Source organism: Pedomonas sp. V897, from assembly GCF_051304405.1.
Taxonomy (GTDB): Bacteria; Pseudomonadota; Alphaproteobacteria; order Sphingomonadales; family Sphingomonadaceae; genus Pedomonas.
This window is the reverse complement of sequence record NZ_JBPPGG010000001.1, coordinates 630,986-858,767: the sequence shown is the minus strand read 5'-3', so window position 1 is coordinate 858,767 and position 227,782 is coordinate 630,986. Positions and strand designations below refer to the sequence as shown.

Annotated in this window: 205 protein-coding genes and 3 pseudogenes (1 of these 208 only partly in view); 131 read left to right on the top strand and 77 right to left on the bottom strand. The window is 67.6% G+C overall.

The genetic code is table 11. The features are described from left to right. The 6 genes from ACSJJU_RS04150 to ACSJJU_RS04125 all read right to left on the bottom strand — a co-directional run. Nucleotides 1-1,169: the 5' portion of an ATP-binding protein gene (locus tag ACSJJU_RS04150; protein ID WP_435913929.1), read on the bottom strand. 505 nt of this gene lie to the left of the window's left edge; 1,169 of the gene's 1,674 nt are visible here — the first part of the coding sequence; the start codon lies at nt 1,167-1,169; its stop codon lies off the left edge, out of view. A 115-nt stretch (nt 1,170-1,284) separates the two neighbouring features. Continuing rightward, entirely contained in the window at nt 1,285-2,076 is a 792-nt protein-coding gene (locus tag ACSJJU_RS04145; protein ID WP_435914378.1) for a TIGR02186 family protein, read from the bottom strand. Continuing rightward, nucleotides 2,076-2,996 (bottom strand): sulfite exporter TauE/SafE family protein, encoded by a 921-nt coding sequence (locus ACSJJU_RS04140; protein ID WP_435913928.1) that lies wholly within the window; start codon nt 2,994-2,996, stop codon nt 2,076-2,078. Before ACSJJU_RS04140 ends, ACSJJU_RS04145 begins: the two co-directional genes overlap by 1 nt. Before the next feature lie 86 nt (nt 2,997-3,082). Continuing rightward, the gene (locus tag ACSJJU_RS04135; RefSeq protein WP_435913927.1) at nt 3,083-4,384 is read right to left on the bottom strand and encodes a type II toxin-antitoxin system HipA family toxin; all 1,302 of its coding nucleotides are present in this window, start codon (nt 4,382-4,384) and stop codon (nt 3,083-3,085) included. Next, nucleotides 4,384-4,638: a helix-turn-helix domain-containing protein gene (locus ACSJJU_RS04130; RefSeq protein WP_435913926.1), complete on the bottom strand. Its 255-nt coding sequence runs from the start codon at nt 4,636-4,638 to the stop codon at nt 4,384-4,386. The genes ACSJJU_RS04135 and ACSJJU_RS04130 overlap by 1 nt, the downstream gene beginning before the upstream one ends. A 147-nt stretch (nt 4,639-4,785) precedes the next feature. Further along, nucleotides 4,786-5,649 (bottom strand): class I SAM-dependent methyltransferase, encoded by an 864-nt coding sequence (locus tag ACSJJU_RS04125; protein ID WP_435913925.1) that lies wholly within the window; start codon nt 5,647-5,649, stop codon nt 4,786-4,788. Between the two features lie 169 nt (nt 5,650-5,818). Between ACSJJU_RS04125 and ACSJJU_RS04120 the strand changes: the two genes are divergently transcribed. Beyond that, complete coding sequence (locus ACSJJU_RS04120; RefSeq protein WP_435913924.1) at nt 5,819-6,031, top strand: hypothetical protein; 213 nt, start codon at nt 5,819-5,821, stop codon at nt 6,029-6,031. Nucleotides 6,032-6,227: 196 nt separating this feature from the next. Here ACSJJU_RS04120 and ACSJJU_RS04115 read toward each other — a convergent pair whose 3' ends face one another. Together ACSJJU_RS04115 and ACSJJU_RS04110 are read right to left on the bottom strand one after the other, a co-directional pair. Continuing rightward, entirely contained in the window at nt 6,228-7,088 is an 861-nt protein-coding gene (locus ACSJJU_RS04115) for a precorrin-2 dehydrogenase/sirohydrochlorin ferrochelatase family protein (RefSeq protein ID WP_435913923.1), read from the bottom strand. 187 nt (nt 7,089-7,275) lie between these two features. Next, nucleotides 7,276-7,677, bottom strand: coding sequence for a type II toxin-antitoxin system PemK/MazF family toxin (locus tag ACSJJU_RS04110; protein WP_435913922.1), 402 nt, complete (start codon nt 7,675-7,677; stop codon nt 7,276-7,278). Nucleotides 7,678-7,898: 221 nt separating this feature from the next. Between ACSJJU_RS04110 and ACSJJU_RS04105 the strand changes: the two genes are divergently transcribed. Beyond that, on the top strand, nt 7,899-8,423 hold the full coding sequence (locus tag ACSJJU_RS04105; RefSeq protein WP_435913921.1) for a hypothetical protein: 525 nt from the start codon (nt 7,899-7,901) through the stop codon (nt 8,421-8,423). A gap of 284 nt (nt 8,424-8,707) precedes the next feature. Here the strand turns inward: ACSJJU_RS04105 and ACSJJU_RS04100 are convergent, their stop codons facing one another. After that, the gene (locus tag ACSJJU_RS04100; RefSeq protein WP_435913920.1) at nt 8,708-9,679 is read right to left on the bottom strand and encodes an alpha/beta fold hydrolase; all 972 of its coding nucleotides are present in this window, start codon (nt 9,677-9,679) and stop codon (nt 8,708-8,710) included. Between the two features lie 76 nt (nt 9,680-9,755). On the opposite strand from ACSJJU_RS04100, the gene ACSJJU_RS04095 reads away from it, so the two are divergent. Further along, nucleotides 9,756-10,382, top strand: coding sequence for a TetR/AcrR family transcriptional regulator (locus ACSJJU_RS04095; RefSeq protein WP_435914377.1), 627 nt, complete (start codon nt 9,756-9,758; stop codon nt 10,380-10,382). A 52-nt stretch (nt 10,383-10,434) separates the two neighbouring features. Here the strand turns inward: ACSJJU_RS04095 and ACSJJU_RS04090 are convergent, their stop codons facing one another. From ACSJJU_RS04090 to cobA, 5 genes are read right to left on the bottom strand one after another with little or no spacing between them, the layout of a single operon-like run. Beyond that, nucleotides 10,435-11,217 (bottom strand): phosphoadenylyl-sulfate reductase, encoded by a 783-nt coding sequence (locus ACSJJU_RS04090; RefSeq protein ID WP_435913919.1) that lies wholly within the window; start codon nt 11,215-11,217, stop codon nt 10,435-10,437. Nucleotides 11,218-11,224: 7 nt separating this feature from the next. After that, nucleotides 11,225-11,776 carry a DUF934 domain-containing protein gene (locus ACSJJU_RS04085; RefSeq protein ID WP_435913917.1) on the bottom strand — a complete coding sequence of 184 codons (552 nt, stop codon included), beginning with the start codon at nt 11,774-11,776 and terminating at the stop codon, nt 11,225-11,227. Then, on the bottom strand, nt 11,763-13,418 hold the full coding sequence (locus ACSJJU_RS04080; RefSeq protein ID WP_435913916.1) for a nitrite/sulfite reductase: 1,656 nt from the start codon (nt 13,416-13,418) through the stop codon (nt 11,763-11,765). The genes ACSJJU_RS04085 and ACSJJU_RS04080 overlap by 14 nt, the downstream gene beginning before the upstream one ends. Before the next feature lie 3 nt (nt 13,419-13,421). Continuing rightward, on the bottom strand, nt 13,422-13,718 hold the full coding sequence (locus ACSJJU_RS04075) for a DUF2849 domain-containing protein (RefSeq protein ID WP_435913915.1): 297 nt from the start codon (nt 13,716-13,718) through the stop codon (nt 13,422-13,424). 5 nt (nt 13,719-13,723) lie between these two features. Continuing rightward, a complete protein-coding gene (cobA, locus tag ACSJJU_RS04070; protein WP_435913914.1) occupies nt 13,724-14,578 on the bottom strand; it encodes a uroporphyrinogen-III C-methyltransferase in 855 nt (284 codons plus the stop codon). Between the two features lie 231 nt (nt 14,579-14,809). Here cobA and ACSJJU_RS04065 point away from each other — a divergent pair, with 231 nt between their 5' ends. Next, nucleotides 14,810-15,643, top strand: a complete 834-nt coding sequence (locus ACSJJU_RS04065; RefSeq protein WP_435913913.1) for a universal stress protein — start codon at nt 14,810-14,812, stop codon at nt 15,641-15,643. 161 nt (nt 15,644-15,804) lie between these two features. Here the strand turns inward: ACSJJU_RS04065 and ACSJJU_RS04060 are convergent, their stop codons facing one another. The 4 genes from ACSJJU_RS04060 to ACSJJU_RS04045 all read right to left on the bottom strand — a co-directional run bounded on the left by ACSJJU_RS04060 (nt 15,805) and on the right by ACSJJU_RS04045 (nt 21,233). Further along, complete coding sequence (locus ACSJJU_RS04060; protein WP_435913912.1) at nt 15,805-17,109, bottom strand: N-succinylarginine dihydrolase; 1,305 nt, start codon at nt 17,107-17,109, stop codon at nt 15,805-15,807. Between the two features lie 185 nt (nt 17,110-17,294). Beyond that, a complete protein-coding gene (gene astD / locus ACSJJU_RS04055) occupies nt 17,295-18,776 on the bottom strand; it encodes a succinylglutamate-semialdehyde dehydrogenase (protein WP_435913911.1) in 1,482 nt (493 codons plus the stop codon). Further along, on the bottom strand, nt 18,763-19,866 hold the full coding sequence (locus tag ACSJJU_RS04050; RefSeq protein ID WP_435913910.1) for an arginine N-succinyltransferase: 1,104 nt from the start codon (nt 19,864-19,866) through the stop codon (nt 18,763-18,765). Before ACSJJU_RS04050 ends, astD begins: the two co-directional genes overlap by 14 nt. Further along, nucleotides 19,863-21,233 carry a hydrolase gene (locus ACSJJU_RS04045; RefSeq protein ID WP_435913909.1) on the bottom strand — a complete coding sequence of 457 codons (1,371 nt, stop codon included), beginning with the start codon at nt 21,231-21,233 and terminating at the stop codon, nt 19,863-19,865. The genes ACSJJU_RS04050 and ACSJJU_RS04045 overlap by 4 nt, the downstream gene beginning before the upstream one ends. A gap of 101 nt (nt 21,234-21,334) precedes the next feature. On the opposite strand from ACSJJU_RS04045, the gene ACSJJU_RS04040 reads away from it, so the two are divergent. Continuing rightward, nucleotides 21,335-21,859 carry an Lrp/AsnC family transcriptional regulator gene (locus ACSJJU_RS04040; RefSeq protein ID WP_435913907.1) on the top strand — a complete coding sequence of 175 codons (525 nt, stop codon included), beginning with the start codon at nt 21,335-21,337 and terminating at the stop codon, nt 21,857-21,859. A gap of 92 nt (nt 21,860-21,951) precedes the next feature. Here the strand turns inward: ACSJJU_RS04040 and amaB are convergent, their stop codons facing one another. The 4 genes from amaB to ACSJJU_RS04020 form a co-directional block, all read right to left on the bottom strand. After that, nucleotides 21,952-23,454, bottom strand: coding sequence for an L-piperidine-6-carboxylate dehydrogenase (gene amaB, locus ACSJJU_RS04035; protein WP_435913906.1), 1,503 nt, complete (start codon nt 23,452-23,454; stop codon nt 21,952-21,954). 81 nt (nt 23,455-23,535) lie between these two features. Further along, a complete protein-coding gene (locus ACSJJU_RS04030) occupies nt 23,536-25,185 on the bottom strand; it encodes a thiamine pyrophosphate-binding protein (RefSeq protein ID WP_435913905.1) in 1,650 nt (549 codons plus the stop codon). Nucleotides 25,186-25,483: 298 nt separating this feature from the next. After that, nucleotides 25,484-26,026 (bottom strand): inorganic diphosphatase, encoded by a 543-nt coding sequence (ppa, locus tag ACSJJU_RS04025; protein WP_435913904.1) that lies wholly within the window; start codon nt 26,024-26,026, stop codon nt 25,484-25,486. A 78-nt stretch (nt 26,027-26,104) separates the two neighbouring features. Further along, entirely contained in the window at nt 26,105-27,544 is a 1,440-nt protein-coding gene (locus ACSJJU_RS04020; protein ID WP_435913903.1) for a protein adenylyltransferase SelO family protein, read from the bottom strand. A gap of 256 nt (nt 27,545-27,800) precedes the next feature. On the opposite strand from ACSJJU_RS04020, the gene ACSJJU_RS04015 reads away from it, so the two are divergent. From ACSJJU_RS04015 to ACSJJU_RS03975, 9 genes are all read left to right on the top strand, one after another. Beyond that, nucleotides 27,801-28,661, top strand: a complete 861-nt coding sequence (locus ACSJJU_RS04015; RefSeq protein WP_435913902.1) for an alpha/beta fold hydrolase — start codon at nt 27,801-27,803, stop codon at nt 28,659-28,661. Between the two features lie 140 nt (nt 28,662-28,801). After that, nucleotides 28,802-30,655, top strand: coding sequence for a hypothetical protein (locus ACSJJU_RS04010; protein ID WP_435913900.1), 1,854 nt, complete (start codon nt 28,802-28,804; stop codon nt 30,653-30,655). Between the two features lie 228 nt (nt 30,656-30,883). After that, on the top strand, nt 30,884-31,585 hold the full coding sequence (locus tag ACSJJU_RS04005) for a response regulator transcription factor (protein ID WP_435913899.1): 702 nt from the start codon (nt 30,884-30,886) through the stop codon (nt 31,583-31,585). Further along, nucleotides 31,582-33,198 carry a stimulus-sensing domain-containing protein gene (locus tag ACSJJU_RS04000; RefSeq protein WP_435913898.1) on the top strand — a complete coding sequence of 539 codons (1,617 nt, stop codon included), beginning with the start codon at nt 31,582-31,584 and terminating at the stop codon, nt 33,196-33,198. Before ACSJJU_RS04005 ends, ACSJJU_RS04000 begins: the two co-directional genes overlap by 4 nt. Then, the gene (locus tag ACSJJU_RS03995) at nt 33,195-33,683 is read left to right on the top strand and encodes an HPr kinase/phosphorylase (protein ID WP_435913897.1); all 489 of its coding nucleotides are present in this window, start codon (nt 33,195-33,197) and stop codon (nt 33,681-33,683) included. Before ACSJJU_RS04000 ends, ACSJJU_RS03995 begins: the two co-directional genes overlap by 4 nt. Before the next feature lie 9 nt (nt 33,684-33,692). Beyond that, nucleotides 33,693-34,676, top strand: a complete 984-nt coding sequence (gene rapZ, locus ACSJJU_RS03990) for an RNase adapter RapZ (RefSeq protein ID WP_435913896.1) — start codon at nt 33,693-33,695, stop codon at nt 34,674-34,676. Next, complete coding sequence (locus ACSJJU_RS03985; protein ID WP_435913895.1) at nt 34,673-35,077, top strand: PTS sugar transporter subunit IIA; 405 nt, start codon at nt 34,673-34,675, stop codon at nt 35,075-35,077. The genes rapZ and ACSJJU_RS03985 overlap by 4 nt, the downstream gene beginning before the upstream one ends. Continuing rightward, nucleotides 35,077-35,355, top strand: coding sequence for an HPr family phosphocarrier protein (locus ACSJJU_RS03980; protein ID WP_435913894.1), 279 nt, complete (start codon nt 35,077-35,079; stop codon nt 35,353-35,355). The genes ACSJJU_RS03985 and ACSJJU_RS03980 overlap by 1 nt, the downstream gene beginning before the upstream one ends. A gap of 420 nt (nt 35,356-35,775) precedes the next feature. After that, a complete protein-coding gene (locus ACSJJU_RS03975) occupies nt 35,776-36,510 on the top strand; it encodes a hypothetical protein (RefSeq protein ID WP_435913893.1) in 735 nt (244 codons plus the stop codon). Nucleotides 36,511-36,541: 31 nt separating this feature from the next. Here the strand turns inward: ACSJJU_RS03975 and ACSJJU_RS03970 are convergent, their stop codons facing one another. Both ACSJJU_RS03970 and ACSJJU_RS03965 read right to left on the bottom strand, forming a co-directional pair. After that, nucleotides 36,542-37,201 carry a TetR family transcriptional regulator gene (locus ACSJJU_RS03970; RefSeq protein WP_435913892.1) on the bottom strand — a complete coding sequence of 220 codons (660 nt, stop codon included), beginning with the start codon at nt 37,199-37,201 and terminating at the stop codon, nt 36,542-36,544. Nucleotides 37,202-37,382: 181 nt separating this feature from the next. After that, the gene (locus ACSJJU_RS03965; protein WP_435913891.1) at nt 37,383-38,666 is read right to left on the bottom strand and encodes a cystathionine gamma-synthase family protein; all 1,284 of its coding nucleotides are present in this window, start codon (nt 38,664-38,666) and stop codon (nt 37,383-37,385) included. Between the two features lie 371 nt (nt 38,667-39,037). On the opposite strand from ACSJJU_RS03965, the gene ahcY reads away from it, so the two are divergent. From ahcY to trxA, 8 genes are all read left to right on the top strand, one after another. Further along, nucleotides 39,038-40,435 (top strand): adenosylhomocysteinase, encoded by a 1,398-nt coding sequence (gene ahcY, locus ACSJJU_RS03960; RefSeq protein ID WP_435913890.1) that lies wholly within the window; start codon nt 39,038-39,040, stop codon nt 40,433-40,435. A gap of 311 nt (nt 40,436-40,746) precedes the next feature. Then, complete coding sequence (locus ACSJJU_RS03955; protein ID WP_435913889.1) at nt 40,747-43,131, top strand: PAS-domain containing protein; 2,385 nt, start codon at nt 40,747-40,749, stop codon at nt 43,129-43,131. 118 nt (nt 43,132-43,249) lie between these two features. Next, nucleotides 43,250-43,744 carry a tRNA (adenosine(37)-N6)-threonylcarbamoyltransferase complex ATPase subunit type 1 TsaE gene (tsaE, locus tag ACSJJU_RS03950; protein ID WP_435913888.1) on the top strand — a complete coding sequence of 165 codons (495 nt, stop codon included), beginning with the start codon at nt 43,250-43,252 and terminating at the stop codon, nt 43,742-43,744. Between the two features lie 6 nt (nt 43,745-43,750). Then, on the top strand, nt 43,751-44,773 hold the full coding sequence (locus ACSJJU_RS03945; RefSeq protein WP_435913887.1) for an aminoglycoside phosphotransferase family protein: 1,023 nt from the start codon (nt 43,751-43,753) through the stop codon (nt 44,771-44,773). Further along, nucleotides 44,773-45,504: a nucleotidyltransferase family protein gene (locus tag ACSJJU_RS03940; RefSeq protein WP_435913886.1), complete on the top strand. Its 732-nt coding sequence runs from the start codon at nt 44,773-44,775 to the stop codon at nt 45,502-45,504. The genes ACSJJU_RS03945 and ACSJJU_RS03940 overlap by 1 nt, the downstream gene beginning before the upstream one ends. Before the next feature lie 4 nt (nt 45,505-45,508). Continuing rightward, nucleotides 45,509-48,460, top strand: coding sequence for a double-strand break repair protein AddB (gene addB / locus ACSJJU_RS03935; protein ID WP_435913885.1), 2,952 nt, complete (start codon nt 45,509-45,511; stop codon nt 48,458-48,460). Nucleotides 48,461-48,709: 249 nt separating this feature from the next. Further along, nucleotides 48,710-52,153, top strand: a complete 3,444-nt coding sequence (gene addA / locus ACSJJU_RS03930) for a double-strand break repair helicase AddA (protein WP_435913884.1) — start codon at nt 48,710-48,712, stop codon at nt 52,151-52,153. A 118-nt stretch (nt 52,154-52,271) separates the two neighbouring features. Continuing rightward, nucleotides 52,272-52,595: a thioredoxin TrxA gene (trxA, locus tag ACSJJU_RS03925; protein ID WP_435913883.1), complete on the top strand. Its 324-nt coding sequence runs from the start codon at nt 52,272-52,274 to the stop codon at nt 52,593-52,595. Nucleotides 52,596-53,047: 452 nt separating this feature from the next. On the opposite strand, the gene ACSJJU_RS03920 is transcribed toward trxA, so the two are convergent. Beyond that, a complete protein-coding gene (locus ACSJJU_RS03920) occupies nt 53,048-53,680 on the bottom strand; it encodes a glutathione S-transferase family protein (protein WP_435913882.1) in 633 nt (210 codons plus the stop codon). A 323-nt stretch (nt 53,681-54,003) separates the two neighbouring features. Here ACSJJU_RS03920 and ACSJJU_RS03915 point away from each other — a divergent pair, with 323 nt between their 5' ends. After that, nucleotides 54,004-54,537 carry a GNAT family N-acetyltransferase gene (locus ACSJJU_RS03915; protein ID WP_435913881.1) on the top strand — a complete coding sequence of 178 codons (534 nt, stop codon included), beginning with the start codon at nt 54,004-54,006 and terminating at the stop codon, nt 54,535-54,537. Between the two features lie 13 nt (nt 54,538-54,550). On the opposite strand, the gene ACSJJU_RS03910 is transcribed toward ACSJJU_RS03915, so the two are convergent. Genes ACSJJU_RS03910 through ACSJJU_RS03895 form a run of 4 tightly spaced genes read right to left on the bottom strand, consistent with a single transcriptional unit; the run spans nt 54,551 to nt 61,304 of the window. Next, a complete protein-coding gene (locus ACSJJU_RS03910) occupies nt 54,551-56,596 on the bottom strand; it encodes a hypothetical protein (RefSeq protein WP_435913879.1) in 2,046 nt (681 codons plus the stop codon). After that, on the bottom strand, nt 56,593-59,340 hold the full coding sequence (locus ACSJJU_RS03905) for a DUF4159 domain-containing protein (protein WP_435913878.1): 2,748 nt from the start codon (nt 59,338-59,340) through the stop codon (nt 56,593-56,595). The genes ACSJJU_RS03910 and ACSJJU_RS03905 overlap by 4 nt, the downstream gene beginning before the upstream one ends. After that, nucleotides 59,337-60,293: a DUF58 domain-containing protein gene (locus ACSJJU_RS03900; RefSeq protein ID WP_435913877.1), complete on the bottom strand. Its 957-nt coding sequence runs from the start codon at nt 60,291-60,293 to the stop codon at nt 59,337-59,339. The genes ACSJJU_RS03905 and ACSJJU_RS03900 overlap by 4 nt, the downstream gene beginning before the upstream one ends. Before the next feature lie 9 nt (nt 60,294-60,302). Continuing rightward, entirely contained in the window at nt 60,303-61,304 is a 1,002-nt protein-coding gene (locus tag ACSJJU_RS03895) for an AAA family ATPase (protein WP_435913875.1), read from the bottom strand. An 83-nt stretch (nt 61,305-61,387) separates the two neighbouring features. Between ACSJJU_RS03895 and ACSJJU_RS03890 the strand changes: the two genes are divergently transcribed. The 4 genes from ACSJJU_RS03890 to ACSJJU_RS03875 are packed head-to-tail and all read left to right on the top strand — an operon-like array spanning nt 61,388 to nt 64,288. Continuing rightward, entirely contained in the window at nt 61,388-61,975 is a 588-nt protein-coding gene (locus tag ACSJJU_RS03890; RefSeq protein WP_435913874.1) for a DUF1285 domain-containing protein, read from the top strand. Continuing rightward, nucleotides 61,972-62,694 carry a CoA pyrophosphatase gene (locus ACSJJU_RS03885; protein ID WP_435913873.1) on the top strand — a complete coding sequence of 241 codons (723 nt, stop codon included), beginning with the start codon at nt 61,972-61,974 and terminating at the stop codon, nt 62,692-62,694. The genes ACSJJU_RS03890 and ACSJJU_RS03885 overlap by 4 nt, the downstream gene beginning before the upstream one ends. Continuing rightward, nucleotides 62,691-62,954 (top strand): hypothetical protein, encoded by a 264-nt coding sequence (locus tag ACSJJU_RS03880; protein WP_435913871.1) that lies wholly within the window; start codon nt 62,691-62,693, stop codon nt 62,952-62,954. The genes ACSJJU_RS03885 and ACSJJU_RS03880 overlap by 4 nt, the downstream gene beginning before the upstream one ends. A 5-nt stretch (nt 62,955-62,959) precedes the next feature. Beyond that, entirely contained in the window at nt 62,960-64,288 is a 1,329-nt protein-coding gene (locus tag ACSJJU_RS03875; RefSeq protein WP_435913870.1) for a CCA tRNA nucleotidyltransferase, read from the top strand. Here the strand turns inward: ACSJJU_RS03875 and ACSJJU_RS03870 are convergent. Both ACSJJU_RS03870 and ACSJJU_RS03865 read right to left on the bottom strand, forming a co-directional pair. Next, nucleotides 64,283-65,767: a hypothetical protein gene (locus ACSJJU_RS03870; protein ID WP_435913869.1), complete on the bottom strand. Its 1,485-nt coding sequence runs from the start codon at nt 65,765-65,767 to the stop codon at nt 64,283-64,285. The genes ACSJJU_RS03875 and ACSJJU_RS03870 overlap by 6 nt on opposite strands. Nucleotides 65,768-65,997: 230 nt before the next feature. Then, a complete protein-coding gene (locus tag ACSJJU_RS03865) occupies nt 65,998-67,221 on the bottom strand; it encodes a TIGR04063 family PEP-CTERM/XrtA system glycosyltransferase (protein WP_435913868.1) in 1,224 nt (407 codons plus the stop codon). Between the two features lie 195 nt (nt 67,222-67,416). Between ACSJJU_RS03865 and ACSJJU_RS03860 the strand changes: the two genes are divergently transcribed. Together ACSJJU_RS03860 and ACSJJU_RS03855 are read left to right on the top strand one after the other, a co-directional pair. Further along, nucleotides 67,417-68,841, top strand: a complete 1,425-nt coding sequence (locus ACSJJU_RS03860; protein WP_435913866.1) for a glycosyltransferase family 4 protein — start codon at nt 67,417-67,419, stop codon at nt 68,839-68,841. A 46-nt stretch (nt 68,842-68,887) separates the two neighbouring features. After that, nucleotides 68,888-70,615, top strand: a complete 1,728-nt coding sequence (locus ACSJJU_RS03855; RefSeq protein ID WP_435913865.1) for an asparagine synthase-related protein — start codon at nt 68,888-68,890, stop codon at nt 70,613-70,615. A gap of 569 nt (nt 70,616-71,184) precedes the next feature. Here ACSJJU_RS03855 and wecB read toward each other — a convergent pair. The 5 genes from wecB to ACSJJU_RS03830 form a co-directional block, all read right to left on the bottom strand. After that, entirely contained in the window at nt 71,185-72,294 is a 1,110-nt protein-coding gene (gene wecB, locus ACSJJU_RS03850; RefSeq protein WP_435913864.1) for a non-hydrolyzing UDP-N-acetylglucosamine 2-epimerase, read from the bottom strand. Nucleotides 72,295-72,367: 73 nt separating this feature from the next. Continuing rightward, nucleotides 72,368-73,705: a putative O-glycosylation ligase, exosortase A system-associated gene (locus tag ACSJJU_RS03845; RefSeq protein ID WP_435913863.1), complete on the bottom strand. Its 1,338-nt coding sequence runs from the start codon at nt 73,703-73,705 to the stop codon at nt 72,368-72,370. A gap of 450 nt (nt 73,706-74,155) precedes the next feature. Then, nucleotides 74,156-75,043 (bottom strand): hydrolase 1, exosortase A system-associated, encoded by an 888-nt coding sequence (locus tag ACSJJU_RS03840; protein ID WP_435913862.1) that lies wholly within the window; start codon nt 75,041-75,043, stop codon nt 74,156-74,158. A gap of 12 nt (nt 75,044-75,055) precedes the next feature. After that, a complete protein-coding gene (locus ACSJJU_RS03835; protein WP_435913861.1) occupies nt 75,056-75,844 on the bottom strand; it encodes a hypothetical protein in 789 nt (262 codons plus the stop codon). Beyond that, the gene (locus tag ACSJJU_RS03830) at nt 75,841-76,119 is read right to left on the bottom strand and encodes an acyl carrier protein (RefSeq protein WP_435913860.1); all 279 of its coding nucleotides are present in this window, start codon (nt 76,117-76,119) and stop codon (nt 75,841-75,843) included. The genes ACSJJU_RS03835 and ACSJJU_RS03830 overlap by 4 nt, the downstream gene beginning before the upstream one ends. A 132-nt stretch (nt 76,120-76,251) precedes the next feature. On the opposite strand from ACSJJU_RS03830, the gene ACSJJU_RS03825 reads away from it, so the two are divergent. The 14 genes from ACSJJU_RS03825 (at nt 76,252) to ACSJJU_RS03760 (ending at nt 94,327) form a co-directional block, all read left to right on the top strand. Then, on the top strand, nt 76,252-76,974 hold the full coding sequence (locus tag ACSJJU_RS03825) for a hypothetical protein (protein WP_435913859.1): 723 nt from the start codon (nt 76,252-76,254) through the stop codon (nt 76,972-76,974). Next, nucleotides 76,971-78,647, top strand: coding sequence for an acyl-CoA ligase (AMP-forming), exosortase A system-associated (locus tag ACSJJU_RS03820; protein WP_435913858.1), 1,677 nt, complete (start codon nt 76,971-76,973; stop codon nt 78,645-78,647). Before ACSJJU_RS03825 ends, ACSJJU_RS03820 begins: the two co-directional genes overlap by 4 nt. Continuing rightward, nucleotides 78,644-79,930, top strand: a complete 1,287-nt coding sequence (locus ACSJJU_RS03815) for a pyridoxal-dependent decarboxylase, exosortase A system-associated (protein WP_435913857.1) — start codon at nt 78,644-78,646, stop codon at nt 79,928-79,930. The genes ACSJJU_RS03820 and ACSJJU_RS03815 overlap by 4 nt, the downstream gene beginning before the upstream one ends. 226 nt (nt 79,931-80,156) lie before the next feature. Beyond that, nucleotides 80,157-80,792, top strand: coding sequence for an XrtA/PEP-CTERM system exopolysaccharide export protein (locus tag ACSJJU_RS03810; RefSeq protein ID WP_435914376.1), 636 nt, complete (start codon nt 80,157-80,159; stop codon nt 80,790-80,792). Between the two features lie 350 nt (nt 80,793-81,142). After that, a complete protein-coding gene (locus ACSJJU_RS03805; protein WP_435913856.1) occupies nt 81,143-82,726 on the top strand; it encodes an XrtA system polysaccharide chain length determinant in 1,584 nt (527 codons plus the stop codon). A 38-nt stretch (nt 82,727-82,764) separates the two neighbouring features. Further along, nucleotides 82,765-83,808 (top strand): XrtA-associated tyrosine autokinase, encoded by a 1,044-nt coding sequence (locus tag ACSJJU_RS03800; protein ID WP_435913855.1) that lies wholly within the window; start codon nt 82,765-82,767, stop codon nt 83,806-83,808. Between the two features lie 53 nt (nt 83,809-83,861). Continuing rightward, nucleotides 83,862-85,523, top strand: a complete 1,662-nt coding sequence (locus ACSJJU_RS03795) for a hypothetical protein (RefSeq protein ID WP_435913854.1) — start codon at nt 83,862-83,864, stop codon at nt 85,521-85,523. Nucleotides 85,524-85,669: 146 nt separating this feature from the next. Further along, nucleotides 85,670-86,764, top strand: coding sequence for an XrtA/PEP-CTERM system-associated ATPase (locus ACSJJU_RS03790; RefSeq protein ID WP_435913853.1), 1,095 nt, complete (start codon nt 85,670-85,672; stop codon nt 86,762-86,764). Nucleotides 86,765-86,837: 73 nt separating this feature from the next. Then, on the top strand, nt 86,838-87,677 hold the full coding sequence (locus ACSJJU_RS03785) for an XrtA system polysaccharide deacetylase (RefSeq protein WP_435914375.1): 840 nt from the start codon (nt 86,838-86,840) through the stop codon (nt 87,675-87,677). Between the two features lie 3 nt (nt 87,678-87,680). Continuing rightward, nucleotides 87,681-88,718, top strand: a complete 1,038-nt coding sequence (locus ACSJJU_RS03780; protein WP_435913852.1) for a FemAB family XrtA/PEP-CTERM system-associated protein — start codon at nt 87,681-87,683, stop codon at nt 88,716-88,718. 2 nt (nt 88,719-88,720) lie between these two features. Beyond that, nucleotides 88,721-89,989: a TIGR03087 family PEP-CTERM/XrtA system glycosyltransferase gene (locus ACSJJU_RS03775; RefSeq protein WP_435914374.1), complete on the top strand. Its 1,269-nt coding sequence runs from the start codon at nt 88,721-88,723 to the stop codon at nt 89,987-89,989. After that, on the top strand, nt 89,986-91,593 hold the full coding sequence (gene xrtA, locus ACSJJU_RS03770; protein WP_435913851.1) for an exosortase A: 1,608 nt from the start codon (nt 89,986-89,988) through the stop codon (nt 91,591-91,593). The genes ACSJJU_RS03775 and xrtA overlap by 4 nt, the downstream gene beginning before the upstream one ends. A gap of 5 nt (nt 91,594-91,598) precedes the next feature. Beyond that, nucleotides 91,599-93,512: an XrtA/PEP-CTERM system amidotransferase gene (locus ACSJJU_RS03765; RefSeq protein ID WP_435913850.1), complete on the top strand. Its 1,914-nt coding sequence runs from the start codon at nt 91,599-91,601 to the stop codon at nt 93,510-93,512. Between the two features lie 2 nt (nt 93,513-93,514). Continuing rightward, nucleotides 93,515-94,327 carry a S1 family peptidase gene (locus ACSJJU_RS03760; protein WP_435913849.1) on the top strand — a complete coding sequence of 271 codons (813 nt, stop codon included), beginning with the start codon at nt 93,515-93,517 and terminating at the stop codon, nt 94,325-94,327. Nucleotides 94,328-94,484: 157 nt separating this feature from the next. Here ACSJJU_RS03760 and ACSJJU_RS03755 read toward each other — a convergent pair whose 3' ends face one another. The 8 genes from ACSJJU_RS03755 to ACSJJU_RS03720 form a co-directional block, all read right to left on the bottom strand. After that, nucleotides 94,485-94,808: a hypothetical protein gene (locus ACSJJU_RS03755; protein ID WP_435913848.1), complete on the bottom strand. Its 324-nt coding sequence runs from the start codon at nt 94,806-94,808 to the stop codon at nt 94,485-94,487. Between the two features lie 290 nt (nt 94,809-95,098). Continuing rightward, a complete protein-coding gene (phoB, locus tag ACSJJU_RS03750) occupies nt 95,099-95,806 on the bottom strand; it encodes a phosphate regulon transcriptional regulator PhoB (protein WP_435913846.1) in 708 nt (235 codons plus the stop codon). 5 nt (nt 95,807-95,811) lie between these two features. Beyond that, a complete protein-coding gene (gene phoU, locus ACSJJU_RS03745; RefSeq protein ID WP_435913845.1) occupies nt 95,812-96,528 on the bottom strand; it encodes a phosphate signaling complex protein PhoU in 717 nt (238 codons plus the stop codon). 32 nt (nt 96,529-96,560) lie between these two features. Beyond that, a complete protein-coding gene (gene pstB / locus ACSJJU_RS03740) occupies nt 96,561-97,337 on the bottom strand; it encodes a phosphate ABC transporter ATP-binding protein PstB (protein ID WP_435913843.1) in 777 nt (258 codons plus the stop codon). A 51-nt stretch (nt 97,338-97,388) separates the two neighbouring features. After that, entirely contained in the window at nt 97,389-98,690 is a 1,302-nt protein-coding gene (gene pstA, locus ACSJJU_RS03735; RefSeq protein WP_435913842.1) for a phosphate ABC transporter permease PstA, read from the bottom strand. Nucleotides 98,691-98,727: 37 nt separating this feature from the next. Continuing rightward, the gene (gene pstC / locus ACSJJU_RS03730) at nt 98,728-100,107 is read right to left on the bottom strand and encodes a phosphate ABC transporter permease subunit PstC (RefSeq protein ID WP_435913841.1); all 1,380 of its coding nucleotides are present in this window, start codon (nt 100,105-100,107) and stop codon (nt 98,728-98,730) included. A gap of 70 nt (nt 100,108-100,177) precedes the next feature. After that, a complete protein-coding gene (locus ACSJJU_RS03725) occupies nt 100,178-101,200 on the bottom strand; it encodes a PstS family phosphate ABC transporter substrate-binding protein (protein WP_435914373.1) in 1,023 nt (340 codons plus the stop codon). A gap of 242 nt (nt 101,201-101,442) precedes the next feature. Continuing rightward, entirely contained in the window at nt 101,443-102,720 is a 1,278-nt protein-coding gene (locus tag ACSJJU_RS03720) for an ATP-binding protein (RefSeq protein ID WP_435913840.1), read from the bottom strand. Between the two features lie 745 nt (nt 102,721-103,465). Between ACSJJU_RS03720 and ACSJJU_RS03715 the strand changes: the two genes are divergently transcribed. The 4 genes from ACSJJU_RS03715 to ACSJJU_RS03700 all read left to right on the top strand — a co-directional run bounded on the left by ACSJJU_RS03715 (nt 103,466) and on the right by ACSJJU_RS03700 (nt 106,075). Next, the gene (locus ACSJJU_RS03715; RefSeq protein ID WP_435913839.1) at nt 103,466-103,636 is read left to right on the top strand and encodes a hypothetical protein; all 171 of its coding nucleotides are present in this window, start codon (nt 103,466-103,468) and stop codon (nt 103,634-103,636) included. 117 nt (nt 103,637-103,753) lie between these two features. Next, complete coding sequence (locus ACSJJU_RS03710; RefSeq protein ID WP_435913838.1) at nt 103,754-104,035, top strand: HPr-rel-A system PqqD family peptide chaperone; 282 nt, start codon at nt 103,754-103,756, stop codon at nt 104,033-104,035. Between the two features lie 41 nt (nt 104,036-104,076). Then, nucleotides 104,077-104,964, top strand: a complete 888-nt coding sequence (locus ACSJJU_RS03705) for an HprK-related kinase A (RefSeq protein ID WP_435913837.1) — start codon at nt 104,077-104,079, stop codon at nt 104,962-104,964. After that, nucleotides 104,957-106,075 carry a nucleotidyltransferase domain-containing protein gene (locus ACSJJU_RS03700; RefSeq protein ID WP_435913836.1) on the top strand — a complete coding sequence of 373 codons (1,119 nt, stop codon included), beginning with the start codon at nt 104,957-104,959 and terminating at the stop codon, nt 106,073-106,075. Before ACSJJU_RS03705 ends, ACSJJU_RS03700 begins: the two co-directional genes overlap by 8 nt. An 18-nt stretch (nt 106,076-106,093) precedes the next feature. On the opposite strand, the gene ACSJJU_RS03695 is transcribed toward ACSJJU_RS03700, so the two are convergent. The 3 genes from ACSJJU_RS03695 to gph all read right to left on the bottom strand — a co-directional run bounded on the left by ACSJJU_RS03695 (nt 106,094) and on the right by gph (nt 108,229). Then, nucleotides 106,094-107,023 carry a sigma-70 family RNA polymerase sigma factor gene (locus tag ACSJJU_RS03695; RefSeq protein ID WP_435913835.1) on the bottom strand — a complete coding sequence of 310 codons (930 nt, stop codon included), beginning with the start codon at nt 107,021-107,023 and terminating at the stop codon, nt 106,094-106,096. After that, the gene (locus tag ACSJJU_RS03690; RefSeq protein WP_435913834.1) at nt 107,004-107,465 is read right to left on the bottom strand and encodes a carboxymuconolactone decarboxylase family protein; all 462 of its coding nucleotides are present in this window, start codon (nt 107,463-107,465) and stop codon (nt 107,004-107,006) included. The genes ACSJJU_RS03695 and ACSJJU_RS03690 overlap by 20 nt, the downstream gene beginning before the upstream one ends. Nucleotides 107,466-107,554: 89 nt before the next feature. After that, complete coding sequence (gene gph / locus ACSJJU_RS03685; protein ID WP_435913833.1) at nt 107,555-108,229, bottom strand: phosphoglycolate phosphatase; 675 nt, start codon at nt 108,227-108,229, stop codon at nt 107,555-107,557. Between the two features lie 142 nt (nt 108,230-108,371). Here gph and glmU point away from each other — a divergent pair, with 142 nt between their 5' ends. Both glmU and glmS read left to right on the top strand, forming a co-directional pair. Beyond that, on the top strand, nt 108,372-109,733 hold the full coding sequence (gene glmU, locus ACSJJU_RS03680; RefSeq protein WP_435913832.1) for a bifunctional UDP-N-acetylglucosamine diphosphorylase/glucosamine-1-phosphate N-acetyltransferase GlmU: 1,362 nt from the start codon (nt 108,372-108,374) through the stop codon (nt 109,731-109,733). A gap of 9 nt (nt 109,734-109,742) precedes the next feature. After that, a complete protein-coding gene (gene glmS, locus ACSJJU_RS03675) occupies nt 109,743-111,566 on the top strand; it encodes a glutamine--fructose-6-phosphate transaminase (isomerizing) (protein ID WP_435913831.1) in 1,824 nt (607 codons plus the stop codon). Nucleotides 111,567-111,755: 189 nt separating this feature from the next. On the opposite strand, the gene ACSJJU_RS03670 is transcribed toward glmS, so the two are convergent. Beyond that, on the bottom strand, nt 111,756-111,965 hold the full coding sequence (locus tag ACSJJU_RS03670; protein WP_435913830.1) for a DUF2905 domain-containing protein: 210 nt from the start codon (nt 111,963-111,965) through the stop codon (nt 111,756-111,758). Nucleotides 111,966-112,195: 230 nt separating this feature from the next. On the opposite strand from ACSJJU_RS03670, the gene gor reads away from it, so the two are divergent. From gor to ACSJJU_RS03655, 3 genes are all read left to right on the top strand, one after another. Then, nucleotides 112,196-113,536, top strand: a complete 1,341-nt coding sequence (gene gor / locus ACSJJU_RS03665) for a glutathione-disulfide reductase (protein ID WP_435913828.1) — start codon at nt 112,196-112,198, stop codon at nt 113,534-113,536. A 104-nt stretch (nt 113,537-113,640) separates the two neighbouring features. Continuing rightward, entirely contained in the window at nt 113,641-115,023 is a 1,383-nt protein-coding gene (locus tag ACSJJU_RS03660; protein ID WP_435913827.1) for a class II 3-deoxy-7-phosphoheptulonate synthase, read from the top strand. A 288-nt stretch (nt 115,024-115,311) separates the two neighbouring features. Beyond that, complete coding sequence (locus ACSJJU_RS03655; protein WP_435913825.1) at nt 115,312-116,391, top strand: hypothetical protein; 1,080 nt, start codon at nt 115,312-115,314, stop codon at nt 116,389-116,391. Nucleotides 116,392-116,411: 20 nt separating this feature from the next. Here ACSJJU_RS03655 and bfr read toward each other — a convergent pair whose 3' ends face one another. Further along, complete coding sequence (gene bfr, locus ACSJJU_RS03650) at nt 116,412-116,894, bottom strand: bacterioferritin (protein ID WP_435913823.1); 483 nt, start codon at nt 116,892-116,894, stop codon at nt 116,412-116,414. Between the two features lie 644 nt (nt 116,895-117,538). On the opposite strand from bfr, the gene ACSJJU_RS03645 reads away from it, so the two are divergent. From ACSJJU_RS03645 to ACSJJU_RS03635, 3 genes are all read left to right on the top strand, one after another. Then, nucleotides 117,539-118,849 carry an amidohydrolase gene (locus ACSJJU_RS03645; protein ID WP_435913822.1) on the top strand — a complete coding sequence of 437 codons (1,311 nt, stop codon included), beginning with the start codon at nt 117,539-117,541 and terminating at the stop codon, nt 118,847-118,849. A 218-nt stretch (nt 118,850-119,067) separates the two neighbouring features. Beyond that, on the top strand, nt 119,068-119,697 hold the full coding sequence (locus ACSJJU_RS03640) for a PEP-CTERM sorting domain-containing protein (RefSeq protein WP_435913821.1): 630 nt from the start codon (nt 119,068-119,070) through the stop codon (nt 119,695-119,697). 307 nt (nt 119,698-120,004) lie between these two features. Next, nucleotides 120,005-120,247 carry a DUF2061 domain-containing protein gene (locus ACSJJU_RS03635; RefSeq protein WP_435913820.1) on the top strand — a complete coding sequence of 81 codons (243 nt, stop codon included), beginning with the start codon at nt 120,005-120,007 and terminating at the stop codon, nt 120,245-120,247. 21 nt (nt 120,248-120,268) lie between these two features. On the opposite strand, the gene ACSJJU_RS03630 is transcribed toward ACSJJU_RS03635, so the two are convergent. Then, the gene (locus tag ACSJJU_RS03630; protein WP_435913819.1) at nt 120,269-120,817 is read right to left on the bottom strand and encodes a (2Fe-2S)-binding protein; all 549 of its coding nucleotides are present in this window, start codon (nt 120,815-120,817) and stop codon (nt 120,269-120,271) included. A 381-nt stretch (nt 120,818-121,198) separates the two neighbouring features. Between ACSJJU_RS03630 and coxB the strand changes: the two genes are divergently transcribed. From coxB to ACSJJU_RS03580, 10 genes are all read left to right on the top strand, one after another. Then, nucleotides 121,199-122,059: a cytochrome c oxidase subunit II gene (coxB, locus tag ACSJJU_RS03625; RefSeq protein WP_435913818.1), complete on the top strand. Its 861-nt coding sequence runs from the start codon at nt 121,199-121,201 to the stop codon at nt 122,057-122,059. A gap of 21 nt (nt 122,060-122,080) precedes the next feature. Then, the gene (gene ctaD / locus ACSJJU_RS03620) at nt 122,081-123,715 is read left to right on the top strand and encodes a cytochrome c oxidase subunit I (protein WP_435913817.1); all 1,635 of its coding nucleotides are present in this window, start codon (nt 122,081-122,083) and stop codon (nt 123,713-123,715) included. Nucleotides 123,716-123,744: 29 nt separating this feature from the next. Further along, the gene (locus ACSJJU_RS03615) at nt 123,745-124,698 is read left to right on the top strand and encodes a heme o synthase (RefSeq protein ID WP_435913816.1); all 954 of its coding nucleotides are present in this window, start codon (nt 123,745-123,747) and stop codon (nt 124,696-124,698) included. After that, complete coding sequence (locus tag ACSJJU_RS03610; RefSeq protein WP_435913815.1) at nt 124,695-124,820, top strand: hypothetical protein; 126 nt, start codon at nt 124,695-124,697, stop codon at nt 124,818-124,820. The genes ACSJJU_RS03615 and ACSJJU_RS03610 overlap by 4 nt, the downstream gene beginning before the upstream one ends. After that, a complete protein-coding gene (locus ACSJJU_RS03605; RefSeq protein ID WP_435913814.1) occupies nt 124,817-125,425 on the top strand; it encodes a cytochrome c oxidase assembly protein in 609 nt (202 codons plus the stop codon). The genes ACSJJU_RS03610 and ACSJJU_RS03605 overlap by 4 nt, the downstream gene beginning before the upstream one ends. Before the next feature lie 17 nt (nt 125,426-125,442). Further along, nucleotides 125,443-126,282, top strand: coding sequence for a cytochrome c oxidase subunit 3 (locus ACSJJU_RS03600; RefSeq protein ID WP_435913813.1), 840 nt, complete (start codon nt 125,443-125,445; stop codon nt 126,280-126,282). Between the two features lie 75 nt (nt 126,283-126,357). Then, entirely contained in the window at nt 126,358-127,071 is a 714-nt protein-coding gene (locus tag ACSJJU_RS03595; RefSeq protein WP_435913812.1) for an SURF1 family protein, read from the top strand. A 24-nt stretch (nt 127,072-127,095) separates the two neighbouring features. After that, entirely contained in the window at nt 127,096-128,490 is a 1,395-nt protein-coding gene (gene thrC / locus ACSJJU_RS03590) for a threonine synthase (protein ID WP_435913811.1), read from the top strand. Continuing rightward, nucleotides 128,487-129,746, top strand: a complete 1,260-nt coding sequence (locus ACSJJU_RS03585; RefSeq protein ID WP_435913810.1) for a M16 family metallopeptidase — start codon at nt 128,487-128,489, stop codon at nt 129,744-129,746. The genes thrC and ACSJJU_RS03585 overlap by 4 nt, the downstream gene beginning before the upstream one ends. Then, nucleotides 129,743-130,651, top strand: a complete 909-nt coding sequence (locus ACSJJU_RS03580; RefSeq protein WP_435913809.1) for a class I SAM-dependent methyltransferase — start codon at nt 129,743-129,745, stop codon at nt 130,649-130,651. The genes ACSJJU_RS03585 and ACSJJU_RS03580 overlap by 4 nt, the downstream gene beginning before the upstream one ends. Nucleotides 130,652-130,933: 282 nt before the next feature. On the opposite strand, the gene ACSJJU_RS03575 is transcribed toward ACSJJU_RS03580, so the two are convergent. From ACSJJU_RS03575 to ACSJJU_RS03565, 3 genes are all read right to left on the bottom strand, one after another. Beyond that, nucleotides 130,934-131,737, bottom strand: coding sequence for a DUF3800 domain-containing protein (locus ACSJJU_RS03575; RefSeq protein ID WP_435913807.1), 804 nt, complete (start codon nt 131,735-131,737; stop codon nt 130,934-130,936). 199 nt (nt 131,738-131,936) lie between these two features. Next, nucleotides 131,937-132,740 carry a TrmH family RNA methyltransferase gene (locus ACSJJU_RS03570; RefSeq protein WP_435913805.1) on the bottom strand — a complete coding sequence of 268 codons (804 nt, stop codon included), beginning with the start codon at nt 132,738-132,740 and terminating at the stop codon, nt 131,937-131,939. A 258-nt stretch (nt 132,741-132,998) separates the two neighbouring features. Further along, entirely contained in the window at nt 132,999-133,568 is a 570-nt protein-coding gene (locus tag ACSJJU_RS03565) for a YqgE/AlgH family protein (RefSeq protein WP_435913803.1), read from the bottom strand. Between the two features lie 145 nt (nt 133,569-133,713). On the opposite strand from ACSJJU_RS03565, the gene ACSJJU_RS03560 reads away from it, so the two are divergent. Next, the gene (locus ACSJJU_RS03560; protein ID WP_435913801.1) at nt 133,714-134,196 is read left to right on the top strand and encodes a peroxiredoxin; all 483 of its coding nucleotides are present in this window, start codon (nt 133,714-133,716) and stop codon (nt 134,194-134,196) included. A gap of 121 nt (nt 134,197-134,317) precedes the next feature. Here ACSJJU_RS03560 and sppA read toward each other — a convergent pair whose 3' ends face one another. After that, entirely contained in the window at nt 134,318-136,255 is a 1,938-nt protein-coding gene (gene sppA / locus ACSJJU_RS03555) for a signal peptide peptidase SppA (protein ID WP_435913799.1), read from the bottom strand. A gap of 319 nt (nt 136,256-136,574) precedes the next feature. On the opposite strand from sppA, the pseudogene ACSJJU_RS03550 reads away from it, so the two are divergent. From ACSJJU_RS03550 to ACSJJU_RS03540, 3 genes and pseudogenes are all read left to right on the top strand, one after another. After that, nucleotides 136,575-136,856 (top strand): annotated as a pseudogene (locus tag ACSJJU_RS03550) (co-chaperone GroES); the annotation flags it as partial. Between the two features lie 227 nt (nt 136,857-137,083). After that, nucleotides 137,084-138,727: a chaperonin GroEL gene (gene groL / locus ACSJJU_RS03545; protein ID WP_435913798.1), complete on the top strand. Its 1,644-nt coding sequence runs from the start codon at nt 137,084-137,086 to the stop codon at nt 138,725-138,727. A 441-nt stretch (nt 138,728-139,168) separates the two neighbouring features. Then, nucleotides 139,169-141,253 carry a prolyl oligopeptidase family serine peptidase gene (locus ACSJJU_RS03540; protein ID WP_435913797.1) on the top strand — a complete coding sequence of 695 codons (2,085 nt, stop codon included), beginning with the start codon at nt 139,169-139,171 and terminating at the stop codon, nt 141,251-141,253. 814 nt (nt 141,254-142,067) lie between these two features. Here ACSJJU_RS03540 and argJ read toward each other — a convergent pair. Continuing rightward, entirely contained in the window at nt 142,068-143,327 is a 1,260-nt protein-coding gene (argJ, locus tag ACSJJU_RS03535; RefSeq protein ID WP_435913796.1) for a bifunctional glutamate N-acetyltransferase/amino-acid acetyltransferase ArgJ, read from the bottom strand. Nucleotides 143,328-143,824: 497 nt separating this feature from the next. Further along, nucleotides 143,825-144,334 carry a DUF2062 domain-containing protein gene (locus ACSJJU_RS03530; protein ID WP_435913795.1) on the bottom strand — a complete coding sequence of 170 codons (510 nt, stop codon included), beginning with the start codon at nt 144,332-144,334 and terminating at the stop codon, nt 143,825-143,827. A gap of 286 nt (nt 144,335-144,620) precedes the next feature. On the opposite strand from ACSJJU_RS03530, the gene secA reads away from it, so the two are divergent. The 39 genes and pseudogenes from secA (at nt 144,621) to repC (ending at nt 174,773) form a co-directional block, all read left to right on the top strand. Continuing rightward, nucleotides 144,621-147,398: a preprotein translocase subunit SecA gene (secA, locus tag ACSJJU_RS03525; protein WP_435913794.1), complete on the top strand. Its 2,778-nt coding sequence runs from the start codon at nt 144,621-144,623 to the stop codon at nt 147,396-147,398. A 700-nt stretch (nt 147,399-148,098) separates the two neighbouring features. Further along, nucleotides 148,099-148,470, top strand: coding sequence for a 30S ribosomal protein S12 (rpsL, locus tag ACSJJU_RS03520; protein ID WP_259277056.1), 372 nt, complete (start codon nt 148,099-148,101; stop codon nt 148,468-148,470). A 12-nt stretch (nt 148,471-148,482) separates the two neighbouring features. Further along, nucleotides 148,483-148,953 (top strand): 30S ribosomal protein S7, encoded by a 471-nt coding sequence (gene rpsG, locus ACSJJU_RS03515; RefSeq protein ID WP_435913793.1) that lies wholly within the window; start codon nt 148,483-148,485, stop codon nt 148,951-148,953. 24 nt (nt 148,954-148,977) lie between these two features. After that, nucleotides 148,978-151,050, top strand: a complete 2,073-nt coding sequence (gene fusA, locus ACSJJU_RS03510; RefSeq protein ID WP_435913792.1) for an elongation factor G — start codon at nt 148,978-148,980, stop codon at nt 151,048-151,050. A 53-nt stretch (nt 151,051-151,103) separates the two neighbouring features. After that, nucleotides 151,104-152,294 carry an elongation factor Tu gene (gene tuf, locus ACSJJU_RS03505; protein ID WP_435913791.1) on the top strand — a complete coding sequence of 397 codons (1,191 nt, stop codon included), beginning with the start codon at nt 151,104-151,106 and terminating at the stop codon, nt 152,292-152,294. A 148-nt stretch (nt 152,295-152,442) separates the two neighbouring features. After that, on the top strand, nt 152,443-152,757 hold the full coding sequence (gene rpsJ / locus ACSJJU_RS03500) for a 30S ribosomal protein S10 (protein WP_259277060.1): 315 nt from the start codon (nt 152,443-152,445) through the stop codon (nt 152,755-152,757). 64 nt (nt 152,758-152,821) lie between these two features. Beyond that, nucleotides 152,822-153,550, top strand: a complete 729-nt coding sequence (rplC, locus tag ACSJJU_RS03495; protein ID WP_435913790.1) for a 50S ribosomal protein L3 — start codon at nt 152,822-152,824, stop codon at nt 153,548-153,550. 3 nt (nt 153,551-153,553) lie between these two features. After that, nucleotides 153,554-154,177 (top strand): 50S ribosomal protein L4, encoded by a 624-nt coding sequence (gene rplD, locus ACSJJU_RS03490; RefSeq protein ID WP_435913788.1) that lies wholly within the window; start codon nt 153,554-153,556, stop codon nt 154,175-154,177. Then, a complete protein-coding gene (locus ACSJJU_RS03485; RefSeq protein ID WP_435913787.1) occupies nt 154,170-154,469 on the top strand; it encodes a 50S ribosomal protein L23 in 300 nt (99 codons plus the stop codon). Before rplD ends, ACSJJU_RS03485 begins: the two co-directional genes overlap by 8 nt. Before the next feature lies 1 nt (nt 154,470). After that, nucleotides 154,471-155,307: a 50S ribosomal protein L2 gene (gene rplB / locus ACSJJU_RS03480; protein WP_435913786.1), complete on the top strand. Its 837-nt coding sequence runs from the start codon at nt 154,471-154,473 to the stop codon at nt 155,305-155,307. A gap of 6 nt (nt 155,308-155,313) precedes the next feature. Next, nucleotides 155,314-155,592, top strand: a complete 279-nt coding sequence (gene rpsS / locus ACSJJU_RS03475) for a 30S ribosomal protein S19 (protein ID WP_435913785.1) — start codon at nt 155,314-155,316, stop codon at nt 155,590-155,592. 9 nt (nt 155,593-155,601) lie between these two features. Beyond that, complete coding sequence (gene rplV / locus ACSJJU_RS03470; RefSeq protein WP_435913784.1) at nt 155,602-155,982, top strand: 50S ribosomal protein L22; 381 nt, start codon at nt 155,602-155,604, stop codon at nt 155,980-155,982. Beyond that, nucleotides 155,982-156,677, top strand: coding sequence for a 30S ribosomal protein S3 (gene rpsC / locus ACSJJU_RS03465; protein WP_435913783.1), 696 nt, complete (start codon nt 155,982-155,984; stop codon nt 156,675-156,677). The genes rplV and rpsC overlap by 1 nt, the downstream gene beginning before the upstream one ends. A gap of 66 nt (nt 156,678-156,743) precedes the next feature. After that, a complete protein-coding gene (rplP, locus tag ACSJJU_RS03460) occupies nt 156,744-157,163 on the top strand; it encodes a 50S ribosomal protein L16 (protein WP_259277068.1) in 420 nt (139 codons plus the stop codon). Nucleotides 157,164-157,180: 17 nt separating this feature from the next. Continuing rightward, nucleotides 157,181-157,378 (top strand): 50S ribosomal protein L29, encoded by a 198-nt coding sequence (rpmC, locus tag ACSJJU_RS03455; RefSeq protein WP_435913782.1) that lies wholly within the window; start codon nt 157,181-157,183, stop codon nt 157,376-157,378. Nucleotides 157,379-157,389: 11 nt separating this feature from the next. Then, nucleotides 157,390-157,626, top strand: coding sequence for a 30S ribosomal protein S17 (rpsQ, locus tag ACSJJU_RS03450; RefSeq protein ID WP_435913781.1), 237 nt, complete (start codon nt 157,390-157,392; stop codon nt 157,624-157,626). A 27-nt stretch (nt 157,627-157,653) separates the two neighbouring features. Continuing rightward, complete coding sequence (gene rplN / locus ACSJJU_RS03445; protein ID WP_435913780.1) at nt 157,654-158,022, top strand: 50S ribosomal protein L14; 369 nt, start codon at nt 157,654-157,656, stop codon at nt 158,020-158,022. Then, entirely contained in the window at nt 158,022-158,342 is a 321-nt protein-coding gene (gene rplX, locus ACSJJU_RS03440; protein WP_435913778.1) for a 50S ribosomal protein L24, read from the top strand. The genes rplN and rplX overlap by 1 nt, the downstream gene beginning before the upstream one ends. Further along, nucleotides 158,335-158,916 (top strand): 50S ribosomal protein L5, encoded by a 582-nt coding sequence (gene rplE, locus ACSJJU_RS03435; RefSeq protein ID WP_435913776.1) that lies wholly within the window; start codon nt 158,335-158,337, stop codon nt 158,914-158,916. Before rplX ends, rplE begins: the two co-directional genes overlap by 8 nt. Nucleotides 158,917-158,935: 19 nt before the next feature. Next, a complete protein-coding gene (gene rpsN, locus ACSJJU_RS03430) occupies nt 158,936-159,241 on the top strand; it encodes a 30S ribosomal protein S14 (RefSeq protein WP_435913775.1) in 306 nt (101 codons plus the stop codon). A 16-nt stretch (nt 159,242-159,257) separates the two neighbouring features. Continuing rightward, entirely contained in the window at nt 159,258-159,656 is a 399-nt protein-coding gene (rpsH, locus tag ACSJJU_RS03425) for a 30S ribosomal protein S8 (protein ID WP_435913774.1), read from the top strand. Between the two features lie 12 nt (nt 159,657-159,668). Beyond that, nucleotides 159,669-160,202, top strand: coding sequence for a 50S ribosomal protein L6 (rplF, locus tag ACSJJU_RS03420; protein WP_435913773.1), 534 nt, complete (start codon nt 159,669-159,671; stop codon nt 160,200-160,202). A gap of 11 nt (nt 160,203-160,213) precedes the next feature. Further along, a complete protein-coding gene (rplR, locus tag ACSJJU_RS03415) occupies nt 160,214-160,570 on the top strand; it encodes a 50S ribosomal protein L18 (protein ID WP_435913771.1) in 357 nt (118 codons plus the stop codon). A gap of 44 nt (nt 160,571-160,614) precedes the next feature. Beyond that, nucleotides 160,615-161,154 (top strand): annotated as a pseudogene (rpsE, locus tag ACSJJU_RS03410) (30S ribosomal protein S5); the annotation flags it as partial. Nucleotides 161,155-161,175: 21 nt separating this feature from the next. Beyond that, a complete protein-coding gene (gene rpmD, locus ACSJJU_RS03405; protein ID WP_435913770.1) occupies nt 161,176-161,364 on the top strand; it encodes a 50S ribosomal protein L30 in 189 nt (62 codons plus the stop codon). Between the two features lie 110 nt (nt 161,365-161,474). Next, on the top strand, nt 161,475-161,933 hold the full coding sequence (rplO, locus tag ACSJJU_RS03400) for a 50S ribosomal protein L15 (RefSeq protein ID WP_435913768.1): 459 nt from the start codon (nt 161,475-161,477) through the stop codon (nt 161,931-161,933). Nucleotides 161,934-161,945: 12 nt separating this feature from the next. Then, nucleotides 161,946-163,292, top strand: a complete 1,347-nt coding sequence (gene secY, locus ACSJJU_RS03395; RefSeq protein WP_435913767.1) for a preprotein translocase subunit SecY — start codon at nt 161,946-161,948, stop codon at nt 163,290-163,292. Next, nucleotides 163,293-163,946, top strand: a complete 654-nt coding sequence (locus ACSJJU_RS03390) for an adenylate kinase (RefSeq protein WP_435913765.1) — start codon at nt 163,293-163,295, stop codon at nt 163,944-163,946. Nucleotides 163,947-164,078: 132 nt separating this feature from the next. After that, complete coding sequence (rpsM, locus tag ACSJJU_RS03385; RefSeq protein WP_435913764.1) at nt 164,079-164,447, top strand: 30S ribosomal protein S13; 369 nt, start codon at nt 164,079-164,081, stop codon at nt 164,445-164,447. Nucleotides 164,448-164,471: 24 nt separating this feature from the next. Continuing rightward, nucleotides 164,472-164,861, top strand: a complete 390-nt coding sequence (gene rpsK, locus ACSJJU_RS03380; RefSeq protein WP_331593873.1) for a 30S ribosomal protein S11 — start codon at nt 164,472-164,474, stop codon at nt 164,859-164,861. 84 nt (nt 164,862-164,945) lie between these two features. Further along, nucleotides 164,946-165,962, top strand: a complete 1,017-nt coding sequence (locus ACSJJU_RS03375; RefSeq protein ID WP_435913763.1) for a DNA-directed RNA polymerase subunit alpha — start codon at nt 164,946-164,948, stop codon at nt 165,960-165,962. 179 nt (nt 165,963-166,141) lie between these two features. Further along, nucleotides 166,142-166,567, top strand: a complete 426-nt coding sequence (rplQ, locus tag ACSJJU_RS03370) for a 50S ribosomal protein L17 (protein ID WP_435913761.1) — start codon at nt 166,142-166,144, stop codon at nt 166,565-166,567. Between the two features lie 972 nt (nt 166,568-167,539). Beyond that, nucleotides 167,540-168,670, top strand: a complete 1,131-nt coding sequence (locus tag ACSJJU_RS03365) for an iron-containing alcohol dehydrogenase (protein ID WP_435913760.1) — start codon at nt 167,540-167,542, stop codon at nt 168,668-168,670. Nucleotides 168,671-168,702: 32 nt separating this feature from the next. Then, nucleotides 168,703-169,161, top strand: coding sequence for an acyl-CoA thioesterase (locus ACSJJU_RS03360; protein WP_435913759.1), 459 nt, complete (start codon nt 168,703-168,705; stop codon nt 169,159-169,161). A 192-nt stretch (nt 169,162-169,353) separates the two neighbouring features. Beyond that, nucleotides 169,354-170,907 (top strand): glutamine-hydrolyzing GMP synthase, encoded by a 1,554-nt coding sequence (gene guaA, locus ACSJJU_RS03355; protein WP_435913758.1) that lies wholly within the window; start codon nt 169,354-169,356, stop codon nt 170,905-170,907. Between the two features lie 307 nt (nt 170,908-171,214). Further along, on the top strand, nt 171,215-172,423 hold the full coding sequence (locus ACSJJU_RS03350) for a tyrosine-type recombinase/integrase (RefSeq protein ID WP_435913757.1): 1,209 nt from the start codon (nt 171,215-171,217) through the stop codon (nt 172,421-172,423). Between the two features lie 267 nt (nt 172,424-172,690). Further along, complete coding sequence (locus ACSJJU_RS03345; RefSeq protein ID WP_435913756.1) at nt 172,691-172,948, top strand: helix-turn-helix transcriptional regulator; 258 nt, start codon at nt 172,691-172,693, stop codon at nt 172,946-172,948. 3 nt (nt 172,949-172,951) lie between these two features. Further along, nucleotides 172,952-173,818, top strand: coding sequence for a helicase RepA family protein (locus tag ACSJJU_RS03340; RefSeq protein ID WP_435913755.1), 867 nt, complete (start codon nt 172,952-172,954; stop codon nt 173,816-173,818). Beyond that, entirely contained in the window at nt 173,805-174,773 is a 969-nt protein-coding gene (gene repC / locus ACSJJU_RS03335; RefSeq protein ID WP_435913754.1) for a replication protein C, IncQ-type, read from the top strand. Before ACSJJU_RS03340 ends, repC begins: the two co-directional genes overlap by 14 nt. A gap of 368 nt (nt 174,774-175,141) precedes the next feature. Here the strand turns inward: repC and ACSJJU_RS03330 are convergent, their stop codons facing one another. The 5 genes from ACSJJU_RS03330 to ACSJJU_RS03310 form a co-directional block, all read right to left on the bottom strand. After that, on the bottom strand, nt 175,142-175,459 hold the full coding sequence (locus tag ACSJJU_RS03330) for a hypothetical protein (protein WP_435913753.1): 318 nt from the start codon (nt 175,457-175,459) through the stop codon (nt 175,142-175,144). Nucleotides 175,460-175,463: 4 nt separating this feature from the next. Then, a complete protein-coding gene (gene trbL, locus ACSJJU_RS03325) occupies nt 175,464-176,945 on the bottom strand; it encodes a P-type conjugative transfer protein TrbL (protein ID WP_435913752.1) in 1,482 nt (493 codons plus the stop codon). A gap of 210 nt (nt 176,946-177,155) precedes the next feature. Then, nucleotides 177,156-177,908 carry a P-type conjugative transfer protein TrbJ gene (gene trbJ / locus ACSJJU_RS03320; RefSeq protein WP_435913751.1) on the bottom strand — a complete coding sequence of 251 codons (753 nt, stop codon included), beginning with the start codon at nt 177,906-177,908 and terminating at the stop codon, nt 177,156-177,158. 185 nt (nt 177,909-178,093) lie between these two features. Beyond that, on the bottom strand, nt 178,094-178,312 hold the full coding sequence (locus tag ACSJJU_RS03315; RefSeq protein WP_435913750.1) for a hypothetical protein: 219 nt from the start codon (nt 178,310-178,312) through the stop codon (nt 178,094-178,096). Further along, nucleotides 178,309-178,524: a TraC family protein gene (locus ACSJJU_RS03310; RefSeq protein ID WP_435913748.1), complete on the bottom strand. Its 216-nt coding sequence runs from the start codon at nt 178,522-178,524 to the stop codon at nt 178,309-178,311. The genes ACSJJU_RS03315 and ACSJJU_RS03310 overlap by 4 nt, the downstream gene beginning before the upstream one ends. A gap of 265 nt (nt 178,525-178,789) precedes the next feature. Between ACSJJU_RS03310 and ACSJJU_RS03305 the strand changes: the two genes are divergently transcribed. Together ACSJJU_RS03305 and ACSJJU_RS03300 are read left to right on the top strand one after the other, a co-directional pair. Further along, the gene (locus ACSJJU_RS03305; RefSeq protein ID WP_435913747.1) at nt 178,790-179,305 is read left to right on the top strand and encodes a plasmid mobilization protein; all 516 of its coding nucleotides are present in this window, start codon (nt 178,790-178,792) and stop codon (nt 179,303-179,305) included. Between the two features lie 2 nt (nt 179,306-179,307). After that, a complete protein-coding gene (locus ACSJJU_RS03300; protein WP_435913746.1) occupies nt 179,308-179,679 on the top strand; it encodes a plasmid mobilization protein in 372 nt (123 codons plus the stop codon). On the opposite strand, the gene ACSJJU_RS03295 is transcribed toward ACSJJU_RS03300, so the two are convergent. The 7 genes from ACSJJU_RS03295 to ACSJJU_RS03265 all read right to left on the bottom strand — a co-directional run bounded on the left by ACSJJU_RS03295 (nt 179,657) and on the right by ACSJJU_RS03265 (nt 190,654). Beyond that, complete coding sequence (locus ACSJJU_RS03295) at nt 179,657-180,055, bottom strand: addiction module antidote protein (RefSeq protein ID WP_435913745.1); 399 nt, start codon at nt 180,053-180,055, stop codon at nt 179,657-179,659. The genes ACSJJU_RS03300 and ACSJJU_RS03295 overlap by 23 nt on opposite strands. 173 nt (nt 180,056-180,228) lie before the next feature. Further along, nucleotides 180,229-180,942: a M48 family metallopeptidase gene (locus tag ACSJJU_RS03290; RefSeq protein ID WP_435913744.1), complete on the bottom strand. Its 714-nt coding sequence runs from the start codon at nt 180,940-180,942 to the stop codon at nt 180,229-180,231. Between the two features lie 4 nt (nt 180,943-180,946). Continuing rightward, nucleotides 180,947-184,267, bottom strand: a complete 3,321-nt coding sequence (locus tag ACSJJU_RS03285) for a type I restriction endonuclease subunit R (RefSeq protein ID WP_435913743.1) — start codon at nt 184,265-184,267, stop codon at nt 180,947-180,949. A 69-nt stretch (nt 184,268-184,336) separates the two neighbouring features. Continuing rightward, a complete protein-coding gene (locus tag ACSJJU_RS03280) occupies nt 184,337-185,998 on the bottom strand; it encodes an ATP-binding protein (protein WP_435913742.1) in 1,662 nt (553 codons plus the stop codon). Beyond that, nucleotides 185,995-187,227 (bottom strand): restriction endonuclease subunit S, encoded by a 1,233-nt coding sequence (locus ACSJJU_RS03275; RefSeq protein WP_435913741.1) that lies wholly within the window; start codon nt 187,225-187,227, stop codon nt 185,995-185,997. The genes ACSJJU_RS03280 and ACSJJU_RS03275 overlap by 4 nt, the downstream gene beginning before the upstream one ends. Then, nucleotides 187,220-189,721, bottom strand: coding sequence for an N-6 DNA methylase (locus tag ACSJJU_RS03270; RefSeq protein ID WP_435913740.1), 2,502 nt, complete (start codon nt 189,719-189,721; stop codon nt 187,220-187,222). Before ACSJJU_RS03270 ends, ACSJJU_RS03275 begins: the two co-directional genes overlap by 8 nt. A 39-nt stretch (nt 189,722-189,760) precedes the next feature. After that, complete coding sequence (locus ACSJJU_RS03265) at nt 189,761-190,654, bottom strand: helix-turn-helix transcriptional regulator (RefSeq protein WP_435913738.1); 894 nt, start codon at nt 190,652-190,654, stop codon at nt 189,761-189,763. A 563-nt stretch (nt 190,655-191,217) separates the two neighbouring features. On the opposite strand from ACSJJU_RS03265, the gene ACSJJU_RS03260 reads away from it, so the two are divergent. From ACSJJU_RS03260 to ACSJJU_RS03245, 4 genes are all read left to right on the top strand, one after another. Next, on the top strand, nt 191,218-191,643 hold the full coding sequence (locus tag ACSJJU_RS03260) for a hypothetical protein (RefSeq protein WP_435913737.1): 426 nt from the start codon (nt 191,218-191,220) through the stop codon (nt 191,641-191,643). A gap of 88 nt (nt 191,644-191,731) precedes the next feature. Further along, nucleotides 191,732-192,037, top strand: a complete 306-nt coding sequence (locus ACSJJU_RS03255; RefSeq protein WP_435913735.1) for a hypothetical protein — start codon at nt 191,732-191,734, stop codon at nt 192,035-192,037. Nucleotides 192,038-192,100: 63 nt separating this feature from the next. Next, complete coding sequence (locus ACSJJU_RS03250; protein WP_435913734.1) at nt 192,101-192,373, top strand: hypothetical protein; 273 nt, start codon at nt 192,101-192,103, stop codon at nt 192,371-192,373. Further along, nucleotides 192,345-192,968: a hypothetical protein gene (locus ACSJJU_RS03245; RefSeq protein WP_435913733.1), complete on the top strand. Its 624-nt coding sequence runs from the start codon at nt 192,345-192,347 to the stop codon at nt 192,966-192,968. Before ACSJJU_RS03250 ends, ACSJJU_RS03245 begins: the two co-directional genes overlap by 29 nt. 7 nt (nt 192,969-192,975) lie before the next feature. Here the strand turns inward: ACSJJU_RS03245 and ACSJJU_RS03240 are convergent, their stop codons facing one another. Then, nucleotides 192,976-194,298: an ISL3 family transposase gene (locus ACSJJU_RS03240; RefSeq protein ID WP_435913732.1), complete on the bottom strand. Its 1,323-nt coding sequence runs from the start codon at nt 194,296-194,298 to the stop codon at nt 192,976-192,978. A gap of 273 nt (nt 194,299-194,571) precedes the next feature. Here ACSJJU_RS03240 and ACSJJU_RS03235 point away from each other — a divergent pair, with 273 nt between their 5' ends. From ACSJJU_RS03235 to ACSJJU_RS03225, 3 genes and pseudogenes are all read left to right on the top strand, one after another. Further along, nucleotides 194,572-194,853, top strand: coding sequence for a hypothetical protein (locus ACSJJU_RS03235; RefSeq protein WP_435913730.1), 282 nt, complete (start codon nt 194,572-194,574; stop codon nt 194,851-194,853). Between the two features lie 44 nt (nt 194,854-194,897). After that, nucleotides 194,898-195,722, top strand: a complete 825-nt coding sequence (locus ACSJJU_RS03230) for a phage antirepressor N-terminal domain-containing protein (protein ID WP_435913729.1) — start codon at nt 194,898-194,900, stop codon at nt 195,720-195,722. 112 nt (nt 195,723-195,834) lie between these two features. Further along, nucleotides 195,835-196,560 (top strand): annotated as a pseudogene (locus tag ACSJJU_RS03225) (TonB-dependent receptor domain-containing protein); the annotation flags it as partial. On the opposite strand, the gene ACSJJU_RS03220 reads toward ACSJJU_RS03225, so the two are convergent. Next, nucleotides 196,557-197,192: a TetR/AcrR family transcriptional regulator gene (locus tag ACSJJU_RS03220; protein WP_435913728.1), complete on the bottom strand. Its 636-nt coding sequence runs from the start codon at nt 197,190-197,192 to the stop codon at nt 196,557-196,559. The pseudogene ACSJJU_RS03225 and the gene ACSJJU_RS03220 sit on opposite strands and share 4 nt — an antisense overlap. A 113-nt stretch (nt 197,193-197,305) precedes the next feature. Between ACSJJU_RS03220 and ACSJJU_RS03215 the strand changes: the two genes are divergently transcribed. The 4 genes from ACSJJU_RS03215 to ACSJJU_RS03200 all read left to right on the top strand — a co-directional run bounded on the left by ACSJJU_RS03215 (nt 197,306) and on the right by ACSJJU_RS03200 (nt 205,375). Continuing rightward, entirely contained in the window at nt 197,306-198,529 is a 1,224-nt protein-coding gene (locus ACSJJU_RS03215; protein ID WP_435913727.1) for an FAD-dependent monooxygenase, read from the top strand. Nucleotides 198,530-199,012: 483 nt separating this feature from the next. Then, a complete protein-coding gene (locus tag ACSJJU_RS03210; RefSeq protein ID WP_435913726.1) occupies nt 199,013-203,479 on the top strand; it encodes an autotransporter outer membrane beta-barrel domain-containing protein in 4,467 nt (1,488 codons plus the stop codon). 470 nt (nt 203,480-203,949) lie between these two features. Then, nucleotides 203,950-204,798 carry an alpha/beta fold hydrolase gene (locus ACSJJU_RS03205; protein WP_435914372.1) on the top strand — a complete coding sequence of 283 codons (849 nt, stop codon included), beginning with the start codon at nt 203,950-203,952 and terminating at the stop codon, nt 204,796-204,798. Nucleotides 204,799-204,904: 106 nt separating this feature from the next. After that, on the top strand, nt 204,905-205,375 hold the full coding sequence (locus tag ACSJJU_RS03200; RefSeq protein WP_435913725.1) for a MarR family winged helix-turn-helix transcriptional regulator: 471 nt from the start codon (nt 204,905-204,907) through the stop codon (nt 205,373-205,375). 12 nt (nt 205,376-205,387) lie between these two features. On the opposite strand, the gene ACSJJU_RS03195 is transcribed toward ACSJJU_RS03200, so the two are convergent. Together ACSJJU_RS03195 and ACSJJU_RS03190 are read right to left on the bottom strand one after the other, a co-directional pair. Next, complete coding sequence (locus ACSJJU_RS03195) at nt 205,388-206,656, bottom strand: serine hydrolase domain-containing protein (RefSeq protein WP_435913724.1); 1,269 nt, start codon at nt 206,654-206,656, stop codon at nt 205,388-205,390. A gap of 140 nt (nt 206,657-206,796) precedes the next feature. Next, the gene (locus tag ACSJJU_RS03190) at nt 206,797-207,549 is read right to left on the bottom strand and encodes an SDR family oxidoreductase (RefSeq protein ID WP_435913723.1); all 753 of its coding nucleotides are present in this window, start codon (nt 207,547-207,549) and stop codon (nt 206,797-206,799) included. Between the two features lie 151 nt (nt 207,550-207,700). On the opposite strand from ACSJJU_RS03190, the gene panB reads away from it, so the two are divergent. The 8 genes from panB (at nt 207,701) to ACSJJU_RS03150 (ending at nt 217,198) form a co-directional block, all read left to right on the top strand. Continuing rightward, the gene (gene panB / locus ACSJJU_RS03185; protein ID WP_435913722.1) at nt 207,701-208,582 is read left to right on the top strand and encodes a 3-methyl-2-oxobutanoate hydroxymethyltransferase; all 882 of its coding nucleotides are present in this window, start codon (nt 207,701-207,703) and stop codon (nt 208,580-208,582) included. A 44-nt stretch (nt 208,583-208,626) separates the two neighbouring features. Next, the gene (locus ACSJJU_RS03180) at nt 208,627-209,466 is read left to right on the top strand and encodes a tetratricopeptide repeat protein (RefSeq protein WP_435913720.1); all 840 of its coding nucleotides are present in this window, start codon (nt 208,627-208,629) and stop codon (nt 209,464-209,466) included. After that, nucleotides 209,466-210,779: an outer membrane protein assembly factor BamB family protein gene (locus tag ACSJJU_RS03175; protein ID WP_435913719.1), complete on the top strand. Its 1,314-nt coding sequence runs from the start codon at nt 209,466-209,468 to the stop codon at nt 210,777-210,779. Before ACSJJU_RS03180 ends, ACSJJU_RS03175 begins: the two co-directional genes overlap by 1 nt. Nucleotides 210,780-210,824: 45 nt before the next feature. Beyond that, nucleotides 210,825-212,213 carry a ribosome biogenesis GTPase Der gene (gene der / locus ACSJJU_RS03170; RefSeq protein ID WP_435913717.1) on the top strand — a complete coding sequence of 463 codons (1,389 nt, stop codon included), beginning with the start codon at nt 210,825-210,827 and terminating at the stop codon, nt 212,211-212,213. Nucleotides 212,214-212,242: 29 nt separating this feature from the next. Then, on the top strand, nt 212,243-213,259 hold the full coding sequence (locus ACSJJU_RS03165) for a CorA family divalent cation transporter (RefSeq protein ID WP_435913716.1): 1,017 nt from the start codon (nt 212,243-212,245) through the stop codon (nt 213,257-213,259). 70 nt (nt 213,260-213,329) lie between these two features. Next, nucleotides 213,330-214,349 carry a threonine aldolase family protein gene (locus ACSJJU_RS03160; RefSeq protein ID WP_435913715.1) on the top strand — a complete coding sequence of 340 codons (1,020 nt, stop codon included), beginning with the start codon at nt 213,330-213,332 and terminating at the stop codon, nt 214,347-214,349. A gap of 96 nt (nt 214,350-214,445) precedes the next feature. Beyond that, entirely contained in the window at nt 214,446-215,324 is an 879-nt protein-coding gene (locus tag ACSJJU_RS03155; protein WP_435913714.1) for a DMT family transporter, read from the top strand. 119 nt (nt 215,325-215,443) lie between these two features. After that, nucleotides 215,444-217,198 (top strand): methyl-accepting chemotaxis protein, encoded by a 1,755-nt coding sequence (locus ACSJJU_RS03150; RefSeq protein WP_435913713.1) that lies wholly within the window; start codon nt 215,444-215,446, stop codon nt 217,196-217,198. 198 nt (nt 217,199-217,396) lie between these two features. Here the strand turns inward: ACSJJU_RS03150 and ACSJJU_RS03145 are convergent, their stop codons facing one another. Further along, entirely contained in the window at nt 217,397-218,323 is a 927-nt protein-coding gene (locus ACSJJU_RS03145; RefSeq protein WP_435913712.1) for an SDR family oxidoreductase, read from the bottom strand. A gap of 355 nt (nt 218,324-218,678) precedes the next feature. Between ACSJJU_RS03145 and pepN the strand changes: the two genes are divergently transcribed. Then, the gene (gene pepN / locus ACSJJU_RS03140; RefSeq protein WP_435913711.1) at nt 218,679-221,303 is read left to right on the top strand and encodes an aminopeptidase N; all 2,625 of its coding nucleotides are present in this window, start codon (nt 218,679-218,681) and stop codon (nt 221,301-221,303) included. Between the two features lie 663 nt (nt 221,304-221,966). On the opposite strand, the gene ACSJJU_RS03135 is transcribed toward pepN, so the two are convergent. Next, entirely contained in the window at nt 221,967-223,334 is a 1,368-nt protein-coding gene (locus ACSJJU_RS03135; protein ID WP_435913710.1) for a hypothetical protein, read from the bottom strand. Beyond that, nucleotides 223,331-224,752 carry a glycosyltransferase gene (locus ACSJJU_RS03130; protein ID WP_435913709.1) on the bottom strand — a complete coding sequence of 474 codons (1,422 nt, stop codon included), beginning with the start codon at nt 224,750-224,752 and terminating at the stop codon, nt 223,331-223,333. The genes ACSJJU_RS03135 and ACSJJU_RS03130 overlap by 4 nt, the downstream gene beginning before the upstream one ends. 209 nt (nt 224,753-224,961) lie before the next feature. On the opposite strand from ACSJJU_RS03130, the gene ACSJJU_RS03125 reads away from it, so the two are divergent. Further along, nucleotides 224,962-225,873, top strand: a complete 912-nt coding sequence (locus ACSJJU_RS03125) for a thymidylate synthase (protein WP_435913708.1) — start codon at nt 224,962-224,964, stop codon at nt 225,871-225,873. Between the two features lie 24 nt (nt 225,874-225,897). Here ACSJJU_RS03125 and ACSJJU_RS03120 read toward each other — a convergent pair whose 3' ends face one another. Continuing rightward, nucleotides 225,898-226,926: an alcohol dehydrogenase catalytic domain-containing protein gene (locus ACSJJU_RS03120; RefSeq protein ID WP_435913707.1), complete on the bottom strand. Its 1,029-nt coding sequence runs from the start codon at nt 226,924-226,926 to the stop codon at nt 225,898-225,900. Nucleotides 226,927-226,940: 14 nt separating this feature from the next. After that, the gene (locus tag ACSJJU_RS03115) at nt 226,941-227,762 is read right to left on the bottom strand and encodes an enoyl-CoA hydratase/isomerase family protein (protein ID WP_435913706.1); all 822 of its coding nucleotides are present in this window, start codon (nt 227,760-227,762) and stop codon (nt 226,941-226,943) included. Nucleotides 227,763-227,782 lie beyond the last annotated feature (20 nt).

The following is a 227,782-nucleotide window of genomic DNA, read 5'->3' as shown; positions in this document are numbered from 1 at the left end:
AAGTCGAAGACGAGGCGGGCGATGAGGGCGACCACCACGTTGGTGATGTCCGAGGGCACGCCGGAGAGGTCGAGGATGGAGACGGGCCGGCCGTGCGCGGGCATGCGCAGCATCTCGGAGAGCAGGGCCGCCAGCGTGTCGTTCACCTGGAGGCCGGAGAACATGAAGCTGTAGCGCGGGTCCGCCTTCAACTCCTCCAGCTTGGTCTTGAGGCGGAGGAAGGGGGTGATCTTCTCGGGCTTGTCCAGCTTGCCCATCTGCACCGTAAGCTGGTTGAGCAGCTCGGCGAGCGGATAGGGCACGGGCGTGTCCACGGTCACGCGCGCGCCGGTGGCGGCGAGGCGGGATTTCTGCCGCGCCGCCAGCAGGCAGCGGCCGAGCACGTCCACGTCCGCCTCGCGCTCGGGCGTGCGCGGGCCCACCAGCACTTCCACATGTTCCTCGAAGTTCATCAGCCAGTAGGGCAGGTGCAGGTTGGAGACGTCGTAGACCTGCCCCACGTCGGCGAAGGCGGCGGCGTATTCGCCGTGGGGGTCGAGCATCAGGATGTGGCCGTGGGGGGTCTGCTCGATGATGCGCCGCAGGAGCAGGGCGGCGGCGGTGGATTTGCCGGTGCCGGTGGAGCCAAGCAGCGCGAAGTGGCGGGAGAGCAGCGGATCGATGAACAGCGCCGCCCGCACGTGGTCGGTGGGGTAGACCGCGCCCAGCACCACATGGGCCCGGTCGTGGGCGGCGTAGATGGCCTCGAGGTCGGCGGCGCGGACCGGGTGGATCGCGCTCCCCGGCGCCGGATGGTGGCTGACGCCGCGCCGGAAATCGCGCATCCCGCCCTCCTCCGGGTCGGGGGAGTCGGCGACGGCCTCGCCGAGGAAGTCCAGTTCGGCGACGAAGGGGAGGTCGGCGTCGTCCTGGAGCCGCCGGTCGCTGAGGCGGATGGCGCGGATGTTGGCCACCACCCAGTGGCCGCGCACCGGCATCTTGACCGGGGCGCCCACCTGTCCGGCGGTTTGCAGGGTGATGTCGTCGCTGGCGGCGAGGCGGGCGAGGGCGCGGCGGTCCAGCGCGGCCGTCGCGGTGTCGCCGGAGACGCTGATGACCCGGCCGATCGCCGTGTGGCGCGCTCCTGCCGGGGGCTCCGCGGCGGGGAAATCGGAGGTGGCGTAGGTCATGGCGGCATCCTTCTCGCGGCGGAAGATCCGGGCCGTGAGCGTAGGCCGCCAGTTCCTTCCAGTCGGTTAAGCCCCTTCCGGCCGGTCAAGCCGCCGTGATTCCCCGCGACCGGCCTCAGCGCTTCATGATGGCGGCGACGCCCCAGCCGAAGGCGAGCGCGATGACCACCGCCAGCAGGCCGTAGGCGAGGCCGTGGTTGACGGCGAAGGTGTAGACCGCCTGCTCGAAGCCGGTCTTGCCGACCGTCAGCGGCACCGAGGTGGTGGCGAGCACCTTGCCTTCCGAGACCAGGAACACCGAGGCGATGTATTCGCCCACCGGCGCGTCGCCGGGCAGCTGGGCGCGGGCGCGGAACAGCACCCCTTCCACCACCTTGATGCTGCCGGGATCTTCCACGTAGAGGCCGCCGCGCTGGCGCAGATCCACCAGCCCCTGCTGGAATTCCTGGATCTCGCGGGCGCTGCGCTCGGTGGAGGCGGGCGAGAAGTGCAGGTTGGCGATGCCGAACTCGTAGATGGCCGCTGTTTTTTCGTCCACCAGCTCCTCCACCGGCCGGGTGCTGGCGAGGGCGTAGTAGCTGGGCGCGGTGAGGAACCGCACCGAGCGGGTGTTGAGCCACACGCCCGCCACCCGCTCCTTCTTGCGCACGGTGAGCGGGTAGGAGGGGCCGCGCACCACGACGATTAGGTCGAGCGGCCGGTCGCGCAGGGCGGAGGCGCGGTCGATGGCGCCGAACAGCAGGATGTCCGCCCCGGCGAAGGTGTACTCGATGTCCACCCGGCTCTGGGAGAGGTCGGTGATGAGGCGCGGCCCTGAGCGCTGCTGGGCCACCGCCGCGCCGGGAAGCGCGGCGAGCCCGGCCCCGAGCGCCGTGAGCAGCAGGAGAAGGGCCGCCAGCCGCCGCATCACGCCAGGCCCTCCACCACGGTGAACAGCTCGCTCGGGCGGATCATCAGCTCCACCGCCAGCCGCGCCGAGACGAGGAACACCAGCAGGCCGAGCGCCACGCGCAGCTTCTCGCCGCCGAGCCGCTGGGCGAACTGCGCGCCCAGCTGCGCGCCGACCGTGCCGCCCACCAGCAGCAGGATGGCGAGCAGGATGTCCACGCTCTGGGTGTTGATGGCGTGCAGCACGGTAACGGCCGCCGAGATGAAGATGATCTGGAACAGCGAGGTGCCCACCACCACGCTGGTGGAGACGCCCAGCAGGTAGATCATGGCGGGCACGAGGATGAAGCCGCCGCCCACGCCCATGATGGCGGTGAGCATGCCCACGCCCGCGCCCAGCGCCAGCGGCGCCAGCGGGCTGATGTAGAGGCCGGAGCGGGGGAAGCGCATGCGCCAGGGCAGGCGGTGGAGCAGGCCGTGGTGCCGCTTGCGCGCCGGGGGCGGCGCCTCGCCGCTGCGGGCGCGCACGAGGGCGCCCACGGATTCGATGAGCATGAGCCCGCCGATGACGCCGAGGATCAGCACGTAGAGCAGCTGGATGATGAAGTCGATCTGGCCGACCGCCTTCAGCGCCTTGAAGATGAAGGAGCCGAGCGTGGAGCCGACGAGGCCGCCGACGATGAGCACGCCGCCCATCTTGGGGTCGACGCCGCCGCGCCGCCAGTGGGAGCGCACGCCGGAGACGGAGGAGCCTGCGATCTGGGTGGCGGCGGAGGCCACCGCGACGGAGGGGGGGATGCCGTAGAAGATGAGCAGCGGTGTTGTGAGGAATCCGCCGCCCACGCCGAACATGCCCGAGAGGAAGCCCACCACCGCGCCGAAGCCGATAATGACGAAGGCATTCACCGACATTTCGGCAATGGGCAGATAAATATCCATCTCGGCTGTTCCAACCCCTACCCCGCTCTGCTGACTTAAACCGGAGAATTGCGGCCGTCGAGGGGCAAAGCGGCGGCCTCTCCGGCTCAGAGCCGGCCGAGGCGGGCGCGCAGGGCGCGGCTGATGGAATCGGGAATGCGCGCCGGGAATCCCGGCGGCAGTCGGGCGGCGGTCTCGTCGAGCGCCCGCTTCGCAGCGGCGATGACTTCGTCCATCGCCTCCTGCATCAGGTGCGCGGGCACCCGCGCCGCTGTTGCGGTTTGCAGGAAGTGCCGCCCGCAGATTTCGTCCAGCCGGTAATGGGTGTTGTTCCCGACCGAGAGCGCGAGCTGCATCTCGCGGCGTGAAAGCTGCCCTGCGTCATGCAGGGGCTGGGTCGAGAGAATGTCGTAGAGTGGGGTCAGGCGGAAGCGGCCGCGTCGGCCGAGGTGGAGGCTGAAGTTCTTGGCGTGGCCGTCCGTCGCGCCCATCAGCCAGAACAGAAACTGCGCCTTGAGCACGGTTTTCTGGTCCTCGGCGGGGGTTTCGCTGCCGCGCAGCAGGGTGAGGATGTCCACCAGCCCCGGCCCGCCCATATTCTGGTATTTGCGCCCGGGCGGCGTGCCGAGCGCCTGGCAGCAGTCCTCCTGCGGCAGGCGCAGCAGGCGGCGGCCGTCCGGGCTCCAGCGCCGGTCGAACCGCTCCACCACCAGCGCTTTGGTGTTGCCGAAGGCGTGTATTTCCGCCCGCGCCACCGGCAGGCCGAAGGCGGCGCAGAGCCTCAGGCAGTAGAACTCGTTCTCCACGCTGTCCGAAAGGTCGCGTCCGTCCGGCAGCAGGCCGATGGGCGGCTTGAGGATGTGGGTGGTGGGCGTGGCGCCGTGCGGCTTCCACCAGCGCCCCTCGTGCCATAGCAGCGCGGTCTTCTCCTGCGCGCCCGCGATGGAAATGCGGAAGGGGTCATCGGGCCCCAGCCCCAGCGGGGCGCGGGCAAGGCCGTTCAGCAGGCGCGCGATGGCGTCTTCCGTCAGCGGCTCGCCGGTGATGCCCGCCGGATCGGCCGGCGGCGTGTCCGCCGGGAGAAACCGCAGCGCGCCGACGCAGTCATGCCCGATGGCCGCCAGCAGGCTGACCGCATCCGTGCCCCTCGCCCCCACCCGCTCGGCGACCTGACGGCGCAGGTCGATGGAGTCCGGCAGCAGGTTCTCGAATACGGCGGTCACGGGCTCGCCGCGCCATGGCTCCTCGCGCAGGGGCAGGGAGAGGGAGACCGGCAGCGCATCCTCCGTTGCCAGCCATGCTCCGTCGTAGCGGAACGAGACCGCACCGCTGGCGGCCTTGTGCAGCGTGCCGACAAGCCGGTTGCCAAGGTAGACCCACAGGTCGATGCTCTGGCGGCGGCGGGCCATCAGCCGAGCAGATCCTCGATGTCGAAGCTGGAGGTCTCCGGGCGCCCGCCGACGAACAGGTCCAGCTCCAGCGCGGCCAGGATGGCGAGCAGGGTATCGAGTCGGGTGGCGGGGCTGCCGTTCTCGACGAGGGAAATGGTCTCCTGCCGGAAGCCGCAGCGCGCGCCCAGCTCCGCCTGGCTGAGCCCCTGTTTCTTGCGGGCGCGGCGGATCAGCGTGCCGAGGTGCTGCGGTGTGCGGGTTAGATCCATCATGGCCCGTCTTATGCGCTATTTCCGATAAATCGTCAATATCGGAATGAGCGCATAAATATGGTTTATGCGCCAAGTCCGATAAAATCGGGATATCGGATCTGGCGCATAAAGCGGCGGGGCGGCCTGGCCGGCAGCCCCGCGCGCGCCTTACGGCTTCACGAACTTGAGGGTCATGCGGTCGGATTCGCCGATGGCGGCGTAGCGGCCGCGGTTGACGTTGCCCTCGCGGAAGGTGGGCGGCAGGGTCCACACGCCCTGGGGATAGTCCCGGGTGTCCTTCGGGTTGGCGTTGATCTCCGACTTCGCCGCCAGCTTGAAGCCCGCGCTTTCGGCAAGGCGGATCACCTCGGATTCCTTCAGGTAGCCCGAGGCCGGGTTGGACTCCCGGTCCTCCGGCCAGCGGTGGTCCACCACGCCCAGCACGCCGCCCGGCTTCAGCGCCGCGAAGAACAGCTTGAAGGCGGTCTCGGCCGTGCCGGCGCCCACCCAGTTGTGGACATTGCGGAAGGTGAGCACCATGTCGGCGCTGCCCGGGGCAACGTCGAGAATGCCCTTGGCCGGGTTGAAGGTGGCCACCTCCACCTTCTCGTAGACCTCCGGGTTGGAGGCCAGCTTCAGCAGAAAGCCGCCGAGCGCGCGGCGGCTGTAGGTGCCGCCGTTGGGGTCGCCGTGGGCGGCGATGAGCCGGCCCTGGGCCTTCAGCACCGGCGCGAGGATCTCGGTGTACCAGCCCGAGCCGGGCGTGATCTCCACCACCGTCATGCCCGGTTGCAGGCCGAAGAAGGTGAGCGTCTCCTTCGGGTGGCGATGGGCGTCACGCCCCCGGTTCTCCGGGCTGCGGTGCGCCCCGGCGATGGCGGCATCGAGCGCCGCGCTCACGCTGGCGCTGGTCGCGGCGGTCTGGGCCGCTCCGTTCTGGGCCGCTCCGTTCTGGGCTGCTCCGGCCTGAACCGGCGCTGCGGCACCGAGGAACGCTGCTGCAAGCAGCACCGTGATGGCTGTCTGACGCATTGGCACAACTTCTCCCCTTGACGCCGGGCGCGCGCTCGCCCCCTCAATCGTGCAGCGGCGCGGCTGGCGTGTTTCCCCTCTGGTTTCCGCCGCGCGCCTGTTGCCAGGCGCCGCGGAACATGCTGTTGGCTTGGGGGTAAGGTAACGGATCGAGGCGAAGGCGCAAACCATGGATTGGCAGACCACCGTCGCGGGGCTGGTGATTGCGGCGGTCATCACGCTCTGGGCCAACATCGCCACGCGCCGCCCGCGCACGCTGGGGCGGGTGCCCCTCGTCTCGGCCGATGTCATCCAGCTGCTGGGCCTGATCGTGCTGTTCGTGCTGGGGGCCCACCTCGTCACGCTCATCCGGGGCGAGCCGCTGCCGCCCCGCCAGTTCTAGGGGATCCCGGTTCCAGGGGAGCGGGGCATTTCACGCATTTCAGAGGCTCAAGGGGGTCTCGGACCCCCTTGAATCCCCCGTTCGTTTTCGGGCCGCGTTTCCCGTGCGCTCCGGAACCACGGCCCTGTCAATCGAACGGGAGGTGCAGGAGGGACCAAGTCCCTCCTGCAAGAACATGTCGACATCAGAAGGACAGTCAGAAACCGGCGAGCCTGATCCGCAGCACCACGCCCGAAATGCCGGCGGGTGCGGGCGCGTCGCCGGGCAGCGGCAGGCGCACGGCGTCCCGCCGCGCCCGGTCGAGCAGGGCGGGCGGCAGGGCCGGGTCGTGCAGGATGTAATCCGCGCGCTGGAGAAGGCGGAGCTGGCGCAGGGTCAGGTCCTCCGGGTCGGGGCTGGCGAGCACCAGCTCGCGCTGCTCGGCGGCGGGGGCGGTGGTCTCCGCAAGGGCGGCGTCGATGGCCGAGTCCGGGTCCGGCGCGTCGCCGAAGGGGTCGAGCGCGCCGCCGGGGGCGAGCAGCCGGTCCCAGAAGGCGCGCCGGGCCTCCGTCGCCGGGAGGCAGCGGGCCACGTCGGCGCGCTTGCGGGCGATGGCGTCGGCGAGCGCGCCCAGCCGGGGCGGCAGCCACGCCTCCAGCCGCTCCCGCAGCGCCTTGGCGAGCGAGGCGGAGCGGCCGCCGGTGGCGATGGCGATGCTGACCGTCCCCCGGTCGATGAGGGCGGGCACCTGAAAGTCGCACAGCTCCGGCCGGTCCATCACGTTGACCGCGAACCCGCGTGCGCGCAGCCGCGCCGCCCACGCCCCGGCCTGATCGCGCTCCGCCACCGCCACGAAGGCGATGGGCGCATGGCCGGCGGCAGGGGTGCGGGACAGGGCGCCCTCCAGTGTATCGGGGGCATCGGGCGCATCGGGGGCATCGGGCGCATCGGGGTCGAGGCGCACCGGGCGGCCGCCCGCCGCCGCCACCAGCCGCGCCCGGGCCTCGGCCATGTCGCCCGCGCCCACCACGAGCACCGGCTTGTCTTGAATGTCGAAGCTGAGAGGCAGAACGCGCATGACCCGCACTCTAGCGAAGCCCGGCGCACGCTGCATCCAAAAGAAAAACCCCGCCGGAGCGGGGCTTCTCAGACACTACAACAGGTTTGTCATCACCTCGAAGTAGCGGCCAGCATTCGCTGGACTTAAATGCCGGACGAACCGGCGACAGGACATTGGTAGTGCTCTTTGCCTGTTGCGTCAAGTATTACAGGCCGAGGCCCGCCCTGACGCGCGCTTTAACGGATTGAAATACTTGAGGTTCTAATACGCGTATATCATAGACACGTCTGCCATCAACTTTGCGCGTAAAGAGCAGTCTTAGTCTGTGAAAGGCAACGGTGAGCACGATGTCGCCTTTCACCCACATTTCCGGGCTGTCGTAAGGCGGCGGCAGGCAAGGGGCGAACTGAATCTTCATGTGGTGGGCATGGACGCGCTTCGGTGCGGTCGTGCTCAGCGGCACCACGGTGCAGGGCTGCGGGCGGTCAGGCAGCGGCGGCGACAGGACGATGCACGGCCGCCGCTTGCACATTTCCGGCGGGCGAAAGCCCTCGTTCAGGTCCACGCGCACGATGGTCCCCGGCAGCGGATGGGTTTCGACGGTCAAGTTCAAGATCCTGATTTGAAATAGAAATTATAAGATGTTTTGATTAAATATAACGTCAGTGTAACAAAATCCCGGGTCGCGGAGCAAGCGCCCGGCCGGAGGCGGTTCGCACCAATTCGTTGACATTAGCGCGGGGCGGGCCCAGCCTTGCGGGCCAAGCCCCAGTCCAAACCCCCAGCCCTCCAACCCCCAGCCCTCCAACCCCCAGCCGGAGACATTCCATGATCGACGCCCGCACGGCCCTGCTCCGGCTTCCGCTTCTGCTGCTGTGCGGTCTGGCCGCGCCGCTTGGCACCCCTGCGGCGCTGGCGGCGGACGAGGCAGCGGCGGATGAGGCAACAGATGGCGGCACCGTCTACACCCTGACGCCGGAGGACAAGGCCGCGATCGAGGCGGAGGGCGACCGGCGCGCGTTTCTCGGCCTCAGCGGGCTGGCGCCCGGGGACGGGGAGCGGCGCATCCGGGGCGAGGCCTCGATGATGGTGGGAACGGGCGGCGCGCGGGGCGTGGCCACGTCCGTCATCGCGCCGGTGGGCAAGTCCGCCACGGTGGGCGCGTCGATCCTCTACGAGCGGAACATGAACCGCTACGATCCCTACTATGCCCCCTACGGCTATGCCCCTTACGGCTATGGCCCCTATGGCTATGGCTACGCCCCCTCCCGCTACAGCGACTGGCGCGGCAGCTTCGGCGGGTCGGATTACTTCGGCCACCTCGACCGGGTGGAGCGGATGGAGCGCTGGTAGGACCGGTAGCGCCGGGCCGCCCGGAAAGCCCTGACAAGAAGCAAGCCCTGACAAGAAATTGAACGTCCGGGCGCGATTTCCCGCAGAACGTGAAATCGACGCTACGGGGGTTTAAACGCCCAAAGAGAGGTTTTTGCCTATTTCGGCTAGTAGATACCGCCCAGGTCCGTTTCGGCGCTCCAGGGTGCCTCTACGGGCGATTGCGGGGCATGTGGCGGCCGGATCTCCCGCTGCATGCCCCGCCGGCTGATGTGCTCCCGTCCCGCACGCGGGTGCGGAGCGGCTCAGCCCCTGACAGCCGAGGCCGAGGCCGAGGCCGCGAACGCGGCGAGTTCCTGCCCGTAGCGCTCCGGCTCCTCGTAGAAGGGGCTGTGGCCGCTGCCGGAGAACAGCGAAAGCCGGCTGTTCGGGTGAATGGCCTTGATCCGCTCCGACATCGCCAGGCGGACCAGCCGGTCGTGCGCGCCGTGCGTCAGCAGGATCGGCCCCGCATAGGCCCGGAAGACCGGCTCGAGGTCCGTGGTCCGGGTCTGGTTGAGGCCCTCGTTCACGGCGCGGGCCGTCATGCCGTTGATGACCAGCATGCGCTGCATCTCCGCCTCGCCCGGCGGCCGGTGGAAGCAGGCGGCCAGGAACTCCGCCGTCGCCGTGGTGCGCTCGGCAAGGTCGTGCGAGGTGGTGGTGCGCGTGAACGCCGCCGATTCCTCGGTGAACAGATCCGGTGCCAGGCGCGTGACGGCGGCAACCAGATTGATGCCCGCAACCCGGTCGCCGCCGTACCTGCGGAGATAGGCCCCGGCCACATAACCGCCGAGCGACCAGCCCACGAGGACCGGCCGGCGCAGCGCCGCGGCGTCGAGCACGGCGGCGATGTCGTCCGCCCAGCGGTCCGGGTCCGCGTAGGCGTCGGGGCCGGAGGGCTTGTCGGAATCCCCGTGGCCGCGCAGGTCGAAGGCGACGAGGCGGAAGCCTGCCAGCGCCGGATCGGCGAACTGCTTCTCCCAGCTCATGCGGCTCTGCCGCAGGCCGTGAATGAAAAGGATCTCCGGCGCGCCGGCGGGGCCCTGAGCCTCGCCCGTCAGCAGGGTTCCGTCCGCCGAGCGGGCGCGGAACGGCTCGCGCGCGGGCCGGGGCGTGCCGTGGCCGGCCGGGGCGGGGGAGGCGGACGGCGCGCGAGCCATCGCGGGGGTGCCCGCTGCGGCAAGGGCGGCGCAGCCGGCAACACCGGTGAGGAAGGTGCGTCTCGTCTGGTCCATGGTTCGCATCCGGTTGTTTAGTGATCACTAATAATCCCGCCTTGACTTGGCCTGTCAAGGTTGTTTAGTGATCGGTATGGAACACGAGCGGAAATCCCGTGGCGGCCGGCCCTGGAGCTTCGACCGCCGGCAGGCGGTCGAGACGGCGATGCGGCTGTTCTGGCGGCATGGGTACGAGGGGGTGTCGATCGGCGACCTCACCAGGGCGATCGGCATCGCGCCGCCGAGCCTCTATGCGGCCTTTGGCAGCAAGGCCGGGCTCTATGCCGAGGTGCTCGACCACTACGAGAAGCACTTCGGCGCGATCGACGTGGCGGCCATCCAGTCGGCGGCATCGCTGGCCGAGGGAGTGCGGGTGCTGCTGGAGGGGGCGATGCGGGCCGTGACGCATCCCGGGCGGGAGCGCGGATGCATGATCTCCAGCGGCCTCGTGGCCTGCCATCCCGATCACACGGCGCTGGCCCGCGACGCGGCCTTGCGGCGCAATGCCATGCGCGAGCGGATTGCCGAGGCGCTGCGCCCCCATGCCGGGCCGCGCGTTCTCGACAGGCTTGCGCGGCATCTGGCGGCCGTCCTTCAGGGAATGTCCATTCAGGCGCGGGACGGGGCGACGCCGGCGGAGCTGCAGGAGATCATCGAGGATGTGGTCGCGGGCGTTGCCGCCCGCTTTCCGGCGGGGCGGGGAGGGTCCGGCGGCTCCTGACGGCTGGTGTCCGTCCGCCGCCTCCGCTGCGTCCCCGCCCGGCCAGCGTGTCTCAGAACACCGGTTCCGAGCCCGGCTTCAGCGGCAGGTGGATGCCGCATTCCGTCTTGTCCCAGCCGCGCCAGCGGCCCGCGCGCGGGTCCTCGCCGGGGCGCACCGGGGTGGTGCAGGGCATGCAGCCGATGGAGAGGTAGCCGTCCTTCTCCAGCGGATGGCGCGGCAGGTTGTACTGGTCCATGTAGGCCAGCAGATCCTCGCGGGTCCAGCGGGCGAGCGGGTTGATCTTGAGGCGGCCGTCGGCGATCTCGAACAGCGGGATGTTGGCGCGCGTGCTGGCCTGGAACGCCTTGCGGCCGGAAATCCATGCCTCCACGCCCACCAGCGCCCGCGCCAGCGGCTCCACCTTGCGCACGGCGCAGCAGGCGTCCGGGTCGTGCGACCACAGCAGGAACTTGGGGTCCGCCTCCTTCAGCTTCTCGGGCAGCGGCTCGTAGGTCCGCACGTCGGTCAGGCCCAGCAGCTGCACCAGCTGGTCGCGGTAGCGCAGGGTCTCGGGGAACAGGCGCAGCGTGTCGATGAAGATCACCGGCACGGTCGGGTCCGCCCCGGCCACCAGATGCAGCAGCACGGACGACTCCGTGCCGAAGGACGACACCATCGACACCTGACCCGGCAGCACCTCGGTCAGCACCTCGCGCAGCATCTGCGCGGCGGGCACCCGGTCGAAGCGCTGGTTCAGCGCGTCGGCGAAGGCTTGCGTGAAGCGCGGCGCGGCCACGCTGTCCAGGCTGTCGGTGCCGGTGTCGGCATCGTTCAGCGCGGTGAAGTCGGTCATTTCCACCTCATCCATTCCTGAGGGACCAGATCGGCCGGCGTCCGTCGCTGGCCTGCTGATAGACATAGGGGTACCGCTCCAGCGCCCGGCGCGCGGTCTCCTCCCGGACGCTCGGGTGCAGCACCAGACAGTCGATGCCGCAGCGGACCATGAAGAACAGCTGGTCGGCGAGCACGTCGCCCACCGCCTTGATCTCGCCCGTGTATTTCAACTGCTGGCGCAGGATGGACGCGGAGGAATAGTTGCGCCCGTCGCGGAACTTGGGGAACTCCAGCTCGACGAGGCGGATGCGGGAGAGGTAGGGCGCGAGTTTGCGCACGTCCTCGCCCGCCTGGATGCGCACGCCGAGGTGGGCGACGCGCGGGTCCGCCGCCGCCTCGGGCAGGCGGCTGAGGCTGACGACCACGTTGCCGCCCTCGGGCAGCGGGGCGTCGTCCGCCACCAGGGACCAGGTGAGCGCCTCGTCGTCCCGCAGGCGGATTTCCAGCTGGCCCTCGACCTCCAGAACGCCGGCGGTCGTCTCGTGCTGGACCTGCCGCTTGATCTCAATTCTGGCCATAGACCGCCTCCTTGAAGGGCTGGATGCCGACCCGGCGGCAGGTGTCGAGGAACCGCTCGCCCGGCGCGCGGATCGCCAGGTAGGTGTCGACGATGGTCTCGACGGCGTTGATGACGCCCTCGTAGTCGAAGCCCGGGCCGATGATCTTGCCGAGCGAGGCGTCTTGCGCGCCCGAGCCGCCCAGCGTGATCTGGAAATTCTCCTCGCCGCGCTTGTCGACGCCGAGAATGCCGATGTGCCCCGCATGGTGGTGGCCGCAGGCGTTGATGCAGCCGGAGATCTTGATCTTCAGCTCGCCGATGTCCCGCTGGCGCGCGATGTCGGCGAAGCGCCGTTGCAGGTCCATCGCCACCGGGATGGAGCGGGTGTTGGCCAGCGAGCAGTAGTCGAGGCCGGGGCAGGCGATGATGTCGGTGATGAGCCCGTGGTTGGGCGTCGCCAGACCCAGCGCCTTCAGCCGGGTGTAGACCGTGTGGAGATCGGCCTTCTTCACGTGCGGCAGCACCAGGTTCTGCTCATGGGTCACGCGCACGTCGCCGAAGGAGAAGTGCTCGGCGATGTCGGCGACCGCGTCCATCTGGTCGGCGGACATGTCGCCCGGCGTCTCGCCCGTCGCCTTCAGGCTGATGGTGGCGATGGCATAGCCCGGGGCCTTGTGCGGGTGCACGTTCGTCTCCACCCACGCGGCGAAGTCGGGGTCGGACGCGCGCGCCGCCTCGAAGCCCGCATCCTGCCAGGGAAGGGCCTCGAACGGCGGCGGCGCGAAGTGGCGGGCGATGCGCTCCACCTCGCGCAGGTCGAGCGGCTGCCAGACCTTGAGCACCTCCTGCCACTCGGCCTCCACTTCGGCGCGGAAGGTCTCGATGCCGATCTCGTGGACGAGGATCTTGATGCGGGCCTTGAAGGCGTTGTCGCGGCGGCCGTAGCGGTTGTAGACGCGCAGCAGCGCTTCCAGATAGGTCAGCAGGTGCTCCTGCGGCAGGAACTCGCGCACCGTCTTGCCCAGAATCGGCGTGCGGCCCATGCCGCCGCCCGCCAGCACGCGAAAGCCGGTCTCGCCCGCTTCGTTGCGGACGATGTAGAGCCCCACGTCGTGCCACTGCACGGCGGCGCGGTCCTGCGCCGAGGCGCTGATGGCGATCTTGAACTTGCGCGGCAGGAACGAATACTCGGGGTGGAAGGTGGACCACTGGCGCAGCACCTCGCCCCAGATGCGCGGGTCGCACACCTCGTCGGCGCTGGCGCCGGCGAACTGGTCCGTCGTGATGTTGCGGATGCAGTTGCCCGAGGTCTGGATGCTGTGCAGCCCCACCTGCGCCAGCGCGCGCAGGGCGTCCGGCGCCTGCTCCAGCTTCAGCCAGTGGAACTGGATGTTGGTGCGGGTGGTGAAGTGACCGTAGCCCTTGTCGTAGGCGCGGGCCACGTGGGCCAGGCCGCGCAGCTTCTGCGCATCCAGCGTGCCGTAGGGAATGGCCACGCGCAGCATGTAGGCGTGCATCTGGAGGTAGATGCCGTTCATCAGCCGGAGCGGCTTGAACTGCTCCTCCGTCAGCTCGCCGGAGAGGCGGCGGGCGACCTGATCGCTGAACTCCTCGATGCGGGCGTCCAGCATCGCCTGGTCGAAATTGTCATACTGGTACATGGCTCAGAACTCCGCCTGCTTGCCGAGGTCGGGGCGCACCGAAGGGCCGGTGGCGCGCACCACCTCGCGGTAGCGCACCGGCCAGGGCTTGCCGTCCCTCAGCTCCACATCGATGGGGTAGTGGTCCATCACGATCTGCGCGGCGGTGTCGCGCGCGCCCGCCGCCTCCGCTTCCGTCGCGTCCTCGAACACGAGGGCCTCGCGCACGTCGCGGGTCCAGCGCGGGCGGCCAGCCTCGTTGCCGGCCCAGTACACCACGTCGCCGGTGGAAACATGATAGGCGGTCAGCACTTGCGGCATACAACTCACTCCGCGGGAATCAGCAGGTCGAGATTTTCGGGAACAAAGGGGGCGAGGGCCTCGGGCCGCTCCACCGCCAGCGCCGCCACTTCCCCCACCACCAGCAGGGCAGGGCTGCGCACCCCGTGCCGGGCGAGGGTGCCGGGCAGGTCCGCAAGGGTGGTGCGGAAGGTGCGGGCGTCCAGCCGGGTGCCGCCTTCCAGCACGGCGGCGGGGGTGTCCGGCGCGAGGCCGTCCTCCATCAGCTTGGCGGCGATCGCGGGCGCGGCGGCCAGCCCCATGTAGATCACCAGCGTGCGCCCCGGGGCGGCAAGGCCCCGCCAGTCCTGGTCGGAGAGGCCCTTGCACTGGCCCGCCACGAAGGTGACGGCGCTGGCGTGGTTGCGATGGGTCAGCGGCAGCAGGCTCTCGGCCGCGCAGCCGAGCGCGGCGGTGATGCCGGGGATCACCTCCACGTCGATGCCGGCCTCGCGGCAGGCTTCCACCTCCTCGCCGCCCCGGCCGAACACGAACGGGTCGCCGCCCTTCAGCCGCGCCACCCGGTAGCCGGCGCGGGCCTTGGCGACGAGCAGCGCGTTGATGTCCTCCTGCCGCATGGTGTGGCGGGAGCGGGCCTTGGCGACGCAGATGCGCTCGGCCAGCGGATTGGCGAGTTCGAGAATGCGGGGGGCGATCAGGCCGTCGTAGACCACCACCTCGGCATCGCGCAGCGCCTTCACCGCCTTCACGGTCAGCAGGTCCGGGTCGCCCGGGCCGCCGCCCACAAGAACGACACGGCCCTGCGCCGGCGCCTCTCTGCGCGGCGGGGATTTCGATACGCCGAAGTGACGGTTAGCCGCAGGGCCCAGCCACCGCTCCATGGTTCTCTCCTGAATTCGTGGGGCGTAAACTGGCTTCAAGCGGGTCTGATCGCAAACGAGGTTTTCTTGGCCCTGCCGTAGTCCAACTTGGGATGCGAAAGGGCGAAAATCGTTGGCCTGCCACGGGGGCTGGTGCGTTACCTTGAGGAGCGCAGCGTGACCTGCCCCGGCCGCCGGACGGGCCGCGCCAACAGGCCAGACAGACAGGGCCAGACAGACAGGGAGTCAGCCGTGCCGAAGGATATTCTCATTCTGCTGGGCGAAAACGGAGCGGAGTCGCCTGCCCTCGAATTTGCCGTCGAACTGGCCCGGGCCAGCAGCGCCCACCTCACCGCCGTGGTGTGCGCGGGCGTGCCGCTGTATCAGGAATATCTGCTCGGCACGGTCATCTACGAGGCCTACCAGACCGAGGTGGGCCGCCAGACCGAGGCGGCGGAGGCGGTCTGCGCCCGGGTGCGCAGGCGGCTGGAGACGGCGGGCATCGCCTTCGAGGTACGCACCATCATCGTCGACATGGACATCCTGCCCATGGATGCGGTGGTGCACGCCCGCTACGCCGATCTGGTGCTGATCGGCCACCGCAGCGCCTTCGGCGACGGGCGCCTGTGGGACCGCATCGTGCAGAACGTGGTGTTCCAGTCGGGGCGGCCGATCCTCATCGTGCCGGAGCACGCGCACCTGCCGCTGGAGAAGGTGGCGGTCGGCTGGAACGCCAGCCGCGAGGCGGTGCGGGCGGTGCACGACGCCATGGACCTGATCACCGCCGCCGCCCAGGTGGACATCGTGACCGTGGACGCCGTGCCCAGCGACGACGGCCACGGCGAGGAGCCGGGCGCGGGGCTGGCGGCGCACCTCTCCCGCCATGTGCGCAACGTCAGCGTCCACCGGCTGGACAGCCAAGGCCGCTCCATCGGCGAGGTGCTGCAAGGCTTCGCGCGCGACCGGGGCGCGCACCTTCTGGTGATGGGCGCCTACGGCCACTCGCGCATGTGGGAAATGCTGCTGGGCGGCGCCACCCGCGACGTCCTCGCCAACGCCACCATCCCCATCCTCCTCTCCCACTGAGGGGGGAAGATTTTTTTCGCAGAGGGTCTCGGACCCTCTGCACTCCCGATTTTTTTAACAGGCTGTGCGCGCCTGTCGGCCTTTTCAGAATCAAGGCGAGGCATCGGGCCGTGTTTCCGTGCGTCACGGCCTGAGCCCTTCCGCCTGGAAAACGAGACCCCTCACGCCAGGCGCATTTCGGTGAGGAGGGCGCGGCGGGCGGCGCGGACCTCGTCCCACAGGGCGGGGTTGCCAATGTCGCTGGCGGTGATGCGCTCGGGCCAGTGCCGCTCCACCACGCGGCACAGCCGCTCCCACAGCGCCTCGTCCAGCAGGAAGCGGCGGTCGATGGCGGCGAAGGCCGCCGCGTCCGCCTGCACCCGCAGACGCAGGCAGGCGGGGCCGCCGCCATTGCGCATGCTCTCGCGCACGTCGATGACAATGGCCTCGCGGATCGGGTTGTCGGCGGCCAGCAGCTTCTCCACGTAGCTCCACACGCGCTGGTTCTCCCGGCACTCCTGCGGCATCACCAGCGCCATGCTGCCCGGCTCGCGGCCCTCGGGCGGCAGGCTGATCAGCTGGGAGTTGAACAGGTAGGTGCGGATGGCATCCTCCAGCCCCACCTCGTTCGCCGGCACCTCGATGATGACCACGCCCGGCAGCGCCTCCTCCAGCGCGGCGTAGAACGCGCCCTTGTCCTCGAAGGCGTGCTCGTGGGCGAACAGCACATGCTCGTTGGCCACGGCCACCACGTCGTTGTGGAAGGCCCCCGCCTGGATCGCCGCGTCGGACTGGGCGACGAACAGGGTGCGCTTCGGGTCCAGCCCGTGCAGCCGTGCCACCGCCTCGCTCGCCCGCCGGCGCTGGCGCGCGGGGAAGCGGCCGCCCCGGTCCTCGCCATAGACGAACACCTCGACGCCCGGCGCGCCGTGGGCGGGCGCCAGGCGCATGTGGTTGGCCGCGCCCTCGTCCCCGAAATGGACGCCGAAACGCAGCGGCGGGTGCACGCAGAAGTGGGCCTCGTCGGAAAAGGCCAGGCGCAGCCACTGCTCCGTCTCCGGCGCTTCCAGCGAGCGGTGGGCCATGGAGGCCAGGTTGGCGACGGTCAGATGGATGCGCCCGTCCGCCGTGTCCGGCTTGGGCGAGACGGTGGCGGCGTTGGCGGTCCACATGGCGGAGGCCGCGAAGGCGTTGCGGAACAGGGCCGGGTCCGCCGCCCAGGCGGCGGCGCACACGGCGGAGTCCGAACCGTCGAAGCCGAGCGCGCGCAGCACCGGCACGTGCGGGCGCTCCTGCGGCGGCAGAACCCCCTGGGGAATCCCCAGATCCATCAGCCGCTTCATCTTGGCCAGCCCCTGGAGCGCGGCCTGCCGGGGCGCGGAGACCTCGCCCGCATTGGCGGCGGAGGCCACGTTGCCGAGGCTGAGACCGGCGTAATTGTGGGTGGGGCCGATGAGGCCGTCGAAGTTGATCTCGACCGTGGTCATGGTGCGCTCGCGTGTTGGTGGTCAGTTTCCCGGGTTTCCAAGGCAGGAGGGTTGCAGACCCTCCTGGCAACTTCCCTTTCGATTCGAAGGGCCGCGTCCGTCCTCAAGGGCTCTCCGGAAACACGGCCGGAAAAACGAACGGGGTGCAGGGGGCCGCGCCCCCTGCAGGAAGAGAAAACCGCATCCTAGGTGGACCTCAGCCCGGTGCGGATGGGAGCGCCCGGCGTGTCCTGCTCCAGGCTGGCGACGGGGAAGGCGCAGTAGTCGGCCGCGTACCAGGCGCTCGGCCGGTGGTTGCCGGAGAGGCCCACCCCGCCGAAGGGCGAGGCGGAGGCGGCCCCGGTGGTCGGCCGGTTCCACGCCAGCACCCCGGCGCGGGTCTCGGCCCAGAAGCGGGTGTAGAGGGCCTCGTCGTCGCTGATCAGCCCGGCCGCCAGGCCGTAGCGGGTGGCGTTGGCCTCGTCGAGCGCGGCGCTGAAGTCGGTGACGCGGATCACCTGAAGCAGCGGGCCGAAGTGCTCCTCGTCCGCCCGGGTGGAGACGTGGGTGATGTCGATGATGCCGGGGGTGAGGAACGGCCGCGCCTCGACCGGGCGGGTCATCAGCTTCACCGGCTTGCCGCCGGCGGCCAGCAGGCCGTCCTGCGCCGCCAGCAGGCGGCGGGCGGCGTTGCGGTTGATGACCGGGCCCATGAACGGCTGGGGCTCGTCGAACGGCGCGCCGACGATCAGCCGCTCGGTGACCGCCACCAGCGCGTCCAGCACCCGGTTGCCCTCTTCGCCCGCGGGCAGGATCAGGCGGCGGGCGCAGGTGCAGCGCTGGCCCGCCGACAGGAAGGCGGACTGGGCGATGACATGGGCCGCCGCCTCCGCGTCGCCCGTTCCCCACACGACGAGCGGGTTGTTGCCGCCCATCTCCAGCGCCAGGATCTTGTGCGGCGTCTCGGCGAACTGGCGGTGCAGCGCCAGCCCCGTCGGCATGGAGCCGGTGAACAGCAGGCCGTCGATGTCCGGGTGCCCGGCGAGCGCCCGGCCGGTGGCCGCCGCGCCGACGACCACGTTCAGCACGTCCTCCGGCAGGCCGGCCTCCTGCCACACCTCGGCCATGGCGAGGCCGCAGGCGGGAGTCTCCTCGCTCGGCTTGAACACCACGGTGTTGCCCGCCAGCAGGGCGGGGACGATGTGCCCGTTGGCCAGATGCATGGGGAAGTTGTACGGCCCCAGCACCGCCAGCACGCCGTGGGGCTTGTGGGCGACGCGCTGGCGCATCCCGCCCGTCTCCTGCACCCGGGTGCCGGTGCGCTCGTGATAGGCGCGGATGGAGATGTCCACCTTGGCCGCCACGCTGTCGATCTCCGTCAGCGCCTCCCAGAACGGCTTGCCGGTTTCCTGCGCGATCAGGCGGGCCAGCTCCTCCTTCCGCTCGCGCATGCGCTCGGCGTAGGTGGTGGCGATGGCGGCCCGCTCCTCGAACGGGCGGCGGGCCCAGTCGGGAAAGGCGCTGCGGGCCGCCGCGATGGCGGCGGAGACCTGCGCGCCGGTCGCGGCCGTGCCGCGCCACACCGCCTCGCCGGTGGCGGGGTTGGTGGAGACGAGGATCTCGCCGGCGTCAAGGCCCGCCTGGTCGGCCCGGGGGGCGGGCGCGCCGGTCTTGTCAAAAGGTGACATGCAGGATCTCCATGCCTGGGGTGAGGTCGAGGGCGGCGGCAAGGGCGTTGTCCACCATCACGGCGTTGTGGGGCAGAAGTTCCAGCCGCCCGCGCGCGGCGCGGAAGTCCGGCCCCCGGCCGACGGCGACGAGGCAGTCGAGGCAGGTCTCCCCGTCCAGCGGCCGCACGTCCGCCACCTCCGAGCGGTGGTGGTCCTTCACCGCCTTGAGGTCATCGACGTAGGCGACGACGGTCGGCCCGCCGTCGAAGATGTCCACGTAGCCCTCGTAGCGGAAGCCTTCCTCCGCCAGCAGGGCGAAGGCCCGCTCCCCGTCCCGGTGCGGGCGGCCGATGGCGGCCTGCGCGGCGGGCGGCAGCAGGCGGGCGTAGATGGGATACTTGGGCATGAGGTCGGCGATGAACTGGTTGCCGTGCAGGCTGTTGAACCGGTCCGCGTCCTCGAACTCCATGTCGAAGAAGTGGCGGCCCAGCCCCTCCCAGAACGGCCAGCTGCCGTCCTCCGCCTGGTAGCCGCGCAGGTCGGCGATGATCCTGGCGGCGAAGCGGTCGCGGTGGGCGGCGATGAACAGGTAGCGGCTGCGGGCGATCAGCCGCCCGGCTCCGGCGGCGCGCCGCTCCGGCTCCAGGAACAGCCCGCCCACCTCCGAGCAGCCGTCGAAGTCGTTGACCAGATGCAGCACGTCGGAGGTGAGGGACTTGCCCAGCTCCTTGCAGGTCTGGGACAGGCGGTTGATGCGGTAGCTGTAGAACGGCCACTCCACCCCCAGCCGGGTGAACAGGCTGGCGGTGCCGAACACCGAGCCGCTGGCGGCGTCCTCCAGCACCAGCATGAACAGCTCGCCGGCCGGCGCCTCCCCGGCGTCCCGGCGCGACAGGCCCGAGACGCTGGCGTTGACCCGGCGGGCGAGGTCCTCCCGGTTGGGCGGCAGGTTGGTGAAGCCGCCGCCGGTCTTGAGCGAGAGCTGGTAGAGGGCGTCCACATCCTCCAGGCGGGCCATGCGCACGCGCAGGGCGGTGTCCCCGGCGTCCCCGTTATGCACCTGCCCGGTGCCGGGCGCGGTCCGTCTTTCGCGCGGCGTGACGGTCATGGGCGCCCTCCCGCCCGCTCGCCCCGGGGCGGCACCGGCAGCGCGCCGGAGGCCAGCCGCATCAGCAGCAGCGCGGACAGCCGGGCGCGCTCGACCAGGCTTTCGGTGACGAGATACTCGTCGGCCGAGTGGATCGCACCGCCGCGCACGCCGAGCGTGTCCACCACCGCCAGTCCCTCGGCAGCGAGGTTGTTGCCGTCGCAGCAGCCGCCGGTTGCCGCCCACTGGATCGGCAGGCCCAGATCCTCGCCGCACAGGCGCACGGCCGCGAACAGGGCGGCCTGCCGCTCGTCCATCGGCTTGGGCGGGCGGTTGAAGCGGCCGTGGAGCGTCAGCGTCACCTCCCGGGCGGCGGCGACGTCGGCCAGAATGCGCTCCGCCTCCGCTTGCGCCCAGTGCATGTCCGCGTGGGTGGCGACGCGGATCTCGAACCGGCCGACGGCTCCCGAGGGCACCACATTGGTGGGCGCGCCGCCCTCCATGCGGGCGACGTTCACGGTCAGCCCCTCGCGCGTGCCGGTGAGGCCGGCCAGCCGCACGAAGGCGTCCGCCACGGCGAGCACGGCGTTGCGCCCCTCCCCGGGGTTGCGCCCGGCGTGGGCGGAGCGTCCCTCCGCCACGATGCTGAAGGTGCCGATGCCCTTGCGCGCGCCCGCCAGCCGCCCGTCCTCCATGGCGGGCTCGTAGACAAGGCCGAGGTCCGCCGAGCGCGCCGCCTCCGCCAGCACGGGGGCGGAGCCGAGGGAGGAGATTTCCTCGTCCGCGTTGATGACGATCTCGTAGCCCAGCCGGTCGGCCCACGGGCTGCGCTCGAAGGCGAGGAGGGCATGGAGCATGACAAGGAGGCCGCCCTTCATGTCGGCGACCCCCGGCCCGTTGAGGATGCCGGGGCGCAGCGCGCGCGGCGTCTGGAACGGGTGGTCGGGCGCGAACACCGTGTCCATGTGCCCGGCGAGCAGAACCCGCACCGGCGCGTCCGGCCGTTTGGTGAGGCGCAGGATGCGGCCATGCTCCAGCGGCGCTAGCTGGCCGTCGGCGGTGACCGCGTGGGCCGGAGCGGGGTCCACCAGCCGCAGGTCGCCCCCCAGCGGCGCGAAGGCGCGCGTCAGCTCCTCCGCCATGCGGGCAAGGCCGGGCAGGTTGCGGCTGCCGGAGTTGAGGGCGCTCCACTGGCGCACGGTGTCGAGCATGGCGTCGCCCTGGCGGTCGATCCAGTCCAGCGCGGCCTGCTCCCGGGCGTCGAGGCGCGCGGTCGTGCCGGAGACCGGGGAGCCAGTGATCGTCGAGCCAGTGATCGTCGAGTCCGGGATCGTCGAGTCCGGGATCGTCGGTTCGGTGATCGTCGAGTCCGGGATCGGGCGTGTCATGGTCATAGTCCTTTCGGCTTGGATAATGTCACGCCTGCTGCCGCAAGGGTTACGAAAGGCTGCGCTTCTCGCCGCAGAAAATTCGGTGTATGAGTAATAATATGACCCGATCTTCCCACCATGGCCCGGCCCACCACGGCCTGGCGCTGGATGCCCTCGACCGCCGGATTCTCCAGACCCTCCAGCAGAACGCCCGGATCACCAACCAGGCGCTGGCGGAAGCGGTGAATCTGTCGCCCAGCGCCTGCCTCGCCCGGGTGCGGCGGCTGGAGGCGGCAGGGCTGATCCTCGGTGCCCATGCCGCCATCGACATCGAGCGGGTTGCGCCGACCGTCGTGGTGTTTGCGGAGGTGACCCTCTCCAGCCACCACCCGCAGGATTTCGCCCGCTTCGAGCAGGCGATGGAGTCGCTGCCGGCGGTGGTGGAGGCCGCGCAGGTCTCGGGCCATTTCGACTATCTGCTGAAGGTGGCGGTGCCGGACATCAACGCCTGGCGCCGGCTGGCGGATGCGCTGCTGGCGGGCGACTACGGCGTCGCCAAGATCACCTCTCTCATCCGCATGGCCGAGGTGAAGCGGTTCACCGGCTATCCGATCGAGGGCGGCACGCCGGGCAAGAGGGAATGAAAGGGGGAAACACGAAAGGGGGATTGCCAAGGGGGGTAAGCCCCCCTTGGCGTTAAAAGCAAAGCCCCGGCCCCGAAGGCGAAGCCCCGGCCTTAGGCGTCGATCTCGAACTTCACGCCCTGCGCCAGCGGCAGGTCGCGGCCGTAGTTGATGGTCTGGGTCTGGCGGCGCATGTAGGCCTTCCAGGCGTCCGAGCCGGATTCGCGGCCGCCGCCGGTCTCCTTCTCGCCGCCGAACGCGCCGCCGATCTCGGCCCCGCTCGTGCCCATGTTGACGTTGGCGATGCCGCAGTCGCTGCCCTGCGCCGAGAGGAAGTATTCCGCCTCGCGCATGTCCGTCGTCAGGATGGAGGAGGAGAGGCCCTGCGGCACGTCGCGCTGGAGGCGGATCGCCTCCTCGAAGTCGGTGTAGCGCAGCACGTAGAGGATGGGCGCGAACGTCTCCTCCCGCACGATTGCGGTCTGGGCGGGCATCTCCACCAGCGCCGGGGCGACATAGACGCCGCCCGCAACCCGATCGAGGCGCTCGCCGCCGGTTACCACGCCGCCCTCGGCCTTCGCCTGGTCGAGCGCGCGCTTCATCGCCTCCCTCGCCGCCTCGTCGATGAGCGGGCCGATGAGGTTCTTCGCGTCGAGCGGATCGCCGATGGGGAGCGAGGCAAACGCCGTCTTCAGGCGCGGCACCAGCGCGTCGTAGACGCTCTCATGCACGATGAGGCGGCGCAGGGTGGTGCAGCGCTGGCCGGCGGTGCCCGCCGCGCCGAAGGCCACGGCCCGCACCGCCAGCTCCAGATCCGCCGACGGGCAGACAATGGTGGCGGCGTTGCCGCCCAGCTCCAGCAGCGTGCGGCCGAGGCGGGCGGCGACAGTCTGCGCCACGGCCCGGCCCATGCGGGTGCTGCCGGTGGCGGAGATGAGCGGCACGCGCGGATCGGAGGTGAGCGCCTCGCCCACGTCCGCCCGGCCGATGAGGAGCTGGGAGAGGCCCTTCGGGGCGTGCTCGAAATCGCTCGCCACGGTCTCCATGAGGTGCTGCACGGCCAGCGCGGTCAGCGGGGTTTTCTCCGAGGGCTTCCACAGGATGGAATCGCCGCACACCAGCGCCAGCGCCGCGTTCCACGACCACACGGCGACGGGGAAGTTGAACGCCGAGATGATGCCCACCGGCCCCAGCGGGTGCCACATCTCCCGCAGGTGGTGGTTGGCGCGCTCCGAGGCGATGGTGAGGCCGTAAAGCTGGCGGGAGAGGCCGACGGCGAAGTCGCAGATGTCGATCATCTCCTGCACCTCGCCCAGCCCTTCGGAGAGGGGCTTGCCGCTCTCGGCGGTGACGAGGCGGCCGAGCGCCTCCTTGTGGCGGCGCAGGGCGTCACCCAGGCGGCGCACCAGCTCGCCGCGCACCGGGCCCGGCACCCGCGACCAGGCGCGGAAGGCCTCGACGCTCTGGCCGATCTTCCCGGCAACGGCGGCGGGCGTGTCCATCTTCAGGCGGCCGGTCTCGCTGCCGTCGATGGGCGAGCGGGCGACGAGATCGCCCTCGGCATAGAGGCTGCGCGGCACGCCCATCGCATCGAGGTAACCGGTCACGTCCACCATGGTTGTCTGCTCCTTCCGGGATCTGGCTGGGATCTGACAGGGATCTGTTGCTGCCTAGGGAAGCAAAGATCGCGGGAAAATTCAAAGGTCGGTGAGGATCTTGTTGGGCGCGATGTGGCGCGGGCTCACCATCAGCTCGACGAGCGCCGGGCGGTTGCTGGCCCGGGCGGCCTCGAAGGCGGCTGGGAAGTCCTCGGTGCGCTCCACCCGCGTCGCGTGGCAGCCGAAGCTGGCCCCCAGCGCGACGAAATCCGGGTTGGCGATGACCGTGCCCGAGACCCGGCCGGGATACTCCCGCGCCTGATGCATGCGGATGGTGCCGTAAACGCCGTTGTTGGCGATGATGACGATGATGTTGGCGCCATACTGGGCGGCGGTGGCCAGCTCCTGCCCGGACATGAGGAAGTCGCCGTCGCCCGCGATGCAGACGACGGTGCGCTCCGGGTGCACGATGCGGGCGGCAACGGCCGCCGGCACGCCGTAGCCCATGGCCCCGCTGGTGGGCGCAAGCTGGGTGCGGTATCGCCGGTGCTGGTAGAACCGGTGCAGCCAGGCGGCGAAGTTGCCCGCGCCGTTGGTGAGAATGGCGTCGGGCGGCAGAACCCGGTCGAGGTGCGCCATCACCTCGGCGAGGTTCACGCCCTCCTCGACCGCCACCGGCTTCACCCACTCCAGATAGTCCGCGTGGGCGCGCATGGTCTCCTCCGCCCAGAGGGCGCTGACAACACGCACGGCCGCCAGCGCATGGGCAGCCTCATTGAGGCTGGCGGCGATGCCGAGGGTCGGCTGGTAGACCTTGCCCAGCTCGTTCGGGTCCGCGTGGATGTGGATCAGCCGCTGCCGCGGCACCGGCGGCTCGATGAGGGTATAGCCGCTGGTGGTCATCTCGGAGAGGCGCGAGCCGACCACCAGCAGGAGGTCCGCCTGCCGCACCCGCTCGGCGAGCTTCGGGTTGGGGCCGATGCCCAGGTCCCCCGCGTAGTTGGGGTGCGTGTTGTCGAACAGGGACTTGCGCCGGAAGGTGGTGGCAACCGGCAGCCGGTTCGCCTCCACGAAAATCTTGAGGCTGGCGAGGCCTTCCTCGCTCCAGCCGCTGCCGCCCAGCAGCACCAGCGGGCGGCGGCTCTCCGCCAGCAGCACCCGCAGCCGCTCGATGGAGGCAGGGGCGGGCGCGGCGACGGCAGGCTCCACCCGGCCGATGGCGGTGCCGGCGCTCGGCTCGGTCAGCATGTCCTCGGGCAGGGCGAGCACCACCGGGCCGGGGCGGCCGTTCATGGCGACCGCATAGGCGCGGTCCACATACTCGGCCATGCGGTCGGGATCGTCCACCTCCGCCACCCACTTGGCGAGCGGGGTGAACATCTGCCGGTAGTCCACCTCCTGAAAGGCTTCCCGGTCCCGGTCGCGCCGGGCCACCTGGCCGATGAACAGGATCATCGGCATGGAGTCCTGCCGGGCGGTGTGCACGCCGATGGCGGCCTGGGTCGCGCCCGGGCCCCGGGTGACGAAGCAGATGCCGGGCCGCCCCGTCAGGGTGCCATAGGCGCCGGCCATGTTGGCCGCGCCCGCCTCGTGACGGCAGGTGATGAGACGGATGCGGTCCTGAACGTCGTGGAGCGCGTCCAGCACGGCAAGGTAGCTCTCGCCGGGCACGCAGAAGGCATGGGTTGCGCCCTGGGCGATGAGGCAGTCGACCAGTCGTTGCGCAGCGGTGCGGACAGTTTCGGCCATAGGGCGGTGGTGCGATGCCGCTATGCCGGAGTCAATCGGCAGACTGGCGCGCCGCCGGGCCGCCGCCGGGCATTCCGCCAGACCGCGCAGCGAAACGTTGTTTCAAGACATAAATAAGGGGGTCTGTGACCCCCTTGTGATCCCCCTTTCGTTTCAAAGGGCCGCGTCCTTGAGGAAGGGTGCGGCCCTCTGGAAGAAGGGAGGTGCAGGAGGGGCGCCTGCCGTTTGTGCGCCTCCGCGCCGCGCCTGCGCGCACGGGGCCCCTCCTGCATTCAAATGTTGAATATACAGTGCGGGCTTACGCGGCGGAGAGCTTGCCGCCGGCGCGCTCGACGCCCGCCTCGATCGCCTTGCGGGCGGCCTCGGGGCCTTCCCACTTCACGACCTTCACCCACTTGCCCTTTTCCAGATCCTTGTAGTGCTGGAAGAAGTGGGCGATGCGCTCCAGCAGGATCGGCGGCAGCTCGTCGTGCGACTGCACGTTGGCGTAGACCGGGTTCAGCTTGGCGACGGGCACGGCGAGGATCTTCTCGTCGTTGCCGGCCTCGTCTTCCATGTGAAGGATGCCGATGGGACGGGCCGGGATGACGCAACCCGGAACCACAGGGGTATCGGTCAGCACCAGCACGTCGACGGGGTCGCCGTCTTCCGACAGGGTGTGGGGCACAAAGCCGTAGTTGGCCGGGTACACCATGGCGGTGTTGACGAAGCGGTCGACGAACAGCGCGCCCGACTTCTTGTCGATCTCGTACTTAACAGGCGCGCCGCCTGCCGGGATTTCGATCACGACGTTGATTTCTTCGGGAGGGTTCTTGCCGACCGGGATGTAACGAATATCCATGCGGAACGTCCTTCAACGGGAAAACGACACGCGCGCGGGGATAGCGCTTCGCACCCGCAGCATGCAATGCGTTTTTGGTTAGCTGAACGTGCGGCCGTAGGCTTCGCCCATGCGGCGGATGCGGGCGATCTTGTCGTTGAAGGGGCCCCAGTCATCCCGTTCGTCGATGGCGGACCAGATCTCCTCCACCTCGTCGATGAGCAGGGTGCAGGGTGCATCATCCGCAAAATACGGGTGATTCAGGTTTTCCCGCGCCGCCGCGTCGGGCTGGAAGCGGGGCAGCAGCGCGCGCAGGGGTGCGGCCTTCTCGCCCGCGTAGGTGTTGGCCGCCGGGGATTTCTCCCGCCGCGCCTCGGACAAAATGCCGCCGTACCAGTCGAAGTAGAAACGCTCCAGCCCCATGCCGGTGTCGATGAGGAATCGCTCCATCGCCTGCAACAGCGCCAGGTTGGCCTGCTCGTCCCCGGCCGGTTGCAGCCCCAGCCGGGCGAAGATGGCCGCCACCAGCGCGTTCTCGAAATGCTCGGGGAAGGTCTCCAGCACCGGCACCATGGCCTCCTTCGGCACGATGGTGAGCAGCGCCTTGGCGAGCTGGTAGACGTTCCAGTGCAGCGCCTCCGCCTGCCGTCCGAAGGCATAGAGGCCGTATTCGTCGAAATAGGCGGCGGTGAAGGCGAGGTCATAGGTGGGCGCGAAGCGCCAGGGGCCGTAGTCGAAGCTCTCGGCGGTGATGTTGATGTTGTCCGTGTTGAGGACGCCGTGGACGAACCCGGCCGCCATGTAGCTGGCGGCCAGCCGCGCCGCGCCCCGGACCGCGTGATCGAGCATCGCCGCGACCCGCTCCTCCAGCGGTGCCTCCGGCCCCGGCGCGCCGGGCACGTAGCGGGCAAGGACGTAATCGGTGAGCGCGGTCATCTCGTCGGCGAGGCCGAAGTAGGCGAGCCGCTGGAAGGTGCCGTAGCGGATGTGGCTGTGGGACAGGCGCACCAGCACGGACGACCGGGTGGGCGAGGGCTCGTCGTGGCGGTCAAGCGCCTCGCCGGTCTCGATCAGCGAGAAGGATTTGGAGGTCTCGACCCCCAGCGCCTCCAGCTGTTCGGTCGCCAGCACCTCGCGCACGCCGCCCTTGAGGGTGAGCTTGCCGTCGCCGAAGCGGCTGTAGGGCGTCTGGCCCGAGCCCTTGGTGCCCAGGTCGAGCAGGCGGTTGTCCTTCAGGTCCCGCACCTGGGCGAACAGGAAGCCGCGCCCGTCGCCGATGTCCGGGTTGTACACGCGGAACTGGTGGCCGTGGTAGCGCAGCGCCAGCGGCTGCTCCAGCGAGCCCGGCAGCGGCCGGAACCGGCCGAAGTGGTCGATCCATTCCGCGTCGGTGAGGTCGCCCAGCCCCACCCGTTCCGCCCAGCGCTGGTTGCGGAAGCGCAGCCTGTGTTCGGGGAAGCGGGCCGCCTCCACCACATCATAAAAGGCATCGCCCAGGGCGAGTATGTCCTGCGCGGGCTGATACGCGGCCTTGTCCATGGAAATCCTTCATCCGCCGGCGGGTTGCTGCGCCCTTGCATAGCGCCATGCGCGCTGTCTTGCGACCGTCCCTTTGGCGGCCCTGCAGAGGGAGCGCGGGCGGTGCCTCTCCGGTTCCCCCGGGCGGGGTCGATGCCGCCGGATGCAAAAAGGCTTTCGGCGGGCGGCGGGCCGGGGCTAAACCATGGGGCAGGACTGGACGCGCGGTTGCCGGCTGCCGTCTCAAGCCGCCGCCGCAAGACCTTTGGGGGAGGACATGGCCGCTTTCGAGGATCGCTACTACTGGTCCCACGACGGGCTGAGGCTGCATTTCCGCGATTACGCCGGGCCTGACGACAGGCCGATCCTCCTGTGCATCCCCGGCCTCACCCGCAACGCCCGCGACTACGAAGGCGTGGCGGACCGGCTGGCGGGCCGGTGGCGCCTCTGGTGCCTCGACCTGCGCGGGCGCGGGGATTCGGCCTACGCCAAGGACCCGCTCACCTACGCGCCGCTCACCTACCTGCGCGACGTGGAAGCGCTGATCGCGGCGGAAAAGCCGGGGAAGATCGCCGTCATCGGCACCTCGCTCGGCGGGATCATCGCCATGCTGATGGCGGGCACCCTCAAGCAGCATCTGGCGGGCGTGCTGCTCAACGACATCGGCCCCGAGATCATGGAAGCGGGGCTGGAGCGGATTCGCGGCTACGTGGGCAAGATGGGCCCCTGGCCCACCTGGATGCACGCCGCCTGGGCGCTGCGGGACCTCAACGCCGCGATCTACCCCCACTACTCCATGGACGACTGGCTGCGCATGGCCAAGCGCACCTGCTACCTGCACTCCAACGGGCGCATCGTCCCCGACTATGACCCCAACCTGGCGGTGCCATTCAAGCTGCCCAATGGCTCGGCGGGCGTTGACCTGTGGCCCGCCTTCGACGCGCTGGCCGGACTGCCGGTGACGGTGGTGCGGGGCGAGACCTCGGACATCCTCAGCGTCGAAACGCTCGATCGCATGCTGGCGCGGGGGCCGCACGTGACGGGCGTGACCGTGCCGGGCGTCGGCCACGCGCCGTCGCTGGAGGAGGAGGACTCCCGCGCGGCCATCGACGCGTTCCTCGCGCGCCTGCTGGCATAAGCGCGATCGGGGGCGCGATCGGGGACGCGTGCGGCGTAACCAGATGCGCTTCTTTCCATCGCCGGAATGTGCCGGATGTGCGGCCTGCTGAAGCGAATGGCTCGATACAGCTGCGTTCCGATATGGCAATGAGCGCGGCCATGAAGACGTTTTTCACACCCTTTTTAGGTCTCACCGCACTGGCCGCAGTCAGCGCGCCGGTGTCTGCCGCAACCCTTGCCGAGGCGCAGGCCGCCTACGCCCGTTACGACGTGAACGCGGCGGAGCGGCTGTATCAGGCCGTGGCCGAGGCGCCCGACGCCCCGGCGGCGGACCGCGCCGCCGCGCAGCGCGAGCTGGCGCGCATCGCCTGGCTGGTGGACAACCGCCAGTCGGACGCCGCCGACCGGCTCGCCGCCAGCCTGCCCTCGGACCCGGACCCGTACCCTGCCGCGCTGCTCTATGGCCGGGTGCTGAACACCGGCGATGACCCCGCCGCCACCATGGACAAGCTCGCGCCCTACGCTGCCGCGTGCGCCGACATCGAACCCGGTGTGGCGGTGGAGGGGGTGCGCGGTCTGTACCTCGCGGCGATCAGGCTGCCGTTCGCGAAGCGCGCCTCCGCCATCGCGGCGGCAAAGGCTGCCTGGCACGCCCTGCCGGCGGTGCCGAAGCAGAGCGTGACGGCCGCCCGGCTGCGCCTGGCCATCGGCCTTGCCGCAGGCGACGGCGCCGAAGCGCTGGCGGGCTGGCGCGCCTTCTTCTGGATGGACGCCCCGCAGGCCGCGCCGCAAGGCCTCGGCCTTGCCGACGCGGCGGTGGAAGCGGCCTTCCTCAAGGGCGCGCGCGGCAACGCCGCGCCGCAGGACGCCATGGCGCTCGCCGAGCTGCTGATGCGCGCGGGCTTTGCGGACGAGCTGAGCCAGCTGGCGACCGACCGGGATCTGCCCAACCGCTCCGCCGTTGCCCAGCGCTGGGCGCGGATCGAGGACTACCTGAGCCTGTTCGACCGGCTGGAGGCGGAAATCCTCCCCCACGACCGCGCCTACGCCCGCCACGGCGCGGGCGACGAGGAGGGCTACAAGCAGCGCCTGGAGACCATTCTTGCGGAGGCGGCGCGCGCGACCGGCATCGGCGCGGGCGATGACGCCAACCCCATGGCCGTGCTCTCCCGGGCCTACAACCTGTGGGGCGTGATCGGCGAGACCAACGGCGTGATGAGCCTGCACCTTGGCCACATCATCACCGACGAGCGCCAGCCGGTGGAGCAGGACGGCCGCCGCGGCGAGGTGCGGCTGATCGTGCTCGACAACATGATCTCCAACAGCTTCTTCGGCTGGCTGATGGACGGCGACTCCGCCCCCGGCGGCTGGGCCGAGGACGGCCAGACCATCGTGCAGGTGCGCGGCCCCTACGTCGCCACCATCGACGGGCTGCCCGCGCTGGTGAAGCCCGGCCCGGTGCGCGACCGCTACCTTGCCGGCATCGCAGCCGACGAAGCGGCGGAAATCGCCCGCGCCCGCACGGAGGGCGTGGTGTACCTGAAGGGCGTGCGGCAGCGGCTGCGCCTGGCGGCGCTGGACAGCCTCGCCCGCACCCTCGCGGACGAGGCGGACTTCGACACCGCCTTCCGCCGCGCCTTCTGGAACGAGGTGAACCGCAACTCCATCACCCTGCACGAAGGCCGCCACGTGCTGGATCAGGCGAGCTTCACCGGCGAGGCCGCCCTCTCCTCGGCCGAACTGGAATACCGGGCCAAGCTGTCGGAAGTCGGCCTCAGCAACACGCCGCGCCTCGCCCTCGCCAACGTCTACATCCCGGCCTTCGGCGACGGCACCGGCCACGGCACCGCCAACAAACGCCTCATCGAACAGGTCGTGGCGTGGATGGAACAGAACCAGGGCACCATCGCCGGGTACGACCCCGCGCTGCCCGCGCTTGTGCAGCTGTACAAGCTGAGCGACGAACAGGTCCGCACCATCGCCCGCACGCTGGACCGCGCCCTCACGCACTGAGGGTGCCTGGAGGGGGGCAGGCAGGGTTTTGCAGGAGGGTCGCGGACCCTCCTGGCACCCTCCCGTTCCTTTATCGGGACGTGCGCGGCAGGAAGGGCACGGCCCCCGGGCGGGGGCGCGGCCTTGCGACGGCGGGCCCGAGCGGGCAAATAGGAGGTGGAAACCCCCGCGGGCCTTCGGGCGGCGGGGTGCGGGACTTCGGACCTCGAGCGTTAAGGATGTGACCGCGTGAACGCCACCATTGCCCTGGTTGATGACGACCGCAACATTCTCACCTCGGTGAGCATCGCATTGCAGGCGGAAGGCTTTACCGTGCGGGTCTACTCCGACGGCGCGTCGGCGCTGAAGGCGCTGCTGGACAATCCGCCGGATCTTGCGGTGCTCGACATCAAGATGCCGCGCATGGACGGCATGGAACTGCTGCGGCGCCTGCGGGAGAAGTCCCGGCTGCCGGTGATCTTCCTCACCTCCAAGGACGACGAGATCGACGAGGCGCTGGGCCTCGCCATGGGCGCGGACGACTACATCGGCAAGCCCTTCTCCCAGCGTCTGCTGATCGAGCGCATCCGCGCCGTGCTGCGCCGCACCGCCAACCGCAACGATCCCGATCTGGTGCCGGAGCCCGAGGAGCAGGCGATGATTCGCGGCCGCCTCGCCATGTATCCGGCCAAGCACGAGGTCACGTGGGACGGCAAGGAGGTCTCGCTCACCGTCACCGAGTTCCTGATTCTTCAGGCGCTGGCCCAGCGCCCCGGCTTCGTGAAGTCCCGCGACCAGCTGATGGACGCCGCCTACAGCGACGATGTGTATGTGGATGACCGCACCATCGACAGCCACATCAAGCGCCTGCGCAAGAAGTTCCGCGCCGTGGACAGCGACTTCAAGAGCATCGAGACCCTCTATGGCGTAGGCTACCGGTTCAACGAATGAAACCGGCCCTCGCCTTTCTCTCGCCTGCGCGCCGGCGGTCCATCTCGCCGCTGACGGTGCGGATTCTCGCGGTCAACCTGTTCGCCGTGCTCATGCTGGCGGGCGGCATCTTCTACCTCGACGAGTTCCGCAACCGGCTGATCGAACAGCGGCGGGACGAGATGATGACCCAGGCCGCGCTGATGGCGGGCAGCCTCTCCGAACTGGCGGTGCCGGCGCCGGAGAGCGCGCGGCTCGACCCGCAGCGGGTGCGTGCCCTCGTCAACCGGCTGGCGGAGGCGACGCAGGCGCGCATCCAGGTGCTCACGCCCGAGGGTCAGTTGTTGATCGACAGCCAGACGCTGGTGGACCAGGAGCTCATCCGCACCGAGCTGAAGCCGGGCTGGCGGCGGAAGGTCGCGCTCTGGCTCGACCGGGTGACGGAGAAGCTGGCCGCCGCGCCCCGGCTGGAGCCCTATGTGGACCTGCCGCCCCATGACGTCATCCGCCTGCCGGAGGTCGCCGCCGCCGCGGCGGGGCACGCGGCAAGCCAGTTGAGCGTGAGCGAGGCGGGCACGGTGGTGGTACGGGTTGCCAAGCCGGTCCAGCGCGCGCAGCGGGTGATGGGCGTCGTCGTGCTGACCGCCGATACCCGCGACATCACCAAGGTGGTGCGGGCCGAGCGGCTGGCCTCGTTCAACATCTTCTGCCTGGTGCTGGCGCTGACGGCGCTGATGTCGTTCTTCCTTGCCCGCACCATCGTGCGGCCGATTCGGCGGCTGGCCCGGGCGGCGGACCGGGTGCGGCAGGGCCGGGCGCGGGATGTGATTGTGCCGCGCCTGCCGAAGCGCACCGACGAGATCGGCCAGCTCGCCCGCGCGCTCTCGGACATGACCCAGGCGCTGCACCTGCGGATGGACGCCATCGAGTCCTTCGCGGCGGACGTGTCCCACGAGATCAAGAACCCGCTGAGTTCGCTGCGCAGCGCCGTCGAGACGCTGGAGCGGGTGAAGGACCCGGCGCTCCAGACCCAGCTCCTGGAGATCATCCGGGGCGACGTCACCCGGCTCGACCGCCTCATCACCGACATCTCGGACGCCTCGCGCATGGATGCGGAGCTGTCCCGCGCCCGCTTCGAGCCCGTCGACGTGGGGCAGATGATGGCGACGCTCATCGAGGTGCAGCGGCTGAACGCCTCCCGGCGCAATGTCACCATCGCCTACGCCGGGCCGCGCCCGGGCACGGCGCTGGTGATGGGGCTGGAGACGCGGCTTGGCCAGGTGGCGCGCAATCTCATCGACAATGCGGTCTCCTTCTCGCCCTCGGGGGGCAGTGTGCGCGTTATGCTCACCGTGGACGAACGGACGGTGCGGCTCATGGTGGACGATGACGGCCCCGGCATCCCGGAAGGCACCGAGGAGAACATCTTCAAGCGCTTCTATTCCGAGCGCCCGGAGGGAGAGGACTTCGGCCAGCACTCCGGCCTGGGCCTTGCCATCTCCAAGCAGGTGGTGGAGGCCCACGGCGGGCGCATCACCGCCGCCAACCGCATCCAGGGCACCTCCGTTCTGGGCGCGCGCTTCACGGTGGAGCTGCCGGCGGTGGCGCCTCCCGGCCAGGGTGCGGTGACATGACCGGCCCACGGCTTGAAGCGCCGGGGCCGGGGGACGGAGAGTCCGGCGGCGCGGAGTCCGGTGCCGGGGGCGTGCTCCAGCATGCCACCTGTGTTGCCTTGAACGGACGCGGCATTCTCATCATGGGGTCCGCCGGCTCGGGCAAATCCACCCTGGCGCTGCGTCTGATCGACCGGGGCGCCATGCTGGTGGCGGACGACTACGCCCTGATCACCCGGGGCGCGGGCGGCCTTGTGGCGCGTCCGCCCGCGCGAATCGCCGGCCTCATCGAGGTGCGGGGAATGGGCATCTTCCGTCTGCCTTACCGGCTGGAGGCGCCCATTGCCCTCTCGGTCAGGCTGGGCGGTGAGGACGAGCGGTTGCCAGAGCCCAAAGAATGGGAGATGTTGGGCGTTGCTGTACCGTTGATCGTAATGGATGCGTTGCGTGATGACTCACCGCTCAAGGTGGAGATGGCTTTGAGCGGCGGGCCCATTCCGCTATAAGTGAGGGATATGTCTCAACAGCCCCAGAGCCCTGTCCAGGCCAGCCCTGCCCAGGGAGGCGATCGCCAACCGCATACCCGGCTGCTGCTGGTCACCGGGATGTCGGGCGCCGGAAAATCGTCGGCCCTCAAGGTGCTCGAGGATCTGGGCTACGAGGCGGTCGACAACCTCCCCATTGGCCTGCTCACCAAGCTGCTGGCGACCGAGGACACCGCCTCGGAGCAGGACGCGGACCGGCCCATCGCCCTTGGCATCGACAGCCGCACCCGCGCCTTCGATGCGGAACAGATCGTCCAGACGCTGAAGGATCTGCGCGACAAGCAGAACATCGAGGTCAGCGTGCTGTTCCTCGATTGCTCGGGCGAGGAGCTCAGCCGCCGCTTTTCCGAGACGCGCCGCCGCCATCCGCTGGCGCTGGACCGCCCGGTGCAGGACGGCATCGCCCGCGAGCGCGAGCTGCTCGCCCCGCTGCGCCGCTGGGCCGACGTGGTGCTGGACACCACCCAGTATTCCTCGCGTCAGTTGCAGCACGCGCTGGCCAGCCGGTTCGCCCTGAGCCGCTCCAGCAGCATGACGCTGACGCTCATGTCCTTCGGCTACGCCCGGGGCATTCCGCGCGACGCCGACCTGGTGTTCGACATGCGCTTCCTCTCCAACCCGCACTGGGTGGACGATCTGCGCCCGCTCACCGGGCTGGACGAGGGCGTGGGCCACTATATCGAGACGGACCCCAACTTCGCCCCGGCCTTCGCCAAGCTGCATGATGTGATTTCCTACCTCATTCCGCTCTACCGGAAGGAGGGGAAGGCTTACCTGACCGTCGCCTTCGGCTGCACCGGCGGCAAGCACCGTTCGGTCTTCGTGACGGAGCGCATGGCGGCCGTTCTGAGAGGAGAGGGGCATACCCTCTCCATCGTCCACCGCGACCTGAGGGCCCAGACCTCCGGCGCGGAGCAAACCTTGACCGACAAAGCAGAGAGTATCAGCGTATGATCGGACTGGTGCTGGTCACCCACGGCCGGCTTGCGGCCGAATTCGTCTCGGCGATGGAACATGTCGTCGGGCCGCAGGAGGCCGTGAAGGCCATCTGCATTGGCCCGGAAGATGACATGGAGGCCCGCCGGCAGGACATTGCCGAGGCCGTGGAGGCGGTGGAGTCCGGCTCCGGCGTCATCCTCCTGACCGACATGTTCGGCGGTACGCCGTCGAATCTGGCCATTTCCCTCATGGGAACGCCGAATGTGGAGGTGATCGCGGGCATCAACCTGCCCATGCTCATCAAGCTGGCGACCGTGCGGCGCACCTGCGACGTGACGGCGGCGGTTGAAGCGGCGCAGGAGGCCGGGCGTAAATATATCTCGGTTGCTTCGAAGATTCTGGCAGGTGTGTCCTGATGGAGACGTTGGCGTTATCCAAGACCGTGACGATCCGCAACAAGCGCGGCCTTCATGCCCGCGCCTCGGCCAAGTTCGTCACGCTTGCCTCCCAGTTCGACGCCACCGTGCAGGTCAGCAAGGACGGCGCCCATGTCACCGGCACCTCCATCATGGGGCTGATGATGCTGGCCGCCGGTCTGGGTGAGGAAATCACCATCAACGCCTCCGGCCGCCAGGCGGGGGAGGCGCTCGCCGCGCTCGTGGCGCTGGTCGAGGACAAGTTCCAGGAAGAATAGGGCCGAAAAAAGCATCGGGCCCGAAAACAGGGGCCGCCGCAACTTGGCTGCCCCGCCCCGCCCCGCTCTACCCCGCTCCGCCACCGGTTCCGGACTCCCGGCGCCGCACGGCTGCGCCATGCCGGTCACAGGTGCCGGTCACAGGGGCCGGTTACAGGGGCCGGTTACAGGGCCGGTCACAGGCGCGCAAAAACCCGGAGTCCCGGCAGGAACCGATGATCCTCCGATGGGTTTAGGCCCTTCGTGTGGCCCGGAAATCCGGGCTTTTTCGTAAGTGGGTTGCGCCAGACGGCTTTTTCCGTCACAAACCGGGCCCTGTTCTGCGTCCAGGACCGGAACGAAGCGGGCTTCGCGCTTGCCTGTTGTCTGTACCCCGCCGCGTCAGCAGCGGGAGAGGGATCAACCAGGAAGGAGAGACCCATGCGGCCTCTGCCGTCAGCCCTAAGGCCGATTACCCTTTCGGCCGGTCTGGCTTTCATCCTCGCCTCCATGCCCCTGTCCGCACGGGCAGGCACGGACACCCCCCGGTCCGCCGAGGCAACCGAAGATGCAGCAACCGCTGCGGGTTCCGCCGACGCGTCGGCGGCAGTGCGGGCCGGTCAGCCCGGCTCGCTGCTGCTCATGCGCGGGCAAGACGGCCGCTATGTGGAGGCCGACGAAGCGGCCCTCCCGGACGCGGTGACCCGGCAGCCCTGCTACAAGTACAACAACTACTGGTGCCTCAAGGGCACCAAATGGGAAGGGCAGGATCAGGTGGGCGAGCAGCGCCTCGCCGTCTTCCAGGACCCGGTCTATGCCGCGCGGGCGGTGGCGATCACGCTGCACGCCTACCGGTTCAAGTACAATCTGCGCACGCCGCGCGAGGTGATGAGCCGCTACATTCTCAGCCCGGATTGCCTGAAGAGCGGCCCGAACACCGCCAAGTGCACCCACATGTGGGGGCTGGTGGACAAGTACGCCCACCGCATCGCCTCGGCGCTCGGCATCAGCCCGAACGAGCCGATGAAGATCTTCCCGTCGAAAACGACGGTCAATCTGGAGCGCGCCCGGGTGCTGTTCCGCGAGATGGCGCACATCGAGATCGGCCAGACCCTGCGCGTGACCGACGAGCTGATCGACATGGGCCTGGAGAAGGCCGGCTTCAAGGCGGACTGAAAAGCGGCCTGAAAGGCGGGCTGAGCAGGGCTCAGGCCGCCTCGGCCTGCGGCGCTGTCAGCCCGGCGGCGGCGTAGGAGACGATCTCCGCCACGATCTGCGCTTCCGTGCGGGTCTGGCGCACGTCGCCAAGGGCCGTGCGGTGGAAGGCGTCGAGGCTGGCGATGCTGTGGATCAGCGAGCCGACGATGAGGACCAGCCGCAGGCGCAGGATGTCCGGCGACAGCTGCGGGTTGTCCCGGCTCAGCGCTTCCGCCAGCGGCTCCAGATGCTTGCCGAAGTAGATCCGCCAGAGCAGCTGCATCTTGGGGTCGCGCTCGATCGTCAGGCGCTGCATGAAGCGGATGGCGTGACGGCCCCAGGGATCGGTGTTGCGCAGCTGGAGCAGGGACTGGCCGGCCAGCTGGAGCAGCGCGTCGGTGGACTCGGACTCCGGCGCGGCCTTCAGCCCCATGTCCCACTGGTTGCCGATGAATTCCAGCACGGCCCCGGCCAGCTTGTCCCGGCCGCCGAAATGATAGTGAACGGCGCTGGAGTTGCGGCAGTCCGCCAGCTCGTTGATCCGGCGGAGTGATGCTCCCTCCACTCCGTGCTCGGCGAACACCTCCATCGCGGCCAGCAGCAATCGCGTGCGCGTCTTGGCGGTCGTTTCCCTGTTCGCAAAGGATTCGAGCATGGGTCCGAGAAGCATCGGTGGTTCCCCTCTCTCAGGTTGCGGGCGCTGTTATGATCTATGTCATAGTCCCATTTGATAGGGAAGGGGTGGCCTGTCCCGGGGGGCACCGGCCCCCGCCCCGGACCACCCGTCCCGGCCCGCCCGTCCCGGTCGCCGGCATGGGGGCCGGAGCGGGGCGGGCGCGCGCGGGATGGCGTCAGACGGCCGCCAGCGCCTGCTCCAGATCGGCGATCAGGTCGTCCGGGTGCTCGATGCCGACGGAGAGACGGATCATGGCGTCGGTGACGCCGCTGCGGTCGCGCTGCTCCTTCGGGATGCCGGAGTGGGTGGTGGAGGCCGGGTGGGAGCACAGCGACTCCGTGCCGCCCAGCGACACCGCCAGCTTGATGACCTGAAGCGCGTCGAGGAAGCGGAAGGCCTCCGCCTCGCCCCCCTTCACATAGAAGGAGAAGGTGGAGCCGGGCGCCTTGCACTGCCGCTCGTAGACCGCGCGGCGCGGGTCGCCCTCCGGCAGGAAGCCGAGGTAGTTCACCGCCGCCACCTTGGGGTGATCCTTCAGGTAGTGGGCGATGGTGCCCGCGTTGGCGTTGGCCTTTTCCATGCGCAGCGTCAGGGTTTCCAGCGAGCGCATGAGCATCCAGGCGGTGTTGGGGTCGGCCTGGGTGCCGAGCGCGCCGCGCAGCGCCTTCACCGGCCCGACCCACGCCTTGGGGCCGGTGACCGCGCCCGCCACCAGGTCCGAGTGGCCGCCCGCGTATTTGGTGAGGCTGTAGAGCACCAGATCCGCCCCCAGCCGGAGCGGCTGCTGGTAGACCGGGCCGAGGAAGGTGTTGTCCACCGCCACCGCCGGGCGATGGCCTTGGGCCTGCCCCAGCTCGTCGGCAACCGCCGCCATCAGCTGGAGGTCAACCAGGCTGTTGGTGGGGTTGGCGGGCGTCTCCACCAGAATGAGGCCGACGCGCCCGCTGGCCCGGGCCGCGTCCGCCGCCGTGCGCACCGCCTCCGCCGAGCAGCCGTCGGCGAAGCTGAACACCTTGATCCCGAACTGGGGCATCACCTTGTCCACCAGCGTCTCGGTGCCGCCGTAGAGCGGGCGGCTGGTGAGGATGGAATCGCCCGGCCGCAGATAGGCCAGCAGGGTCGTCGAAATGGCGGACATGCCCGAGGAGAACACGGCGGCCGTCTCTGCCCCGTCCCACAGGGCCAGCCGGTCCTCCAGCACTTCGAGGTTCGGGTTGTTGAAGCGGGAATAGACCAGCCCGGGCGAGGTGCCCGCGGGCGGCTCGCGGCGGCCGGAGGCGTAGTCGAAGAAGTCCTTCCCCTCCTGTGCGTTGCGGAACACGAAGGTGGAGGTGAGGAACACCGGCGGCTTCAGCGCCCCTTCCGACAGATGCGGGTCGTAGCCGTAACCCATCATCTGGGTTTCCGGGTGGAGGGTGTGCTGACCCACCTTCTGCTTGTGATAGGTCTCGTATGTCATGAAGCTGCCTTCCCAGAGGAATCCTGAAGTCTGAACCAACTATGATGGGAAAAATCGGACGGCCACCAGAGCGAAACTGCCGACGCACAGCCGTCTTTTCTCCCCATCTGCCGGACAGCGCGGTCATTCTGCCGGGGTTCCGCTCCGGATCGCGCGCGTGCGGCGCTCCGCTGCGGCGGGTGCGGCACGGTGCCTTTTGAACATCGGTCTCCCGAACATCCGGCCCCGAACATAAAGACATCTTTATATTTGCGCTTGCATGGCGGAGGGCGTGCTGCCACAAGGGCAACAAAGTTGCCCGGAAGGTGCGGGGCGCGGCGGGATCCGCCCTGCGCGCTGCCCGGCGCTCATCAGCACGAGGGAGTTCAACCGTGGCCTTCACCGATTACGTGGTCAAAGACATCAGCCTTGCCGGCTGGGGGCGCAAGGAAATCGCCATCGCCGAAACCGAGATGCCGGGCCTCATGGCGCTGCGCCAGGAATATGGTCCGTCCCAGCCGCTGAAGGGCGCGCGCATCGCCGGCTGCCTGCACATGACCATCCAGACCGCCGTGCTCATCGAGACGCTGAAGGCGCTGGGCGCGGACATCCGCTGGGCCTCGTGCAACATCTTCTCGACCCAGGATCACGCCGCCGCCGCCATTGCCGAGGCGGGCATTCCGGTGTTCGCCTTCAAGGGCGAGAGCCTGAAGGAATACTGGGAATTCGTGCTGAAGATCATGGAGTGGGGCGACGGCGGCACGCCGAACCTCATTCTGGACGATGGCGGCGACGCCACCGTGCTGGTGATTCTGGGCGCCGAGGCCGAGAAGGACCCCTCCCGGATCGCCAATCCCTCCAATGAGGAGGAGGAGGTTCTGTTCTCCCTGATCCGCCGGGTGAACGCGGAGCGCCCCGGCTTCTTCGCCCGCTGCCGCGAGGCTATCAAGGGCGTGTCGGAGGAGACCACCACCGGCGTGCACCGCCTCTACCAGATGGCGCGCGACGGCCGCCTGCCGTTCCCGGCGATCAACGTGAACGACAGCGTCACCAAGTCCAAGTTCGACAACCTCTACGGCTGCCGCGAGAGCCTCGTCGACGGCATCCGCCGCGCGACGGACGTGATGCTGGCGGGCAAGGTCGCGGTCGTGGCCGGCTATGGCGACGTGGGCAAGGGCTCGGCCGCCTCGCTGCGCTCGGGCGGCGCGCGCGTGCTCGTCACCGAGATCGACCCCATCTGCGCCCTCCAGGCGGCGATGGAAGGCTATGAAGTGGTCACCATGGAGGAGGCCGCGCCGCGCGGCGACATCTTCGTCACCGCCACCGGCAACGTGGACGTCATCACGCTCGACCACATGCGGGCGATGAAGGACCGGGCCATCGTCTGCAACATCGGCCACTTCGACAGCGAGATCCAGGTGGCGGCGCTGCGCAATTACAAGTGGCACAACATCAAGCCGCAGGTGGACGAGATCGAGTTCCCGGACGGCAAGCGCATCATCCTGCTGGCCGAAGGCCGCCTCGTGAACCTGGGCTGCGCCACCGGCCACCCGAGCTTTGTCATGTCCGCCAGCTTCACCAACCAGACGCTGGCCCAGATCGAGCTGTGGACCAACAACGCGGCCTACGAGAACAAGGTCTACACCCTGCCCAAGCACCTGGACGAGAAGGTGGCGGCGCTGCACCTGGACAAGCTGGGCGTGAAGCTGACCAAACTCACCGAGAAGCAGGCGGCCTACATCGGCGTGCCGCAGCAGGGCCCGTTCAAGCCGGAGCACTACCGGTATTGAGGCGCGGGGCGCGCGCTGCGTCCCGGCCCGCCGGAGCGGCCGGGGCCTGCGTTCCCTGACCGGGCACAGACATGTGGGGGCCGGACCGTCCTGCGGTTCCGGCCCCTCTTGCTGACAGCGTGCGGTTCCGGCACAAATGCCAGGCGGCGCTCCGGTTGCGCCGCGCGTCTCTGACACTGGGGTCATCAGGCTGGCTTGGGGGCTGGGCTTGGGATTGTGCTGTCGAACTTGGGGGGAAGAAGCATGGGTCTGACTGCACCTGCCGGCGTGCGCCCTGACGCCTGTGCGGGCCCGTGCTTCCCGGTGACGCGGTGATCGAGACTCCCGAACCCTGGCGTGTGGCGCTGGCGGCCACGGTGGCGGCGGCCTGGCTGGCCATGGCCGTGTGGGCGGTCATCCGCGGCAGCAACGCCATCATGACGGCGCGCGCCTCCACCCGGTGGGGACGCCGCCTGCACGGGCTGCTGGCCACGTCGCCCGCTGCCTATCTGGTGGTGGATGCCCGGGGGGCGGCCACCTGTTCCGATACGCTGCGCAGCTGGCTCGGGATCGACCGCCAGGTCTCCCGGCTGGAGGAGCTGGACGGCGGGCGCGGCGTCAGCGGCCTCGACGCGGCCGACTATGCCCAGCTGGTGCGCGACATCGACGCCCTTTCCCTCTCCGCCCGGCCGTTCCGGCGTCTGGTCTCCAGCGCCCGGGGCGACCGGCAGCTGGTGGCCGAGGGGCGGGCCGCGCCCATCGACGTGGCGGGGGATACGGGCGTGGTGGTGTGGTTCTTCGACGCCACCGCGACCCAGCAGGCGCTGGACCAGCTCAATGGCGAGCTGGAAGCCACCCGCGCCGAACTGGCGGCGACGCAGGCGCTGATCCGGGCCGCGCCCCTGCCCATGTGGCGGCGCGGGGCGGACCTGAAGCTGGTGCACGTGAACGCGGCCTATGTGGATGCGGTGGAGGCTTCCAGCGCGCAGGAGGTCATCGAGCAGGGCATCGAGCTGACCGGCAACGCGCCGGGCATGTCGCCGACCCAGTTCGCCGAGCGGGCGCGGGATCTGGACACCGCGCAGATGCATCAGGCCAATGTCATTCTCTACGGCCACCGGCGCACGCTCCAGATCTACGACGTGCCGCTGGGCGAGGCGGGCGTGGGCGGCTTCGCGCTCGACATCACCGAGCGGGAGGAGGCCCGGGCCGAGCTTGCCCGCTACACCCAGGCGCAGAACGAAACGCTGGACCGCCTGTCCTCGGGCGTGGTCATCTTCGGGCCCGACACCACCCTGTTCTTCCACAACAAGGCCTTCGCCACCCTGTTCGCGCTGGAGCCCGAATGGCTGGAGGAGCGCCCCACCATGGGCGAGGTGCTGGAGCGGATGCGCGAGAAGCACCGCCTGCCCGAGCAGCGCGACTTCCCCGAATGGAAGCGCCGCCACCTCGGCTGGTTCACCACCGCGCTCGAGCCGCTGGAGGAAACCTGGGTGCTGCCGGACGAGACCGTGCTGCGCGTCATCGCCCAGCCGCACCCCATCGGCGGCCTGCTGCTGGCGTTCGAGGACTACACGGAAGAACTGAGCCTGCGCTCCACCCGCGACACGCTCATCAAGGTGCAGGCGGCCACCCTCAACAACCTCTACGAAGCGGTGGCGGTGTTCGGTCCCTCCGGCCGGCTGGAGCTGCACAACACCCGCTTCAGCGCCCTGTGGCAGTGCCCGGACGACCTGCTCGCCGAGCAGCCGCACGTGGACCGGCTCGCCGCCCATGTGGCCGGCCAGCTGGAGCAGTCGGGGGAGGGCCAGCTGCTGCGCGAGGCCGTGCTGCAGGCCACCGAGGGCCGCCAGCCCTCCAGCGGCCGCTTCCGCCTCGTCAAGCACCGGGTCATCGACTACGCCGCCGTGCCGCTGCCGGATGGCAACGCGCTCGTCACCTTCATCGACGTCACCGCCTCCACCAACATGGAAAAGGCGCTGCGCGAGCGCAACGAGGCGCTGGAGGCGGCGGACCGGCTCAAGTCCCAGTTCGTCGCCAACGTCTCCTACGAACTGCGCACGCCGCTCACCTCCATCATCGGCTTCGGCGAGATGCTGGATCAGGGCTATTTCGGCACGCTCAGCGACCGGCAGCGGGATTACGTGCGCTCCATCCTCACCTCGTCCAACCGCCTGATGGTGCTCATCAACGACATGCTCGACCTGGCGGTGTCGGAGGCGGGGGCGCTGGTGCTGGACATCGGCCCGGTGCAGGTGGAGCCGATGGTCGCCTCGGTGGTGCAGATGGTGGAGGAACAGGCCCGGGCCCGCACCCTGCACCTCACCCAGCGCGTGGAGCCCTCCACCGGGGTGATCGAGGGCGACGAGCGCCGCCTCAAGCAGGTGCTCTACAATCTGCTCTCCAATGCCATCCGCTTCACCCCGCCGGGCGGCTCGGTGCGAGTCTCAGCCTGGGGCGACGAGAACGGCATCACGCTGGAAGTGGCGGACACCGGCACCGCCAGCGCTGTCGTCGGCATCTCCGACTTCGACCAGTTCCGCCGCGGCACCGATGGCGACGGCGGCGCGGGTGTGGGGCTGGGCCTGTCGCTGGTGCGCCGGTTCGTCGCCATGCATGGCGGCACGGTCGAGCTGTTCACCGATCAGGAAGGCACCCGGGTTGTCGCCCACCTCGCCCGCAAGGCACCCGGCGAGCTGCCGCCCGTCAACGAATGAGCCCCGCGCCGCATGAGCCTTGCCGGAGTCCGGGGCCGGAATGGACCTTGCACCGGGCGGCGGCGGCGACGACTATGGCCGCCGCATGTCGCCCCGCTGACCGAATGTGACACCCCGTATGAGCCAGACCACCACCTATCGCATCGCGCTGCCCGACCTCGACTCCGTCGCCGCCCTCGGCCAGGCCATCGCCCGGGAGGCGCGGGTGGGCGACATCCTCGCGCTGTCGGGGGATCTGGGCGCGGGCAAGACCACGCTGGCGCGGGCGATTCTGACGCACCTCGGCCTCGCCGAGGAAGCGCCCAGCCCCACCTTCACCATCGTCGTGACCTACGACGCGCCGCCGTTGCGCCTGCCGGTCTGGCACGTGGACCTCTATCGCCTTGAGGAACCGGAGGAAACGGTGGAGCTGGGGCTGGAGGAGGCGTTCGAGACCGCCCTCTCCCTCATCGAATGGCCCGAGCGCATGGGCGGCTTCCTGCCCGCCGATCGCCTGTGGCTGGCGCTCGCCCCTGCGACGGGCGGCGCGGGGCGCACCTTGACAGTGGATGTTCCGCCCGCTTGGGAAGAGCGGGCCAAGCGCCTGTTCCAACCCTTCCTCTCCGCCGAGTAGAGCCCGATGACGTTGCCGCGCGAAATCACCGCCTTTCTTGCTGCCCACGGCTGGGACGGGGCAGACGCCCTGCCGCTGGCGGGTGATGCCTCCCACCGCCGCTACATGCGCCTGCACCGGGGGGCGGAGACGGCGGTGCTGATGATCGCCCCGCCGGGGCTGGAACTGGTGGAGCCGTTCGTGGCGGTCGGCCGGTATCTGGCGGGGCTGGGCCTGTCCGTGCCCGCCATCCGGGGCGTGGACGCCGCCCTCGGCCTCGTGCTGCTGGAAGACCTGGGCGACCTCAGCTTCGTTGCCGCTCTCAACGCGGGCCATGACGAGGCGGAGCTGTACGCCGCCGCCACCGATGTGCTGGCGCGGGTGCACCGCGAACCGGCGCCGGACAGCCTGCCTGCGGGCGACGCCGTCCACACCCTGCCGCGCTACTCGGACGCGCGGATGCAGCGGGAGGTGGATCTGGTGCTGGAGTGGTACTGGCCTGCTGTCGCCGGCGGCCCGGTGCCGGAGAGCATCGCCGCCGAATGGCGCGCGGCGTGGGAGTCGGTCTGGCCGCTCGCCTGGCACGACACGCCGGTGCTGGTGCAGTTCGACTACCACTCGCCGAATCTCCTGTGGCTGCCGGAGCGGGACGGGCTGCGCCGCGTCGGCGTGCTCGACTTCCAGGACTCGCTCCACGCGCCCGCCGCCTATGACGTGGTCTCCGTCATTCAGGACCCGCGCCGGGACGTGCGCGCCGGGCTGGAGCCGGTGCTGATCGAGCGGTATCTGGCCGCCCGGCCGGAGGTGGACGCCGATGCCTTCCGCACCGCCTACGCGGTGCTGGGTGCGCAGCGCGCCAGCCGGATTCTCGGCGTGTTCGTGCGCCTGTGGCAGCGGGACGGCAAGCCCGGCTACCTGCGGCACCAGCCGCGGGTGTGGGCGCTGCTCTCCCGTAATCTGGAACACCCGGCCCTCGCGCCGGTGAAGGCCTGGTTCGATGCCCACATGCCGGAGGGCTGGCGCGCGGCCCGCTGGCGGGACGCGGCGTGATGGCGGCTGTTCCGGCAACCGGCATGGTGCTGGCGGCGGGGCTTGGCACCCGCATGCGCCCGCTCACCGACACGCGCCCCAAGCCGCTCATCGAGGTGGCGGGGCGCACCCTGCTGGACCGGGCACTCGACAATTTCGAGGCGGCGGGAGTCGGGACCATCGTTGTCAACGTCCACTACCTGGCCGACCAGATCGAGGCCCGCCTCGCCGCACGCGCGGCCGAAGGCGGCGCGGCGCGGTATGTGATCTCGGACGAGCGGGACGAACTGCTGGAGACCGGCGGCGGCGTCGCCAGGGCCCTGCCGCTTCTGGGGGAGGCGGACCCGCTGCTCGTTGCCAACGCCGACAACCTGTGGCGGGACGGGCGCGAGAACACCATCGCCCGCCTTGCCGCCGCGTGGGATCCGGCGCGCATGGACGCGCTGCTGCTGCTCATCGACCGGGAGGAGGCGAAGGGCTACGACGGCGCAGGGGATTTCCACCGCGAGCCGTCCGGCCGGCTTCACCGGCGCGGCCATGACCTGACGGCCAACTACGTATTCTCCGGCGTGCAGCTGCTCTCCCGCCGCCTGTTCGCCGATGTGCCGCAGGGGCCGTTCTCCCTGAACCTGCTCTACAACCGGGCGCTGGCGGCGGAGCGGCTTTACGGGCTGGTGCACGACGGGCTGTGGCATCATGTGGGCACGCCGGAGGCGGTGGACGAGGCCGCGCGGCGGCTGACGCAGGGGTAGGGGCATGGCGGAACAACAGGGCGGACGGCCACGGGTCTACACGCTCGCTCCGCACGAGGCGTTCGTCGATTCGGTCGCGCGCGGCGTCTATGCCCTGACCGGGCGCGACCCGCTCCAGCTGGCCCGCGCCCAGATCTTCCTGCCCAACCGCCGCTCCACCCGCGCCATGGGTGAGGCGCTGATCCGCCAGAGCGAGGCGCGGGCGACGTTGCTGCCCCGCCTCACCCCCTTCGGCGATATCGACGAGGACGAGGCGCTCGGCAGCTTCCTCGACGACTTCGCGGCGGAGACCGACATTCCCCCCTCCATCGGCACGGTGGAGCGGCAGGTGGAGCTGTCGCGGCTGGTCCGGGCGTGGCTGGTCACGCAGGGGCGGGGCGACACGCCCGCCGCCGAGGTGTACCGGCTGGCGGCGGCGCTCACCCGCACGCTCGACCAGCTCATCATCGAGCGGGTGGACCCGGCAAAGCTCCGCGACACCGTGCCGGACACGCTTGCCGAGCACTGGCAGATGACGCTGGGCTTCCTCTCCATCGTGCTCGACGCCTGGCCGAAGCATCTGGCCGAGCGCGGGCTGATCGACGCGACCGACCGGCGCAACCGTCTGCTGGAGGCGCTCACCCGCCGCTGGATGGACCGCCCGCCCGGGCATCTGGTGATCGGTGTCGGCTCCATCGGCGCGGTTCCCGCCGCCGCCGACCTGCTGCGCGTCATCGCCCGCCTGCCAAACGGCATGGTGGTGCTGCCGGGCCTCGACCTCGACCTCGACGACGAGGCCTGGGAGGCGGTCGATCCGCGCCATCCCCAGTGGGATCTGAAACAGCTGCTGGACACCCTCGGCGTCGCCCGCGAGGAAGTGGAGCCCTGGCCGTGGGACGGCAAGGCCGAGCCGCACCGGGTGGAGGCCGTCCGCATCGCCATGCTGCCCGCGAGCGTCACCACCCGCTGGCGCCAGCTTCCCCCGGCGGACAAGGCGCTGGAGGGCGTGAAAGTGATCGAGGCCGCCAATCCGGCCGAGGAAGCGCAGGCGATTGCGCTGGCGCTCCGCCAGGTGCTGGAGGAGCCGGGCAAGACTGCCGCACTGGTGACGCCGGATCGCAACCTGGCCCGCCGCGTCGCCGCCCTCATGCGCCGCTATGGCGTGGACGTGGACGACTCCGCTGGCCGCCCGCTCGTCAACACGCCGCCCGCCGTGTTCATGCGCCTCCTGGCCACCGCCTGCCTGCGGGAGTTCTCCGCCGTTTCGCTGCTGGCGCTGCTCAAGCACCCGCTCGCCTGCTCCCAGGGCAACCGCGCCGCCCACCGCGACTCCGTGCGCGAGCTGGACCGCCACGTGCTGCGCCGCCTGCGCGCCGCGCCGGGGCTGGACGGCATTTCCCGCGCCATCGACAGCCTGCAGGGCCGGAGCAAGGATCTGGCCCGGATCGGCCGCAATCTCGCCCGCTGGTGGAAGGGCATTGCCGAAATCCTCCAGCCGTTCAGCGACCTGATGCACGCCGAGGAGGTGGACGGCGAGGCCATGCTCGACGCCCACATCGAGGCGGCGCAGCGGCTGGTGGGCAATGGCGACCTGTGGCTGGGCGATGCGGGCCGGGAGCTGTCCGCCCGCCTCGGCGACCTCAAGCGCTGCGGCGACCGCCTCGGCCGCTTCGCGCCGGAGGATTACCCCGCCCTGTTCACCGCCTGGCTCGACGACGTGGTGGTGCGCCCGCGCTACCGCACCCATCCGCGCCTTGCCATCTGGGGCCTGATGGAGGCGCGGCTCCAGCGCATGGACTTGATGATCCTTGCCGGTCTCAATGAGGGCGTGTGGCCGGGCCTGCCCGCGCCGGACCCGTGGCTCAGCCCCGCCATCCGCCGCCAGCTCGGCCTGTGGACGGCGGAGCGGCGCGTCGGCCAGAGCGCGCACGACTTCGCCCAGTTGTTCGGCAGCCCCCACGTGATCCTGACGCGCGCCCGCAAGGACGGCTCGGCCCCGACCGTGCCCTCCCGATTCTGGCTGCGGCTGGAGGCAACCGTCGGCGGCCTGCCGCACGACCGGGAACTGCTGGCCTACGCCCGCGGGCTCGACCATCCCCGCGCCGTGACGCCCGCCGCGCGGCCGCGCCCGGCCCCGCCCGTCTCCGCCCGGCCGCGCAAGCTCTCGGTGACGGAAGTGGAGACGCTGCTCACCGACCCTTACGTGTTCTATGCCCGCAAGATTCTGGGCCTGCGCCCGCTCGACCCGCTGGAGGCGGACCCGGACGCCGCCGAGCGGGGCACGCTGCTGCACAAGGCGCTGGAGGAATGGGCGAACAAGAAGGTGTTCTCCGCCGAGCGTCTGCTGGCGGAAATCGAGGCGGTGCACGGCGATCTCTTCCGCCAGCCCCTTATCGCCAACCTGTGGCGGCCGCGTCTGGAGCGCATCGCCCGCTGGGTGACGGAGCGGGTCCACGAGCGCATGGCGAACAACTGGACGCAGGCGGGCATCGAAATCAGCGGCCACATCGAGGTGGCGGGCGTCACGCTCACGGGCAAGGCGGACCGCATCGAGCGCAACCACGAGGGGCAGCTCGCCATCATCGACTACAAGACCGGCAACCCGCCGTCCCATGCCCAGCGCGAGGCGGGCTACGCGCCCCAGCTGCCGCTGCTGGCGCTCATCGCCGAGCAGGGCGGCTTCAAGGAACTGGGTGCGGCCAGGGCGGCGGAACTGCGCTACTGGAAGCTGAGCGGCGGCGCCACCGAGGGCAAGGATACGGACGCGTTGCTCTATCGCGCCAAGCCCTGGATCTCGGTGGAGGACTGGGTGGCGATGTCGGTCGTGCGCCTCAAGGAGGCGGTGAAGGACTACCTCGACGGCACCGCGCCGTTCGTCGCCAAGCTGCACCCGGAATACGCGCGCGGGCAGGACTATGACGTGCTCGCCCGGGTCGACGAATGGCTCGGCCGCGAGAACGGGGGCGACCATGGCTGAGGCTGTTTGCCGGGGATTTTCTTGCGTGCAGGAGGGTCTTGGACGCGGCCGCACCTCCCTTTCCCTTTACCGGTCGTGCGGCGGGAAAGGGCCGAGCCAACGGGATCGTGTTTCAAAGGGCCGCGCCCGTCCTTCACGCAGAAGCACGCTTGCAGGCGCTGCCGGACGACTCCGCCGTCTTTGCCCGGCGCGGCCCGATCAACGAACGGGAGGGGCAGGAGGGACTGAGTCCCGCCTGCGGAAAAAGCCATGACCACAACGCGCGCCAGTTTCCGTCTCACGCCCGAGCAGGCGTCGGCCGCGGATCCCCACGCGCCGGTGTGGGTGTCGGCCTCGGCCGGCTCCGGCAAGACGCAGGTGCTGACCGCCCGCGTGCTGCGCCTGCTGCTTCAGGATGTCCGGCCGGAGTCCATCCTCTGCATCACCTTCACCAAGGCGGCGGCCGCCGAAATGGCGACCCGCGTGTTCAAGGTGCTGGGCGCCTGGGCCCGGGCGAGCGATGACCAGCTGCGCGCCGAGTTCGAGGGGTTGGGGGAAATCCCCAGCCCGGAGCGGCTGGCCCGCGCCCGCACCCTGTTCGCCCGCTGCCTCGACGCCGAGGGCGGGCTCAAGATCCAGACACTCCACGCCTTCGCCCAGTCCCTGCTCGCCAGCTTTCCGCTGGAGGCGGGGATCGCGCCGGGCTTCTCCACCCTCGATGATCGCACGGCGGCGGTGGCCATCCGCACCGTGGTGGAGGCGGAACTCTCCCGCGCCGCGCGCCACGGAGACCGCCGCCTGCTGGAGGATGTGGCCTGCATCTCCGTGGCGGCGGGCGATCAGAAATTCCGGTCCATCATCAACGAGCTGATCCGGCAGGGGCCGAACATCCTCGCCTTCGCGGGCACGGGCGGCACGCAGGGCATCGAGCCGCGTCTGCGGGCGCTGTTCAACCTGCCGCGCGAGGGCTCCGTCGCCGACTGGCTGGCGGAGCAGCTGACGGACGAGCGCCTCCGCTGGCTGGAGCTGCCGCGTCTCGCCGAGGCGTGGACGCACGGCGCATCGGGCGATCAGGACAAGGCGGCCAGGCTGCGCCTGTGGCTGGCGCGCGAGGCCCACGACCGCGCCGACACCTTCGAGGAGCTGCGCGGCCTGTTCTTCAGCGAATCGTCGGGCAAGGCTTTCGCCAAGCTGGCCAGCAAGGGCGCGATCACCTTCGACCCCGACATCGTCACCGTGGCGGAGCAGGCGCTGAACCGGGTGGCGGAATTGCAGGATACGGTGGCCCGTTTCCGCGCCGTCGAGACCGCCGCCTGCTACCTGCGCTTCGGCTTCACGCTGGCGGCGGCGATGGAGGCCTACAAGGCCCGCGTCGGCGCGCTCGGCTTCGACGACCTGATCGCCCGCGCCGCCCGACTGCTCACCGCCGAGGGCGCGGCCCAGTGGGTGCGTTACAAGCTGGACATGTCCATCGACCACGTGCTGGTGGACGAGGCGCAGGACACCAACGCCGACCAGTGGGCCATCGTGCGGGCGCTGACCGAGGAGTTCTTCGCCGGCATCGGCACGCACGAGCCGGGGCGCACCGTGTTCGCCGTGGGTGACCTCAAGCAGGCGATCTTCGGCTTTCAGGGGTCGGACCCCGCCACCTTCATCGAGGCAGAGAAGCGCTACGCCGCCGAGGCCGAGGCGGTGGGAGCGGAGCTGCGCCGCGTGCCGCTGGACCGCTCGTTCCGCTCCGTCGAGGCGGTGCTGCGGCTGGTGGATGCGGTCATCAACCAGCTGGGCCCGCAGGCGCTGGGCATCCGGGAGGCGCATCCGCATGTGGCCTCCCGCGCCGGGCAGACCGGGCTCGTTGCCCTCTGGCCCGCCATCGAGTCGACGGCAGCGGAGGAGGAGGAAGCGGAGAGCGCCAACGGCGCCGCCGCCGAGATGGGCTGGCAGCCGCCCGCCGAGCGCCTGCTGGCCGAGAAGATCGCCCGCCAGATCGCCGACTGGCTGCGCCGGGGCGAGCCGCTCGAAGCGCGCCGCCGCCCGGTGCGCCCGGGCGATATCCTCGTGCTGGTGCGCAAGCGCAGCGAGTTCGTGCGTGCCCTGGTGGCGGAGCTGGCCCACCTCGGCGTGCCGGTGGCGGGCGTTGACCGCATGATGCTGGCGGTGCCGCTGGCGGTGCGCGACATCCTCTCGCTGATCCGCTTCGCCCTGCTGCCCGATGATGACCTGACGCTGGCGGAAGTGCTCAAGTCGCCCTTCATCGGCTGGGACGAAGATCAACTCTTCGACCTCGCCCACGGCCGGGGCGATGCCTCGCTGTGGACCGAACTGAAGCGCTGGGCCGACACCGGCCACACCGAAGCGGCGCAGGCCAGCCAGCTGCTGCACGACGTGCTGGCCGTGGCGGACTGGGCGCCCCCATACGAGTTTCTGGAAATCGTGCTCAGCGATCTGGGCGGCCGGGCGCGGGCGCTCGCCCGCTTCGGCCCGCAGGCGCGCGATCCGCTCGACATGCTGATGGAGGCGGCGCTCGCCTACGAGCGGGACTTCCCGCCCTCGCTTCAGGGCTTCCTCGACTGGCTGGAGCGCGGCGACATCGAGGTGAAGCGCGACCCCGAGGCCGCCCGCGACGAGGTGCGGGTGATGACCGTGCACGGCGCGAAGGGCCTGCAAGCGCCCATCGTCATTCTCGCCGATGCCTACGCGCTGCCGGATGACAGGAATGCCATGGTGCCCGTTCCGGCGCAGGAAGGGACGGTGCCTGTCTGGTACGGCGGCAAGGCCTATGCGGTGGGGCCGGTCAGCCAGTCCATCGCGGCCATTCGCGAGAAGCAGGCGCAGGAACATGCCCGCCTCCTTTACGTGGCGCTCACCCGCGCGGAGGACCGGCTCTATGTGGCCGGGTGGAAGCCGCGCCGCCAGATCGCCCGCACCCTGACGCCCTGGTATGAAACCGTGGCGACCGCGCTCGACGAACTGGGGGCAGAGACCCTCTCCGATCCGCTCTGGGGCGAGGTGCGCTGCTTCCGCGTCGAAGGGCCGGTTACCTTCCTCGACCGGCCGGGCGAGGGCGACGTGGAGCCCGTGCTGGACCTGCCCCGCTGGGCCCGCGCGCCCGCCGGGGCCGAGCCGCGCCCGCCGCGTCCGCTCGCCCCCAGCCAGGTGGCGACGGTGCCGGAGCCGCCCGCCGGCTCGCCGCTGGAGGCAAGCACGCCCGCCGCCCGGCGCGGCACGCTCATCCACCGGCTGCTGGAGCGTCTGCCGGCAACGCCCGAGGACGCGCGCGAAGACGTGGCCCGCCGCTGGCTCGAGCGCTGCGCGGCCGATCTGGCATGGGAAGCGCGGGAGGAAATCATCGGCACCGTGCTGCGCACCCTGCATGACCCGGAGATCGGCACCCTGTTCGGCCCGGAGGCGCTGGCGGAAATTCCGCTCTCGGCGGTCATCAACGGGCAGGTGCTCTCCGGTCAGGTGGACCGGCTGATCGTGACGGACGACACGGTGCTGGTGGTCGATATCAAGACCGGCGCGCAGGTGCCCGCCAGCCCGGAGCAGACGCCGCTTGCCTATCTCCAGCAGATGGGCGCCTACCGGGCGGCGCTCGCCCGCATGTTCCCGGACAAGACCATCGAGGCGGCGTTGCTGTGGACGGCGGGCCCCACGCTCATGCCGCTTCCCGGCCCTCTGATGGAACAGGCGTTCGCGGCCATCGGTTCGTGACTAAGAACGCAGCTTCCATACAGCGCGTCGCTTGACCGGCTCCCGGCCGCTTCCTACGTTGCGGCTGAGTCACCGATAGGAACTGGTTATCGTACCGGGATTGCCCAGGAGAGTTTCCATGCCGTCGATCCAAGTTACCGACGATTCGTTCGAAAATGATGTTCTGAAGTCCTCGAAGCCCGTGCTGGTGGACTTCTGGGCGACCTGGTGCGGCCCGTGCCGGCAGGTCGCGCCGATTCTCGAGGAACTGGCAGACGAAATGGCCGGAAAGGTCACCGTCGCCAAGATCGATACGGACGCCAACCCGGAAGTGCCGACCCGCTTCGGCATCCGTGGCATCCCGACCCTGATCCTGTTCCGCGACGGCAAGCCCTACGCCACCAAGGTGGGTGCGGCGCCCAAGACTGCTCTCAAGGAGTGGCTGGAGAGCAACCTCGCCTGAGCGGGCAACCGACCAGACACAAAAAAAGGGCGGCCCTGGCGCCGCCCTTTTTTGTTGGGCTAAGTTTTGCCGGGCCCAAGGTTTGTTGGGCCCCAGGTTTGTTGGGCCAAGGGAGGCCGGGCAGTGTGCGGCGCGGTATCGGCAGCGGAATATTCGACCATGAGGAGGTTGCGCCGGGTTGGGTATGGACTATGCTGGCCCGGTCCAATGCTGAACATTGAACCTCCTTTCTATAAGGCCCCGTGGGTGTCCTGTCCTGCGGGGCCTATGCATTTTGAAGGCGACCTGCCTTCTGCCCGGCGTGGTCCGTGAAGGCCCGGGGGAATGCGCAGAAGAACCCGACTGCGCGGAAAGCCGCGCATAAAAATCAGAATAAATCAGAAAATCGGACTCGCGGAGGGGGCGCGGCCGCTGGCGGAGCGCTCCCCTCGCGTGCTTCGATCTTCCAGCGCTTACGCCCGCGAGGCCGGGCGCGCAGAGACAGCCTCGAACCAGCGGGCGATGTTGGTGTGCTTCTCGTCCGGGCTCAGCTTGATCCAGCGGGCAAAGTTCAACGCCACGAAGGCGGTGATGTCCGCGATGGTGAAGCGGTCGCCCGCCACGTACTCGGTCTCGCCCAGGCGCGTGTCGAGCAGGTTGAAGAAGCGGCGGGTGAGCATGACGCCGCGCTCCACCAGCACCGGCAGCTGTTCGGTGGGCTCGGCGCAGCCCGGCACCGCCCGGTTGGCGAACACCGGCGTGCTGTTGCGGAACGCCAGCGCCGCGGAATAGAGGCCGTCCAGTTCCGCCCGCCGCTGCCAGCAGTCGATGACGGCCTTTTCCTTGGCGTCGCGCCCCAGCAGGTTGGGCTCGGGGTGCAGCTCCTCGAAGTAGCGGCAAATGGAGACTGATTCGTCGATGACCGTGCCGTCGTCCAGCTTGAGGGTGGGAATCAGCCCGCGCGGATTCATGGCCAGATATTCGGGCCCGATGTTCTCGCCGCCCAGCAGGTCGACCTGACGGGTTTCGACCGTGATGCCCTTCTCCGCCAGAAACCAGCGCACGCGCCGCGCGTTGGGCGCTTTTTCAAAGTCATAGAGTATCATCGGTGTGCATCTCCTTCTCCGATGGCCGTGAGCTTAGCCTGATCGCGTGCCGGATAAAAGCATGTATATGCAGTTATTGGGTGTGATTTTTCGGGGGGCGGATTTTCGCCAGACAGCCGCTGCTGAAAATGCTCTGGCGCGCCGGTTGGGTTCGTGATAAGCGCCGCGAAAATTGATGCCCCTTTGGGATAAACGTTGATGATCCATCTGGCTGGCCCGCGTCTGGCGCTCCGACGACAGTAAGTCGTCCCCTCTCCGCAGTCCCTGTTCGGCTGCGGTGCGTCACGCCCTGTTCTCCGCTTGCCAGAAAGATCAAACCCTCGATGAACATTCGCCAGACGACGGCCGACGACCGGCCGGAGATCGAGACCCTGCTGGACGCCGCCTTTGGGCCGGATCGCCACACCCGCACCGCCTACCGGCTGCGCGAGGGCTCGGTGCCGGTGGCGGAGCTGTGCTTCGTCGCCCGCCGCGAGGATGGCCAGTGCGGCGGTCACCTGTGCGGCTCCATCGAATTCTGGCCGATCGAAGTTGCCTGCCGGACCAGCGGCCGGGTGCTGACGGCCCTGCTGCTCGGCCCGATCGCGGTGGCCGAGGAATGCCGGGGCCAGGGGCTCGGCGGCCAGTTGATCCAGCGCGGGCTGGAGACGGCCGAACGACTCGGCTACCCCCTCGTCATTCTGGTGGGCGACCCGGAATATTACAGCCGCTTCGGCTTCTCCAATGCGGCGACCGGCGGCTGGAGCCTGCCCGGCCCGGTCGAGCAGCGCCGCCTGATGGCGCGGGTCTCCGACTCGGCACTGGCGCTGCCTGTCGAGGCCGAGGTGCGCAAGCCGCTGCGCGCCGCGGCGGAATAATCCCGGCCGGATTTCAGACCAGACGCGAGGGCGCACGCCGCTCGGCCACCCATGCCAGCCCGAGCGCGGCGGCCAGAAGGCTCCACAGCAGCAGCGGTGGCAGCAGCGGCTCTTCGTGCACGCCGAGCAGGGCGCCGGAGTCGTTGCGCACGAGGCCCAGCCAGCCGTTGCCGGCCTGCGGGCGGTCCGCCGCCGTGCGGCGCAGGGAGGGCACGCCGTCCGCCAGCCAGAAGACGCCGCCGCCGGTGCGCTTGGCCAGCTCCGCCAGCGGCTCGGCCCGGGGGCGCACCTCCTGCCGCTCCGGCCCCGCGCCGACGAGGGCGAAGGTGCGCCGGTTGCCGCTTTCGATGCGATAGAGCCCGGGGACGGGGGCGGGCACGGCGAGCCGGGCCTCGCCGCGTGTGTCCGCTTGCAGGGTGAAGCGCTGCGGCTGGCCCTGGGGCGGGGTGATGACCACCGGCTCCGGCTCGGTCATGGTGCGCACGCTCACCGCGATCCGGTCATCGCCCAAGGGACGGGCGGAGAGTTGCTCCTCCTCCAGATCCGGCTCGCGCATCAGCCAGTGGACAAGGCGGGTGAGCAGGGTGTCGCGCGGGCCGCCGCCATCGACTCCCCGGCCCCAGCGCCACACGTCCAGCGTCATCAACTGCCCGATGCGCCCGCGCCCCTGCCGGTCCACCACCAGCAGCGGCGAGCCGCCGGGACCGGAGAGCAGGGTGCGGCCGCTGACGGCCGTGGCGGGCAGGTGGGTGCGCCAGCGGCCCCACGGCCGGCCGGGACCCCATTCCTCCTCCAGCGTCGCGGTGATGGGGTGGCGTCTGCCGCTGTCGGTGACGACGGCGCGGTAGGGCGTGGTCTCCCAGTCGCCGGTGGGTTTGGCGGGCAGCATCCGGCCCACGGACGTGCCGCTGAGGCCGAAGGGTTGCTGGTGCTCCGGCCCCGCCACCACCAGCAGCGCGCCGCCGTTGCGCACATAGTCGCTGATGGCGTCGAAGTAGGCGGCGGACAGCAGGTCGAGCTGGTCGAAGCGGTCAAGCACGATGAGGTCGAACCGGGGCAGCCGTTCCTCGAACAGCTGCTCGACCGGGAAGGGGATGAGCGACAGCTCCTCCGTCGGGGTGGGATCGAAGGAGGAGGGCAGGCGCAGGATGGTGAAGTGCACGGTGTCCAGCGCCGCGTCCAGCGTCAGGATATCACGCCAGGAGCGGGTCGAGAGGCTCGGCGCGCCGGAGACCAGCAGCACCGCCAGCCGGTCGCGCACGCCGTTGAGGCGCACCAGCGCCGCGTTGTTGGAGGTCACCAGCTCGCCGGGAGCCGGGGGGACGCTGGCGGTAACGACGGCCGGGCCGCGCCGCGCCACCTTCACCGGCAGGCGGGCAAGACCCTGCGCGTCGATCGTCACCGGCGGCTGGGGCTGACCGTCGATGCTCCAGTTGACCGGCAGGCCCGCCACGCCGCCGTCCACCCGCATGGTCACCTGCGCCGTCTGGCCGACGACGGCGTAGGGCGGGGCGGCCTGCACCACCATGCGCCGGTCGACCATGGCGCGGTCCCCGGCCAGCAGCACATGCACCGGCTTGCCCTCGGGCAGGACGGGCGGATGCTCCCTCGTCACGATGCCGTCGCTGAGGATCACTGCCCCGGCCAGCCGGTCGGCGGGGGTCTGGCCGATGGCGCGGCCGATCTCGTCCATCAGCGCCGTGCCGCCGGTGGCGCCGGGCTGGCCTTCGGTCTCCACCACGCGCCAGTGCAGGTCCGGGCCGCTGGCGGTGCGCAGCGCCTTGAGCGCGGCCTCCACCTCCGCCCGGCGATTGCCGATGGCCATGCTGCCGGAAGTATCGACCACCGCGACGGCGATGTCGGGCTCGGCGCGGCGCTCCTCGATGCGGGTGACGGGGCGGGCGAGAATGGCGAAGGCCACCACCGCCGCCGCCAGCCGCGCCGCACCCGCCAGCCAGTGCCGCCGCCACAGGGCAGCGAGGCCGGGCGCGGCCAGCAGCAGGACCAGCAGCCACAGCGCCCAGACGGGGACCAGCGGATCGATCGCCAGCGCGGTCATCGGTTGCGCTCCGGCAGGCGGTCGAGAATGGCCTTCACATGCACCTGATCCGCCTTGTAGGTGCCGGTGAGGGCATACATCACCAGATTGACGCCAAAGCGCAGCGCCCATTCCCGCTGGCGGGCGTTGATGTTTTCATGGCTGGCCCAGGCCCCGGCCCAGTCGGCGCTGCCCATGACGACTCCGGCCACCGCGCCGTCGCTGCCCCCTTCCGTGCCCGCCTCCACCCAGACGGTCTGCCCCTGCACCCGGCCGGGATAGCGGTCGAGGAGGTAGAAGCTGCGGGCGAGCACGTGGTCGCTGTTGAGCGGGGCGAGGCGCGGCAGGCCGAGCGGCTGGAGCACCTCGCGCACCACCTCGGGCGGCAGCGGGGCGGGGCCCAGATCCACCACCAGCAGGCCACCGCTGGCGAGATAGGCGCTGAGGCGCGCCGCCGCTTCCGGCGAGAGGGGGCGGGGGCTGGTCAGCGGCCAGTAGAGGAGGGCAAGCGTGCCCAGCTCGTCCCGCTCCAGATTGACCGCCTGCGGGCTGCCCGCGCGCACGGCGGTGCGGGTGCGCAGAATCCGGGTGAGCATGTCGAGCCCGTCGCGGGCGCGGCTGTCGGCGGCGGGGTTGCCGGTTGTCACATAGCCCAGCAGCACCGGCTCCACGGTGGTTGCGGGGGCCTGGCTGGCGGGCGGCTCGCGCGGCACGAGGCCAGGGAAAAGCTGGGCGTGGCCGGGCCGGGGCGCGGCCACGAGCCCCGCCAGCAGCGCGAGCACGGCGACGGCGGCGCTGGCGCCCGCGCGCCGCAGCGGCCAGCGGAAGGCACCGGGCCGGCCGAGGCTGAGGACGCCGTCGAGGATCGCCAGCAGGAGGCCGAGGATCAGCAGCGGCGGCGCCAGCTCGACCGGGGCGCGCAGGCCCTCGCGGCTGACGACCGGCAGCCCGGCGGCCTTGGTGAGCGGCTCGAAGCGGAAGCGGGGCGAAATCGGCCCGTTGCCCTGCATCAGGTTGAGCGCGCGGGTGACGCTCCCGGCGCGGTAGAGCCCCGGCGGGGTGGCCGGGCTGGCGGCGGCGCTCTCCCACGCCTCCGGGCTGATCTGCCGGGGCTGGGCCGGGTCGGTCAGAAGGCCGTCCCCGTCGAGCGCGGCTTCCAGCATGAAGCTGCCCTCGGGTGCGCCTGCGGGCCGGGTGGCGCGCCCCACCAGCGGCAGGAAGCGGCGCAGCATCTGCTCGAACAGGCCCGAGAGCGGCAGGCTGGTCCAGCGCGGGTCGGCGTTGGCGTGAACCATCACCAGTGCGCCCGCCCCCTCTGTGCGGGCGGTGACCAGCGGCGTGCCGTCTTCCAGCCAGGCCCAGCGCATCAGGCTGGGCGCGGAGGGGTCCGCCACCAGCACCTGCCGGGTGACGGTCACGTCGGGGTCGTTGGGAAGGCCCGCCAGCGGCCCGTCGGCGGCGAAGCCTCCCAGTTTCTGCGGCTTCTCCCAGGAGAGGCGGGTGCCGACAGCGCGGGTGGCGGTGAGCAGCGGCCCCGGCGCAAGCCGGGTGCCGTTCTGGGCGATGCGCGGCCCGGCGAAGGTGATGGCGATGCCGCCCTCGCGCACCCAGCGCAACATCGCCTCGGCCTGGTCGCGGCCGTTGACCGGCAGGTCGAGGAACACCCGGATGTTCGCCTCGGTGCTCGTCATCGACTCCGCCGCCACGGTGTCCACGCTGGCGTAGGGTTCCAGCGCCCGGCGCACGTAGAAGGCGGCCGATTGCAGCGGGCGCGGCTCGCCCCGCCGCTCCCCGGAGAAAATGGCGACGCGTGGATGCAGGGCGGCGGCATCGATCAGCGCGGTGGTGGCGGCGGACCGGCTCTCGGCAATCGTCAGGCGGCTGATGCGGGCCAGATCCCCCACCGCCACGCCCAGCTGCACGGTGGCGCTGGTTTCGTTGGCGTCAAAGCGCACGGCGGTCTCGGCGCGGGGGCGTCCGGCGGTGTCGATGGCCGTCAGCCGCACGGTCTCGGCCGGCAGCCCCTCGGGGCGCACCAGCTGCACGCGCCAGCCGCCCGCCGTGCCGCCGAACTGGCGGATGGCGATCATGCGCGCGGGCACCGGCAGCAGCCGCGCCGGGCCCACGGCCTTGAGCGCCTTGCCCAGCGGCTCGGCCCCCTGCGCACCCCAGCCGGTGGTGATCCACAAGGCTTCGTCCGCGCTGCCGGGGGCAAGGCGGGCGATGGCGCGGGCCGCGCCCTCCCGGTCGGCGGGCCAGGGGCGGGGCGCGTGCTGCTCCAGCAGCGCCAGCGCCGTGCGCGGCGTCACCCAGCCGGGGACAGGGGCCGCGTTGCCCGGCCAGCCGCCGGACGGCGGGGCGGTCGTGACCAGCGCGACGCGGGCATCCTCCGCGCGCAGCGCCTCGATGCGGTTGCGCGCGGCCGACAGCATCTCCTGCCAGCCGGGGGCGGACTCCCAGCCGTTGTCCAGCACGAGCAGCAGACGCCGGGGGCTGGGGGCATCCGGCGTCGGGTCCCAGCGCGGCCCGGCCAGACCCAGCAGCAGCAGGGTCAGCGCGCCCAGCCGGATCAGCAGCAGCCACCACGGCGGGCGGGCCTGCGGCGGCGGCTGTTCGACGACCGGCCCCAGCAGACGCACCGCGGGAAACACCACCTGCCTGGTCGGCGGCGGCAGGCGGCGGATCAGCCACCACAGCAGCGGCAGGGCGGCCAGCCCGGCCAGCACCGCAGGCGCGGCAAGCGTCAGGGGACCGAAGGAGATCATCGCCGGGGCGGGCCTCCTTCAGCAGGTGGAGCGTCCAGCCGCGTGGCACCCAGCCGCGCGGCGCCGATGCAGGCGGCGATGGTGGCCAGCCCGTCCTGCACCGGCGTGTCGGTGCGGTGGAGGAGATACTGCCACCCGGCGGTGCGGGCGGCGTCCGCCACGGCGGCGACGTGGGCGTCCCACGCCGCACGGTAGCGGGCGCGGGTGTCCTCGCTCGCGTCGATGAGGCGCGGCGCTGCCTCGGGCGCGACGTCCAGAAGCTCGACCCGCCCCTCGAAGGGAAAGTCGATCTCGGCCGGGTCGGCGATGTGTACGACAAGGCCGCCCGCCCCCTGTGCCGCCAGCGATGCGATGGCGTCGAGCCGGTCCGGCTCCAGAAAATCGCTGAGAATCAGCACCGTATCCCCCGGCGCGGCGGGGGCGCTGTGCATTGCCCCTGCGGTTTCGGCGGCGAGCTGTTCGGCGATGGCGCGGGCGCGGGCCGGGCGCGCGGCGGTGAGCGCGGTGCAGGCCTCGCCGGCCTCCTCGGCGCTCAGCGCGAGGGCGGCGGCCAGCACCAGTGCCCGATGCCGCTTGGTGGGGTGCTGCCTGTTGGGATGCTGCTTGTAGGGGTACTGGGCGGCGCTGGCGTAGTCCATGGTGGCGGAAGGGTCGGCCCACAGGGACAGGCGGGCGGGCAGCTCCCGCTCATGGGTGCGGACGAACAGGGAATCACTGCGCCCGGAGCGCCGCCAGTCCACCCGGTCCACCGCTTCGCCCGGCTCCAGCGGGCGGTACTGCCAGAACTCGCTGCCTTGCCCCGCGCGCCGGCGGGGGTGCGATCCCTGCTGCCAGCTGGGGCGACCCAGCTCGGGGCGCGCCAGGGGCAGCGGGCCGAGCAGGCGCGCCGCCCGTTCGGCCTCGGGCCAGAAGGCGTCCAGTTGAGGGGGATGCCGGGGCTGGTCCGTTTCCATGAGGGCCGGTCAGGCGTCCAGCAGCGGCAGGACGCTGTCAATGACATCCGCCGTCGTCCGGCCCCGGGCCCGCCCGGCGTAGGTGAGCGCGATGCGGTGGCCGAGCGCCGGATGCAGCAGCGCCTCCACATCTTCCAGCAGGGGCACGGCGCGGCCCATCAGGAAGGCCCGCGCCTTGGCGCCCGCCAGCAGCGCCTGCGCGGCGCGGGGGCCCGCGCCCCAGGCGATGTCGGGCCGGTCGGGGCCGGGACGGGTGGCGCGCACCACCCGCAGGATGCTCTCCACCACCTGCTCGGGCACGGGAATGCGGCGGATCAGCTGCTGCGCCTCCGCCAGCTCCTCGGGCGAGAACAGCACCGGCGGCTCCGCCTGCGGCGCGCCCGTGGTGGCAAGCAGAATGGCCCGCTCGTCATCCAGCTCCGGGTAATCGATGCGGATCTCGAACAGGAAGCGGTCCAGCTGGGCCTCGGGCAGGGGGTAGGTGCCTTCCTGCTCGATGGGGTTCTGGGTCGCCAGCACGTGGTAGGGCTGGGGCAGCGCATAGCGCTGGCCCGCCACCGTCACCTGCATCTCCTGCATGGCCTCCAGCAGCGCGGACTGGGTGCGCGGGCTGGCGCGGTTGATCTCGTCCGCCATCAGCAGCTGGCAGAACACAGGCCCCTTCACGAACCGGAAGGCGCGGCTGCCGTCACTGGCTGTCTCCAGCACTTCCGAGCCGAGGATGTCCGTCGGCATCAGGTCGGGCGTGAACTGCACGCGCCGGGTGTCCAGCCCCAGCACCGTGCCCAGCGTCTTGACCAGCCGGGTCTTGGCGAGGCCGGGCACGCCCACCAGCAGCGCGTGGCCGCCTGCCAGCAGGGTGACGAGCGTCAGGTCCACCACCTTGCGCTGGCCGATGATGACCGACTCCACCGCCTGCCGGGCCGCCAGCATGCGGTCCGCCAGCTCGGCGAGCCTGCGCTGTGCCTGCGCGTCGGCGTTCGGTGTTCCCTGGGCGAACTGATTGAGCATCCACGCGGTTCCAACAAGAGGACAAGCTCTTATATAAGAGCGATGTTAATCACTGGCCACAACCCAGCAGCGTGAGGCAAACCATGGAGAACCCTCAGGTCCGGCAGCCGGGGCAATCCCTTGCAGATATTGCCCGCCTTCTGGCGGACAAGCGCCTGCCGCCCGTGGAACGCTGGAATCCGGCCTTCTGTGGCGACATCGACATGGTGATCAAGCGCGACGGCACCTGGATGTACCAGGGCTCGCCCATCGGCCGCCATGCCATGGTGAAGCTGTTCTCCACCGTCCTGCGCCGCGACGAGGATGGCCGGCACTATCTGGTCACGCCGGTGGAGAAGCTGGGCATCACCGTTGAGGATGCTCCCTTCGTTGTGGTCGAACTCATCAGCGAGGGCGCGGGCGCGCAGCGTCGCCTCGGCTTCCGCCTCAACACCGATGATTACGTCATTGCGGGCGAGAACAACCGCCTGCGGGTCGAGGTGGACGGAAAAACCGGCGAGCCGCGCCCCTATCTGCACGTGCGGCGCGGCCTTGAGGCGCGCATCAACCGCCCCGTTTTCTACGAGCTGGTGCAGCTCGCCCTGGAGGAATGCGGCGAGACGGGCACGCTCGGCCTGTGGAGCGACGGCGTGTTCTTCCCGCTCGGGGAGCTGGAAGGGGAGGCCGCGTGACCCCGCCTTCTTCCAGCCAGCCAGCATCCTGCCTGGACGTCCACGCCCTGACCATCGACATGGTGCGCCAGCGTCTGGCCGGCTACCGGGCCGGGGGGCGCGACTCCGGGTTCCGCAGCGATGACGATCTCAACCCCGGTATGCCCTTCCCGATGCCGGAGGCGGCGCTCAAGCCCGCGGCGGTGCTCATTCCCATCATCGACCGGCCGGAGGGGCCGAGCGTGCTGCTCACCCAGCGGGTGGCGACACTGCGCGCCCACGCCGGGCAGATCGCCTTCCCGGGCGGTCAGCTGGACGGGCCGCACGAGACGCCGCAAGCCGCCGCCCTGCGCGAGGCGCAGGAGGAGGTGGGGCTGGAGCCGCACCAGGTGGAGGTCATCGCCACGCTCGACTGCTACCGCACCCGCACCGGCTACATCATCACGCCGGTGGTGGGCATCGTGCAGCCGGGCTTCACGCTGTCCCTGCACGCGCGGGAAGTGGCGGAGGCCTTCGAGGTGCCGCTGTCGTTTCTCGTCGACCCTGCCCGCCGGGTGCGCGACTCGCGGGTTTATCTGGGGGCGCCCCGATTCTTCTATGCGATCCCCTATGGGGAGCGTTACATCTGGGGCGCGACCGCCGGTATGATCGTCAATCTGGCCGACGCCCTGTCGGGATGCGGACAGGGGGACGCCGGCAGGACCGGGGCCGAACAGACGGAGCAGGGAGTGACTTTGTGATCTGGGTTATCCGCCTTTGCCTGTTTTTCCTGCCCTTCCTGCTGTTCTGGGCGTGGCTGCGCTGGAGTGGCCGGCTGGTCGGCCCGCGCAGGATCGGCCTGTTCGCCCTCGTCGCCGGCCTGCTGGTGGCGACGCTGCTCGGCCTTGGCCTTGCCGCAAGCCTCACCCAGTCCGGCGCGCCGGGGGACCGGTACATTCCCGCCTATGAGCAGGACGGCAGGATCATCGAGGGCCGTTTCGAGAAACCCGGGAACGAGTAAGACCCATGACCCGACTGCCGCATCAGCCCTGGCAGGACAGCCGGGGACTCAGGCGCGTGCTCCAGGCGATGGAGGCGGAGGCCGGGGCCACCCGCCTCGTCGGCGGCGCGGTGCGCGACAGCCTGCTCGGCCTGCCGGTGCAGGATGTGGACCTGGCCACCCGCTTTCCGCCGCAGGAGGTGATCCGCCGCCTGGAAGCGGCAGGCATCAGGGCCATTCCCACCGGCATCGACCACGGCACCGTCACGGCGGTGTCGGACCACCAGTCGTTCGAGATCACCACCCTGCGCCGGGACGTCTCGACCGACGGTCGCCGCGCCACGGTCGCCTTCACCGAGGACTGGAAGGAAGACGCCGCCCGGCGGGACTTCACCATCAACGCCCTCTACGCCAACCCGCTGACGGGCGAGATCTTCGACTATTTCGGCGGGCTGGAGGATCTGGAGGCGCGGCGTGTCCGCTTCATCGGCCGGCCGCTGGAGCGCATCGCCGAGGATCACCTGCGGATCCTGCGCTTCTTCCGCTTCCACGCCCGCTTCGGGCGCGGCGCGCCGGACCCGGAGAGCTTCGAGGCGTGCGTCGCCCGCGCCAATGACCTCATGGCCCTGTCGCGCGAGCGCATCCGGGAGGAAATCCTGCGCCTGCTCGGCACTGCCGATCCAGCGCCGACGGTGGCGCTGATGGTCCGCCACGGCGTGTTCGCCCCCGTGCTGCCCGAGCTGACGGCGGAGGGGCTGGCGGGGCTCGCCAGCCTGGTGGCGGTGGAGCGCTCGCTGGGCGATGTCTGCGCCCTGCGCCGCCTCGCCCGATTGCTGCCCGCCGACGCGGAGGTGCTGGACGACATCGGCCGCCGCCTGCGCCTCTCCAACGCGGAGCGCAAGCGGCTGGTGGCCATGGCCGAGCGCCGGTTCCATATCCCGACGACCCGGCAGCAGGCGGAAGCCGCCATCTACCGGCTGGGCGCCGAGACCTTCATCGACCGCATGGTGCTGCAACTGGCGGTGCAGGTGGGCGCGATCGGCGCGGCGGCGACGCCCGCCGCGGAAACCGAGGCCGCCGCGCAAGGGGCGGACAGCCTGCTGCATGTGGTGGCGAACTGGGCGGCCGTTGCCCGCAGCTATGTTCCGCCGCGCCTGCCCCTCTCCGGCAATGACCTGATGGCGCTGGGGGTGCCCAGGGGGCCGGACATCGCCCGCACCCTCGGGATCGTGCGTGAACGCTGGATCGATGCGGGCTTCCCCGAGGACCGGGAGGTCGTGCTCGGCCTTGCCCGCGCCGTCCTTGCGGACCAGCCGCCGCAGGGCGAGGCGCCGGGCTTCGGCGCGGCCTCATAGCTCCGGCAAGGGTTCCTCGACCGCCTGCTTGAGCGTGCGGATGGCGGAGGAGAGCCGCTTGGCGGTCTCCGGGCTGGTCAGCGCGGGATCGATCCGCTTGAGGCTGGAAGGCGCGTTTGCCGGGCCTACGGCGGCCGGGTCCGGCACCCCGGCCAGCGGCGAGGTGATGGCCTGGCTGAGGTCGCGCATCCGCTCGGCCAGCGCAATGAACCGTTCCACCGTTTCGCGGCTGGCGCGGGCGGCCTCGGCCATCTGGTCCGCCGCCTGACCAACCGCCTTCGTATCGCCCACGTGCGCGCTGAGCAGGTCGAGCGCCTGCCGGGTCGCGTCCCGGGTCTGGTTCACCTGTTCGGTAATGCTCTCCACCGCCGTTCGGGTGAGGTCCCGCAGTTCGGCCGACAGGGCGCGGAATTCGCCCAGCACCGTCTCCAGCTGCTCGGACTGCTGCTGGCGGAGGGTTTGCAGGGTCGTGGCGTAGGCGTCCGAGATCTGCGCGGCCTGCTTCTCCTGCGCGGCCGCCAGCTGTGCCTCGGTCTGGGTCAGCGCGCTGAGGAGGGCGGCGGCGCTGCCTTCCATCGCCGCCAGGGTGTGGGCGAGGCCGGCCGTGCGGGTGCCGCTCGCCGCCTCCAGCTGTTCGAGGAAGCGGGTGCAGGCATCCTCCAGCGCCGCCTGGGTGGTGTTGGCCTGGGCGGCGGCCAGCTTTTCCGCCGTGGCGGTGAGCGCGTCGGCCACGGGCGCGAGCGCCTCGGCCAGCCGGTGTTCCAGCCGGTGGGCGGCGTCGCCGAGCATCCGGGCGCGGGTGGTGGCCATCAGCCGGTCCAGCCGGGCGGTGACCGCCCCGCCGGTGAGCCAGTAGAGCAGGGCGGAGAAGAACGCACCCGCCGCCGTGATGACAAGGCAGCCCAGCGCCAGCGTACCGTTGGTGGGGGCGGGCAGCTCCAGCGCCTCATAGAGCGCGCTCTCGATGCCGCCCGAGAGGCTGGCCGCGTTGCTCGGCCCGTTGAGAAGGGCGATCCCGGCGATGAGGCCGCCCAGTCCCAGCGCCGCCAGCGGCAGCAGGCGGAAGAACCAGGCATCGGCGTACTGGTTGAGCAGGGCGTGGCCGCGCTCCCGCTCGGGCAGGGCAGGCGCCAGCGCGCTGTCGCTGGCGGGCAGGGGCACAAGGTTGCCGCCCAGCCGCTCGTTGAGCGCGTCGAATTCCGTATTGCCGGGCTCGAGGCCGTCCTCGATCACCATGCCGATGCGGGTGTCGAGCACGATCAGCGGGATGGACCAGCCGATCAGCATCCACATCAGGGCGCCCAGCGCGACGCCGAGGCTTGCCATCACCAGCGGTTCGGTGAGCGGTGCGCCGAGGAAGGCGGGGGTCAGTCCCGCCTCCGAGGACAGGGCGGCGAGCCGGTCGCCCACGCCAAGAGCCAGCGCGACGATGAGCGCCGCGGCCAGGAAGCCGATCCAGAATGCAACCCTGTTCACCATGGTTCAGCCCCTCACCCTCGCTGTGCTGCTCACAAATCCCGATGTTCCGATGTCACCAACGCACTGCCATACCAACACATGGCCATATCAACGCGCCACCATACCAACGCAATGCTGCATCAACGCACTGCTGTACAAACGCAATGCTGTACAAACGCAATGCTGCACAACCGCATTGCCGCACTACCGCACCGGCGCAATGGCCGGTGCGCGATCCGGTCCCCCGCCGCTCAGGCGGCCAGCGAACGGCGCGTGCGTGCCGCCAGCCGTTCGTAGACCGGCACGTAGTTGTCCACCGTGCGGGCCCAGCTTTTCTCCTGCGCCACGTAACGCCGCGCCACCTCCCTGCGCTCCGCCCACATCTCCGGGTGGGCGAGCAGGTCGAGCACGCTGGCGGCCAGCGCCTTCGGGTCGTCCGCCCGGAACAGGGTGCCGGTCCTGCCGTCCTCGATCAGCTCGCGGTGGCCGCCCACGTCCGACGCGGCGACCAGCTTGCCCTCGGCCATGGCCTCCAGCGGCTTGAGCGGTGTGACCAGTTCGGTCAGACGCATACGCTTGCGCGGGTAAACCAGCACATCGACGAGGCTGTAATAGCGGTCCACCTCCCCATGCGGCACCCGGCCGGTGAAATGCACATGCCCCTCCAGCCCCAGCGCCCTGGTCTGGGCGCGCAGGCTGGCGTCCATCGGCCCGCCGCCCACCAGCAGAAGGTGGAGCCTGGGCCGGGCCGCGATCATTTCTGGCATGGCGGCCAGCAGCACATCCAGCCCTTCATAGTCATAGAACGAGCCGATAAACCCAAGAATATCCGCATCCTCGAGGCCAAGCTCGGCGGCCAGCCGGTCGTCGCGCGGGCGGCCGAAGGCGAACTGCTCCGCGTCCACCGCATTGGGCACGTGGAACAGCTTGTCCGGCGCGATGCCCCGGGCGCGCAGGTCATCCAGCAGGCCGTGGCAGATGGCCCCCACCGCATCGGCCTGGCGGGCGGCGCGGGTCTCGAGCCAGCGCGTCGCCCGGTAGCGCAGGCTGCCCTCCCGCGTGGTGCCGTGGGAGGCGGCGGCGTCCTCCCAGAAGGCGCGAATTTCGTAAACCCAGGGCAGGCCGAAACGCGCGGCCACCCGCTGCACCGGAATGGCGTTCAGCACGGGCGAATGGGCGTGGAGAATGTCCGGCCGGGTCTGCTCCACCAGCGCCGCCAGACGCCGGGTGGTGGCGTTCACCTCCGCCACTTCCCGCAGCACCGGCAGCCGGGAGGCCGCGCCCACCGGCGGCGTGCGATGGAACAGCAGGCCGTCCGCCTCCTCCGGGTCGGGACCGGGGCGCACATGCCGGGGCGTGGTGAGGTGCACGGTCTGCCACCCCCGGCGATTCTGCTCCCGCAGGATGGAGCGGCTGCGAAACGTGTAGCCGCTGTGCAGCGGAAGGGAGTGATCAAAGACGTGCAGAATACGCATGATGGGCAGCGGCGACCTCTGGCTTGGGCATCTCGCCCGTTGTAGCTCATGGTTCATCGCACAGAAAGATAGCGCATGGTTCCTTATGCGTTCAGGGCCTTACAAGATTTTATTCCAAAGTTGCCCTGAGCTTTTTGAGGGATATGTCTGGCTGCGGACTTGATCGACCCGAGCAGGGATTGATAAGGATCCGTAGTGCCGGAGAAAATTTTACGAGTGCGGTATCAGGTGGAAAACGACGCCATCCTAGACACCACCGAAGCGGGGCCGGCGCCGCCGTTCGAGACTGCACGCCGTCGCATCCTGCTGGTCACCGGCTTCTTTCCGCCGCTTGCGCCCACCGCCTCCACCCGCGCGCCAACGCTGGCGCGTTACTGGATGGACCGGGGTTACGATGTGCGCGTGCTGGCGGCCCACAATCCGGGCAAGCCGCAGGTCCTCAGCCATGACCTGCCGGACAGCGCGGTGCAGTTCGTCCCCTATCCCGAGGTGAAGGCGCTGCGCGATGTGCTGGCCTATCATCTGGCCGGGCGCATCCCGCCCGTTGGCGACATGGACGGGCAGAACGCCCGGGCTGCCGACGCCTCCGGCAAGGCGAAGCCGGGGCGGCGCTATTCCCGCCTGCCGTTCCGTCAGCGTCTGGCGGACCTCTACTGGGACCTGATGTTCATTCCGGACAAGCACCTTTTCTGGGTGGAGACCGGCACCCGCGCCGGGCTGGAATGGACGAAGACGTGGAAACCGGACCTCATCTATTCCAGCGGCCCGCCCCACTCCGGGCATCTCATCGCCGCGCGCCTTGCCGAGGCGCGGGGCGCGCCGTGGGTGGCGGAGCTGCGGGACGAATGGGCCGGCAACCCCTACGGCCTCGAGAGCTGGCTGCGCGCCTTCATCGAGAAGCGGCTGGAACAGCGGGTTCTGGGGCAGGCGCAGGCGCTGGTGGCGCTCACCGCCACCACCCGGCAGACGCTGAGCGACGCCTACGGCAAGCCGACCATCCTGTCGATGAACGGCTACGACCCGGCGGACTTCGAGGGGCTGGAGTCGGTGCCGCCGCTCGATCCGCACAAGCTCACCATCATGCACGCCGGGTCCATCTACATCGGCAAGCGCGACCCCTCCGCCCTGTTCGCGGCGACCGCACGGCTGGGCGCGCTCAAGGACCGGGTGAACCTCATGTTCTACGGCGAACAGGCGGATTCGCTGCAAAGCCTCGCCCGCCAGCACGGGGTGGAGGCGCAGGTGACCATCTCGCCGCCGATCCCGCGCAACCGGGTGCTGGAGCTGGAACGTCAGTCCGATGTGCTGCTGCTGTGCCGCTGGGCCAACCCGGCGGACGATGGCGTCATTCCGGGCAAGCTGTTCGAGTACATCGGGGCGGAGCGGCCGATCCTCGCCATCGGTTCGGAAACCGGCGAGGCGGCGGACATCGTGCGGCAGGGGGGCTTCGGCGTCGTCTCCAACGATCCCGACGTGCTGGCGGCCCAGTTGCGGGAGTGGATCGCCCGCAAGGAGATCGAGCCGCGCCTGCCCGATGTGAAAAGCCCGCACAAGGCGCGCTATACCCGCAGCGGCCAGTTCGATCTGCTGGAGCAGTTCGTCTCCGAGAACATCTTTTAGGGGGGATCGCCGCCCTTGGCGCGGCCTGTTCGGGGGTTAAACCTGCATGACCATCCTTGCTGGCGTGTTCCGTCACGATCGACAGCCGGTCGACGAGGGCTGGCGGCGCTCGCTCGTCGGCGCGCTGTCGCGCGACCCGAGGGACGTGCCGCAAGTCATCGACCGGCCGGGCCTGCTCATGGCCAAGGTGGACGTGGGCGTCCTTGGCGCGCCTGCCTTCATCGATGACGGCAACGCCGCCATCGGCGCGGGCGAGCCGCTGCTCGGCGGGTCGTCTGCCGCCTCCACCCGCCAGCAGGATCTGAAGACCCTGCTGCGCGCCCATGTGGCGGGCGAGGGCGTGGAGGCGTTCCTCCAGGCGCGGGGCACCTACGCCGCCGCCTTCTATGATCTGGCCGGCCACCGGCTGTGCCTCGCCAACGACCGGCTCGGGGTGCGGACGCTCTATTACGCGCGGCTGGGCGACTGCGTGGTGTTCGCCACCGCCCGGCGCATCCTCGACGCCCTGCCGTTCGTGCCGAAGCGGGTGGACAACGCGGCGCTCCACGAGTGGGTGACGGCCGAATACTGCTTCGAGAACCGCACGCCCTACGAGGGCGTCTTCATGCTGCGCGGCGGCGAGCGGCTGCTGGCCGACGCGGACGGCGCCCGCCTGACGGTGGACTGGGACTGGGCCTCCGTTCCCGACGACCGGCCGGTGACGCCGGAGGCGGTGGAGGAGCTTTACCAGCTGTTCGTTGAAGCCGTCGATCTGCGCCTGAAGGGCGATACGGCGGCGCGGGCGCTGCTCTCGGGCGGCCTCGACTCCCGCATGATCGTCACCGAACTGCGGCGCCGGGGCCTGGAGGTGCGCACCCTCACCCTGACCTGGCCGCGCTCGCTCGACGCGGTGCTGGCGGAGCAGTACGCGGCGGCGATCGGCACCCGCCACTTCATGGCGGACGTGCCGCGCCCGCTGGAATACGACATCAGCCACTACACCGAAAAATTCCTGCGCGCGGAGGCGGACTACCGCGAGGTGCCCGGCGCGCGGCCCGGCCTCGTGTGGGCGGGGGACGGGGGCAGCGTCTGCCTCGGCTTCGTCAACACCACCCCGCCGCTGGTGGAGGCGCTGCGGGCCGGGCGCTACGACGAGGCCGCGCGCATCCATGTGGAGCGCAAGTTCCTGCGCCTGCGCGCCAAACTGCTCAGGCGGGAGGAGCGGGAGCGCTTCGCCGGCTATTTCGAGACCCGCATCGCGGACATCCTGCGCAGTTACGGCGGGCGCGACCCCGGCCGGGCGCTGCAATGGTTCATGATGACGACGCAGGAGCGCTATCAGGTCTCCGGCCTCTACGAGAACATCGACCTGCGCCGCATCGAATATGTGATGCCGCTGTTCGACGCCTGGCTCGCCGCCGCCTTCCAGCGCTTTCCGCTGGACGAATGCGTGGGGCACAAGCTCTACGACAGGTGGATGGACCGCTTCCCCGCCGTGGTGCGCTCCGTGCCGTGGCAGGCCTATGCCGGCCATATCGCCTCGCCCCTGCCGCTGCCGGACGCCGACATCCAGTGGAAGCCGCTCAGCGCCGAATACCATGCCCAGCAGCGGCGCACGGCGCTCGCCCGCTATCATGCGGTGCGGAAGGCGGGAACGGAGCGCCCGCCGTTCGTGCGGCCCGAGATGGAACTGGCGGCCTACTGGTTCACCCGGCTGGGGCACAGCAAGCTGGCCTATCTGCTCGATGCCGCCGCCGCCTACCGCGCCTGGTGGTCCGGCCGGAGCGATCTCTAGGGGCACGCGACCCCGTCATCGGCGCAGAATGACGGCGCACATGAAAAGACCCCGCAGGATAGGGATTGCGGGGTCTTGATGGAAAAGGGCTTTCTCATGAAGCCTGGAAGCGCTGCCATGATAAACCACGGCTCTCTCCGCGCAATGGCCTCAATGGTCGAATATCCGTTGCTTCTGTGGCAACGAACGCGGATTAAACCCATTTAATTACAATGACATAAGACCATGACAGACTTGCGAAGCCTCGCTTCGCCTGCTCCCATGAGCCTGCCCGGCTGACTGGTTGATAGGGCGGCAGCGCGTCTGCCGACAACCGTCAGGATCCGCGTGCTTCCGTGGAAATCCGCGGGCTGGAAAGGAGGGCTTTTCGCATGATGACTCTGGAAATGCTGGCGGTTGTCATCGCGCTGCTTGCGTTGCTCATTGCCGCTGTCCGTTTCGGGCAGTCGCTTGAGCGTCGCGGCAGGGACTGATCCGTCGGCGGGGGACGGGCCGGACGCCGCCCGGACCCCCTTGATTGCTCCCTGGTTGCTCCCTCCGGTTCCTGTCCCCCTGTTCTGCCTGGCGCCCTACTCGGCCGCGTGGCGCAGGGCGGTGCGGCGGCGCAGGTCCTCGACGCAGCGCTGGGCGGTCTTGCCGTCCCACAGGTCCGGGCGGCGGCCGGAAGGCCATTGGCCGCCGAGCACGGTTTCCACCGCTTCCACCAGCCGCTCGGGCTTCACCAGACGGTTGGTGCCTTCCAGAATGGTGATGGGCCGCTCGGTGTTCTCGCGCAGCGTCAGGCAGGGGATGTCGAGGTAGGTGGTCTCCTCCTGAATGCCGCCGGAGTCGGTGATGCAGAGCCGGGCGTTGCTGACGAGGCTCATGAACGGGCGGTAGCTCACCGGTTCCACCAGCGTGAGCCCCGCCGCTTCCAGCCGCGCCCACAGGCCGAAGTCGTGCAGCTTCTTGCGGGTGCGCGGATGCACCGGGAAGATGAGCGGCAGGCGGGCGGCCGCCTTCTCCAGCTGGGCGACCAGCGGCTCGAGCATCTCCTTCTGGTCCACGTTGGAGGGGCGGTGAAGGGTGACGATGCCGTAGGTGCCGGGCTCCAGACCAAACCGGGCCGGGGCGTTCTCCGCCTCGATGCGCTCGCGCAGCAGCTCGTAGCTGTCCAGCATGATGTTGCCGACGCGGGTGATGCGCTCGGCCGGGATGCCCTCGTTCGCCAGATTCTCGTCGCCGTCGGGCGAGGGGGTCCAGAGCACGTCGGCGAGCACGTCGGTGGCCAGGCGGTTGATCTCCTCCGGCATGCGGCGGTCGCGGCTCCTGAGGCCCGCTTCCAGATGCACCACCGGAATCCACAGCTTGGCGCCCACCATGGCGCAGGCGACGGTGGAGTTGACGTCGCCCACCACCACGAGCCAGTCGGGCCGGTCCGCCATCGCCACCTTTTCGTAGGCAATCATGACGTTGCCCACCTGCTCGGCATGGGTGCCGCCGCCCACGTTCAGGTGGTAGTCCGGCTCGGGCAGGCCGAGGTCGACGAAGAAGGCGTCGGACATGTTGAAGTCGTAATGCTGCCCAGTGTGGACGATCCTGGGCGTGAAGTCGCCGCTGGCCTTCAGCGCGTGATAAAGCGGGGCCACCTTCATGAAGTTGGGCCGGGCGGCGGCGATCAGATGAACGGTTGCAGGCATGAACACCTCTTGGAAGCAAATCCGTAACGGGCAGAAAAACACGGGACGCCGCACCGGCGCGGCCTGAGCCGGATCACGCCGCCGGCTCCCGGTGGTTGGCGGCCAGCCGTCCGGCGGTCGGCTGGGGCCGGTGGATGCCGTATGGCGCGGGCGGAGGCGCGGTGGCGGCCTCCCGCTGTTGCAGGATATCCTTCACGATCATGCCGAGCGCCATGGAGATGCCGACGATCTGGAACGACAGGTCGAAGCTGGCGACCTCCAGGAACGCGCCGCCAATGGCGTAGGCCACGATACTGGCCTGCATCATGCTGGCCAGATCCGCCGCCCAGTCGAGGCCGTTCCTGTGTGCGATCCGGCGTGTCTCCCAGAAGCTGAAGAAGGCGGCGGCATAGAGGAACAGGAACAGGAACAGTCCCACATAGCCGTGTTCGCCCAGCACCTCGAAATAGATGGAGTGGGAGGCGCGCAGCTTGATGCCGGGCGGCAGGTAGGCCGCGGAGACGGCCCGGTTCTTGTAGGCGCGAAAGCCGATGCCGAGGGGGTGGTTGTCGGCGAGCACGATGCCGTAGCGCCACATCTGGAGGCGGCCCATGGCCGAGCCGTCCTCGTTGTAGGACTCCACCGTCTGCATGCGCTCCCGCCACGAGGTAGGCATGAAGGTGACGGTGAACGTGGCGATGATGCCCGCCGCGACCAGCAGGCCGAACCGGTGGCGGGACGTGAGAATGAGCCACAGGCCGACCAGCACAAGGGCGATGAGCCCGCCGCGGGACTGGGAGCCGATCACCGAGACGGCGGCCCCCAGGATGAGGCCCGCCGAGCCGAGGCGCAGCAGCCTGTGCGGCGCATGCAGGTTGAGGAAGCGGAACAGCGGGATGCACATCACCAGCGCCAGCGCCAGGTCGTTGCGGTCCTGAATGAAGGTGCCAATTGGCCCCATGACGTTGAACTGGCCGCCGGTGGCCAGCGTGAACGCGCCGCCCTTGACCGCGTAGAAACCGAACGAGCCGCCGATCGCCATCATCAGCGCGATCATGCGGTGGCGGGTGGTGATGAGAATGGGCACGAACAGGCCCAGCAGCATGGCCTTCATCACGGTGGAGAATTTCTCCACCGCCAGGACCGTGTCTTGGGCGAAGAGGGTGGTGATGCTCACCCAGAGGGCATAGAGGACGAACGGCACCATCACCGGATGCAGCGGCGCGCGCTTCTGGTCCCGCGAGAACAGGGCGGAGAGGATGGTGGACCCCGCCACCACGTCGAGGAAGGGAAAGCGGGTGGCAAAGCCGTAGACCAGCCGGTGCGGGTACATGTACGACAGCCACGACCAGGCGAGCACCCCGATGAAGGCCCGCTTGAAGATCAGCGGCACAACCGCCATCACCACCAAGGCTACGAACAGACTACCCAAAGGCCCTCTCCCCCTGGAGCCGCAGCGGCGTGCGCCGGGTCGCGGTTCGTCTCCCGGCAGCGAACAGGCCGTCCGGCCTGACCGCGCGCCGATTGGAGCCGCCGGCTGCCGCCGGGCGCTCCTCGCGCTTGAACCTGTTCGCGCGCCCCCTCTTTTGCAGGTATGCTATCATTGTTTTGGCTGCAACAGCGGAGTTTCGATCCTAGATTGGCTGCCGGACATCCGCAGGGCGCTTGCGGCGCGCGGACAGGGGAGGAACCGGAAACGTGTTGACCACTATTGCCATCGCGCTGACCTGCATCGGCTTGTATGTCCTGTTTGTCTGGGCGATTCGGGAAGACAAGCCGGACACGCCCGAAAACGAGAAATAAGACATAGAAGTCGAAGGCCCGGCGTCGAGCACTGCCGTAGCGCGGCGGGACATTCCCGTTCGTTCCCGGCCCCGGCCGGTCAGGCCGGTTCGGACTCGCGCTTGGCCATGGCCCGGATGGCGGCGCGGCATTCCGCCAGCAGCGCGGCCCGGGCCGTTGTCGGGCTGAAGGTGTGATCCGCCCCGCCGATATGCTGCACCGTCACGTTCGGCCGTTCGAGCACCGCCTTCCAGGCGGGCAGGCGGAGCCCTGCCTCGAAGGCGGCCGCCGTGCGGTCGTGGTCCGAGAGGATGATGTGAATCGGCCCCGTGAACGCGCCGAGCGCCTTGGCGAGGCGGTGGCCGAGCGGCAGGATCGCCGGGCGCGGGCGGGCCCGCAGCCGGTCGAGCGCCACCCGGCTGAGCGAGCGGCCCAGCGACCGGATGGCCGGGCCCAGCGCGATCTCGCCGCGCAGGAGCCGCCCGAGCTGGCGCGGGTCGCGCATGCGGCGGCGGTAGTGGTGCATGACGAGGCTGTTGGCCTGATCCGCCTCGTCGATCGTCCAGGGGTTGGTGAGGATGAGGCCTGCAAGTCGCGGCTCGTAGGGCGCCAGCAGCCCCAGCGCCGTCGCGCCGTCGCACAGGCCGTAGCCGATGACGCCCTCGACGCCGGTTTCGGTGCAGAGCGCGGTGATGGCGGCGCTGATGTCCGGCCCCGACATCTCGAAGCCGGGGTCGGTGCCGCCGCTGTCGCCGATGCCGCGCCGGTCGAAGCGCAGGGTGGGCAGTCCTTCGGCGGCAAAGAACTGCGCCAGATCCACATGGCTGCGGTGGGGGCCGGCGCGCACCTGAACCCCGCCGGCCGCGATGACGACGCCAAGGCGCGCGGCGGATTCGGCAGGATGCAGCGCGCCAACCAGCGGTGCGTCCTCGCAGGGGAACACCAGAGGCTTGCAGGCAGGCGGCGTGGTGGAGAACGGGAGGGTCATGGCGCCAGCTCCCTAGTCCAGCACCAAGGCTGCCAGCGCCTCGGCCAGCACCGTCGGCTCGCCGGGCTCGGACGTGGTCCACGGCGCCTCCGCCGCGATGGCATGGCGGCTGGCGGACGGTTCCCCGTCCGTGCCGGGGGCGCACACATCCAGCCGCCGCACCGGCAGGGGAAGCCCCTCCAGCAGCGGCGCGAGTTTCAGCGCGCTGATGCGGTTCACGAGCGCCGGGCTCATGTCATACCCTGCCACATCCACAGCCTGCCCATTGTCGAGCCGGGTCTGAAGGTAGCTCAGGGTGATGCGGGGGCCAATCTCCAGCGACGCGGCGGAGCGGATGCGCAGCCAGTGGCGCATGTGCAGCCGGCCGTCCTCCACCGGGTCCAGCAGGGCCAGACTCTCGGCCGCAAGTCCCTGCGCCAGCGCGTCGGCGGCGAGGAGGCCGCCAAGCCGGATGCCGACAAGGCGCACGCTGAGCCCTTGCGCGGCGAGATGCCCGGCGCAGAGGTGCAGGGAGTCGATCCAGCTCTCCCACGTGGCGTCGCTGAAGGGCAGCGGGCTGTCGCCGGTGCCCGGCAGGTCGGGCAACAGGGAGGGCACGCCGTGCCCGGCCAGAATCATGCCGGTGAGCGCCATGAGGCGGCGGGTGCGGTTCATCTCCTCCGCGAAGGGCGGGACGAACAGCGCCGCCCAGGGCTGGCGGGAGACGTTGGGCGCGGGGGGCGCGGGAGCGCGCCAAATGGCCGGGATCGCGCCGGCCGGGCCGGGAAGAAGCAGTGCCTCTGGCCAGCCGGGACGGCTCAAGCCGCCACCTTCGCGCTGAGGAATTCGGTCAGGTTGCCGAAGGTCTCGAAGATGTCCGCGCTCACGTCCTCATCGTCGATGAGAATGTCGAAGCGCTCCTCGAGGGCCGTCAGCAGCGTGGCGATGGCCATGGAGTCCAGCTCGGGCAAGGCTCCCAGCAGCGGCGTGTCGCGTTCCAGCTCGTCCGCCCGTGCGCCCAGATTGAGCACGCTGCCGAGCAGTTCGCGCAGGCGTGCCTCGACGGCGGCGTCGGACTTTGCGATAACCTGAGCCATGGGGATACTTGCCCTCGAATTCTTTCTCGCCACGAAACCGCGCGGTTATACTCGCACGATGGTGCAATGCACAACAGCAATAGCGCAACACAGAGCCCGTCTCTGGGGCGCCTGAGCGGAGATTGAGACCCAGTGACATCCCCGGTCCCGCCGTCTCGCGTCCAGAAACGGCCCGCCGATGCCCGCCTCAGCGGTCAGCCGGACCGCTGGGCGACATTCTCCTGGCGCACCACCCGGGTGCTGGGCCTGGTGCCCGGCATGGGCTTTCACCGTTACATCTTCACCGCCATTCCCCGGCATGCCATGCCCGCCATGCCGCGCGGCTACACGGTGGAAACGTTGAGCGCCGCCCAATGTGCCGCCCGCAATGCGACGATCGACATGGGCGCGCCCCCCGAGGCGGTGGCCTACCGGCTGGAGATGGGCTGCGAGGCGCTGGTCGCCTTCAACCGCAAGGGGGACGCGGTCGGCGTGTTCTGGTTGACCGAGAGGCCCTTCCGGGAGGACGAGATCGACCTCTGGTACGACACCCAGGGGCTGGGCGCCTGGGATCTGGGGCTGTACGTGCCGCCCGAGCACCGGGCCACCCGCGCCTTCGCCGCCCTGTGGGCCGGGGCCGGGGCGTGGCTGGACGCGCGGGGATTGGGCTGGTCGTTCAGCAGGATAACCGATTATAACGCAGCGTCGCTTTCCGCCCACGCCCGCTTGCAGGGCTGGAAGCTGGGAACGGCCTGGGCCATCAGCATGGGGCAATGGCAATTGACCGGATCAACGCTTCTCGAACGTCTGCACTGGCACCGGATCGGCGGCAACGCCCCGGTCATTCGGCTGAGTCCGCCGCTGAGGGCGATATGACCGGCCGGGAAGATACGGGCGGACTGCCCGCCACCGTCGACGGCCTCCTCACCGAGTCCGCGCGCCGCCACCCGGAGCGGCCCGCGCTGACCGGCCGCAGGTGCGCCCTCTCCCATGCCGGGTTCGACGCGCTGGTGAGCGCGGTCGCACGGGGCCTTGCCGCGCAGGGGCTGGAGGCGGGCGCCCGCGTCGCCGTCTACCTTGGCAAGGATGTGGAGGCGGTTGCCGCCATGCTCGGGGCCGCGCGCGCCGGGGGCGTGTTCGTGCCGGTCAACCCGGTGCTGAAGGGCCGGCAGGTGCGCTACATTCTGGCGGACTGCGCGGTGGACATGCTGGTCACCTCGCCCGAGCGCTGGCGCGCGCTGACGGAGGGCGACGCGGTGCCGGAGACGGTGCGCCGCGTGGTGCTGACCGGCGCCGGGCCGGGGGAGGCCGCGTCCTCCGCCGGCGAGGACGGGCGGCTGATCGGCTGGGAGGCCATGCTCGCCGCCGGGGCCGGGACCGGGGCGGGGGCCGGGGCCGGGCTCGGGGATGCCGCAGCGACAGCCGCGCCGCGCACGGCCGAGGATATGGCGGCGATTCTCTATACGTCGGGCTCCACCGGCAACCCGAAGGGCGTGGTGCTGCCCCACCGCAGTCTGGTGACGGGCGCGGCAAGCGTGGCGGACTATCTGGGCCTGACGCCGGACGACCGGCTGCTGGCGGTGCTGCCGCTGAGCTTCGACTACGGTCTCAACCAGATCACCTCGGCGCTGCGGGCGGGGGCCAGCGTGGTGCTGCTGGACTACCTGTTCCCGCAGGATGTGGCCAAGGCGGTGGCGAAGCACCGCATCACCGGCCTTGCGGGCGTGCCGCCGCTGTGGATGCAGCTGGCGGGCGTGCCTTGGCCGGAGGACGCGCGGGAGTCGCTGCGCTTCTTCACCAACTCGGGCGGGCGCATGCCCCGGCCGTTGCTGGAGAAGCTGCGGGCGTTGCTGCCGAACGCCACACCCTATCTGATGTATGGGCTGACAGAGGCGTTCCGCTCCACCTACCTCGACCCGGCGGAGGTGGACCGGCGCCCTGACTCCATCGGCAAGGCCGTGCCCTATGCGGAAGTGCTGGCGGTGCGGCCGGACGGGCAGGAAACCGCGCCCGGCGAGCCGGGCGAGCTGGTGCACGTTGGCCCGTTCGTGGCCCTCGGCTACTGGGGAGACCCGGAGCGCACGGCCCAGCGTTTCAAGCCTGCACCGGCCTGCTCCCGCACGGCGAGGCCAGGCGAGCTGGCGGTGTGGTCCGGCGACATGGTGGTGCGGGATGCGGAGGGCTTTCTCACCTTCGTGGGCCGCAATGACGAGATGATAAAAACGTCCGGCTACCGGGTGAGCCCGACGGAGGTGGAGGAGGCGCTCTATGCCTCCGGCCTCGTGGCCGAGGCGGTGGCGGTCGGCGTGCCGGACGAGACGCTGGGCCAGGCCATCGTGGTCATCGCCGCGCCGGCGGGGGAGGCGTCCGAGCCCACCGATGCGGTGCTGGCGTACTGCCGGCGCGAACTGCCGGGCTACATGGTGCCGTCCCGGATCGTCTGGCGGGAGTCGCTGCCGCGCAACGCCAATGGCAAGCTGGACCGGGCGGGGCTCGCCGCCGGTCTGGCGGAGGGTACGAGGTCGCGTGTGAAGGAGATCGAGGCATGACTGCTCCGGTGCAACACGAAGGCGCGCTTCCTCATCAGGGGGCGGTGCCCGCCCATGGCGAGCAGCGCTACTGGCCGGAAGGGTTTGGCGTCACGCCCGGCGGGGTGCTGACCGTCGGCGGCCGCCCGGTCACCCACTGGATTCGCGAGGCAGGGGGCACGCCGCTGTTTCTCTATGACAGCGCGCTGATCGCCCGGCGCATCGAGCAGCTGCGCGCCGCCCTGCCGGACCGGGTTCACCTGCACTATGCCATCAAGGCCAACCCCATGCCGGACGTGGTGAACTTCGTCGCGCCGCTGGTGGACGGGCTCGACATCGCCTCCGCCGGGGAGCTGGAGATCGCCCTCGCCTCGGGCATGGAGCCGCGCCACATCAGCTTTGCCGGTCCCGCCAAGCGCGATTCGGAACTGCTGGCTGCCGTGCTGGCCGGGGTGGTGGTCAATCTGGAATCGGAGGGCGAGATGCGCCGCCTCGCCCGGCTGGCGCAGGAGGCGGGCCGTCCCGCCTTCGTCGCCGTGCGGGTGAACCCGGACTTCGAGCTGAAGGGCTCGGGCATGCGCATGGGCGGCGGGGCCAAGCCGTTCGGCGTCGATGCGGAGCGGGTGCCCGCCATGCTGGAGGAGCTGGGGGCGCTGGGCCTCCACTTCGAGGGCTTCCACATCTTCACCGGGTCGCAGAATCTCTCGGCCGCCGCGCTCATCGAGGCGCAGGACAAGGCGCTCGCCCTGGCGGCGGCGCTGGCCCGGCACGCGCCCCGGCCGCCGCGCTTCGTCAACATCGGCGGCGGCTTCGGCATCCCGTACGCCCCGGCGGACAAGCCGCTCGACCTGGAGGCGGTGGGCGTCGCTCTTTCTGCACGTCTCGACCGACTGGAAATGGAAATCGTGGACAGCGAGATCATCCTAGAGCTCGGCCGCTACATCGTTGGGGAAGCGGGGGTCTATCTGACGCAGGTGATCGACCGGAAGGTGTCCCATGGCGAGGTGTTCCTGCTGACGGACGGCGGGCTGCATCACCAGCTGGCCGCCAGCGGCAACTTCGGCCAGGTCATCCGCCGGAACTACCCGGTGGCGGTGGCGACGCGCTTCGCTTCACCCGGCGAGGAGACGGCCACGGTCGTCGGCTGCCTGTGCACGCCGCTGGACCGTCTGGCGGAGAAGATTACGGTTCCGAAATTGGAACCCGGTGAGGTCATTGGCGTTTTTCTGGCGGGTGCCTATGGCTTGACAGCAAGCCCGGTGCGCTTCCTCGGGCACCCGGAGCCTGCGGAGCGGTTGGTTTGAGAATTGCCCGTAACCGTGCAGGTCCTTCTTTGGAGCAAAGCCAGGGGCGCTATGCTTTTATTAAGTCATGCCATGCTATCCAACTAGGTGATTCCCGTTGCGCCTGGCGCGCCGAACCCATAGTTTGCAGCACTGGAGTTTCAGGTCGAACAACAGCGCAGGCTCTGCATCGGCATAGTGGCAGGCCATCGGGACGGTTGCTGTTTGCAAGGGGGTAACAGCCGTGATGTCATCCTATCTCAAGTTTGCTGGTGTCGTGTCGTGTCTCGCGTTGGCCCTGGCGGGCTGCTCTTCAGGACCTTCGGCCCAGCTGCCGTCCGCCCAGTTCGTGTCGCCGGCCGAGGGGCCGGGGCCGGATTACATCATCGGCCCGATGGACTCCCTCAGCATCTTCGTGTGGCGCAACCCCGAGTTGTCGACGGGCGTGACCGTCCGGCCGGACGGGCGCATCACCGTGCCGCTCATCAATGACCTTCCGGCCACCGGCAAGACGCCGACCCAGCTGGCCAAGGACATCGAGGAGCAGCTGAAGAACTATATCCAGAATCCGCTGGTCTCCGTCATCGTCACCGGCTTCCAGGGTCCGTTCGCCCAGCAGGTGCGCGTGGTGGGCGAGGCGGCCAACCCGCAGGCCATTCCCTACCGCGCGAACATGACCCTGCTCGATGTGATGATCGCCGTGGGCGGTCTGACCGACTATGCATCGGGCAACCGGGCGCGGCTGATCCGCTTCGACAAGGAGACGGGCCAGCAGCGGGAATACCGGGTGAAGATCGAAAGCCTCATCAAGGACGGCGATACCGCGGCAAACGTGCGGATCGAGCCGGGCGACGTGATCATCATCCCGGAAAGCTTCTTCTGATCCGCCGGGTATGATCCAGCGGGGTCGGGGCGGGCGGCCGGAAGGATCCGGTCGCCATCCCGGACCCGGGGCATAGCCGACCGGTTCGCCGCCCGCGCGGGGACAGGCCGGAGAATGGCAGGGAGACAGGGGGCAGTCTCGCCTGCCTGTTGCGTACACAAGGCGTTTACAGTCACGGCGTAAGCTGGCGCCTGGCGATACCCGCTCAGGCGGCGCCGCCAGACGGAACCGGCCCGGACGGAACCGGCACAGGCCGGCAACAGGTTTCGGCAACAGGTTTCGGCGACAGGGTTTGGCGGTTGGTTTCGGGGGTTGGCGCGGGACGCCGGCAGAAAGCTGAGGAGTAGGCGATGACATCGATCTACGACCAGATCATGACGATGCTTTACATGGTCTGGCGCAAACGGTGGTATGGACTGGCGGCCATGTGGATCGTATGCCTCATCGGCTGGGGCATCGTCGCCGCCATTCCCAACCAGTATCAGGCCACCGCCCGCGTGTTCGTGGACACCAACACCGTGTTGCCCCGCCTGGTGGGCACGGTGAACGCCAATATCTACCGGCAGGTGGATATCGTGCGGCGCACGCTCATCAGCCGCCCCAACCTGGAGAAGGTGATCCGCCGCTCCGACCTGGACCTGACGGTGCAGGACGAGGCGGACATGGAGCGCCTGATCTCCACCATGATGAAGAACATCAAGGTGAACCAGCAGGGCGGCGACCTGTTCACCCTCTCCTACACCTCCGGCGACCCGGACCTGACCGACGCCCAGAACGCGGCGGTCGCCAAGCGGGTGGTGACCAACCTCATCAACATCTTCGTTGAGGGGAACATGGAGGGCAGCCGCGAAAGCTACAACGAGACGCGGCAGTTCCTCGACCGCCAGATCCAGGAATACGAAAAGCAGCTGGAAGAAGCCGAGATGCGCCGGGCCGAGTTCGAGCGCCAGTATCTGGGCCTGCTGCCGGGCGACGTGAACTACAGCCAGCGCCTGCTCTCGGCCCAGCGCGGCCTGCGCGAGATCGACTTCAAGATCCAGCAGGCGCAGAGCGCCCGCAACGCGCTCGCGGCCCAGCTGGCCAGCGTGCCCAAGACCATCCCCGGCCCGATGCTGTCCTCTCCGGCGGGCGCGCCCCGGTTCGACCCCTCCACCACCCTCGGCCGCATCGAGGTGCTGGAGCGGCAGATCACCGATTCCCTTGCCCGCGGCTACACGGAGCAGCACCCGGACATCGTCTCGGCGCGCCAGACCATCGAGCGGCTGAAGAAGCAGCATCAGGAAGAGCTGAAGGCGGGCGGCGGCTCCGGTCAGGCCGAAGACGAGCACGGCACGGCCAACCCGGTCTACGTGGACCTGCGCAGCCGCCTGTTCGACATGGACAGCCAGATCGCCAGCCTGCGGGCCCAGCGCAGCCAGCAGCAGATGGAGCTGAACGAGCTGGAAAGCCGCGCCTCCACCATGCCGGGCGTGGAAGCGGAGCGGGCCAAGCTGAACCGCGACTACAACGTGCTCAAGGCCAAGTACGAGGAGCTGCTGCGCTCCCGCGAGGAAACCCGCGTCGCCTCCGATCTGGAGAGCAAGACGGACAAGGTGCAGTTCCGCATCGTCGATCCGCCGCAGGTGCCCTCCAAGCCGGTTGCGCCCAACCGCCCGCTGCTGCTGGCGGCGGTGATGGCCGTGGGTCTGGGCGTGGGCGTGGGCCTGGCCTTCGTGCTGAGCCAGATTCACACGGTGTACGTGACGGTGGCCAACCTGAAGAGCAGCTTCGCCAACATGCCGGTCCTCGGCTCGATCAGCGCCATCACCAACGAGCAGCAGCGCGCCCAGGCGCGGCTTCGGCTCGGTGTCTTTGCCTTCTGCTGCCTCGGCCTTGCCGGCGTCTTCGTGGCGCTGCTGGTGCTCGAGCTCAGCCGGCAGGTGCCGACCATCTAGCCTGCCCTCCTGCGACGTGGATTTGAAAGGCACACGGGATGAGTGAGGAAAACCCCAAGACCACACGCCGCGACGAAGGCATCTCCCTGCTCGAGCGCGCGGCCCGGCGTCTGGAAAAGGCGCAGGCGTCCCAGGGCGGGGCGGCGAACGCCATTCCGCTGGAGCCGGTACCAGGCCCGGCGCCGGTGATGGAGGTGTCCACGCCTGCGCCAGCAGCGGCGGCGACGACGGCAGCCGCGACGGCGACGGCTGCTGCGGCCGCGGCTCCGGCTGCCCCGACGCAGGGCGCGGCGCGGCCCGCCGCCCGGCGCGGCGGAGGCCGGCAGAGCCGGCGGGGCGAGATCGACCTGCAATCGCTGCGCGAGGCCGGGTTCGTGGTGCCGGACAGCCCCTCGACGCTGACGGCCGAGGAGTTCCGCCTGGTCAAGCGCCAGCTGCTGCTGAACGCCTTCGCCAAGGGCGACGCGGCGATCAAGAACGGCAATCTCATTCTGGTGTGCTCGTCCCAGCCCAACGAGGGCAAGACCTTCTGCGCCATCAACCTGGCGCTCTCCATTGCCTCCGAGCGGGATGTGACCGTGCTGCTGGTGGATGCGGACTTCGCCAAGCCCGAGGTGCTCTCCACCCTGGGGCTGGAGGGCGGCAAGGGCCTGATCGACGTGATCGCCGATCCGAACATCGACCTCGCCGACTGCCTGATCCGCACCAACATCGAGAACCTGTCGGTGCTGCCGGCGGGACGCCAGCATCACCTCACCACCGAGCTGCTGGCCTCCGAGCGCATGGGCGAGATGATCGAGGAAATCGCCCAGCGCTACCGCGACCGCATCATCATTTTCGATTCGCCTCCGGCGCTGGCCTCGTCCGCGGCCGGCGTGCTGGCGCTGCATGTGGGGCAGACCATGTTCGTCGTGGAGGCGGAGCGCACGCGCGAGCAGCAGCTCCGTGAGGGGCTGGCCATGGTCGCAGCGTGCGAGCACACGCATCTGTTGTTGAACAAGACCCGGTTCAGCACGACGGGCCGCAAGTTCGGCGCCTATTACGGCTACGGATACGGGTACGGTTATACGTACGGCTCCTGACCGTACAGATCAGGGGGGTGGGAATGGTTGCTGCACAGGGGGGAAGCAGTCACGTGCGCAGTAAGCTTGGGTTTCGGCGTCCACTGACCGGGGGAACGGCGCTGCTGCTGGCAACGGTTTCGGCTCTGGCCCTGCCGTCCGCGGCGCGGGCCGACATTCAGGTGACGCCCCGCGTGGTGTTGCGGCACAGTTTCTCCGACACCGCATACGATGATTTCCGCATGATCACCGCCATTGCGCCGGGCGTGCATGTGCGGGCCGATACCAAGCGGATCAAGGGGCAGCTGGATTACGAGTTCTCCCGCCGCACCGCTTGGGGCGACTCCCTCTATGACAAGGGACAGCACCGCCTCAACGCCAACGGCAATGCGGAGCTGATCCGCGATCTCTTGTCCGTGCAGGCGGGCGGTGTGGTCACCCAGACCTTCCGGGACTGGCGCGGCCCGCTGTCCACCGGGCCGGAGCAGGACAACCCCAACCAGTCCACCGTCTCCTACTACTACGTGCAGCCGCGCCTCCAGGAGGAGCTGGGCAGCTTCGCCGTGTTCGACGCCTACTACCGCTTCGCCTACAGCGACGTGGACAACGCCGGGCGTCTGTTCCGGGCGGGTGAGGAAGCCCCGCCGGGCACGGCCTACAGCGTCGCGCCGGCGTCGGACGCCACCATGCACGACGCGGTGGCGACCCTCTCGAACCGGAACAACCAGGGGGCGCGCCTCATCTGGACGCTGCGCGGCACCTACAGCGCCGATGACCGCGATGACCTCAACGAGGAATTGCGGATCAAGTCGGGCGTGTTCGACGTGAGCTACTCCCTCAACCGCAAGATCGCGCTGCTGGGCAGCATCGGCTACGAGGACATCTACGACGAGCAGGACAAACTGCTGGTCGATCCCGAGACCGGCCTGCCCATTCTGGATGACGAGGGCCGGTTCCAGTTCGATCCCGACGAGCCGCGCCAGGTGGTGATGGACCGGCAAGGCGTCATCTGGGACGTGGGCGTGCGCCTGACGCCGTCGCGCCGCACCCAGCTCACCCTGCGCGGCGGCCGCCAGTACGGCGGCACGGTGTTCAATGGCGACCTGTCCTACCAGATCCGCGAGGGCATCACGCTCACCGCCCGGTATTCGGAATCGCTCAACACCTTCGGGCGGCTGTTCAGCGGCCAGCTGGCGGGCCAGCCCTTCTCCTTCATGGTGGACCGGAATTACCGCCTCGGCCCGGGCCTGATCATGGTGCCGACCGAGTTCGGCCTGCTGCCGGTGTCGGGCGTGGTCACCAACGCCACGTTCAAGTCCCGCCTTGGCCAGGTGCAACTCAGCTACCAGTCGGGGCGGAACACCGCGCAGATCGCGGCCTTTTATGACCGGAGGAACTATCTGAACATTGGCGCGTCCGTGGCGGCGGATACGCCGGCGCCGGAAAGCGATCTGGCCGGGCGTTCGGACGTGACCTGGGGCGTGTCCGGCGGGTTCTCGCACGAGATGTCCGGCGGCCGGTCCCTCAGCGGAAACGTTTTTTATTCCAACCTGAAATATGCGCTGTCGCGTCAGCGGCGGGACAACGTGTTCGGGGGATCCATCGGCTACCATATGCGGTTCACGAACAATCTGACGGGCTCGGCCACCTTCTACACGCTGCAACGCAGTGTGGACGGGTACGGCACGAGCCAGCACGACAACACCCTGACATTCACGCTGCGGGCGACCTTCTAGAACGGGGACGCGATGCAGCGGCAACGGAGATACGGCAGTCTTTCGCGCAGGGCCGTGCAAGCATAGACAGGTTTCAGAACCGGGCGCGGTTCCGCGGAACGGCGCTCCGTTCTGGCGAAGGCATCAAACGCGGGAGGAAGCGCGCCATGTACATGGAATTCTACAAGCTGAACGGCCGCCCGTTCCAGCTCACCCCCGACCCGCGCTTCTACTTCGACACGCGGACCCACAAGAAGGCGATGGCCTACCTCACCTATGGCATCAACCAGGGGGAGGGGTTCATCATCATCACGGGGGATATCGGAGCGGGCAAGACCACCCTGGTCGGCCACCTGTTCGATGCGCTGGACAAGACCCGGTTTCTGCTGGCCAAGATCGTCAGCACCCAGCTGGACGCGGACAACACGCTGAAGATGGTGGCCAATGCCTTCGGCATCGCCACCGACGGCATGGACAAGTCCGCCATCCTGCGGCGCATCGAGGAGTTCCTGCGCCTCCAGCACCGGGAAGGGCGGCGGGTGCTCCTGATCGTGGACGAGGTGCAGAACCTGCCGGTCTCGGCGCTGGAGGAGCTGCGCATGCTCTCCAACTTCCAGGAGGGCAACCGGGCGCTGCTCCAGATCTTCCTGCTCGGCCAGCCGGAGTTCCGCGACAAGCTCGCCCTCTCGCCCGAGCTGGAGCAGCTGCGCCAGCGCGTCATCGCCACCCACCACCTGGAGCCGATGCAGGAGGAGGAGGTGCCGGGTTACATCTACCACCGCCTCAAGCTGTGCGGCTGGCAGGACGACCCGGTGTTCACGCCGGAAGCCTTCGCGCTGATGTATGAATACTCGGGCGGCGTGCCGCGGCGGCTGAACAACCTGTGCTCCCGCGTCCTGCTGTTCGGCGCGCTCGAGGAGCTGCACGAGATCGACGAGAAGGTGGTGCGGGAGGTCATCGACGACCTGAAGAAGGACCAGACGCCCACCACCGGGCCGAAGCACGTGCCGCAGGTGGAGGCGCTGTCCGGCGTCGGCCCCATGCGCTCCAACATTCCGCCCAAGGTGCGGGCGGAGCTGGCCGCCGTCGCGTCCGAGGTCTATCTGAACGGCGCGGAAGCGCAGATTCTGCGGCGCCTCGAAGTGCTGGAGCAGTATGTGCGCCATCACGACCGGGCCATCCGCGAGATGCTGAACATCCTCTCCGACTGGGCGGAAAACGCCTCGGAAGGCTATCCAAAGACAGGAACCGATGCACAGTAACGCCGTCACCGACAGTCCCGACCGGCGGACCCTCGGCACCGCGCCCGCGGCGGGCGGGCGCGTGCGCAACGCCATGACGGTGGACGTGGAGGAGTATTTTCAGGTCGGTGCGTTCGAGCGCTGCATCCGGCGTGAGGACTGGGACAGCTACGCCAGCCGGGTGGCGGACAACACCGGCCGCGTGCTCGACCTGTTCGCCGAGAAGGGCATCCGCGCCACCTTCTTTTCGCTGGGCTGGGTGGCGGAGCGTCAGCCGCAGCTCATCCGCCGCATCGTGGCGGAAGGGCACGAGCTGGCCTCCCACGGCTACGCGCACGACCGGGTGACCCGCTTCACCGCGCCGCAGTTCCGCGCGGACCTGGAGCGGGCCAAGAAGCTGCTGGAAGATGCGGGGGGCGTCGCCGTGTGCGGCTACCGCGCGCCCAGCTTCTCCATCGGCAAGGCCAACGCCTGGGCGCTCGAAGTGCTGGCGGAGCTGGGCTACGCCTATTCCTCCTCCGTCGCACCCATCCGTCACGACCATTACGGCTGGCCGGACGCGCCGCGCTTCGCCTACCGGCCGTTCGCGCAGTTCCCGCTCATCGAGGTGCCCATCACCACCGTGCCGGTGGCGGGGCGCACCCTCTCGTTCGGCGGCGGCTTCTTCCGGCTGCTGCCCTACGGCGTTGCCCGCTGGGCCATCCGCAAGGTGAACCGGGAGGACGGGCAGGCGGCCGTGTTCTACTTCCATCCCTGGGAGGTGGATCCGGACCAGCCGCGCGTGGCCGGAGCGCCCCTGCGCTCCCGCTTCCGGCATTACACCAACCTGTCCCGCATGTACGGAAAGCTTGCCCGCCTCGCCGACGACTTCGCGTGGGACCGGATGGACGCCGTGTTCCTGCCCCAGGCCTCGTCCCTTCCGGCGGCGGAGTAAGCCATGGTGCAGGTGGATCTGATCGATATCTGGGACCAGCGCGCCGCCGAGGGCTGGAACGCCTATGTGCGCGCCCATGCGGGCGGCACGCCGTTTCACCTGACCCACTGGGGGCGGGCCATCCAGGGCGCCTACGGCTACGAGACGCCCTACCTGCGCGCCCGGCGCGGGCAGGACATCGCGGGCGTGCTGCCGCTCACCCACGTGCGCTCGGCCCTGTTCGGCAAGTCGTTCATCTCCAACGCCTTCGCGGTCTATGGTGGCCCGCTGGCGGAGGACGCGGAGGCCCATGCCGCCCTCGACGCGGCGGCGTGGTCGCTGGCGCAGAAGGCCGGGGTTCCGACGCTCGAATACCGCAACCGGCAGCGGCTGCGCCCCGACTGGCCGGCCAAGGCGGAGACTTACGTGACCTTCCGCCGGCCGCTGTACGAACGGGAGGACGACAACCTCAAGGCCATCCCCCGCAAGCAGCGGGCGGAGGTGCGGCGCAGCCTCACCTTCGATCTGGAGACGCTGGTCGACCGCAATGTGGACCGGCACTTCGCCGTCTATGCCGAAAGCGTGCGGAACCTGGGCACGCCCGTGTTCCCCAAGCGCTGGTTCGCGGCGATCCTCGACGCCTTCGGCGAGGATGCGGACATCCTCACCGTTGCCAAGGACGGCCGGCCGCTGTCCTCCGTGCTGTCGCTCTACTTCAACGGCGAGGTGGCGCCCTACTATGGCGGCGGCGTCGCCGACGCGCGCACCTGGCGGGCGAACGATCACATGTACTGGAAGCTGATGCTCCATGCGGCGGCGCGCGGTTGCACCCTGTTCGACTTCGGGCGGTCCAAGGTCGGCACCGGGGCGGCCGCGTTCAAGAAGAACTGGGGGTTCGAGCCGGAGCCGCTGGTCTACGAGTACCGGCTGGCGGACGGTCACACCATGCCCGACCTCAACCCGCTGAACCCGAAATACAGGCTGATGACGGAGGTGTGGAGCCGCCTGCCGCTGCCGGTTGCCAACACCTTCGGTCCCCTCATTGCGCGAGGCCTTGCTTGACGATGGACGTGCTGTTTCTCGCCCACCGCATCCCCTATCCCCCCAACAAGGGGGACAAGATCCGGTCCTGGCACATTCTCAAGCACCTGGCGGAGCGGGCGCGGGTGCATCTGGGCTGCTTCATCGACGATCCCGCCGACATGCAGCATCAGGAAACCCTGCGCGCCGTTGTCGGGGGCGAGTGCTGCTTCGTGCCGATCACGCCGCTGTCCTCGCGGCTGCGGGGGCTGAAGGGGCTGCTGGACGGCCAGTCGATCACCGCCAGCTACTACCCGCGCGAGCCGCTCGCCGGGTGGGTGTCGCAGGTGGTTGCCCGCCACAAGGTGGAGCGGGTGTTCCTCTATTCCTCCGCCATGTATCCCTTTGCCCATCGCATCCTCAGCCCCAGCCGGCGGGTGGTGATGGATTTCGTCGACATGGATTCGGACAAGTGGCGCCAGTATGCCGAGAGCAAGCGCTGGCCCATGTCCGCCCTCTACCGGCGCGAGGCGGTGAAGGTGCTGGGGCTGGAGCGCGAGGCCGCCTACCGCTCGGACGTGTCGCTGTTCGTCACCGATGCGGAAGTGGCCAGCTTCAAGGCGGTGGCGGGCTCCGCCGCCCATGACGTGCGCGCCATGTTCAACGGCGTCGATCACGAGACCTTCTCGCCGGGCGCCCGGTTCGAGCCGATGACGCTGCCGGGCAAGCCCAACCTGGTGTTCACCGGGGCCATGGACTACTGGGCCAATGTGGATGCGGTTGTCTGGTTCGCGGACGAGGTGCTGCCGAAGGTGTGCGCGGCGCTGCCGGAGACGCACTTCACCATCGTCGGCGCGCGTCCGTCGCCGGAGGTGCAGCGGCTGGGGCGGCGGCCGGGCATTACGGTCACCGGCACGGTGGACGACGTGCGCCCCTACATCGCCGCCGCCGACGTGGCGGTCGCGCCGCTCCGCATCGCCCGGGGCGTGCAGAACAAGGTGCTCGAGGCGATGGCCATGGCCAAGGCGGTGGTGACCACCCCCGCGGCGGCGCAGGGCATCGCCGCGACGCCGGGCAAGGAGTTTCTGGTGGAGGCCGGCCCGCAGGAGATGGCCGACGCGGTGATTGGCCTGGCGCGCGACCCGGGGCGGGCGGCGGCGCTGGGCCAGGCGGCGCGCCGTCTGGTGCTCAACCGGTATGACTGGGGCCGGTCCCTGTCGTTGCTTGATGATTTGCTTGACCTGACGCCACAGCGGCAGGGCGAGTCTGCCGTTGTCCCCCTGAGCCGAGCAACCGGAGGAGACGCGGCGTGACACTGGAGACGACCGCAGAAGAAGAGCGCTCGACACCCCCGAAGGCGGACGCCGCCCGGGACCGGGCACCGGCCCGGTTCGCGCCCGTCTGGCGCCCCTATGCGCTGGCATGGCTGGCCGTGCTGGCCGTCATTCTGGTCCTGTTTCGCGCCGAGGCCATCTCGATGGTCGAGAAATGGGAGAATGACGAAACCTTCGGCCATGCCTGGCTCATCCTGCCCATCGTGCTGTGGCTGGTGTGGATGCGGCGGGGCCTTCTCGCCCGGGTGAACCCCAGGCCGTTCTGGTGGGGCCTCGTGCCCATGGCGGGCGCGGCGCTGCTGTGGGTGGTCGGCGACGTGGCGCGGGTGGCCTTTGTCGAGCAGTTTGCCCTCGTCTTCATGATTCAGGCGAGCGTGCTCACCGTCCTTGGACTGGCGGTGACGCGCACACTGCTGTTCCCGCTGTTCTACCTGCTGTTCCTGGTGCCCTTCGGCGACCAGATCGTGCCCATGCTCCAGGACTTCACCGCGCGCTTCTCGGTGTCGCTGCTGGAATGGCTGAACGTTCCCACCTACCACGACGGCATCTTCATCTCGATCCCGACCGGCGACTTCGAGGTGGCGCAGGCCTGCTCGGGCGTGCGCTTCGTCATCGCCATGCTGGCGGTGGGCAGCCTCTATGCCAACGTGGCCTTCGCGAGCCCGTGGCGGCGCGCGGCCATCATCGGCCTCTCGCTTGTCGTGCCGGTCATCGCCAACGGCTTCCGGGCCTTCGGCATCATCTACATCGCCCACCTGACCGACAGCGAATATGCGGTCGGCGTCGATCACATCGTCTACGGCTGGGTGTTCTTCTCCATCGTGATGATCGCGGTGTTGCTCATCGGCCGCCTGTTCTCCGACCGCTGGATCGACGACCCGGCCATGGACGTGGAGGCCAAGGGCCTCACCCGCGCCGGTGCGGGCACGGCCCGGCAGGCCTGGCTCGCCGTATCGGCGGTGGCGGGCATCGCGCTGCTGGGCGCGGCCTACGGCAGCTGGATGGACCACCGCGCTGCCAGCATCTCCTTTGCGGAGCTGACCCCGCCCGAGGTGGCGGGCTGGCAGAGCGCCGCCCTGCCGGCGGACTGGAAACCGCACTTCGCCGGGGCGGATGCGGAGCTGTTCCATGCCTATACGGACGGCACGCGCACGGTGAGCCTCTATGTCGCCGCCTTCAGCCGCCAGACCGACGAGCACGAGCTGGTCGCCTACGGGCAGACGGCGGTCGCGCCAAGCGACACCTGGACCTGGGCGGCCAGCCTGCCCGGGCGGCTGACCATCGGCGGCAAGGCGACGGAGGCGCAGGCCATGCAGATCAACGCGCGCGGCAAGGTGCGCGACGTGTGGCAGTGGTACTGGGTCAACGGCAAGCTGACCGGCAACCCCTATGTCGCCAAGATCGAGGGATTGAAAGCCAAGCTGTTCGGCGGGGACCTCGTGGCGGCGACGCTCGTTCTCTCTGCGGAGCGGGTTGATGTGACGGTCCGTTCCACGGAAGATTTGCAGGCGTTTGCGGATGACCTGGGCCCGATCGAAGCGAGCCTTCGCGCCATCCTGAGCGCCGGCGCGAAGGGGCAATAGCAGCCATGTGTGGCATCAGCGGCATCTTTGACACGCGCGGGCATCGCCGCATCGACCGCAACCTGCTGCGGCGCATGACGGACGTCATCGCCCACCGCGGCCCCGACGAGGCGGGGTTGTGGTGCGACCCGGGGGTCGGCTTCGGTCACCGCCGTCTCGCGATCATCGACCTGACCAGCGGCCAGCAGCCCATGGCCACGGCCGACGGGCAGGTGGTGGTCTGCTTCAACGGCGAGATCTACAACTTCCAGGAAACCCGCGCCCTGCTGGCGGACTGCGGCTACAGGTTCCGCACTAACTGCGACACCGAGGTGATCCTGTACGCCTGGATGGAATGGGGCGAGGCCTGCCTCCAGCACTTCCGGGGCATGTTTGCCTTCGCCCTCTACGACCGGCGCACCGAGACCCTGTTCCTCGCCCGCGACCGCCTCGGGGTGAAGCCGCTGTACTACAGCGTGCTGCCCGACGGCGTGGTGGTGTTCGGCTCGGAGCTGAAGGCGCTGCTGCCCTATCCGGGCGTCTCCCGCACCATCGACGAGCAGGCGGTGGAGGACTACTTCGCCTACGGCTATGTGCCGGACCCGCGCTCCATCCTGCGCGGCGTCTACAAGCTGCCGGCCGGGCACAGCCTGACGCTGCGGCGCGGCCGCTCGATCCCCGCGCCGAAGCCGTATTGGGACATCTCCTTCCACACCACCCATCCGGGCAGCGCGGAGGAGCTGGGGGAGGAGCTGATCGACCGCCTGCGCGAGGCGGTGAAGATCCGCATGGTCGCGGAGGTGCCGCTGGGGGCCTTCCTTTCGGGCGGCGTCGACTCCAGCGCCGTCGTTGCCATGATGGCGGGGTTGTCGGGCGAGCCGGTGAACACCTGCTCCATCGGCTTCGACGCGGCCGGATACGACGAGTCCGGCTATGCGGAGCGGCTGGCCCAGCGCTACGCCACCCGTCACCGCAGCCGGGTGGTGTCCTCCAACGACTTCGGCCTCATCGAACGGCTGGCGCTCGCCTATGACGAGCCCTTTGCCGACGCCTCGGCCCTGCCGACCTACCGGGTGTGCGAGCTGGCGCGGGAGACCGTCACCGTCGCCCTCTCCGGCGACGGCGGCGACGAGATTCTGGCGGGCTACCGCCGCCACCGCTTCCACGCCCACGAGGAGCGGGTGCGCGCCCTCCTGCCGCTCGGGCTGCGCCGCTCGCTGTTCGGCTTTCTGGGCCGCGCCTGGCCGAAGATGGACTGGGCGCCGCGCCCCTTGCGGGCCAAGACCACCTTCCAGTCCCTCGGCCTGTCGACGGCGGAGGCCTACTTCAATTCCGTCGCCGTGGTGCGGGACGGGGAGCGGCAGCGCCTGTTCAGCGATGCCTTCCGCCGCGCGCTGCAAGGCTATCGCGCCAACGACATCTATCGCGATGTCATGGAGAAGGCCCCGGCGGATGATCCGCTGAGCCAGGCCCAGTATGCGGACATCAAGGTCTGGCTGCCGGGCGACATCCTCACCAAGATGGACCGGGCCAGCATGGCGGTGAGCCTCGAGGCGCGCGAGCCCTTGCTCGACCACCAGTTTCTGGAATGGGCGGCGGGCATCCCGACGGCCATGCGCATTCGCGGCGGGCAGGGCAAGTGGCTGTTCAAGAAGGCGCTGGAGCCCTACGTGCCCCACGACCTGCTCTACCGGCCCAAGATGGGCTTCGTGGTGCCCATCGACCGCTGGTTCCGGGGACCGCTGGCAGAGACGGCGCTGGCGCTGGCCCACAGCGCGACCGTCACCGAGACAGGCTGGTTCAATGCGGATTTCATCTCCCAGGCGGCGCAGGATCATGTGAAAGGCGTGCGCGACAACAGCCGTCTGCTCTGGCAATTGCTCATGTTCGACCAAAGTTTGAGACATCTGGTGAATCAACCCGCAGCTGCCGGAGTGTGAGCATGCCACCCATACGGACCGCGGCGATCGCGCTGCCGCCCCTGACGGTCACGTTCCAGAGTCTCTTCCTGTTCGCGCTGGCGGCGCTGTGCGCGCTGGCGAGCGGCCCGGCCGCCGCCAATCTGGTGGAAGCGGTGCGCAAGGTGCAGCCGTCGGTTGTCGGCATCACCACCTTTCAGGTGACGCGGCCGCTGGCCTCCCATCTGGCGGGCACGGGCTTCGTGGTGGGCGATGGCCGCCACGTCGTCACCAATGCCCACGTCATCCGCTCCGATCCGTCCAAGGGGCAGCAGGCGCTGTTCGCGCTGGTGCGCAACGGCAGCGACGTGGACCGCCGCCAGCTCTCCATCGTGGCGCAGGACCCGGCGCATGATCTGGCCCTGCTGCGCATGTCCGGCGATCCGCTGCCCGCCGTGCGGCTGCGCTCCGACCCGGAGCTGCTGCCGGAGGGCTCCGCCATTGCCGTCACCGGCTTTCCCATCGGCACCGTGCTGGGGCTGTATCCGGCGACGCAGGCGGGGATTGTCTCCGCCCGGCCGCCCAACATCAGCCCGCAGCCGGACAGCCGTTTTCTCGACGCGGCCTTTGTCGCCGCGCCGCGCTACGAGGTGTATCAGCTGGATCTGGTGGCCTATCCCGGCCACAGCGGCAGCCCGCTCTATGACGCGGGGAACGGCGAGGTGGTGGGCATTCTCAACGCCACCTTCATCAAGACCACCCGGGAGAAGGTGATCTCCGAACCCAGCGGCATCGCCTATGCCATTCCGGCCGGGTTCATCCGCCAGCTGCTGCTGGCCAACGGGCTGAAGCCGTAGGGCGGCCGTAGGGGCCGCCCGGTGGCGAGTCTCGGCCCCGGCGAGTCCCGGCCCCGTTGACAGTGCCGGTTGATGGCGCCGGTTGATGGCGCCGGTTGATGAGGCCCGTTGATGAGGGATGCCCGCTCCGGGTGGATGCCGGTGTCGAGCGCTGGTGTCAGTTGGTGGCCGTGGTCCTGACGTCGTCGATGGGTATTGCCCGGGCCTCCATCTGCGCCTCATCGGCCTCCGGCCCGGCCTCTTCCGTGGATGCGAGGGCCTCCTCGCCGCCGGCTGCCGGTGCAATATCGGCCACACCCACAGCCTCGCTTGATTCCGCCATCAGGGCCCGGGTGTGCATACCACGATCTTCGCTGGAATCCCGGATCAACTGGTAAAACAGGACGACTGCGCATCCCCACCCAATCACAATGCCTGCGACCCATACGAGAATGGAATTCCGTAAGGAGAGGCGGCCTGTGCCCTGATCAAGACGTGCCATGTCTATCTCCCAAGCCTCTGGCTGGCATTCTCCAGCCTCGGCTTCGACCCCTGAGTTCATTGGAAGCTGGATGCAATCCGCATCCGGTCACCACGGGGCGCCGCTACCCGCCCAGAGCAGCACTGCACCCGGTGTGATCTAAAAGCAATTTTCGGGCCAGCTTGTTGGAATGACTAAAAAATATAGGGAAATCAATGTGAAGGCGATGAGCGTAACGAAACGTTACGGTAGAGATGTAAAATCTATCGACGTCTTGGCTCCCGGGGGACAGGAAAGGCAGGGGCGGGGCGCTAGCGGGAGGCCTCGGTTGCCGCCTCGGTGTCGAGCGCGTAGCCGGCCGAGCGCACGGTGCGGATCACGTCCGGCAGGTCATCGACGTTGAGCGCCTTGCGGAGACGGCGGATGTGCACGTCCACCGTCCGCAGCTCCACCTCCACGTCGTGACCCCAGACCGCATCCAAGAGCTGCTCGCGGGAGAACACCCGGCGGGGGTGTTCCATGAAGTGGCGCAGCAGGCGGAATTCGGTGGGCCCAAGCACGATGGTCCTGCCCTCGCGCACCACCCGGTGGGTGGTGGTGTCCAGCTCGATGCCACCGTAGGACAGCGGCGCGCCGGTGAGCGCCGGGCGCAGGCGCCGCAGCACCGCCTTGATGCGCGCGATCAGCTCGCGCGGCGAGAAGGGCTTGGTGATGTAGTCGTCCGCCCCCGTCTCCAGCCCGCGAATGCGGTCCCCTTCCTCCGAGCGGGCGGTGAGCATGAGGATCGGCATGTTCGCGGTCTCGGGCATGCGGCGCAGGCGGCGGCACACCTCGATGCCGGAAAGGTAGGGGATCATCCAGTCGAGGATGGCAATATCCGGCTGGCGCTCCTGCGCCAGCGCCATGGCCTCCTCGCCGTCCGCCGCGTGGATGACCTCAAACCCCTCCTGCTCCAGGTTGTAGGTGAGCAGCTCGGTCAGGCTGATGTCGTCTTCGGCCAGGAGAACCTTGGGCTTCACGGGGTTTACTCCGCTGACTTGTCGATCAGGGCGTAGGCGGTCTCATCCCCCTTCGGACGGTCGATATCCATGTATTCGCCGGTCACGTTGAAGTAGATGATCTCGGCGATGTTGGTGGCATGGTCGCCGATCCGCTCCAGGTTCTTCGCGATGAACATCACGTGGGTGGAGGGCGTGATCTGCTGCGGGTTTTCCATCATGTAGGTGAGCAGCGAGCGGAACAGGCTGTTGTAGAAGTCGTCCACGCTCTTGTCGCGCGACCACACCGCCCGGGCCTTCTCGGCGTCGCGGGAGCCGTAGGCGTCCAGCACGTCCTTCAGCATGTGGGTGACCGTGCGACCCATCTCCGGGATGATGACCAGCGGCTCGATCGGCTCCACCTGGGAGAGCACGGTCGCGCGCTTGGCGATGTTCTTGGCGTAGTCGCCGATGCGCTCGAGGAGCGCGGCGATCTTCAGCGCGGAGATGACCTCGCGCAGGTCGTCCGCCAGCGGCTGGCGGCGGGCGATGGTCTGGATGGCGTTGCGCTCGGCCGCCACTTCCAGATCATCGAGGGCGCGGTCGCCCTCCACCACCTTGCGGGCCATTTCCGGATTGCGGGTGGCCAGCGCCTCGATGGCGCCCATGATCTGGGCCTCGGCCAGACCGCCCATCTGCGAGATGTACGACCGGAGCTGACGCAGATCCTCGTCGAACGACTTGACGGTGTGCATGGTGCCCATGACGCCCTTCTCCCTAAATCCCTTGCGACAGCTCAGCCGTAACGGCCGGTGATGTAGTCCTTGGTCTTGTCCTTCTTCGGATTGGTGAAGATCTCCGAAGTGGGACCATATTCCACCAGATCGCCCAGGTGGAAGAAAGCGGTCTTCTGGCTGACGCGGGCGGCCTGCTGCATGTTGTGCGTCACGATGACGATGGCGTAGCGGCCGCGCAGATCCTCGATCAGCTCCTCGATCTTGGCGGTGGCGATGGGGTCGAGCGCCGAGCAGGGCTCGTCCATCAGGATCACCTCCGGGTTCACGGCGATGGCACGGGCGATGCACAGGCGCTGCTGCTGGCCGCCGGAGAGCGCGGTGCCGCTGTCGTTCAGCCGGTCCTTCACCTCGTCCCACAGGCCCGCCTTCTGGAGGCTGGTGGCCACGATCTCGTCCATCTCCGCCTTGGTCTTGGCCAGGCCGTGGATGCGCGGGCCGTAGGCGATGTTCTCGTAGATCGACTTGGGGAACGGATTGGGCTTCTGGAACACCATGCCGACGCGGGCGCGCAGCTGCACCACATCCATCTGGCGGCCGTAGATGTCTTCGCCGTCGAGGCGGATATCGCCCACCACCCGGGCATTGGCCACGGTGTCGTTCATGCGGTTGAGGCAGCGCAGGAAGGTGGACTTGCCGCAGCCCGAGGGGCCGATGAACGCCGTCACCTCATCGGCGCGCACGTCGATGGAGACGCCTTTGAGGGCGTGCTTCTCGCCGTAGTAAACGTTCACGTCGCGGGCCGTCATCTTGATGGCGCTGTTGGTGGCTTGGGTCATGGGCGTCTCGTTGTTTGCATACATGGCAGTCAGCTCCGTGCTGCGAGCCGGTTACCAGCGGCGCTCGAACTTCTGGCGCAGGTAAATGGCGAGGCCATTCATCAGCATCAGGAAGACGAGGAGCACCAGGATGGCTGCGGAAGTCTTTTCCACGAAGCCGCGCTCGATGCTGTCCGACCACAGGAACACCTGAACCGGCAGAACCGTTGCAGGGTCGTCAAGGGCGGCGGGCACGTCGACGATGAAGGCGCGCATGCCGATCATCAGCAGCGGCGCGGTCTCGCCGAGCGCGCGGGCCATGCCGATGATGGTGCCCGTCAGGATGCCCGGCATGGCCAGCGGCACCACGTGGTGGAACACCACCTGAAGCGGCGAGGCGCCGATGCCGCGGGCGGCGTCGCGGATCGACGGCGGCACGGCGCGGATGGCGACGCGGCCGGCGATCACGATGGTGGGCAGGGTCATCAGCGCCAGCGTCAGGCCGCCGACCAGCGGGGCCGAACGCGGCATGCCGAACGTGCCGAGGAACACCGCAAGGCCGAGCAGGCCGTAGATGATGGACGGCACGGCGGCCAGGTTGTTGATGTTGACCTCGATGAAGTCGGTGATCCGGTTCTTCGGCGCGAACTCCTCCAGGTAGACGGCGGTCAGCACGCCGATGGGGAAGGAGATGAGCAGCGTGACGAACAGGGTGAGCAGCGAGCCGACCGTCGCGCCCCACACCGAGGCCAGTTCGGGGTCGCGGCTGTCCGCGGCGGTGAAGAAGCGGGTGTTGAAGGCGGTGCGCACGTCGCCCGATGCTTCCAGCCGCTCGAACCAGCCCAGCACATCGTCCGGCACCCGGCGCTCGACCTCCGGCGCATCGCGCTTGACGCGGCCCTTGTTGAGCATGTCGATGTCCGAAGCGGCGGGCACCCACACCGGCACGGTCCGGCCGAACAGCTGCGGGTTCTCCATCAGGCGCTGGCGCAGGATGGCGGCGGTCGCATGGCTCACCATGCGCTCGGCGCGCATGATCTGGTCGGGGTCGGAGAGGCCCAGCTTCGCGGCCAGCGCGTCGCCCGCCAGCAGGCCATAGTCGGCCGCTTCCAGCACCTCCTGCCCGTTCGGACCACGCACATCCTCGGCGCTGATGCCCAGCGACTGCTCGGTGAAGGCCACGTTCAGCCGGATCTCGGTTGCCTGGAAGCCGGGCAGGCCGTTGCGGATCATCGTGAACAGCAGGAAGGCCAAGAACAGCCCCGCAAAGGTGAGGGCCACCAGGCCCAGGGTGCGGAACAGCTTCTCCGAGCGGTAGCGCTTGCGGATCCGCGCGACCATTTCCGGCGATTTCCAGTCCGTCGGGCGCTGCATGTTCGTCTCTCCTGCCGGGCGGAAGGTCTCAGAGGCGTTATTCATAGGCTTCCCGATACTTCTTCACGACCCGGAGGGCGTAGACATTGAGCGCCAAGGTGACAAGGAACAGCACCAGACCCAGCGCGAAGGCGGAGAGGGTCTTGGCGGAGTCGAACTCCTGGTCGCCGGTGAGCAGCGCGACGATCTGCGTCGTCACGGTGGTGACCGACTCGAAAGGATTGAGGGTGAGGTTCGCGGCGAGGCCGGCGGCCATCACCACGATCATGGTCTCGCCGATGGCGCGGGAGACCGCCAGCAGGAAGCCGCCGACGATGCCCGGAAGGGCAGCCGGGATCAGCACCTTGCGGATGGTCTCGGACGGGGTGGCGCCCAGCGCCAGCGAGCCGTCCTTCATCGCCTGCGGAACCGCGGTGATGGCGTCGTCCGACAGGGACGACATGAAGGGGATGATCATCACGCCCATCACGAGGCCCGCGGCCAGCGCGCTCTCGGAAGAGGGATCGGACAGGCCGATCATGTAGCCGAACTGGCGCACCATGGGCGCGACGGTCAGCGCCGCGAAGTAGCCGTAGACCACCGTGGGCACGCCCGCCAGGATCTCGAGAATCGGCTTCATCCACTTGCGGAAGCGGGAGCTGGCGTACTGGGTCAGGTAGATCGCCGACAACAGGCCGATGGGCACGGCCACCAGCATGGCGATGATGGTGATGAAGGCGGTGCCCCAGAACAGCGGCACGGCGCCGAACGCCCCCGAGGAGCCCACCTGATCGGCGCGGATCGCCTGCTGCGGGCTCCAGTGGGTGCCGAACAGGAACTCGACGGGCGACACCTTGTCGAAGAAGCGCAGGCTCTCGAACACCAGCGAGAACACGATGCCCAGCGTCGTCATGATGGCGACGATGGAGGCCAGGATCAGCAGCCCCATGACGAAACGCTCGACGCGGCTGCGGGCGCGGAAATCGGGCTTCACCTGGGTGAAGGCATAGAAGAAGCCAAGGAGCGCAAGGGCCCCGGCAAGGGCGGCGACGATCCAGTTCGCGCGGGTCGACATGGCTTTGTACAGGACGGCGGCATCCTCGGCCCCGGGGCTGAAGGCGTATTCGCTCTCGCCGGTGGCCAGGCTTTGCACCTCGCTCAGGAACATCTCGCGGGCCATGCCCGGCTCGGGGCGCATGTCCGCCGGCAGGCTGCTGATGACCGCCGGGCCGATGTAGCTGGGGGCGAAGATGCTCCACGCCACCACAAGCAGGGCGGCGGGCAGGAACACCCAGATGAAACTGAACCAGCCGTGATAATTGGGCCGGGAATGGACTGTGCGGTGATCGGTCTGGAACTGGGTGGCGCGACCGCGTGAAACCAGGAATCCGATGGTTGCAAGGCCAAGGAGCAAAAGCACGAGTGCGGATGAAGGCATACCAACCACCAGTTCAGCGTAAGGACAAAGGGAGCGATCCTCGTGAGATCGCTCCCTTTGCGTGTGTATTTTACTTCACGCTCGCCGGGTCAAGCGGCTTGAGCGTCTTTGCCGCCTGGGCGGCTTCGGCGCGGGCCTTGTCCGGAGAGGCGACGAGGCCGCGGCGGGCCAGGTAGCCGCGCGGACCCCAGGTGCTTTCCTTGGCGTATTCGCCGAGGAATTCCTTGATGCCCGGGATCGTGCCGACGTGCTGCGCCTTCACGTAGATGTAAAGGGAGCGGGCCGCCGGATACTTGAACGACTGGATGTTGGCGTAGGTGGGCTCAACACCGTCGATCTTGATGCCGCGCAGCTTGTCCTGATTCTCCTCGAGGAAGCTGTAGCCGAAGGCGCCCACGGCGTTCGGGTTGGCAACCAGCTTCTGGACGATCAGGTTGTCGTTCTCGCCGGCCTCGATGAAGGCGCCGTCCTCGCGCAGCGTGGTGCAGATGGCCTCGGCCTTCTTCTTGTCGGCCTTTTCCATTGCCTTCATCTCAGGGAAGGTCTTGCAGCCGGCGCCGACCATCAGCTCGTTCAGCGAATCGCGGGTGCCGGAGGTCGGCGGCGGGCCGATCAGCTCGATCTTGTTGGCCGGCAGCTTGGCGTTCACGTCCTTCCAGGTGCGGGCGGTGTTCTTCTTGCCCAGCGGCTGGGCGGCGATCGCCTTGTAGACGTCGGCGCGGGTCAGCTCCATGGCCGGGCCATTCTTGGCCTGGGCCAGAACCAGCCCGTCGAGGCCGACCTGGATCTCGACGATCTTGGTCACGCCATTCTGGGCGCACTGCTTCACTTCAGAAGCCTTGATGCGGCGCGAGGCGTTGACGATGTCCGGGGTGTTCGGGCCGATGCCGGAGCAGAACAGCTTGATGCCGCCGCCGGTGCCGGTGGATTCCACGATCGGCGCCTTGAACTTGGGGTTGGCGCGAGCAAACTGCTCGGCCACGGCGGTCGTGAACGGATAGACCGTCGACGAGCCGACCACGCGGATCTGGTCGCGCGCTTCCGCCGTGTCGGCGCAAGCGGCCGTCAACGTCGCAGTGGCGGCTGCGATCATCAGGCTCTGTTTAAGCACTTTCGGATCTCCTCATTTGGCCGGGCGCGCCCGCACCATATCTTTTCGTGGTGGCATCTGAACCAAAGGGCGCCGTTGCGCGTACACCCCTGTTTTGCCGGTTCTGACGCTGCCTTTCGACAGGAACCCCTCTATGGCTTTTGTGTTGCAGCTCTGTGACAAGGCTTTGTTACAGTTTTATGACAGCCGTATGAATTGGCGCATGAACTGAGGCGCATGGCCGCTCAGGCGGTCTGGGCGGGCTCCGCCGGGAGGGTGAAGGCAACGGTGGTGCCGGTGCCCGGCCGGCTCTGGATGGTCAGCTCGCCCCGGTGCTTCTCGACGATGTGCTTGACGATCGCCAGGCCCAGTCCCGTGCCGCCCAGCTTGCGCGAGCGGGCCGTATCCACGCGGAAGAAGCGTTCGGTGAGGCGGGGCAGGTGTTCCGGCGCAATGCCCTCGCCCTGGTCGGTGACGGCGATTCGCAGCTGGGTCGGCTGCCCGGTGCGGGCGTCCACGACCGGCGTTGCCTCCAGCGTGATCGGGGTGCCGGTGCGGCCGTACTTGATGGCGTTGGAGACGAGATTGTGAAGCACCTGGAGAACCTGATCCCGGTCCGCGATCACCCGGGGCAGGGGCTCGGACAGGCGCAGGTCGATGCGCCGCCGGTCCGCCTCCAGCTGCACCGCGTGGATCTGCTCCACCTGGCCCAGCAGCGGCCGCATGTCGATGAGGGTGGATGGCCGCACGTGCTTGTCCATCTCGATGCGGGAGAGGGACAGGAGGTCGTCGATGAGCCGGGCCATGCGGGCGGCCTCGGCGGCCATGATGCCGAGGAAGCGGGTGCGGGCGGCCTCGTCGCTGGCGGCCGGGCCCTGAAGCGTCTCGATGAAGCCGATGAGCGTGGCGAGCGGCGTGCGCAGCTCGTGGCTGGCGTTGGCCACGAAATCCACCCGCATCCGGTCGGTCAGCCGGTCCTTGGTAACATCGCGCATCCACACCAGCAGCAGCCCCTGCTGGCCGCCGATGGGGTGCGCGCCCACCATGTAGACCGCCTCCACGGGGGTGAAGAACTGCACCTCGCGCTCGACGGACGTGCCGCTGGCGACGACGCTGCGAATCGCGTCCACCGCGCCCGGCTGGCGCAGGAACAGGGTGAGGGCCTCGCCTTCCGTCACGCCGCCCAGCAGGTCGCGCGCCCGGTGGTTGACGCGGTGGACGGTCAGTTCATGGTCCACGATCAGAAGCGGCTGGTTGATGGCCTCCAGGATCTGGCGGACCTGATCCCGCGCCAGCCGGGCCTGAAGTTCGGCGTTGAGGGCGCGCTCGCGCTCAAGCGCGCCTTCCCGGTCCCGCGCCTCGCCGTCATAGGCAACGGCAATGACGACAATCCCGGCAATCACCGCGCAGGCGGCCGCCGCCGTTTCATCGCCCGCCAGAAGCGTGACGATCAGAAAGACTGCCAGGGCTGCAGCGCTTGCCGCACACAAACGTTGAAGCAAGCGCTTGGTAATGGGGTCCATGGTTCTCTCACTTGTGCCGGTCGGCCATATTCGTCGGTATTTTTTACAATCACGAAGCAGGCGGATCTCAACGGAAAAAAATTCATGCCCGGATTCAGATAGTTATGGACGTGGTACAGATCTTGCTCGGAGTTGTCCGTGTGCTGTGATAAGTCTTTGATACTAGGGGCCAAGATCGTGAGTCGGTGTGACGGGCGGCTGATTGGCAGGCCGAGCAGGCGGAGCAGGCCGACAGGCAAATCAGCAGGACAGGCATATCAGCAGAACGCCGAAGCAAATTAGAAGGTGAAGAATGAGCGAGCGGAAATCCAATGCTGACGTGGCGTCCCGGCGCCACCTTCTGAAATTGGGTGCGATGGCTGCGCCGGCTGTGATCACCTTGGCTCCGGCCAGTGCCCGGGCGGCCAGTTCGGTTCTGTGCTATGTTCCGTTCCCGGAGAGGGGCGTCACCGCAGAGGGCGTTCCGTGCGACAGCAGCACGCCCGGCGGCCCCAGCGGCCCCAATCCTCCGGGCGGCCCCAATCCTCCGGGCGGTCCGAATCCTCCGGGCGGCCCCAATCCTCCGGGCGGTCCGAATCCTCCGGGCGGCCCCAATCCCCCGGGTGGTCCGAATCCTCCGGGCGGTCCCAATCCCCCGGGTGGCCCCAATCCTCCGGGCGGCCCGAATCCGCCGGGTGGTCCCAATCCTCCGGGGCCCGGTCCCACTCCGAAGTCCGAGGAACTCTGCTTCGCACCCGATGGCGGCGTGCTCAACTCCGAGCAGATCAGCAACGGCTTCGGGAGCGAGGGTATCGGCGGCGGCGACATGGACAGCTACAACGCCTTCGTCAATTACCTCGATCGGGTGAAGGCGGAGAACCTCCAGGGCGCTTCGTGCCTCATGAGCCTCAACTACGAGTCACCCAAGGGAAGCTGATCCGAAGGCGGAGGTGCGGCGGCAGGCGGCGCACCTCCGACAATCGGACGGCGATCGGGTGACGATCGCGGATGACGCAATTCGGGCCATGCAGTTTCCCATGCCATGCTGTGTTGAATGGACGTGAGGTACCGCTCCTCGCTCAGCCGGGATTGCGTTGTTCGGCCGGTTGATGACCTGTTCCTGATCTACTTCCGCCCCTCCGGCCAGACCCATCTGCTGCCGGTGCAGTCCTATGCCCTGCTCGAACTGCTGGACGGCAACGGCCTCGGCATCGAGGAGATTCCCTCGGCCCTCGCCGCGCGCTACGATCTGGAGCCGGAGGTCGGCGTCGAAGCTGTCCTGGAGCAGAAGTTGCGGGAGCTGGAAGCGGTGGGTCTGGTCGAGGCCGTCACGTAATGGAGCGAGGCGCAGTGCCCTCTGCCAGGGGCTGGCATGAGATGACCGTGCGGATCGGCCCGATCGATTATCGGCTGACGACGCCGCTGGCCTCCGTGTGGCGGGAACTGGCGGCCCTTTATGCCGAATACCCCCGCGACGACCCCGCACACTGCCCGGAATACGAGGTGTCCGTTCGGCCCACCAGCCTGTGGCGGCGCTTCGTGCGGCCGCAGGTGGGGCTGTACGCCGACATCATGGGCCCGTTCGCGCCGCTGCCAGCCAGCCTCGGCCAAGTCGCCTTCGAGATGGGCATGAACTACCAGGTGGCCATGGGGCTCAACCGGCTGCTGATCCTCCATGCCTCGGCGGTGGCGCGGGACGGGGGGTGCATCCTGTTCTCCGCCGATTCCGGCTCGGGAAAAAGCACGCTGGCGGCGGGTCTGGCCTATGCCGGCTGGCGGCTGCTGGGGGACGAGTTCGCGCTCATCGAGCCCGGCACCGGGCTGGCGTGGCCGTTTCCCCGCCCGATCTCGCTCAAGAACCAGTCGATCGACCTGATGGCGGAGCGCGCGCCCGCCGAACGCTTCAGCCGCCGCTATCCGGGCACGCCCAAGGGGACGCTGGGCTACCTGCTGCCGCCGCCGGACGCGATCGCGCGCATGCACGAGCCCGCCCGGCCGCGCTGCGTGGTGTTTCCCCGGTTCGAGGCGGGCGGCACCCCCTCGGTCCGCCGGGTGCCGCTGGCGGAAGCACACATCCTGCTGGTGGCCAGCTCCACCAATTACCGGACGCTCGGCGAGGCGGGGTTCCTCGCCATGGCAAACTTGCTGGATGCCTGCCCGGCCTACGCCATCACCTACCCGTCGCTGGACGCGGCAGCGCAACTGGTTGAACGCCTCTGGCAGGACACGGCGGCGCAGCGCGCGGCAGGGGCCGCCCATGGCTGAGTCCCCGGCGCGGCTGCTGTGCCGGCTGCTGCGGCAGCCGCAGGAGGCCTCCGGCGTGTCGCCCGCCCGGTGGTCCGACGCGCTGCGCTGCGCCCGGCGCGAGGGACTGGCGGGCATTCTCGCCCACCGGTTGCGGGCCGAGGGGCTGTGGAGCAGCCTGCCGGAGCGGGTCCGGGCGATTCTGGAGGATGCGGAGGTTGCCGTCGCCCGCAGCCACGTTGTGGCGGCATGGGAGGCCCGGCAGGTGCTGGCGGCCCTGAAACCGGCAGGCTGCCCGGTCATCCTGCTCAAAGGCTCCGCCTACGCGCTGGCCGGGCTGGATGCGGGCAAGGGCCGCGCGGCGGGCGATCTCGATATCCTCGTGCCCCGCTCCTGGCTCGGCGCGGCGGAGACGCAGCTGCGGCAGGCGGGGTGGGACTACGTCCACACCGACCCCTACGATTTCCACTACTACCGCGCCTGGATGCACGAGCTTCCGCCCATGGTCCACGAGACCCGCGGCACGGAGCTGGACGTGCACCACACCATCCTGCCGCTGACGGCGCGGGCGACGCCGGATGCGAAGGCGCTGATCCGCGACGCGCGTCCGCTGCCGCAGGAGGGCCTTGCCGTGCTGGCTCCGGCGGACATGGTGCTGCACAGCGCCGCGCACCTGTTCCACGGCGGCGACTTCATCAAGCCGCTGCGCAACCTGTGGGACATTCATGCCCTGCTCACCGAGTTCGGGCGGGATGCCGCCTTCTGGCCAGCGCTCGTTGCGCGGGCGCGCCACCATGAACTGACGCGGCCCCTTGCCTACGGCCTGCGCTATGCGGTGCGGCTGTTCGGCACCGCCGTGCCGGCGGCGACGGCGCGGGAGGTGGCCGCTTTCCTGCCCGCCCGGCCGCTGCTGTGGCTGATGGACCGGCTGTTCCTTGCGGTCTTCCACACGGCGGGCGCGGCGGCGAAGGGGCCAGGCGCGCGGCTGGCGGACCGTCTGCTGCTGCTGCGCTCCCACTGGCTGAAGATGCCGCTGCCCCTTCTGGTGCGGCACCTGTGGACCAAGGGCCGGCGGCGGATCGCGCCTTCCGGCGGGGCGCAGAGCGCTCTCCGGTCGCGCAAGCCGGCGTAGGATTGGCTCCCGTTCCGCTTATCCTGGCCGGGCGTTCTCGCGCGCCAGTGCGGCCCAGAGCTGCTCCAGTTTCTCGGGATTGCGGATGATATAGACGTTGCAGACCTGCCCGCCGCGGATCTCGACCGCCGTCAGCTGCCGGACGCCATTCGCTTCCAGCGTCAGGTGCGTGGGCAGACCGTTCACCGTGATCCGGCAGGACCAGAGGGGCGGGGCACTCTGCGGCTTGCGCGCCAGCCCCACGAAGAAGCGCGCCACCTTCTCCGCGCTGCGGATGATGTTGCGCGCCGCCAGGATGCGCCCGCCGCCGTCGGTGTGGAGGGCGATGCCGGCGGCCAGCAGGCGGCCGAGGGCCGCCGCGTCGCCGCTGCGCGAGGCGGCGAAGAAGGCCTCCGCCACCCGCTCGCTCTCCCCCTCGCTGACCGAAAAGCGGGGGCGGGCGGCGCGGATGTGCTCCCGCGCCCGTTTGGCCAGCTGGCGGCAGGCGGCCTCGCTGCGGCCAAGCGTGGTCGCGATCTCGGCGAAGCCCATCTCGAAGACGTCATGGAGGACGAAGGCCGCCCGCTCCAGCGGCGAGAGCCGCTCCAGCGCCAGCATCAGGGCGAAGGAGATGTCGCTGGCAATGGCCTCCTGCGGCAAGACGGCGGCGGCCGGGTCCTCCAGCAGCGGCTCGGGCAGCCATGGCCCCACGTAGACCTCCCGGTGACGGCGCAGCTGCTTCAGCCGGTCCAGGCACAGGCGCGTCACGATGGTCGAGAGATAGGCGGAGGGCTGGCGGATCTCGTCCACGGGCAGACTCTGCCAGCGCAGCCAGGCATCCTGCACCACGTCCTCCGCGTCGCTGAGCGTGCCGAGCAGGCGGTAGGCAAGGCCCGTCAGCCGGCGGCGCTCGGTCTCGAACGCCACCGTGCGATGGGTATGGGCCTCCTCAGGCCGCCTTGACGGCATACTCGGCCGGGTGCTGCGCGCGGAAGCCGACGGCAAAGCGGTTCCAGACATTGATGGTCCCGATCAGGCAGGTGAGCTTCACGATCTCCTCCTCGCTGAAATGCCGGCACAGCTCTTCATAAACGCTGTCCGGGGCCTGCGTCTCGGCGACCAGCGTCAGGGCCTCGGTCCATGCCAGCGCGGCCCGCTCGCGCGGGGTGTAGTAGGAAGACTCGCGCCAGGCCGGGAGAAGATGGATCCGCTCCTCGCTCTCGCCCGCCGCGCGGGCATCGCGGGTGTGCATGTGCAGGCAGAAGGCGCAGCCGTTGATCTGCGACGCGCGAATCTTGACCAGCTCCATCAGGCTCATCTCGAGTCCGGCGGACGACACGGTCTTCTCGAACTGGAGCATGGCCTGCATCAGCTGGGGGGCGGCTTTGAAATGGTCGAGACGGGCTTGCATCGTACCTCTCCTGCATTGAACGGGGTTCACTGCGGGAGAGACGATGGAGCGCCCGTCCGTGTGACAGGGACGCGCGTTTTTTTGTGGCGTCAGGCAGTCCGCGCCTTGTGGACGGCGGCAAGCGCGTCGAAAAGCTGGTCGTAGTGGTCGATGACCGCGTCGGCTTCCAGCTCCTCCGCCGGGACGCTGGAGAAGCCGAAGGAGACGGCAACAACCGGCACGCCGGCACTGCGGGCCGCGCCCACATCCACCGCGCTGTCGCCCACCATCACGGTGTGCGCGGGATCGCCGCCGAGCTGCTCCACCACGGCGAGGATGTGCCGGCCGTCCGGCTTGCGGAAGGGCAGGCTGTCGCCGCCGAGGATCACCGGGAAGAAGCGCTCCCACCCCAGCGCCGCGATGAGCGCCCGGCTGAGGGACTCGAACTTGTTGGTGCAGATGCCGATGAGAATACCGGCCTCTTGCAGACGGGTCAGGGTTTGTTCAACTCCTGGAAAGGGTTGGGAGGCTACACACACGTTTGCGGCGTAATAGTCCAGAAACGGGCGGAGGAGACTTTCCGCCTGTTCGGGCGTTCCGCCGCCGGTATGGGCAAGGCCGCGCTCGATCAGCTTGCGCGCGCCGAGGCCGACCATGTCGCGAACCTCCGCAAGGGTGACGGGAGGGCGCCCGGCAAGGGCCAGCACGTGGTTGGTGGCGGCGGTCAGGTCCGGCCCTGAGTCAACCAGCGTACCATCCAGGTCGAAAACAACGCAGCGCGGCATATTATTATCATTAACAATAAAGGTCATGGCGTGGCTTCACAGAAGGGTTTACGAACGCGGCAAAGCTGGAAAAGCCAAGCCTTCTGTGGCACACGCCACGGGATCAGAGCAAGCACGTCTGAGACATGAGGGGGACCCGCCTATGACGACGCGGCCTGTGGCCGTCATTATTCTCGCGGCCGGCAAGGGCACGCGAATGAAGTCGGACAAGCACAAGGTGCTCCACCCCATCGGCGGCTTGCCCATGGTGGGCCACGTGCTGAAGACGGCAAAGGCCCTCGAGGCGCGGCGCTCCGTTCTGGTGGTGGGCTCGCTCAAGGAACAGGTGGAAGCAGCCTTCGGCCACGAAGCGGCCATCGCCGTGCAGGAGCCGCAACTGGGCACGGCCCATGCGGTGCAGGCGGCGCAGGGCCAGCTGGCGGATTTCGAGGGTGATATCCTCATTCTCTATGGCGACGTGCCGCTCATCCGCCCCGAGACGCTGCGCACGATGCTGGAGCGGCTGAACACGCCGGTGGGCGGAACCCATCCCGCCTGCGTGGTGCTGGCGTTCCGCCCGGCCGACCCGGCGGCCTATGGCCGCATCGTCACCGGCGACGGCGGCGTCATCGAGACCATGGTCGAGTACAAGGACGCGACCCCCGAGCAGCGCGCCATCAACCTGTGCAACTCCGGCGTCATGGCCGTCCGCAGCGAGCGGCTGTGGGAACTGCTCTCCCGCGTCGACAACAACAACGCGGCGGGGGAATACTACCTGCCGGACATCGTGATGCTGGCGCGCAAGGACGGCCAGCCCTCGGTGGTGGTCGAGACCGGCGAGGACGAGGTGGCGGGCGTCAACTCCCGCGTCGAGCTGGCGGCCGTCGAGCAGGTGTTCCAGACGCGCCGCCGCCGCGAGATGATGCTGGAGGGCGTGACCCTCATCGCGCCGGAGACGGTCTACTTCAGCCACGACACGGTGATCGGCCGCGACGTGGTGATCGAGCCCCATGTGGTGTTCGGCCCCGGGGTCACGGTGGAGTCCGGCGCGGTGATCCGCGCCTTCTCCCACCTCGAGGGCGCAAGCGTCGCCCGCGGCTGCGAGGTCGGCCCCTACGCCCGCCTGCGCCCCGGCGCGGTGCTGAAGGAAAAGGCCAAGGTCGGCAACTTCGTCGAGATCAAGAAGTCGGTGCTGGAAGCCGGCGCCAAGGCCAATCACCTCACCTACATCGGCGACGCCCACGTGGGCGCGAAGGCCAACATCGGCGCGGGCACCATCACCTGCAACTACGACGGCTACTTCAAGTACCAGACGCAGATCGGCGCGGGGGCGTTCATCGGCTCCAACTCGTCGCTGGTCGCGCCGGTGACCATCGGCGACGGCGCGATCGTGGGCGCGGGCAGCGTGGTGACCAAGGACGTGAGCGCCGACGCGCTCGCCGTGGCGCGCGGCCAGCAGGCCGAGAAGCAGGGATGGGCGGCCCGCTTCCGGGCGGCCATGCAGACCAGGAAGAAGGCAGGGTAACAGGCGGTTATGTGCGGAATCATTGGCATTATCGGACAGGCGCCGGTTGCGGATCGCCTTCTGGACGGGCTGCGGCGGCTGGAATATCGGGGCTATGACTCGGCCGGCATCTGCACCCTCGTGGACGGCACGCTCCAGCGCAGCCGCGCCGAGGGCAAGCTGAAGAACCTCGAGCGCAAGCTGATCGAGACGCCGCTGGAAGGCACGCTGGGCATCGCCCACACCCGGTGGGCAACCCACGGCGCGCCGACCGTCAACAACGCCCATCCGCACGCCAGCCGCCATGTGGCGGTGGTGCACAACGGCATCATCGAGAACTTCAAGCAGCTGCGCCAGGAACTGGTGGAGAAGGGCTGCGCCTTCGAGTCGGAAACCGACACGGAAGTGGTGGTGCACCTCATCTCCACCGAGGTGGAGCAGGGCGCGACCCCGGTGGAGGCGGTGCGGCGCACGCTGAAGCGCCTGCACGGTGCCTTCGCGCTGGCGATCATCTTCACCGGCCACGACGATCTCCTGATCGGCGCGCGGCGCGGCAGCCCGCTGGTGGTGGGTTATGGCGAGGGCGAGATGTACCTGGGCTCGGACGCCATCGCGCTGTCGGACCTGACCAGCCGCATCTCCTATCTGGACGAGGGCGACTGGGTGGTGCTGAGCCGCACCTCCATCCAGGTGTACGATGCCGACGACCGGCCGGTGGATCGCCCGGTCACCCTCTCCACGGTGACGGGCGGCCTGATCGACAAGGGCAACCACCGCCACTACATGCAGAAGGAAATCTACGAGCAGCCGACCGTGGTCGCGCAGACGCTCGGCACCTACATCCGGCCGCTCGAAGGGCGGATCGCCCTGCCCGAGCTGCCGTTCGACCTGGCGGGCGTGGAGCGCGTCTCCATCATCGCCTGCGGCACCAGCTACTACGCGGGCATGGTCGGCAAGTACTGGCTGGAGCAGATGGCCCGCGTGCCGGTGGAACTGGATATCGCCTCCGAGTTCCGCTACCGCGATCCGGTGCTGACCCCCGGCGGCCTCGCCATTTTCATCTCCCAGTCCGGCGAGACGGCGGACACGCTGGCGGCCCTGCGCCACTGCAAGGACAACGGCCAGCACACCGTCGCCGTGGTCAACGTGCCCACCTCAAGCATGGCGCGCGAGGCCCATGCGGTGCTGCCAACCCATGCCGGGCCGGAGATCGGCGTTGCCTCCACCAAGGCCTTCACCTGCCAGCTGGCGACGCTGTCGGCCTTCGCCATCGCCATGGCGCGCGCCAAGGGCCGCATCGACGCGGAACGGGAGGCGGCGCTGGTGCAATGCCTCACCGAGATCCCGGCGTACATGAACGACGCCCTGTCCCACGATGAGGAGATCGCCCGGCTGGCCACCTCGGTCGCCAAGGCGACGGACGTGCTCTACCTCGGCCGGGGCCCGGACTACCCGATCGCGCTCGAGGGCGCGCTGAAGCTCAAGGAAATCAGCTACATTCACGCCGAAGGCTATGCTGCCGGCGAGATGAAGCACGGCCCCATCGCCCTCATCGACGAGACCGTGCCGGTGGTGGTCGTCGCCCCGTCCGGCCCGCTGTTCGAGAAGACCATCTCCAACATGCAGGAGGTGATCGCCCGCGGCGGGCAGGTCATCCTCATCTCCGACAAGGAGGGCCTCGCCCATCAGGACAGCGGCCTTTTGGCCACCATCGAAATGCCGAAGGTGGACGGCATCATCGCCCCGCTCGTCTACGCCGTGCCGGTGCAGCTGCTGGCCTACCACGTGGCCGTCGCCAAGGGCACGGACGTGGACCAGCCGCGCAACCTCGCCAAGTCGGTGACGGTGGAGTGACGAGGGTGGTTTGATCAGGTTCTTGCAGGGGTCTTGGACCCCTGCACCCCTTCGTTTCAAAGGGCCGTGCTCTTGAGAAAGGGCGCGGCCCTTTTCTGTTGCCGGGGGGTGGGCACGGAAACACGGTCTGTTTCACGAAGGGGGGATCCCCAAGGGGGACGAGTCCCCCTTGGGACAGAAAGCCTCACATCATCCCCGCCAGCGGCTGAACAGGTAGAACACCACGCTCAGCACCACGCTGAGGACGAGGCTGGTGACGATGGGGAAGTAGACGCGGGTGTTGCCCCGCTCCCAGATGATGTCGCCCGGCAGGCGGCCCAGCCCCAGCTTCGCGACCAGCGGCCAGGCGAGGCCCAGGATCAGCAGGACGACGCCGGTAATGACGAGAATTCGGCCCATGTGCCCGCTCCTGTGGGTCCAGAGTGCTGCCCCCGTTTCCCCCCGGAAGCTGGGGATGCCTCGGGGGCAGTTCAATCTTCTCCCCGGCCTCCCCCGCCCGGGCGGGAAAACGGCCTTCCGGCACGGCCATTTAACGAGAGTTGCGAACGGTTTAATCGCGACTTTCTGTTTGCTTCCGCCGGCGGAGCATCTTACCTCCACCCTGACATTGGTTTGCCGGGATAAGCGCAATGGCCCAGTACGACTATGATCTTTTCGTCATCGGCGCCGGTTCGGGAGGCGTTCGCGCGGCGCGGATTGCAGGCGGGCACGGCGCGAAGGTGGCCATTGCGGAGGAGTATCGCGTTGGCGGCACCTGCGTCATCCGTGGCTGCGTGCCGAAGAAGCTGTTCGTCTACGCCGCCCACTTCGCCGAGGAACTGGAGGATGCCGCCGGGTTCGGCTGGACCGTGGAGGGCGCCCGCTTCGACTGGCCGACGCTGCGGGACAACGTGCAGCGGGAGGTCTCCCGCCTCCAGGGGCTGTACGGCCAGACGCTGGCCCGGGCGGGCGTGACGGTCTACGACGCCCGCGCCACCTTCCTCGACCCGCACACGCTGGACGTGGGCGGCCAGCGGATCACGGCGCGCAAGATTCTGATCGCGACCGGGGCAACCCCGGTCATCCCCGACTTCCCCGGGGCGGAGCTGGGCTTCACCTCCAACGAGGCGTTCCATCTGGAGCAGCTGCCGAAACGGATTCTGGTCTATGGCGGCGGCTACATCGCCACCGAGTTCGCCGGGATCTTCCACGGGCTCGGCGTCGAGGTGACGCAGGCGTTCCGCGCGCCCACCATCCTGCGCGGCTGGGACGACGAGCTGCGGACCCGGCTTCAGGACATCTACGCCCAGAAGGGCATCCACATGCGCGGCGGCGCCTCCATCGCCCGGCTGGAGCGGCAGGGCGGGACGATTCGCGCCACCATGACCGACGGCGCGATCATCGAGACCGACGCGGTGATGTATGCCATCGGCCGCCGCCCGAACGTCGACGGCCTGGGGCTGGAGAACGCAGGCGTGAAGACGGCGGAGAACGGTGCGATCATCGTGGATGCCGATTCGCAGACCAGCTGCCCCCACATCTACGCGGTGGGCGACGTGACCGACCGGATTCAGCTGACCCCCGTGGCGATCAAGGAAGGCCACGCGTTTTCTGATACAGTGTTCGGCGGCAAGCACTGGCGGGCGGACCACCACAAGGTGCCGTCGGCCGTGTTCAGCCAGCCGCCGCTGGCGGCGGTCGGCATGGACGAGGACACTGCCCGAAAAGAGGGGCACGAAATACGCGTATTCCGTTCCGAGTTCCGTCCGATGAAATTTACCCTTGGCGGACGGCAGGAGCGGACGCTGTGCAAGCTGGTGGTCGATGCAAAGACCGACCGCGTGCTGGGCGCCCACATGCTGGGGCCGGATGCGCCGGAAATCATTCAGGCGATTGCCATCGCCGTGAAGATGGGCGCGACCAAGGCCCAGTTCGACCAGACGGTCGCCGTGCACCCCACGGCGGCGGAAGAATTCGTGCTCATGCGCTAAGGCTTGCCATTGTCGCGCAAGCAACGCATTAACCTGATATCCGGAAAGCCGGATATGTAAGAATGTTGCCCGGAGTTGCGGGCGTAAGAAAGGCGAGGTGCATCATGGCTGAGATGGGAACGTCCACCCCCTGGACCCCGGACAGCTGGCGGAATTTTGAAGCCCGTCAGATGCCTGTCTATACGGATGCACAGGCGCTGGCGGATGTGGAGAAGGAACTGCAAACCTATCCTCCGCTGGTTTTTGCGGGCGAGGCGCGTCGCCTGAAGAACGAGCTGGCCGAGGTGGCGTCGGGCCGTGCGTTCCTGCTTCAGGGCGGCGACTGCGCCGAAAGCTTTGCGGAGTTCCACCCGAACAACATCCGCGACACCTTCCGCGTGCTGCTGCAGATGGCCGTGGTGCTCACCTTCGCCGGGCGGATGCCGGTGGTGAAGGTTGGCCGCATGGCCGGCCAGTTCGCCAAGCCGCGCTCCGAGCCGATGGAGACCGTGGGCGGCGTCAGCCTGCCGAGCTATCGCGGCGACATCGTCAACGACATCCAGTTCACGCCCGAGGCGCGCGAGCCGGACCCCAAGCGCATGCTGCGCGCCTACATGCAGGCGGCGGCCACGCTGAACCTGCTGCGCGCCTTCGCCCAGGGCGGCTATGCCAACCTGCGCCAGGTGCACAAGTGGACGCTGGATTTCGTCGGCTCCTCGCCGGTGACCAAGCGTTACCGCGAGCTGGCGGACCGGATCGGCGAGGCGCTGAGCTTCATGGAAGCCTGCGGCGTCAGCCCGGAGACCGCGCCGCAGCTGAGCGGCACCGAGTTCTACACCAGCCACGAGGCGCTGCTGCTGGGCTATGAGCAGTCCATGACCCGTCAGGATTCGCTGACCGGCCAGTGGTACGACACCTCGGCCCACATGCTGTGGATCGGCGACCGCACCCGCTTCCCGGGCTCGGCCCACGTGGAGTTCCTGCGGGGCATTGGCAACCCCATCGGCATGAAGGTGGGCCCGTCGCTGGACGCGGACACGCTGCTGCGACTCATCGATATGCTGAACCCCGACAACGAGCCGGGCCGCCTGACCCTCATCGCCCGCTACGGCGCGGAGAAGATCGAGGCGCACCTGCCCCAGCTGGTGCGGGCGGTGAAGAAGGAAGGCCGCTCGGTCGTGTGGTCGTGCGACCCGATGCACGGCAACACCATCAAGACCGGCACCGGCTACAAGACCCGGCCGTTCGACCGGATCATGATGGAAGTGCGCTCGTTCTTCGCCATCCACCGGGCCGAGGGCACGCACGCGGGCGGCATCCACACGGAGATGACCGGCCAGAACGTGACCGAGTGCACGGGCGGCGCAGTGGCGATCACCGACGAAACCCTGGGCGACCGCTACCACACCCACTGCGACCCGCGCCTGAACGCGGCGCAGGCGCTGGAACTGGCGTTCCTGATCGCCGAGGGGCTGCAACAGGAACTGGCGGGCCGCGCCGCGGCCTGACGGGGCGCCGGAGGGGCACCCTCCGGGCCAGCGGCCGGACGAAACCTTGCGCACCGGGCCGGAGCAGATCTGCTCCGGCCCGGTTTGCGTTTGCGCCCATGGCCCTGCCTCCTGCGCGCGGCTGCGCTGGCGGGGAGGAGAGCGGGCAAGCCGGGGCCGCAATGGTCTTACAGACCAATTTCCCCAGCCTCCGATGCCAGCCTTTCCGCCCCCGGTGCGTTCTATCGGGCGCGGGGCCGGTGCAGGTCCGGCCCGCGCGGCCGGGGACGGGCGGAGGGCGAGGTTCACATGCGGGCCATTGTTCAGGCCATCGGCGTGCCGGCGCTGGCATCCCGGCGGGCGCCAGACGGCGGCATCGTCGTCATTGCCGCGAACGATGACGCCTGCCGCCTGTTCGGCCTGAACGCCCCTTCGCCGGAAGGGCGGCTGGCCGACCTGCTGCCCCGCGCCGTCGCCGAGGAGGTGGAGCGGGCCGTCGGGCAATGCCTTGGCGGGCAGCGGGAGGTTGCGACCGAGCATATCGCGGGTCTTGCGGACGGGGCGCACTGGCTGCGGTTCCGCCATCGCCCGTTCGCCGGGGCCGGGTCCGAAGCCGGGGCCGGAGCCGGGGTGATCAGCACCGTTGTTGCCGTGGGCGAGGGCGGGGCGGACCTTGCGCCCGGTAGTGCCGCCTGCGCCGGGGCGTGCGCGCATGGGCAGGGGCTTGATGTGGCGGCGCGTCTGGTGACGGGCGGCGGCCATGCCCTCAACAACTACTTGCAGCCGATTCTGACCCTTGCCCGCCACATGGAGGGGGATATGGCCCCCGCCATGCGGGCGCGCTCCCTCGCGTTCATCCGGGATGCCGCCTTGCAGATCGGGGACGTGATGGACATCGTTCGCGCCGTCCTCGGCGCGGGGGCGGCTCGGGGTGAAGTGGCGGGCCGCATCGCCATGGACGCGCTCGTGCGGGACGCGCTGCGGGCGGCCCGGCTGGTTCTGCCGCCCCGAATCGCACTGTCGGCGGATGTTGCCGCGCCGGACGGCCAGGTGGCGGCACACCGGGCGGCGCTGCTGCAACTGCTGCTCGCCCTGATCCTCGATGCGGGCGACCGGCTGGAGGGGGAGGGCGAGGTGCTGCTGCGCGTCTCCCGCACGGGGCGCGACGCACCCGGCGCCCGGCCGGACCGGCCCTGCGCGCACTGGCTGGAGCTGGCGGTGGCATCGCGGCCGGAGGAGGGGGCGACCCCGGCGCGCCTGCGTCAGGCGGCTGTGAGCGCCCTGGCGGCGCGCCTTGGCGGATTCGCGGTGTTCCCTGACACCGAAACGCCGCCGGAGACCCGGATCTTCCTGCCGGAGATCCGGGACCACGACATGCCGGCGGCCTGAGGGGCCTTTCGGCGCGGCGATCAGGCCTCGTCGGCGGCCTTCATCTGCTTTTGCAGGTAGTTTTCCAGACCCACGGTGCGGATGAGGTTGAGCTGGGTCTCGATGAAATCCACGTGCTCCTCCTCGGAGTCGAGGATGTCCTCAAGCAGCTCGCGGCTCACATAGTCCTGGATCGACTCGCAGTAGGCGATGGCGGTGCGCAGGTCGAGCATGGCCTCCATCTCCAGTGCCAGGTCTGCTTCCAGCAGCTCCGGCACGGTCTCGCCGATGCGCAGGCGGTTCAGCGACTGGAGGTTGGGCAGGCCATCGAGGAACAGGATCCGCTTGGTCAGGCGGTCCGCGTGTTTCATCTCGTCAATGGATTCCTTGTACTCGTAGTCGCCCAGCCGATCGAGGCCCCAGTTCTGCAACATGCGGGCATGAAGGAAGTACTGGTTGATCGCGGTCAGCTCGTTCTTGAGGATCTTGTTCAGGTGCTTGATGACCTCGGGATCGCCCTTCATTTTCAACTCCTTCTGACCGCATTGCCGTGACGGCTGAAAAAACACAGGAAATATCGGGCCACCTTATCACCGAAGGCCGGAAAGGGTGAGGGGGCGAATGGGAGAACGCCAAAAAAACCGGGCGTCCCGCAGGGCGCCGGTGGCTCGATCGTTGCGCGCCTGAGCCGCCTTGGCGGGGCCGGCCCTATTCAGCCGGCCACTGGGGCTGGCCGACCTTGTGCTCCTCCGAGATCACCGACCGGGCGAAGCTGGCGCACTGCCCGCATTCGAACCGGCATCCCAGGTGGGCATAAACCGCGTGGGGTTTCTGTTCGCCCGTGGTGCGCGCGGCAGCGCGGACATCCGATTCCCGTAAGCCATTGCAAATGCACACGTACATGCGGCGAGCCCGGTTGTCTGTTTCTCGGTTGCCTTGAAGTAACTGATTTTGCGAATGAGTGTCAACTAAGAGTTCGATCGTTTGCGACGAATTGATTAAATCGTTGCGAGATCGTATCAAATCGCGTTCCGCCGCAGGGAAATCCTGCGCGGGCAGGGCGGAAACACGGTTGCGCTGCGCCCGCTTCCGCCGCGAAGATGGGCGCGATCTGGGCTCATATGACCGGGGCCTTCCAGAATTCAGGGCTTCAAACGGGGGAAAGACCATGCGTACTTGGGTTGCCGGCCTTGCGGCCATGCTTCTTGCCACGCCTGCCAGCGCCGATCCGTTGCGGGACGCGATCGCGGCGGACCTGCCTTACCTGCAGAACCTCTACGTTGACCTGCACAAGTCCCCCGAACTGTCGTTTCATGAGGTGAAGTCCTCCGCCCGCATGGCGGCGGAGCTGAAGAAGGCCGGTTTCACCTCGGTGACCACCGGCGTCGGCGGACATGGCGTTGTCGGCGTGCTGAAGAACGGCGAGGGGCCGACCCTGCTGATTCGCGCGGACATGGACGCGCTGCCGGTGCAGGAGCAGACCGGCCTGCCCTACGCTTCGACCGTGACGGTCAAGGACGACTCGGGCGCCACGGTGCCGGTGATGCACGCCTGCGGCCACGACATCCACATGAGCGCCTGGGTGGGCACGGCCCGCCGACTCGCCGCCCTGAAGGACCAGTGGCGCGGCACGCTGGTGATGATCGCCCAGCCCGCCGAGGAGCGGGGCAGCGGCGCCAGCGCCATGCTGGAGGACGGGCTCTACGAGCGCTTTCCCAAGCCCGACCATGTGGTCGCCCTGCACGTGAATGCGGGGATTCCGGCGGGCTCGGTCGGGGTTCACGCGGGCTTCGCCATGGCGAACGTCGATTCGGTGGACGTGACCATCCGCGGCATCGGCGGCCACGGTGCCTATCCGCACACCACGAAGGATCCGGTGGTGCTGGCCGCGCAGATCGTCAACGCCCTCCAGACCCTGGTCAGCCGCAACACCAATCCGGCCGATCCGGCGGTGGTGACGGTGGGCTCCATCCATGGCGGCACCAAGCACAACATCATCCCCGACACCGTGAAGTTGCAGCTCACCGTGCGCTCCTACACCGACGAAGTGCGCGAGCAGCTGCTCTCGGGCATCCGGCGAATCGCCGAAGGGCAGGCTGCCTCCTTCGGGCTGCCGCAGGAGCTGTGGCCGGTGGTCGAGGTGAAAAACGAGAACACCCCGGCCGTCTTCAACACCGAGACCCAGAGCACCCGGCTGGCCGAGGTGTTCAAGGCCCGCTTCGGCGCGGACCGGGTGGTGGAGACCACGCCGGTCATGGGCGGCGAGGATTTCGCCCGGTACTGGCGGGCCGACCGCTCGCTGGAGAGCACGCTTTTCTGGCTGGGCGCGGTCAAGCAGTCCACCTGGGACGAGGCGCAGAAATCGGGCAAGACGCTGCCGTCGCTGCATTCGCCCTTCTTCGCCCCCGATCCGCAGCCGACGCTCGCCACCGGCGTCGAGGCCATGACGGCGGCCGCCCTGTCGATTCTCGGCAAATAGGGGCGCGGGCGTGCCACCGGCGGATTTCCGGCGCAAGAGTCGGAAGTTTTAACAATTTGATGCTAGTTTCGTGTGCGAAACATGCGGGAATCGGCGGAAAACAGCCGGTGGCACAGTTGTTGCTTGCTTGTAAGCATCACATATCGGCAAGCGTCGCTTGGGTGCAAGTGTCGCGAATGCGTAAGCGGTGTACAAGCGGGTACAACCAGGAGGAACCTATGATGTCGTCAGGTTTGCGGAAGCTCGCCGGATCGGCTTTGCTTGCAGCCTGCGCCTTCCTCACGCCGGCCGGTGAGGCGGACGCTGGGGCGGTGAATTGCATCGAGGGCCCTGGTGGAAACAACACCACAAGCATCAACCTCGTCATCGACGGGTGCGTTGCCTCCAAGAACGACCCGTTTGACGTCTACACCTCCAACGACAAGGAAGTGGCCGTCGAGAACGCCATCCGGGTGGCGACGGGCGTCGCGGTGGATATCTCGCTGTATGGCAAGTACGAGGCGGGCGTCGACTCGAGCCTGTTCGAGATCACGCCGATCACCACGAAGGACGGCGGCGGCATCCTGACCGGCGAGTGGCGCATTCTCGATCCGAACGTCTTCGTCAAATACATCACGATCAAGGCGGCCAACTCCTACATCCTTTACGAACTTGCCGGCGGCGGCGCCAATTCGGGCACCTTCTCGACGGCGGCGCTCGTCAATGGCGGCGGCAAGACGCCGGGCCTGTCTCACATCAGCTTCTGGCTCGCGCCAAGGACGACGGAAGTGCCCGAGCCCGCGCCGCTGGCGCTGCTGGGCGTGGGGCTTGCCGGCCTAGGATTTGCGGGACGCCGGCGCCGCGCCTGACGGCGCGCGGCGCATACACCGGAGTCGATTCCCTGGCAGGGCCGACACTGGGCGGCGGCTTCCTTCGCGGGAGCCGCCGTTTTCCGTTTTACCGTTGCGGAGCGCTGTGCGTGGGGACGCGCCGGAATCGGGGCCTCGGGACTCAGTGGGGTCTCAGGACTCAGCGGGGCCTCGGGACTCGCGGGGCGCCCGATCAGCGGTGAACCGTGGGCAATCGGCAGGCGAAATGTGAATGCCGATATTGCAAATCATTCTTAGTTGCGTTACATGAGGCTCATCCGCCCCGGTGCGGTGTATGGAGTTCCCGATGAAACGCGACCTTGCCAAGACCCTGAGCTTTCTCTCGCTGCACTTCGTGGTGGGCTTTTCGGTCGCCTATGCCTTCACCGGGCAGGCGGGCGTCTCCAGCGCCATTGCGCTGGTGGAGCCGATGGCCAATGCGGTCGTGTTCTTCTTTCACGAGCGCGCCTGGCGGCGCGCGGACGCCGGCCTTGCCCGCGACCACGCCCACGGCGGCGACTCGGGCCGCCGCTTCGCGTTCCACTGCTAGACTCGCGGCCCGGCGGCCCGGTTACCGGGCGGGCTCGGGAGCCTTGTTCCCCTCATCCTCCGCCGCCGGGGCGGCCTGAAGGAACGGATTGGAGGCTTCCAGCGCCTTGAGCGCGGCGATCTTGGTCAGCTCGGCGGCGCGGAGAATCGCCTTCTCGACGCGCGGATAGGTGCCGCACCGGCACAGATTGGTCATGTGGCGGGCGATATCCTCGGGCGTCGGCTCGGGAATTTCCTGAAGAAGCGCAGCCGCCGCCATCAGCATTCCCGACTGGCAATAGCCGCACTGGGGAACCTGGTGCTCGATCCACGCCTGCTGCAACGGATGCTTGCGATCGGACGACAGGCCTTCGATCGTCAGCACCCGCGCGCCCTCGATGGCGCTGATCGGCGTCTGACAGGCGCGGGTGGCAACGCCTTCCACCTGCACGGTGCAGGCGCCGCACAGCCCCGCGCCGCAGCCGTACTTGGTGCCGGTCAGGTTGGCGACATCCCGCAGCACCCAGAGAAGCGGCATCTCCGGGTCAACGTCGAATTCGGTCAGCCGTCCGTTGAGGACGATCTTGGGCATGAAAACCTCTTTTGTTACACATGCCTTAAAAAGCATATTCGGGGCGCGGACGAAAGCCGCGCCGAGAGGATGCGAGGGGTCTGGCCGAGGGGGCCGCCCGCGGCAATCCGGATGCGGCTGCCAGTGGCATAAACGCGGCGCGCCTCGCCTGTGACGGGTATTTCCCCGCCCCAAGGGCCCTGGGCGATAAAAAAAGTGCGGCGAAGCGCCCTTTGCAAGGTGTTGCAAAGCCTCGGGAAATTCCAAGGCTAGCGGAAAAATCCTCAAACCGCCTTGATTTCCGTCAATGCGTCACCTTGGCCGCTTGTCGGGACAAGATCTCCCCCCTATAACGCGGGCGATTATGGCCGCCTTCTGGCGGCGAGTAATGGCGGGGTCGCAATGAGAAAGATCACAAGCACGATTCAGATGCTGGCCGCGGGGGCAGCAGTGACCTGGAGTGCTGGTGCCCAGGCCGCGGAAAGCGTGGCCGGTCGCCCGGTGCCCGAAGGGCTGGGTCTCCAGGTGCCGGTTACCGAGGTCGCTGAATTCGGTCACTGGATGTACAACGGCTGGCTGCTTCCGATCATTATCGCCATCACGGCGTTGGTGACGGTCCTGCTGGCGATTGTCGTTATCCGTTATCGCGCGGGCGCTAACCCGGAGCCTTCCAAGACCTCGCACAACACCCTGATCGAGGTGATCTGGACGGTCCTGCCGGTCGTCATTCTGGTGTTTATCGCGGTCCCGTCGTTCAAGCTGCTCTACTCGCAGTACAATCCGCCCAGTGTTGACCTGACCATCAAGGTCACGGGTCACCAGTGGTACTGGTCCTACGAGTACCCGGATCACGACAACCTGGCGTTCGACGCCATCATGCTGTCCGACGAGGATGCGGCGAAGGCCGAGCTTCCGCGTCTGCTGGCGACCGACAACCGCGTGGTTGTGCCGGTCGGCAAGACCGTGAAGCTGCTGATCACCTCCTCCGACGTGATCCACTCCTGGGCCATTCCGTCCTTCTTCGTGAAGATGGACGCGGTCCCGGGTCGCATCAACGAAACCTATTTCAAGGCCGACAAGCCCGGCATCTACTACGGACAGTGCTCCGAGCTGTGCGGCATCCGTCACGGCTTCATGCCCATCATGGTTGAAGTGGTGACCGAGGAGCAGTTCGCTGCGTGGCTCGAGGAAGCCAAGGCCCAGTTCGCCTCCGCCTCTGCGTCGACGCAGTTTGCTTCAGCCGACCTGATTGCGCGGCAGTAAGTTCGAGATACGGAGTACATGATGGCAAACGCCACAGCACACGCTCACGACGAGCACGCGCACGACCTGCCGACCGGCTGGCGGCGCTGGCTGATGTCCACCAACCACAAAGACATCGGCATTCTCTATCTGATTTTCGCGATCGTCGCCGGCATCGTCGGCGGCGCGCTCTCGGGCTTCATGCGCGAAGAGCTGATGCAGCCGGGCATGCAGGTTCTCACCAGCCTGACCGACGGTGACGCGGACCGCGCCTACCACATGTGGAACATGATGATCTCCGCCCACGGCGTGATCATGGTGTTCTTCATGGTGATGCCCGCCCTCATCGGCGGTTTCGGCAACTACTTCGTGCCCATCATGATCGGCGCGCCGGACATGGCGTTCCCGCGCCTCAACAACATCTCGTTCTGGCTGCTGCCGCCCTCGCTGATCCTGGCGCTCTGCTCCATGTTCGTCGAAGGCCCGGCCGGCCAGCTCGGCTACGGTGGCGGCTGGACCGTCTACCCGCCGCTCTCGACCACCGGCCACGCCGGCCCGGCGACGGACTTCATCATCCTGTCGCTGCACCTGTCGGGCGCGTCGTCGATTCTGGGCGCGATCAACTTCATCACCACCATCTTCAACATGCGCGCGCCGGGCATGACGCTGCACAAGATGCCGCTGTTCGCCTGGGGCATGCTGGTGACCGCCTTCCTGCTGCTGATCTCGCTGCCGGTTCTGGCGGGCGCCATCACCATGCTGCTGACCGACCGCAACTTCGGCACCACCTTCTTCGATCCGGCCGGCGGCGGTGACCCGATCCTCTACCAGCACCTGTTCTGGTTCTTCGGTCACCCCGAAGTGTACATCATGATCCTGCCGGCCTTCGGCATCATCAGCCACATCATCTCGACCTTCTCGCGCAAGCCGGTGTTCGGCTACCTCGGCATGGCCTACGCCATGGTCGCCATCGGCGTCGTCGGCTTCGTCGTGTGGGCACACCACATGTACACCGCCGGTCTCGATGTGGACACCAAGGCCTACTTCACCGCCGCGACCATGATCATCGCGGTGCCGACGGGCGTGAAGATCTTCTCCTGGATCGCCACCATGTGGGGCGGCTCGATCCGCTTCGAGCTGCCGATGATCTGGGCGATCGGCTTCATCTTCCTGTTCACCGTCGGCGGCGTGACCGGCGTGGTGCTCTCCAACGCGGGCGTCGACGTGGCGCTGCACGATACCTACTACGTGGTCGCGCACTTCCACTACGTGCTGTCGCTGGGCGCCGTGTTCGCCATCTTCGCCGGCTGGTACTACTGGATCGGCAAGATCTCGGGCCGTCAGTACAGCAACGTGCTGGGTCACCTGCACTTCTGGCTGATGTTCATCGGCGTGAACATGATCTTCTTCCCGCAGCACTTCCTGGGTCTGCAGGGCATGCCGCGCCGTATCCCGGACTACCCGGATGCGTTCGAACACTGGAACATGGTGTCGAGCTGGGGTTACCGCATCGCCATCGTCGGCATGGTGTTCTTCTTCCTGAACGTCATCTACACGCTGGTGGCTGGCCGCCGCGTGGGTGACAACCAGTGGGGCGAAGGCGCGACGACGCTGGAGTGGACCCTGTCCTCGCCGCCGCCGTTCCACCAGTTCGAAGTCCTGCCGAAGATCAAGTAAGCAGGTCTGGGAAAAGGGAACCCGAGACGGTGAACAAGTCCGTCCATTCCGCTACCATGACGGCCTCGGCGCACGGCGCCGAGGCCGACTGGCTGGGCCTTGTCCAAAGCGGGCAGCTCGCCACGTGGCGGGATTATTTCGAGTTGCTCAAACCCCGGGTCGTCAGCCTGGTGGTCTTCACCGGCTTCTGCGGCCTGCTCGTGGCGCCGGGATCGATCAACCCGATCCTGGCCGCCGTCGCCATCCTGTGCATCGCCGTCGGGGCGGGCGCAGCGGGCGCGTTCAACATGTGGTACGAAGCGGACTCCGACGCCCTGATGCGCCGGACCGCCAACCGGCCGATCCCGGCCGGCAAGATCGAAAAGCCCGAGGCGCTGGCCTTCGCGGTCACGCTGGCGGGCGCTTCCGTGGTCCTGATGGGCCTTGCCACCAACTGGGTGGCCGCCAGCCTGCTGCTGGCCTCGATTTTCTATTACACCCATATCTACACGGTGTGGCTGAAGCGGCGCACGCCTCAGAACATCGTCATCGGCGGCGGCGCGGGCGCCTTTCCGCCGGTCATTGGCTGGGCAGCCGTGACCGGTGACGTGAGCCTGATGCCGATCCTGCTGTTCGCCATCATTTTCCTGTGGACCCCGCCGCACTTCTGGGCGCTCTCCCTGTTCGTGAAGGGCGATTACGAGCGTGCGGGGATCCCCATGCTGCCGGTGGTCGCGGGTGAAGCCGCAACCCGGCTGCAGATCTGGCTCTACACCTGGGCATTGGTTGCCGCCTCGATCGCGCCCTGGCCGCTGGGCCTTGCCGGCCCGGTCTATGGCCTGATGGCCTGCGGTCTCGGCGCCCTGTTCCTCCTGGGCGCGTTCCGCGTGTGGCGCAGCGACGACACCAAGGCCGCCAAGCACCTGTTCGCCTATTCGGTTCTGTACCTGTTCGTGCTGTTTGGCGCGCTGGTGGCCGATTGTTTCCTCGGGAGGAGCCTGTGAGCAACACGCCCGATCCGAAGAAGAACCTGCGCGGGCGCAACATCGCGCTCGGGCTGGCCCTGTTCGCCTTCGTGGTGATCGTCTACCTGGTCTCGATCGCCCGGATGGGAGGCGCGTCATGACCCGGGACACCAACGACCTGAACCGCAGCAACCGCCGGGTGGCCCTGATCGCCGCCGGCGTGGTCGCGGGCATGGTCGGCCTGGCCTACGCGGCCGTGCCGCTCTACCAGATGTTCTGCCAGGTCACCGGCTACGGCGGCACCACCCAGCGCGCGGCCGCCGCCGCGGGCGCGGTCGAGGGCACGTCCATCACGGTGCGGTTCGACGGTAACGTCAACCAGGAGCTGCCGTGGAAGTTTCATCCAGTCCAGATCACCCAGACGCTGAAGATCGGTGAGCAGGGGCTGGCCTATTACCGGGCCGTCAACACCAGCGACAAGCCGGTGACCGGGACGGCCACGTTCAATGTGACCCCGGATATCGCCGGGTCATATTTCAACAAGATCGAATGCTTCTGCTTCACCGAGCAGAGGCTCGAACCCGGGGAAAGCATCGATATGCCGGTGGTCTATTTCATCGACCCGGCGATCCTTGACGATCCCCAGGCGAAGAAGATCAGCGAAATCACGCTGAGCTATACTTTCTACAAGGTGAAAAGTCCGGCCGAGGCTCCGCAGCAGGTGACTGAAGCGTCCGCCCAGGCCGTTGGGGCGACGCGAATCTGAGAGAAGGACCGACAGCAATGGCGGCTGCCAAACAACACGACTACCATATTATCGACCCGAGTCCGTGGCCGATCATAGGCTCGTTCTCTGCCTTTGCCGCCGCGTTTGGCGGTATCTTCTGGATGCGCGATGTATCGTGGGCTCCGATTGTGTTCGCGCTGGGCATCGCGGGCATTCTCTACACCATGTACGAATGGTGGAAGGACGTGGTGCAGGAGGCCGAGACCGGCCACCACACCCCGGTCGTGCAGCTTCACCACCGCTATGGCGTGATCCTGTTCATCGCCTCGGAGGTGATGTTCTTCGTCGCCTGGTTCTGGGCGTACTTCAACTTCTCGCTGTTCCCGGAAGGGTATGACGCGATCTCCACGGCCACCGGGGGCGTGTGGCCGCCGAAGGACATCCAGGTCCTCGATCCGTTCATGTACCCGCTGCTGAACACGCTGATCCTGCTGCTGTCGGGCACCACCGTGACCTGGGCGCACCACGCCCTGATCCACGGCGACCGCAAGGGCCTGAAGAACGGCCTGATCTGCACCATCATCCTGGGCGCGATCTTCTCCTGCATCCAGGCCTACGAGTATGCCCACGCGGCGTTCTCGTTCTCGGGCCACGTCTATGGCGCGACCTTCTACATGGCGACCGGCTTCCACGGCTTCCACGTGTTCGTCGGCACCATCTTCCTGATCGTCTGCCTGGCCCGCGCCTACGCGGGGCACTTCAAGCCGAACCACCACTTCGGTTTCGAAGCCGCCGCCTGGTACTGGCACTTCGTCGACGTGGTGTGGCTGTTCCTGTTCCTGGCCATCTACATCTGGGGCTCCGACTTCGGCGCCGCCGTGGTGGCCGGCCACTAAGACGCCCAGACAGGCTTGTCACAAGACGCGCCCCGGCCCCTGTGTCCGGGGCGTTGTCTTTTGGGAGACCATCGTATGCAGCGCGTTGTCCCGCTCGTCCCGACACTCATGGTTGCGGTCATGCTCGCCGTGCTGTGCAGCCTTGGGTTCTGGCAGATCGACCGGATGCACGAGAAGAACGCCCTGCTCGCCCGGTACCAGGCGAACAGCCGCCTCGCACCCGCCCCGCTGCCCGCGACGGTGGACAACCCGGAGGCGCTCGCCTTCCGCCGGGTGGTGCTGGACTGCCGATTCGAAGGTGCGCCCGTGCTGTCGCCGGGCGGCAGCACGTCCGGCAAGGCGGGGCAGCATGTCTATGCCCTCTGCCGGGACAGCGGCCGGGAAGACGTGGTGGCGGTCGATCTCGGCTGGATGCCGTTTCAGGCCGGGCCGCCCGCAACCGACGGGTTCGAAGCCCGCATCGAGGGCATCGTGCGCCCGTGGACCGGCCACACCTTCGTTGAGAACCTGAGCGGCTCGGGGCGGGTCTCGCCCGCCTCCTTCACCGCCGGCGGTCCCGTCGCACCCGTCTTCGTGCAGGCGGAGCGGATCCTGCCCGCAGAGGGCGGGGCGGCCCCGGCCGTGCAGCCGAGCCCCCTCCAGGTGGAGGCGATCCCCAACAACCACCGGTCCTACGCCATCCAGTGGTTCGCCTTCGCAACAATATTGCTAATTATTTATGGGGTTTACTTGCGTCATTGGCGCAGGTTGCAGCGGCAAGGCTCGGACGATACAGTCCGCCGCTCATAAGCATCCCGATTCGGTGACGGTAACGTGAAATACATCAGCACGCGGGGCAGCGCTCAAGCCCTGAACTTCAAGGATGTAACCCTGGCAGGGCTGGCGCGCGACGGCGGTTTGTACGTCCCGGAGACCATTCCCCAGTTCACGGCGGATGACATCCGCGCCATGGCCGGGCTCTCCTATGTGGAGACCGCGGTCCGCGTCCTGATGCCGTACCTCGGCGACTCCATCGGCGAGGCCGACCTGCGCGCCCTGCTGACGGAAGCCTACGGCCAGTTCGACCATGCGGCGGTCGCGCCGCTGAAGCAGCTGGACCACCGCCACTGGATCCTCGAGCTGTTCCACGGGCCAACGCTCGCCTTCAAGGACTTCGCCCTCCAGGTGCTCGGCCTCCTGTTCGAGCGCTTCCTCGCCGACGACCGGCAGCACATGACCGTGATCGGCGCCACTTCGGGCGACACCGGCTCCGCCGCCATCCACGCGCTGGCCGGCCGCGACAACGTGGATATCTTCATGCTCCACCCGCAGGGCCGGGTGTCGGAAGTGCAGCGCCGCCAGATGACCACCGTCATGGCGCACAACGTCCACAACGTGGCCATCGAGGGCACGTTCGACGACTGCCAGGCGCTGGTGAAGGCCATGTTCAACGACCAGCCGTTCCGCGACCGGTTCCGGCTGTCGGCGGTGAACTCGATCAACTGGACCCGCCTGCTGGTGCAGGTGGTGTACTACTTCTACGCCGGCGTGCGCCTCGGCGCGCCCGACCGCCCGGTGGCGTTCTCCGTGCCCACCGGCAACTTCGGCGACGTGTTCGCGGGCTACATCGCCAGCCGCATGGGCCTGCCGGTCGAGCGGCTGATCGTTGCCACCAACGTGAACGACATCCTGCACCGCGCGCTGAGCCAGGGCGACTACTCGGTGGGCAAGGTGATGCCCACCTCCTCGCCCTCCATGGACATTCAGGTCTCCTCCAATTTCGAGCGGCTGCTGTTCGACCTGCACGACCGGGACGGTGCGGCGCTGAAGGCCACCATGGAAGGCTTCGAGAAGACCCGCCGCATGGAACTGACGGCCGGGCAGCGCGCCCGCGCCGCCGCCCTGTTCACCTCCTTCCGCGCGGACGAGGACGAAACCGCCTACACCCTGCGCGAGGTGTGGGCGAAGAGCGGCCTGCTGCTCGACCCGCACACGGCGGTCGGCGTCGCCGCCGCCTGGGCGAAGGCGCCCGAGGGCAACACGCCCGTCGTCACCCTCTCGACCGCCCATCCCGCCAAGTTCCGGGATGCGGTGGAGCGGGCCACCGGCCAGCGCCCGGTGCTGCCGCCGCGCGTGCAGGGACTGTTCGATCGCGAGGAACGGTACGACGTTCTGCCGAATTCCCTTGAGGCGATCGAGGCCCTCATCGCCGAACGGATCAAGGGATGACGTTGCAGATTTCGCGGCTGGCCAACGGGCTGCGCATCGCCAGTTTGGACATGCCGGGGCTGGAGACGGCCGCCGTCGGCCTCTACGTCGACACCGGCAGCCGGTTTGAGCCCGCCCCTGCCCACGGCGTCGCCCACATGCTGGAGCATATGGTGTTCAAGGGCACCCGCCGCCGCTCGGCCCGGCAGATCGCCGAGGAGATCGAGGCGGTGGGCGGCCTGCTCAACGCCTACACCGGCCGGGACCAGACCACCTTCTATGCGCGGGTGCTGGCGGACGACATCCCCCTGGGGCTGGACCTCATCTCCGACCTGATCACCGAGCCCGCGCTCGACGCGGAGGAAATGAACCGGGAGCGGGAGGTCATCCTTCAGGAGCTGTGCCAGGCCCGGGACACGCCCGACGACATCATCTTCGATGATCTCCAGGAAACCGCCTTCGCCGGGCAACCGCTCGGCCGCTCGATTCTCGGCACCGAGGAGACCATCCAGTCCCTCCAGCCGGTGGACGTGCGCGACTGGCTCGACGGCCACTACCGCGCCGAGTCCATGGTGCTGGCTGTCGCAGGCAAGGTGGATCACGCGGCCATCGTGCGGCTGGCGGAGGAGCGGCTGGGCAGCCTGACGGCCGGCCGCCGCCCGGACTGCGCCGCCGCCCGCTACACCGGAGGCGAGACCCGCTCGGCCAAGCCGATCGAGCAGACCCACGTGGCGCTGGCCCTCAAGGGCGTGAGCTATTCGGACCCGGACTACTACCCGCTGCTCATCTATGCGACCGCGCTTGGCGGGGGCATGTCGTCCCGCCTGTTCCAGGCGGTGCGGGAGGAGCGGGGCCTGGCCTATTCCATCTATTCCTACGCCACCAACTACGCGGAGACCGGCCTGTTCACCCTCTACCTGGCGACGGGGCCGGACTCGGCGGGCGAGGCGGTCTCGCTGACGCTCGACACCCTGCTCGGCTCGCTCGACGGCATGAGCGCGGAGGAGCTGCACCGCGCCCGGGCGCAGCTGAAGGCCAGCGTGTTCATGGGGCTGGAGAGCTGCTCGGGCCTCTCCGAACAGATCGGGCGGCAACTGCTGCTGTTCGGCCGGGTTATCTCCACAGCCGAGATCATCGAACGGATCGAGGCGGCAACCGCCGAGGACATCCGCGCGGCCGCCGTGCGGATGGTCCAGTCCGGCCCGCTCACGCTGGCGACCGTCGGGCCGTCCAGCCGCGTGCCCGGCGTCGACACGCTTCAGGCCAGGCTGTCATGAGCATCGACCCTACCCTGGAACTGCTGATCACCGAGCCCTGGCCGGACTTCGAGCTGCTGGACAGCGGCAACGGCCGCAAGCTCGAGCGCTACGGCAAGTACCGCTTCATCCGCCCCGAGCCGCAGGCGCTGTGGCAGCCCGCGCTCCCCGACTGGCAGGCGGACGCCGAATTCGTGCCCGGCAGCACCGAGGATACCGGCCGCTGGCAATACGCCCGCCAGGTGCCCGACGCCTGGCCGCTGGCGCGCGGCAACATCCGCTTCTGGGGCGCCTGCACCCCGTTCCGCCACCTCGCCTTCTTCCCCGACATGGCCCCGCAGTGGGACTTCATGCGGCGCAAGGTGGAAGGCGTCGCCGCCGCCGGCCAGCAGCCGGAAGTGCTGAACCTGTTCGGCTACACCGGCGTCGCCAGCCTCGTCTGCGCCGACGCCGGCGCGCGCGTCACCCACGTGGACGCCTCGAAAAAGGCGATCACCGCAGCGGTCGAGAACCAGAAGCTCTCCGGCCTCACCGACAAGCCGATCCGCTGGCTGGTGGAAGACGCCGGCAAGTTCCTCGCCCGCGAAGTGCGGCGCGGCCGCAAGTACCACGGCGTCATCCTCGACCCGCCCAAATACGGGCGCGGCCCCAACGGCGAAGTGTGGAAGCTGTTCGAACAGCTCCCCGACATGCTCCGCCTCTGCCGCCAGGTGCTGGACCGGGACTCGAAGTTCCTTATCCTTACCGTCTACGCCATCCGCGCCTCGGCCCTCGCCTTCGCCCAGGCGGTGGAGGAAGCCCTCGGCGACCTCGGCGGCCGCGTCACCTGCGGCGAAATGGCGATCCGCGAGTCCGCCCCGCGCGGCAACCTCATCCCGACGGCGCTGTTCGTGCGCTGGGAGGGGGGCGAGGGGTCTTCCGACTGATTCCATGCCCTTCGGGCTTGGGTTTCGTGGGGGTTTTCAACCCCCACACCCCCGTTCGTTTATCGGGACGCACCCGGCCGTTCGGGCGGAGCACGGGATTGCGGCGCTGGATTACAGGTAAAAACCTATTGACTCGGTGAAAGACCTGTGAGAGAAGCAGGACCGTGCTCGTTCCGGTTTGCGTGCGTGCTTGAGGCAACGGCAAACAAAGGGGGCGGGTATGCTGACCGGGCTTCTGTGTTTTCTGATCGCGCTGACGCTGGGCGTTGTGCTGTGTACCGGTCAGGCTGATTCACGTCGTGCTGCCGCTTCGGTGCTTGGCCAAACCAGTGTGAGCAGTCCGCTGCCGGGCAACAGCGCATCGTTGATACTCTGGCCGAAGTTTTTGGCAAAGACGGACCAGTCCGCAAACTCCTCGGGCCGGCTGGAATGTGCCGCCAACCGGCCAACCAAGCCGCACAGCCAGTCCGCGCATTGCAAGGTCTGGAACAGGTGGCTTTCGGCCTGTAGCGGTGGTTCGATCAACGCCCGGCATTTATCCGGCCCTGTAAACATGGCGTTCGTGCATGCTTCCACCTGCAACTCTCGCCAATCGCTGCCTGCCTGTTGTTCATCCAGCAAGACGGCAAAGGTTGCGTGGTCTTGTTGGCAATGCTGGTCGATCAGACGAACCGTTTCGACCAGCACCGTGCGGAACAGGGAGCTGGCTGGCGTGGAGGCCGAAGCTTCCGTTTTGACGATGCCAACATAGAGCATGTGTCCGCCAATGCTTCCCAGGTGACGCAACATGCATTGAGTCGCCCGCCGCAAGCTCCGGTAGGCTACGACGTTCCGAACCGTAAAGAGGGCCGCGCCCTTCTTCTCCCAGCGATAAGGCGGAAGCCGTTCCTGGTTGTTGTGCTCAAGCTCCCACGCCAGCAGGTGGCACTTCAGCTTGTAGAAGGAGATGGCGAACTCCCGCACCTGATCGGCCGGGATAAGAAGGCCCGCCAAACCGAATACCGGGCTTGTCTGAAAGCGGGGATGATCCCGCGAGATGTAAGGGCCGATGTGGCCGAACTCGTCCAGATAGGCGATGTAATGCATGGAAAATGCCCAGAAACACGAAAGCCCGCTGCAAAGATTTGCTGCGGGCTTCGGATGGTGGGCATGGGCACTGGAGCCATGCGTTGCCTTATGGGTAACGCGCATTGGTCTGAAGCGTCAATCTTGCCGTAGTCGTAGACGCGGCCCGAAAGACGAATGGGAGGTGCAGGAGGGTCCGAGACCCTCCTGCGAAAAAAACTTACCGGCGCCGCGTCTGGTTCAGCACTTCGTACACGATGACGGCGGTTGCGATGGCGACGTTGAGGCTGTCGGCCTTGCCGCGCATGGGGATCTTGACCAGCGCGTCGCAGGCCTGCTCGTAGGACTCGGGCAGGCCGGACTGCTCGTTGCCCATGAACAGGAAGGTGGGCGCGGGGTAGGCAATGGCCTGGTAGTCGTGGTCCGTATTGAGGGACGCACCGACGAGAAAGCCCGGGCCGGAGCGCAGCCAGGGCAGAAACTCCTCCCATTTGGCCTGCACCAGCGGCACCGTGAACAGCGCCCCCATGGAGGCGCGCACGGCCTCGACGCTGTAGGGATCGCAGCTGTTGTCGAGCAGGATGACGCCGCCCGCGCCAACCGCATCGGCCGTGCGCAGGATGGTGCCGAGGTTGCCCGGGTCCTTCAGGCTCTCGCAGACGATCCAGACATAGGAGGCGTTGCGGTCAAGATCGGGGAGCCTGCGGCCGAACTCGGTGAACACGCCGAGCACACTCTGGGGATTGTCCTTGCGGGAGAGCTTGCGCAGCACGTCCGCACTGGTCTCGATCACCTCGCCGCCCGCCGCCTCGGTGGCGGCAACCAGCCGCTGAAGAACCGGGTGGTCCTCCATGTCCGGCCCGTGGATCAGCCACGCCGGAGCGACACCCGCCTCCACCGCCTCGGTGACGACACGCATGCCCTCGGCCAGAAACAAACCCTCCCGCACCCGGAATTTCTTCTCGTGCAGGGAATTGATGCGCTTGATGAGCGGATTGGACGGACTGGTGATGAGCTTGGCCATGGCCGCACCTATACGGGCTGTGGCGACCAGCGCAATAGAGGATGCATGCCATTCGGGACAGGGCGCCCTTTTGCGGGCAGGAGGGGTTGCGCCGGGAGGGGGAGGCGCGCGTTGGCGTGTGACACAGGCGCGGCCCTGTAAAACAAGGTCCAGACCGCGCCGCCATTTCCCCTCGCACGTCCCGAAAAGGAACGGGAGGTGCAGGAGGGTCCGAGACCCTCCTGCAAAAAATATCCCGTTCAGAAAGAAACCCGGCCCTCAGGCGTGGCCGGCTTCGCCCGAGAGCATCCGCACGTCGATGCCGATGGAGCTCATGGCGCGGGACCATTTCTGGTCGATGGGGGCATCGAACACGATGGCGCTGGTGGCGGGGGCGCTGAGCCAGCCGTGGCGGGTGAGTTCCTTGTCGAGCTGTCCTGGCGCCCAGCCTGCGTAGCCGAGCGCCACCAGAGACTTGGACGGGCCGCGATGGGCGGCCATGTCGCGCAGGATATCGAGCGTGGCGGTGAGATGAATCTTGTCTGTAACGGGCAGGGTCGAGGGCTGCTGGTAGTCCGCGCTGTGGATCACGAAGCCCCGCGACGGCTCCACCGGCCCGCCGGCGTGGACCGGTGTGTTCTCGAACTCCTCGGGCGGCTCCACCTCCAGCTGCTGGAGCAGTTCGGCGACGGACAGGCGCTGGAACGGCCGGTTGATGATGAGGCCCATGGCGCCTTCGGCGGAGTGCTGGCACACGAGGATCACCGCCCGCTCGAAGCGGGGATCGCCGATGCCGGGCATGGCCAGCAGAAGCTGTCCTTCAAGGTAGTGATCGTCGCTCATGGTCATAAGGATGATCCTGCTACCCCTTGCTGGCAAGTCCTCGACACGGAGTCTATTGAGACTATAACTACTGCCGTGCAGCCGTTACGAGGCGGTGCGTCTCGTTCTCTCCAACAGAAATCAAGAGTCCTCGGAAGAAAGGGTTCCCTCCATGGCGATTCAGGTCGGCGACAAGATTCCCTCCGCCACGTTGATGCGTATGACCCCGGACGGGCCGGGCCCGGTGACCACCGACGAACTGTTCGCGGGCAAGACCGTGGTGCTGTTCGCGGTGCCCGGCGCCTTCACCCCGACCTGCTCGGCCAAGCACCTGCCGGGTTTTGTCCAGCACGCCGACGCCTTCAAGGCGAAGGGGGTGGACCAGATCGTCTGCATGGCGGTCAATGACGTGTTCGTCATGAATGCCTGGGCCAAGGACCAGAACGTGGGCGACAACGTGCTGATGGTCTCCGACGGCAACTGCGAGCTGACCCGCAAGCTGGGGCTGGAGATGGACGGCAGCAAGTTCGGCCTCGGCACCCGCTGCCAGCGCTTCTCGCTGATCGCGAAGGACGGCGTCGTCACCCAGCTCAATGTGGAGCAGCCGGGCGAGTTCAAGGCCTCGACCGCCGAGAACACGCTGAGCCAGCTTTAAGGCTGGCGGCCGGTCCGCCGGCAAAGGCGGACCCGGAACAAGGAAAGGGCGCGCTTCCCGGGGGAGGCGCGCCCTTTTTCTGTTTGGCCTGTTTTTCTGTCTTATCTGTGCGGGCGGAGGCTCAGCGGGCCCGGGCGAGGCCGAACTCCTCGGCAACGCCGGTGAGGCCGGCCAGCCCGGCAACGCCCGCCATTTCCCGCCCCGGCATCGCGGCGAGCGCCCGGGGCGGCGTGAGCGGCAGGCATTCGAGGCACACCGCCTGCACCGAGCCCAGACCCATCACCCGCGCCATGCCGAGCCGGGTGGCGAGGGCCTTCAACTGCTCGGCCGCGCCGGTGGCGGGCAGGGGCGCGCTGGCTTTGGCGCCGGAGGCGGCGACGCCGACACCGAACAGCTTGCGCAGGATGAGGCCCGCCCAGGGCTCCAGCGGGTCCATGTGGACCACGCGGTAGTCCGTCAGCTTGGCGCGCTTGGCGGCGGCGGCCACCGCATCCTCCAGCCCGCCGATGTGATCGACGAGATTGAGCTTGCGGGCGGCGATGCCGCTCCACGGGCGGCCCTGGCCGGCGGCGTCGGCCTGGTCGATGGAGATGTTGCGGTTGTTGGCGACGATGCCGAGGAACCGCCGGTAGGTGTTCTCCACCGTCGTCTGCACGATGCGGCGCGCGTCCGGGTTCAGCGGGCGGGTGAGGTCGCCGATGTCCGACAGCGGCGTGGTGCCGACGCCGTCCGACTGGATGCCCACCATGCCGAGGGTGCGCTCGAAGGTGGGGAGGATGCCGAACACGCCGATGGAGCCGGTGACCGTGGACGGCTCGGCCCAGATTTCATCCGTGCCCGCCGCGACCCAGTAGCCGCCGGAGGCCGCCACCGACCCCATGGAGGTGATGATCGGCAGCCCCTTCACCCGCGCCTGCATCAGCTGCTCGCGGATGGCCTCGGCGGCGGTGGCGGAGCCGCCCGGGGAGTCGACGCGCACCACCAGCGCCTTGACGGAGTCCTCCTCCACCGCCTGGCGGATCATGCGGGCAATGGTGTCGCCGCCTGCCATGCCCGGAGGGGCCTCGCCGTCAACGATCTCGCCGCTCACGTAGATGACGCCGACGGCGTCGCCCTTGGTCTTGTCCTGATCCGCGGTGGCGGCGAGGTAGGTGGAGAGGTCCACCTGGGCATAGGTGGAGAGGCCGTCCGCGTCCTTGCCTTCGCCCACCAGCCCCTGCATGTGCTCGATGAACCCGGCGTAGGCGCTCAGCTTGTCCACCGCCTTTTTCTGGACCGCGAATTCGGCCAGGTCGCCGCCATTGGCCGCGATGCTGTCGGCGGCGGTGGCGATGGTCTCGGTCAGATGGAAATCGCGCGCCTTGCGGGCGGCTTCCACATCCTGGGTGTAGTTGCCCCACAGGTCCGCGTAGAGCGACTGCATGGACTCCCGCGCGGCGTCGGACATGCCGTCGCGGGTGTAGGGCTCGACGAAGGACTTGTATTTTCCGGCCTGGAACACGTTGACCGTCACCTTCAGCCGGTCGAGCGCGTCCTTCATGTAGACATTGTACTGGCCGTAGCCCGTGAGCAGCACGCCGCCCATGGGGTGCAGCCAGATCTCGTCGGCGAGGCTCGCCAGATAATATTGCGGCTCGGTGTAATAGCGCCCGTAGGCGTAAACCGGCTTGCCCGCTGCCTTGAAGCGCTTGATCGCCGCCGCCACGTTTTCCAGCGCGCCGGGCCCGGCGCCGTAGAAGCCGTCCAGCTCCAGCGTCAGGGCCTTGATCCGGTCATCCTTCGCGGCGCGGTCGATGCCCTTGATCACGTCGCGCAGCAGCGTCTCGGGGATGAGGCCCTCGCCGCCGCCCAGCAGCACCAGGGGATCGGCGGCGGAGCGCTGCTCGACCAGGTAGCCGTCGAGCTTCAGCACAAGCGCGGCCTTCTCCGGCACCGTCTTGTCGGTGGCCGGGGAGAGAAGCGCGATCACCCCCAGAAGGATCAGCACGGCCAGGACGCCGAAGACCAGATCCTTGAGGAAAACAAACGCACGCCAGAGCATTTTCAGAAAATCGAGCATGTGACAGCCATTCGGGCATGATGAAAAAGGAAGCAGACGGATAGACCGGACCGGCCCGCCGGGGGTATTTTCCGGGGCGGCATGTCCGGTGCAGAACTGCGTCCTGCTGCGGCGGAGATTAGCGCATTTATCACGACATTAAATGCACTTCCTGTCGGAATATCGCGGGTCGGGTTCTTGACTCGACAAAAATGCCACCTCATATGCGGACAGACCATTAGCACTCGAATTCGGTGAGTGCTAATGACGAGAATTCAAGAGCAACCGACCGGGGGCCGCTGTCGGTCTGGTCCTCGTTTGAGAACGAAGAGGTGACTGCATGTCTTTCCGTCCCCTGCACGATCGAGTGCTGGTGCGTCGTGTCGAGTCCGAGGAAAAGACCGCCGGTGGCATCATCATTCCGGATAGCGCCAAGGAAAAGCCGCAGGAAGGCGTCATCGTGGCCGTCGGCACCGGGATCCGCGACGAGGCGGGCAACATCACGCCGCTGGACGTGAAGCCGGGTGACCGCGTGCTGTTCGGCAAGTGGTCCGGCACCGAGGTCAAGATCAACGGCGAAGAGCTGCTGATCATGAAGGAGTCGGACATCATGGGCGTGATCGAGGGCGTCGCCGCTCCGAAGGCTGCCCCGAAAGCTGCTGCCAAGGCTGCTCCGAAAGCCGCTCCGAAGGCTGCCGCTGCTGCTCCGGCTCCGGCCAAGCGCGGCCGTCCGAAGGGTTCGACCAAGGCTGCCGCTCCGGCTTCGGCCCCGGCCAAGCGCGGTCGTCCCAAGAAGAAGTAATTCTCCCCTGAATTTCCCCGAATTCCGTTTTTTGAGGAGCTGATATCATGGCAGCCAAAGAGGTAAAATTCGCCCGCGACGCCCGCGAGCGCATTCTGCGCGGCGTGGACATCCTGGCGGACGCCGTGAAGGTGACGCTGGGCCCGAAGGGCCGCAACGTGGTGATCGAGAAGTCCTTCGGCGCGCCGCGCATCACGAAGGACGGTGTGTCGGTCGCCAAGGAAATCGAACTGAAGGACAAGTTCGAGAACATGGGCGCCCAGATGGTCCGCGAAGTGGCTTCGCGCACCAATGACCTGGCCGGCGACGGCACCACCACCGCCACCGTGCTGGCGCAGGCCATTGTCCGCGAGGGCATGAAGTCGGTGGCCGCCGGCATGAACCCGATGGACCTGAAGCGCGGCATCGACATCGCCGTCGCCAAGGTGGTCGAGGACCTGAAGAAGCGCTCGCGCCCGGTGAAGAACTCGGCCGAGATCGCCCAGGTCGGCACCATCTCCGCCAACGGCGAGGCCGAGATCGGCAAGATGATCGCCCAGGCCATGGACAAGGTGGGCAAGGAAGGCGTCATCACCGTCGAGGAAGCCAAGGGTCTCGACAGCGAGCTGGACGTGGTCGAGGGCATGCAGTTCGACCGCGGCTACCTGTCGCCGTACTTCATCACCAACCCGGAGAAGATGCTCGTCGAGCTGGAGAACCCGTACGTTCTCATCTTCGAGAAGAAGCTCTCCAACCTCCAGTCCATGCTGCCGATCCTCGAGGGCGTGGTGCAGTCGGGCCGTCCGCTGCTCATCATCGCCGAGGACGTCGAGGGCGAGGCGCTGGCGACCCTCGTGGTCAACCGTCTGCGCGGCGGCCTGAAGGTTGCGGCTGTCAAGGCGCCGGGCTTCGGTGACCGCCGCAAGGCCATGCTGGAGGACATCGCCATCCTGACCGCTGGCGAGCTGGTCTCCGAAGACCTCGGCATCAAGCTCGAGAACGTGACCCTCAACATGCTGGGCCGCGCCAAGAAGGTCACGATCGACAAGGAAAACACCACGATCGTTGGCGGCGCCGGCAAGCCGGCCGACATCAAGGCCCGCGTCGAGCAGATCCGTGCCCAGATCGAGACCACCACGTCCGACTACGACCGCGAGAAGCTCCAGGAGCGTCTCGCCAAGCTGGCCGGCGGCGTGGCCGTGATCAAGGTGGGCGGCGCGACCGAGGTCGAGGTGAAGGAGCGCAAGGACCGCGTGGACGATGCGCTGCACGCCACCCGCGCCGCGGTTGAGGAAGGCATCGTGCCGGGCGGCGGCACCGCGCTGCTCTACGCCACCCGCGTGCTCGACAAGCTGAAGGGCGCCAACGACGACCAGACCCGCGGCATCGACATCATCCGCCGCGCGCTGCAGGCGCCGGTGCGCCAGATCGCCGAGAACGCCGGCTTCGACGGCGCGGTGGTCGCGGGCAAGCTGCTCGACAGCAAGGGCACCGAGATCGGCTTCAACGCCCAGACCGAGAAGTACGAGGATCTGGTGAAGGCCGGCGTGATCGACCCGACCAAGGTCGTCCGCACCGCGCTTCAGGACGCCGCGTCGGTGGCGGGTCTCCTCATCACCACCGAGGCGACCATTGCCGAACTGCCGAAGGACGAAACCCCGATGCCGGCCATGCCGGGCGGCATGGGCGGTATGGGCGGCATGGACTTCTAAGTCCCGCCGTTCACAGAACGCTGAGGGGAAAGGCCGCCGGAGCGCTCCGGCGGCCTTTTTCTTTGCCGCGCTTTCCTTTCCGCATCCGCGCTTCGGACCTGTTCGTCGCGGGGCGGCATGGCGTCAGGAATATATGCCTCTCCCGCCGCGCGCGGGGCCGGGCGTAGAATGGCCGGGACGGGAAGCGCCCAATCGCGCCCCTGGTTGGCGGCCCGTCTCAATGGCCAGCGTAGGGCCAGGGAGGGGAAGTCCAGTTCCGGTCGATTTGCCCCCAGGACACCGCCGCCGCCTGCACCGGCGCTGTGGATCTGCCAGAGGACGGAACTGGACTCCCGACTCTCCCCCCATCAACTGGATAATATTATTGCTGTAAAAATATTGCCCCGCTTCGCCCCGGGGGTATGATGACGGGCATCCGACAATTCTCCGAACGGGTGTTCCATGATTGCCTTGCGCGCGGCGATGGCCGCCCTTTTCCTCTCCGCAGCCTCGGCGGCCGTGCTGGCCCCGGTTGCAACCTCCTCCTCCACCGCTGCGGCGGCCGAAGCCGGGTCGTCCCTGCCGCGCTATGCGGCGCGCGACCTGTTCGACCTCGAATACGCAGACGATCCGCAGATCTCGCCGGACGGGCGCCACATCGTCTACGTGCGCGTCAGCATGGATATCATGACCGACCGCGCGCGCCGGAACCTGTGGATCATCGACACCGCCACCGGCGAGCAGCGGCCGCTGCTCTCGGGCGCGCAGAACTATGCCAGCCCGCGCTGGTCGCCGGACGGGAAGCGCCTCGCCTACGTCTCGGCCGCCGAAGGCTCGGCGCAGGTCTATGTGCGCTGGATGGATACGGGCCAGACCGCGCGGGTGACCAACCTGCCCGAGGGGCCGTCCAACCTCGCCTGGTCGCCGGACGGCAAGTGGCTCGCCTTCACCATGTTCGTGCCGGAGGACAAGAAGCCGCTCGCCGCCATGCCGATCAAGCCGGAAGGCGCCAAGTGGGGCGCCGCGCCCCGGGTGATCGATGACGTCATCTACCGCATCGACGGCGCGGGCTATCTGCAAAGCGGCTTCACCCAGCTGTTCGTCGCGCCCGCCGACGGCGGCAGCCCGCGCCAGCTGACCACCGGCCGCTATGATCATCGCGGCACGCCGGAGTGGACCCCGGACGGGCAGAGCATCCTCATCTCCGCCAACCGCCGGGACGATGCGGCCTACCAGCTCAACAACAGCGAGGTGTACGAGGTCCGTCTGGCGGACGGCAGCATCCGCCAGCTCACCGACCGCAACGGGCCGGACGTGAGCCCGCTGGTCTCGCCCGACGGCAAGCGCATCGCCCTCCTCGGCTACGACGACCGCAAGCTCGGCTACCAGGTCACCCGGCTGGAGGTGATGGACCGGGACGGCAGCAACCGCCGCGTCCTCTCCGCCAGCCTGGACCGGGACGTGGAAAACCCGGTCTGGCGGGCGGACGGCAAGGGCCTCTACTTCCAGTATGACGACAAGGGCGTGACCAAACTGGCCGAGATCGACCTCGACGGCCGGGTGCGGGTGCTGGCCTCCAACCTCGGCGGCACGGACATCGGCCGGCCCTACAGCAGCAGCACCTTCTCGGTCTCCGGCAACGGGAAGATCGCCTTCCTCACCACCTCGCCCAAGCGCCCGGCGGACGTCGCCCTCTACAACGGCGGCAAGGTGCGGCAGCTGACGGCGCTCAACGAAGACGTGCTGGCCTACCGCGACCTCGCCGACGCGGAGGAACTGTGGGTCAAGTCCTCCGCCGACGGGCAGGACATCCAGGCCTGGCTGATGAAGCCGCCCGCCTTCGACCCCAGCAAGAAATATCCGCTGATCCTCGAAATCCACGGTGGACCGTTCGCCAACTACGGCCCCCGCTTCGGCGCGGAAATGCAGGTCTACGCCGCCGCGGGCTACGTGGTGGTCTACGCCAACCCGCGCGGCTCCACCAGCTACGGCGAGGCCTTCGGCAACCTCATCCACCACAACTACCCGAGCCAGGACTACGACGACCTGATGAGCGTGGTGGACGCCGCCATCGCCAAGGGCTTCGTGGACGAAAACAACCTGTTCGTCACCGGCGGCTCGGGCGGCGGCGTGCTGACGGCGTGGATCGTCGGCAAAACCGACCGCTTCCGCGCCGCCGTGGTGTCCAAGCCGGTCATCAACTGGACCAGCTTCGCCCTGACGGCCGACATGGCACCCTTCTTCACCCAGTACTGGTTCCCGGCCATGCCGTGGGAAGCGCCGGACCACTACTGGAAACGCTCACCGCTGTCGCTCGTCGGCAACGTCAAGACACCCACCATGCTGCTGACCGGCGAATCGGACTTCCGGACACCCATCTCGGAAACCGAACAGTTCTACCAGGCGCTCAAACTGCGCCAGGTCGATACCGCCATGGTGCGCATCCCCGAAGCCTCCCACGGCATGGACAGCCGCCCGACCCAGCTCATCGCCAAGAACCTCAACATCCTCGCCTGGTTCGAGAAATACCGGGTGGAGACGAAGTGAGCCTGGGGGGAGAGCGGAGTTTCAAGAGGGGAAAAGAAAGAGTGTTTGCAGGAGGGGCTTGCCCCTCCTGCACCTCCCATTTGTTTACAGGGCCGCGTCCTCGATCCCGGGCGCGGCCCTTTTCTTTGGCCGGGTGTCGGGACCGGGTCGCGTTTCCGGCGCGTGGCCCCCGGGCGGGTGAGTGCTCCTTAAAATCATTCAAGGCGGAGGAGGCGTCGGGGGAGGGGCGTGGGGGCTGGTCCCCGGTGCGGCCCTTTTCTTTGGGCCGGTGTCGGGATCGGGCCGTGTTTCCGGCGCCCGTCTCCCGGGCGGGCGAGTGCTCCTTAAACTCATTCAAGGCGGAGGAGGTGTCGGGGGAGAGGCGCGGGGTTTGGTCCCCGGCGCGGCCGTTTACTTTTGCCGGGTGTTGGGACCGGGCCGTGTTTCCGGCGCCCGGCTCCCGGGCGGGCGAGCGCTCCTTAAACTCATTCAAGGCGGAGGAGGCATTGGGGGAGAGGCGCGGGGTTTGGTCCCCGGCGCGGCCGTTTTCTTTGGCCCGGTGTCGGGACCGGGCCGCGTTTCCGGCGCTCGGCTCCCGGGCGGGCGAGTGCTCCTTAAACTCATTCAAGGCGGAGGCGGCGTTGGGGGAGAGGCGCGGGGGCTGGTCCCCGATGCGGCCCGAAAAACGAAAGGGAGGTGCAGGAGGGGTAAGCCCCTCCTGCAACAAATTCCTCTTCAAACGAGGATCTTTCTGCACGGAAACCGGCAAGGAAAAAGGCAGCCAGGGAGGGGCTGCCTTTCTCTGTGTTGGTGCGGTCTGTTCGCGGCCTGGCGATCAGCTGCGGTAGTCGCCGTTGATGCTGATGTAGCCGTGGGTGAGGTCGCAGGTGTAGACGGTGGCGCTGGCGTCGCCCACGCCCACGTTCACGTCGATGACGATGTTGCGGCCCTGGAGGTGTTCGGCGACCGGGGTTTCGTCGTAGCCCTCGACGCGGAGGCCGTTGCGGCAGATGACTGTGCCGCCGAAGGCGACGGACAGCTTGTTCGGGTCGATGAGCGGCCCGGCCTTGCCGACGGCCATGACGATGCGGCCCCAGTTGGCGTCCGCGCCGGCGATGGCGGTCTTGACCAGCGGCGAGTTGCCGATGGCGAGGCCCAGGGTGCGGGCGTCCTCGAAGGACCGGGCACCCGCGACGTTGATGGTGATGAACTTCTGCGCGCCCTCGCCGTCCTTCACCACCAGGGTCGCCAGTTCGAGGCAGGCTGCGTACAGCTTCGCCCGGAAGTCGGCGAGGCGGGGGTCGGCGGCGTCGGTGACCGGCGCGTGGCCCGCCCGGTGAGTCGCGAAGATCTGCACGGTGTCGGAGGTGGAGGTGTCGCCGTCCACCGTGATGCAGTTGAAGGTCTTTTCCACTGCCTCGTGCAGCAGGGCATCGAGCACGTCCGCCGGGAGCTTCGCATCCGTGAACAGGTAGCCGAGCATGGTCGCCATGTTGGGCTGGATCATGCCCGAGCCCTTGACGAAGCCGGACAGGGTCACCGCCACGCCGTCAATGGTGGCCGTGTGGGTGGTGCCCTTGGGGTAGGTGTCCGTCGTCATGATGGCGCGGGCGGCCGCCTCCCACACGGCAGGCTCCGCCGCAGGCCGGGCCGATTCGAGCGCGGCGGGCAGGGCGTCGATAAGCGTCTGTGCCGGGAATGGCTCGCCGATCACCCCGGTGGCCGAGAACTGAATGGCCTCGGGCGCGCAGCCCAGCTGCGCCGCCAGCCCCTCCGCAATGGCGCGGCAGGCGCGGTCGCCATCGGCACCGGTGCCAGCGGTGGAGTTGCCCGCCGTCACGATCAGCGCCCGGGTCTGGCCCCCGGCGGCCTTCATGGCATTGCGGCACCAGTGCACGGCCGGGCTTGCGGTCAGCGACTTGGTGTAGACACCCGCCGCCGTGGCTCCCTCCGGAAACAGGGCGACCAGCAGGTCATTGCGGCCGGGCTTGTAGCGGATTCCGGCATAGGTCATGCCGAAAGCAACACCCGCCACAGGGGCGAGGGTCGGGAAATGAGCTGGCGCAAGCGGAGAGACCGCAAGATCATGGGCCATGGCGCTATCCGTTCAATCGAAACTCATATCTGGAGGGCACAGCCCTGCCGGGTGCGGACAATGGTGGAGGCTCGCGGTTTTTGCAACGCTCTGTGTGGCGGTTTGGGTTGGTTCGGGGTTTGGTTGTCGAGGGTTTGAGTGGTCCGGGTTTGCAGAAGGGTCTTGGACCCTCTTGGCAACCTCCCTTTCGTGTTCAGGGGCCGCACCTGAAACGGACCGGGGCGTCCTCTGGACACCAGAGTGAAAGGGCCGCGTTTCCGGGGCCTGGCTTATGGGCAGGCAAGTGCTCCTTAAAATCATTCAAGGCGGTATGGCCATCAGGGGAGGAGCACAGGTGCTGATCCGGGGCGCGGCCCAATGGACCACGTCCAGCAGGCGCAAGGCTCTCCCCATGCGCGGCCCCCTAACGACAAGGGAGCGCGAGGGTCCGCGACCCTCGCATCCTCAATTAATTGTACCGGCTAAATTAATTATACCGGCTTAATCCGACCGGGCGATCAGCCGCGGCGGCTGCGCCAGCGTTGGGCCAGTCGCCAGCGCCAGATCATGTCCACGACGAAGTAGCTGATGAGGGCGGACACCAGGCCGATGACGACCAGGCCGATGGCGGTTGCGCCCAGGATCATGGGGGCTTCCGACCACAGGGATGACAGCGAGCTGAGGACCTCCTGGTGTTCGTCCGCCAGGCCGAAGACGTGGAGGGTTCGCATCCCGATGGTGTGGGCGATGAACAGGATGGGCGGCGTGGTGATGGGGTTGGTGATGAAGGTGGCCAGGGCCGCCACCGCCACGTTGGCGCGGAACGGCACGGAGGCCAGCGCGGCGAACACTGTCTGCGCCACCGGGGTGATGAATGCGAAGAGCATGCCGATCGCCACACCGCGCGCGACGGAGCGGCGGTTGAGGTGCCACAGCGAGCCGTGCGCGAAATGCCGGGCGAAGGGCCGCATTGCGCGGGAGGCGAGGATTTCCTCACGCTTTGGCAGGCGTTTTTTCCAGAACGACATGGCGGTTACTCGGGGAACTGCGACAAAAGAAGGTCTCCATTTCGTTATGCCGGATTCTCATACCCAGGGAAAGTGACTAGGCCGTTACCCTGGCCGAACCTGTCGCATATTTCAGCCGCGCTGTCGGACGGGCCCGTTCGGAACGGGGGCGTATCACGGCTGGCGTTGACAGGGTCCGGGCGGCTTCCTATCTGCACCAAGGCAATATCGGGTTTCAAAAGGCTGTTCTCAAGCCTCAGGGTCCGCTAAACAGCCCATCACTCTTATCCAATACTGGGGTAGCTTCATGCTCGGATTGGGCGCGATCGCGCGGCGTATTTTCGGTTCGTCCAACGAACGGTATATCAAATCGCTGCGCTCCATAGTTTCTCGCATCAACAGCCTGGAGCCGCAAATCTCCGCCCTGTCCGATGACGAACTGAAGGCGCAGACGGACAAGTTCAAGGCGCGGCTCGCCGCTGGCGAAACGCTGGATGACCTGCTGCCCGAGGCCTTTGCCACGGTGCGCGAGGCGGCCAGGCGTGTGCTCGGCCAGCGCCATTATGACGTGCAGCTCATCGGCGGCATCGTGCTTCACCGGGGCGAGATCGCCGAGATGCGCACCGGCGAGGGCAAGACGCTGGTCGCCACCCTGCCGGTCTATCTGAACGCGCTCACCGGCAAGGGCGTGCACGTGGTGACGGTGAACGACTACCTGGCCAGCCGCGACGCCGGCATGATGGGCAAGGTCTACAACTTCCTCGGCCTCAGCGTGGGCGTCATCGTCCACGGCCTCACCGACGAGGAGCGCCGCGCCGCCTACGCGGCCGACATCACCTACGGCACGAACAACGAGTTCGGCTTCGACTACCTGCGCGACAACATGAAGTACGCGCTGGACCAGATGGTGCAGCGGCCCTTCAACTTCGCCATCGTGGACGAGGTGGACTCCATCCTCATCGACGAGGCGCGCACGCCGCTCATCATCTCCGGCCCCACCGAGGACAAGTCGGAGCTGTACATCCAGGTCGACGCCATCGTGAAGCAGCTGGTGGCGGAGGACTACGAGGTCGACGAGAAGCAGAAGTCGGTCATCCTGACGGAGAGCGGCACCGAGAAGGCCGAGCGCATGCTGGAGGCCGCCGGGCTGCTCAAGTCCGAGAACCTCTACGACTTCGAGAACACCCAGGTGGTGCACCACCTGAACCAGGCGCTGCGCGCCAATGTGCTGTTCCACCGCGAGACCGACTACATCGTGCGCGGCGGCAAGGTGGTCATCATCGACGAGTTCACCGGCCGCATGATGGAGGGCCGCCGCTGGTCGGACGGCCTGCACCAGGCGGTGGAAGCCAAGGAAGGCGTGGAGATCCAGCCGGAGAACCAGACGCTGGCCTCCATCACCTTCCAGAACTACTTCCGCATGTACCCCAAGCTGGCGGGCATGACCGGTACCGCCGCCACCGAGGCGCAGGAATTCTTCGACATCTACAAGCTGAATGTCGTCGAGATCCCCACCAACGTTCCGGTGCAGCGCCGCGACGAGCACGACGAGTTCTACCGCACCGCGCAGGAGAAGTTCGCGGCCATCGTCAAGGCGATCCGCGAGGCGCAGGCGCGCGGCCAGCCGGTGCTGGTGGGCACGGTCTCGATCGAGAAGTCCGAGATGCTCTCGGAGTACCTCAAGAAGGAGGGCGTGCCGCACACGGTGCTGAACGCCCGCTACCACGAGCAGGAAGCCCACATCGTGGCGCAGGCGGGCCGCAAGGGCGCGGTGACCATCGCCACCAACATGGCGGGCCGCGGCACCGACATCCAGCTCGGCGGCAACGTGGACTTCCGCCTGAACGACGAATACAGCCACGTCACCGACCCGGAGGAGCTGGCGCGCATCCGCAAGCAGCTTGAGGCCGAGGTGGAAGCCGAGCGCCAGGAGGTGCTGGCGGCGGGCGGCCTGTTCGTGCTGGGCACCGAGCGGCACGAGAGCCGGCGCATCGACAACCAGCTGCGCGGCCGTGCCGGCCGCCAGGGCGACCCGGGCCTGTCCAAGTTCTACCTGTCGCTGCAGGACGACCTGCTGCGCATCTTCGGGCCGCAGACCCGCATGGACGCCATGCTTGTGAAGCTGGGCCTGCAAGAGGGCGAGGCCATCATCCACCCGTGGATCAACAAGGCCATCGAGAAGGCGCAGCACAAGGTGGAGGCGCGGAACTACGACATCCGCAAGCAGCTGCTCCAGTACGACGACGTGATGAACGACCAGCGCAAGGTGGTCTACGACCAGCGCCGGGACATCATGGAGTCCGATTCGGTCACCGACATCGTCAACGACATGCGGGCCGAGACCATCAACGCCATCGTCGCCGATGCCTGCCCGCCCAACTCGTACCCCGAGCAGTGGGACGTGGCCGGCCTCAAGGCGGAGGTGGAGCGCATCTTCGGCCTTGATCTGCCGATCGAGGCGTGGGTGCAGGAGGAGGCGGTCGATCCGGCAATGCTGGAGGAGCGCATCGCCGAGGCGGCCAACCAGCAGATCCAGGAAAAGATCGCCATGATCGGCGAGGATCTGTGGCGGCAGATCGAGAAGAGCCTGCTGCTCCAGTCCATCGACCAGCACTGGAAGGAGCATCTGGCGACGCTGGATGCCCTGCGGCAGGTCATCCACCTGCGCGCCTACGCCCAGCGCAACCCGCTGAACGAGTACAAGTCGGAAGCCTTCGCGCTGTTCGAGCGCATGCTCTCCGCCGTGCGCGCGCACGTCTCCGAGCTGACCTCGCGGGTGCACTTTCAGGCCCCGCCGCCGCTGGAGGTGCCGCAGAACATCACCCCGACCCATGCGGACCCGTTCACAGGCCAGAACGAGCTGGAGCCCGCGGCGGGCTTCTCCTTCGGGGCCGTGCCCACGGGCGTGCTCACCATGGCGGCGCTGACGCCGGCGGAGGTGGAGAACGCCCGGGCGGTGGCGGAGCAGTTCGGTCCCGGCTTCAACCCGGAGGACCCGGCGACCTGGGGCCAGTTCCTCTCCCGCAACTCGCCGTGCCCCTGCGGCTCGGGCCAGAAGTTCAAGCACTGCCACGGCCGCGACTGACGGCGGCGAACAGATGCCGTGGCCGGCAGGCCGCCGGCAGGCGGACAAGGCACAGCGCAGCGCAGTGAAGGCGCGGGGTGGGCGTTGGCGTCCCCCCGCGCCTCCGTTCTGTCTGCCGGGCGGCGTGCCTGCCTGACGGGAACGCCCGGGCCGAATCACCCGATTGGAGAGGACAGCGGACCGCTCGCGGCCACCCGAATCTCCCGCGCCAACCGATTCGGGAATGCCTCCGTTTTCAGACATTTCGGCCCGGCGAATCTCCGGCCACGCTCCGCTTGGCGAAGGCCTGACGGACGCCCGGCCCCCCTGATCGGGCGCGCGTGCGCCCGTGCGGCAGGCCTTTCGCGCCGGGGCCGATGCTGACCCTTTCAATGCATCTTCATATTTGCTAATTTTCTTGCGTTCTGTTGCCTGGCAACGGGACAAGCCGGGCAGCCCGGTCCGCCCCGCCGCAAAGCCAGCTTTGGAAGAATCCCGTTGACGGGGCGCGGCCACGGCAATATAAGCCGCCGTCGCTCGCGGGTTGGTGGTCGGCGTACGTCCGAAACGCTGCCTGGAACGAGCTTGAGAGCTGACAGACGGAGTTGTATTGCGCGCTGGCCTCTGGAAGGGCAGGAAAAGGCGGCCCGTCCAGGCTCCGTTTTTTTATGCGCAAGCCTGCTTCGTTAACGGGCAGATAGAGATTGTGAGGCGGTAAAGGATGCCGACGATTAACCAGCTGGTCCGCAAGGGCCGCGAACCGCAGAAGGCTCGCAACAAGGTGCCGGCCATGGAGGCCTGCCCCCAGAAGCGCGGCGTCTGCACGCGTGTCTACACGACGACCCCGAAGAAGCCGAACTCGGCGCTTCGCAAGGTCGCCAAGGTGCGTCTGACCAACGGTTACGAAGTGATCGGCTACATCCCTGGCGAGGGCCACAACCTGCAGGAGCACTCGGTTGTGCTGATCCGCGGCGGTCGTGTGAAGGACTTGCCGGGCGTGCGTTACCACATCCTCCGTGGTGTGCTCGATACCCAGGGCGTCAAGGACCGTCGCCAGAGCCGTTCGAAGTACGGCGCCAAGCGGCCGAAATAAGGAGTTTGACCGATGGCTCGTCGTCGTCGTCCCGAAAAGCGCGAAGTTCTCCCCGATCCGAAGTATGGGGATGTCGTGCTGACCAAGTTCATGAACAGCGTGATGGAGCAGGGCAAGAAGTCGGTTGCCGAGCGCATCCTGTACGGTGCCCTTGATGCCATCGAGCAGCGCCTGAAGCGCGAGCCGATGGAAGTGTTCCACGCTGCCCTCGACAACGTGCGTCCGGGCATCGAGGTTCGTTCGCGTCGCGTTGGCGGCGCCACCTACCAGGTTCCGGTGGAAGTCCGTCCGGAGCGCGCCCAGGCCCTCGCCATCCGCTGGCTGGTGCAGGCGGCCCGCAACCGCTCGGAGAACACCATGGCCGCGCGCCTGTCCGCCGAGCTCATCGACGCTTCGAACAACCGTGGCACTGCCGTGAAGAAGCGGGAAGACACGCACCGTATGGCCGAGGCCAACCGGGCGTTCTCGCACTACCGCTGGTAAACTGTTCGCCCCAAGGATCGTATTATGTCCCGCACCCATCCGCTCGAGCGCTATCGCAACATCGGCATCATGGCCCACATCGATGCCGGCAAGACGACCACGACCGAGCGCATCCTGTACTACACCGGTAAGAGCCACAAGATCGGCGAGGTGCATGACGGCGCCGCGACGATGGACTGGATGGAGCAGGAGCAGGAGCGTGGCATCACGATCACTTCTGCGGCGACCACCTGCTTCTGGCGCGACCACCGCATCAACATCATCGACACTCCGGGTCACGTGGACTTCACCGTCGAGGTGGAGCGCTCGCTGCGCGTGCTCGACGGCGCCATCACCGCGTTCGACGGCGTGGCCGGCGTTGAGCCGCAGTCGGAGACCGTGTGGCGTCAGGCGGACAAGTACCGCGTGCCGCGCATGTGCTACGTGAACAAGCTGGACCGCACCGGCGCCAACTTCGAGCGCTGCGTGAAGATGATCCAGGATCGCCTGGGCGTGCGCACCGCCGTGCTGTACCTGCCCATCGGTGCCGAATCCGACTTCATCGGTCTGGTGGACCTGGTGCACAACCGCGCCATCGTGTGGCAGGACGATTCGCTGGGTGCGAAGTTCGAATACAAGGAAATCCCGGCTGACATGGCCGAGGCCGCCGCTCTGGCCCGCAACGAGCTGATCGAGCTCGCGGTGGAGCAGGACGAGGCCGTGATGGAAGCCTACCTGGAAGGCCAGGAGCCGGACGTCGATACCCTGAAGCGCCTGATCCGCAAGGGCACCATCGCGTTCGACTTCGTGCCGGTTCTGTGCGGTTCGTCGTTCAAGAACAAGGGCGTGCAGCCGCTGCTGGACGCGGTGGTGGACTACCTGCCCTCGCCGCTGGACATTCCGCCGGTGCAGGGCGTGCTGCCGGACGGCACCGAGGACTCCCGCGAGACCTCCGACGACGCGCCGTTCTCGGGTCTGGCCTTCAAGATCATGAACGACCCGTTCGTGGGCTCGCTCACCTTCGTGCGCATCTACTCGGGCGTGCTGGAGTCCGGCACCACCGTGACCAACGCCACGAAGGGCAAGAAGGAAAAGATCGGCCGCATGCTGCTGATGCATGCGAACCACCGCGAGGACATCAAGGAAGCCCGCGCCGGCGACATCATCGCCGTCTGCGGCCTCAAGGAAACGATCACCGGCGACACCCTGTGTGCCAACAACAAGCCGATCATCCTTGAGTCGATGGACTTCCCCGACCCGGTGATCGAGGTCGCCGTCGAGCCGAAGACCAAGGCCGACCAGGAGAAGATGGGCACCGCCCTGCACCGCCTGGCGCAGGAAGACCCGTCGTTCCGCGTGTCGATCGACCACGAGTCCGGCCAGACCATCATCAAGGGCATGGGCGAACTCCACCTGGAGATCATCGTCGACCGCATGAAGCGCGAGTTCAAGGTCGAGGCCAACGTCGGCGCGCCGCAGGTGGCCTACCGCGAGACGCTGAAGAAGGCGGTCGAGGTCGACTACACCCACAAGAAGCAGTCGGGCGGTTCGGGTCAGTTCGGCCGCGTGAAGGTGGTCGTGTCCCCGGGCGAGCTGGGTTCGGGCATCACCTTCATCGACGAGATCAAGGGCGGTGTCATTCCGAAGGAATACATCCCGGCGATCGAGAAGGGTATGCGCGAAGTGGCGGCCTCCGGCACGCTCATCGGCTTCCCGCTCATCGACTTCGAGATCCGTCTGGTGGACGGCGCGTACCACGATGTGGACTCCAGCGCGCTGGCGTTCGAAATTGCCGGCCGTGGCGCGATGCGTGAAGTCGCCCAGAAGGCGGGCATCAAGATCCTCGAGCCGATCATGAAGGTCGAGGTTGTCACGCCGGAAGATTTCATGGGCGACGTGATCGGCGACCTGAACTCGCGGCGCGGACAGATCCAGGGTACGGACTCGCGCGGCAACGCGCAGGTCGTGACGGCGATGGTTCCCTTGGCCAACATGTTCGGCTATGTGAACCAGCTGCGTGGCTTCACGCAGGGTCGCGCGCAATACTCCATGGTTTTCAGTCACTATGATGAAGTGCCCGCCAACGTGGCGGAAGAAGTTAAGGCGAAGTTTGCTTAAGCCTGAGCAAACCCACTGCCGAAACAGGACCTGTCGAGAAGAGGTAAAGCACAATGGCCAAGGCTAAATTCGAGCGGACCAAACCGCACTGCAATATCGGCACGATCGGTCACGTCGACCACGGCAAGACGTCGCTGACCGCGGCGATCACCAAGGTCTTGGCCGAAAAGGGCGGCGCCCAGTTCGTTGACTACGCGAACATCGACAAGGCGCCGGAAGAGCGCGCCCGCGGCATCACCATCTCCACCTCGCACGTGGAGTACGAGACCGACACCCGCCACTATGCGCACGTGGACTGCCCGGGTCACGCCGACTACGTGAAGAACATGATCACCGGTGCGGCGCAGATGGACGGCGCCATCCTGGTGGTGTCCGCTGCTGACGGCCCGATGCCGCAGACCCGCGAGCACATCCTGCTCGCCCGTCAGGTCGGCGTGCCGGCTCTGGTGGTGTTCCTGAACAAGGTTGACCAGGTTGACGATCCGGAGCTCCTGGAGCTGGTCGAGCTCGAAATCCGCGAGCTGCTGTCCAAGTACGAGTTCCCGGGCGACGAGATCCCCATCGTTGCCGGTTCGGCCCTGTGCGCCCTCGAGGACCGCAACCCGGAGATCGGCCGTGAAGCCGTTCTGAAGCTGATGGCCGAGGTGGACCGCTACATCCCGCAGCCGCAGCGTCCGGTCGACAAGGCCTTCCTGATGCCGATCGAAGACGTGTTCTCGATCTCCGGCCGCGGCACCGTGGTGACCGGCCGCGTCGAGACCGGCGTGATCAAGGTTGGCGAGGAAGTCGAGATCGTCGGCCTGCGCGAGACCAAGAAGACCGTCGTTACCGGCGTTGAAATGTTCCGCAAGCTGCTCGACCAGGGCGAGGCTGGCGACAACATCGGCGCCCTGCTGCGCGGCGTTGGCCGTGACGAGGTGGAGCGTGGTCAGGTTCTGGCCAAGCCGGGCACCATCACCCCGCACACCAAGTTCACTGCCGAGACCTACGTGCTGTCGAAGGAAGAAGGCGGCCGTCACACGCCGTTCTTCGGCAACTACCGTCCGCAGTTCTACTTCCGCACCACCGACGTCACCGGCCAGGTCACCCTGCCGGAGGGCACCGAGATGGTGATGCCGGGCGACAACGTCACCCTGACCGTCCAGCTGATCGCTCCGATCGCCATGGACCAGGGTCTGCGCTTCGCCATCCGTGAGGGCGGCCGCACTGTCGGCGCCGGCGTGGTGAGCCAGATCATCGAGTAAAAACGCTTACCGCCGCTCGGGCTCAAAAAAGTTTGTCTTTTTTGGCCCGAGCGGCTTTCGCTTTTTCTATTTGTGGGATATGAACGCCGGCCGCTTCCGGACGACTCGAAGCGGAACTGTGCAGTTACGTTGACGAAGGGTCTGACCCATGGAAACGCAGAACATCCGGATCCGGCTGAAAGCCTTTGACCACCGGGTGCTTGACCAGGCGACGGGTGAAATCGCGATGACCGCCAAGCGGACCGGCGCACTCGTTCGCGGGCCGATTCCGCTGCCGACCCGGATCGAAAAGTTTACGGTCAACCGGTCGCCGCACATCGACAAGAAGAGCCGCGAGCAGTTTGAGGTTCGCACCTACAAGCGCCTGCTGGACATTGTCGATCCGACGCCGCAGACGGTTGACGCGCTGATGAAGCTTGATCTGGCTGCGGGCGTGGACGTTGAGATTAAGCTGCAGGCCTAACAATTCTGCAGCGTCACGCTTGCCGGATGGTCCGGCAAGCCTCTGAAGAAGGAGAGAAGGTGCGATGCGCACCGGTGTTATTGCAAAGAAGGTGGGCATGACCCGCCTGTTCCAGGAGGACGGACGGCACGTGCCGGTTACCGTTCTCGCGCTGGAGGGCTGCCAGGTGGTTGCCCACCGCACGGTCGAGAAGGACGGCTACACGGCGGTTCAGCTCGGCGCCGGCACGGTCAAGGTGAAGAACCTGACCAAGCCCGAGCGCGGGCATTTCGCCAAGCAGCAGGTTGAGCCGAAGCGCAAGCTGGCCGAATTCCGCGTCGCCGAGGATGCCCTCGTCGAAGTCGGCGCGACGATTTCGGCCGATCATTTTGTGCCGGGCCAGCTGGTCGACGTGTCGGGCGACACCATCGGTAAGGGTTTTGCCGGTGCGATGAAGCGCTGGAACTTCGGCGGTCTGCGTGCGACCCACGGCGTTTCCGTATCCCACCGTTCCCACGGTTCGACTGGTCAGCGCCAGGATCCGGGCAAGGTCTTCAAGAACAAGAAGATGGCCGGCCACATGGGCGCCAGCCGGATCACCCAGCAGAATCTTGAAATTGTTCAGACCGACGCCGAGCGCGGTCTGCTCTTCGTGAAGGGCTCTGTCCCCGGCGCGAAGGGCAGCTGGCTGCTGGTGAAGGATGCCGCCAAGGTCGCGCGCCCGCAGGCTGCGCCGTACCCGGCTGCGGTCCTTGCTGCTGCCGCTGAGCAGGCTCCGGCTGAAGCGCCGGCCACCGAGCAGGCGGGAGAGTAAGCCATGAAGGTCGATGTTAAGAACCTCGATGCGGCGACCGTCGGCCAGATCGATCTGGTTGAGGAAATCTTCGCTCGCGAAATCCGCGCCGACATCCTTCATCGCGTTGTGACCTGGCAGCTGGCCAACCGCCGCGCCACGGCCCGCGCCGCGAAGGAGCGGGGCGACGTCAAGCTGACCTCGAAGAAGATGTACCGCCAGAAGGGGACCGGCAGCGCCCGTCACGGCAACCGTGCCGCGCCGCAGTTCCGCAAGGGTGGTAAGGCGCACGGTCCGCGCGCCCGCGACTTCGAGATCTCGCTGAACAAGAAGATCCGCGCGCTCGGTCTGAAGGTGGCTCTGTCCGCCAAGCAGGCCGAAGGCAAGCTGATCGTCGTGGACAGCCTGGATCTGGCCGAGGGCAAGACCAAGGTGCTGGCCGAGAAGCTGTCCAAGCTGGGCATCTCCAACGGCCTGTTCATCGACGGTGAGGCTGTCGCCACCAGCTTCAAGCTGGCGGCCTCCAACCTGCCGAAGATTGATGTGCTCCCGGCCATCGGCGCGAACGTCTATGACATTCTGAAGCACGACACGCTGGTTCTGACCAAGGCCGCGGTCGAGAAGCTGGAGGCCCGGTTCAATGGCTGAGCTGAAGCACTATGACGTGATCCTGTCGCCGGTGATCACCGAGAAGTCGACCCTGGGGTCGGAGCACGGGCAGTACACCTTCAAGGTGGCGCTCGGCGCGACCAAGGCCGATGTGAAGGCGGCGGTGGAGGCTCTGTTCGCGGGCGTGAAGGTCAAGTCCGTGAACACCATCGTGCAGAAGGGCAAGACCAAGCGCTGGCGCGGCCTGCCCTACATGCGTTCGGACCAGAAGAAGGCGATCGTCACCCTCTCCGAGGGCGCGATCGACCTCACGGCGCCGGAGTTGAAGTAACATGGCACTGAAGCAATACAATCCGACCAGCCCGGCCCGCCGCGGCCTTGTGCTTGTCGACCGCTCCGGCCTGTGGAAGGGCAAGCCGGTGAAGGCCCTGACCCAGGGTCTCACCAAGTCGGGCGGCCGCAACAACCAGGGCCATGCGACGGCCCGCGGTATCGGCGGCGGTCACAAGCGGACCTACCGCATCATCGATTTCAAGCGCCGCAAGTGGGACATCCCTGCGACCGTCGAGCGCCTGGAATACGATCCCAACCGCACGGCGTTCATCGCCCTCATCAAGTATGAGGACGGCGAGCTGGCCTACATCCTGGCGCCGCAGCGCCTGGCCGTGGGCGACACGGTGATCGCCGGCCGCAAGGTCGACGTGAAGCCGGGCAACGCCATGGAGCTGGGCCAGATGCCGGTCGGCACCATCTGCCACAACGTCGAGCTGAAGCCGATGAAGGGTGGCCAGATCGCCCGCGCTGCCGGCACCTACGTGCAGGTTGTGGGCCGTGACCGCGGCCTGGTGATCGTCCGCCTGAACTCGGGCGAGCAGCGGTACATCCGCTCCGAGTGCATGGGCACGGTCGGCGCGGTGTCCAACCCGGACAACGCCAACCAGAACCTGGCCAAGGCTGGCCGCAACCGCTGGCTGGGCCGCCGTCCGCTGACCCGCGGTGTCGCGAAGAACCCGGTCGACCACCCGCACGGCGGTGGTGAAGGCCGCACCTCCGGTGGCCGTCATCCGGTGACCCCGTGGGGCAAGCCGACGAAGGGCAAGCGGACCCGGTCGAACAAGGCGACCGACAAGTGGATTGTCCGGTCGCGGCACGCGAAGAAGAAGGGATAAGGCGAGATGGCGCGTTCGGTTTGGAAAGGCCCGTTCGTAGACCTCCACCTTCTGAAGAAGGCAGAGGCTGCTCAGGAAGCGGGTGCTGCAAAGACGCCGATCAAGACGTGGTCGCGTCGTTCGACCATCTTGCCGCAGTTCGTTGGCCTGACGTTCAACGTCTACAACGGCAAGAAATTCATCCCCGTCTACGTGTCCGAGGAAATGGTTGGTCACAAGCTGGGCGAGTTCGCCCCGACCCGCACCTTCCCCGGCCACGCCGGCGACAAGAAATCGAAGAAGTGAGGCTGAGGCATGGGTAAGCCATCCGCTCCCCGCCGCGTGGGTGACAAGGAAGCGCTGGCCGTCAATACGATGGTCCGCGGGAGCCCGCGCAAGCTCAATCTCGTGGCCGGCCTCATTCGGGGCCGTCCGGTTGCCGAGGCGCTCAACATCCTCACCTTCTCGCCCAAGGCCATGGCCAAGGACGTGAAGAAGGTGTTGCAGTCCGCCATCGCCAACGCCGAGAACAACCACAACCTGGACGTGGACGCCCTGGTCGTTAAGGAAGCTTCGGTCGGCAAGTCGCTGCAGATGAAGCGCTTCATGGCCCGCGCCCGTGGTCGTGGCGCCCCGATCGTCAAGCCGTTCAGCCGCATCCGTATCGTGGTGCGCGAAGTCGAGGAGCAAGCCTAATGGGTCAGAAAACCTCCCCGATCGGTCTGCGCCTGCAGATCAACCGCACCTGGGATTCGCGCTGGTTCGCTGACCGCGCCGAGTATGGCCGTCTGCTGCACGAGGATCTGAAGATCCGCCAGTTCGTGATGAAGGAACTGCCGCAGGCTGCCATTTCGAAGGTGGTCATCGAGCGTCCGGCCAAGCTGTGCCGCGTGTCGATCTATGCCGCCCGTCCGGGCGTCATCATCGGCAAGAAGGGCGCCGACATCGAGAAGCTGCGCAAGCGCATCAGCCAGTTCACCTCCTCCGAGGTGTCGCTGAACATCGTCGAGATTCGCAAGCCGGAGATCGACGCGCGTCTGGTGGCCCAGTCGGTCGCCGACCAGCTGGAGCGCCGTGTGGCATTCCGTCGCGCCATGAAGCGCGCGGTCCAGTCCGCTCTGCGTCTCGGCGCGGAAGGCATTCGTATCAACTGCTCCGGCCGTCTCGGTGGTGCGGAAATCGCTCGTATGGAATGGTACCGCGAAGGTCGCGTTCCGCTTCATACGCTGCGCGCGAATGTTGACTATGCCGAAGCACAGGCCCATACCGCTTACGGCGTTTGCGGCGTGAAGGTTTGGATCTTCAAGGGTGAGATCCTGGGTCACGACCCGATGGCGCAGGATAAGCTGATGCTTGAGGCTCAGACCGCGGGGGTCCGGCCGGCGCGGTAACTCACCGCGTCGCCTGATCGAGGGCATATCCCGGTCCCCCGGGGCTCTGTCAGAAGGCGATAGAAAATGCTGCAACCGAAGAAGACGAAATTCCGCAAGGCTCACAAGGGCCGCATTCACGGCCTGGCCAAGGGCGGCGCCGAGCTGAACTTTGGCGCGTTCGGCATGAAGGCCCTGGAGCCCGAGCGCATCACCGCCCGCCAGATCGAGGCGGCGCGCCGCGCCATCAGCCGTCACATCAAGCGCGCCGGCCGGCTCTGGATCCGCGTGTTTCCTGACGTTCCGGTTTCCACCAAGCCTGCCGAAGTCCGCATGGGCTCCGGTAAGGGTTCGCCCGAATACTGGGCAGCCCGCGTGAAGCCGGGCCGCATCCTGTTCGAACTGGACGGTGTTCCGGCAGACGTCGCCCGCGGCGCTTTCGAGCGCGCGGCCGCGAAGCTGCCGATCAAGGTCAAGTTCGTCGCTCGCCTTGGCGAAAACGCCTGAGGCTCGTGGAGGAAACTATGAAGTTCGCGGACCTCAAGACCAAGACCGACGATCAGCTCGCTGAAGAGATGGCCAGCCTGAAGAAGGAGCAGTTCTCGCTGCGCTTCCAGGCGGCGACCAGCCAGCTGACCAATACCGCGCGCGTTCGCCAGGTGCGGCGCACCATTGCCCGCATCCAGACGCTCTTGAACGAGCGCCGGCGCGCGTCGAACTAAGGAGTCAGGACATGCCGAAGCGTATCCTTCAGGGCACGGTGGTGTCCGACAAGGCGGACAAGACGGTGGTCGTGCTGGTGGAGCGCCGGGTGCGCCATCCGCTGTACGGCAAGATCGTTCGTCGGTCCAAGAAGTATCACGCGCATGACGAAGAGAACGCCATCAAGGCGGGCGACGTTGTGCGTATCGAGGAATGCCGCCCGATTTCGAAGACGAAGTCGTGGCGCGTTCTCGAAAAAGTCTCCTGAGTGGCGACCTAGACAGGAGGTAGTGCTATGATTCAGATGCAAACTAACCTGGACGTCGCCGACAACTCGGGTGCCAAGCGCGTCATGTGCATCAAGGTGCTGGGCGGCTCCAAGCGGAAGTACGCCAGCGTGGGCGACATCATCGTCGTTTCGGTGAAGGAAGCCACGCCGCGCGGCCGCGTGAAGAAGGGCGACGTGCACCGCGCGATCGTCGTTCGCACCGCGAAGGACATCCGCCGCGCCGACGGCTCGGTGATCCGTTTCGACCGCAACGCCGCAGTGCTCATCAACAAGAACAACGAGCCCATCGGCACCCGTATCTTTGGCCCGGTGGTTCGTGAGCTGCGCGCGAAGAACCACATGAAGATCATTTCGCTGGCTCCGGAGGTGCTCTGATGTCCGCTGCGAAGATTAAGAAGGGCGACAAGGTTGTCGTCCTGTCCGGCCGCGACAAGGGCAAGCGGGGCGAGGTGATCCGCGCCCTGCCGAAGGACGGCAAGGTCGTGGTTTCGGGTGTGAACGTGGTCACCAAGCACAAGCGGCCGTCGGCCCAGGGTGCGGGTGGCATTGAGCGGGTTGAGGCTCCGCTTCCGGTTTCCAAGGTGGCGATCGAGGATCCCAAGACCGGCAAGCCGACCCGCGTTGGATTCAAGGTGCTTGAAGACGGGCGCAAGGTCCGCGTGGCCAAGCGTTCGGGCGAGGTGATCGATGGCTGAGCAAGCTCCCAAGCCGCGGCTGAAGACGGTCTACGAGACCACCGTCCGCGAAGCTCTCATGAAGCAGTTCGGGTACCGGAATCCGATGGAAGTGCCGGCGCTCGAGAAGATCGTGATCAACATGGGCGTGGGCGAGGCGACCCAGGACCGCAAGAAGGTGGATGCCGCCGTTGCGGACCTGACGCTGATCGCCGGCCAGAAGCCGGTCATCACCCGCGCGAAGAAGTCGATCGCGACCTTCAAGCTGCGCGAAGGTATGCCGATCGGCTGCAAGGTGACCCTGCGCCGCGAACGCATGTACGAGTTCCTGGACCGGCTGATCAACATCGCGCTGCCGCGCGTGCGTGACTTCCGGGGCGTGAACCCGAACAGCTTTGACGGCCGTGGCAACTATGCCCTCGGCCTCAAAGAGCAGATTGTCTTCCCCGAGATCAACTACGACAAGATCGACAAGGTCCGGGGCATGGACATCATCATCTGCACCACCGCCAAGACCGACGAGGAGGCGCGTGCCTTGCTCCGTGGCTTCAACATGCCGTTCAGCGGCGAAGCCCAGGGCAAGCAGGCGGCCTGACCACCGGGAAGGATAAAAGATGGCCAAACTGAGTTCGATCAACAAGAACGAGCGGCGCAAGCGGCTGGCGAAGAAGTACGCCGGCAAGTTTGCGCGGCTGAAGGCGATTGCCAATGACCAGAACCTCTCCGACGAGGAGCGGTTCCTGGCACGCTTGAAGCTTGCCGAGCTTCCCCGCAACGCGAACCCGACCCGCATCCGCAATCGCTGCGAGGTGACGGGCCGTCCGCGCGCCTATTATCGCAAATTCCGCATGTCTCGCGTTTCGCTGCGTGAACTGGCCAATCAGGGCCTGATTCCGGGCGTCGTGAAGTCGAGCTGGTAAGCGGGAGGTTCATCCAATGCCGATGACTGATCCTCTGGGCGATATGCTGACCCGTATCCGTAACGGTCAGCAGGCCCGCAAGGACTCCGTTGTGTCCCCCGCTTCCAAGCTGCGCGCCAATGTGCTCGAAGTGCTGAAGCGCGAGGGCTATATCCGTGGCTACTCCGAGTACGAGCAGGGTCCGGGCCGCCGCGAAATCCGCATCGAGCTGAAGTACCACGAGGGCGAGCCCGCCATTCAGTGGCTCCAGCGCGTGTCCAAGCCCGGCCGCCGCATCTATGCCGGCTCCAAGGAGCTGCCGCGCGTGCGCAACGGCCTGGGCATTTCGATCGTCTCGACGCCGAAGGGCGTTCTCTCCGACGCGGAAGCGCGGGAGCTGAACGTGGGCGGCGAAGTGCTCTGCACCGTGTTCTAACGGAGGGCCGCAATGTCTCGTATTGGTAAGAAACCTGTGGCCCTCCCGGCCGGCGTGACGGCGACGCTGAGCGGCGCCGAGCTGGCGGTGAAGGGTCCGAAGGGCCAGCTGGGCATGACCGTTGCCGACGAGGTGGTTGTCACCGTCGACGGCAACGTGATCACCGTGCAGCCCCGCAACGACACCAAGCGCGCCCGCTCCTTCTGGGGCATGCAGCGCACCCTGGTGAACAATCTGGTTGTCGGTGTGACCGAAGGCTACACCGAGGTTCTGGAAATCAACGGCGTCGGCTACCGCGCCAGCGTTCAGGGCTCGACCCTGAAGCTGCAGCTGGGCTTCAGCCACGACGTTGACTACCCGATCCCGGCCGGCATCACCATCAAGTGCCCGGATCAGACCACGGTCGAGATCTCGGGTACGGACAAGCAGAAGGTGGGCCAGGTGGCGGCTGAAATCCGTCGCTGGCGTCGTCCGGAGCCCTACAAGGGCAAGGGTATCAAGTACCGCGGCGAATACATCTTCCGCAAGGAAGGCAAGAAGAAGTAAGGGGTGCACCAATGGCCAAGGGTCTCTCATTGTTCGAGCGGCGCCGGCAGCGGGTTCGCACCCAGCTCCGGCTCAAGTCGGGTGGCCGTCCGCGGCTTTCCGTTCACCGGTCGTCGAAGCACATCTATGCTCAGGTGATCGACGACAGCAAGGGCACCACTGTCGCGGCTGCCTCGACGCTGGACGCGTCGCTGCGCGGCAAGACTGGCGCTACCGTCGCCGCGGCGGCAGAAGTCGGCAAGCTGATCGCCGAGCGCGCCAAGGCGGCTGGCATCAGCGCGGTCGTCTTCGATCGCGGCGGTTTCATCTATCACGGTCGTGTGAAGGCTCTCGCCGAAGCGGCGCGTGAAGGCGGATTGGAGTTTTAAGAATGGCGCGCGAACCGAAAGAACAGCGTGGCGAACGCGGCGAGGGCGACGAGCTGATCGAAAAGCTCGTCCACATCAACCGCGTTTCCAAGACCGTAAAGGGTGGTAAGCGCTTCGGCTTTGCTGCGCTCGTGGTTGTCGGCGACGGCAAGGGCCGGGTCGGTTTCGGCCACGGCAAGGCGCGCGAAGTGCCGGAAGCCATCTCCAAGGCGACCGCCGCCGCGAAGAAGACGATGGTGCGCGTGCCGCTGCGCGAAGGCCGCACGCTGCATCACGACGTTCATGGCCGCTGGGGCGCCGGCAAGGTGTTCCTCCGCTCGGCTCCGCAGGGTACCGGCATCATCGCCGGTGGTCCGATGCGCGCCGTGTTCGAGAGCCTGGGCGTTCAGGACGTGGTGACCAAGTCGATGGGGTCCAACAACCCCTACAACATGATCCGCGCCACCTTTAACGCCCTGGTGAACCAGTCGAGCCCGAAGATGGTTGCGGCTCGCCGCGGCAAGAAGATCGCTGACATCATCGCCCGTCGCGGCGACGTTGGCGCCAAGGTGGCGGCCGTCGAGGCCGACGCCCAGACCGAGTAATCCGGGCGAACGAGGCGAACAATGAGCGAGAAGAAGACCATCAAGGTGACTCAGATCGGCTCGCCGATCCGCCGGACCAAGGACCAGCGCGCAACGCTGATCGGGCTGGGTCTCAACAAGATGCACCGCACCCGCGAGCTGGAGGACACTCCGTCGGTTCGCGGCATGGTGCGCAAGGTTGCCCACCTGGTTCGCGTCGAAGGTGAGTAAGGACGAGGGCGGTGCGGCCGATGTCGCACCGCCGCCTTTCAAGGTTGTAAGCTGACCTCACCGGGCCGATATTCATCCGGTTGCGGTGACGGAGCGAAACGGAGTCAGCCATGAAGCTGAACGAACTGAAAGATAACGAAGGCGCCCGCAAGGGCCGCATGCGCGTTGCTCGCGGCATCGGCTCTGGCAAGGGCAAGACCGCTGGCCGCGGCCAGAAGGGTCAGACCTCGCGGTCCGGCGTGTCGCTCGCCGGCTTCGAGGGTGGCCAGATGCCGCTGCACATGCGCATTCCGAAGCGCGGCTTCAACAACATCTTCGCCAAGGAATACGCCGAGGTGAACCTGGGCCGTCTCCAGAAGGCGGTTGAGGCGGGCAAGTTCGCTGCCGGCGCCGAGCTGGACGCGGAGGCGCTGCGCGCCGCCGGTGTGGCCGGCAAGGGCAAGGACGGCGTGCGCCTGCTGGCCAAGGGCGAGCTGAAGACCGCCCTGAAGCTGAAGGTTGCCGGTGCCTCCAAGGCTGCCATCGAGGCGGTCGAGAAGGCTGGCGGCTCGGTCGAGATCGTGGCCTAAGGCGGATCTGGCATGGCTTCTGCAGCCGAGCAACTGGCGGCAAACATCAACTTTGGCGCCTTCTCCAAGGCGACTGAGCTGAAGCAGCGCATCTGGTTCACACTGGGTGCGCTGATCATCTTCCGGCTCTGCACGTTTGTGCCGCTGCCTGGAATCGATCCTGTCGCTCTGGGGCAGCTCTACCAGCAGCACGCAGGGGGCATGCTTGGCATGCTCAACCTGTTCTCTGGTGGCGCCCTGGAGCGCATGTCGATCATTGCGCTGAACATCATGCCGTACATTACGGCATCGATCATCGTTCAGCTGCTGACCACGCTGTCGCCCACCATGGCCGCCCTGAAGAAGGAAGGCGAGAGCGGGCGCAAGCGGATCAATCAGTACACCCGTATCGGCACCGTGGCGCTGACGGCCATCCAGGGCTACAGCATCGCCATCGGTCTTGAGAGCTGGGGCGCGACCCAGGGCATCTCGGCCGTGATCGATCCGGGCTGGTTCTTCCGCATCACCACGGTCATCACGCTGATCGGCGGCACCCTGTTCCTGATGTGGCTGGGCGAGCAGATCACCAGCCGCGGCATCGGCAACGGCATTTCGCTGATCATCATGGCCGGTATCGTCGCCGCCCTGCCGGGCGCGATCGCCCAGCTGTTCGAGCTGGGCCGGACCGGGGCCATGTCGGCGCTGACCATCATCATCATCATGGTGATGGCGGTTGTGGTGGTGTTCGCCATCGTGTTCATGGAGCGCGCCCAGCGCCGGATCCTGATCCAGTATCCGAAGCGCCAGGTGGGCAACAAGATGTTCCAGGGCGATACCTCGCACCTGCCGCTCAAGCTGAACACCGCGGGCGTGATTCCGCCGATCTTTGCCTCGTCGCTGCTCATGCTGCCGCTGACGCTGGCGCAGTTCGGCGCGGGCCAGGGCAACGGCTGGTTCCAGACTGTCACGACCCTGCTGGGCCACGGGCAGCCGCTCTACATGGCGCTCTATGCCCTCGGCATCATCTTCTTCTGCTTCTTCTACACCGCGGTTGTGTTCAACCCGGAGGAGACGGCGGACAATCTGAAGCGCTACGGCGGCTTCATTCCGGGCATCCGGCCGGGTCAGCGGACCGCGGAATACCTGGACTATGTGCTGACCCGCATCACGGTGCTGGGCGCGGGATACCTGACCATCCTGTGTCTGCTGCCCGAGTGGCTGATCGCCGAGATGGGTGTGGGCTTCTACTTCGGCGGCACCAGCCTGCTGATCGTGGTCAATGTCACGATGGATACGGTAGCGCAGATCCATGGTCACCTGATGGCCCACCAGTATGAGGGGCTCATCAAGAAGGCCAAGCTGCGCGGGGGGCGACGTTAAGTGAATATCATCCTTCTCGGGCCGCCGGGCGCCGGCAAGGGCACCCAGGCTCAGCGCCTCCAGGCCGAGCGCGGCATGGTGCAGCTCTCGACCGGGGACATGCTGCGAGCGGCCGTGGCCGCCGGCACGCCGGTTGGCCTTCAGGCCAAGGCGGTCATGGATGCGGGCCAGCTGGTGTCGGACGACATCATCGTGGCCCTGATCGCGGACCGTCTGGAGCAGCCGGACACCAAGGCGGGCGTCATCTTCGACGGCTTCCCGCGCACCACGGCCCAAGCCGATGCCCTGGACGCCATGCTGGCGTCCAAGGGGCTGGAACTGGGCCACGTCATCGAGCTTACGGTCGATGAGGATGCCCTCGTCGAGCGGATCACGGGTCGCTTTTCCTGCGCCAAGTGCGGGGCCGGCTACCATGACCGGTTCAAGCAGCCCCGGCAGCCGGGCGTTTGTGACGCCTGCGGTTCGACCGAGTTCAAGCGCCGTCCCGACGACAACGAGGAGACGGTCCGCAAGCGGATGGCCGAGTATCGTGAAAAGACCGCTCCGATCTCGAACTACTATCGGGAGAAGGGGCTTTTGAGAGTGATCGACGGGATGGCGGACATAGACGTTGTCTATGGCGAGATCGCATCGATCCTGAACGGCAAGAGCTGAGTCGATTCCGTGATTGACGGGGACGGGTGCCTTCCTATAATCCCCGCCTTCCCGAATCGGCTTGACAAAGATTAAACGCGTGCCCAACGCGGGTGTTGGCCCCGCCGACGGGGTGGAACGAGGAGATCAAACGTGGCGCGTATTGCAGGTGTCAACATTCCGACCAACAAGCGGGTCGAGATCGCGTTGACCTACATCCACGGCATTGGCCCGGCGAAGGCCAAGGAGATCTGCGAGAAGATGAAGTTTCCGCGGGAGCGCCGCGTAAGCGAGCTGTCCGATTCGGAAATTCTCCAGATCCGTGAAATCATTGATGCCGGCTACACGGTGGAAGGTGACCTCCGCCGCGAAGTCGCGATGAACATCAAGCGTCTGATGGACCTGGCCTGCTATCGCGGCCTGCGTCACCGCAAGGGCCTGCCGGTCCGCGGTCAGCGCACCCACACCAACGCCCGTACCCGCAAGGGTAAGGCCAAGCCGATCGCCGGCAAGAAGAAGTAAGTCCGGCCGTAAAGGATCAAGAGAATGGCACGTGATACCACCCGCGTTAAGCGTCGCGAGCGGAAGAACATCACCAACGGCGTCGCGCATGTGAACGCCTCGTTCAACAACACCATGATCACGATCACGGATGCCCAGGGCAACGCGATTGCCTGGTCGTCCTCCGGCATGATGGGCTTCAAGGGTTCGCGCAAGTCGACCCCGTACGCTGCCCAGGTGGCCGCCGAGGACGCCGGCCGCAAGGCTCAGGAGCATGGCGTTCGTGTTCTGGACGTCATGGTTCGCGGCCCGGGTTCGGGTCGTGAGTCGGCCCTGCGCGCGCTTCAGGCAGTTGGTTTCACCATCACGTCGATCCGCGACGTGACGCCGATCCCGCACAACGGCTGCCGTCCGCCGAAGCGTCGCCGCGTCTAACGGCGCAGCGACCGTTTCTGCAAGCAGGGAGCGGCCGGCGATGGCGTCGGCCGCTTGAGATATTAAGAGCTAAGGGGTGCACCCGTGATCGCAAAGAACTGGCAGGAGCTGAAGAAGCCCAACAAGCTCGAGGTCAAGGAAGCTGTCGACGCGGCCCGCAAGGTGACCTTCGTCGCGGAACCGCTGGAGCGGGGCTTCGGTCTGACCCTCGGCAATTCGCTTCGCCGGGTGCTGCTGTCGTCGCTCCAGGGCGCTGCCGTAACGGCCATCCGCATTGACGGCGTTCTGCACGAGTTCTCCTCCATCCCCGGCGTGCGCGAGGACGTGACCGACATCGTCCTCAACGTGAAGCAGCTGGCCGTGAAGGTGACCTCGGAAGGCACCAAGCGCCTGCACCTGACGGCCACCGGCCCGGGTGAGGTGAAGGCCGGCCAGATCACCACCGTCGCCAATGTCGAGATCATGAACCCGGACCTGGTCATCTGCACGCTTGACCAGGGCGCGACGCTCAACATGGAGCTGATCGTGGATACCGGCAAGGGCTACGTCCCGGCCGCCGCCAACCGTCCGGCCGACGCGCCGATCGGCCTGATCCCGATCGATGCGCTGTATTCGCCGGTGCGCCAGGTGGCCTACAAGGTGGAGAACACCCGCGTCGGCCAGGAACTGGACTACGACAAGCTCACCATGACCGTCGAGACCGACGGCACGGTGACGCCGGAGGACGCCGTGGCCTACGCTGCCCGCATCCTTCAGGACCAGCTCCAGCTCTTCATCAACTTCGAAGAGCCCAAGGCTGTCGCCGCCAAGCCGGAAGAAGAGAAGCCGACGCTCAACAAGTACCTCCTCAAGAAGGTGGACGAGCTGGAGCTGTCGGTCCGTTCGGCCAACTGCCTCAAGAACGACAACATCATCTACATCGGCGATCTGGTCCAGAAGACCGAGGCCGAGATGCTGCGGACCCCGAACTTCGGCCGCAAGTCGCTCAACGAGATCAAGGAAGTCCTTGCCAGCATGGGCCTGCGCCTCGGCATGGAAATCCCCGGCTGGCCGCCGGAGAACATCGAAGACCTCGCCAAGAAGCTGGAACAGGAATACTGAGTTCCGGCTGGACGCCCGGGCCGGAAACGGCTAAGGCGTCGGGCAAGCAATCAGGGAGGGCCGGCGTACCAGCGCCGGCCTTTCCGCAAGCGGGACTGTCGAAACAGAAATGGGCCTGATCCCGCCAGGCCTGGTCCGGGGTACCTCACACGGCCCCGCGAACAAACGGAGAGAGACCCATGCGCCATCGCGTTGCCGGCCGCAAGCTCGGCCGTACTTCCAGCCACCGCGCCGCCCTGTTCAAGAACATGGCCGCCGCTCTCATCAAGCACGAGCAGATCACCACCACCCTGCCGAAGGCGCGGGAGCTGCGCCCGTACGTGGAAAAGCTGGTGACCCTCGCCAAGCGGGGCGGCCTCGCCAACCGTCGTCTCGCCATCGCCCGCCTGGGTGACCTCCAGCAGGTGCAGAAGCTGTTCGACGTGATCGGCCCGCGCTACGCCGAGCGCAACGGCGGCTACACCCGCGTGCTGAAGGCCGGCATCCGCGCCTCCGACGCCGCTCCGATGGCGATCATCGAGTTCGTCGATCGCGACGTGACTGCCAAGGGCAAGGACAGCGGCCCGGTCACCACCGAGGCTGAGGCGCAGGAAGCGGCTGAATAAGCAGCCCACGCGGCCTGAGTTTGAAAGCGGGCGGTCCCTCGGGGCCGCCCGTTTTCGTTTTGGGGATATCCCGTCCGGGGCTGCCCGGCATGGGTTGCCTGAAGGGGAGTGATGCGAGGGTCGCAGACCCTCGCGCTCCCGTTCGTTTATCGGGCCGCGCCCGTCCGCCCGCGCCCGTCCCTGTTTCGGACCGGAGGTCGGCAAGAGGGGGCGGCGAGACCGCTCCTTAAAATCATTCAACGTGAATGAGGGTGCCGGAAGGGGGGCTGAGCCGGTGCCGGAGAGGCTGCCGGAGAGGGTGCCAATGGGCGTGGCCGAGCAGGCGCGCGCGGAGGCAGGGGTGGCGGCGTTCAGGAGAAGCACCTCGGCTCCCTGCCGGGTGTGTCCCGTTCATCCCTTTCCGGAAGAAGCGCCAGACACGCGGCCCCGAAACGAAAAGGGGGTCGCAGGGGGATCGAGATCCCCCTGCACGACTTACCTCACGGGGACAAAGAAACACCCCCACGGAGCCACGCCGACTGCCCGCTTTCGTTTATCGGGCCGCGCCCGTCCGCCCGCGCCCGTCCCTGTCTCGAACCGGAGGTCGGCAAGAGGGGGCGGCGAGACCGCTCCTTAAAATCATTCAACGTGAAGACGGCGTCAGAAGGGGGGCGGAGCGGGTGCCGATGGGGGTGCCCAAGAGGGCGCGCGCGGAGGCAGGGGTGGCGGCGTCCAGCAGAAGCGCCTCGGCTCCCTGCCGGGTGTGTTCCGTTCATCCCTTTCCGGAAGAAGCGCCAGACACGCGGCCCCTGAAACGAAAAGGGGGTCACAGGGGGATCGAGATCCCCCTGCAAGAAACCGCCTCTTGCAAACCGGCTCCTCTCAAATCCCTTCCTCCCCAACCCACCAAAAACCCCCCGCGGGCAGGCTTGAGCGCGGGGACGTCCGGTTTCATCCTCGGCGGCGTGGCAGAGAACCGCCGGGAGGGAGGCCATGCCGGATTTCCTGTTCCAGACGCCCGCGAACCTGAGGGTGGGGCCGGGTGCGTCCCGCGAGATCGGCACGATCCTGTCCGGCATGAAGGCCGGGCGGGTGCTGGTGGTGACCGATGCGGGTGTGCGCGGCACGGGGCTGCTGGACGGCGTTCTGGCGGCGATGGGGGAGGCTGGCCTCGACTGCACGGTGTTCGACGCCGTGGTGGCCGATCCGCCCGTCGCGGTGATCGAGGCCGCGGTTGAGGCGGGCCGCCGCTGCGGGGCGGACGCGGTGGTCGGCATCGGGGGCGGCAGCCCGATGGATACGGCCAAGCTCGCGGCCTATCTCCTGGGCTCGGGGGACCGGCTGGAGGACATCTACGGCATCGGCAACGCGCGCGGCCGCCGTCTGCCGCTGGTGCTGGCGCCGACGACGGCGGGGACGGGCTCGGAGGTGACGCCCATTGCCATTGTCACCACCGGCGTTGGCGAGAAGAAAGGTGTGGTGTCGCCCGCCCTGTTCGCCGACTGGGCGGTGCTCGACGCGGACCTGACGCTCGGTCTGCCGCCCTCGGTGACAGCCGCCACCGGCATCGACGCCATGGTGCACGCCATCGAGGCCTACACCACCCGGCACAAGAAGAACCCGTTCTCCGACATGCTGGCGCGCGAGGCGCTGCGCCTGCTGGCGGGGAACATCCGCACCGCCTGCGCGGACGGGCGGAACCGTGACGCGCGGCAGGCCATGCTGCTGGGGGCGATGCTGGCCGGGCAGGCCTTCACCAACGCGCCCGTCGCCGCCGTGCATGCGCTGGCCTATCCCGTCGGCGGCCTGTTCCATGTGCCCCACGGCGTCTCCAACGCCCTGATGCTGCCCCATGTGCTGCGCTTCAACCGGGCCGCCGCCGGGCCGCTCTACGCCGAGCTGGCCCCGCTGGTGGGGGCAAGCGGGGTGGACGGCTTCATTGCCGCCATCGAGCAACTCTGCAACGATGTGGCGGTGCCACGCCGCCTGCGCGACGTGGGCATCGGCGAGGACGACATCGAGCGGCTGGCGCTGGACGCCATGAACCAGACGCGCCTGCTGGTGAACAATCCGCGCGAGGTGGGGCTGGAGGACGCCCGCGCCCTCTATCGCGCGGCGCTGTGAAGGGGCTTGTGAGAGGAGAGGGGAAACCAGGCATGGCGGAGCCGCAGCCGACCGACCGGGCGCCCGTGCGCCGGGAGGCGTTCCCGCACCACCGGTCCATCACCACCCGCTGGATGGACAACGACATCTACGGCCACGTCAACAACGTGGTCTACTATTCCTTCTTCGATACGGCCGTGAACGCCGCCCTCATCGAGGCCGGGGGGCTGGATATCCACGCCGGGCCGGTCATCGGCCTCGTGGTCGAGAGCCAGTGCCGCTATGTCCGCCCGCTCGCCTTCCCCGAGCCGGTGACGGCAGGCCTGCGCGTCGGCCGCCTCGGCAACTCCAGTGTGCGCTACGAGATCGGCCTGTTCGCCGGGCAGGAGGACGCCGCCGCCGCCTTCGGGCACTTCGTCCACGTCTACGTGGACCGGCAGACGCGCCGCCCGGTGCCGCTGCCCGCCGACATGCGGGCGTTTCTGGAAGGGCTGGTGGTCTCCGGGGCATGACGGGGTTTTATGCGAGGGTCTTGGACCCTCGCGCTCCCCTTCGTTTCAACGGGCCGTGTTTCCGGTGGGCACGGGAGACAGGGGCTTGAAGGGTCCGCGACCATCCCGCAAGGAGACCCTTTCACCGCCGTAGCATCAGCCATGCGTGCGGGCGCACTGGACTTGGGGGCCGTGCGCCGCTAAATGCCCGTCATGCAGCCCAACGAATCCATTCTGATCCTCGATTTCGGCAGCCAGGTGACGCAGCTGATTGCGCGGCGCGTGCGCGAGGCCGGGGTCTATTCCGAAGTCGTTCCCTTCCATCAGGGCGAGGCCGCGCTGGCCCGCCTGAAGCCGAAGGGCGTCATCCTCTCCGGCGGTCCGGCGTCGGTGACGGAAGTGTCCACCCCCCGCGCGCCGGATGCGGTGTTCGCCAGCGGCCTGCCGATCATGGGCATCTGCTATGGCGAGCAGACCATCTGCGCCCAGCTGGGCGGCTCGGTCACCCCGTCCGACCACCGCGAGTTCGGCCGGGCGTTCATCGAGATCGTGGATGACTGCCAGCTCTTCAACGGCCTGTGGAAGAAGGGCGAGAAGCATCAGGTTTGGATGTCCCACGGCGACCGTGTGGACAGCCTGCCGGAGGGCTTCCGCACCGTGGCCGTCACCGAGGGCGCGCCGTTCGCGGCCATCGCCAACGACGAGAAGCGCATCTACGCGGTGCAGTTCCACCCCGAGGTGGCGCACACGCCGGACGGCGCGAAGCTGATCGCCAACTTCGTGCGGCACATCGCCGGGTGCGAGGGCACCTGGACCATGGCCTCCTTCCGCGAGACCAAGAAGGCGGAGATCCGCGCGCAGGTGGGCAGCGGCAAGGTGATCTGCGGCCTGTCGGGCGGTGTCGACTCGGCGGTGGCGGCGGTGCTGATCCACGAGGCCATCGGCGACCAGCTGACCTGCGTGTTCGTGGACCACGGCCTGATGCGCGCGGGTGAGGCCGAGCAGGTGGTGAGCCTGTTCCGCGAGCACTACAACATCCCGCTGGTTCATGTGAACGCGGAGGAGATGTTCCTCGGCGGCCTGGCCGGCGTCACCGACCCCGAGGCCAAGCGCAAGTTCATCGGCAAGGCGTTCATCGACGTGTTCGACGCCGAGGCGAAGAAGATCGAGGGTGCCGAGTTCCTGGCGCAGGGCACGCTCTACCCGGATGTGATCGAGAGCGTCTCCTTCACGGGCGGCCCGTCGGTGACCATCAAGTCGCACCACAATGTGGGCGGCCTGCCGGACTTCATGAAGCTGAAGCTGGTGGAGCCGTTGCGCGAGCTGTTCAAGGACGAGGTGCGCGCGCTGGGCCGGGAGCTGGGCCTGCCCGAGCAGTTCGTGGGCCGCCATCCGTTCCCGGGGCCGGGCCTTGCCATCCGCATTCCGGGCGAGGTGACCAAGGAGAAGTGCGACATTCTCCGCCGGGCGGATGCCATTTATCTCGAGGAAATCCGCAAGGCGGGGCTGTATGACGCCATCTGGCAGGCCTTTGCCGTGCTGCTGCCGGTCAAGACCGTGGGCGTGATGGGCGACAGCCGCACCTACGATCATGTGTGCGCCCTGCGCGCCGTGACCTCCACTGACGGCATGACCGCCGACATCTACCCGTTCGACGCTGCCTTCCTCGCCCGCGTGGCGACCCGCATCGTCAACGAGGTGAAGGGCATCAACCGCGTGGTCTACGACTACACCTCCAAGCCGCCCGGCACCATCGAGTGGGAATGATTCCACGTCCGGCATGGACTGGCACGATCTAGCACCAAAGCACACGCAAGCCCGCAGAAATGCGGGCTTTTTTTGCTTCGTGTCTGGCACTGTCCGGCATATTTTTGTGTCGCCAAGCAGCAGTTTTTCATGGCATAGTCGATGGCATCGAGTACCACCGATGCCATGTTTGGTGCCTGATACCATGACGCTACGAATGAGCAGATCATGGTATGAAAATTACGCAGAACGTTGATACTAAAGGAATTGTTGACGGTCAACGCAGCGTTTCCCAGCATGGTACTGAAGTGAAGAACTGCAAGTGCCCATGCTGACCGATACCAAGCTGCGAAACCTCAAGCCAAAGGACAAGCTGTACAAGGTGAACGACCGTGACGGCCTCTACGTCGCCGTCACACCTGCCGGGACAATCTCGTTCCGCTACAACTACGCGATCCACGGCAGGCAGGAGACCATCACCTTCGGTCGGTATGGCGTCGGCGGCATCACCCTTGCGGAAGCCCGCGAGCGGCTGTGCGAGGCCAAGAAGATGATCGCGGCCGGGAAGTCGCCCGCGAAGGAGAAGGCGCGGGAAAAGGCTCGCATTAAGGATGCAGAGACGTTCGGGGCTTGGGCGGAAAAATGGCTGCGCGGCTACCAGATGGCCGATTCCACTCGTGACATGCGCCGTTCTGTGTTCGAGCGCGAATTGAAGCCGAAATTCGGCAATCAGAAACTGGTCGAGATCACACACGAGGATTTGCGGGCGTTGACTGACGCCATCGTGGAACGGGGCGCACCAGCAACGGCGGTCCATGCCCGCGAGGTGGTGTTGCAGGTCTATCGTTGGGCCATCGAGCGCGGCCAGAAAGTCGAGAATCCCGCCGAGCTGGTCCGTCCGGCCAGCATCGCAAAGTTCGCTCCGCGTGACCGCGCCCTGACGCCGGAAGAGATCGGCCTCATGTACCAATATCTGGAGCGCGTCGGCACCTCCCCGTCGATCCGCGCCGCCGTGAAGCTGCTGTTGCTCACGATGGTGCGCAAGAGCGAACTGACCAAGGCGACGTGGAGCGAGATCAATTTCAGCGAGGCGCTTTGGACGATTCCGAAGGAACGGATGAAGCGGCGCAATCCGCATCTGGTGTTTCTGTCGAGGCAGGCGCTCGACATCTTCATTGCCCTGAAAACCTTCGCAGGCGGATCGGACTATGTGCTGCCGTCGCGGTATGACTCGGACCTGCCCATGAGCAGCGCCACGCTCAACCAAGTGCTGACGTTGACGTATCGGCTGGCCCAGAAGGAGGGTAAGCCCCTCGCCAAGTTTGGGCCTCACGACTTAAGGCGAACGGCCAGCACGCTGTTGCACGAAGCAGGCTACAACACCGATTGGATCGAGAAATGCCTCGCGCATGAACAGCGGGGCGTCAGAGCCGTCTACAACAAGGCTGAATACCGTGAGCAACGCGCCGCGATGCTCCAAGACTGGGCTGACATGATCGACGAATGGACGCTCAAGCGGCCCCGACCAAAAGGTTGATTCCGAGTTCGTGATGCGAGATGCGCACCGAAGGCGCCCTGACGGCTTACTTCGGTGAACTCTTTTGTCCGGAAAACGTATAAGTATCCGGACACAAGAATTGGGCGATACGTACCTAGTAGAAACTCAATTAATACAACAATTTGCGTTGTTAAAGCTGTCCGTCAAACGGTAGGTTTGCGGGCATAAGTCATTGATTTTACTTGAGAAAATTTGTCGCAAGGACTGGCAACCCACGGCATTTTGTAGCAATAATTAAGCCTCGGGATGATCAAGAACGAGGTATTCGGTTTGGAAAAGGAATCGAGAGAAAGGGGAAGAGTCCTTATCAACCGCAGGAAGCTCCATGCGATGATTCCGCTATGTGAGCGCACCATCTTCAACATGGAGCAAAGGGGAGAATTTCCCCGCCGTATCGCGCTCACCACCCGAAACGTCGCGTGGGATTTGGCCGAAATCGAGGAATGGATTGAGGCCCGAAAGGCATCCGGCATCCAAGCCCCGCGCCCCGGAATGGGGGCTTAAGTCGTGGCGATTGACTTGCGGGCTGCGTTCGAGAACGAACCGCCCACACTGGACTTCATATGGCCCGGCTTTCTCGTGGGAACGGTTGGGGCGCTGATTGCCCCCGGAGCCACAGGCAAGAGCTTTTGGGCGCTGGAAGCCGCAATGTCCATCGCGTGCAGCGTTACTGGTGGTGACCTTGTCGGCCTCGCTCCCGCGCACACGGGGCGCGTGGTCTATCTGGCCGGCGAAGATCCCGAGCCCGCCCTTATTCGGCGCGTTCACGCCATGGGTCAGCATCTCGACCAGGCGGCCCGCGAAGCCATCGCGGAAAACCTGACCCTTGAGCCCATCATGGGCCAAGGCAAGAACGTGATGGACGACAGGCAATTGCGACGCTTGATCAGCGACTACGCCGGGGCGCGGCTAATCGTGTTGGACACCTTGAGCCGCATTCACAACTGTGATGAGAACAGCAACGGAGACATGGCGCGCCTGATCGGCCAGTTGGAAAAGATCGCCGTTGGCACCGGCGCAGCCATTCTTTTTTTACACCACGTCAGCAAGGGCAGCGCCCGAGATTGCCAGACAGACCAGCAGCAGGCAGCGCGAGGCGCGTCCGCTCTGATCGACAATGCCCGCTGGTGCGGTTTCGTCGCCAAGATGACCGAGGACGAGGCCCAACGGTTCAGTGATCGCAGCTATGACCGGGAACCAATCGGCAACGACCGGCGCGGATACTTCGTGCGCTTCGGCGTATCCAAGCAGAACTACGACAGCACGCCGCTTGATCGCTGGTATTCGCGGCACGCGGGCGGTGTGTTGCTGCCGGTGGAATTGCTGAACGCCAAACAAGACGGCGCTAAAGGGCGGTGCCGTGGGCAAGCATGACCTGACCCATGCTCGGCACGATCCGGCGCATTGCCTAGCTCCCGGCCTGTTCCGCAGCCTGAAACGGGGCGAGCGCAAACGCGGCAAGCTGGACGTGGTGTATGACTACGGCGACGGGAAGCGCATCGAGTTCAGCGGCCCAGAGCCGCTTGGCGTAGATGATCTGCGCATCCTGCAAGGGCTGGTGGCAATGGGTGGGCCTGCTGGCCTCGTGCTGTCGCCTGAGCCTCAAACGGAAGCCGGTCGGCAACTCCGACTGTTCCTCGAACCTAAGTGGGAAGCTGTCCAACAGGATGCAATGGTGGTCAAGGGCAGCTACCGGGCGCTCGCCCGCGAAGTGGGTTATGCCAACATTGACGACACCCGGCCAGTACGTGATTGCATTGAAAGGCTTTGGAAAGTCTCGATCATTGCTCAAATCGGAAGGAAGCGGCAGGGCTTCCGCCTACTGTCCGAATACGCAAGCGATGAGCAAGACGGCAAGCTGTACGTTGCATTGAACCCGCTAATTGCTCGCGCAATCATGGGCGGGCCACACGTGCAACACATTCGCATAAACATGGCCGAAGTGAGGGCACTACAGACCGACCCTGCCCGCCTGATTCATCAACGGCTATGCGGTTGGATCGACCTCGGCAAGTCGAGGCAGGTCGATTTGGACACGCTTTGCGGCTATGTCTGGCCAGATGAAACGACGAACCTCAACACCATCAAAAAACGTCGCCAGACAGCCCGCAGGGCGCTGACCGAGCTTGCTGCCGTGGGCTGGATGGTGAGCGAGTACGCCAAGGGCAAATGGGAAATCGGACGCCCCAAGGGCCGCTATAACGGCACCCACCCCACGTTTTCAGTACCCAACCCCCACGTTAACGGCACCCGGCCATTTTCTGGAAACCCAGCAACGGCGCGGGTTTGCGGGCTATTCGCAAATTCCATCCATGATTATCTAAGATAATCCACTAGGCGCGGACCTGCGGCGGCTTTCGCCGCAGGGTCACTTGCCGTTTTCGATCCTGCGTATCGAGTGTCCGCTTTCTGTCCGTTTTTCTATTCTGTCCGGAAACTCATCGCAGAGCCGAGGATAACGGACACATCGCAGGTGTCCGCCAAACGGTCGTTTGACGGACAAACGAAAAAAGGCACCAAAAGGAAGCGGGAGGGGGTACGTGTAATCGGTCATGCCCAGGAGCGCCCTAGCGAGCCGTGAAGCGTTTTTCGGACAAGGGCAAGGGGGTAAGGTGGGTCAGAGCGTCAAAATCACTCTACGGCCCGGAAATCGCTTTCTAGAGGGATGCCCCGCGCGATCCGACGCGGGACAAACCTTCACCTGTAGGTATCGCGCCGGGTGGGATCGGTTTCCCGCTGCATTCGGACAATCATCATGTCGATGGTTTCGCGCTGATGCCGCGAACCGTAGAGAGGCAGGCTGTGGATGGCGCGCAGTGCATGGAGGGAATGCAGCGCACCCGATCGCGACATGCGGCCATGCCAGCCGGCAAGGGCATCGAGCGTTGGCCCGTACCCGCGAGCGCGGAGGCGCGGCTGTACCCAGCGGCCAATAGCATAGAGCGCGAAAACAGCCATGGTGCTGACGACAATGAAGATCAGCATGGTTTGCAGGTAGTCAGCGAGCAGATTCATAGCATCACTCCTTGGGCGGTTTGACCGCCGATGATTGAAAAGAAAGGTCAAACATAGGGGAGGGCCGAGGCTCGGCCGGCTGGATCAGGTTTTCCCCATTAACGGGAGGCGGGTTGTTTTCGCCTTCTGTGCTTGTGCCGGGCATTTGGGGAGGTCCGCTGATAGGCAGATTCGCAGCGCCCTCCATGCCGGGCACGGAAATGGAAGCTAGTTTCCCGGCGACGGCAGCGGTTGTTGCGACAGCGGAGGTCGCACCGGCTACCACCTTGGTCACCTTACCTGCACCGGCCGGTGCTGGTGCAGCAGCAGGCGGATTGGTTGGTTTGCTTGCCGATTGTGCGTTGCCGCCCGTGCGCGGAGAAAGCGTAGATGCGACGGTTTTCATACCGTCCATATCCGCCCCACCAGTGGCAGCGGCTGGCGATGGAGCGCCGCCGGCTATGCTGTTGTTGATCAGGCTTGCCAATCCCCCAACACCTTGGCCCGCACCCGCTGCCTCGCCTGCCGCCGCAGCGGCCCCACCGAGGCCGCCCGCCGCCGCGACAGCCCCGACTCCGGCACCAACGCTCAGTGCGGTTGCTGCCATGCCGCCGAGCGCGCCGCCGCCGCCAAACGAGACACCCGAGATCAAGCTTTGGATAAGGTCAGGAATCGTCTTTGCGAGATAGGCGCAGGTGAAGCCGAGGCCCACCATCGTCCACATTGAGGCGTTGTCGGTATGGTTGTAAGCAGCCTGCCAGTCATGTGCGGATTGAGCGATAAGGCCGACCAGTAGCGTCAGCACAAAGAGTTTGGCGCCAACAGCGACCGCATATTTGAGCATCGCTATGGCGTACTCGCGGGTCCATTGCGATCCGCCGAATCCCAACAGCAGCACCGAGGCATTGATGACGATGTAGGATTCGACCAGCGTCACAGCCATGAACGCGGCGATGAAGGCGAAACTCAGCAAGACGCAGGCGCTTGCTATGGTGATTGAAAATGCCGCGAGCGGGTTGATGGTATGGACGTTGCCAATGGTGTTGGCGAACTCGACCGCCAGAGCAAAAATATCACTGGGCTGCATAGCGGCGGTTTGCCCAATCGCAGCGCCACCCGCGTCACGGAAAGATTGAATTACTGCGTTCGCCCAGTAGGTGGAGTGCGCCAGAATCTCGTAGAAGAATCCGATAACAAGGATGTACTTAACAAGCTCATGGGCAATGTCGCCTAGCTCGGCCTGTCGCAGCACCATGGGAAAGAACGTGATCACGAGTTGGATGGCTGCTAACGTCCAGAACAGGCGCAGAGCGAAGCCTAGCAAACGGCTGTTCCATTGTTCCGAGTTCTGCTGAATGAGGCTTAGAAGGCCGTCGAATTTCGCATCGGGCTGCGTTACGGCTTGCGCCGACGCTTCGGAGGCGACAAGGGTCAGACCAACAGCGGCGAGAACGAATAGGAAATGCCGCGCCTCGAAGCCTCTCAGGAGGTTCAGAATTGTTGTCATGATCGACGCCTCCCTAGAAGCTTTGTGAACCCTTGCGCTCGATCTTTCCATTGAAGAACTGGTCATCAGCGGAAGGGGAAGAAGCAGGGGTGCAGGACGGTTCGGATTTGTCGACCACCACAATGGTGGCGACGGAGCCAATGACAAACGATCCGGCACAGAGCAGGGCGACAACTACCTTGGATATCGTAACCATAAGAAGCTCGGCATTCAGAAAGATTTTGAACCGGCGCGAACAACGCGCCCGCTCTGAAAGCTCTGCACAAAAGCATCATCGACCGCTTGGCGCTCGATGTTCTGCGCGTACCACATGCTTTGAGACTGCACGGAATCATTGAGCAATTGCCGCAGCTTCTGCAATTGCTGCACCTGCTGGGCGGCAATCTCGTTGCCCGCCTGTATCGCTTGCATACGGCCATGCGCGTTCTGCGAACGCGCGACCAATTGGGCCATCATCGCGTCCTCGTCGGCGATGGCGCTCACGTTCATGCCCGCCGACTGCATCGCAACGCGCATGGCGTCGGAACCCTGTTCGTTCCACCGCTTATAGTTGTCCTGCATGTAGGTCGGGTTTTGGCCGACTTGCGACAGATGGCGGTTGTAGTCGCCGAACTGGTTGCGGAACTGCTGGTCGAAATTCGCCACGTTCCCGGCCAGCGCCTTGCTTTGCTGGTAAAGCTGCTGGATACGCTGGAAATCCCCGGTGATACGGTTGAACATACTCGACGGCAGGGAAAGCCCCTGCGTCACCATGTTCTGATACTGCTGGATTTGAATCTGTAGCTGCTGGGCCGTGTTGATGGCCGTTTCGATTTCCTTGGCCACCTGCGTGGCCTGCGAAAACACGGTCGAGCAATTGGTGCAATAGACCGTGAGCGCCTTAGCCGGGCTGGGGTGAAGCGCCCCGCCTAAGGCCACCGTGATGCCAAGAGCAGCTAGCGCAAAACGGCAATTCTTGTTCATGACAGAAGCCCTCTTCTCGTAGATTAGGTTCTGTCATTATTCTCCAATTCCGCACGAGAGGAAACAATCAAAGTATAAGTCATAGTAAATCGCATATAATCGCAAATTATCGCGGATGTTCGCGTTTAATCGCATTTCATCGCATTAAACCTCCAGCGCGCATTTTGTTTTTTGGTGCCATGCAGTTATGCCGTTGCCTCTTTGGTGTACCAGTAGCCATTCGGGGCTCGGTATCGGCTTCGCTCCTCATGCGGAATGCGCAGTAGATCGAAGCGCCAATCCTCTAGCTGGCCTGCCATTTCAGCCGCAAGACGCTGTGCAGCTTCGACTTGCGCGCGACCTAATTCGCTTTGAATCTCATCCAGCAGGGTGGCGATTGTGCTTACTCGGCGTATTGTCCTCATGACGTTCCTCCTTTCCGGTGTTTGGCAACGATGCTGTCGAATTCAGCCTTTATCTGATCATCCGTAAGTCCTAGAGTGGGCAACCCTGACTTTAGCGCCAATCTGGCTATTCTGTCAGCGCTCTCCTTCTGCAATTTGACGAATTTTGCTTTCGCCGCTTCAAGCTCCTGCTCAGCTAGTATTAGGCGATCAACTAGGTTCTTCCGCGCCATTGAAAATCCTCTGGATAAGATTGGCGATACGTTCATTTTGCCGCATTCATACCTAGGGAGAAAGCTGTTCCCCCAGGCTACCATGTGATTGGAGCCGCACGATGCAACCGAATGCGAATATATGCAATTAAACGCGATTTGCTGCGACGTTATGCGAACAAATGTGAGTATGTGCGATTTTGTGCAATTGGACGTTATTGCCAAGCATTGGATTGAGATTAGCGCATATAGTCGCGTATGATTGCAGAGAAGAGGACGGCAAGATATGTGTTGTACGGGTACGGGAACAGCCCGTCCCCTCACAGCACTGCCTCCTTACTCGCCTACGGCTCGACGGAATCTTGCTCTGCGAGGCTTACGGTCACTGCCGCGACGTTGCGAGAATGGGAAGCATGGCAGTATGAGGAATAGCACCAAAAACGGCAGGGGAACGCGGCCGCGCGGTTCGAGCATTGAGGTCTGGCTAACCCCTGAGGAGCGCGCGGAGATCACGGCTCGGGCAGTCGAAAGTCATCATTCACAATCGAGCTTCCTTCGGGCAGCCGTCTTCGGTGAACCGGTGCAATCTAAAAGCGACCTCGATGCTCTAAAGGAGCTTGCGAAAGTCGGCGGCGATGTAGGTCGCGTGGCAGGGGTGCTAAAGCTATGGCTGGCTGAAGAGCGAGGTCAGGGTGCGCGACCTATCGATGTAGAGATAGCAATGGCCGACTGCCGAGAATTGCAGGCAACGATAACCGCAACCATGAGCCGCACTGCATTCGGCAAAAGGAGGAATAAATAGAAATGGCGGAAAGCACCAAAAAGGCGAGAGGCACCCGGCCGCGTAGCACCCGGATTGATGTTTGGGTGACGCAGGAGGAACGCGAGACGATCGGCGAAAGAGCGGCACAGGCCAATCTTTCCGCATCCGCCTATTTGCGGACCGTGGGCCTTACGTATCCAGTGCCTAAGATGATTAATCGAGACACCCTGGACGAGTTCGTGCGGCTAAGCCGCGAACTCAACGAGGTGGGCGGGCTACTGAAAGCGTGGCTAGACGAAAGGCCAGGGCAAGCCAATGTAGACGTGCCTTCACTTATGCGGAGCTTGAACCGCATCAAAAGCGAGATGAAAAATATTGCGCCACAGCTGCTTAACGAGCGCGAGGCTGTTTGACCTCGGGGCAATGCATGAAACTCATGCCGAGTGCCCGCGCGATCTTAGCCGCCGTCGCTGCGTCGGCAGGAGGATCGGCAGTGAGCGCCCCTATGAGTTCTCGACGAGACATGCCGGCATCGTTTGCAAGTTGGGTTAGCATACGGGCACGGGCGACCACGCCAAGCGCACGGGTGACATAGGCGGGGTCGTCGTCGCTATCCTCCATGACGTCTTCAAGGAACGCCGCGATCGCTTCCTCAGTTTCGAGATAGTGCGCAGAATCGTAGGGTTTGAAATTCTCCATGCCCACGGCAATATCACCCTTTCCATTTGGTGCCGGCAGCGTCGACGATCCGCCTGATCGCGCATCAAGGTGCGACAGGCCTTGCTCCATCAGCACCTCAACCCGCCGAAACTTCGAAACAATCTCTTCTGGCCTCGGTTGCTTGTTAGCAATTCTCAATCCTCCGTTTCCTAAACATAACGGCGCAGCACTTCAGTGGGGGAGGATCAACCAACCCCTCAAGATGTCGCTGGTGAGCTGGTGAAATATTCCGCCCAGCGATCTCAAATTCCTTCAACAGTCATTCCGTGCTCGGCCAACCAGGCTTTGCGCTGCGCGTAGTCGGGTAGGGCGCGTTCCACGCGCAGCCAGAAGGCCGGCGTGTGATGCGGTTCGTGCAGATGTGCGATCTCATGCACCACAACATATTCGGCGATCCGTGGGGGCAGCAGGATGGTCTTCCAGTGGAAGTACAACCAGTTGCCCTTGCCGCAGGATCCCCAGCGGTAGCCTAGGTCCTGCACCTTCACGCCGGCGGGCGAGACCTCCATGCGTGACTGGTATTCGGCCACGCGGCTGGACAGCCAGGCCTTGGCACGCTCGCAGTACCAGCGGATGAAGTGCTCGCGCGCGGTAGGCAAGGCATCCTGGCGCAGGCAGAAGCGGCCAGCCACCAGCTTCAATGGCTCGTCCTGCTCGTCGACCAGCTTCAGTCGATGGCTGCGTCCAAGGTACAGGAACCCCTCGCCGCTGACGAACTCCTTGCGCGGTACCCGGCGCTGCAGGCGGTCCTTCTCGGCCAGCTTGGTATAGATCCAGAAGCGCTTTTCCAACACGAAGGCGCGCAGCGCGGACTCGTCCACTTCGGGCGGTGCCGACAGCACCAGCGCGCCGTCGCGCTCCACGGTGATCTGCATCGTCTTGCGGCGCGTGCTGCGTCGGAGCACGAAGCACAGGTCATCCACCTGAAGGCTGGGCGATTTCACAGGTGCCAGCATCGGTTCATACCTGCACCAGTTTGTCGTGGTTGGCGCGGGCCTGCTCCATCAGCTTGTCGGCCAGCACGCCCGCCTTGTCGATGTCCACCAGTGGCGGTCGCAGCCGCATCAGGTGATCGAACAAGTATCCATTCAGCTCGTCCTGTGCAGCGCGCTTGTGGGGGCTCCAGATGCCCCGGTTGCTCTGCAGCTCCTGCACGAGGAGGTCCACCAGTTCCACGGTCACGTCCTTCAGCCGCAGCAGTTCGGCCGACGTGGGCGCTCGCCCGGCACAGACCACGTCCAGCACCGTGCGCAGGAAGGGCGCGCAATGCGCCGGCAGGTCGCTGGGCGCATCGGCAGCGCCCGCCGTGCCAGTGCGCAGTTCGTCGATGATCTTCTGCAGCTGCGCGATGATCTCGTTCCACTGTTCACCCAGTGTCTTGAGGATCTCGTTCAGCCGCTCGGAGAGCTTGCGGTACAGCACCGGGTCCTCGTCCGCATGCTTGCGGATGTGCGAACGGATCGCGTGCTCCATCTCCGAGGCCTTGGCGCGGTCATTGGCCGCGCGGGCCAGGTGCGTGTCAAATTCAGCGTCCGTCAGCTGGATCGGCGGGATCTTGGGGTCGATGCCCAGCGAGATCACGTGGTCGTCAATCAGCTTGCGCACCTTGGCGCCGACATCCTTGCCCAGTACCGGCGTGTCCTTGTAGCGGTTGCGTGCCCGCGCGTAGATATAGGCCAGCCGCTTCGCGTCGCCCGAGTACGGCAGACCCTCCGGGCGCGGCAGCACCGTGTCCAGCGATGCCAGGAAGGCTTTGAGCTTGACCGCAAACTCGGCCCGCAGCCTCTCACTGCCCAGCACCTCGACGCAGGCCTCGGTATCATCCAGCGACTCGATGCCCCGCTGGCGGAACAGGTCCACCACGCGCAGGTGCCGGTCGCGCAGCACCGGGATTTCATCCTTGAGGCTCGCCAGCGCGCCTTCCACGTCCTCGTCGGCGTAGGCAGCGAGGGCTTCCTTCAGGTGCTGCGCCACGCCGTAGTAGTCCACCACGATGCCGCAGCGCTTGCCGAAGCCGGTGCGGTTGACGCGAGCGATGGCCTGCAGCAGCTCGGCTTCCCGGATCGGCCGATCCAGGTACATGACGCCTTCGATGGGCGCGTCGAAGCCGGTGAGCAGCATCGACTTCACCACCAGGAAGGCCAGCGGATCAGTCTTGGCTGGGTCGGCGTGGAACAGCGGCTTCTTGAAGCGCTTGATCAGTTGCTCGTGCGCAGCGCCATCGGTCCAGGCTTTCCACGCCGGATCGTCGTTGTTGCTGCCCGAGATGATGGGCGCGAACTCGAGGCGCGCCAGCGTGTCGCGGTAGCGCCAGGCCTGCACCAACGCCTGAACCTTGGGCGGGCGCTGGCACAGGGCCTCGTCGTCCAGCGCCTTGTCCTGCGGACTCAGGCGCTCGGCCTCGGCCAGCAGCTCATCGCGCGCGGTCTTCAGCGCCTCGAAGTATCGGATCGCCGCCAGCCGGCTGTAGGCGACGACCTGGGCCTTGTAGCCATTGGGCAGGATGTTGGTCACGTAGTGACGCAGCATGTCGCGCGCCTTGTCGGCAATCAGCGCCGGAGCGTCGAAGATATGGCCCTTGGTGGCGTACTTCTGCTTGATCGCCTCCAGTTCCTCGGGCGTGCGCTGGCGGAACAGGTCCTCGAACAGCGCGTCCAGGCTGGCGTCGTCCTTGACCGCACCCTTGGCGGTGCGACCCTCGTACAGCACCGGCACTGTGGCGCCGTCGGCCTCGGCTTCCTTGATGGTGTAGCGGTCGATGAACTCGCCAAAGATCTCATGGGTGCGCTTCTTCTCGCCCATGATGATCGGCGTGCCGGTGAAGCCGATGCGCGCGCAGTTGGGCAGCCCGGCCAGTAGGTTGGCGTGCAGGTCGCCGGACTGGGTGCGGTGGGCTTCGTCCACCAGCACGAGGATGCTGTCGTCCTCGTTCAGCACTTCGAACTCTTCACCGGACTTGTAGCTGACCTTAGGCTCGGCCACCTTGGGCAGGTCGTCGGCCGTCAGGGGGGCATCGTCCGTCGTGTCGGTGTCGCGGTACTTCTGGATGGTGGCGAAGATCAGGCCCGGTCCCTTGCGCCGCGCCAGCGCCTTCACGCCGGCCGTGCTTTCGGCTACCTCCACCACCTCGCCGGTCAGGGTGGCGGTTTCCGAAAGCTGGCGCTGCAGGTCCTTGCGGTCGGTGACGACGATGACCTTGAAGCGCCGCAGTTGTGCGTCTGCGCGCATCTTGCGCACCAGGAACACCATCGTCAGGCTCTTGCCCGAGCCTTGGGTGTGCCAGATAATGCCGCCGCGCTGGTCGTGCTCGCCATGTTGCAGGCGGGTCTTGCCGGTCTTTAGCCGGGCAATGGCGCGGTTGACCGCCCGGTACTGCTGGTAACGGCAGACCGACTTGGTGGTCTGGCCGCCCACCTGCATGAACAGCAGGAAGTTCTTGATCACGTCCAGCAGGTGAGCCGGAGCCAGCAGGCCGGCGACCAGGCGCTCCTGCTCCGACAGGCCGGACTTGCCCAGCTTCTGCGCCACCTCGATCTCGCTGCCGCTGCCGTCAGGCCCGACCACGGTCTTCCACTGCGCATAGTGCTCGAAGGCCGCACCGATGCAGCCCACGCGCGCTTCATCGAAGCTCGTCGCGATGAGCAACTGATTGGTGGCGAACAACGCCTCGTTGCCCTCGTTGTCTTCGATCTCGTAAGCGGCCTTGCGCTGGTTGCTGTAGCGGCGCAGCTGGTCCACCGCATCGGCCAACGGCTCGGGGATGGACGGGCTCTTGCACTCCACCACCACCAGCGGGATGCCGTTCACCAGCAGCACCAGGTCGGGCACGATGAAAGCCTTGCCGCTGTTGTAGCCGGGTGGGCAATCGACGCGGTACTGGTTGACGACCGTGAAGCGGTTGTTGGCCGGCATATCCCAGTCGATGTAGCGGATCGTCTGGCCGCGCCCACCGTCCCAGCCCGGCAGGCCCTCGACCGTCAACCCCTTGATCAGCAGTTCGGTGGCCTTCTGGTTGGCCTCCATCAGCTTGTGCGTACCGAGCCGGGTGATGGCGGACACGGCTTCCGACAGGCGTGCATCGTCCAGCCATGGCTGGCCGTCCGGGCCGGGGTTCAAAGCCCGCAGCCGCTCGCGCAGCACGCCCTCCTGGATCACCTCAGAGAAGCTGCTGCGCCCCGTCACCTTCGGGTCGTCCAGGCTGCCCTCGACACGGACCCAGCCCAGCCCCTCAAGCTGCGCTACGAACCGCTTTTCAACGTCTTCGAGTTCCCACCCCACCATCGACTCCTTTACGGAAATTGGATGCAGCGCACGCCAATTTCATCCGTTTTCATCCGTTTTCATCCGTTTTCAATCCCCGTTCCCCACCCGGTAGAAGGCTCCCCGCCCCGCGCCTTCCAGCTTCAGCAGGCCGTTACTCTGCATCCGTTTAAGCAGATCCTTGGCCTGCCCCTCACTGAGACGGCACAAATCCATCACTTCAGCACGCCGAATTTGCCCGTGCTGACGCACATAATTGAGCACCATCTGCTCATGCTGGATGGGGGTAAAGCCAGCCTGACGGGTATACGCGGCCTTCTCACCCCGGCGCTGGTAGACAGCCGCCGACAGGGTATAGCTGCGCCCGCGTGCCGCACCGTGCGCCTCCACCAAACCCGCTTCGATCAATGCCTCCAGCGTGCGCTTCGCGCTCGCCGCGTCCCGCTGGATGCGGCCTGCCAGCTCGTCTGCCGTCACCCGCTTCAGCTCCCGCAGGGCGGCCAGCGCGATCAGGCTGTCGATGGGCAACTCGGCACCACGCCGGCGCTCTTCCTCCACCACCAGCCGGCGGAAATCCAGGTCGGCCGGCTCGGTCGGCAGCCGCACCACCACGTTGTGGGCATCGGTACGGGAGTAATCCGGCGCCGGCCGGCCGAACTTGAGCATGCCACGATAGATGGTGTCCACGCCGCGCCCGGAACGTTCGACCACGCCGATGCGCTTCATGGCATCGGCCAGTGCGCGGTTGCGGGGGCGCGGCTCGGTCACCAGCAGGTTGGCCAGCGTCACACCTTCCACCAGTCCGCCCGGGTTGCTGACCACCAGGGCGTCGTCTTCCAGCCGCACATGCACCGCACCCAGGCGATGGTAGTCGCGGTGGATCAGGGCGTTGGCCACGGCCTCACGGAAGGCCGCCATGTCCACCATCGGCACCGGCACGCGGAACAGCCCCACCTGCAGCTCTTCTTCCGGGTTGTAGGGCCGGAAATTGGTCTCCAGCCAGTCCAGTGCCTTCAGTAGCGGAAAACGGCGGAACTCGTTGAAGCGCACCGCCTGCTGCGCCAGCACCTGGAAAGCGAACTCGTGGGTGGGCACCCGTTCACGCAGGGCACTCTCCCGCCCCACCAGCAGCAGGCCGGTCAGGGTGGGCACCCGGCTGCCGTCCGGCTCGCGAACGGTCAGCCCCAGCGCGCCGTCCAGTGCCTCATCGTCCAGCTCCAGCAGCACGCGATCGCCGCCGTACTGTTGCACGGCCTGGCGCAGGCGCTCGCGCTCCAGAGGGTCCAGATCGGCCAGCGTGGCGCCCGCCACCGGCAGCGCGGACACATCGACCAGCCCCAGGGTACTGGCGCGGCTTTCGCGCTCGTGGGGCAGCATGGGCACGCACTCCGGCTGGCCGTCGTGCCGTATCCGGCGGCGCAGATACACGCCGCCCGAGGTCGCGACCACAGACCGCGCCTTGGGGACGGCGATACGGGCAACGGATACGCCATCCACTTCCAAGGCCTGCACCGTCACGTTGATTGAAGGCGAGGTGCGCGCTGCCACCAGGCCGGGCAGGCCATCGAGCACCCGGTGCTCCGCATGCAATCCCGTGGGCGTGCCGTCATCTTCAACACCCAACCACAGCTCGCCGCCCTCTGCATTGGCAAGGCAGACGATGGCCTCGACCAACTCGTTGTCCGAAAGGCGCTTGCGGTCGCTCTTGAATTCGACCGTCAGGGATTCGGCAGGTGGCAGCCTGGGCGTCATGCGTGTTGCGCCTCCTGCAGCAGGGGGGTGACGCGGACGCGGCCGGTGAGGAGGTCGTCCATGAGGCCTGCACGCTCCTCCATGTACTTGTTCAGACAATCGACTTCGATCTGAAGCCGAGACTGAAGTGCCTCGTACCTTATGGCAATCTCGTCTTGCTCCTCTCGGCATGGAACTGCGAGAAGAAGTGGCCGCAAATCTTGGAGATTGATGTTCTTCTGCGCGCTCTGCGGAGCACGCGCATCAAGCCACGACTTGGCTCTACGGATCGATAATTCAACGAACCGCACGTTGTGTACGCTTTTGACAACCGCGCCAACAACGCTGTCAGGGAAATACATCGGGATCGCCAAGATCGCTGTGTCAGCGATGTTAGCGGCGATGGTGATGGCAATTGTGCCGGCAGGGAACTCCTGGCTGACCGATGTCCCACGGTCACTCAATGTTTGCGAGAACGTCGAGACGTATTCCCCTTCAGCCGCAGCAACATCGCCGGTTTGAATGAAGGGATGTTTACCGCCGTAGAATCGGGGGTCATTTCTTGGTCGGTGCGTGAACTTTCCTCGCGACACATCTGCCATCTGGCTGAGTGGTAGTACGTCCCACTCCTTCGGAATCCACCCCAGCGGCGACTGCTTGTAGAGATGCGGCGCCTCGGACTGGGGCGGGCGCAGTTCGCCGTTGGCGTCGATGCCGCGCGTCAGCAGGTCGTGCAGCAGGCCCTGCTTTACGGCCTTGAGCTTGGCGATGATCGTCTCGGTTTCGTGGATGGCGGTGTCGAGGGTGTCGAGAATTGCAGCAATTACCCGCTGCTGTGTGGAACTTGGGCAGAAAACTCTAATGGCTTCAAGCAGCTCACGGTCCACATGCGGGATGCCCGTGCCGCTTGTCTGGCTTTTCAGGCGGCTTTCTGCATGTTTGGAAACATGAAAAAAGTACGCCGGAAGGAATGCCTTACTTGGCGAAATCTTCGCCATCGTCGATGCGAGCAGGCCGGGCCTTGCCCTGAAGAACTCGCCGGCGTTTGATCCGTCCCATAGAAGAATGGTGTCGCCATCGGCGGTTCGTACTGCGTCCGGCCCGGCTTTGACTAGATCGGCATCCGCACGCCCCCGAAGATATTCCGGGTTTAGGTAAGGCTCTGCTCCCGGCCCAGCGAAACCGGTCTCGAGAGGGGCTTTACCCTTCAGCACGGTGATGTGGTCGCCGAGGGGCACGAACTCAGACATACCCCAACCCCTTCAAAAATCTCTCCAGCGCCTTCGCCGCCGCATCGCGCTTGCCCTCGATCTCCATCAGCGTCACCCGGTACTTGTCCCACCAGTTCTCGAACGCAGCGACGATGGCCTTGCGCTGGGCGGCGATGTAGCGCTCGACGATGGCGCGCATGTCGTCGTGCAGGATGGTCAGCAGCAGCTCGGCGGCTTGCTCGGGTGACAGGCCATCGACGGCGGCGTTGATGTGCGCCGCAAAGCTGTCCTTCTTGGCCTTCAGGGCCTTCTTCACGGCGGCGAGCTCCTTCTTCCAGGCCTTCAGCTGGGCTTCGTCGACGGCGTTCTCCTCGTCGGCCTCCTCCTCAACTTCGGCAGCTTCGCCATCCTCGCCGTCGGCATCCTTCGCGGACTTGGGATCAGCTGCCTTGATCTGGCTGTCCAGCTCGGCCTTCCTGGCCTCCAGCTCGTTGATGGCCTCGACGAAGTCGCCCATCAGGAACTTGACCAGCTTGTGCTCCAGCGGGCTTTCCTTGCTGGCCTTGTCTTCCAGCGCGGTGACGATACTGGTACGCCAGGCATCGGCCACGCCCTTGGCACCACGCGCCATCAGGGTGAGGAAGTCGTACTTGGTCTGGTACCAGAAGCCGGCGACGATGCCGCGCACGTGGAAGGGATCGAGCAGACCGATGGCCTCCAGGCTCTGGCTGAAGCTGGCCAGCAGGTCATTGCGCAGGGCGACGAGACTGGCGGGGTTGTCCATCTGACCGGCCAGTGCCGTGATGCGGCCGCTGTGCGCCTGCCACCATTGCTCGAAGGCTTCACGGATGGCGGCTTCCTTGGCATTGATGCCGGCGTTGCCTTCGATGGCGGGCTTGAGGTCTTGGCGCCTGGTCAGCTCGGGCTTGAAGTAGAAGTACTTCGCATCGCGCTCGACGAACAGATCCAGCGGGTCCAGCCCGTGGGCCTGGAACAGCGCGGCCTTGTCGGCCACTTCGGCCTTGGGCACGCCACCAACCAGATGCGCGCGCACGTCGTGCGGCTCGGGCGGCGGTGCATTGTCGGCGTAGCGGCGGATGTTGAGGTTGTAATCGTTGGCCCTGAGTGTGGCGATGTCGACGATGGCCGAGAAGCCGGGCACTTCCCTGAATTCGTCGAAGGTGGTGACGATCTTCTCGATGTGCTCGGGCAGCAAGAAGTTCTGCGCCCGGCCTTCGAAGTACTCACGGTCGGCATTGATGAACAGCACCTTGCCCTGGCGTTCCTTGGGCTTGCCGCTGACGCGCTGCGCGCCGTGCTGCACCCGCTGGCGCAGCACCAGGATGCAGGCCGGGATGCCGGTGCCGTAGAACAGGTTTGGGGCAAGGCCGATCACCGCTTCGAGCAGGTCCTCCTCGATGATGCCGGCGCGGATGGTTTTCTCTTCGCCACCGCGGAACAGCACGCCATGCGGCATGACGGTGGCGATCATGCCGCCGTCGCGGGTGACGGCGATCATGTGCTGCAGGAACATCAGGTCGGCCTTCTTGGCTCCCAGCGGAACCTGGCCGAAGCGGAAGCGCTCGGGGAACTTCGGCGCCCAGGCGGGCGTGCCGTCGGCGTTCTTCTCAGTGTTGCCCCAGTTGATCGAGAACGGCGGATTGGTGAGCACACGGTCGAATCGCTTCAGTTCTCCATTCTCGATGTGCCTGGGGTCGGCGAGGGTGTCCTCGTTCTGCAGGTCTGCGGTGCTGATGCCGTGCAGCAGCATGTTCATCTTGGCGATGGACCACACCGTGCCGTTGAACTCCTGGCCAAAGAGGCAGGCCTTACGACCGTCTTCGCCATGCTCGTCGATGTATTCCTTGGCTGCGATCAACATGCCGCCGGAACCGCAGCAGGGGTCGTAGATGTCGTGAGCCAATGAGGGCTTGATCAGCCGCACCATCATCCGCACCACCGAGCGGGGTGTGTAGAACTCGCCGCCCTTCTTGCCGGCCGAGTCGGCAAACTCCGCAATCAGGTATTCGTAGGCAGCGCCCAGCAGGTCAGGGAACTCGAAGTCCTCGTTACGCAGCCGGTAGATGCCGAAGTGCGTGATCAGCTGGCGCAGCTTGATGTCCGGGATCTTGCTCTGGCCGACCTTACGGGTGAAATCGATGTGTTCCAGCACCCCGTCCAGGCTGGCGTTGAAACTCTCGAGACCCGCCAGCGCCTTGTTGAGATAGTCGCCGACGTTCTGGTGAGCCTCGTTGAGCAGGTAGTTGTAACGCGAATGCGGAGGCACCCAGAATGAATCCTTCTTGTACCAGTTCCGGTTTTCTGCGGACACCCGGGCTTCGGCTTCGGTCTTTCCGTTGGCCAGCTCGAGCTGGATGACTTCCTCGCGGCGTTGTTCGAAAACGTCCGAGCAGCGCTTGAGGAAAAGCATTCCGAAGATGTACTCCTTGAACTCGGAGGCATCCATCTTGCCGCGCAGGATGTCGGCGGCCTTGAACAGGTGGCGTTCCAGCTGGGGCAGGGTCAATGGCATGGTTTATCTTCTAGATTTGTCATGGCTTGCCTTCCAGATTCAGTCGTTCCGGATAGGCGGCTTATTCGTGGACGTGGTTCGCTTCATGCCCGTCACTTCCCGGTTCAGCAATACGATCTGCTGATCCGCCGGGTTCCGGGTGGACGGGTCAATGTCGAGCCCGAGCCGCTTGAGCGTGTAGTAGAGCAGCGCCTTGCGGACGGTAATGCTGGCCCTTCCTCCGCGCATGCCGTAGTCCAGCGCGATGACCTTCTTCTGCGTGTCGGAAAGGCCGGGGTGCGGACCGATTTCCAGCGTGACGTGCGTGTGCCAGTCGGCATCCTGGCTGGGGTCCGCGTCACTGGGGCGGCTGTCCCGGATGCCGAGGATGCGCGCCAGCAGGAAGTCCTTGAAACAGTCATCGGTGAAGCAGTACGCCCGGGCATGCCAGCGGAAGCCGTCGAAGGCAATGGCATGCGGTGCGATCCAGCGCCAGCGCGGGGTAGGGCTGGAAAGCGACTGGTATTCGATTTCGATGGCCTGCCTGTTGTGGATGGCCTGGAGCACGGCGCGCAGGTGGCCGGCATCGATGCCCCGAGCGGGGCTGCGCACCGTATCGAAGGCCGGCAGCTGGCCGATCCAGGTTTCCTCCTGCGTGACGATGCCGTCGGAGATCGACCGCAGCTGGGACAGGTAGCTGGCCGGGTCCGGTTTCAGAAACAGGGGCTCGAAGCGGTCGCCTCGGACGTAGGTGCGGGCGCTCTTGTCATAGACCATGTTGCCCGGCGCCATGCCGAGGTAGCGGTTCAGGTCGGTGGATGCCTGGTTGATCGAGATCCCGAAGGCGGCCATTAGGTCGCCGCGGTTGACATGGCCTTCCCAGAACAGCCGGAACTCAATGAATTCGAGCCGGCGCTCAATGCCCCACCGAACGCGACGTTGCGCTGTCCCCACCCTTGCACCCCAGTATCATGACCCACATCGGAATTGTATTCGACCAGTTTCTGGTTGGTTTGTAAAGAGAGGATGGGTGCGGCGGGGGCCATCGCCGCGAGGGGGGCGTGGCGCAGTCAGCGGCTCATGGTATTCTTCATGGCATTTCGTCCTTTCCGCCGTGATAACACATTGATCTATATGAGATTGCAGTTCCCATTGATGTTCGAGTGGAGTGATTTGGCGTCCGGCACCGGCTGGTACGACCTAGCGCCAAAACACAAAAAGGCCCGCAGGAATGCGGGCTTTTTTGTTGGGAGCTGTCCTCCCTTGCCGGGGGCGGGATCGGGGTGACTACCTTGCCTTGGTGGTATATGTGATTTAAACTACGCCAAATGATTGACAGGCCGAGGGTCCAGGTGTTCGCTTCCCGCACCCAACGATAACCCCGAGGCGAGGTGCTGTTTCGGCACCTGACACGAGAACCAATGCGGCGTCCATTTCTGAGCCCACTTCTCATTCCGTTTCTGAATCCACTTCTCAATCCGTTTCCGCATCCAGTTCTGCATCTCCGGGAGGGAAACATGCCCGTGCGAGCGAGATTGGCGGCCGCGGCCGTGGTGGCGGCCTGTCTGCTGGTGGCTCCGTCCGGCGCCCAGGCGGAACGCCGACCGGAGACAGGGAGCGCGGATATCGCGAACCCGCACGGCGCGCTGTCGCTGAGGAGCGTTGCGGGCGGGGTTGTGGTTCAGCGGCTCAAGGCGGGGGCCGGCCGGACGTCCCAGAGAGAGGGCGACGTGCTGCTCGCCATTGACGGCACCCCCGTCGCCACGCCGGAGGCGATCATGGCGCACCTTCGGCATCAAGGAGAGGCCAAGGGAGAGGATCATGCGGTCGTGCTGACGGTGCGGCGGGGCGGCGAGACGCTCCGGCTGACGGAGCGGGCAGCGCTCTTCCATGACTTCATGACGCCGGAGCCCCCGGTTCCGTCCGCCCGGCCGGCCCGATGACGACCCGGCGCGGGCCGTATTTTGATGACCGCGTCGCCCCGCAGGCGAGAGGCGCGTGACAGACCGGGACAGGATGGCGGCTCTTCGCATGAAATTCTGCACCTCCGCCCTGTGCCGGGCGGCCCTGGGCGTGGTTGTGCTGATGGCGGCGTCTGCCGATGCGTCGGCGCATCATGGTGTGGTCGGCGCGGGCGGCACGGATGGCGGGGTCAGGCGGTCCCGCGAGAACGCGATCGCGGCCGCCGAGGATGCGTTCGGCACCAGCATCGGGCGCGAGACGATCGGCCTCTATGATTCCGGCTCGGTTCGCGGCTTCTCGCCCACCACGGCCGGAAACGTGCGCGTCGAGGGTCTCTACTTCGACCAGCAGGGCGGGTTGAACAGCCGGGTCTAGGCACGTTCCACCATCAAGGTGGGACTGGCGGCGCAGGGCGATCCGTTCCCGGCGCCGACCGGTGTGGTCGACATCACCCTGCGCCGCGCCGATGGGGCCGATGGCCTGTCCGTCCTGGCGGACTACGGGCGCTTCGACAGCTACGGCCTCGAACTGGACGGCCGCCTCGTCGTCGTCGAGGACCGGCTGTCGGTGGCGGGCGGGGCGTCCGCCTACAGGAACCGGTTCGGCAACGGCGGGCGCGGAACATCGGCGACGTTCGGTCTCGTGCCGCACTGGCGCGTCTCCGACGGCGGTGGACGTGGTGATGTTCTGGAATCGCTCGACCACCGATGATGAAACCGCCGCGCCGATCTATGTGCCCCGCGCGAGCGTGCTGCCGCCGCGCATCGAGCGGGGGCACTACCCGGGGCCGGACTGGGCGCTGTGGAACGGGTTCAATCAGAACATCGGCGTGGTCGGCAAGGCGGCGCTCGGGGCGTGGACAATCAAGACGGGGCTGTTCCATTCCCTCAACCGCTCCCGCTCCAGCTTCAGCAACATCTTTGACGGCATTGACGAGGCGGGCGAGGCGGACAGGATCGTCTATGCCGACCCGCCCTCCCGATCCCGGTCCTACAGCGGGGAATTCCGGGCGTCCCGCGCCTTCGCCGAGGGCGGGCGGCGGCATCTGGTGTTGTTCAGCCTGCGCGGGCGCGACGTGGTGGAAACCTGGGGCGGGTCCGACCGGGCCGATCTCGGGCGCGTGCCCATCGGGGAAATCGTGAACCCGGCCAAACCGGCGTTCCGGTTTTCGGAGCAGACGCGGGACGGGGTCAAACACTTGACCGGCGGCCTGTCCTACACGCTGGCGTGGGGGGAATTCCTGACCTACAGCGCCGGGGTGCAGCGCACACACTACAAGAAATGGCTATCCGGCATATCGGGTTGATGAGGGGCTAGAAAGTGCCCCTCGCCAGGGCGCCCGCCAAGGTTGATGCGCGGACGCCTCTCTTGCCTATTGGTGTCTCAACCATCCTCCGCACATCCTCTGCGCTCTTGGCGAGCGGGAAGGAGAAATGGACGAGATCGCCTAATGGCACCAAAGTGCCGTAGCGCAGCAGAGCCTTGGCGCGTAGCGTCTCAAAATCATAGCCGTAGCCCCGCCGGTTGATCTCATTGATGCGCCCGTTCAGGTTCTCAACCAGCCCATTGGTGTATTTCGCCTCGTAGTAGTTAAAGATCGGGATGCCCCAGTTCTTCATGACGCGAACCACCGGCGCAAAAAACGGGCGAAGCTCTGACGGAACGGCGTCCCGCCAGCGGAGGTAGGCCGCCTCAGCGGCTGCGCGGTTTTCCAGCTCGTAGAGATCGAAAAACCGCTCCTTGAAGGTGTAGGCGGCTTGCAGGAACGGAAATTCAGCGCAGATGGCGGCGAGCTTGTCCTGCCGCTCTTCGCTCAAGCTCTCCCAGCGTGACAGGAAGATGCGATTCTGCCGCCGCATCTTTTTCCGCGTCTCATTGGTCAGGGTAGCTGCGAAGGTCCGTCGTGCATTGTCCATCGCATCATTGGCCATGCGAACGACATGAAACTTGTCGATCACGACCAGGGCTTTGGGTAGGTAGCGCTTCGCCAGCGTCTCATAGCCGCGCCACATGTCTTGGCAGAAGACCTCGACCCTGCCATGTGCCTCCATTCGCTGGAAGAGGGGCTCGATGGTCGGCGTATCACGCGAAGGCAGCATATCGAGGATAGTACCTGCCTCGATGTCGGCACAGACGAAGCGGTTGCTGCCGAGGATGCGGTTCTCATCGACCCCCAACACGCGCGGCGCGGCAAACTCATATCCATCAAGGCGCTGGCGCGCATAGCTTTTGAAGATGCGGCGGACCAGCGTGGGTTCCACCGCATGGAAGTGGGCAGCGTCTTCAAAGGGCCGCTTGATCGCGGAGCGGACGATATCCTCTTTCAGCCGCCGGGTGACGTAATGGTGATCATCCACATCGGGCAGTTCTTCATAGACCGTACTGCCGCAGTTACGGCAGCGGAACCGCTGGCGATGAATGACCAGCCATGTTGGGACCGGCTCGATTCGCCGGTCCCGTACACGAACCTTCTTGGTGCCGTTCTTGAGCAGCTCTGGAATGAGGCAGCAGCCATTCACCGGAATGGCAGGCGGACCTTTGGTCCGGCAGTCAATGCGGACCTCGATCAGCTTGCCCTCGTGGTGGATCAGTTGCGGCGTCTCTCCCTCAAGGTGGGCGAGACGGAGCCAGCTCATTCTTCGAGCTTGTCCAGCGCTGTAGTGACGAGGGTACGGATTGCTTCCGCGCGCGACGGTATAGGCTTCTGCTTGCCGCGCCACTCGTCGAGGCGTTCAATCCACCGTTCGGAGGCCCGCATTTCAAAGCGGACCGAGAGGGGTTCTTCATCTGACATGGGAGTTACGTAACACCCATTGACAATGGCGTCAACTTACGTAACTAGTGGTGGCGAGCCGGAGTGATGCGCCAACATCGCTCCGGCCCTAACTCGAACCAAGGGATACCCCCCCATGGAACAAGCTGGTAAGAAACCTAGCGCCAAGCGCGAGGCCGATCAATTCGAGACCCGCGGTTATATCATCACCGAAGATGCTGACCTCGCCCTGAAGGACGTGGCTCAGGGGCTCAGTGCTATCGCCCAGATCATGGACGAGCATGGCGCCAATGTCGTTGATCTGACCGGCGCGGATTTCGCCGCGATCTTCCGTACCTTCAGCCGTCAGGCCAAGGCCATCTACGACGACGCGGCATTCGCCAATAAGGTGGTCGCGCGAAGCAGGGACTTGCACTGAAAGGTATGCGTGTAACACGCATACCTTGGACGTCAGGAGTAAGTATGACCAACCGATTTGAGGTAATGCCTTTCCATCAGCACCAGATACTGACGGTGCGCCAGCCGGAAGGCATCTTCGTGGTAATGAAGCCTGTCGTCGAGGCATTGGGGCTGACGTGGCAGGGACAGCACTGGCGTATTACGCAGCACCCTGTCATCAGCAAAGGTATCAACACTATGTTGATACCTTCTGCCGGTGGAATGCAGGAAATGCTCTGTCTCCACTTGGAGCGTTTCCACGGTTGGTTGGTGACGCTCGACCCCCGGCAGGTGAAGGATGAGGATAGACGGGCCGCAATCCTCCTCTACCAAGAGGAGGCTTTCCGCACGATCTTCGAGCATTTCCACGGACGCATGGGCAAGCGGCTCAACCTTCAGTCTGTGTCCTCTCGCGTGTCGCTCCAGAACCAGACGCTGCGCCTGGCGCAGAAGCTCCAGGTAACGCGGAACCGGGTGGAGCGGCGGATGATGCACCAAATGCTGGAGGGCATGTGCGCCGAACTGGGCATCGACACGCCGGCACTGGAAGAGCTGGGCCATGACGCGCCGCAGCCGCCCGACATCCTTCGCACCTTCTGGGATGGAATCGAGACCTTGAAGGCGCGGGGCGTGGACTTCAACCACAGCCGCGTATCGAACTTGCTGGCCCTGAACCTCAAGGAAATCCGCCAGCATTTCAAGGATGCTGGCATTCGCGTTGAGATTGATGCGCCAATGCGGAAGGCACTCAAGCAATCGGACGCACCGCGCTTCATCGCGGACAAAGCTGTCAACAGCCGCATCATCGGTGGTGCAAAGAGCTGTTGGGTTTTCCAGATCGAACCCTAATCAACCCTTAGCGCCGGAGCAGCAGTGGAGCCCTTGCAGGGCTTCATCAACCCGATATGCCGGATAGCCCAAGAAATCGGTCCACGCCCCGGAGCAGGCCGCGAAGGACCGGAAGACGGACAAGTGGCTGCCGAGCACGGCCCTGACCGTTCGCCTGGCGCCGGACTGGGTCGCCTATGGCAGCTACACAAAGGGGCTGGAGGAAATTGGCCAGGCGCCGGACTACGCCGCCAACCGCCTCGAGGTTCTGCCGGCGCTGCTGACCCGGCAGTATGACGCGGGGATCAAGTGGTCGCCATTCCCGTCAACGTCCCTCATCGCGGGCTATTTCGATATCCGGAAGCCCTATTTCAGCCTCGACCAGAACAATGTGTACCGCGACCTCGGCGAGGTCTCCCATTCCGGCTTCGAGGTCAGCGTTTCCGATCACTCCCTGCCGGGGCTGAAGGTGGTCGGCGGCGCCTTTCTTCAGAGGCCGCGTGTCTCCTATGCGCCGGGGGCGGCGGCGGCAGGCAGGCGGCCGGTCGGGCAGCCGCAGGTCTCGCTGGAAATGAACGTGGACTATCGCCTGCCGTTTTGCGAGGGGCTGTCCGTTGACGGGTCCGTTTTGCACACGGGCAAGGTTGCGGCCACCGTGCGGAACGATCTGTTCATCCCCGGCTATACGACGCTGAGCCTCGGGGCGCGCTATGCCTTCGATCTGGGCCGCGCGCCCGCGTCCCTGCGCGTCTCCGTCGCCAACGTGACGAACAAATATACCTGGCTGTCGGTGGGCTCGGGCGCGTTCGAGCCGCTCGATCCCCGCGCCGTCACCGCCTACCTGACGGTTGATCTCTAGGAGGGCCGGGTGGGGCTTGCCGTCTGTCCTTTGCGTTGCGCCGGTTTTTCCGGGGTGACGAGCGGCAGGAAAATGGAGTCGATGATCTCGGCGATCACCGCTTCGGGCACCGGCTTGTGCGTCATGAGCGCTTCATGATTCACGAGGTCGAGGGGGAGGGTGGCGATGCGCGGCGTCAGCCGGGCGGGGTCGATCTCGCCGCGCCGGACGCCGCGTTCGAGAATGTCCTCGATCCCCCGATTGCCGCCGGTCCGCTTGCGCAGCTCGCCGCGCAGATCGGCCAGGCTGGAGTGCGTTTCAAGGAAGTAGTCGCGCATGCTGAACAGAACCCGGGTGATGGTGATCGCACCACGATCGGAGACCTGCCGCAACAGGAGGAGAAGCTCCGCGCGCACGCTCCCGAGGTCGGGGACGGTGACGGGATGCCGGGCGATGTAATGGCCGATGGCGGCAACGGCCAGATCGGCGCCGGTGGGCCAGCGGCGGGACAGCACAGGCCGGCTGGTGCCGGCGCGCCGCGCAACCGCCTCCAGCGTGAAGCTGGTGTAGCCCTTGTCGATCAGCTCGGCCCAGGCCGCGTCCAGTATGGCCTCCACCAGCACGCTGCCGCGTCGTCTCGCGCCCTTTTCCACACGTCCTCCCCCCGTTCCGGCACAAATAAGATACATTGTCGCATCTTATTGACCCCCGCTGCCCCGGGTGCGCATAAGATGCAGTGTTGCATCCTAACAGCGGAGTTCGTCCCATGCCAACGCCTCTCGCCCCCTCCAGGAAGGTGCTCATCTCCGGTGCCAGCATTGCCGGGCCGACGCTGGCCTACTGGCTGCATCGCTACGGCTTTGACGTCACCATCGTGGAGCGCGCGGACGCGGTGCGCAGCGGCGGCTACCCCATCGACGTGCGCGGCACCGCGATTGACGTGGTCGAGCGCATGGGGCTGCTGCCGCGTCTCCGGGAGGCGCATATCAACGCGCGCCGCCTCACCTTTGTGGACGAGAACGCGGCCACGATCGCCATCATCCCGCCCGAGGCCGTGACCGGCGGCGTCGTTGGGCGCGACATCGAGGTGCCGCGCGGCGTCCTGACGTTCCTGCTGTTCGCGCTGACGCAGAACGGGGCGATCCGCTACCGCTTCAACGACTCCATCGACACGCTGGAGGACGACGGCGAGGGCGTGACGGTCCGCTTCAAGAGCGGCGATGCGCAGCGCTACGATATCGTCATCGGTGCGGACGGCCTGCACTCGCGCACCCGCGCCCTGGTGTTCGGGCCGGAGGAGCAGTTCAACCGCTATCTCGGCTGGTGCTTCAATCTCTTTTCCCTGCCCAACATGGCCGGCCTTTCCCACGAGGGCGTGACCTATGCCGCGCCGGGGCGCATGGCCGGAATGTACGCGGTCGGCGACAACGCGATGCTCCATGCGTTCCTGACATTCGCGACCGACGAGCCGCCGGTCCATTCGCGCACGGATGCGGGCGCGCAGTGCCGCCGCACGGCCGAAGTGTTCGCCCGCGACGGTTGGGAAGTGCCCCATCTGGTCGAGGCGATGCAGACCTCGGATGATCTCTATTTCGATACGGTCAGCCAGATCCGCATGCCGCGCTGGTCCTCCGGCCGCGTGGTGCTGGTGGGGGATGCGGCCTACGCGCCCTCGTTCCTCTCCGGGCAGGGCACCAGCCTCGCGCTGGTTGGCGCCTATATTCTGGCGGGCGAACTGGCGTCCCACGACAACCCGCAAGACGCCTTCGCCGCCTACGAGCGGATCGTCCGGCCCTTCGTGGAAGCAAACCAGGCGCTGGCGACGATCGGCGAATCCCTGCTGCTGCCCCGCACGCAGGAGGAGCTGGACCGCCGCAACCAGCTTCTGGCGGGCGGCCTCTCCTCGGCGGACGACAGCGAACAGGCCGCCCGGCGCCGGGAGGTCCACAACATGCTCAAGCTGCCCGATTACGGGCGTGCGGCCGGGTAAGCCGCCCCGGCGCTGACGCGCCGGCGACCCTCCTGACAGCCCGAAACCCCGCATCCCGGCGCGGCGGCACCCGACCGCCGCGCCGCAACGCATGTCCGCCGTGCGCGCCTTCCCCCGCACCACAAGAGACCCGGCATGGCGCGGCGGCGGGCCGGCCTGTTCCTGAAAAAAAAGGGGAGAGTTGGTGTCAGAGACAATCGGGTCCACACACCACGATTGCTTGGAGCAATTTTTTTACTTGCTGGTGGAAATAAATCAAGGTTAACAATAAGGTAGTTATAAAATTAATTTAAATTAATCTTCCTGATTGCTAACGTTTCACAGGCAGAACCTTTCGGAAATCTCGAAACAGGGCGATCGGGGGATCAGATGCGTTTGTCGCGTGCAGAAGGAACATTCAAAAACGGGTTTCACCGGACACAGTCCACATCGTTTTTCTCGGCAATTCCACGGCTGGCGGCCCAGCCTCTGACCAGGGGCGCGGTGCTCGGCGCCCTGCTGGCCAGCACGGCCGCGACTCCCGCCTTTGCGGACATCACCAACTGGAACGGCACCGGCTCCTGGTCGACGCCGGGCAACTGGTCGCTTGGCATTCCCGTTCCCGGTGACGAGGCAAGGGTTCAATCCGGCACGTTGATCGTGGACACGTCGGTCGAGACGCTCAAGGGCTGGATCTATGGCACGGCTCAGGCCACGGTTCAGAGCGGATGGGCGGTCGCCAACGACTTTGGCGTGGAGAATGCGGGCACGCTCGACGTCCAGAGCGGCGGGACCATGCAGGTGGGCGAGGATCTGTTCCTCCAGTCCGGCACGGTGCGGGTCGGCGGCGCGAACGCAAGCCTTGCCGTCGCCGCGGATTTTGTGGTTGGCCGCGATGCCGCTCCGTCCACGATCATCATCGAGAACGGCGGGCAGCTGACGACCGGCCGCAGCTTCGTGGGCGAGGGGCACAACACCGTGGATGCCACCAGCATTTCGATGCGGGTGAGCGGGGCCGGGTCCGTCTGGAACGCGGGCAGCTACCTTGCCATGGGCGGCTCCGATACGATGGTGGTCCAGGGCCTCGTGGAAGACGGGGGCCTGCTCACCGCCCAGGCCGGCGCGATCGGACGCGGCGGCAAGGCCGCGCTCACCATCACGGGCGCGCAGTCCGAACTCCGGGTGAACGGCACCCTCACCGTTGGCGACTTCTTCAACAGCCATGACGGCGAGGCCACGCTCACGATCGACAACGGCGCACAGGCGCGGATCGGAACCGTCCGGGTGGCGGACGACCCCGGCAGCGCCGGCACGGTCACGGTCGACAACGCAACGCTTTATGCCGGGCAGGTCTCCGCCGGTACGGGCGACGGGGCGTTTCATCTCAACAACAACGCCAGGCTGGTGCTGACCGGCGCGCAGAGCAACCTGTTCGCCGGGTTCGGTGCCGGCAAGGTCTCGATCCAGAACGGCGTCATCGACACGCAGGGCTTCAACGTCAGGACCGGCGCGGCCATCGGCGGCACCACGCTGACCAAGACCGGCACCGGCACGCTGACGCTCGCCGGCGCCAACAGCTTCTCCGGCGATCTGCGCGTCACGGCCGGCGTTGTCGCGGTGAAGGAGGGCGGGACGTTCCTTGGCGCCGCCGGGCTCCAGGTTGCGACCAATGCCGGTTTCACGGTCGACGGGAATGGCAGCAGAGCCGCATTCGATACCGTTCAGATCGACAACGGCGGTTCGCTGATCGTCAGCGACATGGCCAGTTTTGCGGCGCAGTCCATCGAGCTTGGCTCCAGCGGCAGCACGCTCGCGACGGAAGTGACGGTCACGGGCGGCGCAAGCCTTGTGGCCTCCCGTTTCCTCGCCGGCGAGAATGGCGTTGTCGCCATGCTGGTCGAGGACGCGGCCGTCGTCACCCTGGGCACGGGAGCGCCCGCCGACCGCACCGTCCTCACCTCCGATGGCAGCCGGGAGTCGGGCATTGTCATGACGGGGGCGCAGACCCGCCTCAACGTCCTGGGCGATTTTTATGTGGGCGAGGGGCTGGGGCGCGCGGCTGTTGCCGTCAGCGACGGCGCGGTGCTCGAGACGACCGGGACCACCTATCTCGCGAACAGCACCGGCAGCGGACTTTCCTACGGCGCGGTCAACCTGTCGGACGGGGAATGGCGGGCCGCGGATGTGGTGATGGGCGTCAACGTCGGCAGCAGCGCGAGCGTGACCCTCGACGGCCCCGACGCCCGCCTTCAGGTGGACGGAACCCTGACGGCCGGCGTCAACGGCGGCGTCGCCGGCCTTCAGCTGATCAAGGGAACGGCTGATATCGACCGGCTTGTTCTGGCCGGCGAGAACAGCAGCGCAAGCGTGTTGCACTACGGGACGGACCTCACGGTCCGGGAGTATCTCGGCGGCGTCGGCGAGAACGCAACGTCCCTCCATTACATGACGGTGGCCGCTCCGAAACTGACGGCGGAGACGCTGAAGCTGGGTGTGGCCAAGAACGCGCAAGGCCTTCTGGCGCTGGTCGACACGGGCGCGGTTGCCACCGTCACCGGCCAGGCCGTGGTGGGCGAACTCGGCTACGGTGGTCTCTACGTGTACGACGATTCCCGGTTCGAGGCCGGTTCCCTGCACGCGGCGCTGGACGCGGCCAGCACCGGATACATCGAGGTCAAGGCGTCGACCCTCACCGTCGGCCAGATCGCGGCGGGAGATGGCCAGGCCACCTTCCAGCTCCTCGACAAGGCCCGCCTGGTCCTGAGCGCATCGCAGGCTGACCTGTTCGCCAATTTCGGCAGCGACGACGCGGTCTTTGTCTCTGACGGCATCATCGACACCCAGGGCTTCGATGTCAGGACCGGCGCGGTCATTTCCGGCGCCGACATGACGAAGGCCGGCAGCGGCCGGCTGACGCTGGCCGCCGACAACACGCTGGGCGGAGTCGTCAGGATCGAAGCCGGCACCCTGCAACTCGGCGACGGCGGCACCTCCGGCATGATCGGGGCCAGCGTGATCAATGACGGCGTGCTGGCCTTCAACCGGTCCGACGACGTTGACTTCGGTACGGTCATCAGCGGGACCGGCGCCGTGCACCAGATCGGGAAGGGCACCGTCATCCTCAGCGGCGACAACAGCTATGCGGGCGGCACGGTGATCCGCGGCGGCACGCTGGCGGTCTCGCAAGACGCCAACCTCGGCGCGGCGGCGGGCAAGATCACCTTCGAGGGCGGCACGCTCCGCACGACGGCAGACTTCGCGAGCGGGCGCGACCTGGTCTTCGCCGGCGACGGCACGGTGCTGACCGACGCGGGCACGACGCTGACACTGAGCAGCACGCTGTCCGGCAGCGGCGGCTTCACCAAGGCGGGCAGCGGCCGGCTCGTCCTCACCGCCGACAACGGTGCCTACACGGCAACGACGCGGGTGAACGAGGGCACGCTTTCCGTCAACGGCGTGCTCGGCAGCCACGTGGACGTGGCGCAGCAGGGCCGCCTCGGCGGCAACGGCCGGGTGGGCAGCGTGTTCAACACGGGCACGGTGGCGCCGGGCAACAGCTTCGGCACGCTCACCGTCGTCGGCAATTACGTCGGCAACGGCGGTGTGCTCGAGATTGAAACCGCCCTTGGCGGCGATGACTCGGCGACCGACCGGCTGGTGGTCCTTGGCGACACGGCGGGCCAGACCGAGGTGGTGGTTCTCAACCGCGACGGCCTTGGCGGCGTCACGGTCGAGGGCATCAAGATCATCGACGTGGCGGGGGCGTCGAACGGCACGTTCGTGCTCCGCGGCGACTATGTGTTCGAGGGCGACCCGGCGGTGATCGGCGGCGCCTATGCCTACCGCCTGTTCAAGGGCGGGATCTCCGATCCGACCGATGGCGACTGGTATCTGCGCACGACCCTGGAGGACGACGGGGACGACGGGGACGACGCGACGCCGCAGCCCCAGCCCCAGCCCCAGCCCGGGCCGCAGCCTGCGCCTTCCCCGGCGCCGTCGCCGGCGACCGGCGAGGTGGGCGTGGTCTACCAGCCGGGCGTGCCGGTCTATGAGGGCTACGTGCAGACCCTGCTGGCGCTGAGCGAGCTGCCGACGATGCAGGAGCGCGTGGGCAACCGCACGTGGGCGGGGTCGCCGATCCACGCGGGCAGCGGCATCTGGGGCCGGATCCGCAGCACGCGCCACCGGCCGGAGGCGGCGTTCTCGACCAGCGGCACCGACAAGAACATCAACAGCTGGCAGATGCAGCTGGGGATGGAGCAGACGCTGGCGCAGCGCAGCGACGGCAGCACCCTGATCGGCGCGGTGACGGCCCACTACGGCAAGGCGGACGGCCATGTGGCCTCCCGCTTCGGCCGCGGCGCGATCAAGACGAAAGGCCACGGCCTTGGCGCAACGCTCACCTGGCACAGCCCCTCGGGCTTCTATGCCGACGGTCAGGCGCAGGTCAGCTGGTTCTCCAGCGATCTTACCTCCGGCACGCTCGGCGCGCTCACCAAGGACAACGACGGCACCGGCGTCGGCTTCAGCCTGGAGCTGGGCAAGCGGGCGGCGCTGGGCGGCGGCCTCAGCCTCACGCCCCAGATCCAGGTGAGCTACGCCCATGCGGACTTCGACCGGTTCGTTGATCCGGCCGGGGCGGTGGTGAAGGCGGACCAGGCCGAGAGCCTGCGCACGCGCTGGGGCCTGTCGCTCGACCATCAGGCCACCGTGGGGGCCAACCGCAGCCGCTACCTCTACGGCATCGTCAACATCAGCCGCGAATGGCTGGCGGAGACGGGCGTCATGGTGAGCGGGACGGACATCCTCAACCGCGAACGCGCCTGGTGGGGCGAGATCGGCCTTGGCGGCAGCTACACCTGGAACGGCCGCGTCACCCTCTACGCCCAGGGCTCGGGCAAGACCGCGCTTGGCGATTTCGGCGACAGCTACAGCCTCAAGGGCACCGTCGGCCTGCGGGCGTCGTTCTAAACCTTCCGCCTGAACCCTCTCGGGCGACCTTGCGGTGGATCCGGCAGGCACGGATCCACCGCTTTTCATATCGACTTCGGCATCCCCGGCCCTCGTTCGCCGTTTTCTGCCGGGGGGCGGACCTGCTGCCCCGGCGGGGTCCGCTTCCCTGCCGTGCCTTGCGTCAAAAATATCGCACGCGATTAAATCGCTCTTGACGGATTGCGGCGCAAGTCATATGTATCGCACACGATTAAAGCGTAAGCGATTTGGTGCCGCTGCCCCCGGCGGTATCGCCCCCAAGACAGGACAAGGAGAGACCGATGAGTGACGTGCTGGAAACCATGGAGCGGCTGGATCGTCGCGAACTGCTTGGCGCCGCGATCGGCGCGACGGCGGCCACGGCGGTTGCCGCCGGTGTGATCGGCGGGCGGGAGGCGCAGGCGCGCGCCTCGGCCGCCCCCAGCCCCCAAGTGAAGGAGTCCGCAGCCATGAGCAGGATCACCAGCCCCGACACCATTCTCACCCGGGACGGCGTCAGCCTCTATTTCAAGGACTGGGGCCCGAAGGACGGCCCGGTCGTCACCCTCAGCCACGGCTGGCCCCTCACCGCCGACAGCTGGGAGAACCAGGCGTTTTTCCTCGCCAATCACGGCTTCCGCGTCATCGCCCATGACCGGCGCGGCCATGGCCGCTCCAGCCAGCCGTGGGACGGCAACGACATGGACCACTACGCCGACGATCTGGCGGCGGTGGTCGAGGCGCTGGACCTGCGCGACGTCTCCATGTTCGGCTTCTCGACCGGCGGCGGCGAGGTGGCTCGCTATGTGGGCCGCCACGGCACCGGGCGCGTGGCGCGCCTCGGCCTGATTTCGGCGGTGCCGCCGCTGATGGTGCAGCGGCCGGACAATCCGGGCGGCGTCCCCCTCAAGGTGTTCGACGACATCCGCGCGGGGTTCATCGCCAACCGCTCCCGCCTGTTCCGGGACATTCCGAGCGGCCCGTTCTACAACTTCAACCGCCCGGGCGCGACGGTGGACGCCGGCCTCGTGGAGTCGTGGTGGGCGCAGGGCATGCAGGGCGGCTTCAAGAACACCTATGACTCGATCAAGGCGTTCTCCGAGACCGACTTCCGCGAGGACCTGAAGAAGTTCGACCGGCCGACGCTGATCGTCCACGGCAGCGACGATCAGGTGGTGCCCCTCGACGTGTCGGGCCTCGCCTCGAAGGCGCTGGTGCCCCATGCGGTGCTGAAGGTGTACGAGGGCGCCCCCCACGGCCTCACCGACACCCACAAGGACCGGCTCAACCAGGACATGCTGGCGTTCCTCAGGAGCTGAGCCCGGCAGGACCACGGCGCGGGCGGCGCGTCCCGGTGCGGGAGGCCGCCCCTGCCGTATGGTCTTGCCTGTTTGCGACAAGAGCGCACGCGATTATATCTGGCCCATGAGCAAAACCGACCTTTCCGCTGACACCGCCCCCGGCGCGCTCGACCGCCTGCTGTGCTTTGGCGTCTATTCCACCGGCCTTGCCTTCAACCGGGTCTACAAGCCGCTGCTGGACCGGCTGGGGCTCACCTATCCCCAGTATCTGGTGATGGTGGTGCTGTGGCAGCGCGACGGCCAGACCGTGGGTGAGCTGGGCGACCAGCTCTTCCTCGAATCCAACACCCTGACGCCGCTCATCAAGCGGCTGGAGGCCGCCGGCTACCTTACGCGGCGGCGCGACACGGCCGACGAGCGGGTGGTGCGGGTGTTCCTCACCGAGGCCGGGCGCGACCTCGCCGGGGAGGCCGCCTGCGTGCCGGACCAGATCCTCGCCGCCTGCGGCATCACGCAGGAGCAGCTCGGGGAGCTTCAGTCCACCCTGCTCACCCTGCGCCGCAACCTGCGCGCCAGCGCCGGCGCCGAGGACTGACCGGCCGTTGTTCTACCTGCTCTCGGGCGCAACCCCGTAGATGGCGCTGCGCAGCCCGTCGACGAACGGGCCATCCATGCCCTCGGGCGTCGTGTTGGTGAGCGCGACCACGGTCAGCTTCCGCTCGGGATCGACGAACCAGCTATGGCCGTAGACGCCGCCCCAGCGGAACGTCCCCCGCGCGTGCGGCGTGGCGGCCGCCGCCGGGTCGAGCAGCACGGACCAGCCGAGGCCGAAGCCCCAGCCGTGCGCGTCCGGCCGGTTCGCGGCGTCGCTGTGGTCCACCATCATCTTTGCCACGGTCTCCGGCTTCAGCACGGTGCCGCCGCCGGTGCGCACGGCCTCCAGCAGGGCGAGGATATCCCGCGCCGTGCCCACCATGCCCGCGCCGCCCGAGGGGTAGGCGTCCGGGTTCAACGCGCGGCTGGGGGCGAAGGTGATGTGGCTCGCGACCATGGGCAGGCGGACGTTGTCGGTCATGCGCTCGGGGGCCATGGGCTCTGTTCCCGGCGCGCGATGGATGTAGGGCGGGGCAAGGCGGGCCGGGTCGGTGACGGCAAAGCCGGTGTCCGTCATGCCGAGCGGCGCGGTCACCTTTTCCCGCACCACCTGCGCGAGCGGCTTGCCCGTGGCCCGCTCGATGACCGCGCCGAGCACGTCGGTCGCCAGCGAATAGCGGAAGCCCGTGCCCGGCGGGAAGGCGAGCGGGATCTGCGCCAGCCGCTGCAGGTTGCCGTAGAGGTCGGTGTCCGGCAGCTCCATGCCGTCCAGCACGTTGAGGCGGAAGTAGAGGCTGTCCGGCGATTCCAGAAAGCCGTAGCTGAGGCCGGCGGTGTGGCTGAGCAGCTGGCGCACGGTGATCTCGGGCGCGGTGCCGTCCGGCAGGCGCGGGCGGAACTCGGGCAGCCAGCGGGAAACGGGCGCATCCAGCGCCAGCGTGCCGTCCTCCACCAGCGTCATGGCCAGAACCGACATCACCGCCTTGGAGACGGACGCCAGCCGGAAGATCGCGTCCTCCCGCATGGGCTCGCCCTTCTCCCGGTCGAAGTGCCCGGCGGTGCGGCGGTAGACGATGCGGCCGTCCTCCGCCACCAGCACCACCGCGCCGACGATGCGTTGCTCGGCGATGGCCTTGTCGATCGCCGCGTCGAGGCGCCGGGCGAAGGCAGGTGCCTGCGCTTCCGCCCGGGCGACGGCCGGGACCGGCTGGCCGAGCAGCGGCGCGGCCGGGGCGGCGGCGGCGAGCAGGGCGAGGAGGGGGGCGAGGCGGCGTGCGTGCATGCGTCAGGTCTCCCTTCGTTCAACCGGATAACTCGCCGAGATTAGGGATGCCCGGCGCGGCTTTCCAGACGCCCCCCCCCCCTGTGCTCTGATGGCTGGGGCTCTGATGGCCGGTGCTCCGATGGCCGGTGCTCTGATGGCTAGAAATGCGCCAGATACCCGCCGTCCACCGGCAGCAGGTGCCCGGTGATGTAGGAGGCGGCGGGGGAGGCGAGGAACACCACCGCGCCTGCGATCTCCTCCGGCTTGCCCCAGCGGCCGAGCGAGGTGCGCCGGGCGAGCCAGTGGGCGATGTCCGCGTCCGCCACCATCTCCGCGTTGGCGTCGGTGGCGAAGAAGCCGGGGGCGACGGCGTTGACGGTGATGCCGCGCTCGCCCAGTTCCGCCGCCAGCGCCCGGGTGAGGCCGGCGAGCCCGCCCTTGGCGGCGGTGTAGGCGGCGTCGCCCGAGCGGGCGATCATGCCGGCAATGGAGGTGATGTTGATGATTCGCCCGCCCGGCCGCATGTGCCGGGCCAGCAGGCGGGAGAGGTGGAGGGGCGCGACCAGATCCACCTCGATGAGGCTCCGGATCTCGCCGAGCGGCAGGTCATCCAGCCTGCCCCGCGCCCGGGCCCCGGCGTTGTTGACGAGGATGTCCACTGGGCCGTGGGCGGCGACCAGCGCCTCGACGGCGGGCGCGAAGGCGTCCGGGGCCGAGAGGTCGAGCCGCCAGGTGAGCACCCGCGCGCCGGTCGGATCGAGCGCCGCCGCCGCCGCGTCGAGCGCCGCCTGATCCCGCCCGTGCAGGATCACCCGCGCGCCCGCGTGCAGGAGGCCCCGGGCCATCTCCAGCCCCAGCCCCCGGCTCGCGCCGGTGACGAGGGCCAGCTTTTCACTGAGATCGAATATCATGTTGCCGCCATGGCATATTCCCGCCGCGCCGGACAAGAGCTACCAACCTGCGCCTTGAGCGATGGGGGTGCGGGCCGCTATGGTCTGGCCCCGTGCCCGGGAGTGGGGTATCGCAGCCCCCGTGCCCGGGTGATTGGCAGGAGCATGAAACATGTCGACCACCTATACCCTCGATACCTCGACGTCGCGGGCGAATCCCACCCCGACCCCCGTGCGGCGGCTGTCGGTTCCGGCAATCGCGGCGCGCAAGGGCAAGGAGCCCGTGGTGATGCTCACCGCCTACTCCGCCCGCTTCGCCCAGCTGTTCGATCCGCATTGCGACATGCTGCTGGTGGGCGACAGCCTGGGGCAGGTGATCTACGGCCTGCCCTCCACCGTGCCGGTGACGGTGGAGATGATGATCAACCACGGCGCGGCGGTGGTGCGCGGCTCCTACCGCTCGGTCGTCATCATCGATCTGCCGTTCGGCTCCTACGAGGCCAGCCCGGAGCAGGCCTTCGCCACCGCCTCGCGCATCCTCAAGGAAACCGGCGCGGCGGGCGTGAAGCTGGAAGGCGGTGAGGCCATGGCGCCGACCGTGCGTTTCCTCGTCGAGCGCGGAATCCCGGTGGTGGGGCACGTGGGGCTCACCCCGCAGGCGGTCAACGCCCTGGGCGGCTATGGCGCGCGCGGCAAGTCGGAAGCGGAGCGGGCGAAGATCCTGCGCGACGCCAAGGCGGTTTCGGAGGCAGGCGCGTTCGCCCTCGTCATCGAGGGCGTGGTGGAGCCGCTGGCGGTGGAGATCACCAATTCGGTGACGGCGGTGACCATCGGCATCGGGGCGAGCGCCGCCTGCGACGGCCAGGTGCTGGTGGCAGAGGACATGCTGGGCCTGTTCGATCGTGTTCCGCGTTTTGTGCGCCGGTTCTACAACCTGGCGGAGAACCTCGACGCGGCGGCGCGGGCGTTCGCCGAGGCTGTGCGCGACCGGTCGTTCCCCGGTGAGGATAACCTGTACCAGATCCCCGCCGAATCGCTTGCGCGAAAGCCGTGAGCCGCTACTAATCTGCAACGGAATATTCGAGACAGGGGACACGCGTGGCCAAGGACCAAACGGGCGATCAGGGCGAAGCCTTCCTGCGCGAGGTGGATGAGGAACTCCGCCGCGAGCAACTGGCGAACCTGTGGAGGAACTATGGCCGGTGGATGCTCATCGGCATCGGCGTGTTCCTGATTGCCCTGGCGGCCTTCCTCTACTGGCGGGAGGAGCACAAGGAAAAGATCAACCAGCAGTCCGACCGCCTGGCGCAGGCGATCGCCCTCCTGAGCGAGGGCAATACGGACAAGGCGCTGCCCGAGCTGAAGGCGCTGGCCGCCGACGGCACGGAGGGCATCCGGGCGCTGGCCCTGCTGGCGCAGGCCGCCCAGCTTGTGCGCGGCGACGAGACCGCCGAGGCGATCAAGGCCTACGAGGCCATCGCCGCCGACAAGACCCTCGCCGAGCCGTTCCGGGGCCTTGCCCGCTTCCGCGCCGTGCAGCTTCAGTATGATTCGCTGAAGCCGGAGGAGGCCATCGAGAAGCTGAAGCCCATCGCGCAGGACGGCACCCCCTGGTTCGGCCCGGCGGGCGAGCTGCTGGCGGTTGCCTACCTCGAGTCCGGCCAGCCGCAGCTGGCCCGCGCCCTGTTCGAGGCCATCGCCGGCAACGAGGATGTGGCGCCCTCGCTGCGCAGCCGCGCCGCGCAGATGCTCTCCATGCTGCCGGAGGACGCCGCCCCGGCGGCGGAGCCCGCCGCAGAGGCCGCCAAGACTGAATCCACCGCGACCGGTCCCACCGCGACCGGATCCGCCCCTGCTGAAACCGCGGCCCCGGCCGAGGGCGCTGCCGCCCCGGCACCTGCTGCCCCGTCTGCTTCTGGCGCGCCGGAGTCCAAGTAATGAAACTGTTTCGTACCGCCGTATCCCTGGTGGCGCTCGCGGCGCTGGCTGCCTGCTCGGGCGGCAACAAGAACAAGAGCCGCCTGCCGGGCGAGCGCATCCCGGTGCTGGCGTTCGAGCAGGCGCTCGAAGCCGACGCCACCATCGCCGACCTGAAGGTGACGCTGCCCGCGCCCTACGCCAACAAGGACTGGGCCCAGCCCGGCGGCGCGCCCGCCAAGGCCATGCACCACCTCGCCCTGCCGGAGACGCTGCGCCGCGCCTGGACCGCCTCGGTCGGCGAGGGCGGCAGCCGCATCACCTATCTGGTGTCGCCGCCGGTGGTGGCGGACGGCAAGCTGTTCACCATCGACACCCGCGCCACCGTGCAGGCGCTGGACGCCGGGTCCGGCCGCAAGCTGTGGTCCTTCGCCTTCCCGGAGAAGGAGAGCAAGCGCCTCGCCTTCGGCGGCGGCGTCTCCTACAGCAACGGCAAGCTGATCGCGACCTCGGGCTACGGCTTCGTCGCCGCGCTCGACGCCGCCACCGGCCGGAAGCTGTGGCAGGTGGACATGGAAGCGCCGTTCCGGGGCGCGGCCACGGTGACCGAAGACCGCGCCTATGTGCTCACCTTCGACAACCAGCTGTTCGCCCTGTCGCTGGAGACCGGCGACGTGCTGTGGGACGCCACCGGCATCGTCGAGAACGCCAGCATCCTGGGCACCGGCGCGCCGGCGGTCATGGCCGACACGCTGGTGGTGGGCTACTCCTCGGGCGAGCTGACCGCGCTGCGCGTCGAGAACGGCCGCGTCACCTGGCAGGAACTGCTCACCCGCACCGGCCGCCTGACGGCCATCGGCGCGCTGCTCGACATCGACGCCTCGCCGGTCATCGACCGGGGCCGCGTGTTCGCCATCGGCAACGGCGGGCGCATGGTGGCGCTGGAGCTGACCACCGGCCAGCGCGTGTGGGAAGCGAACCTGGGCGGCGTGCACACCCCCTGGGTGGCGGGCGATTTCGTCTACGCCGTCACCAACGAGGGCGAGCTGGTGTGCCTCACCCGCAGCGAGGGCCGCATTCGCTGGCTGACGCCGCTCCAGCGCTACAAGGACCCGGAGGACCGCAAGGGACTCGTCACCTGGGCAGGGCCGGTGCTGGCGGGCGACCGCCTGATTCTCACCTCCAGCAACGGCTATGTGGCGACGGTTTCGCCCTATACCGGCGCGCTGATTTCGGTGGAGAAGCTGAGCGACGACGCCTTCCTGCCACCGGTGGTTGCGAACAATACCCTCTACATCATGACGAACGACGGGCGCGTTACGGCGTTTCGGTGATCGGGCGCGATTGCTCTTGCGGCCGCACCCGTCTAAGCACACGGCATGAAAGAGCGTCAAAAACCCACGATCGTCATCATCGGCCGCCCGAACGTCGGCAAGTCCACCCTGTTCAACCGGCTGGTTGGCAAGAAGCTGGCGCTTGTCGATGACACGCCGGGCGTCACCCGCGACCGCCGCGAGGGCGACGGCTCGCTGTTCGACCTGGAGTTCACCATCGTCGATACGGCAGGGCTGGAGGATGCGGAGGCGACCTCGCTCGCCGGGCGCATGCGCGCCCAGACCGAAGCCGCGCTGGACACGGCGGACCTGGCCCTGATGGTCATCGACGCCCGCGCCGGGCTGACCCCGCTGGACCGGCACTTCGCCGGCTGGCTGCGCGCGCAGGACACGCCGGTCGTGCTTCTGGCCAACAAGGCCGAGGGCAGGATGGCCGAGGCGGGCCTCTACGAGGCCTATGCGCTGGGCCTGGGCGAGCCCGTCGCCATTTCCGCCGAGCACGGCGAGGGCATGGCCGATCTCTATCAGGCCATTGTCCGCCATGTGGGCCTGCCGCCCGAGGACGACTTCGAGGAGGACGAGAAGGCCGAGCCCACGCCGGAGGAGGTGGCCGCCGCGCCGCTGAAGCTGGCGGTGGTGGGCCGCCCGAACGCGGGCAAGTCCACCCTCATCAACCGGCTGCTGGGCGAGGACCGGCTGGTCACGGGGCCGGAGGCGGGCATCACCCGCGACTCGATCTCGGTGCAGTGGGAGTGGCAGGGCCGCCCGGTGCGCCTCATCGACACGGCGGGCCTGCGCCGCCGCGCGCGGGTGACCACCAAGCTGGAGAAACTCTCCGCCGCCGACACCCGCCGCGCCATCGACTTCGCGGAAGTCGTCGTGCTGCTGCTGGACGCGACCCTGGGGCTTGAGGCGCAGGACCTGAAGATCGCCGACCAGGTGCTGCAGGAAGGCCGGGCGCTGGTGATCGCCCTCAACAAGTGGGACTCGGTCGAGGACCACGGCGGCATCTACCGGGGCGTCGCCCGGGCGCTGGAGGACGGCCTTTCCCAGGTGAAGGGCGTGCCGCTGATCCCGGTCTCCGCCGCCACCGGCAAGAATCTGGACACCCTCATCAAGGCGGCGTTCGAGATCCGCGACCTGTGGAGCCGGCGCGTGCCCACCTCCCGCCTCAACGACTGGTTCGCGGCGGCGCTGGAGCGCAACCCGCCGCCCGCCCCGGGCGGCAAGCGGATCAAGCTGCGCTACATCACCCAGGCGCGCATCCGCCCGCCCTCGTTCATCGTGTTCGGCAACCGGCTCGAAGAGCTGCCGGACAGCTACCAGCGCTACCTCGTCAACCTGATGCGCGAGGAGCTGGGCTTCATGGGCGTGCCCATCCGCCTCAACTTCCGCAGCCGGGAAAACCCGTTCGCGGGCAAGGCCAAACGCTAGGCGGCGGGGCGAGCCGAAAGGGGGGGACCATGCTTGCGCTCTACAGCCTCGACAACGGCCGGCTGACCCCCTGCCAGGCGGAGGCCGCCGCGGACGGGTCTTCCGCCGCCGCGCCGCTCGACCCGGCGCTGCTGGCGCGGGCCGCCTGGGTTGATCTCCTCGAGCCCACCGAGGAGGAGGAGCTTTTCGTCGAGCGCGAGCTGGGGGTGAACATCCCCACGCGGGAGCGGATCTTCGGCCTCGAGATGGCCAACCGCATCATCGAGGAAGGCGATTCGATCCACGCCCCCGCCGCCATTCTGGTGGGCAGCACGGGCGACGCGCCGATGCTCACCACCGTCTACTTCATCCTGCGGGGCGGGGTGCTCATCACGGTGCGGCACAGCCCGGTGCGGGGGTTCGACGCCTTCGTCGCGGAGGCGAGCCGCCCCGGCGGCGCCCGGTTCGAGGACGGCTACGGCATCTATGTGGGGCTGGTCGGGCTGCTGGTGGACCGGCTGGCGGAGGTGCTGGGGCAGGTGGGCATGGCGCTCGATGCCATGACCCAGCATGTCTTTGGCGAGCAGAACCAGTTCCGCGGCGCACAGGTGAAGGACTTCCGCCGCGTGCTGCGCCGCCTCGGCGGCCGGGGCGACATGCTCTCCAAGGCGCGGGAGAGCCTGCTCAGCCTGTCGCGCATCAACGCCTTCCTGGCGGCGAGCGCCGCCTCCAACCCCCGCCGCAGCGCGCTGGAGGGGCATTTCCGCTCCATCACCGGCGACATCCGGGCGCTGGCGGACCATGTGAACTACCTCTCGGGCCGCATCTCCCTGCTGCTGGACGCGACCACCGGCCTCATCAACCTGGAGCAGAACAGCATCATCAAGATCTTCTCGGTGGCCTCGGTCGTGTTCCTGCCGCCGACGCTGGTCGCCTCCATCTACGGCATGAACTTCCACCGCATGCCCGAGCTGGGCTGGCCGCTGGGCTACCCCTTCGCCATCGGGCTGATGGTGCTCTCGGCGGTGCTGCCGTACCTGTTCTTCAAGCGCAAGGGCTGGCTCTAGGAACGGCGTCCGGGACGGGGGTGCAAGGATCGTTTGACGAAAGCCACGGCGCCCGCTAGCAGCCGATATCATGCGCTTCACGTCCGACAATACCGCAACCGTTGCGCCGGAGATCCTGGCGGCGATCGTCGAGGCCAATGCCGCCTCGACCGCGCCCTATGACGGCGACCCGTGGTCGGGCCGCCTCAGCGAGGTGTTCTCCCGCTTCTTCGGCACGGACGTGGCGGCCTTCGCGGTGACCACCGGCACCGCCGCCAATGCGCTGGCGCTCTCCTGCCTGACGCCGCCGTTCGGCTCGGTGGTGTGCCACCGCGAGGCGCACATCCACGTGGACGAGTGCGGCGCGCCGGAGTTCTACACCGGCGGGGCCAAGCTGCTGCTGGCGGAGGGCTTCGGGGCCAAGATCACGCCGGAGAGCTTCGCGGCGGCGCTGGCGGACATGCGGGGCGACGTGCACCAGGTGCAGCCGCGCGTGCTGTCGCTGACGCAGGCGACGGAGCTGGGCTGCGTCTACACGCCCGCCGAGGTGGCGGCGCTGGCCGGGGCGGCGAAGGCCCGGGGGATGCGGGTGCACATGGACGGGGCGCGCTTCGCCAACGCGCTGGTGCATCTGGACTGCCACCCGGCCGACATCACCTGGAAGGCGGGCGTCGATGTGCTGTGCTTCGGCGCCACCAAGAACGGCGCGCTGGCGGCCGAGGCGGTGGTGTTCTTCAACCGGGAGCTGGCGGCGGAGTTCGGCCTCCGGCGCAAGCGGGGCGGGCATCTGCTGTGCAAGGGCCGCTACATCTCCGCCCAGCTGCTGGCGTACATCGAGACCGGCCTGTGGCGGCGCAACGCGGAGCGGGCCAACGCCATGGCGCGGCGGCTGGCGCAGGCGGCGCCCGGGCGGCTGCTCTATCCGGTGGAGGCCAACGAGGTGTTCCTCAACGTGGGGCCGGAGGGCGCGCACCAGCTGCGGGCGCAGGGCTTCGAGTTCTACGACTGGGGCGCGGAAGGCTCGGGCCAGATCCGCCTCGTGGTGTCGTGGGACCAGGTCGAGGTGCACGTGGAGGCGCTGGCGGTCGCGCTGGCCAATCTGCCGGTCTGAACGGGCCTGCATCGACCGTCAGGAAAGACCGTCAGGATTTGCGTTTTTCCCGATCGCGGCGGGGGCCGCCGGCGGGGTGTCAAAAGGGGAGTGGCCATGCCCGCATGGCTTGCGTTTTCGACCATCGTTCTCATCTGGGGCAGCACCTGGATCGCCATCACCACCCAGCTGGCCGGAGTGCCGGCGGCCTGGTCGGTGGTCTACCGCTACGTCATCGCGGCGGCGGTGGTGTGGGCAATCTGCATCGCCCGGCGCGAGCCGCTGAAGGTGAGCCCGCGCCAGCACCTGATGCTGGTGACGATGGGCCTCCTCCAGTTCTGCATCAACTACATCTTCGTCTACGAGGCGGAGCGCTACATCGCCTCCGGCCTCGTGGCGGTGGCCTTCGCCATGCTGGTCATCTTCAACCCGATCATGGCGCGCATCGCCTTCAAGCAGCGCTTCACGCCCGCGCTTCTGCTGGGCGCGGCGCTGGGCGTGGCGGGCATCGGCCTGCTGTTCTCCTCCCAGATCGCCGACTTCCGGTGGGGGGACCGGGGCATCGTCGGCCTCGCCCTCAGCCTCGCCTCGGTGCTGGCCGCCTCGATCGGCAACCTGTTCCCGGCAACAAAGGGCCTGCGCAGCCTCTCCATCTACACCATGAACGCCTGGGCCATGGCCTACGGCGCGGCGGCAACCGCGATCCTCGCCGTCGCCTACGCCGGGCCGCCGGTGCTGCGCCTCGACATGGCCTATCTGGGCGGGCTGCTCTACCTCGCCATTCCGGGCTCGGTCATCGCCTTCCACCTCTACTACCAGACCATCCGCGCCTGGGGCGTCTCCCGCGCCGCCTATTCCAGCGTGCTGGTGCCGGTGGTGGCGCTGGGCCTCTCCACCCTGTTCGAGGGCTACCGGTGGGGCGTGGCGGAAATGGCGGGCGCGGCGCTGGCCATCGGCGGCACCCTGATCGCCGTCGCCAGCCGGGGCAAAAAGTGACACGCCGGAATAAAAAAACGGACGGTCGACATAAAATTCGGTGAACCGAGGGACAGCGTCAAGATTCGATTAACCGGCGAGCCGTAACCCGCAAGGAGTACTGTTGCGGGTGTTGCAGAATGTCGATCGCCAAAAAGTTATTCGCCTCCATCGCCATTCTGGCGATGGTCTGTCTTGGCCTTGCCGCGTGCGGCCTGTGGGCGCTGTCCAACACGAGCGATATCACCTCACAGCGCCGGGTCGTCCAGAAACAGCTTTACGACATCAGCGAGATCCGCTCGCTCAGTCGCGCGCTGCAACGGGACGCCTATCAGCTGGCCAGCGCGGCCGACGAGATGGATCGCCGGGAACTCTCCGGGCAGATGGGCGAGCGCCTGCACGAGATGAAGGCGGCGGTCGACGCGCTGGAAGCCACGCTGGACGCGGCGGACCGCGAGCGGCTGGGCGGCGCCTACGTTGGCAAGCAGGCCGCCGTCATCGGGCAGCTGGAGCAGATCCGCCAGCGCTGGAGCAACGCGGACGCCGGGCAGCTCGCCGAGCGCATCCGCACCGATCTGCGCCCGGCCGAGCAGGATGCCTCCAACGCGACCAACGCCTTCCTCGCCGCCAAGCAGGCCACGTATGAACAGCTGGCGGCCGAGGCCGAGGACATCATCACCCGGGCGCGGTGGGTGATCCTCATCGCCGGTCTCCTCGGTGTCGGCGTCGCCGTGCCGCTGGCCCTGACCGTGGCCTCGCGCGGCATCAACCGGCCGCTTCAGCAGCTGGCGGCCACCATGGAGCGGCTGGCGGCGGGCGATACCTCCCACGAGGTGCCGCTGGTGGAGCGGGGCGACGAAATCGGCGCCATGGCCCGCACCGTGGCCACCTTCCGCTCGGCAGCCATCGAGCGCGACGCCCTTCAGGAGAAGCAGGCCGCCGCGGCTGCCGAGCAGCAGCGGCTGCTGGAGGAGCAGGCGGCGCTTCAGGCGCAGAACCTGGCCGAGTGCGAGCGCCAGCTTGAGGAGGCCCGCCGCCAGGAGCAGCGCGCCAACCGCATCCAGGCGCTGATCGACTCCTTCCGGCAGGAAATGGCGCGCTCGCTGGCGACCGTGACCGAGGCCAGCCAGCACCTGCTCGCCACCGCCGACCAGATGAACGGCGCGGTTCTCGACACCAACGAGCGCACCAAGGCGGTGGACGCCGCCTCGGGCGAGGCTTCGGCCAACGTGCAGATGGTGGCGGCGGCCACCGAGGAAATGACCGCCTCCATCGACGAGATCTCCCGCCAGTGCGTGAACGCCAAGGCGCTGGTGGATCAGGTGGCGGCCGGCGCCAGCGACACCACCCAGAAGATGCAGAGCATGGTGCGGGTGTCGTCGCAGGTGGCCGAGATCGTCGGCATCATCAGCGACATCGCCGAGCAGACCAACCTGCTCGCCCTCAACGCCACCATCGAGGCGGCCCGCGCGGGCGACAGCGGCCGCGGCTTCGCGGTGGTCGCGGGCGAGGTGAAGGGGCTGGCCAGCCAGGTGGCGCGCGCCACGGAGGACATCACCTCCAAGGTGGGGGCGATGCAGGCGGAGGCCGCCACCTCGGCCGATGCGCTCGACCGCATGGGCGAGAGCGTCTCCAAGCTGACCGAAATCGCCGCCGTCATCGCCGCCGGCATGGAGGAGCAGAACGCCACCGTTCAGGAGATCGCCCGCAACGTGCAACATGCCGCCGGCGGCGTCGGCGAGGTGGCCAGCAACATCCGGGGCGTGGCCACCACTACCGGCGAGACCGCCCAGGCCGCCCGCTCGGTGCGCTCGGCATCGGAGGCGCTGTCCCGCGAGGCCGAGACGCTGCGCGAGAGCATCGGCGCCTTCCTCGAACAGGTGCAGGCGGCATGATGAGGGAGAGGTCCGCCCCTCGCATGGCCCGCAATCGCCCGTAAAGGCGATTACAGCACCAAAACAGGGCGAGGCGGTACCTCCTAGCCGTGATAGGCAAAAACCTCTGTAACAGCGTTTGAACCCCCGTAGCGTCGATTTCGTGTTGAAAGCGAAATGGGCCTGCGGGGGTTCTCTTTTTGGTTTTTTGCTCGGCGCTCAGCGCTCCGGCCCCTCGGCGTCGAGGCAGGCGCGCAGGCCCTCCCGGTAGGTGGGGTAGAGCAGGCGGTAGCCGAGCCGCTGCCTGAGCCGGTCATTCCGCACCCGGCGGCTCTCGGCATAGAAGCCCCGCGCCATGGGGGAGAGGCCCGCCGCCTCCAGCGTTTGCAGCGGCGGATAAGGCCGCCCCAGCAGGTCGCACGCATATTCGGTCACCGCCGCGCCGGAGGCGGGCTCGTCGTCCGCCACGTTGTAGAGGGCGGCGCTGCCGGGCGCGTCCGGCCGGGCGAGGGAGGCCAGCAGCGCCCCGGCGATGTCGTCCACATGGATGCGGCAGAACACATGGCCCGGCAGGTGGATGCGGTGGGCCGTGCCCTCCCGCACCCGGTCCAGCGCCGAGCGGCCGGGGCCGTAGATGCCCGGCAGGCGGAAGATGTGCACCGGCGCGCGCGCCTCCCGCGCCAGCGCTTGCCAGGCAAGGTCCGCCTCCACCCGCGCCGAGCGGCGGCCGCCGCCGACGGGCGCGGTCTCGTCCACCCACGCGCCCCGGGTGTCGCCATAGACCCCGGTCGAGGAAAGGTAGCCGATCCACCGGGCCGGGGCCGCCCGCAACGCCGCGCCATAGGCGCGCAGCACCGGGTCCGGCAAACCGGAGTCGCCATCGGGGGGGACGCCATCGGGGGGGACGCCATCGGGGGGCACGGACGACAGGATCGCCTCCGCCTCCGCCACCCGCGCGGCAACGGCGGGGTCGTCAAACCTCAGGATCTCGACCGCGCCGCCCGGCACGCCTTCGGGCAGGAGCGCCTCCGGGGCCGCCGGGGCGCGGCGGGTGCCCGTGACCTGCCAGCCCTCCCGCACGAGGCGGGCGGCAAGGCGGCGGGCGGTGTAGCCCAGGCCGAAGATCAGGCAGCGGCGGGTGCTCATGCCCCAGTGTGTAGCGCGCGGCGCCGGGTTTTGCAGGGGTTTGTTGGCAGGCCCCCGAGATGTGGGCGTTGCATATATCGGCGTTTCCCCCAAAATTCCGGCAGCGCTGGTGCGGGGCAGGGATGAAAACAGGCCACATGAACAGGCGACGGACGGGAGGAAGGCCGCTATGGAGGCAGGCGACGCTCCGGTGGTGCTGCGCTTCGCCTTGCCGGGAAGGCGCGGGAATGACTGGGGTTTTCGGCCCCGGCACGGCCCACGCTTGCCCTTGCCCGCAGAGCACCAATATCCGAAAGACAAGAGAGTAGCCCCAGCCGCCCGCCGTGGCGGACTTTTGTGAAAGCGATTTCCGATCATGCTTGATGCCCAGGCAACCCCGCAGGCCATTCTGCTGAAGGACTACCAGCCTCCGCGTTTTCTCATCCCCGAGATCCAGCTGGACTTCGACCTCGGCGACACCGCAACCCGGGTGACGAGCCGGTTCACCGTTGTCCGCAACGGCACCCACAAGCACCCGCTGGCGCTGGACGGGCGCGACCTGACGCTGGTCTCCGTCTCGGTGGACGGCAATCCGCTGGCGGCCGGGGACTATCGCCTGACCCGGGAGCAGCTGGTGCTGCCGCTCAAGAACAGCCGCGCGGACATCGAGATCGTCACCCAGGTGAACCCGGCGGCCAACACCCAGCTGATGGGCCTCTACATGTCCGGCGGCATCTTCTGCACCCAGTGCGAGGCCGAGGGCTTCCGCCGCATCACCTACTTCCTCGACCGGCCGGACGTGATGAGCCGCTACCGCACCACCATCCGGGCGGACCGGATGCGCTTCCCCGTGCTGCTCTCCAACGGCAACCCGGCCGGCGCGGGCGAGCTGCCCGGCGGCCGCCACTGGGCAACGTGGGACGACCCGTTCCCCAAGCCCTGCTACCTGTTCGCGCTGGTGGCGGGCGACCTGAAGCCGTTCTCCGACCGCTTCGTCACCGCCTCGGGCCGGGAGGTGCAGCTCGCCATCTGGGTGAAGGAGCACGACCTCGGCCGCTGCGCCCACGCCATGGAGGCGCTGAAGAAGTCCATGCGCTGGGACGAGGAACGCTACGGCCGCGAGTATGACCTCGACGTGTTCAACATCGTGGCCGTGGGGGACTTCAACTTCGGCGCGATGGAAAACAAGGGCCTGAACATCTTCAACTCGAAGTATGTGCTCGCCGCGCAGGACACCGCGACGGACATGGACTTCGACGCAGTGGAAAGCGTCATCGCCCACGAATACTTCCACAACTGGACCGGCAACCGCGTCACCTGCCGGGACTGGTTCCAGCTCAGCCTCAAGGAAGGGCTCACGGTCTTCCGCGATCAGGAGTTCTCCGCCGATCATGGCTCGCGCGCGCTCAAGCGCATCGAGGACGTGCGCACCCTGCGCGCCGGCCAGTTCCCCGAGGACTCCGGGCCGCTCGCCCACCCGGTGCGCCCGGAGAGCTATATCGAGATCTCCAACTTCTACACCGCGACCGTCTACAACAAGGGCGCGGAGGTGATCCGGATGCTGGCGACGCTGCTGGGCGAGGAGAAGTTCCGCGCCGGGTGCGACCTCTACTTCAGCCGCCACGACGGCCAGGCCGTGACCTGCGACGACTTCGTGGCAGCCATGGAGGAGGCCGGCGGCGTCGATCTCGGCCAGTTCAAGCTGTGGTATTCCCAGGCGGGCACGCCGCATCTGGAGGCGCGGCTCGACTATGACGCAGCGGCAGGCACGGCCACCCTCAAGGTGAAGCAGACCATCCCCGACACGCCGGGCCAGACCGGCAAGAAGCCCATGCACATTCCGCTGCGGGTGGCGCTGTTCGGCGCGCAGTCGGGCCGCAACCTCACCGGCGACCGGCTGGTCGAGCTGCGCCAGGCCGAGGAGACGGTGGTGTTCGACGGGCTGACGGAACGGCCGGTGCCCTCGCTGCTGCGCGGCTTCTCCGCCCCGGTGGTGCTGAAGGCGCCCATGGACCGCTCGGACCTCGCCTTCCTCGCCCGCCACGACGACGACCCCTTCGCCCGCTTCGAGGCCATGCAGCGGCTCGGCCTCGACCTGATGCTGGAGCAGGTCAACGCCAACGCCGCCGGACGCCCGGTCTCCGTCGCCCCGGTGCTGGTGGAGACGGTGGAGGCGATCCTGCGGGAAGCGCTCGACGGCCGCCTCGACCCGGCCCTCGCCGCCGAGGCCGTGACCCTGCCCAGCGAATCCTACGTGGGCGACCAGATGGCGATCGTGGACGTGGACGGCATCCACACCGTGCGCCAGCTGTTCCGCCGCACGCTCACCGCTCACCTGCGCCCGCTGTGGTGGGACGTCTACCGCGCCATGCAGGACGCCGCCTACGCCTTCACCCCCGCCGCCAAGGCGCGGCGGCGGCTGAAGAACACGGCACTCCAGTACCTGATGGCGGAACCGGCGGCAGAGGCCGCCGAGGCGGTGGCGGCGTGCGTCGCCCAGTTCCGGCAAGCCGACAACATGACCGACCGCATCGCCGCGCTCGGCGCCCTCGTCAACTCCGACGCGCCCGAGCGGGAAACGGCGCTCCAGACGTTCTACGACGACTGGGCAAACGACGCGCTGGTGATCGACAAGTGGTTCATGCTCCAGGCCCACTCCATCCGCCCGGATACGCTGGAGCAGGTGACCCGCCTGACCCGCCACCCGGCCTTCACCCTCACCAACCCCAACCGCCTGCGCGCCCTGGTCGGCGCCTTCAGCATGAACCAGGTGCGCTTCCACGCCGCCAGCGGCGGCGGCTACCGCTACCTCGGCGACCAGGTGATCGCCGTGGACAAACTCAACCCGCAAACCGCCGCGCGGCTGGTGGCCCCGCTCGGCCGCTGGCAGCGCTTCGACCAGGCCCGCGCCGCCCTCATGCGCGGCCAGCTTGAGCGAATCCTCGGCGTCTCCGGCCTGTCGAAAGACGTGTACGAGATGGTCTCGAAAAGCCTCGGCTAAGGGGGCAGGCACGCATATCGGGGGCGATCGGGGGAGAGTCGATCGGGGGTAGAAAGGCGAAAGGGGGTCTCGGACCCCCTTTCATCCCCCATCTGTTTTTTAGGGCCGTGTCCGGCACAACCGGGCGCGGCCTTTTCGTTTGCGGGGGCAGGATCGGGGCGCGGGATCGGGAACGGGCGGCGTGAAAAAGCACCCGGTTTATTCTTCGGCCGTGCATGCGGGATGGCGCGGTGCGGTTGCTCCTTAAAATCATTCAACAAAACCATTCAGCGGGTAGAGGGGGCACCAGTTCATTGCCTTGCACCGGTTCATTACCTTTCACCGGTTCATTGCCTTTCGCCGGTTCATTTCCTTTCTCCGGTTCGTTTCCTTGCACCGGTTCATTTCAGGGTGAGGGGGCCTGGCGGGGTGGCTCCGCCGGATGCGCTTCACCTCATGCCGATCAACGCATACCGGTGGCAGACGCCGGGGCGCTCGGCCGGGGACAGGCACGGTCCTGTTCTTTCAACCCAAGACCGTTGAGCGCAGGCGGTACGGACGGGCGCGGCCCGATAAAACGAAGGGAGGTGCAGGAGGGGCAAGCCCCTCCTGCAAAAGAAAAAATCCCCCAAAAAAATTCCCCCCAAAAATATTCCCCTGAAAAAAACCTCCCGGGTCCCTTCCTCACAGGCCGGCAGCGACGGTGAGGGTGAGGCCGCTGCTGCCGGTGTTGGTGGTGGCGAGGGGGGTTCGGTAGTCGAGCCGCAGGTGGAGGGGGAGGTCGCCGATGCGGGTGTCGAGGCCGAGGCTGGGCCCGGCTTCGAGGCGGTATCGGGTATGGTCGTCGCGTTGCATCATGGTCCAGAGGGCGGCGGTGGCCATGAGGCGGGTATCGTCGCCGAGGGCGAAGCCGTATCCGGCGCGGGCTTCGGCGGCGGCGAACAGGTCGCGGCGGCGGGCGCCGACGACGGCGGCCTCGCCGTAGAGGGACCAGTGGGGCCAGGGGTTTCCGGCCGGGGTGGGGCCCCAGCCTTCGCCGTAGCCGCCGTAGGCGCGCAGGGCGAAGGCGTTGCGGGAGCCGTTGCCGACCTTGACCCAGCGTTCGGCGATGAGTGTGCCGTTGAGGGTGGGCACGGCGACCCAGCCGAGTCCGGCTGTGGCCTGGGTGGCCTGGAACAGGGGGCGGCTGCCTGTCTGGCCGTTGTCTGTTTCGCGGCCGCCTGACGGGCTGTCGTGGGCGGCGAGCAGGCGGGCGTGGAGCATGAGGGGGCGTTCGGCGAGCGGGTCGGGGCGGTAGCGCAGGAGGAGGGCGGACTGGGAGCCGCCGAGGGGGGCTTCGCCGTGTTTGCCGTCTGGCCGGTGAAACACCCATGCGCCGAGGAGCAGGCGGGGCGGGGGCCGGGTGGAGGGCGCGGCGGTTTCGAAGGAGCGGGCGGCGATGGCAGCCGGGGTGGGGTCGGGCGCGGCCAGCGGGGAGGCGCTCCGGTCGGCGTTTGCGGCGGTGGCGGGGGCGTTTGCGGCGGCGGCGTCCGCTGGCAGGTCTGGCGGCGGCGGCGCGGAGAGGTTGAGGAACGGGCCGTTCTGGAGCGGCAGGGGCAGGAGCGGGTCGGCGTCTGGCGCGTCGGGGCCGAGGCGGTAGACCAGCGGGACGATGGCGTCGGAGGCGTAGGCGGGCGGGCTGTCGAGGTCGGCGGGCAGGTGGACGCTGACGAGCGGCGCGCGTGGAAGCTGGAGGCGGACTTGGGGCGTGCGCGGCAGGCGCAGGCGCACCAGCGGCCCGGACGATGGTTCCGCCCGGCGGGGCGCGGGGAGGGGCGCCGGGGCGGGAGGCAGAGAGGACACCGCAATCGCCCGAGGCAGGGCCGGGGCCGGGCTCCCGCCCGGGCGCTCGCGCCAACTCCCGCTCCGGGGCGCGGCGGGCCGGGCTGGCGCGGCGGCGAGGGCGCGGAAGGCGGCCACGTCCTCCAGGAAGGCGGGCTGGCGGTTCAGGCCCCATAGCCCGAGCAGCAGGGCGAGCGCGGCGGCGGCGCGTTCGGGCGTGCGTGCGATCATCGCGTCCCGTGCCCCGCCAGAAACCTGTGGGCGGTCTTGTCCCACGGCGCGGGCTTGCCGGTGCGGGTTTCCTCCGCGTAGGTCTCGAGGGCGCGCCAGGCGGCGGCTGCCTGGATGAGGATGGCGCACAGCGCCCGGGGCACGGACAGCAGGCCTTCGCGGACGCCATAAAGCTGGCCGGTCAGTACGGCCCGCATGACCGCCCGCCAGGCCAGCAGGGCGAGGTTGAGGTCGAGCAGGGCCGCCGTGAGGCTGCCCGGCGCCACCACCAGGGTGTAGCCCGGCCAGCCGGTCAGGCGGGCGCACAGCCACAACAGGCCGAGCTGGGCGAGCGCGAACAGCGCCAGCACGTTGAGGAAGGCGCAGGGCAGGGCCTTGCGGTCCCGGAGCAGCATGTAGCGGTCGGCGAGGCGGCCGGGCCAGCCGAAGCGCCGCCAGGCGTTGAGGGTGATGCCCAGCAGCCAGCGGCTGCGCTGGCGCACCGCCGCCTGGAACGTGTCGGGGAAGTAGCTGCGGGTGGCGACGCAGCGCCGGTCTTCCGGCCCGGCGGGGAGGCGCACCATGGCCGTGCGGAAGCCCTGGAGCCCGAGGGCGATGCCCAGTTCGTAATCCTCGGTCTTGGCCTGGGGGCGGAAGGGCTTGCCCCCGTTCTGCCGCGCCGCCGCCGCCAGCGCCGCGCGGGAGAGGCCGCAGCCCACGCCGGCGCTGGGCAGGCTCGCGCCGAGCCAGTGGCGCACCACCATGTCCCGGCTGTGGCTCTCGGCGAACTCCTCCAGATAGGTGTGGCCCCACAGCGGCTGCCGCTCGTGCGGCAGCGGCTCCACCGGAAGCTGCACCAGCGCCAGCGCCGGGATGAGCCGGTTGAAGACGTGCAGTTCCATCCGGTGGACCACGTCCTCGGCGTCGTGCAGCACCACGGCCTTGAAGGGCGGGTGGCCCGCGCGCTCCAGCGCCAGCATGGCGTCGTGGATCACGTTGAGGTTGGCGGCCTTGGAGCTGGCCGCCTTCGAGTCCCGCCCGACGATGCAGACCACCCGGCCGTCGCGCGCCGCCACCGCGCGCACGGCGGCCTCGGTCGCCGGGTCGTCCGGGTAGGTGCCGACGAGGATGCGGTAGCGGGGATAGTCCAGCGTCTCGAGCGTGTTGCGCAGCATCGGGCCGATCACGTCCGCCTCGTCGCGGGCGGGCACGAACAGGGCGATCCAGTCCGGCTCGGGGTGGATCAGGTCGGCGGCGGTGAGGGGGCGGCCGCGGCGGCGGAGGCGGTCCAGCCCGGCGGCGAGGCGGATGCGCAGGTAGAGGGCGTCGATGAATAATTCATCAATATTAAAAACAAAGATAAGGACCGTGACGAGAAAAAGAAGATGTTTGAAGAACGCAAGATAGACGGCCACGGAATCCGCGAGAAATTCGTTCACTTTTTGTCTCCGCAGGGCACGGATTGTTATTGTTGTTTTTATAATTCCTGGGTGAGGGCGGCGACAACGCGGCTGTAGTCGAATACCCGCGGGCGGGGAAAAGGCGGGGGAAGGATGGGAGACGCCGGCCCTGTCAGCCTGTGACTTGCCAGCCTGCGGCCTGAACAGTATCCCCAAGGGAAGCGATCCGTTGCGGAGCAGGCGGCCCTATGACGACCCATCCCGAGTTCCAGTATCTCGACCTCTTGCGGCGGCTGCTGGAGGAGGGCGACCGGCGGATGGACCGCACCGGCGTTGGCACCCGCAGCCTGTTCGGCGAGGTGCTGCGGTTCGATCTCTCGCAGGGCCTGCCGCTGCTCACCACCAAGCAGGTGTTCTGGAAGCCCGCCGTGCGCGAGATGCTCTGGTTCCTGACCGGGGATACCAACATCCGCCCGCTGGTGGCGCAGGGGGTGAAGATCTGGACCGACTGGCCGCTGGCCAGGTACCGCAAGGCGACGGGCGAGGACATCACCCAGGCGGAGTTCGAGAAGCGCATCGTCGAGGACGAGGCCTTCGCGAAGGCGTGGGGCGATCTGGGGCCGGTCTACGGCAAGCAGTGGCGGCGCTGGCAGGGGCCGGACGGGCGCGAGCACGACCAGATCGCAACGCTCATCCGGGAGATCCGCGCCAACCCGGCGAGCCGGCGCCTGCTGTTCACCGGCTGGAACGTGGCGGAACTGGAGGGCATGGCGCTGCCGCCGTGCCACATGACCTATCAGTTCCATGTGACGAGCGGCGCGGACGGGCGGCCGCCGCGCCTCAGCTGCGCGCTCTACCAGCGCTCGGCGGATATTTTTCTCGGCGTGCCGTTCAACCTGTTCGAGGCGGCGCTGCTCACCCACATGATCGCCCAGCAGTGCGACCTGGCGGTGGGCACGCTGGTGTGGTTCGGCGGGGACGTGCACCTCTACAGCAATGCGGAGGAGCAGGCCCGCGAGCAGATGACGCGCGACCCCCGCCCCTTCCCGCAGCTGAAGATCCTGCGCCGGCCCGAGAGCATCGACGGCTACGTGTTCGAGGATTTCGCCATCGAGGGGTACGATCCCCACCCGCCGCTGCGCGCGCCGGTGGCGGTGTAGGGCGGGGCGTCAGCTACCGGGCCGTCAGCGGCCGGGATCAAGCAGCACCTTGCACTGGGCGCCCGGCTGGCGCAGCGCCTCGAATGCATCGGGGAAGCGGGTCAGGTCCACCGTGTCGGTGTGCAGGAGCAGGGGGTCGATGTAGCCCCGCTCGATCATGAACAGCGCGGTCTCGAAATCCCGGCGGCTGTAGCACAGGGCGAACTGGAGCCGCAGCTCCTTCATGGTGGGGAGGATGGGCATCATCCGTTCCTGCTGCATGCAGGCCCCGAGCACGACCACGGTGGCGCGCGGCGCGGCGAGCCTGGCGCACAGGTCCAGCATGCCGGTCAGGCCGACGCACTCGAAGATCACCTCCGGCGGGCCGCCTGCCACCCGGGCGAAGTTGGCGGCGAGCTGGTCGTCGTTCAGCAGGAATTCGGTTGCCCCCATCCAGCGGGCGAGGCTGGCGCGCCGGTCCGTGCGGGCGGTGACGCACACCGGCCCCGCGCCCGCCGCCCGGGCGCAGGCGGCAACCGTCAGCCCGACCGATCCCGCGCCCACCACCAGCACCCGCGCGCCGGGGGTGAACCGCGCCAGGGAGACCGCGTGGAGGCCGACGGCGACCGGCTCCACCATCGCCCCTTCCTCCCAGGAGAGGCTGTCGGGCAGGCGCAGGCTCTCGGCCGCGCCGACAAGGGTGTATTCCGCAAACGCGCCCTGGGCCCGGCCGCTCGGCATACTGCGCACCTCGCTGCACCACACCGGCTCGCCCGACAGGCACCGGGCGCAGCGGCCGCAGCCCTGATAGGGCAGGGCGGTGATGCGCTGGCCCTCGCGCCACTCCGGCCCCACGCCCTCGCCCAGTGCCACCACCTCGCCGCTGAACTCGTGGCCGATGATCGCGCCGGAGGCGGGGTGGAAGCAGCTGTGGCTGTCGGTCATGTGCAGGTCGCTGCCGCAGATGCCGCAGCGCTTTACCCGGATGAGAAGCTGGCCGCGCCCGGGCGCGGGCGTGGGCACCTCGCGGATGCGGAACTTCTCGCCGGGCTTCTCGAAAACGGCTGCGCGCATGGGGGTGTCCTCCCTCAGTCCCGCCGCGCCTTGGGGCGCATCTGCCCGGCGGCGTAATCGTAGTGCGCGCCCTCCCGGAGCGCGGCAAGGCCCTTCAGGAAATCGCCGCTCGCCATGGCCTCGGTCTCCGCCAGCGCCTCCACCCGCTCGCCGTGGGCGAGCGGCCCGTCCCAGACGGCGCGCAGGCATTCCTTGGTCCAGCGCAGCGAGGCCGGCGAGCATAGCCGCAGCCGGTCGAGCACCGCCGCCAGGTGCGCGTCGAGCGCCTCCGCATCGGGCAGGGAGCGGGTAACCAGCCCCAGCGCCTCCGCCTCGCGGCCGGTGAGGGGCTCGCCCAGCAGCAGCATCTCCTGCGCCTTGCGGAAGGGCATGAGGCGGGACGCCAGCTGGGTGCCGCCCCAGGCGGCGACGAAGCCCAGCGTCACCTCGGGGAAGGAGAAGCGGGCGGCGTCCGTGCAGTAGAGGAAGTCGCAGCGCAGCAGCAGCTCCAGCCCGCCGCCCAGCGCCCCGGCGCGGGCAACGCCGATCACCGGCACCGGCAGCGCCGCGATGGCCTGGCCCAGCCCGTGGCCCAGCGCCACCAGATGGCGGAAGTCGTTGCGGGTGAGGGCGGGCAGCTCGCGCCCCAGTTCGGTCACCGCCACCGCGCCGCTGTGGAAGCCCTTGCCCGCCGCGTCGATGAGGACGGCGCGGAGCGACGGGTCTTCCCGCGCCTCCGCCAGCGCGGCGGTCATCGCCTCGATGAGGGCGAGGCTCATGCCGTAGCCCGCCTCCGGGTTGGTCTTGGTGAGGCGCAGGACCCCTTCGTCCTGCTCGATCTGCAAGGGCGTGTTCATGTCCCGTCCCCCCCCCCCCC

Coding starts and splice junctions, on each gene's coding strand:
- ACSJJU_RS04145 (WP_435914378.1), bottom strand. CDS start 2,076: ATGCGGCGGCTGGCGGCCCTTCTCCTGCTGCTCACGGCGCTCGGGGCC.
- ACSJJU_RS04140 (WP_435913928.1), bottom strand. CDS start 2,996: ATGGATATTTATCTGCCCATTGCCGAAATGTCGGTGAATGCCTTCGTC.
- ACSJJU_RS04135 (WP_435913927.1), bottom strand. CDS start 4,384: ATGGCCCGCCGCCGCCAGAGCATCGACCTGTGGGTCTACCTTGGCAAC.
- ACSJJU_RS04130 (WP_435913926.1), bottom strand. CDS start 4,638: ATGATGGATCTAACCCGCACACCGCAGCACCTCGGCACGCTGATCCGC.
- ACSJJU_RS04125 (WP_435913925.1), bottom strand. CDS start 5,649: ATGCGTCAGACAGCCATCACGGTGCTGCTTGCAGCAGCGTTCCTCGGT.
- ACSJJU_RS04120 (WP_435913924.1), top strand. CDS start 5,819: ATGGATTGGCAGACCACCGTCGCGGGGCTGGTGATTGCGGCGGTCATC.
- ACSJJU_RS04115 (WP_435913923.1), bottom strand. CDS start 7,088: ATGCGCGTTCTGCCTCTCAGCTTCGACATTCAAGACAAGCCGGTGCTC.
- ACSJJU_RS04105 (WP_435913921.1), top strand. CDS start 7,899: ATGATCGACGCCCGCACGGCCCTGCTCCGGCTTCCGCTTCTGCTGCTG.
- ACSJJU_RS04100 (WP_435913920.1), bottom strand. CDS start 9,679: ATGGACCAGACGAGACGCACCTTCCTCACCGGTGTTGCCGGCTGCGCC.
- ACSJJU_RS04095 (WP_435914377.1), top strand. CDS start 9,756: ATGGAACACGAGCGGAAATCCCGTGGCGGCCGGCCCTGGAGCTTCGAC.
- ACSJJU_RS04090 (WP_435913919.1), bottom strand. CDS start 11,217: ATGACCGACTTCACCGCGCTGAACGATGCCGACACCGGCACCGACAGC.
- ACSJJU_RS04085 (WP_435913917.1), bottom strand. CDS start 11,776: ATGGCCAGAATTGAGATCAAGCGGCAGGTCCAGCACGAGACGACCGCC.
- ACSJJU_RS04080 (WP_435913916.1), bottom strand. CDS start 13,418: ATGTACCAGTATGACAATTTCGACCAGGCGATGCTGGACGCCCGCATC.
- ACSJJU_RS04075 (WP_435913915.1), bottom strand. CDS start 13,718: ATGCCGCAAGTGCTGACCGCCTATCATGTTTCCACCGGCGACGTGGTG.
- cobA (WP_435913914.1), bottom strand. CDS start 14,578: ATGGAGCGGTGGCTGGGCCCTGCGGCTAACCGTCACTTCGGCGTATCG.
- ACSJJU_RS04060 (WP_435913912.1), bottom strand. CDS start 17,109: ATGACCACGGTCGAGATCAACTTCGACGGCCTCATCGGCCCCACCCAC.
- astD (WP_435913911.1), bottom strand. CDS start 18,776: ATGTCACCTTTTGACAAGACCGGCGCGCCCGCCCCCCGGGCCGACCAG.
- ACSJJU_RS04050 (WP_435913910.1), bottom strand. CDS start 19,866: ATGACCGTCACGCCGCGCGAAAGACGGACCGCGCCCGGCACCGGGCAG.
- ACSJJU_RS04045 (WP_435913909.1), bottom strand. CDS start 21,233: ATGACACGCCCGATCCCGGACTCGACGATCACCGAACCGACGATCCCG.
- ACSJJU_RS04040 (WP_435913907.1), top strand. CDS start 21,335: ATGACCCGATCTTCCCACCATGGCCCGGCCCACCACGGCCTGGCGCTG.
- amaB (WP_435913906.1), bottom strand. CDS start 23,454: ATGGTGGACGTGACCGGTTACCTCGATGCGATGGGCGTGCCGCGCAGC.
- ACSJJU_RS04030 (WP_435913905.1), bottom strand. CDS start 25,185: ATGGCCGAAACTGTCCGCACCGCTGCGCAACGACTGGTCGACTGCCTC.
- ppa (WP_435913904.1), bottom strand. CDS start 26,026: ATGGATATTCGTTACATCCCGGTCGGCAAGAACCCTCCCGAAGAAATC.
- ACSJJU_RS04020 (WP_435913903.1), bottom strand. CDS start 27,544: ATGGACAAGGCCGCGTATCAGCCCGCGCAGGACATACTCGCCCTGGGC.
- ACSJJU_RS04015 (WP_435913902.1), top strand. CDS start 27,801: ATGGCCGCTTTCGAGGATCGCTACTACTGGTCCCACGACGGGCTGAGG.
- ACSJJU_RS04010 (WP_435913900.1), top strand. CDS start 28,802: ATGAAGACGTTTTTCACACCCTTTTTAGGTCTCACCGCACTGGCCGCA.
- ACSJJU_RS04000 (WP_435913898.1), top strand. CDS start 31,582: ATGAAACCGGCCCTCGCCTTTCTCTCGCCTGCGCGCCGGCGGTCCATC.
- ACSJJU_RS03995 (WP_435913897.1), top strand. CDS start 33,195: ATGACCGGCCCACGGCTTGAAGCGCCGGGGCCGGGGGACGGAGAGTCC.
- rapZ (WP_435913896.1), top strand. CDS start 33,693: ATGTCTCAACAGCCCCAGAGCCCTGTCCAGGCCAGCCCTGCCCAGGGA.
- ACSJJU_RS03985 (WP_435913895.1), top strand. CDS start 34,673: ATGATCGGACTGGTGCTGGTCACCCACGGCCGGCTTGCGGCCGAATTC.
- ACSJJU_RS03980 (WP_435913894.1), top strand. CDS start 35,077: ATGGAGACGTTGGCGTTATCCAAGACCGTGACGATCCGCAACAAGCGC.
- ACSJJU_RS03975 (WP_435913893.1), top strand. CDS start 35,776: ATGCGGCCTCTGCCGTCAGCCCTAAGGCCGATTACCCTTTCGGCCGGT.
- ACSJJU_RS03970 (WP_435913892.1), bottom strand. CDS start 37,201: ATGCTTCTCGGACCCATGCTCGAATCCTTTGCGAACAGGGAAACGACC.
- ACSJJU_RS03965 (WP_435913891.1), bottom strand. CDS start 38,666: ATGACATACGAGACCTATCACAAGCAGAAGGTGGGTCAGCACACCCTC.
- tsaE (WP_435913888.1), top strand. CDS start 43,250: ATGAGCCAGACCACCACCTATCGCATCGCGCTGCCCGACCTCGACTCC.
- ACSJJU_RS03945 (WP_435913887.1), top strand. CDS start 43,751: ATGACGTTGCCGCGCGAAATCACCGCCTTTCTTGCTGCCCACGGCTGG.
- ACSJJU_RS03940 (WP_435913886.1), top strand. CDS start 44,773: ATGGCGGCTGTTCCGGCAACCGGCATGGTGCTGGCGGCGGGGCTTGGC.
- addB (WP_435913885.1), top strand. CDS start 45,509: ATGGCGGAACAACAGGGCGGACGGCCACGGGTCTACACGCTCGCTCCG.
- addA (WP_435913884.1), top strand. CDS start 48,710: ATGACCACAACGCGCGCCAGTTTCCGTCTCACGCCCGAGCAGGCGTCG.
- trxA (WP_435913883.1), top strand. CDS start 52,272: ATGCCGTCGATCCAAGTTACCGACGATTCGTTCGAAAATGATGTTCTG.
- ACSJJU_RS03920 (WP_435913882.1), bottom strand. CDS start 53,680: ATGATACTCTATGACTTTGAAAAAGCGCCCAACGCGCGGCGCGTGCGC.
- ACSJJU_RS03915 (WP_435913881.1), top strand. CDS start 54,004: ATGAACATTCGCCAGACGACGGCCGACGACCGGCCGGAGATCGAGACC.
- ACSJJU_RS03910 (WP_435913879.1), bottom strand. CDS start 56,596: ATGACCGCGCTGGCGATCGATCCGCTGGTCCCCGTCTGGGCGCTGTGG.
- ACSJJU_RS03905 (WP_435913878.1), bottom strand. CDS start 59,340: ATGATCTCCTTCGGTCCCCTGACGCTTGCCGCGCCTGCGGTGCTGGCC.
- ACSJJU_RS03900 (WP_435913877.1), bottom strand. CDS start 60,293: ATGGAAACGGACCAGCCCCGGCATCCCCCTCAACTGGACGCCTTCTGG.
- ACSJJU_RS03895 (WP_435913875.1), bottom strand. CDS start 61,304: ATGCTCAATCAGTTCGCCCAGGGAACACCGAACGCCGACGCGCAGGCA.
- ACSJJU_RS03890 (WP_435913874.1), top strand. CDS start 61,388: ATGGAGAACCCTCAGGTCCGGCAGCCGGGGCAATCCCTTGCAGATATT.
- ACSJJU_RS03875 (WP_435913870.1), top strand. CDS start 62,960: ATGACCCGACTGCCGCATCAGCCCTGGCAGGACAGCCGGGGACTCAGG.
- ACSJJU_RS03870 (WP_435913869.1), bottom strand. CDS start 65,767: ATGGTGAACAGGGTTGCATTCTGGATCGGCTTCCTGGCCGCGGCGCTC.
- ACSJJU_RS03865 (WP_435913868.1), bottom strand. CDS start 67,221: ATGCGTATTCTGCACGTCTTTGATCACTCCCTTCCGCTGCACAGCGGC.
- ACSJJU_RS03855 (WP_435913865.1), top strand. CDS start 68,888: ATGACCATCCTTGCTGGCGTGTTCCGTCACGATCGACAGCCGGTCGAC.
- wecB (WP_435913864.1), bottom strand. CDS start 72,294: ATGCCTGCAACCGTTCATCTGATCGCCGCCGCCCGGCCCAACTTCATG.
- ACSJJU_RS03840 (WP_435913862.1), bottom strand. CDS start 75,043: ATGACCCTCCCGTTCTCCACCACGCCGCCTGCCTGCAAGCCTCTGGTG.
- ACSJJU_RS03830 (WP_435913860.1), bottom strand. CDS start 76,119: ATGGCTCAGGTTATCGCAAAGTCCGACGCCGCCGTCGAGGCACGCCTG.
- ACSJJU_RS03820 (WP_435913858.1), top strand. CDS start 76,971: ATGACCGGCCGGGAAGATACGGGCGGACTGCCCGCCACCGTCGACGGC.
- ACSJJU_RS03815 (WP_435913857.1), top strand. CDS start 78,644: ATGACTGCTCCGGTGCAACACGAAGGCGCGCTTCCTCATCAGGGGGCG.
- ACSJJU_RS03810 (WP_435914376.1), top strand. CDS start 80,157: ATGTCATCCTATCTCAAGTTTGCTGGTGTCGTGTCGTGTCTCGCGTTG.
- ACSJJU_RS03805 (WP_435913856.1), top strand. CDS start 81,143: ATGACATCGATCTACGACCAGATCATGACGATGCTTTACATGGTCTGG.
- ACSJJU_RS03800 (WP_435913855.1), top strand. CDS start 82,765: ATGAGTGAGGAAAACCCCAAGACCACACGCCGCGACGAAGGCATCTCC.
- ACSJJU_RS03790 (WP_435913853.1), top strand. CDS start 85,670: ATGTACATGGAATTCTACAAGCTGAACGGCCGCCCGTTCCAGCTCACC.
- ACSJJU_RS03785 (WP_435914375.1), top strand. CDS start 86,838: ATGACGGTGGACGTGGAGGAGTATTTTCAGGTCGGTGCGTTCGAGCGC.
- ACSJJU_RS03780 (WP_435913852.1), top strand. CDS start 87,681: ATGGTGCAGGTGGATCTGATCGATATCTGGGACCAGCGCGCCGCCGAG.
- ACSJJU_RS03775 (WP_435914374.1), top strand. CDS start 88,721: ATGGACGTGCTGTTTCTCGCCCACCGCATCCCCTATCCCCCCAACAAG.
- ACSJJU_RS03765 (WP_435913850.1), top strand. CDS start 91,599: ATGTGTGGCATCAGCGGCATCTTTGACACGCGCGGGCATCGCCGCATC.
- ACSJJU_RS03760 (WP_435913849.1), top strand. CDS start 93,515: ATGCCACCCATACGGACCGCGGCGATCGCGCTGCCGCCCCTGACGGTC.
- ACSJJU_RS03755 (WP_435913848.1), bottom strand. CDS start 94,808: ATGGCACGTCTTGATCAGGGCACAGGCCGCCTCTCCTTACGGAATTCC.
- phoU (WP_435913845.1), bottom strand. CDS start 96,528: ATGGGCACCATGCACACCGTCAAGTCGTTCGACGAGGATCTGCGTCAG.
- pstB (WP_435913843.1), bottom strand. CDS start 97,337: ATGACCCAAGCCACCAACAGCGCCATCAAGATGACGGCCCGCGACGTG.
- pstA (WP_435913842.1), bottom strand. CDS start 98,690: ATGCAGCGCCCGACGGACTGGAAATCGCCGGAAATGGTCGCGCGGATC.
- pstC (WP_435913841.1), bottom strand. CDS start 100,107: ATGCCTTCATCCGCACTCGTGCTTTTGCTCCTTGGCCTTGCAACCATC.
- ACSJJU_RS03725 (WP_435914373.1), bottom strand. CDS start 101,200: ATGATCGCAGCCGCCACTGCGACGTTGACGGCCGCTTGCGCCGACACG.
- ACSJJU_RS03720 (WP_435913840.1), bottom strand. CDS start 102,720: ATGGACCCCATTACCAAGCGCTTGCTTCAACGTTTGTGTGCGGCAAGC.
- ACSJJU_RS03710 (WP_435913838.1), top strand. CDS start 103,754: ATGGACGTGAGGTACCGCTCCTCGCTCAGCCGGGATTGCGTTGTTCGG.
- ACSJJU_RS03705 (WP_435913837.1), top strand. CDS start 104,077: ATGACCGTGCGGATCGGCCCGATCGATTATCGGCTGACGACGCCGCTG.
- ACSJJU_RS03700 (WP_435913836.1), top strand. CDS start 104,957: ATGGCTGAGTCCCCGGCGCGGCTGCTGTGCCGGCTGCTGCGGCAGCCG.
- ACSJJU_RS03695 (WP_435913835.1), bottom strand. CDS start 107,023: ATGCCGTCAAGGCGGCCTGAGGAGGCCCATACCCATCGCACGGTGGCG.
- ACSJJU_RS03690 (WP_435913834.1), bottom strand. CDS start 107,465: ATGCAAGCCCGTCTCGACCATTTCAAAGCCGCCCCCCAGCTGATGCAG.
- gph (WP_435913833.1), bottom strand. CDS start 108,229: ATGCCGCGCTGCGTTGTTTTCGACCTGGATGGTACGCTGGTTGACTCA.
- glmU (WP_435913832.1), top strand. CDS start 108,372: ATGACGACGCGGCCTGTGGCCGTCATTATTCTCGCGGCCGGCAAGGGC.
- glmS (WP_435913831.1), top strand. CDS start 109,743: ATGTGCGGAATCATTGGCATTATCGGACAGGCGCCGGTTGCGGATCGC.
- ACSJJU_RS03670 (WP_435913830.1), bottom strand. CDS start 111,965: ATGGGCCGAATTCTCGTCATTACCGGCGTCGTCCTGCTGATCCTGGGC.
- gor (WP_435913828.1), top strand. CDS start 112,196: ATGGCCCAGTACGACTATGATCTTTTCGTCATCGGCGCCGGTTCGGGA.
- ACSJJU_RS03660 (WP_435913827.1), top strand. CDS start 113,641: ATGGCTGAGATGGGAACGTCCACCCCCTGGACCCCGGACAGCTGGCGG.
- ACSJJU_RS03655 (WP_435913825.1), top strand. CDS start 115,312: ATGCGGGCCATTGTTCAGGCCATCGGCGTGCCGGCGCTGGCATCCCGG.
- bfr (WP_435913823.1), bottom strand. CDS start 116,894: ATGAAGGGCGATCCCGAGGTCATCAAGCACCTGAACAAGATCCTCAAG.
- ACSJJU_RS03645 (WP_435913822.1), top strand. CDS start 117,539: ATGCGTACTTGGGTTGCCGGCCTTGCGGCCATGCTTCTTGCCACGCCT.
- ACSJJU_RS03640 (WP_435913821.1), top strand. CDS start 119,068: ATGATGTCGTCAGGTTTGCGGAAGCTCGCCGGATCGGCTTTGCTTGCA.
- ACSJJU_RS03635 (WP_435913820.1), top strand. CDS start 120,005: ATGAAACGCGACCTTGCCAAGACCCTGAGCTTTCTCTCGCTGCACTTC.
- ACSJJU_RS03630 (WP_435913819.1), bottom strand. CDS start 120,817: ATGCCCAAGATCGTCCTCAACGGACGGCTGACCGAATTCGACGTTGAC.
- coxB (WP_435913818.1), top strand. CDS start 121,199: ATGAGAAAGATCACAAGCACGATTCAGATGCTGGCCGCGGGGGCAGCA.
- ctaD (WP_435913817.1), top strand. CDS start 122,081: ATGGCAAACGCCACAGCACACGCTCACGACGAGCACGCGCACGACCTG.
- ACSJJU_RS03605 (WP_435913814.1), top strand. CDS start 124,817: ATGACCCGGGACACCAACGACCTGAACCGCAGCAACCGCCGGGTGGCC.
- ACSJJU_RS03600 (WP_435913813.1), top strand. CDS start 125,443: ATGGCGGCTGCCAAACAACACGACTACCATATTATCGACCCGAGTCCG.
- ACSJJU_RS03595 (WP_435913812.1), top strand. CDS start 126,358: ATGCAGCGCGTTGTCCCGCTCGTCCCGACACTCATGGTTGCGGTCATG.
- ACSJJU_RS03585 (WP_435913810.1), top strand. CDS start 128,487: ATGACGTTGCAGATTTCGCGGCTGGCCAACGGGCTGCGCATCGCCAGT.
- ACSJJU_RS03580 (WP_435913809.1), top strand. CDS start 129,743: ATGAGCATCGACCCTACCCTGGAACTGCTGATCACCGAGCCCTGGCCG.
- ACSJJU_RS03575 (WP_435913807.1), bottom strand. CDS start 131,737: ATGCATTACATCGCCTATCTGGACGAGTTCGGCCACATCGGCCCTTAC.
- ACSJJU_RS03570 (WP_435913805.1), bottom strand. CDS start 132,740: ATGGCCAAGCTCATCACCAGTCCGTCCAATCCGCTCATCAAGCGCATC.
- ACSJJU_RS03565 (WP_435913803.1), bottom strand. CDS start 133,568: ATGACCATGAGCGACGATCACTACCTTGAAGGACAGCTTCTGCTGGCC.
- ACSJJU_RS03560 (WP_435913801.1), top strand. CDS start 133,714: ATGGCGATTCAGGTCGGCGACAAGATTCCCTCCGCCACGTTGATGCGT.
- sppA (WP_435913799.1), bottom strand. CDS start 136,255: ATGCTCGATTTTCTGAAAATGCTCTGGCGTGCGTTTGTTTTCCTCAAG.
- groL (WP_435913798.1), top strand. CDS start 137,084: ATGGCAGCCAAAGAGGTAAAATTCGCCCGCGACGCCCGCGAGCGCATT.
- ACSJJU_RS03540 (WP_435913797.1), top strand. CDS start 139,169: ATGATTGCCTTGCGCGCGGCGATGGCCGCCCTTTTCCTCTCCGCAGCC.
- argJ (WP_435913796.1), bottom strand. CDS start 143,327: ATGGCCCATGATCTTGCGGTCTCTCCGCTTGCGCCAGCTCATTTCCCG.
- ACSJJU_RS03530 (WP_435913795.1), bottom strand. CDS start 144,334: ATGTCGTTCTGGAAAAAACGCCTGCCAAAGCGTGAGGAAATCCTCGCC.
- secA (WP_435913794.1), top strand. CDS start 144,621: ATGCTCGGATTGGGCGCGATCGCGCGGCGTATTTTCGGTTCGTCCAAC.
- rpsL (WP_259277056.1), top strand. CDS start 148,099: ATGCCGACGATTAACCAGCTGGTCCGCAAGGGCCGCGAACCGCAGAAG.
- rpsG (WP_435913793.1), top strand. CDS start 148,483: ATGGCTCGTCGTCGTCGTCCCGAAAAGCGCGAAGTTCTCCCCGATCCG.
- fusA (WP_435913792.1), top strand. CDS start 148,978: ATGTCCCGCACCCATCCGCTCGAGCGCTATCGCAACATCGGCATCATG.
- tuf (WP_435913791.1), top strand. CDS start 151,104: ATGGCCAAGGCTAAATTCGAGCGGACCAAACCGCACTGCAATATCGGC.
- rpsJ (WP_259277060.1), top strand. CDS start 152,443: ATGGAAACGCAGAACATCCGGATCCGGCTGAAAGCCTTTGACCACCGG.
- rplC (WP_435913790.1), top strand. CDS start 152,822: ATGCGCACCGGTGTTATTGCAAAGAAGGTGGGCATGACCCGCCTGTTC.
- rplD (WP_435913788.1), top strand. CDS start 153,554: ATGAAGGTCGATGTTAAGAACCTCGATGCGGCGACCGTCGGCCAGATC.
- ACSJJU_RS03485 (WP_435913787.1), top strand. CDS start 154,170: ATGGCTGAGCTGAAGCACTATGACGTGATCCTGTCGCCGGTGATCACC.
- rplB (WP_435913786.1), top strand. CDS start 154,471: ATGGCACTGAAGCAATACAATCCGACCAGCCCGGCCCGCCGCGGCCTT.
- rpsS (WP_435913785.1), top strand. CDS start 155,314: ATGGCGCGTTCGGTTTGGAAAGGCCCGTTCGTAGACCTCCACCTTCTG.
- rplV (WP_435913784.1), top strand. CDS start 155,602: ATGGGTAAGCCATCCGCTCCCCGCCGCGTGGGTGACAAGGAAGCGCTG.
- rpsC (WP_435913783.1), top strand. CDS start 155,982: ATGGGTCAGAAAACCTCCCCGATCGGTCTGCGCCTGCAGATCAACCGC.
- rplP (WP_259277068.1), top strand. CDS start 156,744: ATGCTGCAACCGAAGAAGACGAAATTCCGCAAGGCTCACAAGGGCCGC.
- rpmC (WP_435913782.1), top strand. CDS start 157,181: ATGAAGTTCGCGGACCTCAAGACCAAGACCGACGATCAGCTCGCTGAA.
- rpsQ (WP_435913781.1), top strand. CDS start 157,390: ATGCCGAAGCGTATCCTTCAGGGCACGGTGGTGTCCGACAAGGCGGAC.
- rplN (WP_435913780.1), top strand. CDS start 157,654: ATGATTCAGATGCAAACTAACCTGGACGTCGCCGACAACTCGGGTGCC.
- rplX (WP_435913778.1), top strand. CDS start 158,022: ATGTCCGCTGCGAAGATTAAGAAGGGCGACAAGGTTGTCGTCCTGTCC.
- rplE (WP_435913776.1), top strand. CDS start 158,335: ATGGCTGAGCAAGCTCCCAAGCCGCGGCTGAAGACGGTCTACGAGACC.
- rpsN (WP_435913775.1), top strand. CDS start 158,936: ATGGCCAAACTGAGTTCGATCAACAAGAACGAGCGGCGCAAGCGGCTG.
- rpsH (WP_435913774.1), top strand. CDS start 159,258: ATGCCGATGACTGATCCTCTGGGCGATATGCTGACCCGTATCCGTAAC.
- rplF (WP_435913773.1), top strand. CDS start 159,669: ATGTCTCGTATTGGTAAGAAACCTGTGGCCCTCCCGGCCGGCGTGACG.
- rplR (WP_435913771.1), top strand. CDS start 160,214: ATGGCCAAGGGTCTCTCATTGTTCGAGCGGCGCCGGCAGCGGGTTCGC.
- rpmD (WP_435913770.1), top strand. CDS start 161,176: ATGAGCGAGAAGAAGACCATCAAGGTGACTCAGATCGGCTCGCCGATC.
- rplO (WP_435913768.1), top strand. CDS start 161,475: ATGAAGCTGAACGAACTGAAAGATAACGAAGGCGCCCGCAAGGGCCGC.
- secY (WP_435913767.1), top strand. CDS start 161,946: ATGGCTTCTGCAGCCGAGCAACTGGCGGCAAACATCAACTTTGGCGCC.
- rpsK (WP_331593873.1), top strand. CDS start 164,472: ATGGCACGTGATACCACCCGCGTTAAGCGTCGCGAGCGGAAGAACATC.
- rplQ (WP_435913761.1), top strand. CDS start 166,142: ATGCGCCATCGCGTTGCCGGCCGCAAGCTCGGCCGTACTTCCAGCCAC.
- ACSJJU_RS03365 (WP_435913760.1), top strand. CDS start 167,540: ATGCCGGATTTCCTGTTCCAGACGCCCGCGAACCTGAGGGTGGGGCCG.
- ACSJJU_RS03360 (WP_435913759.1), top strand. CDS start 168,703: ATGGCGGAGCCGCAGCCGACCGACCGGGCGCCCGTGCGCCGGGAGGCG.
- guaA (WP_435913758.1), top strand. CDS start 169,354: ATGCAGCCCAACGAATCCATTCTGATCCTCGATTTCGGCAGCCAGGTG.
- ACSJJU_RS03350 (WP_435913757.1), top strand. CDS start 171,215: ATGCTGACCGATACCAAGCTGCGAAACCTCAAGCCAAAGGACAAGCTG.
- ACSJJU_RS03345 (WP_435913756.1), top strand. CDS start 172,691: ATGATCAAGAACGAGGTATTCGGTTTGGAAAAGGAATCGAGAGAAAGG.
- ACSJJU_RS03330 (WP_435913753.1), bottom strand. CDS start 175,459: ATGAATCTGCTCGCTGACTACCTGCAAACCATGCTGATCTTCATTGTC.
- trbL (WP_435913752.1), bottom strand. CDS start 176,945: ATGACAACAATTCTGAACCTCCTGAGAGGCTTCGAGGCGCGGCATTTC.
- trbJ (WP_435913751.1), bottom strand. CDS start 177,908: ATGAACAAGAATTGCCGTTTTGCGCTAGCTGCTCTTGGCATCACGGTG.
- ACSJJU_RS03315 (WP_435913750.1), bottom strand. CDS start 178,312: ATGAGGACAATACGCCGAGTAAGCACAATCGCCACCCTGCTGGATGAG.
- ACSJJU_RS03310 (WP_435913748.1), bottom strand. CDS start 178,524: ATGGCGCGGAAGAACCTAGTTGATCGCCTAATACTAGCTGAGCAGGAG.
- ACSJJU_RS03305 (WP_435913747.1), top strand. CDS start 178,790: ATGTGTTGTACGGGTACGGGAACAGCCCGTCCCCTCACAGCACTGCCT.
- ACSJJU_RS03300 (WP_435913746.1), top strand. CDS start 179,308: ATGGCGGAAAGCACCAAAAAGGCGAGAGGCACCCGGCCGCGTAGCACC.
- ACSJJU_RS03295 (WP_435913745.1), bottom strand. CDS start 180,055: ATGGAGCAAGGCCTGTCGCACCTTGATGCGCGATCAGGCGGATCGTCG.
- ACSJJU_RS03290 (WP_435913744.1), bottom strand. CDS start 180,942: ATGCTGGCACCTGTGAAATCGCCCAGCCTTCAGGTGGATGACCTGTGC.
- ACSJJU_RS03285 (WP_435913743.1), bottom strand. CDS start 184,267: ATGGTGGGGTGGGAACTCGAAGACGTTGAAAAGCGGTTCGTAGCGCAG.
- ACSJJU_RS03280 (WP_435913742.1), bottom strand. CDS start 185,998: ATGACGCCCAGGCTGCCACCTGCCGAATCCCTGACGGTCGAATTCAAG.
- ACSJJU_RS03275 (WP_435913741.1), bottom strand. CDS start 187,227: ATGTCTGAGTTCGTGCCCCTCGGCGACCACATCACCGTGCTGAAGGGT.
- ACSJJU_RS03270 (WP_435913740.1), bottom strand. CDS start 189,721: ATGCCATTGACCCTGCCCCAGCTGGAACGCCACCTGTTCAAGGCCGCC.
- ACSJJU_RS03260 (WP_435913737.1), top strand. CDS start 191,218: ATGCCCGTGCGAGCGAGATTGGCGGCCGCGGCCGTGGTGGCGGCCTGT.
- ACSJJU_RS03255 (WP_435913735.1), top strand. CDS start 191,732: ATGAAATTCTGCACCTCCGCCCTGTGCCGGGCGGCCCTGGGCGTGGTT.
- ACSJJU_RS03245 (WP_435913733.1), top strand. CDS start 192,345: ATGTTCTGGAATCGCTCGACCACCGATGATGAAACCGCCGCGCCGATC.
- ACSJJU_RS03240 (WP_435913732.1), bottom strand. CDS start 194,298: ATGAGCTGGCTCCGTCTCGCCCACCTTGAGGGAGAGACGCCGCAACTG.
- ACSJJU_RS03235 (WP_435913730.1), top strand. CDS start 194,572: ATGGAACAAGCTGGTAAGAAACCTAGCGCCAAGCGCGAGGCCGATCAA.
- ACSJJU_RS03230 (WP_435913729.1), top strand. CDS start 194,898: ATGACCAACCGATTTGAGGTAATGCCTTTCCATCAGCACCAGATACTG.
- ACSJJU_RS03215 (WP_435913727.1), top strand. CDS start 197,306: ATGCCAACGCCTCTCGCCCCCTCCAGGAAGGTGCTCATCTCCGGTGCC.
- ACSJJU_RS03205 (WP_435914372.1), top strand. CDS start 203,950: ATGAGCAGGATCACCAGCCCCGACACCATTCTCACCCGGGACGGCGTC.
- ACSJJU_RS03200 (WP_435913725.1), top strand. CDS start 204,905: ATGAGCAAAACCGACCTTTCCGCTGACACCGCCCCCGGCGCGCTCGAC.
- ACSJJU_RS03195 (WP_435913724.1), bottom strand. CDS start 206,656: ATGCACGCACGCCGCCTCGCCCCCCTCCTCGCCCTGCTCGCCGCCGCC.
- ACSJJU_RS03190 (WP_435913723.1), bottom strand. CDS start 207,549: ATGATATTCGATCTCAGTGAAAAGCTGGCCCTCGTCACCGGCGCGAGC.
- panB (WP_435913722.1), top strand. CDS start 207,701: ATGTCGACCACCTATACCCTCGATACCTCGACGTCGCGGGCGAATCCC.
- ACSJJU_RS03175 (WP_435913719.1), top strand. CDS start 209,466: ATGAAACTGTTTCGTACCGCCGTATCCCTGGTGGCGCTCGCGGCGCTG.
- der (WP_435913717.1), top strand. CDS start 210,825: ATGAAAGAGCGTCAAAAACCCACGATCGTCATCATCGGCCGCCCGAAC.
- ACSJJU_RS03165 (WP_435913716.1), top strand. CDS start 212,243: ATGCTTGCGCTCTACAGCCTCGACAACGGCCGGCTGACCCCCTGCCAG.
- ACSJJU_RS03160 (WP_435913715.1), top strand. CDS start 213,330: ATGCGCTTCACGTCCGACAATACCGCAACCGTTGCGCCGGAGATCCTG.
- ACSJJU_RS03155 (WP_435913714.1), top strand. CDS start 214,446: ATGCCCGCATGGCTTGCGTTTTCGACCATCGTTCTCATCTGGGGCAGC.
- ACSJJU_RS03150 (WP_435913713.1), top strand. CDS start 215,444: ATGTCGATCGCCAAAAAGTTATTCGCCTCCATCGCCATTCTGGCGATG.
- ACSJJU_RS03145 (WP_435913712.1), bottom strand. CDS start 218,323: ATGAGCACCCGCCGCTGCCTGATCTTCGGCCTGGGCTACACCGCCCGC.
- pepN (WP_435913711.1), top strand. CDS start 218,679: ATGCTTGATGCCCAGGCAACCCCGCAGGCCATTCTGCTGAAGGACTAC.
- ACSJJU_RS03135 (WP_435913710.1), bottom strand. CDS start 223,334: ATGATCGCACGCACGCCCGAACGCGCCGCCGCCGCGCTCGCCCTGCTG.
- ACSJJU_RS03125 (WP_435913708.1), top strand. CDS start 224,962: ATGACGACCCATCCCGAGTTCCAGTATCTCGACCTCTTGCGGCGGCTG.
- ACSJJU_RS03120 (WP_435913707.1), bottom strand. CDS start 226,926: ATGCGCGCAGCCGTTTTCGAGAAGCCCGGCGAGAAGTTCCGCATCCGC.
- ACSJJU_RS03115 (WP_435913706.1), bottom strand. CDS start 227,762: ATGAACACGCCCTTGCAGATCGAGCAGGACGAAGGGGTCCTGCGCCTC.